We start from the raw sequence: 230,686 nt of genomic DNA, 5'->3' as shown, positions 1-230,686 counted from the left end.
CCGAAGGCACGCTGGGCGACCTCGGCCGCCGTCCACACCCCCACACCGGGGAGTGTGATGAGAGCTTCGCGGGCCTCGACTGCGGCACGCCCCGATAACCGCTCCAGCGTCGCCGCCCGCTGCGCGCAGCCGACGATAGTGCGGGCGCGGCCGGGGTCGACGTTGGCGCGGTGGAACTCCCACGAGGGGATGCGCCGCCACACCTCCGCCGACGGCGGCACGCGCATCCGCACCGGGGCAGGCCCCGGAGCCGGGGTGCCGAACTTGGTGACCAACAATCGCCAGGCGCGAAACGCGTCGGCACCGGGTACCCGCTGCTCGATCACGGCCGGGATCAACGCCTCCAGCACCCGTCCGGTCCTGCCGAGCCGCAGATGCGGGACGCGCGCCGCCGCGGCCGCCACCACCGGGTGCTGCGGACGGAAGCCACTGGCGTCGTCGTCGCACCCCAGCAGCGCGGGCAGGGCGTCGAGGTACTCGTGGGCACCCTCGCCCCAGGCCTGGCAGCCGACGGTGGCGGGGGCGGTGCGCTGGATCCGCGCGGTGACCGGACCGCTGGCCAGCAGGCTGGTCCGCCAGATCACCCGCTCGCCGTCGAGCTGGTAGCACGGGTCACCCGGGCCGCGGCGTTGCGGCGCGAGCGTCAGCCCGGGGCTGGCCGGGCCGGGGAACACCAGCGTGCGCTCGACAGCGGCCAAGGTCAGTCCGGGTCGATGCTGATGTCGGCCTTGTCCGGGTAGAACGCGACGCGCCCGGCGATCGCGGCAACCGCGGGATAGGGCTCGTTGTAGGTCCAGATCGCGTCCTCGACGGTCGTGCCCGCGGCCGTGACGCTGAAATAGCTCGCGTCGCCCTTGTACGGGCAGTACGTCTGAGTGCCGGTAGCGGTCAGCACCGCAGGGTCGACATCACTGATAGGAATGTATTGGACGACAGGATAAGTAGATTCGGCCAGGCCGAGCGCGGCGCGGGTGTCGGCGACCAGTTCACCGTTGACCCGGACCTGGACCCGGCCGGTGGTCGGGGTGATCGCGATTGGATGCTCGGCGGTGGGCTGCCTGATCTCTCGGGTGCTCATCGTGGTCCTCCTGGAGTTAGACGTAGTTGACGCAACACCGCCGCGCGCCCATCATTCCCGCGCCTTCGGGCCTGCATGATTCCCGGGCCCTAGGGCCTGCGCGCGATGGCATCGGCGACAACGGCGATCGGTGATGTCGTGGATCGCCCGCGCGCCTCGTGCCGGTCGGCCACCTTGTAGGCGGTGTACATTCCCCGCACCCCGAGCCAGCGCAACGGTTCCGGCTCCCAGGCACGGGAGCGATGGCCGACCCAGGGCAGCGCGGTCAATGGTGTCGACCGCTTGAGCACCAGGTCGGTCAGGGTCCGGCCGGCCAGGTTGGTCGCCGTCACCCCGTGCCCAACGTAGCCGCCCGCCTCACCCAACCCGGTCGCTGGATCCAGGCTGACGCCGGCCGACCAGTCGCGGGGCACGCCCAGCACGCCGCACCAACCGTGGGCGATCGGCACCCCGCGAGTCTGCGGCAGGACGGTGTTGAGCACCCGGGTCAGGTAGCCGATGGTGTCCGCGCCGACGGCGCCGTCGTGATCGATGCGGGACCCGTAGCGATAGGGCACGGCTCGGCCGCCGATCGCGATGCGGTTGTCGGCGGTGCGCTGTGCGTAGAAGAACCCGTGCGCCAGATCGCCGATGGTTTCGCGGCCCTCCCAGCCGATCCGGGCCCAGGTGCCGTCCGGGATCGGTTCGGTGGCGATCATCGCGCTGTTCATCGGCAGCCAGCGCCGCCGCAGCCTGCGCATCCGCGGCGTGAACCCTTCGGTGGCGCGCAACACGATCGGTGCGCGCACCGCGCCCATCGGGGTCTGGGCCCGCCCTGGACTGATCTCGACCACCGGCGTCTGCTCGTAGATCGTCACGCCGAGGCGTTGGACGACGTCGGCCAGACCGCGTGCCAGCTTGGCCGGCTGGATTCGCGCGCAGTGCGGGTTGAACGAGCCGAGCACCAGGCTGTCCACCTGGACCCGGGCGGCGGCTTCGGCAGCGCTCAGCAGCTCGATGCCGTCCGTCCCCCACTCGCGGTCCTCGTCAGCCTCGGCGCGCAGCCGGCGGGCCTGAGCCGCGTTGCGGGCCACTTCAAGGTTGCCGCCCTTGAGGATGTCGGCGTCGATGTTCTCCCTGGCCGCCACCTCGATCACCTCATCGACGGCGGCGTTGAGGGTCTGCTGCCAGGCCACCACGGAGGCGCGACCGTACTGCTTGGCCAGCAGTCCGCGGTGACCGGGCGCCAGTCCGGACAGCCAGCCGCCGTTGCGCCCGGAGGCGCCGAACCCGGCAAAACGGGCTTCCAGCACGGTGATTCGCAGTGACGGGTCGGCCTGCTTCAGGTAGTAGGCGGTCCACAAGCCGGTGTAGCCGGCGCCGACGATGCAGACATCGGCGTCGCGGTCACCGGGCAGGGCGGGGCGAGGGTGGGGCAGTTCGGTGAACCAGTGGGAGACGACGCCGTTAATCGTGGGCATGGTACGAATCTAGAGCCCGTAGCGGTGATACTGCGTCATCATCTTCAGCGCGGGACACGTAATCGCGGCCACACAGGTTCAGCGCCGGTTCAGTCCGGCTTGGCTGCCTTCGCCTGTCGTTTGGCTTCGCGCAGCCCGACCCAGAAGCGGGCGGCCTCCCGGACGGACTCTTCGACCGGGCGGGGCTGCCAGCCCAGTTCGCGAACGGCCTTGCTGTGGTCCACGGGACCCTCGGCACGCATCAGCCGCAGCGAGCCCAGCGATAACTTCTCGTCGGTCTTCTGCAGCCGGGCCTTCGCTGTGCCCATCGCGGCCAGCGCGTAGGCGAGCGGTAACGGAATCGTCTTGGCGGGCGGCGGAACTCCGGCCTCGAGCGCGGCGATCCTGGCCACGTCGGCGTTGCTGATCATCTTCTCCGAGATCAGGTAACGCTCACCGACCTGACCCCGCTCGGCGGCCAGGATCATCGCGCGGGCGGCGTCGTCGACTCCGACGGCTTCCAAAGCGATACCGCCCATGACGAACGGCAGCTTGCCGAATGCGGCCCCGGCAATGATGGCGCCGTGCGGGGTGCGGCCCCAGTCGCCGCTGCCGTACGTCGTCGACACACACATCGCGATCGCGGGCACATTGTGCTCGCGCGCATAGCTCAGCACCAATTCCTCGGCCTGCACCCGCGAGCGCACATAGGGCGTCACGCCGCGTAGGTCGATGATGTCGGTCTCGCTGGCCGTCTTGCCGCGCCGGCGCCCGACGGTGACGTAGCTGCTGGTGAAGATGAAGCGGTGCAGGTTCATATCCTTCGCCACCTCGAGGACATTGCGGGTGCCCTCGACATTGGTGTGGAACAGCGGCGCGGGATCGCTGAGCCAGCCGCGGGCGTCGACCACGCAGTAGTAGACGTCGTCGACCCCGGCCATCGCCTCGCGCAGCACCGCGTTATCCCAGATGTCGCCGACGAAGCGCTGGACATCGAGACCGTCGATCGAGATGGTGGAAGCGTTGGCCCGCACCATGACCCGGACCTGGTGCCCGTCGGCGACCAGCTGGCGGGTGACGTGCGAGCCGAGGAAGCCGTTGGCCCCGATGACGAGCTTCGGTGAGCTCACTTGAACCCTCCATTGGCCTTCATCCAGGCGGCCGCCTCCTCGTCGAGGGTGCCCATCTTCTCGGCTTTCTTGCACCACCGCATCGAGGCTTGCAGGAAGCGCAGCGGGTTGTAGACGTCCTCCTGGCGCGACCACAGGCCATTACCGGCGTAGGTGACGATCGAGATGTTGGTGGCGCTGATGATCGTGCCGTCCCCGGGGTCGCGCATGGGGTTGTCCAGCTCGCAGATCACCCGGCCGGTGTCCTCGTCGAACACCGACCACAGCGAGGGGAACTCGGTCATGTGACTACCGGGGAAGCTGCCCATGGTCTTGGTGATCCAGGCGCGCACCTCGTCGCGGCCCTTCATCGTGCCCATCGCGTGCTCGATGTAGTCGACGTCGGGGGTGTAGTGACTCACCCAGGCGTCCCAGTCCTGTGTGCGGGCCGCATCGGCGACCGTCTGCTCGAAAATTGCGAATGCTTCGGTCAGTTCTTCTCGGGAGAATCGCGCCACCCGACCAAACTAGAACAAGTTCTAGTGAGCATGTGGGGAACCGTCCCGATCACGCCGGACTTTCCCGGCCAGGCCCGGCCCCGTTGCCGGCCCGCCAATTGCGACACCGAGGCTCGCGGGTTGCAGTGCGCGGCAGTTCTGACAGAACTGTGACATGGGAACTATCTGAATGACCGTTGAGGTTGACACGGACATGGCGCACGAACATCACCCGAACCCCGCTGCCGTGTCCGCGTTGCCTCCCGAGCAGTACCGGGTGACCCAGGAAAACGGCACCGAACGTCCCTTCACCGGGCAGTATTGGGATAACCACGAACCGGGTGTCTACGTCGACGTCGTCATCCACCTCGACGATCTCGAGGCGCGGGGCTACGGCGACTACACGGGTTTATTCGAGACTTCCAAGGAGGACGTGTGAGCGAGACCAAGCGGGCGATCCTGGCCGGCGGCTGCTTCTGGGGCATGCAGGATTTGATCCGCAAGCAGCCCGGCGTGGTGTCCACCCGGGTCGGTTACACGGGCGGCAAGAACGACCACCCGACCTACCGCAACCATCCGGGCCACGCCGAGGCTATCGAAATCGAGTACGACCCGGCGCAGACCGACTTCCGCGCGCTGCTGGAGTTCTTCTTCCAGATCCACGATCCGAGCACCAAGGACCGGCAGGGCAATGACGTCGGCTCCAGTTACCGGTCGGCGATCTTCTACCTCGACGAGGATCAGAAGCAGGTCGCGCTGGACACCATCGCCGACGTGGACGCGTCGGGGCTGTGGCCGGGCAAGGTCGTTACCGAGGTGACCCCGGCCAGCGATTTCTGGGATGCCGAACCGGAGCATCAGGATTATCTGGTGCACTACCCGAACGGTTACACCTGCCACTTCCCGCGGCCGGGCTGGAAACTACCGAAGCGGGCGCAGGTCTAGCACTGGTTGGTGGGCGCGTTTCGTCGATACACGACGACGCGCCCACCCTTTTTCGGCGTGTAGGCCACTCCGCGCGAATGCCATTTCTCGCCGGGCGTTGTCGTGGTCCCAATCGTGAAGTTACGCAGCACCGTTCGCAGCACGACGTCCATCTCCATGTTCGCGAACGCGGCGCCAATGCAGCGGCGGGTTCCGCCGCCGAACGGTACCCAGGCGAACGTGTTGGGCCTGGCGTCGAGGAAGCGTTGCGGATCGAACCGGTCCGGATCGGAGAACATCTCCGGGTTCTCGTGCAGCTGGTTCAGGCTGACGATCACAGAATAGCCTTGCGGCACAGTCCACTCACCGAGTTCGTAAGCCGAAACCGCAACATGCCGGCCGGAGAAGTCGATCACCGTTCGGTTGCGCTGGACCTCGAAGATGGTGGCCTGACGGTAGCTGTTGTCATCGGTTTCAGCCTCGGCGACCAACCGGCGCAGCACCTCCGGATGCCGCGAGATCCGTTCGAACGCCCAGGCCAGCGTGGAGGCGGTGGTTTCGTGGCCGGCGGCCAGCAGCGTCAGCAGCTCGTCGCCGATCTCACCGCGCGTCATCTTTGAGCCGTCTTCGTAGCTGCTGCGCAGGAACAGCGAGAGCACGTCGGTGCGATCCTCGAAATTGGGGTCGCGTTCGGCCCGGCTGACCAACGTGTCCACCAGGTTCTCGTATTCACGACGGTATTGCGCGAGCTTTTCCCAAGGTGTCCAGGGCAATTCGCGGCTGGGCGAAGGCAGCACCGCCAGCCGCGAGCCCAGCGTGACCCAGCGCGGGATGAGGTCCCGCAGGCGCTCCAGCTCGAAGCCGTCGGCGCCGAAAATCGCCCGCAGAATGATATTGAGCGTGACGTGCATCATCGGCTCAAGCGTGGCGAATTCAGTTCCCTGTGGCCATGATTCGACCTCGCGCAGAGTTTCCTCGATCACGATCTGCTCATAGGCCTTGATGCTCTTGCCGTGAAACGGCGGCGTCAGCAGCTTTCGGCGCACCCGGTGGTCCACGCCGTCGAGGGCGAACACCGACCCCGGACCCAGCAGCCGGCTCAGGTTGGGCTGGATGTTGTGCAGCACGTCGGGGCTGGTGGTGAAGATCTGCTTGGTCAGTGCGGGGTCTGAGACCACGACGGTGTTCCCGAATACCGGCACCCGCAGGGTGAAGCAGCGCCCGTAGCGCCGGGTCAGCCAATCCGTTGTCGGCCGGCGCGCCGCGACAAACGCCAGCTTGAGCAGGCCACTCGGCAGGCCCGGGGCAGGTGGCAGCTTCGGCTCGGTCGAGACCAGACGGTCTGTGCCCAATGTCGCCGACCCGGCGGCTCCGACAGTTGGCGCTTCGCTCATCGGTGAGGCCCTCCCAACACTGGCGCGGTACCGCGTTGTACCACGGGATTGTGAGGTACGGTACCTGTCAGTACCGGCCCTGACAAGGGGGCGCGACGAGTGGAAGGGAGTCCGATGACCACGACCGCCCTCGATGACGCCGCCGCCGTCGGGCGCAACGACGACTTCCGGCAGCGACTGCTCGACGGACTCGCAGCCTCGATCGACGAGCGCGGCTACCGCGACACCACCGTCGCCGACATCGTCCGGTATGCCCGAACCTCCAAGCGCACGTTCTACAGCCAGTTCGGCACCAAGGAAGACTGCTTCGCCGAGCTGCTGACGGCCAATAACGACGAGCTCGTCGCCACCATTCGCGACGCCGTCGACGCGGCGGCGCCCTGGTACGAGCAGGTTCGCCAGGCCGTCGTCGCCTACGTTCACACCATCGAGGAACGGCCGGCCATCACGCTCAGCTGGATCCGCGAACTGCCCGCGCTCGGTGAATACGCCCGGCCCATCCTGCGCCGGGGTTTCGGCCGGCTCGCGACGATGATCGTCGAGCTCACCACCAACGAGGGCTTCCGCTCCGCAGGCCTGGCACCGCTCTCGCGCGCGGCGGCGGTGATCCTGGTCGGCGGTTTGCGCGAGCTCACCGCTCAGACCGTTGAGGACGGCCGGCCCGTCACCGACATCATCGAGCCCGCATTAGCCGTGTCACTGGCACTACTGGGCCCGAAAACACTTATTTGACACCAGCTTTCACTGTGAGAAGCGCGGGTCAGCACCGCGGCGCTGGCCCGCCCGGCGCGACGGATGCTGACCGATTTCGCGCGGCGGGGATAGCTCGCGATCACCAGCCGACCCTGCTCGTCGACGCCGCCGGTCACCGGCGAACTCTGCAGCGCGCCGTCGGCGCGGAAAGTGGTGAGCACCATATGGTGCCGTGGCCGCACGAAATCGCGCAGCGCAGGCAGATCTACGGTGTCGGCGGTGGCGATCTTGGGCGACATCTCTCGACTCTAGCCATCGGTGCGTGGCGGAGACGTAGGCTCGGGGGCATCGAACCGACGGAGGATTTCATGCGCTTGTCGACCCGCAATCAGCTCAAGGGCACCATCACCGCGGATCTCGGATTGACCGAAGGCCAGCCGGCGACGGTGTTGGCCAAGTCGACCGAGGTGATGATCGGGGTCGAGTGACATGGCCACGATGCGCGCTGAACGTTTCTATTCTGACACCAAAACCGTTGCACTGGAGGATATTCCGATCCCCGAGCCGGGTGACGGTGAAGTCTTGGTGCAGGTGGCGTTCTGCGGTATCTGCCATTCCGACCTGAGCCTGATCAACGGCACCTTTCCGGCACAGCGCCCGGTGGTGACTCAGGGACACGAAGCCTCGGGGACCATCGCCAAGCTCGGCCCAGGCGTCACCGGCTGGTCCGAAGATGACCGTGTCGTCGTTGCGGCCGGGCGGCCGTGCGGAAAGTGCGCAAACTGCCGGCGCGGTGATCTGGCCAACTGCATGCGAATCCAGTTGATGGCCTTCGCTTATGACGGTGCCTGGGCCGAATACACCGTCGCGCAGGCCTCGGGGCTGACCCGGGTGCCCGACAATGTGCCGCTGGAACAGGCCGCGATCCTGGCCGACGCGGTATCGACGCCGTTCGGCGCGGTGGTCCATACGGGCAAGGTGGCCGTCGGTGAGTCGGTCGGGGTGTGGGGTGTCGGCGGCGTCGGGACCCACATCGTGCAGCTGGCCCGCCTCGTCGGCGCGGTTCCCGTGATCGCTGTCGATATCAATCCGGCGGTGCGCGAGCGCGCGCGGGAACTCGGCGCCGATTACGCATTCGATTCCCGCGACCCCGATTTCGCCGACAAGCTGGCTGAAGCAACCGGCGGGCGGAACCTGGATGTCGCGTTCGATGCGGTCGGGTTGAAAGTCACCTTCGAGCAGGCCCTGAATTCGCTGACGATCGGCGGCCGGCTGGTCGGGGTCGGTATGAGCGCCGAGACACCGACCCTGGGGCCGACGTCGATGTTCAATCTGGTGCAACGCCAGGTGCTCGGCCACCTCGGCTACCACAACGCCGATATCGAAACCCTGGCTCAGCTAGTGTCCCGCGGCCGGCTGGATCTGTCGCGCTCGATCAGTCAGATCATCCCGCTCGAAGACATCGCGGACGGGATCCGGATTCTCGAGCATGCCGAAGGCAACCCAATCCGGGTGCTCGTCCAGCCTTGAGTGACGACGCCGCGCAGACCTTCGACGCCCACCACCTGCCGCCGTCGCGGCGATCCGGAACGGGCGCTTCGCCCCTCCTCGAGGGAAGGACAATCCGAAAACTGACGCCCACCTCGTGCTCCGCGAGCGTGATCCGATCGTTGCCCCATGTCTCGTCCTGCCTGGACCTCCCGCACGTTTTGCAGAACGCCGCACGACGGCCATGGTCGAACGCCGCTAATTCAGCTGGCTCGTCGCACGACTCCAGTCCGGCCCCCCGGGGTTCTTCCGAGTGCCCTGGGTCCGGTCCTTCGCGAGCCTCAGCGAGTTCTTCGTCCACCATGAGGACGTCCGCCGAGCCAACAGGCTGGGCCCTCGTGACGATCTGACGCCCGCGCTGGAAAATGCCCTCTGGCGAAACGTCCAGCGCGGCAGCCGGTTTTTGAGCCGTCGGATCGACGAAGTCGGACTCGACATCGTGTGGAGGGGAACCCAGCAACGGATCACTGTCCGAACAGGCGATCCCGTTGCAGAGCTCAACGGCTCGCCCGGCGAACTACTGCTCTACCTCTTCGGCAGGCAGGCCGCAGCCCAAGTGGCGGTATCTGGACCCCAGGCCGCCGTCGACGCCGTACGGAACGCCCGCTTCGGGATGTGAGCGCTCGACACGGGCAAGAGAACGTGGGCCGTTGATCGGCGCTCGCACCCAGACTGCCGAGAGTGTTTACGCGGTAGCGAAACATCTACGCCGATACCAAAACCACAGTCGTAGCCAACTATTATCGCCAGCCTTGAGTCGCGGTGAAGATATCCACCATCAGCTGCGCTTTCCGGCCGATGAGCACAGAAAACATCGTTCGTCTGGCGCATTTCATTTCGCAACGTCGAGGGTTTCTCTTGACCGCGGAGACATCCGGCTTGCTTTGGGCCGTCTCTTATTTGCGCTGTACAGTGAGTGGCGCGCGCATCGGATATGGCTTCATAACGGAGTGAAACCTGACTCCCACTGAGGGTCGCGAACGGGATTACCAACAGGGTTCTTTAGCGCGGCTACATTCCTTCCCGGCACGCACCGCGCAATATGACTAAACTTGCGCCTTTCCTGCGGGTCGGCACCCAGCCGACCGCCGGATCTCCTGGATTAGAGGAGCAAACATGTCTGCCGCACCGAAGGGCCCCGGGCACATCCGGCTGACATCGCACCGCGGCGCCGAAGGCGCCCTGCCGATCAGCTGGGGCGCAGCCACCGCAGGCGAGCGCGGACCGCTGATCGGCACCACCAGCACTCGCAGCCACCGTAACGTCATCGGCACCCACAGCGGCTCTTACAGCGTGTATCGCGCGCTGGCCGTCGCGGCCGGCGCCCTGTCCCGCGACCATCGCGCGGACCTGACCAATACCTCCCCCACCGACAGCATCGGCCCCTACCCGCAGTGGGGCAATCCCACGGCGATCGTCAGCCTGGACCCGTGGGGCGCGATGGTGGCTGACGCCTTCGCCGCCGACCTGGCCAACGGCCAGGACATCCGCCCGACGATCGCAGTGACCAAGGCACACGTGATCCTGCCGGAGGTCGCCGACGCCATCGACAAGGGCCGGCTGGTTCCCGACGGTCAGGTGCTGCTGTCCGGTGGGGCGGCACTGGTGACCAAGGTCGCGATCGAACCGGTCTGGTATCTGCCCGGTGTCGCAGAACGGTTCGGCTGCAGCGAGGCTCATTTGCGCCGCGTGTTGTTCGAGGAGACCGGCGGTATGTACCCCGAATTGGTCACCCGCCCGGATCTTGCGGTATTCCTTCCGCCGATCGGTGGCCAGACCCTCTATATCTTCGGCGCCGCACACGATCTCACCGATCCTGCGGTGGAACTGACCGCCCGGGTGCATGACGAGTGCAACGGCTCGGATGTGTTCGGCTCCGATATCTGTACGTGCCGGCCCTATCTGACCCATGCCATCGAGGAATGCATCCTCGGTGCGCAACGGGGCGGGGTTGGACTGGTGGCTTACTCCCGCAAGGAGGGCCGCGCGCTGGGCGAGGTGACCAAGTTCCTGGTCTACAACGCCCGCAAGCGTCAGGATGGTGGCGACACCGCCGAGGCGTATTTCGCCCGCACCGAATGCGTTGCCGGCGTCCAGGACATGCGTTTCCAAGAGCTGATGCCGGATGCACTGCACTGGTTAGGGATTCGCAAGATCCATCGCCTGGTCTCGATGAGCAATATGAAGTACGACGCGATCGTAGGCTCGGGGATCGAGGTGAGCGAACGCGTCAACATCCCCGACGAGCTGATCCCGGCCGATGCGCGGGTGGAGATCGACGCCAAAATGGCGGCCGGCTACTTCACGCCCGGCCCGGTGCCCGACGCCGAGGAGCTGAGGAAGGCCAAGGGCCGCGGACTGGAGGGCTGATGGGTTCGGCTATCGAGGTCGACGCCGACACCCCGGCGGGCGCCACCGCGGCACTGCGCAGCACGCGCGCCGTGCGGGCGCGGGCTCGGTTCTTGACCGAGCGAGCTCGCGCCGGGGAGTCTCCGTGGTTCACCGTTGACGCCGAGGCGCTGGCGTCCGCTGCGGCGCTGGTCGCCGAGGTCACCCGGGACAGCTATCCGGACCTGCAGATCCCGTTCCACAGCCGGTGGCGCCATTTCGAGGCCGGTGGGGTCGACCGCAAAAGTCTCCTCACCGGTGCCGATGCCCGGGCCCTGGTCGATCTCACTGTGATCAGCGTGCTGCTCGACGCCGGCGCCGGCCCATCCTGGTCTTACCTCGAACCGGGAACGTGTCTTCGGCTGAGCCGTTCGGAAGGCTTGGCGGTGGCCAGCTTTCATGCGTTCACCGGAGGCTTGTTCTCATCAGATCCCGGCGATCCGCTGCGCGCCGACGCCGCCGGGCTGGCCGCCCTGACCACCGAGAAGCTCAGTGCGGCATTCCAGAACGGCGCCACCAACCCGCTGGTCGGGCTCGACGGCCGGGTGGCGATCCTGCGCCGGCTGGGTACGGTGCTATCCGCCGCACCGGAGACCTTCGGTACCGACGGCCGGCCGGCCGGGTTACTGGACGCGGTGCCCATACCGGGCCGCGACGAGGTCCGGGCACACCACATCCTCACCGTGATCCTGAGCGCGCTGGCCCCAATCTGGCCGGGCGGCAGCATGATCGGTGACCAGCCGATCGGCGACTGCTGGCGGCACAGGGCATTGCGCGGGTCCGGCCTGACCGCGGGTTGGATGCCGTTCCACAAACTCTCGCAGTGGTTAACCTATTCGCTGTTGGAGCCTTTCGGCTGGGCCGGTCGCACGGTGACCGATCTCGACGAACTGACCGGGTTGCCCGAGTACCGCAACGGCGGCCTGCTGCTCGACACCGGTGTGCTGAGACTGCGAGACCCCGGCAGCGCTGCCCGAACTTTCACCGCCCCAGATGAATTGGTGGTCGAGTGGCGAGCACTGACGGTGACGTTGCTGGACGAGCTGGCCCCCCTGGTCCGCGAACAATTGGGGGTGGACGCCGCGCAGATGCCGCTGGCGCGGATCCTGGAGGGCGGCACCTGGGCAGCCGGCCGGACGCTCGCCCAGCAGCTGCGCGGGGGCCTGCCGCCACTGTCGATCGTCAGTGATGGCACGGTGTTCTGATGCGCGATATCCATGTGATCGATCACCCGCTGGTGCAGCACAAGCTGACCCTGATGCGCCGCGAGGAGACGTCAACCAACACGTTTCGGCGCCTGGCCAACGAGATCTCGACGCTGCTCGCCTACGAGGTGCTACGCGACACCCCGACCCACCAGATCGAGGTGCGGACCCCGCTGGAAACCACCGCCGGCAGCGTCATTGACGGCAAGAAGCTGGTGTTCGTCTCGATCCTGCGGGCCGGAACCGGCATCCTGGACGGGATGCTGACCGTGGTCCCGGGCGCACGCATCGGCCACATCGGCCTGTACCGGGATCCGAAAACGCTTGTCGCCGTTGAGTACTACTTCAAGATGCCCAGCGACCTGCACGAGCGCCAGGTCGTGGTCGTCGACCCGATGCTGGCCACCGGCAACTCAGCCGTCGCGGCGGTCGACCGGCTCAAAGAGTTCCGGCCCCGGTCCATCAAGTTCGTCTGCCTACTCACCTGCCCGGAGGGCATCGCCGCACTGCACGACGCCCATCCCGAGGTGCCGATCTACACCGCGGCGGTGGACCGCGGCCTCGACGAGCAGAGCTACATCGTGCCGGGCCTCGGCGATGCCGGGGATCGGCTGTTCGGCACCAAATGAAACATTGTCCACAGCCCTCTCCCAGGCAATGATCAGGCGGAGATGGGTCAATGGCGAATGTGACAACGACGTGTCAGGCCTCGCTGCCGCAGGACTCCGCCGAGGTCGCCACACCACCGGCTCGCTCGTCACGATGGGAGCGTGCCGGGTTGGTGGTGCTACTGGTCGGCACTGCGGTCATGTACCTGTGGAACATCACCGTCAACGGGATGGGAAACCAGTTCTACGCCGGTGCCGCGCAGGCTGGCTCCAAGAACTGGGAAGCGCTGCTGTTCGGCTCACTCGACTCGGCCAACTTCATCACCGTCGACAAACCGCCGGTGTCGCAATGGGTGATGGGGCTCTCCGGTCAGCTGTTCGGCTTCAGCAGCGCCAGCATGCTGATCCCCGAGGCGCTGATGGCGGTGGCCACGGTTGCCCTGCTCTACGCCGCGGTGGCCCGCATCTGCGGCCCGCGGGCCGGTCTGCTGGCGGGCGCTGCCCTGGCACTCACGCCGGTGGCCGCGCTGATGTTCCGGTTCAACAACCCCGACGCCGCGATGGTGCTGCTGATGATGGCCTCGGCGTACTGCACGGTACGGGCACTCGAGCGCGCCAGCGGCAAGTGGCTGGCCTGGGCGGGTGTCGCCCTGGGTTTCGCGTTCCTGGCCAAGATGCTCGAAGGGCTCCTGGTGGTCCCGGCCGTCGGGCTGGTCTACCTGATCGCGGCCCCGACAACGGTGCGGGCGCGGATCCTGCACCTGCTCGGCGCGATGGCCGCGTTCCTGGTGTCGGCGGGCTGGTTCGTGGTCCTCACCGTGGTGTGGCCGGCGTCGTCGCGGCCCTTCATCGCAGGCTCGACCGACAACAGCTTCATGGATCTGGTGCTGGGCTACAACGGTTTCACCCGGGTGGCCGGCCGCAATCACATGAGCATGGGACCGAGCGATCCGATCGGTAACTCGGCGGGCAGTCAGCTCAGTCATCTCGGCGGCTTCGGCGGGATGGACCAGAACGAAGGACTGAGCCGGCTGTTCTCCGGCGAGTTCGGTTTCGAGATCGCCTGGCTGGTCCCAGCGGCGCTGCTCGCTTTCGTTCTCGTGTTGGTATCGCGCGGCCGGGCCCCGCGCACCGACCGGGTGCGGGCCGGTGCTCTGTTGTTCGGCGGATGGCTGCTCGCCGACGGCCTGGTGCTGAGCTTCATGAAGGGCAAGGTGCACCCGTACTACTGCCTGTCGCTGGCACCGGCGGTGGCCGGCGTGGTGGCGATCGGGGCCCACGAGATGTGGGTGCGCCGCGAGTCCCGATTCGGCCGTATCGGTCTGACCGCCCTGGTCGGGGTGACGGGTGTGTGGAGTTGGTGGGTGTTGGGCCGCAACGAAGGGTGGTTGCCCGCCCTGCGGTGGATCATCCTGATCGGCACCGTGCTCGCCGCCGGCGCACTCGCGGTGTCTGCGCCGCGCCGGCGCCGGGTGGCGGTGGCTGCCGCCGCACTCGGGGTGAGCGCGGTCCTGGCCGGCCCGACGGCCTATGCGGTGGCCACGCTCGGTGCAGCCCATCGCGGTGGTGGCCCCACCGTCGGGCCCGCGCGCGCCGAGCCTGCGTTTGTGCGGGCCTTCAACCAGCCCGAGGACAACGCCGCATTGGACACGATGTTGCGTGGCACCAAGACGAAGTGGTCGGCGGCGACGGTCGGTTCATCGACCGCGGCGAATCTCGAATTGTCCTCCGGCACCGCGGTTATGGCCATCGGCGGGTTCACCGGCGCCGACCCGGTGCCGAGCCTTGGCCAGTTCAAGGCGGACGTGTCCGCCGGCCAGGTGACGTACTACGTGGTTCAGCGCGACTGGCGGGGCAAGCCCGGCGGGTGGCCCGACAATCGCAACCACAGCGGAATCACCGACTGGGTCACCACGACGTTCGCGGTCACCCAGGTCGGCGATACCAATGTCTACGACCTGACCAAGCCGAAGTAATCAGGCGGCCTGGACCAGTTCGTCGGCTTCGCGACGCTGCCGCGTCGGCAAGGCCAGCGTGACGATCTTGCGCACCACGGTGGCGAACTGCTTGGGCAGCGGCCCTGCGTTGTACGGGACGCCGTAGCGCTCGCAAATCTCGCGAACGTGCGGCCCCATCTCGGCGTAGCGGCGGGCGGGCACGTCGGGGAACAGGTGGTGCTCGATCTGGTGAGACAGGTTGCCCGACAGCACATGGAACAGCTTGCCGCCGGTCAGGTTTGCCGAGCCGAGGATCTGCCGGAGGCACCACTGGCCGCGCGACTCGTTGCGGGTCTCTTCGACGGTGAATTCCTTTGTGCCGTAAGGAAAATGACCACAGAAGATGATCGCATAGGACCACACGTTGCGGATCAGATTGGCCGTCAGGTTGCCGGTGAAGACAACCGGGGCCATCGGTCCGGCCAGCAGCGGGAAGGCCACGTAGTCCTTGAGCAGCTGGCGGCGGGTCTTGCGCCAGATCTCGCGCGCCACGTCACGCTTGTCGGCCATTGAGATCTCGCCGGCCAGGATGCGGTCGGTCTCCAGCTCGTGCAGGGCGACGCCGTACTGGAAAAGCACCATAAGCAAGAAGGCGTACACCGGGTTGCCCAGGTAGTAGGGCCGCCAGCGCTGATCTGGGCTCATCCGCAGGATGCCGTAGCCGATGTCGCGGTCCATACCGACGATATTGGTGAAGGTGTGGTGGGAGAAGTTGTGCGAGTGCCGCCACTGGTCGGCCGGGCAGGCGGTGTCCCACTCGAAGGTGCGGCCGGCCAGCGCCGGGTCACCGGTCCACTCGTACTGACCGTGCATGACGTTGTGGCCGATCTCCATGTTGTCCAGGATCTTTGAGACCGCGAGTAGCGCGGTGCCGGCCAGCCAGGCCGGTGGGAAGATGCCGCCGAACAGCAGGGCGCGGCCGCCGATTTCCATCGCGCGCTGGGCCTTGATGACGCGGCGGATGTAGTCGACATCGGTCTGGCCGAGGTCGGCGACCACTCGGTCGCGGATGGCGTCGAGTTCCCGGCCGAACGCGTCGGCCTGCTCGGGTGTCAGTGTGATGTGTTGGGAGGTCATGGTTTTCCCGTTCGATTCGCAGTGTTCGATTTACAAGGCGATATCGACGTCACCGACGGGAACGGACACGCAGATCTGCACGTCCTCCTCGTCGGCGGTCGACACCGCGCCGGTGGTCAGGTTGCGCACCGCGCCGCGGTGTTTGCGGCGGGTGCAGGTGTGGCAGATGCCCATCCGGCATCCGCTGGTGGGGTTCAGTCCAGCATCCTCGGCTTGGTCAAGAAGCGGGCGTCCGTCGTCCGTCGCGTCGATAGCGCTGTCCCGGAAGGTGATGCGCCCGCCCGAGGGGGCATCGGGGACGACGAACGGTAGCGGGACGAAGCTCTCCGAGGAAATTTCTCCGCAGCATTCGCGCACCGCCTCGACCAGTGCCGGCGGCCCGCAGACATACACCGCGTCGGCGTCGACCATCGCGGTCTGCAGGTGCTCGGGGCTGAAGCGGCCGGTGAGTTCGCCGCCGGGTGAGCGGGTGTAGCCGTGCAGGACCCGGACTCCCATCGCCGCGAGTTCTTCTCGATAGCACGCTTCGGCTGGGGTGCGGGCGTAGTGGACGAAGGCGATCTCGCCGTCGAAGTTCTCGGCACGCAGGGTGCGCAGCATCGACATCAGCGGGGTGATCCCGCTGCCACCGGAGATGAACAGAATGCGCCGGGGCCGCACGTCGGGCAGGACGAAGTCGCCGCCCCGTTCCGAGAGCCCGACCACCATGCCGACGCGGGCATGGCGGAACAGGTGGTTGGAGACCACCCCGCCGTCGTGGCGCCCGATCGTCAGCTCGACGAGCGAGGCCCCTTCGGCACTGGCCGGTGAATAGCAGCGGGTGTGGCGGCGGCCGTCGATCTCCACGGTGAGGTTCAGATGCTGGCCAGCGCGGTGGCCGACCACGGCCGCGTTCGGGGCGAGAAGCAGGGTGACGCTGCGCGGGGTCATCCGGCGCACATCGACCACCTTGGCCCGTGCGTCGGTGGTCCAGGTCGGGTCCACCAGTTCCGTGTAGCGGTCGACGCCGTGCGGACCGGTGAGCAGATCGACCAGCGGTGAGCGGAGCACCTTCTTGGTCAAAGTTTGAGTGAACATATGTATACCGTTGCTGTTGAAACTGCACGTCGTCAAGGAATTCGGCCAGAGTGTGGTAGCGTTCACAACAGTGAACAGTCGTACGCCGAGCTCACGCCGCGAACGGTCAGGGAGGTCCCGTTCGCGGGATACGCCGTCGCGCGAGGAGCGCAAAGAGGTCACCCGCCGGGCGATCATCGCCGCCGCCCTCAAGCTGCTCGACGAGCGCAGTTTCAGCGGGTTGAGCCTGCGGGAAGTCACCCGCGAAGCCGGGATAGTGCCCGCGGCCTTCTACCGGCATTTCGAGTCCATGGAGGCCCTGGGTCTCGTCCTCATCGACGAGTCGTTCCGCACACTGCGGGAGATGCTGCGCAGCGCGCGCGCCGGCAAGATAGACCCCAACCGGGTGATCGAGTCGACGGTGGAGATCCTGGTCGCCGGGGTGGCCGAACAGCGCGAGCACTGGCGGTTCATCGGGCGGGAGCGCTCCAGCGGCGTGACGGTGCTGCGGTACGCGATCCGCACCGAGATCCGGTTGATCACCTCGGAGCTGGCCACTGATCTCGCCCGCTTTCCGGGGCTGAAGACCTGGAGCACCGAAGACCTCAACATCTTGGCCAGCCTGTTCGTGAACTCGATGATCATCATCGCCGAAGCCATCGAGGACGCCCCCGACTCGGCCGCGCTCGACGAGATCAAACGCACCGCGGTCAAACAGCTGCGGATGATCGCCATCGGTGTCGACGCCTGGCAACCCGAGGCGCCGGGCGAGACGGCCGAGGCCGTCGACGCACCCGGGCCCTGAGCTAGCCCGCGGGCTCGCCTTCTGTGACAGCAGAAGTACCTGACACCAGCACCACCTGCCCATACTCCGCTCGACCCTGAACTGCGACGACTGTCACAAACCACCCCGCCCTGATTTGGCGCGGCGGGTTCCTGGGTATGCCGAACAATCCGCATCGCCGATCCACCGGGAGTTCCATGACCAACGCCGCCACACGTGAGGTATGGCCGGGTAAGGCCTACCCCCTGGGTGCCACCTACGACGGCTACGGCACCAACTTCGCGGTCTTCTCCGAGGTGGCTGAACGGGTCGAGCTTTGCCTGTTCGACGACAACGGCGCCCAGACCCGGATCGTGCTGCCGGAGGTGGACGGCTTCGTCTGGCACGGCTACCTGCCCGGCATCGAGCCCGGACAGCGCTACGGGTACCGGGTGTACGGGCCCTACGAACCCGCCGAGGGATATCTCTGTAATCCGAACAAGCTGCTGCTGGACCCGTACGCGAAGGCCATCGACGGCCACTTCGACTGGAACCAGTCGCTGTTCGGCTACACCTTCGGCGAACCGCACAGCCGCAACGATGACGACTCGGCGGCCAGCATGCCCAAATCCGTTGTCATCAACCCGTACTTCGACTGGGGAGTCGATCGTCCGCCGCAGCGTGAATACGCCGACAGCGTCATCTACGAGGCACACGTCAAGGGCTTGACCGAAACCCATCCCGACATTCCGGACGCCATTCGCGGAACCTACTCAGCCATCGCGCACCCGGCCATCATCGAGCACCTGAAATCGTTGGGCGCCACCGCAATCGAGCTGATGCCGGTCCATCACTTCGCCAACGACTCCACCCTGATCGACAAGGGCCTGTCGAACTACTGGGGCTACAACACCATTGGGTTCTTCGCCCCCGACAGCAAGTATTCGGCCAGCTCTACGCCCGGTGGGCAGGTGCAGGAGTTCAAGGCGATGGTGCGGGCGCTGCATGAGGCCGGTATCGAGGTCATCCTCGACGTCGTCTACAACCACACCGCCGAAGGCAACCACATGGGGCCGACGCTCTCATTCCGCGGTATCGACAACCCCGCCTATTACCGGCTCGTCGATGACGACAAGCGCTACTACATGGACTACACCGGCACCGGCAACAGCCTCAATGTCGGACACCCGCATTCGCTACAACTGATCATGGATTCGCTGCGGTACTGGGTGCTCGAAATGCATGTGGATGGCTTCCGGTTCGATCTGGCCGCCACGCTGGCCCGGGAGTTCTACGACGTCGACCGGCTGAGCGCCTTTTTCGAACTGGTGCAACAAGATCCGACGGTTAGCCAGGTCAAGCTCATCGCTGAGCCATGGGACGTCGGCCCGGGCGGTTATCAGGTCGGCAACTTCCCGCCGCAATGGACGGAGTGGAACGGCAAGTTTCGCGACACCGTTCGCGACTTCTGGCGCGGGGAGGATGCCAGCCTCGGCGAGTTCGCCTATCGGCTGACCGGTTCACCCGATCTCTACGAGCACACCGCGCGGCGGCCGGTCGCCTCGATCAACTTCGTCACCGCGCACGACGGCTTCACGTTACGGGACCTGGTGTCCTACAACGAGAAACACAACGAAGCCAACGGCGAGGACAACAACGACGGGGAGAGCAACAACAGCTCGTGGAACTGCGGCGCCGAGGGGCCCACCGACGACCCCGAGATCAACGCGCTACGGGATCGCCAGCAGCGCAACCTGATTGCCACCACGATTCTGTCGCAGGGCGTTCCGATGATCTGCCACGGTGACGAACTGGGCCGCACCCAGGGCGGCAACAACAACGGCTACTGCCAGGACAACGAGATCACCTGGATCGACTGGGCGAATGCCGACTCCGAGTTACTGGAGTTCGTCGCGTCAGTGTCAGCTTTGCGCGCGGCACATCCGGTGTTCCGCCGGCGGCGGTACTTCAACGGCCGGCCGGTGCGGCACCGCGGAAGCGAAGGCCTGCCGGATATTTCCTGGTTCCGCCCGGATGGGTCGGAGATGAACGACGAGGATTGGGATTCCGGCTTCGGCAAGTCGGTGGCGGTCTACCTCAACGGCCATGGCATTCCCGATCTGGACGCGCGTGGTCAGCGGGTCACCGACGACTCATTCGTGTTGTGCTTCAACGCCCACCACGAGCCCATCGAGTTCACCTTGCCGCCGGCTGAGTTTGGTCAGGCTTGGCAACCTGTCGTCGATACCGCGACCGGACCCGGGGAAACCGACGATGCGGCAGTGGTGAAGGCGGCCGGGCCAGTGCGGCTCGAATCCCGTGCGATGTTGGTGCTGCGCGCGTCGGAGTGAGGCGGCCGCGCCTTCCCCATGCACCTTGTTTGCGGGCACCCAGCAAAAGTTCAGGAAAGAACCCGCCCTATCGCGGTGCCCGCCACATAGGCCACAGCGACGGCCCGCCCGCGGGCAGCACGATCTCCCCGGTCACCTCGAAGCCGAACCGCTCGTAGTACGGCACGTTGTCGGGATTGCTGGACTCCAGGTACGCGGGCGCGTATTCGGCGTCGCACCGATCGAGCCGGGACTGCATGAGCGCGTGGGCGAAGCCCCGGCCTCGCACTTGCGGGTCGCTGCCGATGATCGACAGGTACCAGTGCGGTTCTTCGGGGTGCTGGGCCTTCATCAGATCGGTGAGCGCGCGGCCGGCCGCCAGCCGGCCCCGAAATGCCCGCACCACACCCGGCAGCATCGCGAGCTGCTCGCGCGGTGATTGCAACCAGCCGCCGGGCGGATCCCACAGCGCGACGGCGGCCACCCCGTCGTCGGACAGGGAGACCTCGCTTCCACGGCCGGCCAGAAAGTGGTGCCGGGTCAGGGCACCGAACAGGCCCGGCAGCGCCGCCTTGCGACGCTCGGCATCAGGTTGCACCCACGCCATCACCGGGTCGTCTTGAAACGCCCGTCCCAGTATCCGCGCCAACGCGGGGATATCGCTTTTGCGGGCGAGACGGACGTCGACGGGCACCACTGCAGGTTAGCCACCCAAAATAAGTTCGGCTTGCCGCTGCGACCACTCCCACAATCGGGCCGCCTGTTCCGGGTCCACCGCCCACGCCTGGTAGCCGCCCTCGGCACCCTCGGCGAACGGCGCGGCAATGCGGCAGTCCTCCAGATAGCGGCCGCCGAGACCGTCGAGCTCGGGGCTGGTGGCGGCCCACACCGTGGTGGCCGCACCATGCGCGACGTCAGTCACCGCGAGGTTGGCCAGCGTGCCACCCGCACTGAAGTCGTCGCGGGTCATATGCCGGGCCAGGTCGGTGTAGACCACCCCCGGGTGCACGGCGAACGAGTGCACACCGCGCGGCCCCCAGCGTCGCTCAGCTTCGACGGTGAACAACACGTTGGCGGTCTTGCTCTGCCCATAGGCCAGCCACTTGTCGTAGCTACTCTCGTCATCGAAATTGGGGTCCTCCCAGCGGATGCCACTGAGCTGATGCCCGCGGCTGCTGAGGTTGACGATGCGGGTGCCGTCCCCGAAGGTCTCGGCCAGTCCAGTGGTCAGCGCGAAGTGGCCGAGGTGGTTGGTGCCGAGCTGCGTCTCGTAGCCCTGTGCGGTACGGCCCAGCGGCGTTGCCATCACCCCGGCGTTGTTGATGAGGACGTCGATGCGGTGGTGGCGCGCGGCGATGGCGTCGGCGGCGGCGCGCGCCGAGCGTAGGTCGCCGAGTTCGAGCGCGACGGTCTCGCAGTCGAGGGCCGCGCGGGTCTTGTCCACATCGCGCACCGCAGCGACGATCGTCGCCCCGGCCGACTGCAGCGCACGGGCGGTCTCCAGTCCCAGCCCGGTCGACGCACCGGTGATCACCACGGTGCGCCCGGCCAGATCGATGCCGTCGAGAACGTCGGCGGTGGTCGAGTTGCTCATGCAGGATCTCCCGTCTGGCTGGCGACCGATCGCCATACCGGCGGCCGGTTCTCCCGCCATGCGGCCGGCCCCTCCGCTGCGTCCGGGCCGCCCATCAGTTTCAGGTGCACCGTAGTCTCCTGCGCCGCCACCGCGTCCGCATCCGTCTCACTCCACAACAGCCGCTTGCTGTAGGCGACCGAGGCAGGGTTGGCGTTGACGGCGACACCGCGGCCTGCTCAGACATGTCGGCACCGGCGCAGAACGCCCGGCCGGCTCCGGTGACGACGACGGCGCGGACGGCGTCGTCGGCGTCGCAGCGGCGATACGCCTCGCCGAGCTGACGGGCGGTCTCACCGCCGAACGCGTTGAGCCGTTCCGGGCCGTCCAGAGTGATCAGGGCGACGCCGCACGAGTCGACGTCGACGCGCACAGTGGTGGGGTTGCTCACGGGTAAGAGCATCGCACTCATTGATTGATGCAGTTGCATGAAGCTACCATCGCGCCATGTGGGACTTTGAGACCGACCCGGAATATCAGGAGAAACTCGACTGGGTCGAGGAGTTCATGCGTGAACAACTCGAGCCGCTGGACTTCGCGCCGCTGGACCCCTACGAGAAGACCAACCCCGAGGTGCTGCGGGTACTGCGCCCGCTGCAACAGCAGGTCCGCGATCAGGGGCTGTGGGCCGCGCACCTCGGCCCGGAGTTGGGCGGGCAGGGCTACGGCCAGGTCAAGTTGGCGCTGCTGAACGAGATCGTCGGTCGTTCTCGTTGGGCGCCTTCGGTTTTCGGATCCCAGGCGCCAGATTCCGGCAATGCCGAAATCCTCGCCATGTTCGGCACCGAGGAGCAGAAGGAGCGCTACCTCCAGCCGCTGCTCGACGGTGAGATCTCGTCGTGTTATTCGATGACCGAGCCGCACGGCGGTTCCGATCCCGGCCTGTTCACCACCCATGCCGAACGCGACGGCGACGAGTGGGTGATCAACGGCGAGAAGTGGTTTTCCTCCAACGCGCGTAACGCCTCGTTCTTCATCGTGATGGTGGTGACGAACCCGGAAGCCCGCGCGCACCAGAAGATGTCGCTGTTCATCGTGCCGGCCGAAACGCCGGGTATCGAGATCATCCGCAACGTCGGCGTCGGCGGCGAAGCCGAAGATCGGGCCGGACACGGCTACATCCGTTACAACGACGTCCGGGTGCCGGCCGATCATGTGCTCGGCGGGGAGGGGCAGGCGTTCGCGATCGCGCAGACCCGGCTCGGCGGCGGTCGCGTGCACCACGCGATGCGCACGATTGCGTTAGCCCGCAAGGCTTTCGACATGATGTGCGAGCGGGCGGTATCGCGCCAGACCCGGCAAGGCCCGCTGGGCAACTATCAGATGACTCAGGAAAAGATCGCCGACAGCTGGATCCAGATCGAGCAGTTCCGGCTGCTGGTGTTGCGCACCGCGTGGAAGATCGACAAGTACCACGACTACCAGCAGGTGCGCCGCGATATCGCCGCCGTCAAGGTGGCCATGCCGCAGATCCTGCACGATGTGGTGCAGCGAGCCATGCATTTGCATGGCGCACTGGGGGTTTCCGATGAGATGCCGTTCGTGAAGATGCTGGTGGGTGCGGAGTCGCTGGCCATCGCCGACGGCCCCACCGAGGTGCACAAGCTGACGGTGGCCCGTCGCACGCTCAAGGAGTACGCGCCGGTCGACACGCTGTTTCCCTCCCAGCACATCCCGACCCGCCGCGCGGCCGCCCAGGCCCGGTTGGCCGAACTCCTCGAGCACGAGGTCGCCGAACTCTAATGGCAGCTGGCACCTCGGCCAACCTGGTAGCCACCGCCGAACGGTTATTCGCTGAACGAGGAGTCGACGCGGTGAGCCTGCGGGAGATCGCCCGCGAGGCCGGAGCCCGCAATGTGATGGCGGTGCAATATCACTTCACCGACCGTGCCGGGGTGCTGGCCGCGATCGCCGATAAGCATCTGCCGATGGTCGACGCCCGCCGCGACGCGCTGCTGGACGCGATCGAAGGCGCGGCGGCGCCGTCGATCCGCTCGATGGCCTCGGCGCTGGTGACACCGCTGGCCACCAAGCTCGCCGACACTGACGGCGGCCCGGCTTTTCTCCGCATCCACGCCGATCTCCTGAACCGGCCGGTGCCCACCTTCGATTTCACCGGCCACTCGGCCAGCCTGCGGCGCTGGCGCCGATTGCTCGAGCCGATGTTCGATCCCGTGGCCGCCACCCTGCACCCGCGGTTGGGGGCGCTGGTCTACGCCGCAGTCGAGTTGGGCCGCCGGGCGACCACCGCGCCGCACGCCGACGACCGGTTGTTCACCAGCCACCTCGTCGACACCGTCGCCGCGATGCTCGCCGCGCAGCCGTCAGAGGAGACCCGGTCGTTGGCGCGGGAGCGCCACGCCCGCAGGTCTCAGGTGCGCAGGATCGCCAAACCCTCCTGAACCAGCGTCGCGGTGAGCACCCGCTGCGCGTCGTACAGATTCAGGGTGACCAGCCCGCGGCCGCGGGCGGCAGCCGGCGAGCGCGACTCCAGCAGATTCCACGCCGTGGCCTGGATCGGCCGGTGAAACCAGATCGACGAATCGGTGGTGGCGGTGCGATGGCTGCGGTCGGTCATCGTGTGGCCGTGCACCTGCAACACCGGGTCAATACCGTAGATGTCGGTGATGTAGACCGCCGCACACTGCGATAGCCACGGTTGGCCGTCCAGCGGTGCCGTGACCCGCCACCACAATCGGCGGACGAATTCGCCTGTGCTGCGGTCATCCTCGTAGCGAATGTCGATTTCGTCGAGCGGCAGCGAGGGGGCCGGCCCGATCGGACCGGTGGCGGGCAGCTGCCCGGGATCGGTTGGCGCCGTGGCCTGTACGGCGTGTTCGGGTCCGTCGGCGGCGGCCGAGAACGCGATCGTCGCGGTAGTCAGTAGCCTGCCCTCCTGGCGAGCCAGCACCCGTCGCGACGCCGCAGTGCGCCCGTCATAGACGCGTTCGACGGCGTAATCCACCGGCGCGCCCGCATCGCCGCCCCGCAGGAACTGCACGTGCAGACTCGTCGGCGTCTTCTCGGCATCCACGGTGTGGCAGGCCGCGGCCATGGCCTGTGCGGCGAGATGGCCACCGTAGGAGCGTTTCTCGGCCGGCCCACTCTCGGTGCCGACGAACGTGTCGGTGCCGGAGGCGGTGACGTCCAGCAGCCCCGCCAGCACGCTCATGCCGGCTCGGTTCCCGTTGCGACGGTGCCGGATTGGACCAGCGCCGTGATCTCGTCGGCGGTGTACCCGACCTCGGCCAGCACCGCCTCGGTGTCATCGCCAAGCGCGGGCGCAGGCTGCGCCGCGACGTGCGCGCCGTCCACCGACATCGGCAGTCCGGGCGCCAGATAGCTGCCGATCCTGGGTTGCGTCAACACGGTGAACAACGGATTGGCGGTCACCCGGGGGTCTTCGGCGACTTCGGCGAAATCCAGGTAGCGCTCCCACAGCACAGAGGTTTCCGACAGTGCCGCGCTCACCTGCTCGGCGGTGTGCCTGGCGAACCACGGCGCGAACAGACCACTCAGCACGCCGCGGTGCTCGTAGCGCTGGCCCTCGTCGTCGAAGTTGGCGCCCAGCGCTTCGGCAACGGCGGCAACGGCTTTGGTGGTGCCGGTCAGCGCGGCAAGGTCGCGGAAGTGCCGGTTGGTCAGCGCCACGAGCATGAAGGTGGCGCCGTCGCTGCTGGTGTAGTCCTGGCCGTACTGGCCGTAGATGGCGTTACCCAGGCGTGGCCGCTGGGTGCCCTTGACCATCGGTTCGGTGAGGAACCCGAGGTTCGCGGCGGTGGCCAGTGCGACATCGTCGAGAGGTAGCCGGATGCGACTGCCTTCCCCGGTGGCGTCGCGGCGGCGCAGCGCCACCAGGATTGCCAGGGCCGCGTACAGTCCGCAGCTGACATCCCAGGCCGGTAGCACATGGTTGACCGGACCACCCTGCGTCGGCGATCCGGTGACTAAAGGAAATCCGGTGGCCGCGTTGACCGTGTAGTCGACGCCGGTGGAGCCGTCGCCGCGGCCGACCACTTCCAGGTGGATCAAGTCGAGGCGGTGCTCACTGAGCTCTTCATATGAATGCCATTGCCGCCCAGCAACATTGGTGATCAAGATGCCGGCATCGGCGATCAGCCGAGCAACGAGGTGCTGGCCCTCCCCGGAGCGCATATCGGCGGCCACCGAACGCTTGCTCTTGTTGAGCCCGGCCCAGTAGATGCTGTCGCCCGCCTCGGTCAGCGGCCAGCGCTTGTAGTCGGCCGCACCGCCGACCGGATCGACCCTGATGACCTCGGCGCCCAGCTGCGCCAGCGTCATCCCGGCCAGCGGCACAGCCACAAAGCTCGAGATCTCAACGATGCGGACACCTGCCAGCGGCAGCTCATCAGAAGCACTCACCCGACGAGTATGGCGGGTGACCTGGCTACCACACCCCGACGGGCACACCCAGGCAGAACAGGAACAGACCCAGCAGGATCCAGCCCGCGCCCTGCCAGATCGGCCACGTTCCGCGCACCCGCCAGACGCGGTAAGTCTGAATGAACGCCCCGATCCCGCCGAGGAACAGAGTCACCGGCACCAAGATGCCGGCGATCAGCGAATGCCAGATCACGGTCACCGCGAATGCCGCGCCGGCCACCACGACCACGGAGACGACGTAGATCACCGCCGCGCGCAAGGCCGCCGGATCGTGCCAGCTCTTCTCGACATCGTTGCGGTTCATCACGCCCAGCGTAGGGCGCTGAGCACATTCATCGAGCGCTCCCGTTCGGCAATCAGCTGAACTATGCGGCGTGAGCGCTCAACCAACGCTCGGGCGCGGGGTTTGCCGCCTCGGTCACCGGGTAGCCCGGCCTGCATGACGAACCCTACGGACGGCAAGAGCGAAGAGGACGTCCAGGACGATCCGCACGTCGCCTCATCGCGCGCCGGCAAGCACGGCGAAGACGACGAAAGCGGCAGTTACGTCGGCGCCTCGGGCTCGGATGACGCGATCGACGTCGGCGAGACCGGCGCCGAGGCCCGCAGCGAGCGCGGAGGTCAGTGAGAGAATCGGCGGATGCGTCTGCTGCTGATAGCCGACACTCACATCCCCAAGCGCGCCCGCGACCTGCCCGAACCCGTATGGCACGAAGTCGAGCGCGCCGATGTCGTCATCCACGCCGGCGACTGGGTCGACGAGAGTCTGCTCGACAAGCTCTCGGTCCGAGCCAAGCGCCTGGTCGCCTGCTGGGGCAACAACGACGGCCCGGAATTGCGGTCCCGACTGCCCGAGTGCGCCGACGTGACACTGGACGGCCTGCGCTTCACCGTTGTCCACGAAACCGGCGCGGCGTCTGGCCGCGAAGCCAGGATGGCGCAGCGCTATCCCGACACCGACGTGTTGGTGTTCGGCCACAGTCACATCCCGTGGGACACCACCGCGCGGACCGGGCTGCGGCTGCTCAACCCGGGCTCGCCGACCGACCGGCGCCGTCAGCCGTTCTGCACGTACATGACCGCCGTGACTCGGCCCGGCGTCCTGACCGACGTGCGACAACATCAGATCGAGAAGACTTAGCTCTGAAACAGAGCTAATCTGACGGGGTGGATATCCGGACCGATCTCGTCGTCGAGCTGTTCGGCACCGTCGGCCGATTCCGTCGCACCATCCGCAGAACCGCGGGCGCGTCGTTCGTCACGGCCGGGCTGACCGAGTCACAGGCCGAACTGTTGCGGCTGGTCGCCCGACAGCCGGGCATCTCGGTGAGCGCGGCCGCCGCCGAACTCGGGCTGGCCGCCAATACCGCCTCCACGTTGGTGTCCAAGCTGTCGGGCGACGGACTGCTGGTACGTACGCCGGACCCCGGTGATCGCCGGGTGGGGCGCCTCGAGCTCACCGCTCCGGCCCAGAGGATCGCCGACGAATCCCGGGCCGCGCGCCGCGCGGCACTGGCCGAGGCGCTCGATGAACTCGACGACCGCGAGGCCGAGGCGCTGGCCGAAGGGATCCGGGTGCTCGCCGACATCACCACCAAGCTGAGGGAGAAGCGGCCATGACCACGCCGGCGATCGACTGCCAGAACCTCACCCACCGCTACGGCGACTTCACCGCCGTGGACGATCTGACGCTGCAGGTACACACCGGCGAAACCCTTGGGCTGCTGGGCCCGAACGGCGCAGGCAAGACCACCGTAGTGCGGCTGCTGACGACGCTGGCGCCCATCCAGCATGGGCAGGTGCGTATCTTCGGGCTCGACGCCCGGCACGACACCATGGACATCCGGTACAACCTCGGCTATGTGCCCCAACAACTTTCGATCGAGCAAGCGCTGACCGGCCGGCAGAACGTCGAGTGGTTTGCCCGGCTTTACGACGTGCCGCGCTCGGTGCGCAAGCAGCGGGTTGCCGAGGCGCTGGAGGCGATGCAACTGCTTGACGTCGCCGACAAGTTGGCGGGCACCTATTCCGGCGGCATGGTGCGCCGCCTGGAGCTGGCCCAGGCGCTGGTCAACCAGCCGTCGCTGCTGATTCTCGATGAGCCGACGGTAGGCCTGGATCCCATTGCCCGCGAAAGTGTTTGGTCGCAAGTCGAGAGTATGCAGCAGGAGTTCGGCATGACCGTGCTGCTCACCACGCACTACATGGAGGAAGCCGACGTGCTGTGCGACCGGGTCGCGCTGATGCACCACGGCCGGCTGCGGGCGGTCGGCACCCCGGCCGAGCTCAAGACCAAGGTCGGTCCCGAGGCGAGCCTGGAAGACGTCTTCCGGCATTACGCCGGTTCCGGGCTCGACGAAACCGCCGACCACGCGGGCCTGCGCGGCGTGCGGGCCGGCCGGAAGGCGGCGCGTAATGCCGGTTGAGTCCGCCACCACACCCCGCTTGATCCGCGCGCCGCGCGGCTGGCGGCGAGTGCCCAGCCTGGCCGGCCGGATGGAAACATTCGCGTGGGTCGAGATCCAGAAGCTGCGCCACGACCGCACCGAGCTGTTCACCCGCATGGTGCAACCGGCGTTGTGGCTGTTGATCTTCGGCACGACGTTCAACCGGCTACACGTCATCGACACCGGGTCGGTACCCTATCTGGCGTTCCTGGCCCCGGGCATCATCGCCCAGTCGGCGCTGTTCATCTCGATCTTCTACGGCATCCAGATCGTCTGGGACCGCGACGCCGGCATCCTGGCCAAGCTCATGGTGACCCCGGCTCCGGCGTCGGCGTTGGTGACGGGCAAGGCGTTTGCCGCAGGTGTGCGTTCGGTAGCGCAGGTGGTCGGCGTTCTCGTGCTGGCCTACATCATGGGCATCCACATGACGTACAACCCGTTACGGATCCTCGCCGCGATGGGTGTGGTGATGCTCGGGTCAGCGTTCTTCGCGTGCCTGTCGATGGCGCTGGCTGGGCTGGTGCGTAACCGGGACCGGTTGATGGGGATCGGGCAGGCGATCACGATGCCACTGTTTTTCGCCTCCAACGCGCTGTACCCGGTATCGGTGATGCCGGAGTGGCTGCGTTGGCTGTCCCGGGTGAATCCGCTGAGCTACGAGGTGGATTCGCTGCGGCTGCTGCTGGTGGGCATCCCGTCGGCACATCCGTGGCTGGACCTGGGTGTGCTGGCGGGATCCGCGGTGCTCGGCGTCGCCGCCGCGTCAGCGCTATTGCGCCGGCTCGTGCGCTAACCCGTCGTCGCCGAACGTCTTTCCAGAGTCACGTTCGGCGCCGCGCGTGACTCGGGCGTCACACTCGCGGCGGATCGAAGCGGAATACGGCGAGTCTGCCTGCCAGCGCTTCGAATTCGTCGGGCGTGCCCTGCTGCACCAGACCCGACCGTTTGGCGAACGCAACCCCGACGGGCACCGATCCGGGGAACGCACGCAACACCGGCCTGGCTTCTTCGGCACCGAGTTCGACGATCGTGACGGGCCGAGAACGCCTGCCACGGCTCAACGTTCCCGCGCCGGCAGCCCGCGCGTTGCGGGCCCAGTCGGCGCCCGGGTATCCCGCGACGGTATACAGCCCGCCGTCGTATTCAAAGGGCGTCATCGGGGTGTGGCGCGGCGTGCCGGATTTGCGGCCGGGCACGGTCAGCACGTAGGCGGGTCCGGTGGGTAGCCCCAGCTTCTGGACCGCCATCATCAGGCGGTTCATCGGCTTGAGCCAGCGGGGCGGGCGTGGATCGGTCATCACTTCTCCTCGGTGAACAGTGCGGTGTGCTCGGCCACCCAGCGGGCGAACGTGGTGGCGGGACGGTCGAGGATCTTCTCGACGTCGTGGGTGACCAAGGCAGGCGACGCCAATGTGGCCGACTGCATCGCGACATAAGCGTCGGCGAATGCCGAGGGAAATCCGTTGCCGATGAAGCGTTCCCGCACCAGTTCGGCCGGGACCTCCTGGTAACGCAGCGGACGATTCAGGGCCTCCCCGATGATCGCGGCGAGCTCGGTGTTGGTCAGCGATTGCGGTCCGGTCATCGGAACTCGCTGCGCCACAAGGTCGTCGGTTAGCAGGGCGTGCGCCGCGACGGCGGCGATGTCCGCTTCGGCGATCGGCGCTGTCGATGCCTCGGCGTACGGCCCGGCAACGACATCGCCAGCGCGTATCTGCGCCCCCCACATCCCGGGGAAATTCGATGCGAACACCGACGGCCGCAGGCTCACCCACGGCACGCCCGATGCGACGGCAAGCTGCTCGCACTCCCGGTTGCGGTCACCGCGGTAGCGCGACGGCTGACGGCTGTCGTCATCGTCAGCGTTGATTGCCGACAATGCCACCACCTTCGCGACGCCGTGACGCGCCAGCGCCGACGCGACCTGTGCCAGCTCGGGTCCCAAGGCGCGGGAATTCAGGAACACCGCCGAGGCACCGACCAACGCCGCGGTGGGGTCGGGCACTTGCTCGACGCCGGGCGGTAGGCCGGCCTGACCTGGGCGCCGGGTCACCGCGCGAACATGGGCGCCGGCCTTCACCAGCTGTTCGACGAGCGGCCGGCCCACATTGCCGGTCGCTCCGGTTATCACAACGGTCATCTCCGGGGTCATCTCGAGTCCCTTTCTGTCGGCTACGAGCAAGGACGGGATAGCGCCCTACAACGTGACAGCGGTAACTTTTTGCCATGCCGATTCGTCGTTTATGACATGAGCGATCCGATCGCCGGCCTGCTGGCTGCCCACCGCCCGTATCTGATCAACCTCGCCTACCAGATGGTCGGCGATATCGGCGACGCGGAAGACATTGTGCAGGAAGCCTTTCTGCGGCTTTCTCTCACCGATGTCACGGAGATCGACGACGCGCGGGGCTGGCTGACGGTCGTCAGCAGCCGACTGTGCCTCGATCACGTCCGCTCAGCCCGGCACCGACGGGTGAGCACCGCCGAACCCGACCTGATGGACCGTGCGGAGCCGCTGAATCACAGCGCGATGCCCGATCCCGGCGAGCGGGTCACCCTCGATGACGAGGTGCACGATGCACTGTTCGAGGTATTGGGCAGACTCACCGCCCCCGAACGGGTCGCGTTCGTGCTGCACGACGTGTTTCGGGTGCCGTTCGACGACATCGCCGACACCGTCGGCCGACCGACCGCGACATGCCGTCAGCTCGCGCGCCGCGCACGCATCAAGATCCAGGCAGCCACACCGGTCACCGCCGTCGTCGACGACGCCGAACATCATTTGGTCACCGAGCGATTCATCGCGGCCTGCGCCAGCGGCGATCTGGCGGCGTTGACCGAAGTGCTGGCTCCCGACGTGTGGGGAGTCGGCACGATCCTGGCCGAACCCGCACCGCCGCCGCAGGTGAACCACGGGCGAGTGGCCGTGGGCACCAACCTGTTGCGCTACCTCACCGGCGCCACACTCGTCAGCGGTCCGGTTGGGCGACCCGTCGCACTCGCCTTCAGCCATCGGCGCCTGTTCGCCGTCGTCGTGCTTACCATCCGCGACGGTCTGGTCGCCAACATCGAGGCCACCGCCGACCCCTCGGCGCGCTGATCTCTCGCCGCGAGCGTGACACCACAGTCACGTTCGGCGTCGGGCGTGACCCTGGTGTCACGTTCGGGTTTATGGGCCAGCACGCTAGACCGACTGCGAGACCGTGGTGGCTTCGCAGCTGCGGTGGCGATGGTGCTCGATGTCGTTGGCAAATGCGCCGAGAGCGCTGCGGACCATGCGGGCCGTCCCATCCGGATGTCGACACGATCCTCGGCCGTCGACCATACGCACGACCCGGCGTATCTCCTTCACCAGAAAATCGTTGACCCGGCTGTAGGCAAGCTCGCTGAGCAGCTGCTCCAGCCGAGGCAGGCCATTGCGGCACGGTCCGCATTGGCGGGCGCTCTGCTCGGCGAGATAGGTGGCGATCTCCGCCGTGCGCGCGAGCCCGCACTCCCCCACGCCGAGAGCGTGAATGACCCCGGCACCCGGACTCGCACCCAGTGCCTTCAAACCGGCCCGCGATAATCCGCTGTCCTCGAAGGCTTTCGCGGGAATCCAGCTGCCGTGATAACCACCGACGAGAACCGCGCGCACAGTGCGAAGGTCGGTGCCGCCGTTGCGTTCGATCACGCTCCTGAGGAGGACACCGGTCGGAACCTCCGTCACGCCGGTGTTGTTCAGCGCACCGGATAACGTGATCAGCATGCTGCCGGGGTCGGCCTGATCGCCCACCGACCGGAACCAGCGCGACCCGAACCGGGCTATCAGCGCGATATGAGCCAGTGTTTCAACGTTGTTCACCAGGGTCGGCCGGCCGCGAACCCCCGCGATCGCGGTCATGACGGTGCGGTCGCGCGGCAGCGCGGGGCCGCCTTCGATCCGCCGGATAGCCGCGGACTCCTCCCCCGCGACGAACCTGTCGGGAGCCTCGACCACGGCGACCCTGTACCGATCGAGTCCGGCGGCGCGGCGCTCGTCGAGCGCGCGTGTCACCGCCGGCACGGCGGCCGAGTGCACGTACAGGTAGACCTCGTCCGCCTCGACTGCTGCCGCGGCGGCGTCCAGACCGTCAAGGACCAGATGCGGCGCCTGGGTCAGCAGGATTGCATCCTTGCGGCTCAACGGCTCGCCTTCGGCGCCGTTACCCACCACCACCGGCTTGGGTCCGGTGACCGCGGCGATCTTGCGCGCGGTCGGGAAGCCCGCGCCGCCGCGCCCCGACAGGTCGGCCTCCTTGAGTAACGGGATCAAGTCCCGGCCAACGGCATCGGGCAGCGGGCCGAACTGCAGATGGTGTTCGGCCAGACCGGGTCCCGGCGCGGCGAGCAGACGGGGAAGTTGCGGCGCCGTGGTCATGAGCGTCCGGCCTGCGCGTCGGCATACTCGGTGTAGTTGGCTCGAAGCCGCCACACCAGGACGACCGCCACGATCAGCGCGCAACACCCGGCGAAGGCCAGGAACCACACGCGATCGGTGTCGGTTCCGTTCCCCAGCGCATGGCCCAGGGCGATCGGCCATAGCGCGTACGTCGCCCAGTGCACCGCGCGGAAGATCCGAAGCCCGATGCGCTGACGCAGCAGGCTGGTGGCGATCACCACCAAGAGCACGTCAAAGGCAAGCGTGCCCAGGCCTTGCCACAGCGGTCGGTACGCGCCGATGAACGGCACCACGAAGTCGACGATTCTCAGCTGGGCGTACGGGTCGAAAAACAGCAGCCCCACGTGCAACATCACCAACAGGGTTCCGGCCAGCGCGGCGAACCGGTGGACATCGGCGACAGCGAACCTCGGCAGCACGAACAATGGGCGGCCCGACCGGGTGGCGATCCCCAACGCCAGCGAGACAGTCAGGAAGCCGAGCGCCGTGATGCCCGTACCCCGGCCCAGGGCCCAGAGCGCCTCGCTGGTCATGAGCCGCGGGCGCGAGTGACGTGTGGGACGTAGGCGGGAGAACTGCTTCCCACGGACGGCGTGTGGCTGGTCCGGATCGGGAAGGCGGGCTGGGACGCGGGTGCCTGTGTCTGCTGCGCGGGGGCCTGCTGCACGGCGGTCTTAGGCGTGTACTGCGGCTCAGGCGTGGTCCGAGGCGTGTAGGTCTCAACCGGCGCCTGGCTGACGGGCGCCCGGTTTTCCGTCGGTGCCGGCTCAGCCGCCGCCGGCGGCGGAGGTGGCGGAGGTGGCGGCGCGTCCGTCGGCGAGACCACCTCAGGCACTGCAGGGCCGTCCACCGCAGGGCTGGCACCCGGATCGACTGCCACGGATTCGACGGCGGGGACTTCCACCGGGGCCGGCCTAACGGTGTCGGCGTACGCGAGGGCGGACGCGCCAGCCACACCGGCAACTCCGATGCTCGACAGCGCCCACGAAGCCACGGCGGCCCGGCGGAATCCCGAACGAGGTGAGTTCATGCCGAGATATTGGCAACCAGTTCTTACAGCCTTCAAAGAACCAAATGTGGGCGTGCTCACACCGACTCGTCGCGCAGCCGCCGGCTCAGCCCACTGGCCCGTACCGCCCTGCGCGCCACTGCGGCGCGCAACTGCTCGGCCGAGCCGATCACCCGCACCTTGGTCCTGGCCCGGGTGATCGCGGTATACAACAACTCCCGGGTCAGCAGGCGGGAGTCCGCTGGCGGCAGCAGCACGGTGATCTCGGCGGCCTGGCTGCCCTGACTCTTGTGGATGGTCATCGCGTGCATGGTTTCGATATCGGCGAGCCGGCTTGTCGCGAGCTCGAGCGCACCCTCGGCGCCAGCCATCACCGCTCGCAGGGCCCCGTCCCGCAGCACGGCAACCCCGATATCGCCGTTGTAGATGCCCACCCCGTAGTCGTTGGCGGTGGCCAGAACTGGTCGGCCGACGTACCAGGACTCCCACAGCGGCATATCGGTTGCCTCGGTCAGCCAGCGTTCGACCTGACGGTTCCAGTAGGTGGCGCCATAGGGACCGTGGCGATGCGCACACAGCAGCCGGTGCTCCTCCAGCGTGGCCAGCGCCGCGTGGGCGTCGCCGAGTATCGCGGCCTCACGCAGCCGCAATGCATGGGGCACAACGATTCTCCGCAGGTGCTCGACCGGACGGTCGGTGTCGATCCATTCGATGTGCTCGCCGCCGGATGCCAGCACTTCGAGGGCGCGATCGGCTTCGCCGAGTCGGATCGCCGAGGCCAGTCTTCCGATCGACGCCCCGAACCGGTGTGACGTGACGAGCGTGGCAATCGGGGTGTCCCCCAACGAGCCTAGGCCCTCGACCAGATCGGCCAACACCGCCCCGGCTTCGACCGACGCCAGCTGGTCCGGGTCGCCGACCAGTAGTAGGCGCGCCTGGGGGCGCACCGCTTCGACCAGTCGGGCCATCATCGTCAGCGACACCATCGATGTTTCGTCGACGACGATCACGTCATGCGGCAGCCGGTTGCCGCGGTGATGGCGGAACCGCGACGACGTGTCCGGGCGACTGCCGAGTAGCCGGTGGATAGTGGTCGCCCGGAGCCCCTGCAGACGGTCGCGGTCAACGGATTCGAGGCCGTCGATCTCGAGCTGGACTGCCTCCTGCAAGCGGGCGGCCGCCTTCCCGGTCGGTGCGGCCAGCGCGACTCGCAGGCGCGGCTTCCCGCTGAGTTCCGCCTGTTCGGCGAGCAGCGCCAGCAGCCTGGCCACCGTGGTGGTCTTGCCGGTGCCCGGGCCGCCGGTGAGTACCGTCAACCCCTGCGACAGTGCGATCTCCGCGGCTCGGCGCTGCTCTTCGTATCCCGTTGGGAAGAGCCGGTCGACGGCCGGATCCGGCCCGCGTGGTCGAACCGCGACCAGGCCGAGTACGTCCTGAGCGACCTGCCGCTCCTCGAGCCAGTACCGGTCCAGGTACAGCAGATCCCTGTCGAGATGGAGGACCGGGGGCGAGTCCAGCAACGGGCTGGCCGCCACGGCACCCAGCCACTCGTGTGGGTCGGGCCACGGCAGATCGGGCCTCGCGATCTGATCCTGCAGGGCGGGTAGCGCCACGCACACCGAACCGCCGCGCACCGCGCGCACCACCAACGCGACCGCGAGCGCCACCCGGTCGTCCGGTTCGCCGGCCATCGCCGTAAGCCGTTGCGCCACAAGTACATCAGCAGCCTCGATAACGTCTGCGTCGTTGAAGGTGCGCAGCAGCCCGCTAGCCTGCTGGGCATGTCGCCAGTTCGCGACGTCCACCACATCCACCGTCATGCCGCGACCCGCTGACCGTCGAGCAGATCCGACAGCGCGACCACCAGGGCTGCCGGCGGCTGCCAGCTGAACACCCCCGCGGGATGGCCGTCCACGATCGGGGTGTCCGGCCCGCACATCCCCCGCACAAACAGGTACAGCACTCCGCCGAGGTGGCGCTCCGGGTCGTAATCGGGTTGGCGCCAGCGCAGAAAACGATGCAGAACAACGCTATACAGCAACGCTTGTAGCGGATAGTCCGAATGCAGCATCGCCTCGACCAGCCGCGCATGCTGATAGTCCGCGGCCGTCAGTGGCTTGTCCGGTTCACCGAGCCAGTTCGTCTTGTAATCGACCACCAGGTAGCGCTGGCCGGCCGAGTCAGAAATCCGCAGCACCGCGTCGACCGAGCCGCTGAGATAGCCGCGTAACGGCTGGGAGCCGAGCGCGCCACTGCTCAATCGGTCGGTGTACGCGGCCATCGGATCATCGTCCGGCAGATGCCACCGCAACAGTTGGCCCACATCGGCGAGCCGGATGTCGCGACCGGCCGGCCGCAGATCACCACCGGCCAGCGGGAACTCGAAATCCATCTCCCGCAATCGATCCGGTAATCCGATCTGGCGCAGTGTGAACCCATCGGCGAGTGGGCCCAACGGGGTGTCGTGCAGCGGCACCAGTGCCGCAGCCAACTCCGCAGCGGGAACGCCGACGGGCCACCACACGCAGTGCCGCTCGATCTGGGTCTGGAGTTCGGCGGCGAGATCGGCCGCAAACGGATCCGCGGTCTCCAGCACCGCATGCACCAGGGTGCCGAACTTCGCGCCGCTCGGCAGATCCGCCATCGGTGACGGAACATCTGGACCTGCAACCGGTTCCAGCAACGGAATGTCGCCGACCTCGTCGTCCAGTTCGCTCACCTCGGGTTCGCTGCTCACCCCGCCGCTCTCGGCCGACCGGATCAGGCCCGAGTACGACGTGCGCCGCCACGTGGTGTCGATGCTGCGGTGGAAGTGCCGCTCATCGATGTCAGCGGGCGGGCGTGCGCGCGGCACGGACGCGGCCGAGGCGACCACAGAGCCTTCGATCACCGGCCCTCCGGCAACCTCCCATTCCCGCAACCGGACCAGTGCGTCGTCATCGCTGATCTTGGCCGGCTCACAACGATCCGGCACCGCCGACTCCCCGGGCCGGCGGCCGCGCAACAACCGCGAGAGCCCGCCGTTGGGCTCGTCCCACGACGGCGCCCACCAGGCCACCACCTGAGCCTGCGCCCGGGTCATGGCGACGTAGGTCAGCCGGCTGTCGTCACTGGCGGACTCCTTACGCCCCAGCCGCTCGACGGCGTTGTAGTCCGGGCTGTCCTGGCCGCCGATGTGCAGGCAGCGCATGCCCTCGTCGTGGAACAGGATCAGATCGCGCTCCTGGACATTGCGATTGAACGCAAACGGTAGGTACACGATCGGGTACTGCAGGCCCTTGCTGGCCCACACCGTCATGATCTGCACGGCCGCGGCGTCGCTGTCCAGGCGGCGGTTCCGCTCGGTCGCGCCGCTGCGCTCCTCACGCTGGTGGCGCAACCAGTCCCTCAGGGCAGGCAGGGTGTAGTGCTCGCGATGGGCAGCGTCCTGCAGCATCTGCGTCATGTGCGCCAGGTCGGTCATGTGCCGCTCACCCCCGACCCAGGACAACACGCGATCGGCCATTCCCTGCAGTTGGGCAGCCTCGAAGATCGCCGCGACGCCGCGCTCCCGGGCATGAGCGGCCCATTCGCGCAGGGTTTGAGCCAGCCGGTCGGTCAGCTCATCACCACCGGCGGCAAGGGTTTCGGCGGTCTCGCCGAAGAACATCGTCGCCGCCGCGGCTCGCACGAGCCCGGGCCGGTGCGGCTGGTCGAACGCCTCGAGGAGGCAGAGCCAATCGTCGGCAGCCTCGGAATCGAACACGTCCGAGTCGCCGGTGTAGACCGCGGGAATGCCCGCGGCGGTGAGCGCACGGAAACAGGTCCGGGCGTCCTTGTGCTTCTCAACAATGACCGCGATATCGCGGGCGTGCACCTTCTCACCGTCGAAGGTGGTGCCGCCACTGAGCAGGGCACCGATATCAGCAGCCAGATCCCTGCCGATGTGCGATCGCAGTTCATCGATCGGTACATTCTGGATTCCCCTGCGGCCGAACGTCTCCCGGCGTACCACCCGCAGCCGGAGCGGATCGGTGCGCGAGGCGCCGGCGAGTCGACTACCGCGGTGATGTGCCTCGACACGGTGCACGACGATGCGATGGTCACCCAGCTCGGCACCGCCCAGAACCACCTGGAGACGATCGACGAGTGCGGCGTCGCTGCGCCAGTTCGTGACGAGAGTCTTCTTGTCACCCGCGGTCTCGGCTGCTTGCAGGTACGTGACGATGTCACCGCCGCGGAACGCGTAGATCGCCTGCTTCGGATCACCGATGAGAATCAACGTGGAGCATCCGCTGAACGCCCGGTCGATGACCTTCCACTGCACGGGATCGGTGTCCTGGAACTCATCGACCATCACGATGGGCCAGCGCTGATGCATCCGGGCCCGGGCCGGCGAATCGGGGCTGTCCAGCGCGTCGGCGAGCCGGCTGAGCAGATCGTCGTAACCCAGGACGCCGAGCCGTCGCTTGCGTATCTCCAGTTCGCCCAGAACAGATTTCGCGAAGTGCAGACTGACGGCGGCGCGGGAGTCAGGGCCGGGGTCAACCGGTCGCAGTTGCGTCGACGGGTTCTTCACCACCTCGCGCGCCAGCCGCAGCGCGTCGGCGTAGCTCAGCAAGGGGTCCGCACGCTCTCGGCCGAAATGGGCGAGGTAGAGGTCGTCGACGATCTCGCCGACAAGGTCATCGAGGCTCTCGACCAGGGTGGCCCCGGCGTCGGTGTCACCCGCCACCCCGAGCGATCTCAGCACCAGCTGACAGAACTGATGGGTGGTGGCGATCGTGGCGGCGTCGAAACCGGCGAGTGCATCGCGTAATCGGGTCCGGCGCAGTGTGCGCTGTTCGTCCGTACCCGCGGTCAGGTGCGCCACCACCTGGTTGTCGCCGACCAGCGGGGGATCGTCGAATGCCCGGACAGTGTGCAGTATTTGGCCTCGCACCCGTTCGCGAAGCTCCTGACTCGCCGCCCGGCTGAAGGTGATGAGCAGCATCTGGTCGAGCGTCGCCGCACCCTCTGCGACATACCGGGTCACCAACCCGGCCAGGGCAAAGGTCTTGCCTGTGCCCGCGCTGGCCTCCAGCACCGTGGTGGTTCGGGGCGACGGGAGCGGACCGAGTAAATCGAAAGGTATCATCAGCCGTTGCTTCCCTCGGCACGCAGCATCGGCAGCCAGAGCCGAGCAGAGTATGCCCCGAGCCGGTTGTTCTCGCCGTCGTACTCCTCACCGGGGCGCACCGGTTCCATCAGCGCCGACAACGGGGCGTTGCGCCCCCATACCCGCAGGCTCGCCGGCTGCTGGTCCTCGCCGGGATAACGCCCGGACCGCCATCGGTGACCGGCCGCCCGATCGGGGTCATCGCCGTAGTGCCTGGCCGCGGCCCAGGCATAGGAAGTCTTGGGGGGCAGGGGAATCGGCTCCCTGCGACCGGCATCGTAGATCGCGACAAGGTCTTGCAGCAACTTGACCGCGGCCAGATCTGGCCGGCCGAGACTCTCCCGCCGGGGTGTGGTTCCCCGCCTCGGTGTGCCGATGCACACTGCCGACCAGTCCCGTCGTGGCGCATGAGCGAATAACGCCAACAACGGAATCCACGATTCCAGCAGGTGCCTGCCGTCCAGCTTCGAGTACGTCACCGAGACCAGCCGGTCACCGAAGGCCGGTGTGACAGTGCCGGTCAGCCGCCGACCGGAACCCACGTCGATGTCCACATCGATTGCGTGTGATGCGCCTGTGCGGCACCGCAGCGCCTCCGCCGCCAGCAAGGCCACCTGGTCTCGCACCTTGGTGGCTTTGCGCCAGCCGAGATTGCCCGGCGGCAGTGTGCCGCGACGCCATTCCGCCTGCCGCGCTTCGTCTGGAGTCATGCCGCGCAGGGTGTCACCGAGCATCCGGTCACCGACGGACCACTCCTCGAGAGCGTCGATGTCGACGGGCATGGCGTCGCTCACCCCGTCGACATCCCACGGCAGGGTGAAGTCGAGGGCGCGGAAGAAGCCCTTGACCGGGTCCTTGAAGAAGCCGACCAGATCAGCCAGCACGACGTCATCCGGTGGCGGCGCGGGCAGCGGGCCCGAGATGAACCGGGGCTGCTCGCCCCGATGGCCGGTCACGGCGCGTGCGGCACTGCGCACCGTCGGATCGAAACTGAACGCGGTGCCAGGCACCAGCGCACCGCGTTCGACATTGCGGATATCGAAGGGCTGCAACGGATGCTGGACGACGATGCGCTCGCGCACCTTCTCGGTAGTGGTGACGTCGAGGGTGTCGAGCAGCTCGGCAAGCGGCACCGCAGGCGGGCGCGGCTGACCGGAGTACTCGTTGGCGCCGGTATAGGTGATGACGAGTTTCTCGGTCGCTGCGCCGATCGCGTCGAGCAGCAATTGCCGGTCCTCCGAACGGATATCACGCTCCCCGGTCATCGGGTTGCGTGCCAGCGCGTCATCGCCGTCGACCACGCCGAGGCGCGGGTAACTGCCGTCGTCGAGACCCACCAGGCACACCACCCGGTGCGGCACCGAGCGCATCGGCACCATCGTGCACACCGTCAACGTGCCGGTGCGGAAGTTGGCTCGGGTCGGTCGGCCGGCCAGATGACGCGAGAGCAGCGTCCGGATGTCCGGCAGGCGCATCACGCGCGACCCCGCGCTCGACAGCACGTCGTTGAACTCCCGCTGCAGCTGACTGATCTGCCACGCGTCGTCCTCGTCGACACAGGTGAGCACCTCGATCGCGGAGGCGAGCGCCGACAGCCAGTCGCCCAGCGGCCGGACGCCGGACAGCGCGTCGAGGGCGTGCTGCAGGCGGTCGACGTATTCAGCGAGCCGACCGGCAAGTTCGACGCGGTTGCTGCCGACGTCGTCGAGCGGCAGGGTGGAGTCGATCCAAGCGTGCGAATCGTCGGACATCGCTACGCCGGCCAGCACCCGGTCGAGCCCGAAACGCCAAGTGTTGTGCACGAAGTCGACGCCGAACGGCTTACGGTGCTCCTCGTCGAATCCCCACCGGATGTTGGCCTGGCGCACCCAGCGGGTGATGCCCTCCAGATCGTCGTCGGTGAAGCCGAACCGGGCCCGGACCGCAGCGGTCTGGGCCAGGTTGAGCACCTCGCTGGCGGTGACGCGACTGCCGGCGAGAGCGAGCAGTTGGGCGGCCACCCCGAGCAGCGGGTTGGTCTGGATCAGCGACCGGTCGGCCAGGCGCACCCGCAACCGATGGGCGGGATGCGCGCCCGGCACCACGTCACCGAGACCGAAGTCGGCGACGATCAGCGGCGCGTAGGCCTCGATGTCCGGGCACATCACCAGGATGTCGCGCGGTTCCAGGGTCGGGTCGTCGGCGAGCAGGCCGAGCAGTACCTCGCGCAGAACGTCGACCTGTCGAGCCGGACCATGACAGCTGTGCACCTGCACCGACCTGTCGTCATCGCGCACTGCCCTGCCCGCCGGGCGGAGAGCGTTGGCAGAGATGTCGGACTGCAGCCAGCCGAGCAGGGTGTTGGAATTCTGGGTGGGGTCGGCGCCCAGGAACTCGTCGCTTGTGACCCTCTCCGGCATGCCGCGCTGCAGCTCGCGCAGATCACGGCCGAGTGTGGCCAACAGCGGATGGCGCACATGTCGATGGCTGGTGTCCTCGCGGCGCGGAATCGACCCACGCAATCCACACAGCACGGTCCACAGCTCGGCACTGGGGTGCGGCACCCACAGGTGCAGCTCATGGTGCTCGGCCAGCGCGTCGAGCAACTCCATGTCGGTGCTCGACAACCTGGTATGACCGAACAATGATAGGCGCGCGGGCAGCTCAGCGCCTGATTCACGCAGTTGCGCAACGGTATTGGCGTGCCGCACGTGCGGTGGGTCGATTCCCACCTGGTTGACGAGCGCTCGCCAGAGGTGCGGTTGCCAGTGCAGGTCGGCGTCCAGGTCACCGGCCTCGCCGCCCAGCCAGTCGATCAGCAGCCGCGGGCGCTGCCGGGCGTAGGAGGCGAACAGCCCCGCCAGCCGACGCGCCCCCGCGTAGCGCCGACCCTGCCGCAGCTCCCGTTCCTCCCCGATCTCGAAGTAGCCGAGGTGGGTGGCCAGGGTGTGACACCACGGCTCGCCGAGGCTCGCGTCGATGACCTCGAGAAGGGGCCACGACATCGCGTCGGGCGACCACGGGTCCTCGTCACCTGCACCGGTCAGTTCCGTGACGAGCGACGCCGGTGACCGGAAGGACACGCCCGCGCATACGCCGTCGGCGCCATCACCGCGGCCGAGCAGATGCGACAACCGTTGAGACAGCCAGCGTTCGACCCCGCGGGCGGGCACCACGACGAGTTCTTCGGCGAACGGGTCGGATTGAGGCATGGCCAACAGCCCGCCGAGTCCGTCGGCAAGTGTGTCGGTGCGCTCGGCCCGGTGTACGTGCAGGGACATCGCCACCACCGTAGACCGCCCCACCGACGGCCGAAACGCGGTGCGCGCAGATTATGCCGGCGGCGCTGCGGGCAGGGTCAGGGTGAAGGTCGCACCCTCGCCGGGTTTCGATGTCACTGCGATGTCGTCGCCGTCGGGGAGATCGAACCCGGTGACGAAGTAAGCACCGGTCGGCGAGGTAGCGCAATTCCGTGGGGTCCAGGGGATCCGCACCAGCACCGAGACCGAGGTGATAGAGCGGCAGATCGCTGAATCGGCTAGCGCACAGTGAAGAGGGTGGCCGTGAGTCGGCTACCGTCGACGCCGTTCTGCTCGAGCGATCCCGATGCTGGTCCACCGGGGTTGTCCCGGTGATCGGGGCGCGATCGCTGCGAGCAGCGCGACGACTATCTGGGCGCGCTGAGCATCGAGATCGACGCACCGCGCTATGACCGCCTGGATCAGGTCAGCCGTGTCGAGCCAGGCGAGCCCTGCGGCAAGCTGGCGGATAACGCCGCGCCTCGCGGGGGCGAGGACGCGACGATCCGCTTCCACCCGGTGCTGGCGGGCTCGACGGTTTCTCCCGTCTGAAGCCCGCCAGCTTCCCCGCGCAGCGGCGGTTTATGCCTAGCCGGCGGCACCGCCGCCGGCACCGCCGTCCCCGCCGGTCCCGCCGCCGCCGCCGGTCCCGCCGGTCCCGCCGCTGGGCGCGGCGCCGGGCGTGCCGGCAGTGCCGGCAGTGCCGGCACTGCCGGGGTCGCCGGTGCCGCCGCCGCCGCCGCTGGCGGCATCACCGCCGTCCCCGCCGGTCCCGCCGGTCCCGCCGTCGCCTCCGGTCCCGCCGGTGAGGCCGTTGCCGCCGGTCCCGCCGGTCCCGCCGCCGCCGCCGTCGCCGCCGTTGCCGCCGTCGGCGTAGCCGATCCCGCCGTCCCCGCCGGTCCCGCCGACCCCGCCGCCGCCGCCGTCGCCGCCGTCGCCCTGGTTGCCCGCCGTGCCTGGGCCGCTTCCGGCCTGCCCGCCGTTGCCGCCGGTGCCGCCCGCGGTGCCGGTGCCGCCGGGGCCGCCGGTCCCGCCGCTGGTTTCGCCGGAAGAGCCGTCGGCGCCGTTGCCGCCGGCCCCGCCGGTCCCGCCGGTCCCGCCGTCGCCGCCGTTGCCGTTGGTGGCGCCGACGCCGGCCGCCCCGCCGGTCCCGCCGTCCCCGCCGGCCCCGCCGGCTACGCCGGCAGAGCCGTCGGCGCCGTTGCCGCCGGCCCCGCCGACACCGCCGTCGCCGTTGGCACCTGCGGTGCCTGCGGTACCTGCCCCGGTTCCGGCCGCGCCGCCGAACCCACCCGCGCCACCCGCCCCGCCGGTGCCGCCAGCGGCCCCGGCTGTCGCGCCATCGAGGCCCGCCGCGCCGGCGCTGCCGTCACCGCCGTTACCGCCGTCGCCGTTGATGCCACCAGCGGCAGCCGCGCCGCCGGCGCCGCCGTTACCGCCAGCGGTACCCGGCACAGCGCTGGCATCGGCCCCGGCGTTGTAGCCGTCACCGCCGATACCGCCGTTACCGGACACGCCGCTGGCGCCGGTGGCGCCGGTGTGACCCGCGGTGGCTCCGGTGCCACCGGCGGCACCCCCGGCCCCGCCGGTACCGCCCGCTCCGCCACCGCTACCGCCGTCACCGCCGTCACCGCCGTTGGGAGTGGCGGCATCACCGTCGATGCCGTTACCGCCTTCACCGCCTGTCCCGCTGCGACCGCCGGCCCCGCCGTCACCGCCGTCACCGTTGCCGCCCGCGCTACCCGAACCCAGGGCCACCCCACCAGCACCGCCGTTACCACCAGCCCCGCCGATACCGCCGGCCCCGCCGTTACCGCCGGCTTGGCCCTTCGCACCGCTGGCCGCACCGGAGAGTCCGGTGGCACCATCGCCGCCGGCGCCGCCGACCCCACCGAGGCCGCCGACCCCGCCGGCGCCGCCGTTACCCGAGATCGAGCCACCACGTCCGCCCGCACCGCCGTTACCGCCGAGACCGCCGCCGCTTCCGTTCGTCCCCGACGTTCCCGCGCTCACGCCATTAGCGCCGGGCAGGCCGGCCGCACCGCTACCACCAGCACCGCCGGCACCACCATTACCGGTAGACCCGCCGTCACCGCCGGCGCCGCCGTTACCGCCAGCGGTACCCGCCACAGCGCTGGCATCGGCCCCGGCGTTGTAGCCGTCACCGCCGTTACCGCCGTTACCGGACACGCCGCTGGCGCCGGTGGCACCAGTGAGACCCGCGGTGGCTCCGGCCCCACCGGCCACACCCCCGGCCCCGCCGATACCGGCGGCACCACTGGTGCCGCCGTTACCGCCGGTCCCGCCATCAGGAGTGGCGGCATCACCATCACCGCCTCGTCCACCGGTGCCGCCCGTCCCGCTGCTACCGCCGGCCCCACCGTTACCGCCGTCACCGTTGCCGCCCGCGCTACCCGAACCCAGGGCCACCCCACCAGCACCGCCGTTACCACCAGCCCCGCCGATACCGCCGGTGCCGCCGTTACCGCCGGCTTGGCCCTGCGCACCGGCGGCCGCACCGGAGAGTCCGGTCACACCGACACCGCCGACCCCGCCGACCCCGCCGAGGCCGCCGACCCCACCGGTGCCGCCGTTACCCGAGATCGAGCCACCACGCCCGCCCGCACCACCGTTACCGCCGAGACCGCCGCCGCTTCCGTTCGTCCCCGACGCTCCGGCCATGCCGGCCGCACCGCTACCACCAGCACCGCCGGCACCACCATTACCGGTAGACCCGCCGTCACCGCCGGCGCCGCCGTTACCGCCAGCGGTACCCGGTGCCGCGCTGGGGTCGGCCCCGGCGTTGTAGCCGTCACCGCCGGCCCCGCCGTTACCGGACACGCCGCTGACGCCGGTGGCACCGGTGTGACCCGCGGTCGCTCCGGTCCCACCGGCGGCACCCCCGGCCCCGCCGATACCGGCGGCACCACTGGTGCCGCCGTTGCCGCCGTCACCGCCGTTGGGAGTGGCGGCATCACCGCCGATGCCGTTACCGCCTTCACCGCCTGTCCCGCTGCTACCGCCGGCCCCGCCGTTACCGCCGTTACCGTTGCCGCCCGCGCTACCCGAACCCAGGGCCACCCCACCAGCACCGCCGTTACCACCAGCCCGCCGATACCGCCGGTGCCGCCGTTACCACCGACTTGGCCCTGCGCACCGGGGGTCGCACCGCCCAGTCCGGTCACACCATCGCCGCCGACCCCGCCGACCCCACCGAGACCGCCGACCCCACCGGTGCCGCCGTTACCCGAGATCGAGCCACCACGTCCGCCGGCACCACCGTTACCGCCGAGACCGCCGCCGCTTCCGTTCGTCCCCAACGCTCCGGCCAGGCCGGCCGCACCGCTACCACCAGCACCGCCGGCACCACCATTACCGGTAGACCCGCCGTCACCGCCGGCGCCACCGTCACCGCCAGCGGCACCCGGCACAGCGCTGGCATCGGCCCCGGCGTTGTAGCCGTCACCGCCGATACCGCCGTTACCGGACACGCCGCTGACGCCGGTGGCACCGGTGTGACCCGCGGTCGCTCCGGTCCCACCGGCGGCACCCCCGGCCCCGCCGATACCGCCCGCTCCGCCACCGGCCCCGCCGTTACCGCCGGTACCGCCATCAGGAGTGGCGGCATCACCGTCACCGCCTCGTCCGCCGGTGCCGCCCGTCCCGCTGCGACCGCCGGCCCCGCCGTTACCGCCGTTACCGTTGCCGCCCGCGCTACCCGAACCCAGGGCCACCCCACCAGCACCGCCGTTACCACCAGCCCCGCCGATACCGCCGGTGCCGCCGTTACCGCCGGCTTGGCCCTGCGCACCGGCGGCCGCACCGTCGAGTCCGGTCACACCATCGCCGCCGACACCGCCGACCCCACCGAGGCCGCCGACCCCACCGGTGCCGCCGTTACCCGAGATCGAGCCACCACGCCCGCCGGCACCACCGTTACCGCCGAGACCGCCGCCGCTTCCGTTCGTCCCCGACGCTCCGGCCAGGCCGGCCGCACCGCTACCACCAGCACCGCCGGCACCACCATTACCGGTAGACCCGCCGTCACCGCCGGCGCCGCCGTCACCGCCAGCGGCACCCGGTGCCGCGCTGGCATCGGCCCCGGCGTTGTAGCCGTCACCGCCGATACCGCCGTTACCGGACACGCCGCTGACGCCGGTGGCACCGGTGTGTCCACCTCCACCCCCCCGCCGATACCGGCGGCACCACTGGTGCCGCCGTTACCGCCGGTCCCGCCATCAGGAGTGGCGGCATCACCATCACCGCCTCGTCCACCGGTACCGCCGCTGCGACCGCCCCCCGCCGTCACCGCCGTCACCGTCGCGTCCGCGCCAGAACAACCACCCGTTCCCGGCCTGCCCGCCGGCCCCACCGGTGCCGCCCGTCCCGCCGACCCCGCCGGTGCCGCCCGTCCCGCCGACCCCGCCGGGGATGGTCGCATCGGCACCGTTGGTTCCAGCGACTCCCTGAGCGCCGACCCCACCCGTGCCCCCGACACCACCGTCACCGGAGCGGCCGAAGATCCAGCTGCCCAGCCCGCCATCACCACCGGCCCCGCCGGCACCGCCCATGCCGCCGATGCCGACAGCGTTAGCCCCGGTACCGCCCGCGCCGCCGCTACCGCCGTCACCCCAGATCGACAACAAGCCGGTGCTGCCACCATGACCGCCCCCCGCCCGCAGCCGACACGTCAGTGGGTTTCCGCCCTGACCGCCCGCGCCGCCGCTGCCGATCAGGTATCCGCCCCTGCCGCCATCACCACCCGCGCCGCCGCTACCACCGTCACCACCGGCCCCGCCACGGCCCCACAGGGTGAACAACCTCGTATCGCCGCCGTCACCACCGGCACCGCCGGACCCGCCGTCACCGCCGGCACCGGCATTGCCCAACCAGAACCCACTCGCCCCGCCGTCCCCACCAGCCCCACCAGACCCGCCAGCCCCGCCACGACCGCCGTTACCGTAGAGCGACAGCATCCCGGCGTCACCGCCCCTGCCGCCAGCCCCACCAGCCCCGCCGGACCCGCCGGTCCCGCCGTTGCCGTAGAGCAGGCCACCCGAGCCGCCGGCACCGCCGGCTTGACCACTCGAGCCCGCCCCACCGGCCCCACCGTTACCCATCAGGCCCGCACTGCCGCCGTTACCACCGTTGTAGCCGTTACCGCCGTTGCCCAACAGGCCACCGCCGCGACCGCCGTTGCACACCGCGCCCCCGGTGCAGGTCGACGGGGTGTAGCTATAGCCGTTGCCGAGTAACAGGCCAGCATTGGGATGAGCCGCGGTGCCATTGGACACGAAGATCGCGATAAAGCTGCCCGGAGTCCAACTCGACGGCAACGCCGGATTCGACAGTGCCGCCGCGATCAAACTGTTCGGCACCGGTAACACCGACACCGACACCGACGCAGACGCAGACACCGACGCCGACTTCGCGGAGGCAGGACCGTTCACCAGAACACCCGACCCGGCCCCGGTCCCGGTCGCGGTCGCGGTCGACGAGGGCGCCAAACCCTCGGAGGAGACAGCCGAGCGCACCACCACCGACGACGCGCTACCGCTCCCCGCGGGCGCACCACCACGGGCCGCACCCGCACCCGACGACCGCTGACCCGACATCGCACCCCGCGACGCCACAGAAGACGACGCCGAAGAAGACGCCGCAGAAGGCGCCGTCGACGGCCGACTGGAAACCACACCCGTCTTCACAGTCTTGGCCGGGGCGTCAGCTCTGCTACTGGCCGCCGACGAGCCAGAACCCTCGCCGGTATCGGCATGAGCCACCCCCGAACCACCCACCAAAGCGGCACCCACACCCAGGGTCATCGCACCCGCACCCAACCAGCCATAGGCAGTGATCCGCCGGCCCGCGCCACGCGGCTTCTCACGCCGATGAGCCGGACCACTGTCATCGAGGCCCATGTCATTGACCACCGCAGCCCACACCGACGCCGACAACGAATTCAACTCCACACCACTGCCCTCGGTCATTGCCCCAGCCTCTCGCCGCAAAAACTGCCCCGGTACAGCAAAAGTCACCACGACAATGCCGTCAAGAAACTAACACAAGCGTCAGGAATCGCTGGGCTCATTCGCAGCCCACGAGTTACTCCCGCCTCAACAAGCGCGGATTGGCGATCACCGGCCAGCAACGCGGCACTGATCGCGCCGTGCTAGCCCGCCGGATCGCCCACGAAGATCGATAGTGCCGGCATTGCGGGAAACAGAGCAGCCCGCCTGACAGCAACCACCCGCACATTGACTCACGAGCCGCTCGGTGGCGGTGATTAAGACGGTCCGGCCCGGCCACTCGACAGCGTCGCCGACCGCTCCCACAAGGCGTTCACCGACCGGCCGCGCAGCGGCCCCAGTGCTGGACCCCTGCCCCGTGGCCAGGCGGGCCAGCAACGCCCCCCACGACTGCCCGCGCCGCATGCAGTCGGCCACCTGCCGACACCGCAACCGCAGCACCGATCCGCTCCACACCTGCCGCCGCACCCGACACACCAGAGCCGATCAGCTCACCGACAAGCAGAACACCCGGCTGGCCACCCTGTTCACCAGCGACACCCATATCGAGGCCGAGACCACCTCGACGATTGAAGAGCCAGTTAAGGGCAGACCATCGCGCGATTGTTCGGCGGTAACTCCGAGGCCTGGGCCGCTTTCGACCCGACCACGGTGATCACCCGGCACGGCCACTTCAGCGCCACGTCGCGGCTGTTTGCGGTGTCTGCCGAAGCCGGGCCGCCCGCTGACGGCCGTCCCGATCTCTCCAACCCCGAAGGCCAAGACCGGGCCGGCCAAACATTGGGGACCGTGGGCTCTGCGCACGGCATCGAGTGCTCCGTGCTAGCGCTGCCCGGCAGCCACGACTGGCAGTTCGCCGCCCAGGCGTTCAGCGCGGCGCTGCCGTGGCCGGCCGGCCGGCTGAGCACCCCGGCTGTGCCGGCCATCCCGGTGCCGGGCGCGCCGCCGGCCCTGCACGCTCCGTCCATCGCGGTGTCATCACTTACCGATCCGCCGGCAGCCAAGCCGGCGGCCGGGTAAGCCTGCCGGAGACCCAGGGAGAGGAGACGCTACCCGCCGGCAATAAGCCGCCCGACCATGCACCCAGTCAGCACTCACGCAGATGGATGTCGAGTAGCCTCCTGCGTGGTTTCTCACTCAACGCACCAGCACTCAGCCGACCAGGCGCGCGATCGACCGCAGCGGGATGTGTAACCAGCTGGGCCGGTGCCGCGCCTCGTAGGCAGCCTCGTACACCGCTTTATCCAACTCGTAAGCGGCCAGTACGGCCGCGCTATCGCGCGGATCGGTAGCGGATTCCGCGGCATACCCGTCGCAGAACGACGCGCAGTTGCGGTCCACCCACTCCTTGGCGCGCGCGGCCAATTGGCGGTCATCGGACTGATCGATCAGCTGTTGATAGGCCGCGTATTCGAACGAGCGCAGCATTCCGGCGATATCGCGCAATGTCGAATCTGGCTTGCGCCGTTCGTCCAACGGTTTATCAGGCTCCCCCTCGAAGTCGATCAGCAGCCAGCCCTCGGGGGTGCGCAGCGCCTGGCCGAGGTGTAGATCGCCGTGCACCCGCTGCACGGTGATCGGCTCGCCGGCCAGCTTGGCGTAGCGATCCTCGATAGCAGGCAGATACTGCGCGAGATCGGGCACCGCCGCGCCCGCAGTCGCCAGCCGCTCGCGCATCATGTCGACCCGCAGGGGCGTCGTCGAGGTGCCCAGTTCCTGGGCCAGGGTGGCGTGCACCGACGCCACCGCCTCGCCCAATCGGTATGCCTCCCCGGCGAAGTCACCTCCGACCTCATAGGCGTAGAGGTCGCCCTCGGCGTACAGGTCGCGGGTACTCGCGGTGGCCATCTTCCAGCCCTCCGCGGAGTTCGCGGCGTACGCGGTCACCATGCCCAGCGGACAGGGCTGGCCGTTGAAAACAGTCTCGAATGACCCGAGAAGCTCTGCCACATGCGGGTTCTCGGCTCGTCCAAGCACTCGGTTGAGTTCGATATCGGGGTTGATCCCCACGGACACCCGGCGGAACAGCTTGAAGATCGCCTGATCGTCGAACACCACGCTGGTGTTGCTCTGCTCGGCGCCCGAGACGCGCGGCGCGGCGTCCCGCGGCAGCGTGACACCGGGTTCCTTGGTGAACGCGATCTCCCCGATCCTGGCTCCTTCGTCGATCAGTGACAGCAGGAACTGCGCCGCGGACGGATCGTAGAGACCGTCATAACCGGTGTGATCGTTGTCGGAACCGATGGTAGCGATGGTGTCGTATTCCGACACAGGTGCCGAATCCCATTGCACCACAACTTGATAACGCTCTGCGGAGTTGTCGGTGTAGGCGACGTCGACCAGCATCAGGTCCAGCTCGGGCCGAAGCGGCACCACCTCGCCGACCTGTGCCGACGACAACGTCCGGGTGCGGCCGGCATACCACCGCTGGGTTGGCAGCCACTGCGTCCAGGGCAAGTTCACCGGTGCACTCATTGGTTGCCCTCCGATGGACTCAACCTGAACCAGTAGAAACCGTGTCCCGGCAGTGTCAACAGATAAGGCAACTGGCCGATCCGCGGGAACGGCACATGCCCCGTCAGCTCCTCCGGTGTGAACGAGTTCCAATGCTGCAGATTCAACTCGATCGGCTGCGGGAAACGGGACAGATTGTTCACACACAGCACCGTGTCGCCGTCCTCGATCTCCCGCACATACGTCAGCACCGACGGGTTGGAGCCACTCAGCTCGCGGAACGTCCCAGTAGCGAACGCGTCGTAGCGGCGGCGCACCGCCAGCATGGTGCGCGTCCAGTTCAAGAGCGACGTCGAACTGTCGCGCTGCGCTTCGACGTTCACCGACTGATAGCCATAGATCGGATCCTGGTTCGGCGGCAAGTACAGCCGGCCCGGGTTCGCGGTGGAAAATCCGGCGTTGCGGTCCGGGGTCCACTGCATCGGGGTGCGCACACCGTCACGATCACCCAGCCAGATGATGTCGCCCATTCCGATCTCGTCGCCGTAGTAGAGCACCGGCGAGCCGGGCAGTGACAACAGCAGCGCGGTGAACAGCTGCATCTGGTTGCGGTCGTTCTCCAGCAGCGGTGCCAGCCGACGACGGATACCGACGTTGGCTTTCATCCGCGGGTCCTTGGCGTACTCGGCGTACATGTAGTCACGCTCTTCGTCGCTGACCATCTCCAGCGTCAACTCGTCGTGGTTGCGCAGGAATATCCCCCACTGCGCCATCTCTGGAATCTCCGGGGTCTGGGCCAAGATTTCCGAGATCGGAAAACGGGATTCGCGCCGCACCGCCATGAAGATCCGTGGCATCAGCGGGAAGTGAAACGCCATGTGACACTCGTCGCCGCCGGTGTCGGCGTCACCGAAATAGTCGACGACGTCGGCCGGCCATTGGTTGGCCTCTGCCAGCAGGATGCGGCCGGGGAACTCGTCGTCGACGACCTTGCGGCAGTGCTTGAGGAACGCGTGCGTTTCCGGCAGGTTCTCGCAATTGGTGCCCTCGCGCTCGAACAGATACGGCACCGCGTCCAGCCGGAAACCGTCGATGCCGATGTCCAGCCAGAACCGCAGGACGTCGATCATCGCTTCCTGGACCGCCGGGTTGTCGTAGTTCAGGTCTGGCTGGTGGGAGAAGAACCGGTGCCAGTAGAACTGCTTGCGCACCGGGTCGAACGTCCAGTTCGACTCCTCGGTATCGACGAAGATAATGCGCGCGTCGGTGTAGCGCTGACTGGTGTCGCTCCACACGTAGAAGTCCCCGTACGGACCGTCGGGGTCGCGGCGCGACTCCTGGAACCATGGGTGTGAATCGGAGGTGTGATTCATCACCAGGTCGGTGATGATCCGGATGCCGCGCCGGTGGGCGGCGTCGAGCAGGGAGACGAAGTCTTCGACGGTGCCGAATTCGGGCAGCACCTTGTAGAAGTCGCGGATGTCGTAGCCGCCGTCGCGCAGCGGTGAATCGTAGAACGGCGGCAGCCAGAGGCAGTCGACACCCAGCCACTGCAGGTAGTCGAGCCGTTCGATCAGGCCACGCAGGTCCCCGACTCCGTCGGAATTGGAGTCGTAGAAGGCTCGCACCAGCACCTCGTAGAACACCGCGCTCTTGAACCAGGTTCGATCAGCAGGCAGTGCACGGGCCTGCCCGAAGTCCTCCGCCGTGGGATGCTCGACGACGCCGCCTTCTACGTGGCTGCCCTCCGCCGGATCGTTGGTCAACTCCATCTAGGTTCCACTACCCCACACAGGCCGAGCCGAATCGTCTTCGGACTCCGTTGTAGTTGCCGATTGGTCCATCAGCAACCTCGCAGATGAAAATGCTTGGGGCAGTTCAGATTTACCCAGAGTCGCGAACGCGGACGACGACTTTGCCTTTGGCGGTGCGATTCTCCAGCGAGGCGACGGCTGCGCCCGCCTCCTCCAGCGGATAGACCTCAGGCTGAGGTGCGGCCAGCGTTCCGGACGTGAGCAGCTCGGCCACACCGCACCACTGCGCGGTGAGCGCACCTGGGTGGCTCATCGTCCAGGCTCCCCAGCCGACGCCAACAACGTCGATATTGTTCAGCAGCAGCCGGTTGACCTTGACCGTCGGAATCTCACCGCCGGTGAACCCGACCACCAGCAGCCGTCCCCCCGGGGCCAGCGAGCGCAGCGAGTCGGTGAACCGGTCACCGCCGACCGGGTCCATCACGATGTCGACGCCTTTGCCCCCGGTCAGCTCGGCGACCGCATCCTTGAATCCGTCGGCCAGCACGACGTCGGTGGCGCCGGCCGCCCTGGCAATGTCGATCTTGTCCTCGGTGCTGACCACAGCGATCACCCGGCTGGCGCCCAATGCGGGGGCCAGGCGCACTGTCGATGTGCCGATTCCGCCGGCCGCGCCGTGCACCAGAACTGTCTCGCCGGCAGCCAGCCGGGCACGCACTTGCAACGCGAAGTACACGGTCAGGTCGTTGAACAGCAGCCCGGCGCCCGCTTCAAAGCTGACGTTGTCGGGAAGCGGGAACACCCGCTCCGGTGTGAGCTCGACGGTCTCGGCCATTGCGCCGGTGATCATCGTCAGGCCCGCCACTCGGTCGCCGGCCTTCACCGGGGCGTCAGCGGGAGCCGACCGCACCACACCGGCAATCTCAGCGCCGAGGGTGAATGGCAGCTCCGGCTTGTACTGGTAGAGCCCGCGGGTCAGCAGTGCGTCGGGGAAGGCCACGCCCGCGGCGTGCACATCGACCAGGATCGCACCCTCACCGGACGGTTCGTCGATCTCGACCAGCTGCACCGATTCCGGACCGGCCAGCTCGGTCACCCTTATCGCCCGCATCGCACCTCTATCGCTCGTTCGGAAAAACGATGGCGAGCAGCTCGACCTGTAGCTCGCCCCGCGGCGTTGAGTAGGTGACGGTCTCACCGGGCCGCCGCCCGAACAACGCTAGGCCCAGCGGACTGTCCGAGGTCACGGTGGTGTCCTCTTCGCCGGCCGGCGTCTCCTCCAGGAAATGGACGATCCGCATCCGCAGTGGCTCGTCGCCGGGGAAGCGCACCGTGACCTCGGTGCCATTGGGCAGCTGACCCGGGGCGTCGGCATTCCCACCGGCCAGCAGCCAAGTCAGCCGGTTGATCCCTTCGTCGACACCGGCCAGATCCTCGGAACGCTGCAGCGCGTCGGCGGCATCCCCGCTGTCCCCCACGGTGTCGGCGTCACCCTGCAGCTCAGCGCGCAGCTCGTCGCGGCGACGGCGCAGATCGGCCAGTTCGCCTTCGATACGGTCGCGTTCCTCGCCGGTGAAATCCGTGTCCTGACCCATGCTCGCCAACGTACCTGCGGGGTTGCGCCGGAGATGCTGTCTAGCCGTTTCGCGATGACCAGCCGCAATGATCTGATCGCTGACGCCGAACGGCTGCTGCGTCGCGCGCAGGTCCAGGCCGACTGCCGCCGCAGCGAGCGGAGTGGGCGCGGTATGTTCCACCGGTGGTTACCCGCGATCATGGCGACCCCGGCGATGCGCCCTCGGTTCCGCCGCCGCTGACCAATATCGCCGACGCGACCCGGCCCTCGGCTGCCGAGGAGGCCCGCAGCATCGCCGCATCGACGAACACCGCGACGCTGGCGTCGCTGACCGCCACCGGGGATCCGTGGGCCTCGTTCGTCACCTACGGGCTGCTCGACGGCGCGCCGGTGCTCTGCGTCTCCAACATGGCCGAGCACGGCCGAAACCTCGCCGGCGATCCCCGCGCCAGCCTGGCCATCGTCGCGCCCACCACCGAGTCCGACCCGCTGGCCAGTGGCCGGATCACCCTGGCCGGCGTCGCCGAACGCCCGACTGGCGACGAACTGCGTGCGGCACGCGATGCCCATCTGGCCGCCGTCGCGGCCGCGAAATACTACGTCGACTACTCCGACTTCACCCTGTGGGTCCTGCGGGTGCATCGGGTTCGCTGGGTCGGCGGCTACGGCCGGATGGATTCGGCGACGGCGGCCGACTACGCCGCGGCCGCAGCCGACCCGGTTCGCCCGAATGCCGGCGGGGCGATCGCCCACCTCAACGCCGACCACGCCGACAACCTGGTGGAGATGGCGCGGGCGCTGGGCGGTTATCCCGACACGACGGTCGCGGTGTGCACGGGCATCGACCGCTACGGGCTCGATCTGCGCGTCGACACGCCTCGCGGCACCGGCTACACCCGGGTCGGATTCGGCGCGCCGTTGTCCTCGGCTGACGAGTTACGTTCGGCTGCAGTCGATCTGGTCACGCGCGCCCGGCCCGCCCGACTAACCGCCGAGTTCTGAGACGGCCATGTCGAGGGCGGCCGCGTGCTCGGCCAGTTCACGATCCGACAGCTGCTCGCCGCCGGCCTGCTCCAGCAGCTCGTCCCGGGTGATGACCTGCAGCGCGCCGCGATAGGCGTCGCTGTCCAGCGCGGCCCGGCCGATGGCATCCGAACGCCACCATACCTCGCTGCAGATGGCGGCGGCGCTTCTCGGGGGCATCGCTCGAAAGCGTTGGGATAGCAGGCAAATCGCGGCGGCCTGGGAGACCGGCTCACACAGGCAATCGCCTGTTGATCGCCAGGGCTGAGAACGTCGCGATCGTCGCCACCAACACGGCCACGCGCAGCCAGCCGCCGCTGGCCGGCATACTCACCGTCTGGTAGCCCACTTGCTGGAGGACCGACGCATAGCTGCGGTCGAGCTCGTCGATAGTGGTCGCGGTGTAGCTCTGTCCGCCGGACAATTCGGCGATCCGCTTCATCTGCGTGTCATCTGACGGTACGGGAATCGATTCCTTGTCGAGCGTCACGACGCCGGCTTTCGTACCGAAAGTGATGGTGGATATGGGCACACCCTGGTCCTTGGCAGCCCTGGCCGCAGTGAAGTCGCCGCGCGGATTGTCGGGGTTGGCCGGCTTGTTCTCCCCGCCGTCGGAGAGCAGCACAATGCGGGCCGGCGGAGGTGTCGCATCGCCGCTCGTCAGGACGGTCATGACGGTCCGAATGGACTCCAACGCGGTGAAGAGGGCTTCGCCGGTGGCCGTGGAGTTGTCGGTTTGCAGCTTGTCGAGTGCGGCGATGGTGGCGCTGTGGTCGGGAGTCGGCGATACCAGCAGGTTCACGTTGCCGGAGAAGGAAATCAGCCCGAGGTTCACTCCCGGTGTCAATTGTTGGGCGAACCGCTTGCCCGCGTCCTGCGCTGCCCGCAGCCGGGTCGGAGGCACGTCTTTGGCCTGCATCGACCGCGACACATCGATGACGAGCATGACGACGGCCCGGTTACGCGGAATGCGCGCCTGATGGGTCGGTCCGGCCAGGGCGACGGTGAGGAGCACCAGAGCAACCAGTGCGAGGGCGACAGGCACATGCCGCCACGCGTGCGGCCGCTGCGGCGAGAGGCGATCCAGGGCCGAGGGCGTACTGAAGCGTCGCAGCCGCCGTGCTCGGTGCAGCTGCGCGCCGACATAGAGGGCGAGCAGTAGGACAGGAACGAGCGCCAACAGAAGCATGGCTGGGTGCGCGAGCGCCGAAACACTCAGCGCGCCGATGCCGGGAATGGTCATTCACGATGTCCAGTGGATGGTCCGGCATAGATCGGCACAGTCATGTCGGAACCGCTCCCGTCGTTCGTCGCGGATACTTGTCCGCAGCGGTGATTAACGTGTCCTTTGTACCGGTGTTGGTTGAGAGAGGGATCAGATGCGCAGTTGTGTGGCCCTGATCGGCGGCGAATCCTTGGGAATGGAATGGGATCAACTGTGAGTTCGCTGCCATTGACTGGATTCACCGCCCCCTGGCTGTTCCTGTACCTCCTCATCGTCGCCGTCGCCGTCGTCGTCTACATCTTCATTCAGCGCAGCCGCACCAGGCGGGTGCTGCGATTCGCCAACATGCCACTGCTCGAGCAGGTCGCCGAGGGGCGCAAGCCGCGCAGGTGGCGGCATCTTCCGGCTGCGTTGCTGGTCGCAGCATTGGCGTTGCTGACCACCGCGATGGCCGGCCCCACCCATGACATTCGGATCCCGCGGAATCGAGCGGTGGTCATGCTGGTCATCGATGTCTCGGAGTCGATGACCGCGACCGACGTCGAACCGAGCAGGATCATCGCCGCCCGGGAGGCCGGGAAGCAATTCACCGACTTGCTCACCCCGGGTATCAATCTCGGGTTGGTGAAATTCTCCTCCGGGGCAACGCTGCTGGTTGCGCCCACGACCGACCGCGAGCAGGTCAAGCAGGCGATCGACCGGCTCGTTCCTGAACCGCGGACCGCGACCGGGGAGGGCATCTTCACCGCCCTGCAGGCGATCGCCACGACCGGGGCGGTCATGGGTGGCGGCGACGGCCCGCCGCCCGCCCGCATCGTGCTCGAGTCGGACGGCAAGGAGACCGTGCCACCCGACCTCGATGCACCGCGAGGCGCGTTCACCGCGGCGCGGGCCGCCAAAGAGCAGGGCGTGCCGATTTCCACGATCTCCTTCGGTACCAAGGAGGGGGTCGTCGAGATCGACGGTCAATCGATACCGGTCCCGACCGATGACGAGTCGCTGGCCGAGATCGCCGAACTGAGTGGCGGTCAGGCCTTCCAGGCCGGCAGCCTCGATGAACTCAGGCGGGTTTACGCGACGCTCGACCAGCAGATCGGATACCAGGTGGTGCGTGGCGATGCCAGCGCAGGCTGGATCGCCCTCGGTGCGTTGACTCTCGCATTGTCCGTGGGTGCCGGAATCTTGCTCAACCGCCGACTGCCGTCGTGATGCCCGTCCACTGATTTCCCCACACATTCCCAGGATTCGGCCAGGCTCTCTCGCCGGCCGGCCGGATTCCGTGGACGGCGCTGATCATCCCCGGACGGATGGCCGACCCGGATCGCTTGTCGCCTGCGCCATCGCGCTTCATTTCTTCGCTTCGGTGCGTCGCTGTACTGTCACGGTACGTCGATGTACCGATCGGCACAACGGTCAGCTCGCATAGGCGCAGTACTGTTGGCCGTTCGGGCACCACACTGACAGCCAAGAGGAGCAAGCACTGATGTCTGGCACCGACGAGCGGCAGACCCTTGCGGAGGCCAGCGAGGAGAGGGGCTGGCATCGCCGGGAGAGCGATCGCGTCGATATCTACCGCCGCGACCGCTACCGCGTCCGGGTGATCTGGCAGGGACCCCAAACCATCAGCGGTGCATCGTTATTCGACAACGAGATGTACGAGACCTACACCCGGGATCTGGCCAAAGTCCGCACCTGGCTCAAGAAGTAAGCCCGCGGCTCAACCGCTGCGCGGCCCATGCCTGCACCGCCTGTCTGATCTGTGACTCCCGTCGGCGCACGATGTCGGCGACTTCACCGTTTGTACACCCCGCCTTCCCCGGTGCTTGCCGATCGTGCTGCCGTGCCTGGCGCTAGAGTCAAAGATCGTGTCGGACAGCGGTTTTTCCCGGTACGTCGCGATCGGCGACAGCCAGACCGAGGGCCTGTGGGACGGCGATGACACCGTCGGTGTGATCGGATTCGCCGACCGGCTCGCGGCTCTACTGGACGCCCGCTATCCCGGGTTGACGTACGCCAACCTCGCCATTCGGGGTAAACGCGTGATAGACGTTCTCAATCACCAACTGCCGCGGGCACTGGCGATGGAACCTGATCTGGTCACCGTCTGCGTCGGGATGAACGATGTGACCCGACCCGGCCGCACGTTCGCCAAGGCGATGGGTGACCTCGAGAAGGTCTACCAACGGCTCGCCGATTCCGGGGCGACCGTGGTCACAACGTCGTTTCCCGACGTCGCCAAGATGCTCCCGGTGGGCCGGCTGATCGGCTCGCGCATCCAGCAGGTCAACGACGTCATCATCCGTGCGGCGCAGCGGCACGGCTTCGGTCTGGTCGACCTTTACAACGCCGAAGCCATGAACGAGCCGTCGATCTGGAGCCACGATCGTATGCACGCCTCGACCCGGGGCCACATCCTGTTTGCCGAGGCCGCTGCCGAAGCGCTCAAACTTCCAGGCAGCAACCATGATTGGGCGCAGCCGAGCGGCGAAGACATTCAGGACAGCTTTGCCGAACGGATGTACGCGCAAGCCCAGTGGACCCGCAGTCTGCTCATCCCCTGGATCTGGCGCCATGCCCGCGGACGCTCGTCCGGTGACGGCCGAGGGCCGAAATATGCTGAACTGCAGCTGGTTTCAGAGCAGGTGCGCGTAGACCACCAGACCGCCTAGGCAACTGGATATGATCCACGTCACATGCCTGCAAGGACCCGGAGTTCATCACTGCTATCGATTGGCCTGACAGCCCCGACGCCTCCGACCTGCATGGGATAGTGGCAACACCAACGACCGGCGACCTGCAGTGCAACGATGGGGGGAAACCGTGATGGGTGGGCGCAGACCTGATGAGTGACCGTGACGGCGGGCGGCCCGGGTGGTTGCAATCCCGGGCCCGGCATTGGCAATATTCGCCACCGCTGAAGACTGCATTCGCGGTGACGATTGCCGTGTTCACCCTCGTCGTGGTTGCCGTGCTCATGCAGTTCCGCGGCGATTTTGTGGTTCCCCCGAAATCGTGGAGGGTTTCCTATGCCGCTTCCGGCTTGGTCTTGGATTCCCTGATCTCATAGTTGACGGGCGATAGCCCGTCGGCGGCACTGTGCCGGCGTTGGTGATTGTAGAAGGTATAGCACCAGTCGATAACCACCGCCTGCGCATGAACGGTATCACGGAACTGATTGCGGGACAACACTTCCCATTCCAGCGAGGAGAAGAACGCCTCCGCGGCGGCATTATCGAAACACGATCCGACCCGACCCATCGACTGGCGAATCCCCACGGTGCGGCACAGCGTGGTGAACGCCTTCGCCGTGTAGGTGCTGCCGCGGTCAGTGTGGAAAATGACCCGCTCGGACTCCTCGTCCCGCCAGATCGCTTGGCGGCCGCCGCGGGCGGCCACGGCCATCGTGATCGCCGCACAGGCCAACTCGGCATCCGGATGCAGGCCCATCGCCGCGCCCAGCAACCGGCGGCTATAGAGATCGATCACCGTCGCCAAATACAACTTCTGCCCGCACTCGGTGGGAATCTCAGTCATGTCACCGACCCACTTCAGGTTCGGCGCAGCCGCAGTGAAGTCCCGTTTAACCAGGTCAGGGAACTTCGGTGCCGTCTTGTCCTGGTTAGTCAACCCATTGCGGCGCTTGATACGGCGCGCCACCAAACCCTGACGGCGCATCGAATCGGCCACCGTCTTCTCCGACACTTCCCAGCCCAGATCGCGCAGGTCAGCGATCAGCCGCGGCGACCCATGCAACCCTCTGGCCGCCGTGAACGCCGACGCGACCGCGGCATCGAGCCGCGCGCGACACCGATCGGTGTCAGTGTGCAACCCATCGGCATTGCCCGCGCGAGCGATCCACTTGTAGAACCACGACACGCTCACACCCAACAACACACACACGTAAATGCATGTGGCACTCGGTATTTGGTCCTCTGGTCGGCAATGAAACGTGCCACGCTCACTTCGTCGCCTCCTTCACCCACAGGACCACCGATCGCTTGAGGACATCACGCTCCATCCGCAACTCGGCGTTCTCGCTGCGCAGACGCTTGAGCTCGGCCAGGTCATCGCGGGTCAACTCCCCACGACCCTCCCGTGCCTCACGGTCCTGAGTGACCCAATTACCCAGAGTGCCCTCGTGAACCCCCAGATCCCGAGCCACCTGCGCGATCGACTTACCCGTCTCACGCACGATCCGAACAGCCCCCTCACGGAACTCCCGGTCGTACTTCTTCCGTTTCTCTGACATCGCTACTCCTTATAGCTGATGCCTCCACGGTCCCGGGGGAAGGCCATTTCACGCCCAAGACCCAATTGACGCTGATCTCGCAGCGGTCCGGCCTGGTGATGGACCCCGGCTCCAAGGTCACCTACAACGGCGTGCAGATCGGCCGGGTCACCGGCGCCGACCCGATCGAGCGCGGCGGCACCACCAAGGCCAAGCTCTCCCTGGACGTCGACCCGAAATACATCGCGCTGATCCCGTCCAATGCCATCGCAGAGGTCAAGGCCAGCACGGTCTTCGGCAATAAGTACGTGTCCTTCCGCAGCCCGAAGGACCCGACCACACAACGCATCTCGAGTGCGGACGTCATCGACGTTTCGCACGTCACGACGGAGTTCAACACGTTGTTCGAGACGTTGACCTCGATCTCGGAGAAGGTCGATCCGGTCAAGCTGAACCTGACGCTGTCCGCGGCGGCCGAGGCGCTCGGCGGGCTGGGCGCCAAGTTCGGGCAGTCCCTCGTCAACGGCAATGCCGTCCTCGATGACATCAACCCGCAGCTGCCCCAGATCCGCACCAACATTCGGCAGCTATCCAAACTGGCCGATGTCTACACCAAGGCCAGCCCGGACCTGTGGGACTTCCTCGATCACGCCGTCACCACCGCCCGCACGCTCAATGCGCAGCAGAAGGATCTCGACGCTGCGCTGCTGGCCTCGACCGGATTCGGCAACACCGGCGCCGATATCTTCGAACGCGGCGGCCCCTACTTCGTGCGCGGCCAAGCCGACCTGATCCCCACCGCCAAACTGCTCGACACCTACAGCCCCGAAATCATGTGCACGATCCGCAACTATGCGACGTCGAATGCCAAGGACGCCACCGGCGGTAACGGCTACTCGATCGACTTCCAAATCGGCCTGACCGGAGCCCCCAACCCCTACGTGTATCCCGACAACCTGCCGCGGGTGAACGCCAAGGGTGGTCCTGGCGGAGCGCCGGGTTGCTGGCAGCCGATCACCCATGACTTCTGGCCGGCGCCGTTCCTGGTGGCCGACTACGGTGCCTCTCTGGCCCCGTACAACCACGTCGAACTCGGCCAGCCGATCCTCACCGAATACGTGTGGGGACGTCAGGTCGGCGAGAACACCATCAACCCCTGAGGTTGAGCACCTCAGCCAGTTCGCGCAGCGCCGGGCGCGGATCCCAGGTCGGATCTCCGTCGCCGAGCACCTGCACCACCACGTGGTCGGCACCGGCGTCCAGGTGTGCGGTGACCGTCGCGGCAGCCTGTTCCACGGAGCCCTGCCCGACGATGCGGCCGGCGAGCCGGTCGGAGCCGCCGCGCACCAGATCGGTTTCATCGAAGCCCTGCCGCAGCCAGGAGTTGCGGTAGTTCGGCAGGCCTGAGTAGACCTCGAGGTGCAGGTGCGCCCGGCGCAGCTGTTCTTCGGCGCTTTCGCCGACGACAACCGCCTGCTCGGACACGATCCACTTGTCCGGCCCCAGGATCTTCCGGGTGGTGGCGGTCTGCTCGGGCAGCACCAGGTACGGATGCGCTCCGTCGGCGTGCGTGCCCGACAGCTCGATCATCTTCGGGCCGAGCGCGGCGAGCAGCCGGGTCGGCCGACCCGAACCCGGTTCGACGAACTCCGGCAGCGCAGCCATCCGGTCCAGATAGCCCCGCATGGTGGCCAGCGGCTTCTCGTAGGTGCCGCCCATCATGTTCTCCACCAGCGGACCGTGGCTGACACCGAGACCGAGAACGAACCGGCCCGGATAGGTCGCGGTGATGCTGCGGCCGCCGCCTTCGGCGATCATCGCCAGCCGGGCGTGAATGTTCGCGATGCCCGTGCCCAGCACCAGCCGCTGCGTGCCGGCCAGGAAGATCGCCGACTGCACCATGGCGTCCTTCAGCCCGACCTCGGGGATGAACAGCGAACCATAGCCGAGCGCCTCGATTTCCTGGGCGACCTCGACGGCCGCGGTCATCGGCCAACTCTCGCTGGCCCACCACACACCGATACGGGACGGGAAGTCGACGGTCGGACGATCAGTCACGGGCTACTCCTGGGTCAGTCGTCGGCAAGAGATTCGATGCGCAAGGTGTCACCCGTCAGCATGGCGATCGAACTTCGGAGCTCTTCAGCGGGGGTGGGCGGCGGCAGCGGCTCGTGCGGTCCGACCCGGAATGCGTCGACCATCAGTGCGGCGAACCGGCGCCAGGCACCGGGAGCGTGCTCGCGGGTGGCCTCGAGGACACCGGCATCGGCCAGCAGCATCACCACGATGTCTCCAACTCCGATGTCCGAGCGCAACTTTCCGTCGTCTTGAGCGCGCGCGATGACCTGGCCGAGCTTGTCGATGGCCTCGGTGGCACGCTGCTCGATCACCGAGCTGGCTGGGAACGCGGTGGTGAGCAGCGCCCGAAGGCCCGGGTCGGAGGCCTGGAGTTCGCAGACCTCGTAAACGAGATCGCGGAAACCGTCCCAGGGGTCCGGGTTGTCGAGCGCCTTGTCGACCGCGTCCTCGTAGGACGTCATATTGCGTTCGAACGCCGCGATCGCCAGGTCGGTGCGGGTCGGGAAGCGCCGGTACAGAGTCGCCACCCCCACACCCGCGGCCCGTGCCACGTCCTCCAAGGGGACTGACAGGCCCTGCTCGGCAAACAGCCGGGCGGCCGCTGTGACGATCCGCTCCCGGTTGCGTTCGGCGTCGGCCCGCAGTGGCCTGGATCGCTCCGCACCCCGCTGTGCGCCCGGAATCACCGCCTCAGAATACCCCCCGAAGTGGAGGGTTGCCACCATTTGAGGCTAGGGTTGCGAGCAAGAAGTGGTGGAAAACCTCCACTTATCGAAAGGAGTCGAACCGTGGCAATCACCACAGTTCAGCGCACCGCGCACGCGCGTCACGCGCAGCCGACGCCGGGCCTTCGTGGGAATCCGTGGTGGATTCTCGCAGCCGTCTCGGTCGGCGTCATCATGGTCGGACTAGACGCATCCGTGGTCGCCATCGCCAATCCGCGCATCGCCACCGACCTCAACGCGTCGCTATCGGACCTGCAGTGGATCACCGACGCCTACCTGCTCAGTCTGGCGTCGCTGTTGATTTTTGGTGGCAAACTCGGCGACATGTTCGGCCGGCGCGCCGTGTTCCTGATCGGCGTTGTCGGGTTCGCGGTGACCTCCGTCGGGATCGGACTCATCGGATCGGTCGCCGGGGTGATCACCATGCGCGCGCTGCAGGGTGTGTTCGGCGCGCTGTTGATGCCGAGCACGCTGGCGATTATCCGACAAGCCTTCCCGCAGGAGAAGCTCAACACCGCCATCGGTATCTGGGGCGCCGCGACCGGTGTGTCGGTGGCCGCCGGGCCGGTGCTCGGTGGCGTCCTCGTCGAGCATTTCAACTGGCAATCGGTGTTCTACATCAACGTGCCGATCGCGGTGGTCGCCGTGATCATCGGCGCCGCGGCGATCGTCGAGAGCCGCAGCGACGAGCCGTCCCGGCTGGACATCGCCGGGATCCTCACCCTGTCGGCCAGCCTGTTCCTGCTGGTGTACGGACTCATCAAGGCTCCAGAGTGGGGCTGGTTCAACCCGCAGACCGTGGCCTTCCTCGTTGGTGGAGCCGTCCTGATGGGCGCCTTCGTGGTCGTCGAGCGGCACACCAAAGACCCGATGCTGCCGCTGCGGCTGTTCGCCAATCCATCGCTGTCGATCGGCGCCGCGGTGGTCACGATCAACTTCTTCGCCCTGTTCGGTGCACTGTTCTTCATGACCCTGTACCTGCAGAACCTGCAGGGCTGGAGCCCGGTCGAGACCGGGGTCCGCACGCTGCCGCTGTCCGCGGCGATGATGGTGATGGCCCCGTTGTCCGGCGTCATCACCGAGCGGTTCGGTCCGCGACCGGCGATGGTGACCGGTCTGCTCGGTGTCACCGGCGGCCTTGCCCTGCTCAGTCAACTGCAGGCTGATTCCGGGTACAGCGCGATCTGGCCGGCCTTCGCACTGTTGGGGACCGGCGTCGGCCTGGTGCTGACCGCGAGCTCGGATGCCATCGTCGGCAACGCCCCCCTCGACGACGCCGGGGTGGCCGGCGGGATCCAGAGCACCTCGGTGCAATTGGGTGCCGTACTGGGCACCACGATCCTGGGTTCGGTACTGTCCAGCAAGGTTGGCTCGGTCCTCACCGACAAGCTCACCACCGCGGGCACGCCCGCGCCGATCGCCGAAAAATTGGCTCCGGCAAAGGAATTGGTGTCCAAGGGGTTGGCACCATCAATCCCTGGCACCCCGCCGCAGCTGACCGCCGCGATCGCCAGTGGCAGCCACGAGGCGTTCATGGCCGGCCTGCAGCTGTCGATGTGGGTCGGGGCGGCGGCCGCGGCTGTCGGCGCGGTGCTGGCACTGTTCGTCCGGCGCGCAGACAGCTGAGGCCGGCATAGATTCGCGGAGTGATCACCCACCACAGGGAGAGCGCACTCTTGCGCGGATTGGCCGAGCTGGAGCGGACGGATCGGGGCTGGCTTGCGCACCGATTGCCGCACCGCGACCGCGGTCCCGCTAGGTGAAGATTCGCGCCGAGTCGACACCTGCGCCCATGGCAGACTCATTCGCGTTCTGGAGTCTGAGCATGCAGAGGAGCGCCAATGAGCAGCGGTGTCAGCTTCGACCTTTCGTCGGTGTTCCGGACCGTCGCGCAGACCCTGCCGGATCGCGAGGCGTTGATCTGGCGCGATCAGCGCTGGACGTACGCGCAGCTGGACGCGCGTATCGACGGCGTCGCGCACTACTTCGTCACCCAGGGGCTCGGCTGCCACATCGAGCGCGATCAGCTGGCTCCGCATGAGTCCGGCCAGGACCACATCGGGCTCTACCTGCGCAACGGCAACCAGTACCTGGAAGCCATGGCCGCCGGCTACCGGGCTCGCGTCGCGCCGTTCAACGTCAACTACCGCTACGTCGAGGAAGAACTCCTCTATCTGCTCACCGACTCCACAGCGAAGGCCCTGGTCTACGGTGCCGAGTTCGCCCCGTACGTGGCCTCCATTCGCGATCGGCTGCCCGAACTGCGGGTGCTTATTCAGGTCGCCGACGCCAGCGGCAACGAATTGCTGCCGGGCGCGGTCGATTACGAATCGATCGTCACCACTCCCGCACCGGTCGGCGGCATGCCCACTCCCAGCGGCGACGACCTCTACGTCCTCTACACCGGCGGCACCACCGGCATGCCCAAGGGCGTGCTGTGGCGTCAGCACGACATCTTCATGTCGGCGATGGGCGGGCGGCCCTTCGGCTCCGACACGTCGCTGGCGTCCTACGAAGAGCTCGCCGAGCAGGCCCGCACCAACGCCGGCTTCCGCTCGATCCTGATGATCCCGCCGCTGATGCACGGCGCCGCACAGTGGGCCGCCTTCAACATGTTCAGCACCGGCGGCTGGATGGTGCTGCCCGACGATGTCGACCGGATGAACGCCCCGGCCGTGATGCGGCTGGCCGAACGTGAACGGGTACTGAGCATTCCGGTGGTCGGCGACGCGATCGCCCGGCCGCTGCTCGATGAGATCGAGACCGGAAAATACGACCTGTCCGGCCTGCTGACGATCACCAACGGCGGAGCGCCACTGTCGCCGACGGTGCGGGAGCGACTGCTGGCCGCGCTGCCCAACCTGATGGTGCTCGACGCCGTCGGCGCCTCCGAGACCGGCATGCAGATGACGACGATGGCGGCCAAGGGTGTCGAGCAGAAGGCAGCCACCTTCACTCCCCAGCACGACACCGCCATCATCTCAGCGGATTTCAGCACCGTGTTGAAGGCCGGCGACGGCGAGGGCTGGCTGGCCCGGCGGGCCTACGTGCCGCTGGGCTACCTGGGCGACGCCGAGAAGTCGGCGCGCACCTTCCCCACCATCAACGGCGTCCGCTGGTCGGTTCCAGGGGATCGGGCCCGGTTCCTGGAGGATGGTCACATCGAGCTGCTGGGCCGCGATTCGGTGACGATCAACTCCGGCGGAGAGAAGATCTTCGCCGAAGAGGTCGAGCGCGCGGTGGCCAGCCATCCGGCGGTGTACGACGTCGTCGTGGCCGGGCGCCCGTCGCAACGGTGGGGCAGCGAGGTGGTGGCCATCGTGCAGTTAGCCGAGGGGCAGAGCGCCACCGACGACGAGCTGGCTCAGGCGTGTCGCGCGCACATCGCGCAGTACAAGCTGCCGAAGGCCTTCATCCGCACCGAGAAGGTGCTCCGCTCACCCGCGGGGAAGGCCGACTACCGCTGGGCCAAGGAGCTGGCCGTCGAAAGCCTTGGGGCACAGGGCTGATTCGGCGACAGGCTACACCTTCATGTAGCCCTTGTCGGCGGGGATCTGGGCGGCGGTCAACAACGCCGAGGCATCGCTGGCCAGAAACAGCACCACTTCGCTAACCTGATTCGGCGCGATGAGCGACTCGGTTGGCAGCGCACCCGGAGAGAAGCTGTAGACGTAATGCGGGTGCTTCTCGAACATTGAGTACATCGACAGGTCGTTGCCCAGCTTGGTGTCCACCCCGTAGGTGTGCACCGAATTGACCCGGATGCCGAACTCACCCAGCTCCAGCGCCAGTGAATTCGCCAGTCCCACAACGCCGAACTTGCTGGCGCAGTAGTGACCGGCACCCGGAACCGCTTTGATCCCGGCCGAGGAGCTGATCGCGATGATCGACCCGCCGTTGCCGGCCTCGATCATCGCCGGGACGCACGCTTGCACGGTGTTGAAGAACCCGGTCAGGTTGACGTCGATGATCTCCTGCCACATGTCGGTGGGGATCTCCCAGGCACGACCCCAGCTCATCACCCCGGCGTTGGCGACGACGACGTCGAGGCGGCCGAATTGTTCAATGGCGCTGGCGATTACCCGCTTCTGTCCCTCGTGGTCGCGGACATCGACCCGCTCGGCGCTGATCTTGACGCCCTCGTCCTCGACCAGGCGGACGGTGTCGGCGAGATCCTCCGGCGTTGCCGGTTCATAGCCGATGTGCTTGCCCACCGGCCCGCAGGCGTCGATGGTGACGATACTGGCGCCGGCGCGAGCCAGCCGAACACAGTGTGCGCGGCCCTGACCCCTGGCCCCACCGGTCACGTACGCAACTTTGCCCTCCAGGGGCCGCTCATTGGTCACGGGCCCACCATAGGATGTCATCGGCGAACCGCGCGATCCCGTCGAGCGCCTCCCGGGTGCGTCGCCACGGCATGACGATCATCCGGTCGATGCCGGCGTCGGCCGCCCGCTGGATGTCCTCGGGGAGTCGGCCGGTGCCGACGTGATGACCTCGGGCTTGCCGGTCCGTCCGTGCTCGACCCACAGAGCCGACAGCTTCGCCACCGACCCGGGGATCTGGTCCAGGGTGTGGTTCATCGGTATCCAGACCGATTCGTATCCGAGCTCCTCGGCCCGCACGGTCAGATCACGCCACCGCCCGGGGTGAACGCCGCCCAGCGGAATCCCGAACTTCACCGCGCGGATGTTACCCAGCCGGACCCGCTGGCGGAAGTAATACTCTCATTCTTGGAGAGCGTGATTCCGCATAGTCATCCCAGTAGCGTTTGGTCCTATGACGGCGCGCATGCTGAAGTTCCGCTACGCCGCCGCGCTCGTCTTGGCCCAAATCGTGGCGGCCGTCGAGTTGACCGCGCTGATCATGCCGCTGCAACACCACCTGGTTCCGGCTGTCGACACCGTGTTCGAGACTGACACCCTCATCGCCGCCATCGTCCTGTCGGTCTGCGGCTTCGCCGGCTCGATCGCCTACGCCGTCGTCATCGTCGACCACAAACTGCGCTGGTTCACCACCGGCAGGCCGCCGGACGCTAAGGATCGACTGTTCGTCGAGCGGTTCCTGCGCAGCCAGTCCGCACTGCTGGCCGCCATCTGGGCGGTCAGCGCCACGATCCTGTTCATCATCAACCGTGATGGTGGCCAAGATGTCGCCTGGCTGATCGGGATGACGGTATTACTCGGTGTCACCACGTCGAACGGTGCGGCGCTGTTGTTCATCCAGCGACCGATGCGTCCCATCATCGCCGCGGCAACCAGTCTCGACGGTCCCGACACCGCACCGGGCGTGCTGTCGCGATTACTGCTGATGTGGCTGATGAGTAGTGCGCTGCCGATTGTCGGCATCGCGGTCGTGGTGATCATGCGATCCAACGGGTGGATCATCCTGAAGACCGCCCCGCTCGAAATCCCAGTGATCGTGCTCGCGGTGATCTCGGTATTCGTCGGACTGCGCGGCATGGCGATCGTCGCGCTGTCCATCTCCGATCCGATCCACGATGTCGTGGCTGCCATGGCCGAGGTCGAGCGGGGCCAGATGACCACCCGGGTCGGCGTTTACGAGCGCTCCGAGATCGGCCGGCTGCAAAGCGGTTTCAACCGGATGGTTGCCGGACTGGCGGAACGCGATCGGCTGCACGATCTGTTCGGCCGCCACGTCGGCACCGATGTGGCGCTGCGCGCGGTGCGCGACGCGGACACGCTGACCGGCGAGGTACGCGACGCGGCTGTGCTGTTCGTCGATCTCGTAGGCTCCACCCAGCTAGCCCAGCGCCGGTCCCCGGCCGAAGTCGCCGAGGTGCTCAACCACTTCTTTCACATCGTCGTGGCCGCAGTCGACGAACGACACGGGCTGATCAACAAGTTTCAGGGTGACGCGGTGCTGGCGGTCTTCGGTGCGCCGCTGGCGAGTGCGCAGCCCGCCGCCGACGCGCTGGCGACCGCGCGTGCTTTGACCGCCGCGCTGCAGCGGCTTCCCGTAGTGGACTTCGGCATCGGTGTGTCCGCGGGTCCGGTGTTCGCCGGGAACATCGGCGCCGAGCACCGCTACGAGTACACGGTGATCGGAGACGCAGTGAATGAGGCTGCGCGACTGGCGGATCGGGCCAAAGACTTCGACGCCCGCGCGCTGTGCTCGGACGTCGCCTTGCTGAAGGCCGACGCCGGTGAACGCGCGCACTGGACCGAATGCGCCTCGGAGGTGCTGCGCGGCCGGAACGAACCGACCCGGATATCAGTGCCCACAAGCTGAATTTCTCCCTTGTGCGTCTGCGGTAATCGGGGCAATGGTGGACGGACAGGAGGTACGCGTCATCGCCGACAAGACGAACACGTCCCAGGGCGGGCAGTGGCATTAAGGCCCACGACGGGCTGGTGCGGTTCTACCGCAAGAACCTGCTCGAGACCGACTACCGTGCCGGCTTCCCGATTCCGGCCGTCGCCGTGGAAGCCGGCGAACCGGGCACACCCAACCCGGTGGTCACGGCCGCGCGTCGCATCGCGGCCGCCGACTCCGTCGCAGTCTTCGAGGATCTCGGCACGCAGCAGGCTGGCCCATGGCGCAATCGCGAGGTCAGCGAGACCATGCTGCCAGGGCACGCCTCGTTTCCCTGCACGGCAAGCAATCAAATAAATTGATTGATTTACTCTCGTAGATGGCCCAACCTCGTTATGTTGCAGTCAACATCACCACCTCGACGACGGGAGCGCGGCCACGATGAAGCACGACTACGAGGAGATGAAAAAGGAAGCCGAGCGGTTCATCAAGTTCGAGAAGGACGTCGCCAATCGGATCGCCTACATCACGTTCGACCGGCCCGACGAGCTGAACTCGACCACCATGGGGATGCGGCAGAACTTCGCCGACCTGATCCACAAGTGCAACGTCGACGACGACGTCAAGGTCGTGGTGATCCGCGGCGAAGGCAACGATTTCGGCAGCGGTGGCGACCTGCCCGAACAGCGCGAGATGTTGGAGAACCCGGGAACTCCTCTGCTACATGAGTTTTCGATCAACGATGACAGCGTGAAGTACCCGCCCGGCGATTCCTACCGCTATCTCTACACACTCACCGATCACTACGCCAAAGCCAGGGCCGGCAACCGCCCGCTCCAGGAGTGCAAAAAGGTCACGATCGTCGAGGCCAAGGGATACTGCTACGGCTGGCACTTCTACCAGGCCGGCGACGCCGACCTGGTGGTGTCGTCCGACGATGCGCTGTTCGGTCACCCGGCCTTCCGATACGTCGGTTGGGGCCCCCGGCTGTGGTGGTGGGCAGAGACGATGGGCTTACGCAAGTTCTCCGAGATGCTCTTCACCGGAAGGCCATTCACCGCCGAGGAAATGTACGAATGCGGATTCATCAACAGTGTCGTCCCGCGCGAACAGCTGGAGGCCGAGACCCTCAAGTACGCGATGGCGTGTTCGAAGTCGCGGCCGACCGACACCGTGGTGGTGCAGAAGACGTTCCTCGAGCTCTACAAGCAGCACAAGGGCGAATACTTCGGCAGCCTGCTGACGGGCGTGGTCGAAGGCATGCTGCCGATGATGACCAACGACCGTGACAACTATCCCGACCTGACCGAGGGCACCTTCGAGAAGGGCCTCAACAACGTCGTCAAGGACAACGACCTCAATTTCCCACCCGAGTGGCGGCTCAGCCACTCCGGACGGAAGAAGCCCTGACCGCACTATCACGTGGTGCGCCGTCGACACGTGCCAGCGGTGCCTCCCACAGTCCCGCCAGCGCGGTGATCAGTTCCTCGGCGACCACCGACCAGCTCGAACCAGCTGACGGCCGGCGGTTGGCACGCTCGCCCTCGATCTCGGCGCAGGTGTGCATCAACAGATTTCGCGCCATCATCCATCGCGCAGCCCGTACTCGCTTGGGCTGTTCGGGCAGGCTCCGGTTGATCCCCCGGACCGTCTTCAGCATGAGCTCGGACGTCATCGCGTCAGACCCGACCAGATCCCGACAGACCGGGTCGGCCATCACCTGGGCCGCGAAACGCGCGTAGTACGTGGTTGTTCCGAGTGCCTCGAGATGCTCGGTCAACGGATAGACCAGGACTTCGATCCAATCCCGCAACTGTGGATGCGACGCAATGGCGCCCAGCTTGCGCTGTCGGATCGCTTCAATGGCCACCTGGTGCCTGGCTTCGATCGCACGCAGCAGATCGGCCCGCGAACCGAAGTGGTAACAGGCCGCCGCATTGTTGCCATGCCCGGCCGCGTCGCTGATCTGCCGGTTCGACACCCCGGACAAGCCATGCTCTGCGAAGAGCCGCTCGGCAGCGGCCAGCAATGCATCACGTGTGACTGCCGACCGATCAGCACGCAGGTCTTTGGCTGGGCTCACCGTTCATAGTGGACACCACCGGTGAAAGTAAATCAAGAAATTTAGGTTGCCGGCCACGCCGGGCCACACCTGTACCGGAATGTTGTTCCAGCCCATCGGAAACTGGACGGCGGCCGGTGGGCCTCCTCACCAAGGATCCGGTAGTCGCCGACGCCCCGCAGCCATTCCTGCAATGCGGCCCTCCCCTGACGCGCCCACCCTGGCGAGGGGTGAGACGTCGACCACAATCATTGCGGCGTAGGGGCATTGGGTAACGGCCCTCCGCATCCGGTCCCGTGCCCGGTGCACTTGGCGCGATCCGCTTCGACACGCATGCCCTGCCCCACACTCATCGGACGAACGCCGGGAGGCGCTTGATGCCGTGGACGAAACTACTGAGGAGATAGTCCGGCTCCCCCAGTTCGACGTCGACCCGGAACAGCATCTCTCGGAACAGGTTCCGCAGTTCGGTGCGCGCGAGCTGATTGCCGAGGCAGAAATGCGGGCCGCCGCCCCCGAAGCCTAGGTGCGGGTTGGCTGAGCGGCCCAGGTTGAACGCCTGCGGCTCGTCGAACGCAGCTTCGTCGCGGTTCGCCGAACAGTAGAACAGCCCGACCTTATCGCCGGCCCTGAGCTGCTGGCCGGCCAATTCGGTGTCCTCGGTCACGAACCGGGCGAACTGCAACACCGGTGTGGCCCAACGAATGAACTCCTCGACCGCCGGGCCGATCCTGGCGTCGAAGTCCGCGATGAGCCACGTGCGCTGGTCCGGGTTGGCCGCCAGCGCCAGCATGGCGTGCGATGTCGTTTGCTTGGTGGTGTCATTGCCGGCCGAGGCCAGTAGCACCAGGAATGCGCCGATCTCCTCATCGGTGAGCCGATGTCCGTCGATCTCGGCATTGACGATGCTGGTCATCAAGTCATCGCCGGGGTGGCGGCGACGGAACGTGGCGAGTTCGATACCGGTGCCCGCAAGCAGGAACATTTCGTTGACCGTCGCCTCGGCCCGCTCTTCGATTGTCGAGTACTCGTCGTCGCTCATGCTGAACAGCTTTTCGGCAGCCTTGGCCACCGCCTCCCGGTCGGAGTTCGGCACGCCCAGCATCTCCGAGATCGTCATCATCGGTAGCCGCGCCGAACACGCGGCGACGAAGTCCACCTCGCCGGCGCCGATCAATTCGTCGACCACGGTGGCGGCGTTGTTGCGAACCTGCTCGTCGATCCGGGCGACATGGCGCGGCGTGAACGCTGAGCTGATTAGCCGGCGGTATCTGGTGTGCTGCGGCGGATCCATCATCAGGAAGAACGTCGCGATTCGCTGGACGTCGGTGGGCATCGGGTCCAGCGCGATGCCCTGCGCCGAGCTGAACAGCTCCGGATACAGGCTGGCGTGGACGATGTCGGCCCGACGAGTCAGCGCCCAGTAGCCCGGCTCCTCCATCGGGAACATTGAGGGAAACGGCTCATGCCAGGTGAGCCCGGAGGTTGCTCGCAGCGTCGCGAAGGTCTGTTCGCGGACGTCGAAGGGCTGGTCCCAGAATCGCCGCGAGGTGATGTCGTGACGGCTGTAGTCACGTTGGTCACCCGACACGTACCCAGCGTGACATTTTGCTCAGTATTTGTAAAGACAGTGTTTTCAGTCTCGGATGTGTGAACAAGCGTGACACCTAGCCCTCGACCTGTAATCCTGTACCCGTGAGCCAGGCGCCGGCAGGAAGTACCGAGACACCCGACGAGGACGAGTCCTCCTCGCGGCGGCGCATCCTTAACGCCACCGCCGAGGTGCTGGGCCGCAGCGGTCAGACCAAGCTCAGCCTGTCCGAGGTCGCCCTGCAGGCGGGTGTCTCCCGGCCCACGCTGTACCGGTGGTTCGCCTCCAAAACCGAGTTGCTCGACGCGTTCGGCGTCTACGAGCGGGAAATGTTCGACACCGGGATCAGCCGCGCCACGGCCGGGCTCCGTGGCACCGACAAGCTGGATGCGGCGCTGCAGTTCATCGTCGCCTACCAGCAGACGTACTCCGGGGTGCGGCTCATCGACGTCGAGCCCGAGGTGGTCGTCGCCCAGCTGTCCCGGATCCTGCCGCTTATGCGGTCGCGGCTGGAGCGGCTGCTGAGCGGGCCCAACGCCGGACTCAAGGCAGCCACCGCAATTCGTATCGCGGTGTCGCACTACGTCGTCCGCAGTGACGATGCCGACCAATTCCTGGCGCAGCTGCGCCACGCCGTCGGCATCAAGCAGTGAGCGACCGGCTGGACATCGGGATCTACGTCCCGCAGATGGGTTTCACCTTCGCCGAGGTGCTGCACCGCGCGCACCGCTGCGAGGAGCTCGGCATCGGCTCGTTCTGGCTCTACGACCACATGTACGGCCCGGGTGTCCCCGGTATCGACTCGCTGGAAGCCTGGACGCTGGCCACCGCGCTGCTGAGCCAGACCGAGCGGCTACGCGTCGGACATATGGTGCTGTGCAACCAATTCCGTCACCCGGCCGTGCTGGCGAAGATGGCCACCACCCTCGATCAGATTTCCGGTGGCCGGCTGCAACTGGGTATCGGCAGCGGCTCCATCGAAGATGAACACCAGCGGCTCGGCCTGGACTGGGGATCGTTCGCGCAGCGTTCCGAGCGGCTGAAAGAGACGCTAGGGATCTTGGCCCAGGCGTTCGCCGAACAGCGGATCGACTTCGCCGGAACGCATTACACGGTTCGCGATATGCCGATCAAACCCGGACCGGTCCAAACCCCCCGCCCACCCATCGTGGTCGGCGGTTCGGGCGAGAAGTACACCCTGCCTTTGGTGGCCCGCTATGCCGACGTCTGGAATGTGCCTACCTACGCACTGGGCGAGATGGAACACAAGCTGGCTGTGCTGCGCGCGCTGTGCGAGGACATCGGGCGCGATCCGGCGACCATCGTGATGTCGGTGGAGGCCGTGCTGGCTATCGCCGCGGACGACGCCGCCTTGCCGGAAGTCATCCGGATCGCCGAAAAGCGGTTCGGTGGGCCAGGATTCGGGCTGCACGACGGTGGGCTCATCGGTACACCGGCCGCTATCGTCGACCGGCTCGGCCAGCTGCGCGAGATGGGATTCGGCCAGGTCGTGCTGTTCACCCACGACCGGGCATCGGATGCCACTCTTGAGCTGCTGGCCGGCGAGGTGCTCTTCGAGCTTTGAGCTTGGCTCGCGCACAGAGTTTTTCGAACATTCGACGGTTTACACCACTACGCCGCGGACCTAGCGTGACCGTTATGAGCCCGCCCCTGCACGGACGCCGTGTCGTGGTCAGCGGTGCCGCCAGCGGTCTCGGCGCCGCCGGCGGTTCGCGGATGAAACCGCGCGCTCGATAGAGACGTTCGCCTACCGCCGGGCGAAATCAGGTGCGCGCTCGGGCCGCACGCCCACTCCGACGAGGTAGGCCGGGACCACCGAAAGCCAGGGCAGCCGCCGGATCAACGCCGTCGCCGCTGCCGGCGGGTTGCCGTTCTCTCCCCGCAGGATCGGCTCCACCAATCGGCTGTGCAGCACCCGCTGCACAGCCTGCGTGATCGCGGCCGGCGGCAGCCGCCGTCGGCGCACCGCCGCCAACTCACGATCGGTGACGGCCCGGCGGCGCAGCGGGTCGGCCAGCAGCCTCGCGGCACCCACCGCGTCCTGAACCGCCACGTTGATCCCCACCCCGCCGACCGGCGACATGGCGTGCGCCGCGTCGCCGATACACAGCAGCCCGTCGGTGTGCCAGCGTTTGAGCCGGTTCAGCTTGACGTCGAGAAACTTCACGTCGTCCAGCGAGGTCAGGCTGTCGATGTCGGCCTCCGGAATCAGTTCGGCGAGTTCGGCTTTGAGGGCCTCCAGGCCGCGCGCCCGAAGCTGACCGTCAACGCCTTTCGGGATCAGGTAGGCGATCTGGAAATAGCCCTCGCGCGGAATCATGATCAACAGCCGCCCCGGCGCGATCCGTGGAATCAGGGTGTACTGCCCGCCCGCCTGTCGGGGAAGGCGAAACCACCACACGTCGAAGGGAACTGGAAATTCTCGCGCGGTCAGGCCTGCGCTGCGCCGCACGATCGACCAACGGCCGTCGCAGGCCACCGTCAGATCGGCGCGCAGCTCGCCTTCCCCGTCTGGCGAGGTGTAGGTGACTCCGGTCGTCCGCCCGCCGCTGCGCAACAGCCCGGTCACCTCGTGGCACATCCGCAGTGTGTAGGTCGGCTCGGCCTGGCCGGCCTCGGCCAGCAGGTTCAGCAGATCCCACTGCGGCACCATCGCGACGTAGGGATGCGGTTGGCGCAGTCGGCGGAAGTCCACCATGGTCAGGGACTGCCCGTCGACGGTGATTTCGGCGTGGTCGACTTTGCTCTGTGGGAGCGCGGAGAAACGGGTGCCCAGACCCAGCTCATCGAGCAGTCGCAAGGTCGTGGGATGCACTGTGTCGCCACGGAAGTCACGCAGAAAGTCGGCGTGTTTCTCCAACACCGTGACTTTGACACCCGCCCTGGCCAACAGCAGCCCGAGCACCATGCCGGCGGGGCCGCCGCCGACGATCGCAACGGTGGTGGAGTCGGTCATGGGCCAACGGTAGCTCGCGGCGGGTGCTCACACCTCGATTCGTGATCCGATCAGCACGGTCTGATCCCCCGGCAGCCCGAAATACCCGACCGAGTCCGCAGCCAGCAACGACGTGGCGATGAAGAGCCGCTTGCGCCAGGGCGCCATCGTCGGCTGGTTCCCCGACACCGGCTCGATCTTGGATAGGAAATACGACGCCCGCGTGCAGTCGATCGAGCCGCCGATCAGCGTCGGGTCCACCATCCGCAACGCACTGGGCACGTCCACCCGTTCCATATAGCCGAATTGGGCCTTGACGTACCAGATCCCGTCATCGGGGTCGCCGAGATCGTCGACGCTGATGCGGTCCTCATCGGAGACGCGAGGCACCGGCGGCACCACGATCGAGAGGATGAGCACCCGCTCATGCACAACGTGGTTGTAGTTGACGTTGGCTCGCATCGACAGCGGTGCCGTCTCGTCCTCACGGTTGAGGAACACCGCCGTGCCGGGAACCCGCGGATACGGCGGCCTGTGGGTGTTGATCTCGTCGATGAACGGCTGCAGCGGTCCTTCGGCCTTTTCCCGGGCCTGCGATACCACGATGCTGCCCCGCTGCCAGGTGATCAGCACGGTGAAGGTGACCACCCCGATCAGCAACGGCAGCCATGCCCCGTGCACGAGCTTGGTCAGGTTGGCGGCCAGGAACATCAGATCCACCGTGAGCAGCGCACCGCCGCCAACGATCACCATCCACAGCGGCCACCGCCAGCGGGTGTGCGCGATGTAGAGGAACAGCAAAGTGGTGATGGTGATCGTGCCGGTGACCGCCATGCCGTAGGCGTAGCCCAGCGCCGCCGAGCTGCGGAACGCGAACACCAGAATCAGCACGGCCACCATCAGCATGCCGTTGATCCACGGGACGTAGATCTGGCCGATCGACGAGGCCGAGGTGTGCGCGATCCGCAGCCGCGGCAAGTACCCGAGCTGGGCCGCCTGCGAGGCCACCGAATACGCCCCGGTGATCACCGCCTGCGAGGCGATCACCGTTGCCGCGGTGGCCAGGATCGCCATCGGCAACTCCCAGCCGGTGGGCACCAGCAGGAAGAACGGTGCGTTGACCACACTCTTGTTGCCCAGTAGCAGCGCACCCTGGCCCAAGTAGTTGAGCACCAGCGCGGGCAGCACCAGCCCCAGCCAGCCCCAGGTGATGGCCTTGCGGCCGAAGTGGCCCATATCGGCGTAGAGCGCTTCGGCACCGGTGACCGACAGCACGACGGCGGCGAGTGCGAAGAACGCGATGTGGAAGTGGCCGAAGATAAATTCCAGTGCGTACGTCGGGGACAGCGCCTTGATGATCTGCGGGTGAGCGGCGATCCCGCGCACACCGCATGCAGCGATAACCAGGAACCACACGATCATCACCGGACCGAAGAACCTGCCCACCGCGGCGGTGCCCCGCTTTTGCACGGCGAACAACCCGACGATGATGACGGCGGTGATCGGTACCACCCAGTCCGCCAGCGACGGATCCACGAGCTTCAGGCCTTCCACCGCGGAGAGCACCGAGATGGCCGGGGTGATCATGCTGTCGCCGAAAAACAGTGCCGCACCGAGGATTCCGAGTGCCGACAGCGCGCTGATGACCCGTGGGCTGGACCGGCTGCCCAGCCTGCGCACCAGGGTGATGAGGGCCATGACACCGCCCTCCCCCTCGTTGTCGGCGCGCATGACGAGCGTGACGTAGGTGAGGGTGACAATCGTCATCACCGACCAGAAGATCAGCGACACGACGCCGTAGACGTTGGCGTTGGTGATCGGGACCGGATGCGGATCGCCCGGGTTGAACAGGGTTTGGACGGTGTAGATCGGGCTGGTACCGATGTCACCGAAGACCACTCCCAGCGCACCCACGATGATCCCGGTCCGCGCCTTGGTCGCCGTGCTCACAGGTTATCCCCCTGATCGGGCCGCCCGGCGTCGATCCCCGGCGATCTCGACTGAATGGTATCGGTCAGAACCCGGTGCCGACGCACGGTGCGCTGCCGTGGCCGGCCTCTCGGTGGACCGCAACCGCGTCGAGGGCGTGCACGGACCGCGCACCCTCGACGTCCCCCTGGTGACCTATGACATTGCAGATTCCACTCGATTCCGATGACCACACCGCTTAGATTTCATGGGTCGAACTCAGATTTTTGGCCCGAGGCTCGGACGAAGGGAGCCCGCCCGTGCGGATGTTGGCGATAGGCGTTGCGCTCGCGGCGGCGGCGGTGACATTGGCGCCGCCCGCATCCGCGGAGCTGTGGCCAGGCAACTACAACTTCATCATCCCGGACCGGCGCGACTTCCATACCTGGGCCTGGGCGGCCAACCCCTGCCCCGGAGAGATCGTGTTCTCCCCGACGTGCGTGCGGGTCTCGGCCAACCCGATGCCGATCGCCAAGGCCTATCCCTGGTACGGCATTGCGACGCTGAACAACGGGCAGTACACGATGACGGTCGACAACCCCGACGGACTGCGCTGCGGCGATATCTACTACGGCCCGGTCATCCCCACCCGCGACGTTTTCAACTGGGATGCCAAGACGCTGTCCGGCACGATGCAGTCGTCATTCGACGCCGGGTGCGACGGCGCGCCCGGCGGGACGTTCACCTACCCGTTCTGGCTGACCCGGCTCTAGTCGGCTGGTTCAGCCGGTGATCAACGCCCCGTACTGGGCGATCAACTCGGCTGTGCGCCAGTAGATCAGCGCCCCGAACACCACCAGCACGGCCGCGCACACCCCGCCTTGCACCAGATTGCGGTGGCGTTCGCGCGGGGTGTAGAGGAATAGAGCAGCAATACCGGCCCCGGTTACCAAGCCACCGATATGGCCCTGCCAGCTGATCGTCGGCACGCTGAACGTCAGGATCAGGTTGACCACGATGATCGCGATCAGCCACTTCATCTCCAGACGCAGGTGTTTGGCCAGCACCAACGTCGCACCGAACAGCCCGAAGATGGCCCCCGAGGCACCCGCCGTAGCGGTGCCGAACGGCGCCAGCAGATACACCAGCACCGATCCGCCCAGCGCGCTGAGTCCGTAGAGCGCGCCGAATCGCATCCGGCCCAGCCAGGCCTCAAGCGGTGGCCCGATGACGTAGAGCGCCCACATGTTGAACAGCAGATGCAGCACGCCGTAGTGCATGAACGCCGAGGTGATCAGCCGGTAGTACTCGCCGCCGGCGACGCCGGGGGCCCACAGTACGAGTGCGCGTTCCAGGTCCTTGGAGGTCATCTGCAGCACGAGCATCACCACGTTGATCACGATCAGCGTGTAGGTGACCAGCGGTTGCGAACGGCGGATGCCACCGGCGGCGGTGCGCACCGGGCGCACGTCTCGCGTGGCGGCCGATACGCAGTCCACGCACTGATGTCCGACCGCGGCACTGCGCATGCACTCGGGGCAGACGGGTCGCTGACAGCGGGCGCACGACACGTACGTGACACGGTCGGGATGGCGGTAGCAGGTCGGTGTGCCTGCTGGAGTTTGCGGTGCGTAGGGGATGCTCATAGTTCTGCCACCGAAGATACTGTGCCGCGCAAGCGGCACCGCGCTCAGCGCACGCCGCGCAGTACGTTGCCCGGCCGGGCTCCGGTGTCGGCGCCGTGTCGGCGGGTGACGACACCGCTGACGACGGTGGCGTCGTAACCGCTGGCACCCTGCATCAGCCGGTTGCCGCCGGCCGGCAGGTCATAAGCCATCAGCGGCACACTCAGCGTCAGCGCATCGAGGTCGATGACGTTGACGTCGGCTTTCTTACCGACCGACAGCACGCCCCGGTCGGTCAGCCCGAACAGGGTGGCGGTGTCGAGGGTCTGCTTGCGGACCACGGTTTCGATCGGGAAGCGCGGACCGCGCCGACGGTCCCGGGCCCAGTGCGTCAACATGAACGTCGGATACGACGCATCGCAGATCAGGCCGCAGTGCGCGCCGCCGTCGGACAGCCCGGACACCGCCGCACGGTGCGTCATCATCTCGTGGATGGCGTCGTGGTTGCCCTCGACGTAGTTGAAGAACGGCATCATCAGCATCGCCGTTCCGCCGGACTCGAGCATCAGGTCATACATCGTGGCCAGCGGGTCCTCGCCGCGGGCCCGCGCGATCGCGCCGACGGTCTGGTCGGCTGTCGGCTCGTAGTCCGGCGGGTCACCGATCGCGTAGATGCTGTCGGCGCTGTGCTGAATCATGGCGTACAGCGCATCGAACAACGGAATCGGTTGTGGTGGCAGGTCGGAGTCGGCCAAGATCGCGGCCCGGACGGCCGGATCGGCGAGCCTGGCACGCAGATCTGCAGGGCTCAGCTCGGCCTTCAACTTCCGGAATGTCGGCCGGTGGGTGAACGCGTGATAGCCCTCGAACCCGAACAGCATGCCGAATGGGCGGGCGGCGAATTGGGGGTGCACGCGGATTCCGTCGTCGAGGGCTCGGCCGGCGATGTCGAGCTGCTTGCGCCACAGGTCCGGTGCCGACTGTGTCTGCACCATCGCGAACGACAGTGGCCGGTCGATCTCAGCGGCCAGCCGGACCATCCAGTCCAGCTCGCGCATGGGTCCGTCGAGGCTTTCGCCGGCGGTGCCGGCCGGGGCCACCTCGAAGACGGCCTGCCCGCCTCGGGCCATCGCCCGGCCGAGCGCGAACAGTTCGTCCTCGGCGGCGTACGTGCCGGGCACCGGCTCGCCGTCGATGGCGCGGTGGGCTTCCGTCCGGGAGGTCGAAAAGCCCAGTGCCCCGGCTTCGATGGCCTCCTGCACTATGCGCGCCATGGCGGCGATATCGTCCTCGGTGGCGGCCTCGTTGCGCGCGCCGCGCTCGCCCATCGCGTATCCGCGGACGGCGCCGTGGGCGATCTGGGTTCCGAAATCGACTGCGAGTGATTGTTTTTCGATGACATCGAGGTATTCCGGGAAGCTCTCCCAGCCCCACTTGATGCCCTCGGTCAACGCCGTACCTGGGATGTCCTCGACACCCTCCATCAGCTCGATCAGCCACTGCTCACGGCCGGGCTGCACCGGGGCGAAGCCCACTCCGCAGTTACCGCTGACGACGGTCGTCACGCCGTGCTGGCTGCTCGGCTCGAGCAGCCCGTCCCAGCTGATCTGGCCGTCGTAGTGGGTGTGGATATCGACGAAGCCGGGCGTCACGATCTTGCCGGTGGCATCGATCGTCTCGGCCGACTCCCCTGGCAAACCGCTGTCGTCGCCGTCGCGGCGCCGGACGTCGACAACCCGCCCGTTCTTGATGCCGATATCGGCGCGGAAGGGCTTGTCGCCCGTGCCGTCCACGACAGTCCCACCAGTGATCGTCAGGTCATACATCGTTGCCTCCTCGACCGTGCGCCGACAGCCAGGGTAATCGCGGCCACCTGCGGGGGTAGACACAATTCCAAAACTGTCATCAACATCGTCCGAGGGTTAACCGTGTCTGTTGCCATCAGCGCGGCCAGCGGACCCCACACCCATCTGCAGCTCGCCCCGCCACTGGCGAAGTAGCCCCCGCGCCGCTTCCTACACTGGCCCTATAAGTCAGTTCAATCGGAGGCGGGTACCCATGGCGACATACGGTCGCAATCTCAACGATGTCGTGACGCGGTTCTGGACCATCGCCGCCCCGCTCTACGACCAACCCGCCCTGCAGCAGTGGGTCTACCGACCCGCCCAAGACGAAGTGATCGACGAACTGCGGGCCCACGGGGCCCGAAGGATCGCCGATATCGCCTGTGGCACCGGCATTCTGGCCACCCGCATCGCCGACGAGCTGGAGCCCGCTGAGATCTACGGCGTCGACATGTCCGACGGTATGCTCCGTCAGGCCCGGGCCCGTTCTCCGCAGGTGGACTGGCGCAAAGGGCCGGCCGAACAACTGCCCTTCGACGACGAGGCACTCGACGCCGTCGTCTCGACCTCGGCGTTCCATTTCTTCGATCAGCCGGCGGCGATGCGCGAATTCCACCGGGTGCTGCAGCCGGGCGGTGTGGCAGCGGTCGCGACGATCAGCCCACCGCAGCTCCCGCTGCTCGGCCGGCTGACCAACTCCCGGTCCAGCGCGGCGCACAATCCCTCGCCGCGGGAGATGCGCACCCTCTTCACCGACGCCGGGTTCACCATCGCCGACCAGCGCCGGGTCGAGCGGCCACTGTGGACGAAGGGCGTGTGGGACCTGATCACGATTGGCGAGAAGGCCTAATGCCTGTGCTGTGAATCAACCGCCGATACGCCTGAAGCCGTGGCCGTCGAGCTGCTCGCCCCAAGTGTCGACATCGGACTGGTCACCACCAACCTCGACCCAATGGTGGAGTTCTACGAGAATTTCCTCGGCCTGCCGTTCCAGCTCGACCTCGACTTCCCCGGCGGCGGGCGGGCTCAAGGCGTAATCCGCGCGCCGCTATTCTTCGGTCGTCAGCCGAACTCAGCGCCGAGGAGCCCCATGGCCATCGATCTACTCGCCAAGAACATCGAAGTCGGGTTGGTCACCACCAACCTCGACGCCATGGTCGAGTTTTACGAGAACTTCCTCGGCCTGCCCTACACCGGCGACCTCGATTTCCCCGGCGGCACGATGAAGCGCTACGCACTCGGTGACAACGTGCTCAAGCTGATCACCCTCGACCAGCCGCCCGCCGCACCGGCGACACCGGGCGGCGGCCCGGCCGCTGCCGGCATCCGCTACTACACCGTGGTGGTGGCCAGCACGACCAAGGCCGCCGAGCAGGTGAAGGCCGCCGGATACGAAATCGCGCAGGAACTGGCTGAGTTCGCGCCGGTCCCCGGTATGGGCTGGATGTTCGTCGCTGACCCGGACGGCAACTGGGTCGAGCTCGTCGGACCGCTCTGATCCGGGCGGGTCGTACGCTGAAATCGTGCCCTACCTGCATCCCGACCTCGCGGTCCTCGCTCCCCTGCTGGGCGCCTGCGCCGGCGCCGGCGCCGGGCGGCCCCTGCACAAGCAGCCCGGGTGAGCTTCTCCCCCGCCCGCGAGGGCCGCATTCGCGTCCCGACCGATTTCGATGCCGTCACCGATATCGGCGCCGAGGAACACGACGAGTTCTCGGCCGACACCGCCGAGCGGATCTGGCAGTCGGTGCGGCATTGGTACGCCGCGGGCATGCACCCGGCGATCCAGCTGTGCCTGAGGCACAACGGAAGAATCGTGCTCAACCGCGCCATCGGCCACGGCTGGGGCAACGGGCCCGCCGACCCACCCGACGCGGAGACGGTGCCCGTCACCGTCGCCACCCCGTTCTGCGTGTACTCCGCGGCCAAGGCGATCAGCACGACGGTGGTGCACATGCTCGTCGAGCAAGGCCATTTCTCCCTCGACGACCGCGTCTGCGACTACCTCCCGAGCTACACCAGCCACGGCAAGGACCGCACCACCATCCGGCACGTGATCACCCACAGCGCCGGGGTGCCATTTGCCAGCGGCCCGCGCCCGAACCTCAAGCGGATGAACGAGAGTGACTACGCCCGCGAGATGCTCGGCGAGCTTCGGCCCATCCACAAACCCGGATTCATGCACATCTACCACGGCCTGACGTGGGGGCCGCTGGTCCGCGAGATCGTCTCGGCGGCCACCGGGCGCAACATCCGCGACATCCTGGCTGACGAAATCCTGGATCCGCTAGGGTTTCGGTGGACGAATTACGGTGTGGCCGAACAGGATGTCCCCCTGGTCGCCCCCAGTCATGTCACCGGCAAGCCGCTGCCGGCGCCGCTGGCCGCCGCATTCAAGACCGCCGTCGGCGGCACGCCCCAGCAGATCATCCCGTTCTCCAACACCCCGCTGTTCCTCACCGGCGTCATTCCGTCGTCCAGCACGATCTCCACCGCCGACGAATTGTCCCGGTTCGCCGAAATACTCTGCCGCGGTGGTGAACTCGACGGAGTACGTGTCCTCCAGGAAGAGACATTGCGGGCCGCGGTGGCCCCGGCCCGCCGACTGCGGCCGGATATCGCAACGGGGCTGGCACCGATCCGTTGGGGAACCGGTTACATGCTGGGTTCCAGTAGGTTTGGGCCGTTCGGGCGGGGTGCCCCCGGAGCGTTCGGTCACACCGGATTGACCAACGTGGCGGTCTGGGCAGATCCGCAGCGACGGCTGTCGGTCGGGCTGATCAGTAGCGGTAAGCCTGGCCAGCACCGCGAGGCCGGCCGCTACACCGAGGTGCTCGACCGTATCAACGCAGAAATCCCGCGCATCGCCGGGTGAATTGTGCCCGTCCGGCGGGGCGGATAACGTACCGGCCATGGGTGACTCGCTGCTCCAGCAGCAACTCGACGAGGTGCGCGCCCTGCTGCAGCGGGCGCGTGAACTGTTCGGCGCCAATCCTGTTGCGCCACCGGATGCCATCGCCACCGAAGCCGACCGCTAGCCCCGTCACGCTTCCTCGGGCCGTAGCCGATGCCGCGCCAGCGACTCGGTTGCGAGCGTGAGTTCGCGGCTGCCCGCGATGTCATCCGACGGCGTGTGGCCTGCCGCCACGATTTCCGCGCGAACCTGCGTCAAAGCCTTCAGATAGGACACGTCGGCGGTCAGCAGGATCGCTTCGGCCAACGTGGTCGCGTCGGCGTCCATGGCCGGTTCGGCCAGCGTCACGCTGTGCAGGTATCCGCCGCGGCACGAGCGGAACAGAATGTGGCCGCTGGGGTGAACGGCGTCGAACTCCGGATCGGGTGCGGTCACAGACCGTCCTCGGTGACGCGGCCCAACTCCGCGGCGGCGGAAGTGTCCTGGTGCTCCCACACGTCGGCGGCGTGGCGCAGGTTGGCAGCGAGTTCGGCGTGCGCGGCCGCCTGCTGTTCGTAGCAGGCTCGCCGCTGGTCCAGCAGCTCGCGGCCGGCATCGCGCAGCTCACCGAAGATCGGGCCCAGCGAGTCGAGGCTGGCCAGTATCTCGGCGTGCTGCGACGGCGCTGTGCTCAGCTGCTCGGCGGCGTCCTGATGGTCGCGAGCCGCCCTGCGCAGTTCGTCGGGCACGACGTGGATGCGTTCGGCCATGTCACTCTCCTATCGGCGGGCCGGCCGTTACCGCCGGCCGGGTCGGAGTCGGTTGGTCTGCTTGTGGTGTCTTCGTGCTGCTGCCCGGTTCCGGCGGATGCTCCCACCCTAGAAAGCTCGGCCCGCTCACGCTGGCAATGGGTTGGATCTGATTGTTGAACACAGCCTTGCCATTGCCCAGGGCGAGCGCGTGCCGATCGGTCAGCATCCCGATATCGCCGGGGATGACGCGGGCGGCTTCGACCGGATGCGCCACCGCGGCGCCGGGCGCCGGGATCGTGATGCCCTGCTGCCGGAAGGCCTCGGGAATGGGCGTGCCCGCGACGACGGCGGTGATCGCGGCGGCCAGCTGAGGACTCGGCGCGGTGACGGTCTCACCGTTGGGTAGGTGCACGACGGTGGCGTCCTCCGAGGCGGGCGCGGCGAGCTCCTCCTTCCCCACGTCGTCGTCAACTGCCGACTCCTCGTCATCGATCGGGTCGTCGAGTAGCGGGTCATCGAGCAGGCCGTCCTCGGTGGCTGCGCGCGGTGAGGTGAGAGCCTCGAGCGCGGGTGGCACTGGCACCGGGCCGGCGGCCGGGCTGGCACCCCCGCCGCCGAACGGTGGCATCGCGGCCATTGGCGGAATCATCGGCGCGGGCATCGGCTGGCCGACCACGCTGTGGTCCGGCGGAAGCGGCGCCAGCTCGTCGGGCAGGAGCGCATCGTCGGCGAGTGGGTCGGTTCCGCGGGCCGAGATGTCGGCTGGTGGGGGCTGCTGCTCGACGGGCGGCGCGGCCGGCCTCTTCTGAGGCGCGTGGTCATCGGTCGAATCCGGGGTAGCAGCCCCGTAGAGAGATGCCAGCGCGGCGGCCAACGACGCCTTGGACGTGTCGTCCAAACCGGCGGTTTCCACTACGGCCCTGATATCGCGCAGCTTTCCGATGAGGTAACGCTGGAAGGCCCGAGCACCCGCCGGGGTGTCGAGGTCGGTGCGGGTGGCGACCGCTGTCTCGATATCGTCCTGCAGGCCATCCAGCGCCGCCCGGCCGGCGGCGTGAGTGGTGTGGGCGTTGAGCACCGCGGTGATGACCTGCAGGTCGAGCTGTGCGCTCACCGAATGCTGCTGGGCGAGCGAGGTTTCCGCGGTGCGGATCGCCTCGGCTGACCTGCCCTCACTGATGACCGGCACCGGATCGAACACCTGTCGGTGCTGGGCGCGAATCTTGGCCACCACATTCTCGATTCCGGTCGGCGAGACCACGTTGACCGCGCTGGTGACCAGTGCGAGGTCGGTGTCCGACAACCCCGTCATCCACGCCCGGTTGTCGCCGGTGGCGGCACCCACGCGTGCTATCGCGTCAAGCAAGTCTTGGTAGCTTGCCACCGGTGCCCCTTCATGCCGGCGACTGTATCCAGCCAATCCGGGGCCGACAATTCACCCACTCACGGCGCTGTGGACTACACCCGATACTGGTTTGAAAGCTGCTGTAATACAACCACTTTGGCGTCGGCGTCAGCGCGGGCAGCGGTCAGGATATCGCTGATCTCGTGGTGTTTGGCAAGCAGGAACCTGGCGAACTCAAGGCCTTCGGATGGCGCCGCCACGGTGCGCTGCGCGACAGCCGCTTCGATCTGCGCACTCAGAGCATCCAGTTTGCGGATCGCCGCTGTCGCGGCGGCGTGGGCTCCACAAACGACATCGGCCAATTCGGCGTCGGCCGCGGCGAGGTCGTTTTCGCGGGCGGCGAGCACTGCCCGGGCGGCTTCCAGAGCCTCCCCCGATGCGCCGACGTGCTCTGCCATGCGTCGACCGTACTCAGCGAGATTTCGCCGAACAACTCACCGTCGACCCTCAGGCGGGTCTACGGATCGCCACGTTGGAACCCATCCGGCTGATCTGCACATTGGCTCCGGCGTGTGGGGCCTCGACCACCATGCCGTTGCCGATCGCCATCTGGACATGTCCGGCATGCGGGAACACCAGATCGCCGGGCTGCACCGCCGACCGGGCGACCGGCACACCGTCGTTGATCTGGTCATAGGTGGTGCGATCCAGATGCACTCCGGCCTGCGCATACGCCCATTGCACCAGGCCCGAGCAGTCGAAACGACCCGGTCCGGTCGCACCCCAGACGTACGGGCAGCCCAACCTCGACAACGCTGCCCGGACAGCCAGCGCCGCCCGCGAATTCGGTGCCGGTATCCGATGCCGACGGCGGTACCGCAATGCACGCAGCAGCGCCGCCCGCCGCCGGGCCCGCCGCCGGGCGGCGAGAACGTGGGCGTGCTGGGCCCGCAACCGGGCGGCCCGCCGACGCATCAACTCGCGCTGGGCGACCGGATTGTCCGGCGTCGACTCTGCATCGGCATGAGCGGCATCAAGCACCGCGCGGGTCTGCTGCTGCGCCTCATGCTGATCGCGCTGCGCGCGCGCCAGGATCGCCGAGAGCTCGACGTCGACGCGACGGGCCGCGCCGAGTTCCTCGCCGTGCCGGCTCGCCGCCTGCCGGTATGCGGTGGGCAATCCTTCGGTCCGCACCGGCGGCAGAACGGAAGTTGTTTCCAATGGCGGCATTTCACGGTGGCCGGTGAAGAGCGCATGGGCGCGGCCCAGGACGTCCAGCTCGAGGGCGGTCACGACTGCTCCCGGACGAAGGCCCGCACCCGCGGCAACGCGCCCGGTGGGATGGTGCCACGGTTACGGATGTCCCACACCTGTTCGACAGCAACGCCGAGCAGCGTCGCGATCACCGACTCCGGCAGCTCCGAGCGTGCGCAGGCCTGGTCGAAACGGGCACTGATACTGCCTGGCGTCCGAGCCAGCAGGCCGGTGCGGATTGCTTCCAGCGATGTGAGGTGGGCCATCAGGCGGTCCGCTGATTCGGCGCCGGCGTTGACCGCGACGCGCCACGAGTTTGCGGCCAGCAGTTCCGCCTTCACGCATTGCTCGATCACGGACTGAATATACGTTTGGTATTCGTTTGACGTCTCCGCTGGCAGCCGGGCTATCAACGAGTTGAGCGAATCCAGGTGCGCCTCGGCGTGCGCCTCGAGCACATCGGCGTCGCTGTGGCGGCTCACCACGATGCCGGGAGTGGTCCGCGACGGGGTCGATTCGGCTGGTGCAGCCGCCAGAATCTGGGCGATTTCGGCGTCCGGATCGTCGGCGACAACCAGCCGCGCGTATGTCCCAGGCGGCAGGCCTAACCCGTTTTCAACCTTTTGAACTGTGCCTTTGTGGGGTTTGCGAACGCCGCGCTCTAGAAAGCTCAGGCCCATGATGCTGACTCCGGTGGCCGCAGCCAGATCGGCCAGTGACCAATCCCGCGCCTCCCGCAGAGTCCGGATGGCTGCGCCCGCCGCTTCTCGGCTCACCGTCGGCTCTCCGCCATATGCGGATCGTACACAGCGTCATCGTTATATACGTTTCTTTCTACGTTTCTCTTGCCAACCGTCGTCATCGGATATACGCTTCCGTCATCGAATCTCGCCTAAGGAGGCTCCGATGAACCCCCGGCCCTGCTCGCTCGAACCCGACCTCTGGTTCGGTTATGCCGACGACGACGCCAGTGACGGCGCGGCCAAAGCCCGCGTCTACGAACAGTCCGCCACCCGCGCCAGGACGATCTGCCTGCGCCGGTGCCCGCTGGCCCAGCAGCGCGCGTGCGCTCGGGCAGCCGTCGAAGGCGGCGAGGAGTACGGGGTGTGGGCCGGGGTGAAATTGCCCGGCGGTCAGTACCGCAAGCGGCACCAACTGGCGCACGCCCACGATGTTCTGCAACGGATCGCCGACGGGCAGCTCAACCCGCGCGAGCTGCCCGAGAGCGCCGAACTACTGGCCCGCAGCGAAGCACTGCCGGCCCAGGCGGCAACCGTCGTCCATCTTCCGCTGGGCCTGGGACAGCCGCGCTCCGCGGCGTGAATCAGCTAGCTTCGGCGTCTATCCAGCCGAGCCGGATGCTACTGCCGCAGAACGCTTCTGCATGTTGTCGTCCACCTCACGCTGCCAGACATCGTGGGCGTGTGTGGTGTCGACCTCGAGCTCGAACCGGTTGGTCATATCCGGGGTGACATCGGCGACGTCGACGTAGAACTGCTCGTACCACCGCCGGTATTGGTAGAGCGCCCCGTCCTCCTCGCACAGCAACGGGTTTTCGATCCTGGTCTTGTGCTTCCAGATCTCCACGTCCTGCAGGAAGCCGACCTGGTAGATCCTCGAATACGACTGAGCGAGCTTGGCCGCCTTCTCTTCTGACATCCCCGGGATGTTCTGCACCGAAACCCCGAATTGCAGCATGAACGAGTTCTGGCTGATCGGGTAGTGGCAATTGATCAGCACGGACTCCACCGTGAAGTCCGGTCCGAGGTCATTGTGCAGCCAATTGATCATGTACGACGGTCCGAAGTAAGTGGCCTCGGAACGCAGCTTGGTGCCTTCCCACAACCGCTCGGGATTCTCGGTGAAGTCTTCGCGGCCTTTGGATTCCATGAACTGGCTGGCGGTGTGGCCTTCGAAGACGTTCTTGAAGTACGTGGGGTAGGCGTAGTGGATGTAGAAGAAGTGCGCCATGTCGACGTTGTTATCGACGATCTCGCGACAGTTCGCCCCCTCGATGATCATCGAGTTCCACGCCCACTTGGACCACTGGCCCTCGTCATAGCCCTCGATGGTCGGCGGCGTGAGTTCTGGTGTCGGCTCGCCCCGTTCGGGGTCGTGCCACACCAGCAGCTGCCCATTCACCTCGATCGTCTGCCACTTGCGGGTCCGCGCCAGTTTGGGAACCCTTCGGGCATAGGGGATTTCGACGCACCGGCCGGTTGCCCCGTTCCAGCGCCAGTCGTGGAAGGCGCAGGCCAGGTTGTCGCCCTTGACCGTGCCCATCGACAGGTCGGCGCCGAGATGGCGGCAGTAACCGTCGAGCACCTGGATGTCTCCGTTGGAATCGGCGTAGACAACCAGCTTGCTGTCGAAGGCGTCGATGCCGTGTGGCTTGCCGTCGCGGAAATCCTCCGCCAGGCCAAGGCAGTGCCAACCACGCGCGAATCGCGTCATCGGCGTGCCGGGGTCGATCTCTCGGATATCAGTCATGTGGCGCATCCTTTTCACTCTGGCTGAGGGCACCCAGCACCTATTTAAGCATGAGTGCTTAAATCTGCCCAGCGTGCATTTAGACTGCTGGCGTGGACCGCGGCGCTCGATCTCGTGAAGAGCTGCTCGACGCTGCCGAGCGCCTGATCGCCGAGCATGGCTTCGAGGTGCCGCTGCGCGATATCGCCAAGGCCGCGGGGCAGCGCAACAACTCGGCGGTCAACTACTACTTTCGCAGTCGCCAGGACCTCATCGATGCGGTGGTGGCCCGTCGACTGGTCCCGATGGAGATCGAGCGGCAGGCTCTGCTGGATCGGATGTCGGACGAGCAGATGGCCGACGCGCATGCCGTGCTGCGGATTCTGGTCGGGCCCTTCTTTCACAGTGCGGGCACCCACTACGCGCGGTTCCTCGAGGTGGTGCGCATCCGGCTGAACAGGGAGCCGCAGAGCCCCGCGGAATCGGCCTGGCCGCGCATCCTAGACGCGCTGGCCAGACTGGCTCCGCTGAAGGACCGCGGCGCCCGCGAAGATCGGGTCGGCGCCGTGGCCACCGCGATGTTCGCCCTGCTGGCCGACCATGAGCGGCGGGTCGAGGCGGATGGTCCCAGGGGGCAGGACAGCGTCGACGAGATCGTGACGATGCTGGCCGCGATGCTGACGGCTGTGCCGGTGGGCGTGACGGCGACGCGCTGACTGCGGCAATTCCCATCGGCGGAGCGCCTCTGCGGATAAAACTGTGTCCGTGCGGATTGTGGTGGGGGTGGCGCTGGCGAGTCTGATCACGCTGGTGGTGGCGGTCCTGACCGACAACACGTTCGTCGCGATAGGCGTGGTCGCGCTGGCCGCACTCGGCATTCTGCTGCTGCTGCGGGACTGGCGCGCCGACCGTCGAGCGCCCGCCACACCTGTCGAGACTGCCGCGGTCGATGAGCCCGAGCCGGAGACGGTTGCCATCCCCCTGAGTCCGGAGATGTTCGCGCCGGACATCTCGACCGAGGGTGACGGTCCGTCGGCGGACGCCCGCTCGGACTAGCGGGGAGGGCGTCGGCGAAAGCCGTCGGACCCCCGACCTAGGTGGCTGGATCAAGACCGTCAGCGCCGACCATGTGCAGCGTGGCGTCGCCGGCGGTTTCACTCAGGCCAACCACGGCAAGCCGCACATGCTGCGCACGATGGAGTTCCTGCCGTGTACGGCGACCCCGATCCGAACCTTGCTGGATCAGTTGGAGTTCATCGTCGATCCGCAGCCCTGCCAGACGCCGACCGCAACACCGCGCGCGACTTCGATCACTATGTGCCCGAGCCGGTTTCGTGGTCCGGCGCCGAACTCCGGTTTTTCCTCGGCGAGCTGGCCGGCCGACACCAAGCGTTTCCTGCAGACGGCGCAAGGCAGATAGCTCGACTAACGGCCGCTATCGTGTGGGCTCGTGGCCGCCCGCCTGACCGTCGACCTGCTGCGACCCACCGCCATCGCACCGCTGGAAATCCGCACGACCGTGCAGCGCGACGGCCGGCGACATCTGGTCGTCGCCGATCGCCATGCCGCCGTTGCCCCCGGACCCCGGCCCGCTGCCCGACGACTTGATGATGTTCGTCTGGGGTCGCGGCGGAGACGCCGGATCAAGCGGCGCGATGGCCTTCACCGAATGGGGTGACGCGACCGGCCCCACCTACGCCTGGATCCGGCAGGTCCGTCCGCTGGTCGAGGGCGAGGTCACCAGCCCGTTCGTCACAGTGGCGATGGCCGCCGATGCGGCAAGCGCGACATACCATTGGGGCACAGAGGGTTTGCGCTACATCAACACCGACTACACGCTGGCGCGCGAGCCGGTCGGGGACTACATCGGTCTGGCAGCCACCAGCCATACCAGTCAGGACGGCGTGGCCGCGGGAGCGGCGGCGGTGTTCGACGTACCGGGGCCGATCGGCCAATGGATTTGAAGACTCTTGCTTCCCGGTGAGGGTGCACGCCGCATCAGCGGGGTGGACCCGCGCCGTCGCGATCTTCAACGATTGAGCTCAGGGCCAGGGGCCGCCCACCGGCGGCCCGCCCCCACGGGGTGACTGGTTCTGCAGGATACCCAGGCAGGTGCCCACCGATTTGCCGGGGATACAGGGGATTCCGCCGACGCTCGGCACACCGTTGGCCACGAAGCACTGGCCGGTGATCGGGTCGGAGAGATGCCCGATCGGGCAGGCGCCGGCCGGGGCGGCGGCGGCGACAGGCGCGGCCACGAGCAGCGCGCCGCACGCGGCGGCCAGCAGCGCCCTGGAGATCCCCGCCCGCACAGCCATTCTGTGAGCTTACTGCGAGATCGATCCGCGGGCGGCAATGTTGGTCAGGCCGCCCGGCGAAGACGTCGGACCGGATGCCCGGATAGCCGCCCAGGCTCACTCGTATTCCAGGTCCAACACCGGCGTGGGCCGAGTGAACCCGCGGGTGACCGCTAGCAGCCACACGAATCCTATTGCCAGCCAGATCAATCCGATTGTCAGCGCGGCACCCGACAGGCTGGTCCACAGCCAGGCGGTGAGCAGGAACCCGATCAACGGTGCGATCAGGTTCAGCAGGATGTTGCGTTCCCGCATGTCGACGAAGTAGTGCTTGATCACCGACAGGTTGACCACTGAGAAAGCTACCAGCGCCCCGAAACTGACGACCGACGCGAGGATCGTCAGATCGATCCAGATCGCGAGCAGCGAGATGGCGCTGACGATGAGGATGGCGTACACCGGTGTGCTGTATTTCGCGGACACATGCCCGAACACCCTGCGCGGCAAGATGCCGTCGCGGCCCATCGCGAACAGGATTCGAGCGACCGAAGCCTGTGAGGTCAAGGCCGAACCGAGCGCACCGGCCACGTAGGCCGCGGTGAAGAACGTGTTGACGAACGCCCCGCCCGCGGCCAGCATCACGTCGGTCGAACCGGTGTCCACGTCGGCGAACTTGTTGGACGGGAACACCAGCTGCGACACGTACGACAGCAGGATGAAGATGATCCCCGAGACGATGGTGGCGATCATGATCGCCTGCGGCACGGTTCGTTTGGCGTCCCGCGCCTCCTCGGACAGCGTAGAAACCGCGTCGAATCCGAGGAACGACAGACACAGGATTGCCGCACCGGCCAGGATGGGGCTCATCCCGCCCGCGGTGCCATCGCCGGTGAAGGGCGCCATCAGGTCTACGGTCCCGTAGCCGGTGGTCTTGGCGACGGCGAGACCAACGAATACCACGATGAAGATCGCCTGGATGGCGATGATCAGGAAGTTGGCGCGCGCGACCGACACGATGCCAATGATGTTGAGCACCGTGACAATTGCGATCGACACCACGACGATGACCCACGCGGGTAGCGCGGGCAACGCCGCGTTCAGGTAAAGCCCGATGACCAGATAGTTCAGCATCGGCAGGAACAGGTAGTCCAGCAGCAGCGACCACCCGGCCAGGAAGCCGACCGGTGCCCCGAACGTGCGCTGTGTGTAGGTGTATGCCGAGCCGGCAACCGGGATCGCCGCCGCCATCCGCGCATAGGACAGCGCGGTGAAAATCATGGTGATGAGCGTGACAATGTAGGCCAGCGGCAGCCGGCCGCCCGAGGTTTCGGTGACGATGCCGTAGGTGGTGAACACCGTCAACGGCACCATGTACACCAGGCCGAACAGCACCAGTGACGGCAGGCCCAGCGCCCGTTTCAGGTGTCCCTCGTGGGGGTCAGTGATGAATTCCGCGGTCATGGTCGGTCCCTTCCGTTGTCGGCCCGGTAGGCCTGCGCACCGCGCACGTAGGTGGCGCGGACGCCCACGCCCGGCAGATCCAGCGGCGGTGTGTTCCGCGGATCCTGGTCGAGCCACACTAGATCGGCGCTGGCTCCGGGAGTGACATTCCCCCAAGTGTTTTCGGCATAAGCCTGATAGGCGACGGCCGTGGTGTAGGCGGATAGCGCCTGCTCGATCGGCACGATCTCGTGGGGTGTCCAGCCGCCGTCGGGCTGGCCATCGGACGTGCGCCGCGAGGTGGCCACGGCGATACCGTCCAGCGGTGCGCCCGAGGACACCGGCCAGTCCGAGCCGAACGCCAACGCGGCGCCGGAGCGGTTCAGGGTTTGCATCTGGTACTGCCGGTCGGCGCGTTCGACGCCGAGCCGGGGGATCGTCAGCACCGTCATCAGCGCGTCCATCTGAGCCCACAGCGGTTGCATGTTGGGGATGACGCCGAGCGCAGCGAACCGCCCGACATCGGTGTCGTCGACAAGCTGTACGTGGGCGATCACCGGGCGCCGATCGCGACTTCCGTTGCGCTCCTGAGTGTATTCGATGGCATCGAGGGCTTGGCGGACGGCGGCATCACCGATGGCGTGGATGTGGATCTGCAATCCGAGTTCGTCAACGCGGCGGGCCGCCTCCGCCAGTGAGTCGCCCTCCCAGTTCTGCATGCCCAGGTTTTGCCCCGAGTCGCTCCGCTCCTGCCCCCTGGAATGGCTGTGCAACCCGGAACAGTAGGGCGCCAGTAGCGCGCCAGTCTCGTTCTCGACGACACCGTCGGCGAAGAACTTCACCGTTCGAGCGGTCAGCAGGGGAGAGCCCGCGTCCTCGACGGCGCGCCGTGACGCGGCGAATTGTTCGATCTGCGTGTCGAAGTGGCGCGGGTCGGCATAGAGCGCCAGGTTGAACCGCATCCGCAGGGCGCCTTGACGGGCGGCCGCGATATAGGTGGCCACGTCATGGGGCTCGACCCAGGCGTCCTGTACCCAAGTGACCCCGCGGGCGAGGTAGTAGTCGGCCGCGGTGCCAAGCGCCGCGATGCGCTCGCGTTCGTCGCGCGGCGGCATCACGTTCATCACCAGATCGGTTGCGCCCCATTCCCGTAACGTCCCCAGTACGGAGCCGTCGGGGCGGTGCGGGATCTCACCGAGCACCGGGTCGGGGGTGTCGGCGGTGATGCCGGCTCGTTCGATGGCCGCGGTGTTGCACCACAGCGTGTGGTAGTCCCACGCCCGCAACACCACGGGCCGGTCCGGTACCGCCGCGTCCAGCCAGCGGGCGTCGAACAGGCCGCCGTCGGCGAGGCTGCCGTCGTAGGACGCACCGACAATCCACTCCTCGTCGGGATGCGCCTCGGCGTAAACCTCGACCGCTTGTACGATTTCGTCGATCGTCGTGCAGCCGCGGACCGCAGGTCCGACCGCCTCGAGTCCACCGTAGAGCGGATGGGCGTGGCCGTCACCGAAGGACGGCATCAGGAAGCCGCCGTCGAGATCGACTCGCTCACAATCGATTCCGGTGGCGAGCTCCACGGCCTGTGCGCCCAGCGCGCGCACTACTCCGTCGGTGACCAGAAGCGCATCGGAATCGCCCGTGCCGGTCCAGATCACCCCGCCGGTGAACAGAGTCGAGCTCATTTGACCACCGCCGTGGCGAGATGCCCTGCGCCATAGGGCTCGTCGGCAACCACCGGACGAGTCAGCGCGGCATAGGTGTCGGGGCGGCGGGTCAGCAGGAAGGGGAACAGCTCCAGCCAGTCGCGGCGCTGGTCGAGGTCGAGATCGGTGACCAGCACGGCCTCGTCGTCGCGCGGGGCCTGCACCAGCACGCGGCCGTACGGGTCGGAGATGAACGAGGAGCCGTAGAACGTCACCTTGCCTTCGTCGCCAACTCGGTTGGGCACCACCATGAACAAGCCGCTGTTGATCCCGTTGGCGACGATGACCTGTTGCCAGAGCGGGCGAGTGTCGAAGTCGGGGAAGACAGGTTCGGACCCGATGGCAGTGGGATAGACGACGACCTCGGCGCCGGCCAGTGAGTAGTTGCGGGCGACCTCGGGAAACCATTGGTCCCAGCAGGTCGGCATGCCGATGCGGGCGTCGAGGCCGTCCGGGGCGTAGACCGGGTAGGGCTCGGCGTCGGGCCCGGGCCGGAAGTAGGTGTCTTCGTAGTAGCCCGCCGAGATCGGGATGTGCAGCTTGCGGGTGCGGCCGACGAGCTCGCCGGCGGGGGAGACCAGGATGGCGGTGTTGTAGCCGAGCCCGTCCTGGGCCTCGGGCGTCTTCTCGTAGAGCGAGGCGTGCACGAAGATCCCGCTGGCCCGCGCCGCGCCAGCCGCGAGTTCGAAGGTAGGTCCGTTCGTCAGGTCTTCGGCCAGCGCGGAGGGGTCGGCCCCGGCCGGGGCGTCGGCGGGATAACGCAGCAGGGTGATCTCGGGCAGGAATACCACCGAGGCACCCTCGCCGGCAGCGGCGTCGATACCTGCGCGCAGAGTGCCGACGAGCTCGTCGCGGTCGGGGCGCCATCGATGCTGAACCAGTGCCACCCGTAGCGGCGGGCGGTGCGACGGGCCCGAGCGAGACAGCGGCTCCGGCGCGGGCGCGGTCAGGATCTTCATCCGACTCCTAAAACGAATCTATTTCGTTTTAGTGTGAACTGGCTCATACTTCTTCGCAAGAGGAAAGAGGGGGCTCTGATGGGCCGGCCGCCGACGCCGCTACTGTCCACCGACCGTATCGCGGCTGTCGCGATGGAACTGGTGAGCGCCACCGGCGGCTTCACGATTCCGGACCTCGCGAAGAAACTCCAGGTCAGCCCCTCATCGCTGTACAACCACGTCAGCGGGCGCGACCAGATCGTCGAGCTCCTGCGCGAACGCGCCATGTCAGAGGTGCACCTACCCGACGAGCCCGCCCGCCCGTGGGCCGATGTGGTGGCCGACATCCTGCGCTCCTACCGGCGCAGCTACGCCCGCTATCCGCGGCTGATCCCGCTGCTCACCGCCTATCCCGTCAACAGCAGCCATGCCATCGGGATGTACAACGTGCTGGCGGTGACACTGCACCGGGCCGGGTTCGACGCCACCGACACCTTGCGGGCGATCACCCTGATGGACTGCTTCGTTCTCGGTTCGGCGCTGGACTTAGCCGCACCGGAGGAGCCGTGGGAATCTGGCGCGGAGGTCGGCCCGGAACTAGCCGCAGCCTTGGCGACGGGCGGACCCCAGCCCGGGCGGGCCGACGACGCTTTCGAGTACGGGTTGGCGGTCCTGCTGCGCGGCCTCGGCTAGTACTACAGCTGTAGATCGGGTTGCGGCGTGTTTGCGCTGGTAGGAGCGGATACGGCCTCGGTTTGCCCGCTACGAGTCCGCTCGTCATGCGGGCAGTTTGATGCTGTGTGGTCACCGCGGCCGCACCGGGGACCCGCTCTACGGAGTCCGTCGCATCCTGCGAACTCGGCTACCGCTGCTCAGCGCTCGCCGAAAAGCCGAACTGGAAGCCGTCTTCGCTGACGAGAAACCACCTCGCCGTCGAACTGTGCTGGGGCTTCTACCAACGCATGATCGCCGCCTACGCCCACCCCGACCGGCGCCACGGCAAAACGGCTCTTCGCAGTTGAGGGTGTAGGGCGGTCAGCTGTTTGTTGGCCGGTGATGGAGGGATCTGGTTGGCTGGAGGTGTTCGCGGGGGTATTCGATGAGCCAACGCCCGAGGTGCGGGCTGTGCCGGAGCGTGCGCGGGGTTTCCGGGTGCGGGTGGATCTGATGTACGCCAAGCCGCCGATCTGGCGTCGGTTGGACCTGCCGGGCGACCTCATGCTCGATGAGTTGCATGTCGTGCTACAGGTCGCGAGGGGCTGGCAGGACGCTCATCTGCATAAATTCGGTGTCGGGCCGGACCGGCGTACTCGTGCCTACTTCGTCACCGGGTTCGATCTCAGCGAAGGCGACGACGGTGTCGTCGAGCACAGCGTGCGGCTCGATCAGGTGGTGTCCGACAAGGGCGACCGGTTGTTCTATGACTATGACTTCGGCGACGGATGGGAGCACGTGCTGGTGGTCGAGGACGTTTTCGATGATCCGCCCACGGCGCCGGTCTGCCTCACCGGCAAGATGGCCTGCCCGCCGGAGGACTGTGGCGGCCTGGGCGGCTACGAGGAGTTGGCTGCGTGGGTTCGTGGCGGGTACGACCCGCGGGCAACGCCGATGGGGCTCAGCGCTGCGGAGATGAGGGATTGGCTGCCCCGGGGCTGGCACCCCGATCGTTTCTCGGTGGCCGAGACCAATGACGTTCTGGCCGCGTTGAATACGCGTTGAGGACTCTTCACTGCCGAGGTTCAAGGAGCTGGGTTCGAAAGCCTCCGGTCTCGAGTGGGGACCGGGCGATGTAGTTGGTGAGGTTGCGGAAGCCCAACGCGGATCCGCGGAGGTGTTCGAGGCGGCCGTTGATCGCTTCGGCGGGACCGTTGGAGGTGCCGGGACGGTCGAAGTGGGCCAAGACTGATCCGCCCCGGCGGGCCAGCGTATCCGGGACGTTCCCCTTCGACGGCCGCCGAATGCCCATCAGTCGGGTCGAAATATGGTCTCGGGTCCGTTCGTGCTCACTGGTGATCTACGACGATCCCGCCCGACCACACGATCACGAGCACTTCCGGCGGTCCTCACCGATCCAATCCATCACTGCGATCACGCGTACCGGATCGGCCGGATCACCGCCGGCGTCAACCGGCTATCTGCTGTCCGACTCGAACACCGAGCACCCCCAAAAGTCCCCGCCCGCATCGACTGCCGGCTCGTGGGCTGCCCAGCTTCTGCAGGACCTACGTGGTGACCGCATTGCACGTGCATGACGCCATCCGGCCAGAGCGGCATAGGTACCTACGCGTGATGAAGAACCATGCAGACGGGGCACCTAGCGGAGGCTGATGTCCTCGTTACCGCCTGCGGTCTGCTTTGTGGTGGTCAGGTCACGGCATTCACCGAGGAGTTCAAGGTCGCGTTGGGTGTCGCTGACGCTTTGCGGCCCGAAGGTCGCTGATACGCCGTTCTTCGTGAGTAGGGCGCCGTGCGTGTGGGCGGTGGGATCAGTGGTCCAGCCTTGGGTTTTGAGCTGCTCGACCCAACGAGCCACTTCCGCGTCTGACGCTTCAAAGCTCGGGGCCAACGGATAACTAATCAACATCCGCCCCCGAAAAGGCGCCTCACCCTGGTCATTGCACGAGGACCGCCAAAATGTCGCGCTCTGCACGGGCAGGTTGAGAATGCCGACAATGTCCTTAGCGGCATCGATGACTTGGGTCTTGGACTGCTCCGGAGTGATCGGATCCGTTACGCCATCATTCATGATTCCCCTCACCACACCGCATCCTGAAAGAACAGTCGCCACCACCATCGCACCCACGGTGACCGTCGCCGCTGCGGATGCGTTGCTTCTCTTCATGTTTGGCATGTCACATCATCTCTGATCGTCAGTGCTACTGATGGGTGTGCCCGGAGGTGCCCGGGCGATAGGTTTCCGGGTCACTGAGTACTGGCACGCTCGACAACACAGGGATACGGTGTGGGGCGGTCATGCCGTCATGTTCAAGGGCGTCACCGTGGCCCGAAACGATATCGGCCATGCCGAACAGTGATTCGCTCTTCGGTGTGTAGTACTGGCTGTGATCGCCGAACGGATTAGCCTGAATCCACCGACGGGTGGTGGTGAGTAGGGTTGATCTTCGTTGGCGTCGGTCTTCCGGGTGTGGGCGTGAGGTAGTTGCTGGTCTGTCCAGCTTTTCCTGTGTGTTCCGGTCGGGCCTTTCGGCGGTTGGTCAGGTTGTCGCAGGTAGTGGTGGGCTGTGTCCGATGGTGTTGTGCCACAGTGCAAGCCAGGACCTGGACCACGGCCAGTGGGAGGGTAGGTGCAGGATCGGGCGGCGCTGGGGACGGGCCAGTCGGGCGGGAACATTGACGATGGTGCGTCGCAGTGTCGATCCGCGTGCTCGGGTGTGCCGCTCTCCGGCTAGGACACCGGCCGCGCGCAGCAGGTTGTGGGCGATCGCCGAGCACAAGATCCAGGCCGAGTTCGCGCCGAACCGGCCCGAGGGCAGATGCGCCAGCGGTCCGTCGATGAGATCGGCGAATACGGTCTCGATGATCGCGTGCTGGCGGTGGGTGATGTCGGCCTGATCGACGGGCAGGTCGGTGTTGGTGAGAAACGGGTGATACCGCCACACCGGGAACAGCGTGTCACGGTAGCGGGCGTCCTTGACGCGGCGGACCACCAGTCGGGCCGTGATGCGATCGGGGGTGGAGGCGAAGGCGGTGTAGTCGATTTCGGCGACCTCGGCATCAGAGATCCAGGTACCGGTGTCGGGGTCTTGGACGGCGCCGGGATAACGCACTGGCGTCCACGCCGTCTCGTCGATCCCGGCGAGCGCGCGTTCGATGGCGGGATTGCGGGTCATCACCATCGAGAACCGCGCACCATGGCGCACGCAGGCGGTAATCACCGCGCGCGAGCCGTAGGCCGAATCCCCGCGCACCAGAATCTGCCCGCTGGCTCCCGCGGCGCGGGCGGTGCCGATCGCCTGGGCGACCATCCGCCCGGCCCCCTTACTGGAGTTGGCCCGCCCGGCGCGGAGCCGCATCCCGGCGATCACCGGCGCGGCGCCCGCGGTGCTGATCGTGGTGGCCAGCGGGGACAGTCCCTTGCGCAGGATCTGCTTGCCGGCGATCTTGGTGTGCCCGTAGGAGGCGCCTTGTTTGGCGTGCCCGTAGACCGGGCGTAGCAGCGAGTCGATGTCGATGAACACCTGCTGATCGGCGCCCGGGTAGCAACTCGACCCGCTGACACAATGCCACCAGGTGCTCGCGTAGCACCGATTCCAACTGGCGGGCGTGCCCGAAGGTGAACTCCCGCAACAACGTTCCGACCGTCGACGGTGCGTACACCCCGCCGAAGAGGGTCTTCATACCGCCCGACCGGACCACGTCGAGGTCGTCGATGCAGTCCGCGCCCGCGCACATGCCCGCCACCACGGTGGCCAGTTTCGGGGCGGGGTTCGCCGACCCGGACGTGATCCGGGGCGCCATGATGCGGACCTTCTCATCAAACAACCTGCCCAGCCCGGTCTGCTCGGCCAACGTCATGACCGGCACAAGTCCGGCGCACGACACGAGATTGTCATCGTCGAACACCGCTGACTCCGCGGCGAACCTATGCGAAACTTGCACTGGAAGTGCCTTTCCGAACTGGACCCGATTGCTGCTTGAGAACACCAATCATCCCAGTTCAGAGGGCACTTTCTTCATTCCGACACTCGGCTAACGCCACCGCCCGTCGGTGGATTCAGGATTAGTCAGGCCCGGCACTTCCGCCTTGAACCGCGTCGATCCGTAGCCGTCGAGCGCGGGATCCTCGCCGAGCGCGACGCTCCAACCGGTGCCCGGCATCGGTGTCTGCGGCAGCGCTCCCAACTGCGTGACCGGGTCGCTTGGTGCCGCACCCACGTAGATATGGCCGCCGGCGTTGAGGTGGAAGTCGGCAGCACTGCGGGCCATGTCGGTGCCGGGGCTTCCGACCAGCACCACGTCGTCGGTGTGCATGCCATAGCCGGCCGCGGCGTCGGCGACGGTCGTCGATCCATACGAATGCCCGAGCACCGTCACATGCCCGGCACCTTCGTGAGTGACATTGAGCGCGTTGACATCTGCTGCCAGCAACTGCCCACCCTGATGCGCCAGGGCCGTCGTACCGATCCGTGGATCGACGGGACTGTCGGGAGCGTCATAACCCATCCACGCCACGACCGAGGTGGCGCGGCCGGGATCGGCCCACTTTGCCTCGCGGTACAGATTGACGGCGTCATCACCACCCAACCAGCCGGACCCCACACTGTTCCCAGTCCCCGGCACGACCACAGCAATATTGTCGGCGCGGTCGGGATTGCCGATCGCGATGGCCGCGCGCCCATCGCCATTGAATGCCTCGGGCTCGTACACCTGCAGGAATGTCGGTGCACCGGTTGCACCAGCGGTTCGATCCAAGCCCTCTTTGGCCTTGATGGCATTGTTGTAGCGGTTCATCATCGCCCCGGCCATTCCATAGCGCTCGGGGTGGGCCAGGACCTCCTCTGTCGTCACCCCACGGGCCGCGGCGACTTCGGCGGGGCGGTCGATGTCCTGTTGCATGACGGCCGTGTTGGCCACACTGCGGTCGGGGACCGGGATGCCGTCGAGATGACCCAGCTTCTCAGGCCAATCCTTCAGAAGCTGTTGGCGCTGCTCGTCACTGAGCGACTGCCACCACTTCTTGTGGTTCCCCCGAAATCGTGGAGGGTTTCCTATGCCGCTTCCGGCTTGGTCTTGGATTCCCTGATCTCATAGTTGACGGGCGATAGCCCGTCGGCGGCACTGTGCCGGCGTTGGTGATTGTAGAAGGTATAGCACCAGTCGATAACCACCGCCTGCGCATGAACGGTATCACGGAAATGATTGCGGGACAACACTTCCCATTCCAGCGAGGAGAAAAACGCCTCCGCGGCGGCATTATCGATCCGACCCGACCCATCGACTGGCGAATCCCCACGGTGCGGCACAGCGTGGTGAACGCCTTCGCCGTGTAGGTGCTGCCGCGGTCAGTGTGGAAAATGACCCGCTCGGACTCCTCGTCCCGCCAGATCGCTTGGCGGCCGCCGCGGGCGGCCACGGCCATCGTGATCGCCGCACAGGCCAACTCGGCATCCGGATGCAGGCCCATCGCCGCGCCCAGCAACCGGCGGCTATAGAGATCGATCACCGTCGCCAAATACAACTTCTGCCCGCACTCGGTGGGAATCTCAGTCATGTCACCGACCCACTTCAGGTTCGGCGCAGCCGCAGTGAAGTCCCGTTTAACCAGGTCAGGGAACTTCGGTGCCGTCTTGTCCTGGTTAGTCAACCCATTGCGGCGCTTGATACGGCGCGCCACCAAACCCTGACGGCGCATCGAATCGGCCACCGTCTTCTCCGACACTTCCCAGCCCAGATCGCGCAGGTCAGCGATCAGCCGCGGCGACCCATGCAACCCTCTGGCCGCCGTGAACGCCGACGCGACCGCGGCATCGAGCCGCGCGCGACACCGATCGGTGTCAGTGTGCAACCCATCGGCATTGCCCGCGCGAGCGATCCACTTGTAGAACCACGACACGCTCACACCCAACAACACACACGTAAATGCATGTGGCACTCGGTATTTGGTCCTCTGGTCGGCAATGAAACGTGCCACGCTCACTTCGTCGCCTCCTTCACCCACAGGACCACCGATCGCTTGAGGACATCACGCTCCATCCGCAACTCGGCGTTCTCGCTGCGCAGACGCTTGAGCTCGGCCAGGTCATCGCGGGTCAACTCCCCACGACCCTCCCGTGCCTCACGGTCCTGAGTGACCCAATTACCCAGAGTGCCCTCGTGAACCCCCAGATCCCGAGCCACCTGCGCGATCGACTTACCCGTCTCACGCACGATCCGAACAGCCCCCTCACGGAACTCCCGGTCGTACTTCTTCCGTTTCTCTGACATCGCTACTCCTTATAGCTGATGCCTCCACGGTCCCGGGGGAAGGCCACCACGACCCTGGCGCTGTCTAGGGGTTTGGCGTTGATCCGGGTGACGGATAGTGCTTGTTGGCTGACGCTTGGCGGGAATCCCCGTTCACGCGTCTCGCCAGGACCACGTGTACGACTGATAACCCGACGAGCATTGCTGACCCCAGAATCGTCGTCAGAATCTTCATGGATGCTGACATTCCAGCACTGTCGGGAGTAAAGGGCGCATAGGGAGTGAGCACCCACACGGCAAGGCCTGCGAATACGAGTGCCGCTATCCAGTAATAGAGTTTTGCGGCCCTCCGCCTGAGCCCGCGGTCATAGAAAAGGCTATACAACGCTGTCGCCCGGCGCTTCTCCCCCTGCTTCCTCATACAGCTCGCCTCCCAGAGTTCTGTCAGCGTCTTGCTGGTGGCAATACCAGGAACAATAGCTGTGTCGCCCCTCCTGCGAGAGAACATACTCGGTCAGCACCCCACAGCTTCCAGTGAAGAACTACTACATCCCGTAGTCGATAGCGCGTGTATGCGGAAAAAGATCCATGTCTCGCGTCTCGAGAACTGAGAGTGATCGCTTCCTGTCTCACGTCACCGTCGTGTAGCGCCATCTTGAGGCTCGATGGTCAAACATCATGCGCAGCACAGTGCCGATGGGGTGGTGGTTTGCTGTCTCCCCCATGGCGTCAATGAGGTCTGCGGCAAGCATGTCCAATTCGGCAGGGTTATCGACTATGGCGGCCCACTGGCTGAAATCCAGGTGTGACCGGCACGCCAGAACTAACCCGTCCGGCGATGTAGCGACTTCGCTCACCTCCGCCTGCGTGGAGTAGCCGTGCGAAACAATGCCTTGGTGCACGTGGTCGCAATCGCAGCCGTCGTCATTACACACGAATGGGGCCACAACGATCTCGCCGTTCATGGCTGACCAGATGTCAGACCGTTGACGCGGCGGCGACGGCCGTTTGGCAAGAAGAACTTTCATCGCATCGCGCCTGGCTCTGGTGCTACCGTCTGCGCCTTGGGTGCCGTGTCCTCGTTGTAGACGTTGTGGAGCCGGACCTGTCCTACTGCGCATTCGCGGCCGTCAGCGGTCGTGACGACGACTCGCCACAACTGCTGGCTACGGCCACGGAAGACCGGGGTGCCTTCGGCGAGCAGGTTGTCATCGCGCACGCCTCGTAGGAAATCTGTGTTGTTGTTGACGCCCACGACATGGCCGGCTCCGTCGAGCGATAACAAACCGCCCCAGCTGGCGACGGTTTCCACGATCGAGCAGTAGACGCCACCGTGGACGACGCCGGTCGCCTGGCGCAGGACGGGATTCATTGTCACTCGGGCCTGTACGCGATCGGGTTTCGTCTCGGTGAACTCCAATCCGATGTGCCCTTCGAACATGCTGGCGGTGATGGCGTTGAGATCCTGTGGTTCGACGGCGTGCTTTGGAGCCGACTCCTGCAAATGGTCCGCCATGATGGCCGCGCCCTTCTTCCCCCAGCCCTCCAAGCGTGGAGGATCAACGTTGTCTCTTAGGGTTTCCTTAAAGAAGATACCGCGTGGCATTGCCGATTGGCCGGATGAGGGCACCACGTTTTGCTCCAGACGTGAATCCGTCTCACATCTAACGAATGAAGACGGCTCAGTTCTACTTAGATGCGAACGGTCAGCCCTAGTGCTCGTTGGGGCATGTTCGGTTCACCTCGCGGCTTCGCCGTGGCGACGTCTTTCTCATTTCGGGACCGCGTTTGAGTCCTTAGACAAGACCGAGCGTGTCGCGGCGGGTCGTGAGGGTTGCAGTGGGTGGGATTGGTCGTGGTCGTAGCCCTCCGCGCGGAGATCGTCTCAATGTTTGCGGCCGTGTAGGCCTTGACGAAGGCCGACGCCGTGCGGGTCGCTGGGATCGTGAACAGCTCATCGGAGGGAAGGCCATGGAGCCTTGTAAGTAGAGCGCTGCGCGTCCCTGCTGGGTTGACCAGCCATTACACGCACTCATGGATGGGAGGCACTTTCTCACGTGACATTGTTTTGTGGAATTGATTGGGCTGAAGGGCATCACGATGTGGCCGTCATCGATGCTGATGGCACGTTGGTGGTCAAGAAGCGCATTAGCGACGACCCCGCGGGGTTCGCTGAGCTGATGGACGTGCTCACCGCGTCCGGCGACACCGCCGAGCGGCCGATTCCGGTGCCGATCGAGACACCGCGGGGACTGTTGGTGGCGGCGCTGCGGGCGACCGGACGGCCGGTGTATGCAATCAACCCGCTGGCGGTGGCCCGCTACCGGGAGCGTCACTCAGTGGCGCGGGCGAAGTCCGACCATGCCGATGCGATGACGTTGGCTCATATCCTGCGGGTCGATGCCCATCTGCATCGCCACCTGCCCAATGACACTGAGTTATGCCAGTCGATCGCCGTGCTAGCACGTGCTCACCAGGACGCCATATGGTCACGAACCAAGGCACACAACGAATTACGTGCCGTGCTACGCGAGTTCTACCCCACCTTCCTGGCCGTCTTCGCCAAACGGTTCGCGTTGGGGATCAGCAGTCCTGAGGCTCGGGCGATACTGGCGATCGCGCCCACGCCCTCGGCTGCGGCCAAGCTGTCGATCAGCAGGATCGCCGCGGCGTTGCGGCGGGCCGGTCGTAGCAGCAACATCGATGCCACCGCAGCGGAGTTAAAGACCGCGTTACGTATAGCCCAGCTGCACCAGCTGGAGCTGGTGGAGGCCGCGATGGGTCGTCACGTGCTGGCGATGCTGGCAGCGCTGAACACCGCGTGCTCCAACGTCGAGGACCTTGGTCAGGCCGCTGCCGAGGCCTTCCAACATCATCCCGACTACGCGATCATCACCAGTTTTCCTGGCCTGGCCGACTCCACAGGGGCGCGACTACTGGCCGAGATCGGTGATGATCGTGCACGTTTCGCCGATGCCCGAGCGTTGAAGGCTTACGCCGGATCAGCCCCGGTCACGCGTGCCTCCGGACGCTCAACGTCGATCACTGTGCGCCGCATCAAAAACGACCGGCTCGCCAATACCGGTTGGGTGTGGGCGTTCGCGGCGGCCAAACATTGCGAGCCCGCTGGCCTGCACTACCGCAGGCGGCGCGACCACGGAGACCGCCATGCCGCTGCTAACCGGCATCTGTTCAACAAGCTGGTGGGCCAGCTCTACCACTGCCTGCAAGAAAGGCAGCTGTTCGACCAGTCCAAGGCGTTCCCGCCGACGGCTACCTTTGAGGACGCCGCCTGATCAAAGCTATTGCGCAGCAGGTAATTGAGACTGGTCGGTGCGGATGTGCCGGTAGATCGTCATGGGCGTGACCGACCACGACGCGGCGATCTCGGCCATAACGAACTGGCCTGAGTCATACATCCGCTGAGCCTTGTTGATCAGGGCCGGCGTCATCTTCGGGGTGCGCCCACCCCGGCGCCCGCGGGCCCGCGCCGCAGCCAGACCGGCCTGGGTGCGTTCCCGGATGAGCGCGGCCTCGTACTCGGCCATGAGGGCGAACATGCCGAACACCAGGGCGCCGTGGGCGGTGGTGGTGTCGACCAGGCCGTTGCACAGTGACTGGACCCCCACGCCGCGGGTCTGCAGGTTGGTGACGATGTCGACGAGGTCGCGCAGGCTGCGCCCGAGACGGTCGATACGCCAGACGACCAGGGTGTCCCCTGCGCGTAAATCATTAAGGCAGGCATTCCACTGCGGGCGATCGGCCTTGGTTCCGCTGGCGTGGTCGGTGTAGATCTTCAAACAGCCGGCCCCGCCTAGGGCGTCGAGTTGCAGCTGCGCGTTCTGGTCTGCGGTCGATACCCGCGCGTATCCGATCTTGGCCACCGGCCGGACTCTATCGAATCCCGTCCCGCGCGAGATGTTGTGTGAGCGTGTTTTCGATGTAGGTTTCGATAGCCCGCGCACCAGCGGAAATACGCTCACGGCTTCACGACCGTGGTGGGTCTGTCGCAATTGGTCCATTGCGATAGACCCCAGATCGCGCACCCTCATCTGACGTTCAGATCAGTGTCGGTACGGCTGTTGTCGATTAGATGCAGAGCGTAGGAGGTCGCCCGCGTGGTGCTGGCAACCGCGGCGGTGTCCCAGTCGATGTGACCGACGCCGGGGATGGCTTTGATTAGGTCGGCATGCCATGAGGTGTGCCAACGCTGGGGGAAGCAGCGCTGGAGGAACTCCAGCATGATCGGCACTGCTGTGGAAGCGCCTGGGGATGCGCCGAGCAATCCGGCAATGGTCCCGTCTGCGCTGACGACGAGTTCGGTGCCCTGCTGGATCACACCGATTCGACGCCGGTCGGGGGTGATCAGTTGCGCACGTTGACCGGCGGCGACGAGTTCCCATTGACTCAAGTCCGCGAGGGGATAGAAGCGGCGCAGTTGGGCGAACTTCTGTCGTGGTCGGGCAATGAGCTGGGTGATCAGGTACCTGATCAGTGCCACGTTCTGGACGGCGGCTGCGGTGATGACGTGCACGTTGTGCCAGCGCACGGTGGTGAAGAAGTCGGTCCACCGGCCGTATTTGAGGAGTTTGGTGCTAAATGTGGCGTATGGCCCGAACAGGAGATGCGAGGTCCCATCGACGACGCGTTTATCGAGGTGGGGCACCGACATGGGGGGAGCCCCCACCTCGGCCCGCCCATAGGCTTTGATCCCGTGCTGGTTGACCACGGCGGGATCTGAGCATCGCAGGAATGCCGCGCCGACGGGCAGTACCGCATACCCGCGTACCTCGGGAAGGTTGGCGCGTTGCAGCAGTCGCAGTGCGTGTCCACCGGCGCCGACGAACACTCGGTGTCCACGGACGGTGAAGTCGCCGTCGTGGTGTCGACCGCTCACCGCCCATGAACCGTCGCGGGCCTGTTCGAGGACGCGAACGTCGTGGCCGAGTCGGATGTCTCCGCCTGCGGTGGTGATCATGTGTGTCAGCCCGCGGGTCAGAGCCCCGAAGTCGATGTCGGTCCCATTGGGGTGGCGGGTGGCAGCGACGGGTTCGCCCGGGTCGCGTCCGCCCATCACCAACGGGGCCCACTTCCCGATGGTGGCGGGATCCTGGCTGAACTCCATTCCGACGAACATCGGTTCAGCGCTGAGGGTTTCGTATCGGCGGCGCAGGTATTCGACGTCGCGGTCTCCGAAGACCACGTCCATGTGCGCGGCGGTGTGGACGAATGTGTCCGGATCCAGCAGACCGATGTTGGCCAGGTGGGACCACCACTGCCGGCTGAGGTGGAACTGCTGTGCGATCTCTGCTGGCTTCGCGCCATCGGCGGGGTCGGGCATGTAGTTGAGTTCGCAGAACCCGCTGTGCCCGGTACCGGCATTGTTCCAGGGGTGACTGCTCTCGGCGGCCAGGGCGTCAGCCCTCTCCAACACCACGATCCGCCACTGGGGTTCCAGCACCGAGAGCAGTGATCCTAGTGTCGCGCTCATGATGCCGCCGCCAATCAACACGACGTCGGCCACCTCGTCATGGCGCCGGTTGGGGGTGTTCGAGGATGTGGTCACGTCAGCGGTGCCCTTCATCAAGTCAGTCGATAGCTATAGCCAGGTTCACCATCCCGCCATATCGTTCGTTCCGTCCAATGAATGATCGGAGCAGTACGATCCGATCATGGATCAATGGACGGTGCACCTCGCGCCGCAATTGCGGGCACTGGTCGCCTTGGCCGCCCACGACGGACACATGACCCAGGCAGCCGCGGCATTGGACATTCCGCAGTCATCAATGAGCCGACGTATTCACGCGTTGCAGACCACCCTGCGGGTGCCGCTACTCATTCATGACGGCAGAACAGTCCGCCTCACACCCGATGCCCAACGCCTGGCCGCATGTGTGCGCGGGCCGCTCGACGAGCTGGACGACAAACTGACTGAGGTGACCGAAGGCGCCGATCCGGATCACGGCACCGTTCGGTTCGGCTTCCCCCTGACTATGGGATCGGGGCAGCTCCCCGACCTGCTAGCCGATTTCCGCCTGCAGTACCCCGGCATTCGAGTGCTACTCAAGCAATCCCACGGCACCGAACTCGGCGACGACCTGCTCAACGGCCACCTAGATCTGGCCGTCGTGATTCCCACCCCCGATCGACTGCACCACACCACGATCGGCACTCAGCAGATCCACGTAGAAGTACCAACACGCCATCGCCTCGCCGCCGCGCCGCGACTTCGACTCACAGACCTAGCCGACGAGACATTCATCGCCAACCCGCCCACCTACAACCTGCGACAACTCACTGAAACCTGGTGCGCCGAAGCTGGATTCACTCCCAATATCGCCATCGAGGTCACCGAGTTCGGCACCATCCGCGAACTGATTGACCGCGGGCTGGGCATCGCCTTGTTACCCCACGACGACCGCACACCTCCCGGAATCACCGAGATACCCCTCACCGGCGACCGCTACTACCGCCCCATCGCCCTGGCATGGGGCACCACGACCCAAGCCGCTCCCACCCGCCGCCTGAACGACTACCTACTGCAACATTTCTTATAGGCCCAACGCGACCTCCTCACCGACCATCAGCGACGCCGGCGGGGCGGGGTTACGCCAAACCCACGTAGTAGTTGACTCTTAGCGTGATCGGAGGTCTTGTCTCATTGCGCGTGCCTCAGATCTGGATTGTCGGGGGTGAGTGAGACAGTCATCGCATGACGGCGATCCTGGGCTACGCCCGAGTCAGCACCACCGGCCAGGACCTCGACGCGCAAATTGCCGTGCTCGCGGCCGCTGGTGCCGATAAGGGCCGGATTTTCACCGACAATCTCTCGGGGTCGGCCGGAACGGAACGCCCTGGACTCACTGCGATGCTCGACTACGCCCGACCTGGGGACACGGTTGTCGTGGCGGCCGTTGACCGGCTTGGCCGTTCGGTCGTCGCATAGCTTCGCCGCGGAATCGGCGGTGTTCATGAATTCCGGCGTCAGTTTGGGCGTTAGCAAGCATGTGGTGTTCGTCAATGCTGAAGTCACTTGTCGGGGCGGTCTCCGCGGCTGCGCAACGTGTGAGCGAGTCGGTAGGAGTCGGTGCCGGTTTCGATGATGTTGCCGCTAAAGGTGAGGCGGTCCACGATTGCAGCGCAGAGGCGTGGGTCGGTGAAGGTCTTGGTCCAACCGCTGAAGGCTTCGTTGCTCGCGATGGCTACGGAGGCCTTCTCTTCGCGCTCGGTGAGGACTTGGAAGAGCAGTTCGGCGCCGCGTTTTGTCCAACGCCATGTAGCCCAGTTCGTCGATGCAGAGCAGGTCAACGCGGCCGTAGCGGGCGATTGTCTTGGTCAGGGTCATCTCGTCAGCGGCTTCGACGAGTTCGTTGACGAGCTTGGCGGCCAGGGTGTACTTGACGCGGAAACCCGCCATTGCTGCTTCGGTGCCCAGAGCGATGAGTAGGTGACTCTTGCCGGTTCCGCTGTCGCCGATGAGGCACAGAGGTTGTCCTTTGCGAACCCAGTCGCAAGTAGCCAGGGTGTTGATGACGGCGGGGTCGAGATTGGGGTTGGCGGCGTAATCGAAAGCGCGTAGCGACTTCTCGCGGGGAAACGCTGCTGCTCGGATGCGACGTTCAGATCGACGGCGGGCGCGGTCGTCGCATTCAGCCATCAGCAATTCGGCGAGGAATGCGCGATAGGACTGTTGATGGCGGGCGGCGTCATCGGCGGTTTCAGGAAAGTGCTGACGGACGGTGGGCAGCCGCAGCATCCGGCAGGCCTGGTCGATGGCGGCATCGGCTGCTTGCTCGGTCAGTCCACGTCCTGCGCTCATAGATCGTGCCTTTCCTGGTTGGCCTACGAGGTGGTCTGCCGCAGCAGCTGGTCATAGGCCGTCACCGTGGGTGGTGGCCTGGTGTCAGCGGGTAGATGCGTGAGCCGACGATGCGTCAACGAAGCGACGACTGCGGCGTCTGGCGTGAGGATCGCAGTGTGACCATCTGCCTCGGGCACGGCGCTGTCGATTGGTTCAGCAGCTCGGCGAGCTTCCAGTGCGACGGCATCGGCGGTCAGCGCCCCGGCCCGTAGAGCGGCGGTGATACCCGCGATGACGTGCTCGTGTGGGGTGTGGCGATGCAGAAGTAAGACCTCGACGAGGGCTCTGGTGCCATCAGCGTCTCCGTGGGCCTTGCAGGCTGCCGCCCACCAGGCGTCGTGAACGGTGGTGAATGCCCCTGCGGCGCGGGCTTGTTCGAGTGCTGTCGCCCCTGGTAGCGCGCCGGGCTTGCGGATGAGTGCTTCGAGGTAGTGGTCGAGTTCGAGTCGGCAGGCGCCCTTGGTGAGCAGGCGTTCGTGCGAGGCCACCGGTGTGCGCCCGTCGTAGACGGCGAGATCGGAGGCGTGAAGCAGCACACGGACTTGGCGGCCGATGAATCTGGAGGGGACGGAGCATCGGTTGGAACGCACGGTGATCTGTGCGAAGCGATCCACTCGCGGTGTCATCCAGAGCCCGGTCTCGAACGGCTCCACAGGCAGCGGTTTGAGGAGTTGACGTTCGGCGGCGAAGGCCTCGCCGACGGTGTGCACGCGATGCCCGATGCGGCGATCGTCATCCGCGCGGTCATAGTCATCGATGAATTCGTTCAGTTCGCGCAGTGAGTCGACCTCGGGAACGGGCACCAGGTGATTGCGCCGGAAGCGACCAATGTCGCCTTCCACGCCACCCTTCTCATGGGCACCGCTAATTCCGGGTTGGCAGTAGAACGCGTCGACGTTGAAGTGTGAGCGGAACGCGACCCAGCGGTCGGTCTCGACGCGCTGGCGGGAGAAGCCGATCACTTGGGCGACGGCAGCCTTGAGATTGTCGTAGCGGATCCGGCCAGCGGGCACTCCGCCAAGAACCTTGAAGGCATGAACGTGCCCTTCGAAGAACGCCTCCTGGCCACCCGTCGCGGACACTCGGTGAACCGCTTTGCCCGAATACGACATTCGCAGGGAGAACAGGTGCAGCGTGACCAGCTCACCGCGCAGTCGGACGCTGATCTCCCCGAAATCGACTTCCGCTTCACGGCCCGGCAAATGGGTTTGGGGGACGAAGGCCGCAGACTCGGTGCGGCCGTGTTCGGTGCGGATCTCCGGACGCCGCTGGGCGACGTAGGCCCGGACCACCGGGTAGGAGACATCGGTCATGCCGTGCTCGGCGCACAGTCTGTTGAAGATGCGGGTGATCGTGTGGCGCTGCTTGCGCGGCGTGTCGAGGTCGACGACCAAAATCTGGTCAATGACAGGCTTGAAGGGATCGAGCTTGGACGCCCGTGGCGGATAGGGCGCCCTCTGCGCCGGCCACGCCGATGCCAGTGCAGCTTGCACGGTGCGCCAGCCCACCCCGTGTCGGCGTTGAAGTTCCCGGCCCGACATGCCCGCGCGGGCGTCGCGGCGAATTGCCGCATACAGCTCGACCCGAGATCCCGCACTCATCGCAATCCCTTGCCGTGTCGTGCCGTATCGAAGGGGTGCAAGCTGCGCCTCGACTTCTGTGCAGCTGGAGATCTACGCGGACGCCTTCGCCATGGGTCGGAGTCCTTCGAGTGCCAACAAAATAACCGTCTCGACCTCATCGGACGCTGTGTCCGGGTCGTCAGCGTCGGTGATGAACAGAACTGCGTTGTAGAACATGCTGAAGAAGAGTTCGACTGTGGCCTCGATGGGCACTGGGCGGACGTAGCCGTTGGCGATGAAGCCCTCCAGGGTCGCTCGCAGGAAGGGCAGCGTCTGTTGTTCGTTGAGTTCACGTACGCGGTTCCACCCGAGGACGCTGACCACCTGCCGAAGGAGGGCGCGGGCATCTTGGTCAGCGACGTAGCCGTGCAGGAATAGACGAACCGCGGCCTGCACTTTTGTCCACGGTTCTTCGGTCGCGCTCGGCATCGCCTCGATGACCTTGGCTGTCACCGCTTCCTGGCTGGCACGGAAAAGCTCGGCAAAGATCGCCTGCTTATCGCGAAAGTGGTGGTAGACCGCGCCTTTGCTCGCCTGCGCGAGGTCCGCGATCTCGTCCACGGAGGTCGCGTCGAACCCCTTCGATACGAACAACGTCTTCGCGGAACCGAGGACGGCTTCACATGTTTGCGCGGCATACCGCTCACGCCGACTGATCTTGACGTCGCTCACCATCCCGATCATACTCATCGACCTACGGTCGTATACCGACTGTGAGTATGTCAACGACGGAACGTCGATAACCCGATCCGAGGAGCTGACTTGAACGACGATCACGCCGTGGTCCTCGGCGCGGGCATCGCCGGTCTCATCGCCGCCACGGTGCTCGCCGAGCACTACGCACTAGTGACGGTGGTGGAGCGAGACCAGTTGCCCGACAACCCCGTTGATCGACGAGGAGTGCCGCAGGGGCGCCATTTGCACAGCCTGCTCAGCCGCGGCTCCCAGATCATGGAGGAACTCCACCCCGGGTTTCTTGCCGAACTCGTTGAGGCGGGTGCGCTGGTCCTCGACGACCCCGACATGCGCAGGATCTACAGCCGCATCGGCCGCTACACCTTCAACCGGACCGACTCGGCCGCGGACCCCGCGGCCTTAACCACTTACCTGGCCAGCCGACCGTTTCTGGAGTTCCACCTTCGACGACGCGTCCAGGCCCTGTCGAACGTCGCGTTCCTCGACGGTCACGACGTCGGCGAACTCGTCAGCTCCCAACCACACCGCATCACCGGTGTCACCGTCAGCGCCCGCGACTCGACCAGCTTCGACACGCTTTGCGCGGATCTGGTGGTCGACGCCACCGGCCGCGCCACCCGCACACCGCTGCTCTTGGATCGGCTCGGCTTCCCACGCCCCGCCGAGCGGACCTTCACCGCCGACGGTCTCTACTACAGCCAGCAGATCGAGATCCCGGACCAGGACAATTTTCTGGAACGTCTCGTACTCGTCCTGCCCGAGGGCAAGGCCCAGCGCGGCGGCCTCATGGCATGCGAGGACAACACATGGACGTTGACGATTGCTGGCCGAGCTGGCGACCTCACCCATACGCCAGCCGATTTCGCCGACATGCTGACCCTTGCACAGGACTTCATCCCGCCACACATCCGACCGGCCCTTCACGGTGCGAACCCCGTGACCGAGGTGCAGGCATACCGCTATCCCGGAGGAACGTGGCGGCGCTACGACCGGCTGGCACACCTCCCGGAAGGTCTTCTTGTTCTCGGCGACGCACTTTGCAGCCTGGACCCCATCAACGGTCAAGGCATGACGATGGCCACCCTGCACGCCACCACACTGCGGGATCAAATACGTCGCACCAATCAGATTGACCCGCAAGCCTTCTACGCAGCGATCGCTGGGATCACCAAACCCGTCTGGGCCTCAAACGCACAACCGCCATCCGGCCGTGACAACACATCCTCTTCGCCGCTCTCCGGCCGCGCGATCGCATGGACCCGCCGCAAAATCCTCGAAGCCGCGACCGACGACATGGTCGTCACCGAACGCCTCATGCGCGTCGCCAACTTCATCGACCCACCTCAATGCCTCGTCGCACCCGGCTTCCTCACACACGTCGCAGCGCACCACATCAGGAGCAGCCTCACCGGACGTCGTGGAGCCCCCGCCTACCACCACTGACCCGCCAACCAACCGAAAGGACCCCCGTGGCCATCACCCAAGAAGAACTCATCGCCGGCATCGCCGAAATCATCGAAGAAGTCACCGGCATCGAACCAGCCGAAGTCACCATCGAAAAATCCTTCGTCGACGACCTGGACATCGACTCGCTATCAATGGTCGAGATCGCCGTCCAGACCGAGGACAAATACGGAGTGAAGATCCCCGACGAAGACCTCGCAAGCCTGCGCACCGTCGGCGACGTCGTCGCGTATCTACAACAGCTCGCCGAAGACAATCCCGAAGCCGCTGAAGCGATCCGCGCTCAGTTCGACAAGCGAGCCGAATGAGACACCATCACGGGGAGACGTCAGCCTTCACGAACATCACCAGACATCAAAGAGGACCGTCGTCGAGATTCGCGAACAAACGGCTCCCTGATTGACGCCCAAAATCAGTGTCTCGTTTCTAGAGATTCGAGACGACTCAGATTCTGTCTCAGGTTCGGGCCGGCCCAGGGGTGACCAAGTTGGTGCAGCAGTCACGTTTGCGCTTATGCGTTGTCCCACCAGTCGAGCACTCTTGTTCCAATCAGGGTCAGCCACTTCGATGGTGCACCTGGAGGTGCATCTGTTTCGAACCACACTCGTCCAGGCTGGCGCCCCGCCTGTAGCCAGGTGCCGTCGGGTTGCCTGGCAGCTCTGATCATTTCGATGGCCTCGCTCATACGAGAGTCCGGCTTGACGCCATCGAACAGTGCGGCCTCGCGGAAGTGATCTGCGGCGTTGAGAGCGCTGTAGGTCCAGCGGAAGGGGTAGGCGAATCGGTCCACCCAGGGGCCGACCCGTTCACCGGTCGAGAGCCGACGCCAAAGGTTGCGCTGCAACAGATATTCCGAACCGGCCTGACGCGCTTCACGGGTGGTGTCGGTACCCCCGGTTGCAGTGTCGTTGGCGAGTAGTCCCTTTAGCGAGTTGAGCGTCGAATGAAACGACGAGCGGGTGGAGCCTTCGACCCAGTCGCAGTTCCAGCCGCCGTCGGGCAGTCGGTGCTCGAGAAACCAGTCGATGAGTCCGGTGACGTCGACGCCAAGCCAGGCACCGTTGGCGAGGGTCCAGGCGTTGATGCAACAGTCAACTTCACCGCTCCAATAGGGCAGATTCTCGTATTCCCAGCGGCTGTTCTCAGCGAGCAAGTCGGCGGTGCAGCGCTCGCGCAGGACGGCAGGATTGAGGCCCCACTCACGCAGTGAATTGAGCGTCCACGTTGTTGCCGTCCAGGGCATGCCGTCGCCTTCGGCCTCGGGCCCGTCGAAGTCGTAATCCGCTGGGAAGAACGCACCTCCTGCCCATTGCCCGTCCGAATCTTGTTGTGCGAGAAGCTGCTTACCCCATCCTTCGGCAGCGACGCGTGCACGTGTCGCTTCCCAGACTTCGGCAGGTTCGTGTAACACGTCGCGTTCTACCTGCCAACGTAGGGCCGGATCGGAGTCCCGTAGCCACTCGATCGGGGCCTCGGATGTCATGGCAGCGGATTCTAAGGGAGGCATACGACGCTTTCCGTCGCCTTGGTGACCCGCGGTATCGAGTGCGCGGGTGTCCTCACAGCCTTACCCTGAGGCCGTGGACTGGGCGTTTGAGGCCGAGGTGTTCCAGTGGCGCGGCCCTGCACCGTACTTCTTCGTCGCCACACCCCCGCAGGTCAACGACTTCCTGCACGCGCACCACAGCGAGCTGACCTACGGCTGGGGAGTCATTCCGGCGCAGGTACGCATCGGAGCCACCGAGGTGACCACATCACTGATCCCGAAAGACGGCGTGTATTTGGTGCCGCTGAAAGTGGCTCTGCGGCGCCCCGAAGGCATCGACGACGGCGATGCCGTTCGGGTAGGCCTGCACGTCGGCAGCCACGACGTCAGTAGTCCATGCGAAGGTACGGCGATGACCACGTTCGTGATCGATGCGCAGGTGGCCATCGACCTTGTCGTTGGCGGTGTGACCATTCCACCGCAGCACAGCTTGACGGCTCCGACGCTGTTGCGCTCGCAAGTCTTGGCCCTGGTGTATGAATCGGTGCGCCGCGGCGATATCGACAAACGAACGGGCCGGAAGATTCTCGACGATATCTGCGGGTTGCGGATACGGCTCCTCGGCGACCGATCGATGCAGGACCACGCCTGGCAGATCGCGGCCAAGCTGAACTTGCCAAACACGTACCAGGCGGAATACATCGCACTCACGCAACTGCAGGCCGACGCGCTGGTCACTGCCGACGACGATCTCGCCTTGGCCGCGCAAGCTTTCGTCACGACCGCGTCACCCGCCGACATCCTGCGGTCCTAGACCCTCAGTCGGCGGCGCCGCGGGCGAGTTGTTCGATTCCTACAAGACTGCCGCCCGTCTCGCATGTAGAGAAAAGAGACAGGCTCAGGAGAAGCCTCCCCAGTCGCATCGGCCCAGGTGGCGTTGTCTCATATCTCGTCTCACACCGCGTGTCTCGCATCTGCCTTGTCACTGCCAGGTGAGACATTCGACGAATGACAGCCACCCTCGGCTACGCCCGGATCAGTACTACCGGCCAGGACCTCACCGCCCAACAAGCCGCCCTCGCAGCCGCCGGCGTCGACGACGAGCGAGTTTTCACCGACGAACTCTCTGGCGCGGTCGGCACCGCCCGCCCCGGTCTCGCTGCGCTGCTCGAATACGCCCGGACCGGCGACACCGTTGTGGTGGCCGCCATTGACCGCCTCGGGCGCTCCGCTGCCGAAGTCACTCGCACGATCGCCGACCTCGACAAGCGAGAAATCGTGCTGCGCGCCCTCCGCGAGGGGATCGACACCGCCACCCCCACCGGCCGTGCCGTCGCAGCCATCATGGCCACCCTGGCTGAACTGGAACTCGAACTCGGCCGTGAACGCCGCGCCGCATCCCGTGAAGCCCGCCGCTCGCGCAGCCTGCCAGCCACCAAGCCACCTAAGCCTGAATCCACCGACGGGTGGTGGTGAGTAGGGTTGATCTTCGTTGGCGTCGGTCTTCCGGGTGTGGGCGTGAGGTAGTTGCTGGTCTGTCCAGCTTTTCCTGTGTGTTCCGGTCGGGCCTTTCGGCGGTTGGTCAGGTTGTCGCAGGTAGTGGTGGGCTGTGTCCGATGGTGTTGTGCCACAGTGCAAGCCAGGACCTGGACCACGGCCAGTGGGAGGGTAGGTGCAGGATCGGGCGGCGCTGGGGACGGGCCAGTCGGGCGGGAACATTGACGATGGTGCGTCGCAGTGTCGATCCGCGTGCTCGGGTGTGCCGCTCTCCGGCTAGGACACCGGCCGCGCGCAGCAGGTTGTGGGCAATCGCCGAGCACAAGATCCAGGCCGAGTTCGCGCCGAACCGGCCCGAGGGCAGATGCGCCAGCGGTCCGTCGATGAGATCGGCGAATACGGTCTCGATGATCGCGTGCTGGCGGTGGGTGATGTCGGCCTGATCGACGGGCAGGTCGGTGTTGGTGAAAACGGGTGATACCGCCACACCGGGAACAGCGTGTCACGGAAACGGGCGTCCTTGACGCGGCGGACCACCAATCGGGCCGTGATGCGATCGGGGTGGATGCGAAGGCGGTGTAGTCGATTTCGGCGACCTCGGCATCAGAGATCCAGGTACCGGTGTCGGGGTCTTGGACGGCGCCGGGATAACGCACTGGCGTCCACGCCGTCTCGTCGATCCCGGCGAGCGCGCGTTCGATGGCGGGATTGCGGGTCATCACCATCGAGAACCGCGCACCATGGCGCACGCAGGCGGTAATCACCGCGCGCGAGCCGTAGGCCGAATCCCCGCGCACCAGAATCTGCCCGCTGGCTCCCGCGGCGCGGGCGGTGCCGATCGCCTGGGCGACCATCCGCCCGGCCCCCTTACTGGAGTTGGCCCGCCCGGCGCGGAGCCGCATCCCGGCGATCACCGGCGCAGCACCCGCGGTGCTGATCGTGGTGGCCAGCGGGGACAGTCCCTTGCGCAGGATCTGCTTGCCGGCGATCTTGGTGTGCCCGTAGGAGGCGCCTTGTTTGGCGTGCCCGTAGACCGGGCGTAGCAGCGAGTCGATGTCGATGAACACCTGCTGATCGGCGCCGGGTAGCAACTCGACCCGCTGACACAATGCCACCAGGTGCTCGCGTAGCACCGATTCCAACTGGCGGGCGTGCCCGAAGGTGAACTCCCGCAACAACGTTCCGACCGTCGACGGTGCGTACACCCCGCCGAAGAGGGTCTTCATACCGCCCGACCGGACCACGTCGAGGTCGTCGATGCAGTCCGCGCCCGCGCACATGCCCGCCACCACGGTGGCCAGTTTCGGGGCGGGGTTCGCCGACCCGGACGTGATCCGGGGCGCCATGATGCGGACCTTCTCATCAAACAACCTGCCCAGCCCGGTCTGCTCGGCCAACGTCATGACCGGCACAAGTCCGGCGCACGACACGAGATTGTCATCGTCGAACACCGCTGACTCCGCGGCGAACCTATGCGAAACTTGCACTCGAAGTGCCTTTCCGAACTGGACCCGATTGCTGCTTGAGAACACCAATCATCCCAGTTCAGAGGGCACTTTCTTCATTCCGACACTCGGCTAACGCCACCGCCCGTCGGTGGATTCAGGCTAAGCTCAGCGCCGCCCGCCAGGAACAGCTGTGCCGACTGGCGGCCACCGGCGAACCGGTCGACGAGCTTGCCGCCGCATTCGGCATCGGGCGTGCGACCGCGTACCGATACCTGAGCCAGGGGCGCGCCACGTGAACGAGAGCCCGCCCCCGTCAACGCCAGGTAATAACCCTCGCATCGAGCTCATGCACAAGGTCGCAAAGCTCGAATCCCGGTATGCCGATCAAGTCTTGGCGGCCTTCTGCGCCTGACGCTGAAGGACGGAACACTCATTGTCGGTGAATGGGCCACGGGGGACGCCGGCTCCATCCTGCCCGACAGCTACGCCTCGGCCTTCCCTCACGCCCAGGATCTCTATCTACGAGAAACCTTCGCAATGAGAGACGACGGGTCTCTTGAGATCGACGAGAACGATGACACCGTTCCGAGAGGCGTCGCGGTACTTATTAGCTGGTCAGAGGTGGCGTACGCTGAGTTCGAAGCACTGTAATAGGCAGGGAGAGGCCGTAGTGACCGAGCGATCGCAGCGTCAGACTGGTCAGCCACGCCCCAGCACCGGCAATCGCGAAGAGCGATACGGCGGGTACACACCCGGCAAGAGTTCCTCGGAGCTGACCCGTCCGCAGGGTCTTCGCAACCCGCCCCCTTCGCGTCCTCAGCCGGCGAATCCGCCGCAAAACCAGGCCAACAACCCACCTTCGCAAAGCTGACTGCTTGCGTCATATGAGATGGCGCACCCTTGAACTGTGGCCCTATGACTACTGGCCCCATCCGAGAGTTCGTGCATCGGGAGCTGCTGACCCGATAAAAGACGCTCAGTCCAGAGGTTTGAGACGCCCAGCGACTACCCGCGCGTGCCAAGTATCGAGAACAAACTCTGCGACGGTGACTGTTGCATTGAGCGCCAATCGCGCGTGCCTCGCAAGCGCCACACTCCGCTTGGACTGCCCATGGCCGATTCCTAGCTCGTTGCGCAGCTCCGCCAACGACTGGATTGTGGTAACAAGCGTGCGCAAGATCTGTTGCGCAGACTCACTTCCTTTGGCACTCTGCGGAACCGAATCTGCCTTCAGCTCAAGCAGATCGGCGACGTACCGATAGAGCTGAGGAATGTCGTCCCGCTGCCCGTACGTCACACCAGAGTGGTCGAGAATGATCCTGAACAAGCTCTCGACTAGGTTCTTTGACGACGAGATCGCAGCGGCTGGATCTGAGCTGAGATTGTCACGGATGCGTACAAGGTGCTCTTCCAGCACGACCGGGTCGGTCAGGAGTTCTCGTTCGCTGAGCCGAAGGTCCGGGCTTGCGCCGTGAAAGGAGTCGCGACGGCACCATCCGTAGACGGCATGGCCACTGATCCAGTCAGCTGGGTATAGCTCGTACCCGTCTCTGGCGAGGGCTTCGTTGAACAAGTTGAGAAGTCTGCCAGCCTCCTCTTCATCGGGTCGCACCAGCGGGTGCAGCATCTCTGCGAGGAATCGCAGAACGAGTTCGTCGTCACCGTGCTGCAACCCGAAGCGGCTATCGGCGAACACCCAGTCGTCGGGCCAGTCTTCAGGGTTATTGATGCGATGCTGTCGGATATCACCAACAGCGGACTTGTACCTCGAATCGGTGCTCGGCAGAGCGTCCAAGTCGTAAATGCGCGCCAAGAAGTCGGGCTCTTCCAACCTTCCCTCCCACAACACCTTCGACAGGGTGATGGTGTCGAAGATCCTGCGGCGCGTGACTGCGGTGATGAGCTTCGTCGGCACGCCCCTTCGACTCCTCAAGGACGGGACCCGACCCCGAGTGGGTTGGGTGCACTTCCACGATTATGGGATCTGCGCGGCGAAGTCCCCGACGGCGCCTGACGTCTTACCTGCGGCCCAACTAACCCACCAACACAAAGGTCACGACCTCTTTCGAGTTCGTGACCTATGTGCCCGGAGTCCGTAGAACTCCTCATTGTGTGCGGTTGATCTTCGCTGCTCAACGGGGTGAATTGGCGAGTTCATCCAGAGATTATCTCGAAAAAATCCAGAGAGTTTCGAGCCGGTTCGGGCAAGCCCTGGCCCGGGCGGCGAGCGAGCCCTGAGGTCGCCTCGGAGTCTGATCGTCGGCCGCGCCACGCTCGTAAAGGGCGGGTCCGGGCGACTCGGTACAGAGGCTTGTGCCGCGGTTTACCTGTGGCGGGAAATTTCTGCCAGAGGTTTATTTGCCGGTGCAGACGTCAAGGAGCGGGCCGATGCCTGAGCGCATCGGCCCGCTCCGTGGTGAGCGGTCTTTAGGTTCTCGGTGGGGTTCTTGTTGGTTCGTATCCGAGGTACTTGCGCAGTTGGCGCATTCGGATGTCGATGGATTCTTCGCGCGGTTTCCGGGTGGAGTGCGTCTGCTGGATCTGGTGGTTGGTCGCTGCGATGGCCAGTGCCAGCAGGATTTTGACTGTGGGTTCGCGCCTGGGCCCGGATTTCATCTGGGTGAGGTTGGTGATGTGGGGCGACTTCAGTAGCGAGAAGCGTTGTTCAGTGGCGCTGCGCGCGGCTTCGAAATAAGTGGCGTGCTCCCAGGTGCTGACAACCGGGCCTCCCCAGGTGGCTTTCTGGAGTTGAGGCTTGGTCAGCGTGACCCGCAGCGTGGACTGCTGGCAGCAGGTGCGCTCGTGGGCTTGCCAGGTCGGTGTCGCGAGCGGGGTGCCGAAGGCGACGCGATCCATGGACGCTGGCTTCAGGGGGCATTGCACGCGCAACTGGACGGCGGGGCAAACCAGTTCTGCTTTGACCTGCAGTTCACGTTCTTCGCCCAGGCGTGGGCGTCCGGGTTTTCCGTTGATGATGGGGCGCGAGTTGGTGCCCATCAGGAACGGGAGCACGGCGGCGAGCTGGCGATCGTGCTCGGCCCACTTGCCGTTCTCGCGCAGTTGTCGGGTCTTGGGAACGCTGTGCTTGCGTAGGAGGTCGTGCGCTGCAGGGCAGTAGAAGGAGCCGGCGAACTGGATCGGCCCCGGTGGCGTGATTGTCGATGACCCGGGCGGGTTCACCGACGGTTCGGTCAGGGTCCAGTGGCTGGGGAATCGGACGACAGGGCTGTAACGGTGCTTGATCAGGAAGGGCACCCACTCGCGTTTGGGGTTATAGCCCATGTCGACAGTGACCCGTGGGTGGCTGTCGTGACCGGTCGGTCTGGTGTCCAGGCCGTTGGCCTTCATGTGCTCGATGCAGGTGTCGAGGGCTACGGGGCTGCCGGAGGTCGGCTGGTGGACATCCATCGCGAGGATGACCGGTGCGACGGCGTGCAGTCTGTGTGGTGGTCCGACACGTACGACGACGGTCACCCAGACGCCGAATCCGCGTTTGCCGGTGCCTTTCGCGTCTTCGCTGAAGGGCCCCTTGGGGTTGTCGTCGCGTGCGTAGTAAGACCCGAAGTAGCAGGCACCTCGTTGGAGACGGTCCTTGGCTCCCAGCCCTGCTGATGGTCCGGCGAGGTCGTAGATCGTTTCATCGGCGACGATGTCTCCGCGGGCTTCTTTGGGTTGGGGGTCGCGAATCGATCCAGCGACGATTTTGTTCATCACGATGCGCAGCCGCTCGGTGGCTTGCGCATAGTCCTGCAGTTGTTGTGGCGTGCGGCTGTTCACGATGGCTCGGTGCTCGTCGTTGGTGATTCGCTGAGCGGGCTGATCGGGTTGTGAATCCAGAGGGCTCAGGCGGCGGGTGAGCCAGCGTTCGAACCGGTGATACTCGCGGTCTTGATCTTCTCGGGGCCCGAACAGGCGGGAGAGGTGCTGGCCGGACATCCCGACTTCGGTGAGTTGACGCGCCGATAGGTCGCCGATGGCGTTGAGGATGGCTTTGTAGCTGGGGGTTCTCCCGAGCATGATCAGGCTCAGTGCGCAGGTCAATACTGCGTCGATGGTGTAGTTGACCCCCCGCCGAGTGCGTGGTCGGTCGCTGCCAGGTTCGTGATAGCTGTCGATCAGCGGCGCCACGCCGGATCGTTGGATGATGATCTTGGCTTGGCGGAACATGTTGTCCGACAACCGGTATGCGGGCTGAAAGTCGCTGATCACAGTACGTTCTCCTTGGTCAGGGCGATGACATGTTGCAGGCCGAAGGTGGGCAGTTGGTCGCGTTGATCGGACAGGATTTGTGCGGTGGTGACGTCGGCGAGCTGGAGCAGTAAAGCTGCCGGGATCCGGGCGGCCATGTCGAGAACCCACCGATTTCGCAGTGCTACTGCGTCTACCCCAGGAAGGCCGCGTTTGCGGAGCTTCTCGGCGACACGATTGACCGCGTTGCGTTCAACATGCCCGCTGGCGGAGCCCAGCAGGTATTCGGATTTCTTGCAGTCGGCCAACGTCAGCAGACGCTCACTGGCCTTTGCGTCTCCCACCGGAACCAGGCGTGTGCCGCCAGCAAGGTTGGGCAGGCGCACGACCGCAACGGTGTCACCGTCCCAGCTGGACTCGGTGATCGAATTGCCCGTGAGCTCTTTGAAATCGGCGGGTCGGGCACCGGCGCCCAGGCAGCAGTCGAGCACGGTGAACAATCGCCCCGACAACGCCGTCGGCAGGATCGGAGCGAGGGCATACAGTTCCTCGACCAGACCCAGGCTTGCGGCAGGTGTTCGGTAGTGATGTGGCTGAGCCAGTGATTGCGGCGCCGGGTACTCCCCGGGATGGACCAGACGGCCGACGGCGTAGAGCTGACCCATGAGCGTGCGGAGCCCGCGGTCTCCCCGGCGCACCTCGAGATACTTCAGGTGAGCTTGGACGTTGGCGCGACGCAGGGACGCCTTGTACGAAAAGGCACCCAACCGGGCCGCGTCGAGGGCGAGGTACCGCGCCACGGCACGAACTGCGTGGTGGTCGGTGTACGCGGTGGACTCGGCGGTCATGCACCACAAGCGTCTGGCCGCCTCGATCGCCGACACCGCGAATCGTTTGTCGATACCGCGCAGAGTGGTGATCCGCGCCAACGTCTCATAGCGTTCCGGATCGATCTCGGGCTTCAAGGTGGGGAGCACCAGACGTTCGACGGGCTCTTTGACGACGGGGACGTCCGGCACCGCCTCCTGCACGCCCGGTGTGCCAGGTCCGGGATCTTTAGCGGATGCAGCCGCCATGGCGCGGTTCCGCACCATCAGGGCCACCGCCGCGACACACCGGGCGTGTTGTTGACATGGTTGAGCAAACGGGGTGCAATAAGCACAGTTCCTCCTCAAGGGAACATCTGGATACTGAAGTTGCGGCTCTGCGCCGCGCGCGACGGCCGGGGCGGCAACCCCGGCCTCGTCTGCGTTTACGGTCTCGACACCCTCCTGTGGAGGGCGTTCACTGTTGTCGCTTTCGGGTCTGTCTCCTTTCCCTCACTTGCCTCGTTGGTGAATGTGGCTTGTTGGTGGCCGACGGCACGATCTCGAAAATTACCTATTGTCAGGACTTCTCATCGATGTCCGCTGTGCTGGACAGGCCGGCATCGATCAGACGGTTGCCTGCTTCAGAGACCGAGACGTTCCACTCCGCAGCGCGCTGATACAGCGCCTCCGCCGTCGCCGGGAACAGCCTCAGCTCCACCCGAACTCGCTGCAGGCGTGGCGCCTGGCGGGGTGTCACGGGAACGTCCCGACGCTGTACCGGTTCATATCCGGGAAAATAACGGCCGACTCCAGCAAACAGCGTCAATGCCACGCCAGGCGTGTCGGCCGCCTCGGCTACCGAATGTTTACCGCTGGCGGAAATTCTCTCCGCCCGGCAGCCTTCTATGGCTCAATGGACGGGTGGAGCGTGGCGCACGGCAATGTTGGGAAATGCAACATCGTCGAATCGACACCATCTCAAATGTGCTACACATCACACCAAAGTGGGTCACCTGCGTTCGGCGACGTTCGCACTCCACGTGAACCCGATATGACAGCGGCAAACGGCGAGCAGCACGTCAATGTCCGGTTCACAATCGGCGCACACCGGATTCATGTGGAGTCGACGCTCAAGGATTCGGCTGGCGCAGTGGCCTCAACCTGGGGGTGCTGAGCTGCCCTTGCAACGTAGGCGCCTGCCGCACTCTCACTACGCGAAGCCGACTGGTTTCCAGTGCCGGTGATGGCGCAGCATGAGTCCATGGGACCTGACCTCGGCGGCCGAAGCCAGTCCGACGAGAACACCTTCGATCACGACCAGTGCTATCGCGAAGGTCTTCACGTTAAGAACAAAACCGGTCGCCAATGGTGCCGCTAGCACGGACCCGCCAGCCGCTCCGGCCGGGATTACGCGGGCAGCGCCACATCAAAAACACCCGAGAAGCACCTGCCCGACAGTACGGACTCCGGGGACGTCGATACAGATGTCGCACAACAGCGCAGCAGACGTGCGCAGGCCGCTGAGCGATACCGGCCAGACCGCATCCGGCTCCTGCTTATCGCTGAAGCTCCGCCGGCTGACCCCGATCGCTATTTCTACTTCCACGAGGTCAACGCCCATGACTCCCTGTTTCGCCACGTCATCCGATCGCTACTCGGTGTCGAACCCACCCGCGAAAACAAGGCCGAACTGCTCGCACAGCTGCAACAGCAGGGCACCTTCCTCATCGATCTCAAACCCGATCCTGTCGACAGCACACCGCTGAATTCGTATGTGCCTGAGCTGGTACACCGAGTCCACAGGCTTAGCCCAGAGCGAATCGTGCTCATCAAAGCAACGGTCTACGACGCGGCATACGCGGCACTGGCCGCGGCCGGACTGCCCGTGAGCTCTGTCCGCGTCCCGTTCCCCGGCAGCGGCCAGCAGACGAACTTCTTGCAGGCATTCGCCAACGCGGTCCTCGAGTCCGAGGCGGACACCGTCGCGGCACCAGAACCAGCATTGTCGCCGCAACGCCGATTCGCTTTCGACCTCGCCGAATGGTTCGAAGCCAACGCCAAGCAGATTGGCGAGGACTACGACCGCTACTTCACGAGTTTCACCGGCCGCTGGTTTGAACATTTCGGCGCCGTCGGCGACCCCAACCGATTTGACGCCTCCGACCTGGTCGCGGTCGAGGCACTCAGCGTCCAGGTGCCCCCCGAGGCAGCAGCCAAACTGCTTGTCAGCGAACCTGATCGGTTCAACGCGTTGCTTCGGCGGATACCGCGCTCAGTCGACATCTGGGACGCTTCCCGGGAGACACTGCAGGACGGTCCGACGGCAGAACTTCACACACTGTTGCGCACCCTGCCGGGCGTCGACTGGGTCATCGCCGGCAAGCTGCTCGCCGCCAAACGACCACGCCTGATCCCCATCCTCGACAACAAGGTCAAAGACCTACTTCAGCCACCCACTTCGCGGTTTTGGATCTCGATGTGGGACGAACTGTCCGACGAGTCGCGCCGCGTGACCGTCGCCCAGGTTTGCGCGGATGCACCGGCCGACGTCAGCCTGCTCCGCCGCATAGACGTTGCGCTCTGGATGGCCGCGACCCAGCACGGTCAGTAGGTGCACGCCCCCGGATACCTTTCCGCTCCCCGACGGTGCTCGTCACGGACTTACGTCGAGTTAATCACTCAGCACCGCAATGGATTGCGGCTCACCGGCGATGCGGCTGACCGTCGCCCGCTGCGCTTCGGTCAGCATGTCCTCGGTATAGCCGTCGATCGCGAGAGCCCACCAGGCCGTTTTGACGTTGGGGCAATGAGGGCAACAGCGGGGTCCGACCACGCCGAACTGGCCCATCCTCGGCGGATAGTCCCACCCGAGGTCGAATGCGTCGCCCGGGGTCAGGATTTCCTCGACCCCACACACTTCGCAGATGTGCCGCCACTGCGGCTCGGTGCCACTCACATGCGTCAGTCTCACCCGCAGGGGTGACACGTGAGAGGCGGCAGCAGCACACCTGCTGTTCACCATCCGCGCACACGGCACGATCTGAATATCCGCCTCGTATCTTTCACTCTCACAGCGGGATTCTCCGAATCCGCTTGGCGTATCGAGATGGTCGATCCCCGTCCGGTTACCTAAGAGCGGTAGCACATAGCAATGACCGCCTCGCGTGACCGACGCCGCTACCCTGGGGTGTCGGTGGAGGCAGTCACGGGCCGAGCCAGAAGGAGGAGGTGGAGACGATGGCGTCTGAAGAGTCTCCGGCGCCACGCGAGTGGCGGACATGGTCCGACATAACCGAAATATTCAACGGGCCAAATGATCCCGGCTGGATCTCGGACCAAGACCGAGTTGAGCACGGCGTCCGCGATCCAGATAGCGACCATCGAAGCGGCGCTTGATTGTGTCGAGTGACGCGACGTTGGTGTCGCGGCCGTTGGTCAGTCCGTTGCGTTGATGTCGGCCATTCCAGCGCAAGTGGGCTCAAGACCGGGTACAGCATCGTGAAAGGCCCACCGCATGGCGTCCGCCAAACTGTCGACGTACTCCTGTTCGAGTGCGCCGTCGTGCTGGCGCCTGTCAGCGGTCACGTAATTCCCCAGGTCTGAGGGGTTGTCCGTCACGTAATTCCTCACCCTCGGTCACGTAATTCCCCACCCCGTGGGGCGTGTCCGGTGGGGGTTGGGGCGCTGTTCAGGTTCGCTCCGTTCAGGTGCCCCGCCAGGGGTCCTGGAAGGGGCCTTGAGTGGCGAGGAGATCGTGGGACGTGACTGATTTCGTGGAGATGTTCCGGCACTGGAATGCCGGCCGATCCCAGGTGCAGATCAATGAGGCGCTGGGCATCGACCGCAAGACCATCCGCAGTATCTGGCCCCGGCGCTGGCCGAGGGTCTGGCACCGTGCCCGGAGGAGTTTGACGAGCAGCTATGGCGGGCACGCATCGGGCGTTGGTTTCCCGAGCTCATCGATCCGGTGGCGCGGGCACTGACATGGCCCCAGATCGCCGTGCATCACCAGTGGATCGCCGAGCAGCTGAAGGTTCCGGTGACAGTGGCGACCATCGCGCAGCGCCTCCGCGACGACCATCATGTGGATGTGTCCGAATCGACGGTACGTCGTTACGTGGCAACCGCTTTCGCCGAGGAGCGACTCGAAGGCAAAGTCACGGTACCCCGCGGTGCGGTCGAACCCGGCAGTGAAGCGCAGATCGACTACGGCAAGCTCGGGATGTGGTGGGACCCGCAATCGGGCGCCGCGTCGCGGTGTGGGTATTCGCGATGATCCTGTCGTGTTCACGGGCGTTGTTCGTCCAACCGGTGTTGCGGATGGATCAAACATCCTGGAATGCCTCGCATGTCGCGGCGTTCGAGTTCTTCGGCGGCGTGCCGGCGCGGCTGGTGTGCGACAACCTCAAGACCGGAGTCGAGCGACCCGACCTCTACGATCCGCTGATCAATCCGGCCTACGGCGAGCTCGCCGCGCACTACGGCACCCTGATCGATCCGGCGCGAGCCCGCAAGCCGAAGGACAAACCTCGCATCGAGCGGCCGATGCCCTACATTCGGGACTCGTTCTTCGCCGCCGCGAGTTCACCTCGCTGGCCCAGATGCAGGCCGAGGCGATCAGGTGGTCCACGCAGGTATACGGGGTCCACAAGCACCGCGGTCTGGATGGGCAGACCCCGGCGTCGGTGTTCGCAGCGATCGAACGCGATGCGCTGATGGCGTTGCCGCCCAGAGTGTTTGAGTCGGTTATCTACTCGATCGGGCGGGTCGCCGCGGATTGCCACGTCAAGTCCGGCAAGGCGCTGTACTCGGTGCCGTGGCGGCTGATCGGCCAGCAGGTCACCGCCCGCACCGCCGGTGACGTCGTGCAGATCTTCCACAGCGGGACCGTGGTCGCGACTCACGTGCTGCATCTGGCGGGCCGCTCGACCAATGTCGAGCACTACCCGCCCCACAAGATCGCCCACACCCTGCGCACCGTGACGTGGTGCCGCACCCAGGCCGAGCAGATCGGGCCCGGCGCCGTCGCGGTCGTCGCCGAATTGTCCACGGTCAACGCCATCCACCGGCTCCGCGCCATCCAGGGGATCATCCGCCTGCGCGAGAAGTACGGCGATCGCCGACTGGACGCGGCCTGCACTCGAGCACTGCAGGTCGGGGACCCCGGCTATCGCACCGTCAAAGGCATCCTGGTCGCCGGCACCGAAGCAGACCATGCCTCGCCCGCCGTCGTCCCGCCACCACCGGCGATGCTGCGAGGACCTGACGCGTTCGACACCGACCTCACTGCCTGAGCGCACGAAAACACCTCCACTGCAACCACTTCAACTCCAAGGACATAGTCATGACCATTCACGATCCCAGCCTGCGGGCCGCACTGAAGACCCTCAAACTGACCGGCATGCTCGACACCCTCGATGCCCGCCTGGCTCAAACCCGCGACGGGAAACTCGGACACCTGGAATTCCTCCAAGTACTCTGCGAAGACGAAATCGCCCGCCGGGAGACCGCCGCCCTGGCCCGACGGGTCCGCCGCGCCCGCTTCGAACAGCCCAACACCTTCGAGGACTTCGACTTCACCGTCAGCCCGAAACTGCCCGCTGCGATGCTGCGCGACCTGGCCGCGTTGCGCTGGCTCGAGGCCGGTGAATCAGTGATTCTCTACGGACCCGTCGGAGTCGGGAAAACCCATGTGGCACAGGCACTCGGGCATCAAGTCGCACTCCGCGGCGGCGACATCCGCTTCGTCAAATGCTCCCGCATGCTCGCCGACCTCGCCGGCGGCCACGCCGACCGCACCATCGGACAACGCATGCGCGAATACACCCGCCCCCTGGTCCTGATCGTCGATGACTTCGCGATGCGTGAGCACACCCCCACCCAAAGCGACGACCTCTACGACCTTGTCTCCGACCGCGCCATCGCCGCCAAGCCCCTGATCCTGACCAGCAACCGGGCCCCGAAGGACTGGTACCCGCTGTTTCCGAACCCGGTCGTGGCCGAATCGCTGCTCGACCGACTCATCAACACCAGCCACCAAGTCCTCATGGACGGCCCGTCCTACCGACCCCGGAAACGACCCGGCACCAAGACCACCTGACACCCACTTAGCGGTTCGCTACGCTCACCGCAGCAGCACCTGAACCTGGGGAATTACGTGACGGCAACCCCTGGGGAAATACGTGACCGTGGACATGGCGCTTGATCCAGGACGGATGCTCGATACGTTCCGGGCGTATGAAGCTCGATCGGATCAAGCTCGTTCACGTCGCTCCGGCAGCACTCCTGCTCAACCGACCGCATAGGTCAGGCCAGATCCTGAGGTAGCGATGTCACAGCAGTCGGAACGCCATCGACTTGGGAGCCTCGCGCAACTGGGGTTGGCGTTCATTCGGATCGGGCGTTTCCACTTCGGGTATCAACGGGTGCCGCAGAACAGGTCCCCAGTTCTCCCACTGGAGCCGGAGGCGCAACATTTCAGAGCGATCATCGGCGGAATCCGAGCCGGAAGGTTGCTGATCAGCAACCCATTGCCGAAGTGAGGAAACGGATTCAGCGACACTTCGAAGTCTGGGTGCAGGGCGCCCGAGCCAATCGTTCGTGCAACGAACGGCAAGCTCGACTGCTCGGAGTCGTGTTTCAATCAGAGTGCGATCCTCAGCACTCCAGATTTCCGGGCTGCCGTCGATAACGCCGACCGCATCATCGGCCGCGATCCATGCAACAGAACGAATGGCCACACTTTGTTCCTCGTGGTGCATCCGCGCATCGAGGTTAGCTCGCATAAAGGTCGAGAGCGGGATCTGATCGAGGTTCGCGATTACGAACTCCCAAGCGGGCATGCTGGCCGTAAGGGCATCAGCGCTTACAATGATCACCGCATCCCCGCCAGCGACGCTGACCGAGAAACTCTCAACATTGGGCATCAGCCGACGTGCCAGAACGAGAGCTTGAAGGCACGGATTCACGTCCACAGCCCTAAGGCGCTCTACCCGAAGCGCGGCATGCCTTGTGTTCAAGCTCGCGTCGAGGAGTCGCAGGCTATTCGTTCCAAAGAACGCCTGTACACGCCGCCAAATAGGCATCCGCCCTTGATCGTTATGATCCGGCAACAACGGCAGCGCTTCGGGCAATTCGAGGAAGCGCAGGACCGTCAGTCCGGCTTCGCATCCAGCAATGAAACACTGCGCCAGCTCGGCACTGGCAACAACCGTCTGTGGCGGGATCTGGACACCGTCGGTCGTAAACTGCTCCGCGAAGCCGTCCCATACAAGCGTTTCATGCGCTTCCCCGTTCCTGAGCTCGGGGATGACCACGTCCGCAACCATTACTCCAAGCCCTCCACCGGCAGCAACTAAACGCTCCCGAAGTGGGCCAAGAGTCGGCGGGTCGTGCCAGGTCCCTCGGCTTAGGCAGTAAAGTGCCCAGGCAAACTGCCGAAAGGGACCCTCCACCAGACGCTTGTAACTGTCAACGAGCGCGTTCGCTCTCGCCTCAGTGTCGATGCTGGAGTTTCTAACCACTGCAGAAGCACGCGCGGCAGCGCTTCTTGCGCGTCGGACGGCGGGCTCCATCTGCGTGAGGTGGTGGCGCACTGCAGCGCTTGTGGCCAGATCGGCCGCAAGAAAACACCCGACCATCGCGTTCATCTCGACGTATGCAGTCACGGGGTCGTTGCACGCCAACACTTCTCCCACGGCGGTGACGGCAGCGAGAACGTCGGTCAGCCCAGGAACACCCAACGAATCGAGATGGGGCAAAAGCTGGGGCAATAGATCGTTGGTCCTATAAGCGTAGTGGGCTAGGACCCACTCCGGTCGGAAGTCCCCGTTTTTGTCGATCGGTGGGTCCAGCATCGCAAACGCCTCGCACAGCACGGTCTTGACGTCTGCGGAACCTGCTGGGATACAAAACCTTTCAGCCTCCATCAACAGCTCGTCATCTACGTGTGACTCGACACCACCCTCAATCTGAGCTGCGATCACCTCTAGACGACGATTTACCAAGACCAAGAGGCGCTGTGCTAACTGATGGTTAAACGGCGCGAACGGCTGGAGCGCGAACAAATGAGAGAAGACGGCGGCTGCCTGGCTCCTTGTTTCTTCTACACCCAGCCGACATTGGTCATAGCCGGTCGCAAGAGGCGGCCTAGAAGTAGCCAGTCCAGTCACGGCCGACTTCAATGCAGACGCGTGTGCCCCCCAAGCCCAAGAGGGGACTGGCAAGGAGTGCGAGCCGCGGAGCCCGCTGATAGGCAAAATTTCCCTCTTTAGAGGAAGCGCGAGACGCCGCCGGGCGGTCAAGGGCAATTGCACGTAGTAACGATACGAAGGACGAACCAGAGTTTCTCCCCGCAGGACCGAATCTCGACAACTGTCGTTTTCTGCCGAGGGTCGAACTCAAACCAAATTCGGTTCCTCCCCTTTGAACACCGTCAGGGATAATTAGGCGACTGGTCGATCCACCGCGACGTCATCCGGCTTTTTCGTGTTGATGACGGTCCACTGGATGAGGTTGCTTCTGGGGACTGCCTTCGCAGGTACCGCAATGGAGATGAGGCCGACCAGGTCCTTCCGATCGACGGGTCTCGTTGCGTCGTCCGGCTCACGGTCCGGGGCGATGGAGACCAGGATGACGCCGCGTGTCGCCGACTGACCAAGCGGAACTACCGGCTCGCCCAGCGCGATGGGCCGGGCCGCTGCGCGGTGTTTGCGGTCGGAGCCGACGAAGTCGATGCGCCGGTCGCGACGCTTGCGCTTCACGATCGAGATGTCGCCGCCGAGTTCGGGGACTTCGAAGACGCGGCCGTCCGTGTTAGGCCATGTCCACACAACTGCCCAGTCGGTGATCTTCTGGTCGTCCGTCGCCTTCTCGATGAAGCCCTTGAACGCCTTGATATTGGCCTCGTATTCTGGATGCCATGCCAGTTGATCGAATAGCTGGACAAATTCCGTCGCGCCGACGAGCCCTACCCGAGCACGCTGTTCTAATCCCGTCGTGCCATCGAGCTCGTACGGAAGCTTCACGTGCGTCCTCGCGTGCTTAAGAAGCGGTACAACTACGTTGTCGAAGTTCTTGCGGTTCTCTTCACTTCCGCGCTCCGGCAGGCCGTAGAGGTCTTGAATGTCGGTCGGTGCCTTGTTTGCGATGACGGCATTCCACATCTTGTTGCGCGCCGTCGGCTTGAGCCACGGGAGGTGCTGACTGACGAGCGGCGGAATCTGTCGCGGCTCCAACAGAGGCATGCCGTCATCATCGAAACCGGCGTACTGACTTAGTTCGGCCCGAAACGCCTCCTCGTCCATAAGTAACGCCTCGAACGCCTCATATAGGTCGACTTGGGAATCGCGCCGGATGTAAAGGCGGACAAGGTCCTGATAGCCAGGCCTGAAACCGAACCAGCGGCCTGCTTGCATGAGGGTGTCCGCCTGGCCAGCTTTCCGGCGGAAGTAGGAAACCGTGAGACCTTCGACGGTGAATCCCCGACTCAGCTGAGTGCCTCCGACGAGAATGCGCCAGACCTTGTCCGCTTCGAAGTCGAGCTTCTTCTGCTGTGCCTGAATCTCTTTGTCGGAGTTCACAATAAGCACAGGGTCGCCATCAATGGTGATCGCGGCGAGGGCCGCTCCGATAAACGGCTTTAACTCCTCGAATGTGCTCGGGATGGGTGCGCCGGCGGCACGCGCTTGCATTACAGGCAGGAAGTCGTCGTCGTAGAGCTTCTCCAGCCTGGTAAAGCCCTCGGCCGAATTGAACTTCGCTTTGCTCCAGACAGATCGCACGTCGGCAGCCGTGACAGCGTGATCGTCCTTCTTGACCGACTCGTGCACCAGCATCGTGTGATGCCGGTACTTGAGCTCGGAGTTGGCCTCCCGATACTTCTTGATCGCGCCAGAGAGAACCCACGCGTCGAGTGCTTCCTGCAGCTCTTCGATCCGGCCGACAGGATCCGTGTCTACGTCGCCGACGAGCGGTCGGACATGAGCCAGCTCGTTGGAGTTGGCGACCGTCTTTTCCTCGTCGTCCCAGCGCTTGCCGACGTCGTGAAACTCCTGCACGCCCATGTAGCCCGGTGGGCGGTGAAGGGAGAGGACGAAGTCGGCCGGGAAGAGGTCGCGCTCGTCATCAGGATCGACGAACACGTTGGCGAACGGTGTCGCCGTGTATCCGACGTACTGGGCTCGGGGGCAAAGCCCGAGGATCTCGGTGATGAGCTGATTGATCGTCGTCCGCTTGCGGTGCTCGGGGGATCCCTTCTTCCACTTGGCTGGATTTGTGGTGTCCACCGAGGCCTGGTCGGACTCATCATCGATGATCAGGACCGGCAACTCGGCGAGATCGTTTTTGAGTGGCTTCAGATCTTGAATCAGCTTCTTCAGCGGTGACGGGTGCTTCTTGATGATCGCTACGTAGGCGCCCGAGTGGAACAGGTTCTCCTCGTCGTTGAGCGGTTTCTGCTTGCTCTTGCGCGCGAACTTCAGCTTGGTCATTGCCTGCGGAAGCCGCTTGTAGTCGCTGCGGTGGCTGGTCACTCGGGCAATTTCGACGACACCCGGCAGAGTGAGAGCAGCACCGTGCTTGACGAAGCGCTCGGCCTTCCATTCCTCGTCCTGCTGGTAATCGAGTTCCTTCGCCACGACTGGGTCGGTCGGGTCTTGACCCGCCAGGATGTTCTCGACGCCCATAAGTTCCATGTCCATGCGGCGTTGGGTTTGGGCCCGAAGGATCTCGATGGTTCCGGTGAGGACGATGATGAGCCGATAGCCAGCGTCAATTCCCTTGGCGACCACACCGGTGAAGTTCGCGGTCTTCCCGCTCTGTACGTAACCGACGACCAGCCCCTTGGTCTGCTTGGCCTCGGATCGTGTAGGGCGGCTGAGGCGTTCGATGACCTCGGTCGTCGTTTCGTCCAGGGATGAGATGGCCGTCGCTGGCCAGTCCTTTACGTCGCGGAGGTAAGCCTCGTAGTCGTCCCAATAGACGCTGGTGCGCAGCTTCCTCTCTGCGGCGTACCACGGTTCGAATACCCTCGAGATGACAATCGTGGGAATCTCGAAGACCTCGACTCTTGTGGTGAATGCTGCGGCGAGCTCACCCAAAACACCCAGGCTCGCATAGATCGCAGCCCGGCGTTCCTGAGTGTTAGGTGGTGTCGCGGCGCCGTCCGGACCGGGATACTCGTCCTGGTTGTCCCATTTCGCCAGCGCGATCCGCGCTTGGGTGAGCGCCGAATCATTTTCGTCTGCCTGCTGGACGAACACCGCGAGTTCGGCGTCGCTGACGGGGATGCCCGCGAGTGCGGTCAGCAGCGGTCCGAGCGGTGTGGGCTGCTGGTTCTTGAGGGCGACGAAGACGTTGGTGAGGGCATCCGCCCACGCGGGTCGTGTTTCGGTCACGTTCGTCAGCTCTCCTTCAGGACTCCACAAACCCGCCGATGGGGTCGGGAAGTGCGTCATGGTGCAAGTCGGTCAGGTCAACTCTGTAGGAGACCTCCGACAGAAGCGCGAAGTTGGGTACTACGGGACCAACGAGATCGGGGGTCATCGCGGGGAAGTCGCCCTTCACGTCGTAGGCACGCGGCTGTGAACGAAGCGCCCAGAACGTCGGGTACAAGTCGGCGTCATCATCCTGCCAACCAAACGTCGACAGCATCGCGTCGAAGATGACCTGATGCCCGCCCGCGATCTTCCGCACGTAGGCGACAACCTGCGGCAGAGCCCGCCCGCCTGCAGGGGAAGTCCTTGTGAACTGGATCGAGAGCAGGACAAGCGGCACACCCCGCAGTGGCACCAGCTGGTCGAGCCCGTTGATGATATGGCGGCGGCGCTCGCTACTCGTCGACTTCACCTCGATATGAACCGAGTCAAACGTGAAGTCGTGCTCTTCCGACAGCGGCCCCTGCCAAGCGGCGACCGCAGGCCCTGCACCGATCTGATGGATCAGAAACTCCAGAAAGAGCAACTCGCCCAGCAGCCCGACCTCCTTCTCGGTGGTCATCACTTCGCGACTCGCAAACACATTTCGATGCCGTGCAACGCCAGCTGCGACCGCGGCAGCGAGCGGCAGCTTCTCAAGCTGAAGCTCGTCCGCGATGGTCGCTAGGAGCCCGTAGGCTCCATGCACGCTGCCTTCCACCCGGACGGTGAGTTCGGCGAACTCGTCGTCACCGATCGAGACAGCGCTGAAGCCGACATTCTTTAGCTTGGCGACGTCGGGCTCGGGAGTGTCGTACGGCGTCACAAGTGTGATGAGGCCGTTCTTGGGATCGATCTGGAGACGGCAGACCGGCTCACCCTTGATGGGCAACACCATGGGTGCACCGTTGTTCCACAACTCGTCAAGAGTCGTGAACGTCAGATGCCGCGCATCGTCAGGCGAAATCGTCATCGGCTCGCTTCCCTACTCGCCTCGCATCTGCTGCTCAGCGGTCGCAGCCGCACCGAGCACACTCCTCCAAAGGAGAATTTCATCCTTGTCCCGTGACCCGAGGTGTTGGCCCTCGAAAATATGATGAGTCAGGAGGTAGAGCAGCGCTTTGAGCACCGGGGCATCGTTGAGACTCCCGCCGTCGGGAGCAAACAGCGAACGGTAGCGACTGTTGAGCCACAACGTCTTGGCGGGATGGTCTACGTCAATGAACTCTCCGCTAGGCAGGCGCTTCCATTTGACATCGACAGCCTCTCCGTCGATGAACGACAGCTCACTTCCGATCCGCTTGCGAACAGCGGGCGCAATGCCTTTATCGGGCCTGATGACCGGCTTGCGCTGACGCTTCCGCTTGTTCGCGTCGGTGTAGATCGACTCTGCGTCCTGAAGGAAGGCCATGAAGGTCGTGCCGTCTGTGGCTTCGGCCTTGTTGATGGCGTCGTGAAAGACGGGCTCGAACTTCAGCCCACTCTTCTCGGGGTTCATGGTCACAAATGGACCGACGGCGCCACTGTCTTCGAGCACTACCCGCGCTAGCTGACGCGCCGGTGTAGGAGTCGCGGTGTCCGACCAGCCTCCAATCTGCAGCAGTCGGTCGTTCCGGTAGATGTAGAACCCCTGGAACTGCTCACCGGTCTTCGAGCCGATCCGAAAGCCTGTGACATCGGACTTAGCTGGCCAGATGTGGCATGTGAGTTTCACACGTGCCTCGCCAGCAGTGGCTATGAGGTTTTTGGGGTATCCGGGATGCCCGGACGTGACGTAGCCGAACGGGTCAATCGGCAGGAGAGGAACACCCGGGCCAGTGATTGCCTCTCCGAGTTCGTCAATGAGCACGTCAATGTGCAGCCGCTTGGCCGCAAGCAGCCGGTGAAATGTCACTCCGAGGTGCGATCTGAGTGCCTCTGTGCGCGAAGACAGCCAGCCACGCGCCTCCCCCTCATTGCGGCCTCGGTACGCGTTGCGAACATCTGTCCAGACGATCGACGTTCCGTTCAGCGATCCGAGGATGCTCTGTCGATCGGCAGCGCGCTCTGCGGCGACATCGGAAGCCAATACCTCGCAAGTGAAGTCTTTTGAAAAGTCTGCACGGCGAATGCGCCGTCCGACCGAGGTTGCGCCGTAACTCGTGGACCAAACAGTCAAGACATCACTATGTCCGAACGACGCCGCCTTAAGGCCCATCCCGAAATGACCAAGGTCGCCGTCGGAGTAGTCGCGTTGGTGGCCGATAGTCATTGCGGCGTTGGCCGCCGCGGCATCCATACCTTTGCCGTTGTCGAGCACCTCCACTTGATTGAGGCGATCGTTCCGGGTTAGGAGTCGGATCGATACACGCGACGCGTCGGCATCAATGCTGTTGTCGACCAGGTCGGCGATCGCCGACTCCAAAGTATGGTTCGCGCCAAGACTTTTGACGAGTCCGGCGTCAGGAGCCAGTTTGATCCGTTCGACGACGTCATTTGTGCCCGTCACCGTTCGATGATCTTCTTCGCGCCGCCAGGGGACCGACACGACGCGTGCCGGATGACCTCCCCGATCGTCTCACCCCGTTCGTCTGCGATGGCATTCGATGCCATCGCATCCCCGCCGTACCACCCCTCATATCGACCGCGTTCGACCAACGGCAGCGATTCCTCAATGCACTTGCGCTTCAACCTAGCCCTCGACTCACACCGAGCATGGAGCCAGCTGGCCCACCCGCGAATACGTACCCAGAGAAGTCCGACCGCGCCGTCATGGCCCACCTCGCCCCCCTCGAACGACTATCTCCACACGATCCGCAGCACGATCCGGATCGTCATGCTCCCAGATACGAAGCACCTCCCACCCAAGATCCGCGAGATACGCATCCGTCTCCCGGTCGCGCTCTACGTTGCGGGCCAGCTTCGTCGCCCACCACGCCGCGTTGCTTTTTGGGACGGTCTTGTGGACGGGACACCCGTGCCAGAAGCAACCGTCGACGAACACGGCAACCTTCTGCCGAGGAAACAGGATGTCGGCGCGCCTGCGTGGTAGGCCCGGCAGAACAGCATCAACGCGATAGCGAAGGCCACGTGCGTGCAGGATCCGGCGTAACGACCACTCAGCTTTCGTGTCTCTCGAGCGTTGCCGAGACATCCGCAGCGACGTACGAGCGTCAGTGATCGGCTCGAACAATGCTCAGGCCTGCTCGAACAGGGAAAGCATGCCGCCCCACTTACCCAGATCAGCCGCAGGAATGGCAAACGTCGCGTACGGGCAGTCATCAGCCAGACACAGCCCGCCCATGAAGAGATTTACGCCACTGAGGACGAGTTCGTCTGCTAGGTCCTTTGGCCGCATGATCCGAAGCGCAGGTCCCGTCAACACGGCAAAGTCGAGCACTCGCGCATCACGAGTCAGGAATACGTGCGCACCAATCGACTGAGCCTCGAGGAGGAGATCGAGGTCGGCGCCTGCCGGAATCCCCGTCACAGACCCGACCGGTGCTACCTCGCGATCCGATGGCGCGGGAACACTCCAGTCTCCGTACTGGAACGCCAAGCTCGCGGCCAGCGCATCAATCGCTGGCCCTCGAGTGGCAAGGAACCGCTCGGAGCGTCGCCTCGCCTCGGTGCGCGATCTCGATGTCACGATGAATCGAATATCCCTAAGCATCCATATGTTCAGGACGGTGCCGAGCGCCAACAATCGTTCCTCATAGCCTTCGTCGACGCGCATATCCTCGTCGTCGAGTAGCTTCCCACCGTGCGGCTGGAGGTCCATCAGCACGTTTGAATCGAGAGCGATGACCAGTGGGCCGTGGTGGCCGGTCGGCAACAACTCCGACATAGCCAAATAGCAGAAGCGCAAACCCCCGTCTTCAGTTCCCTCGTGCAACACGCACTCGAGCCTACGAGCTGTCGCAGCCTGCGAGTACAGTCCGGCTGGCGAGTCTCACCGAAGCGGCGGCAACTTGTCATGCGAGCCGGCTAGAGTTGCCTGTCATGATGGGAGGCCGGTCGCCTGCGGATGCTGATATTCGCGTGCTCGACCTGTTCAGCGGTGCTGGCGGTCTCAGCGCTGGCTTCTGTTCGGAATCAACGCGGTTCAGCACGCTGCGTGCGATTGAACACGACAAGGCAGCCGCGGCCACGTACGCCGAGAACCACGATCCGGAGACGGTATTCGCTGGCGGGATCGAGGAATGGCTTAAGGCTGAGGACCCGCCCGAAGCTGACATCGTGATCGGCGGCCCTCCGTGCCAAGGTTTTTCTGCACTTGGGAAGCAAGAGAAGCTCGACGAGCGGAACCAATTGTGGCTTCGCTACGCCGAGACGATCCGGAAGTCGAAGCCGAAGTACTTCGTGCTTGAGAACGTTCCCCAGTTCTTGAGCTCCGTCCAACTGACCCGCTTCAAGCGCCAGTGCCAGCCGAGTCAACCCCTCGGCGCGTACACCTTTCAAGCACAAGTTCTGAACGCCGCTGACTACGGTGCCGCCCAGATTCGCAGGCGTGTCATCCTAATCGGCCACCACCGCGATCTACCGTTTCCAGACTTTCCGTTGGAGACACATCGAAAGGTCGCCGACGACTGCCACCAAGAATGGCGCACTCTTGGCGAGGTCCTCGGTGACCTTCGACGAGCCGTGACTGAAATTGATCTTCCCAGCCGCACCATAGAAGTGAGTGGAACCCTGCTGCCCGGCGCATTCAAAACGAGCGAGCTTCACCTGACCAGGCATTACGAGCAACTTTCGATAGACCGATTCCGCTCCATTCCGGCTGACGGCAACCGATTCGACATCCCCGAAGACCTGCTGTCCGAGTGTTGGAAGAAGCATGTGAGCGGCTCTGGTGATGTGATGGGCAGGCTGAACTTCGATAAGCCCTCGGTAACCATTCGTACCGAGTTTTTCAAGCCCGAGAAGGGTCGTTATTTACACCCGACCGCGCACCGTGCGATAACCCACCATGAGGCCGCGAGGATCCAGGGGTTTCCCGACGACTACAAATGGGTCGGATCGAAGGTGGCCATTGCCCGACAGATCGGCAACGCCGTCCCACTTCCCCTCGCTCGAGCGATCGGAGCCCACCTGGCGCGGCTCTTCTAGGGTGTCGCACGCGTGACGCTGATCAAGCAAAGCTCAGAGCCAGGTTCCGCGTCCCCACGCCACTACACATTGGGTGATCGCGGGATCGGCTGCATTGAGCAGGTGAGCTGGCGCACGAAGTGCACCGGCTGTGGGACATCGCGGCCGTGCGCGAGAACGCGAATCGTCACTTTGCGATGAATCTGCTCAGCGGGCGAGGCACCGGTGTTTCAGTATTGGGGTTGCGCTGGCAGGTCAGGCCGGTGCGCCGTCGAATCGGGGATATACCTCCCGAAGTCCCCGATCGTGTCGAAACGGCGACTCCCTGTCAGCTCACGAAGAAACGCCCACCAAACACAAAGGTCACGACCCATTTCTGGTTCGTGACCTTTGTGCCCGGAGTCCGTAGAACTCCTCATTGTGGGCGAAGGGGGACTTGAACCCCCACGTCCCGAAGGACACTGGCACCTGAAGCCAGCGCGTCTGCCATTCCGCCACTCGCCCAAAACAACCGGAGGAGCGTATCACGCTGCAGGGGGTGAGTTTCAACTCGCGCCCGCGGCTCCGACCAGCCTAGCGACCGCCGTCACACCCCCACGGTCGAGCCGCTGACCTGCTGTAACGAGATTCTCAGAATTCTCATGGTGACGTGGCGTCGACCTGGGCCGATACCATCAGGGGACGGCATAGGCGGCCATGACACGCGGCGAACTCGAGGTAGGCGGTGAGATGAGTAACCAGAAAGGCCTGGTTCAACGCATCGAGCGCAGACTCGAGAACACTGTGGGCGATGCCTTCGCCCGGGTATTCGGCGGATCAATCGCGCCGGCTGAGGTAGAAGCGGCCCTGCGGCGGGAAGCCTCCGCTGGCATACAGACACTGTCGGGCAAACGATTTTTGGCCCCCAATGAATACGTCATTACTCTCAGCGCATCTGACTTTGCGAAGGTCAGCGCCGATCGCGATCTCACCACGGTCTCTTTTGCCAGACACTTGAGCGGATACATCCGAGATCAGGGGTGGCAAACGTATGGTGATGTGGTTGTCAGGTTCGAGCACTCGCCGAGTCTGCACACCGGTCAATACCGTGCGCGCGGCGTCGTGAATCCGGACGTCGACCCCCACCCATCCTTAGCCAGCACCGCCCCACCAGAATCGAACCAGGCGTACACCGCAGAACCAGGAGTACCAGCGATGACCGACAACCCCACCTACCGCGGCGACCAGGGTCAGGGGCGGCCCGGCGACGACTACTACGACGAGCGCTACCCGCGCCCGGAAGAACCGCGGCCCGCCGCCCCCGAACAGCGCGGCCCGTATCCGCCCGAGCAAGGCGGCTACGCACCCCCGAGCGAGCAGAGCTACGGCCAGCGTCCAGGTGGCGGCTACCCCGAGCAGGGCGGCCACCCCGAGCAGGGCCGCTACCCAGGCGGCCAGGGCTACGAGCAGCGTCCCCCCGCTGGCGGGGGATACGGCCAACCTGCCAGTGGCCAGGGCGGCTACCCCGGCGATCAGGGCTACCGCCAGGGCCCGCCCCCCGGCTACGGCGCTCCGTCCTACGGCCCTCCGCAGGGTGGCGGTTACCCACCCCAGGCACCGCCGGCCAGTGACTACGACTACGGCCGTGCGCCAGGTCGGCACGAGGATGCCGGTTACGGCCGGCCCGAGTCCCGCCCCGCCTACCCGGATCAGGGTGGCTACGAGCAGGGCGGCTACGCCCAGCCTGTCGGCGGTTACGGCCGTCAGGACTACGGCCAGCCCGAGTATGGCCGCGGTTACGAACAGGGCGGCTACGCCGAGCCTGCAGGCCGTGATTACGACTACGGCCAGCAAGGTGGCGGCTACGGCGGCTACGCGCAGCCGTCCGCGCCGGGCGAGTACCCCTCCACCGGACATGCCGTCACCCTGCAGCTCGACGACGGCAGTGGGCGCACCTATCAGCTGCGCGAAGGGGCCAACGTCATCGGCCGTGGCCAGGACGCCCAGTTCCGGTTACCCGACACCGGGGTATCCCGGCGGCATCTGGAGATCCGGTGGGACGGCCAGGTCGCGCTATTGTCCGACCTGAATTCCACCAACGGAACCACGGTGAACAACGCACCGGTGCAGGAGTGGCAGCTGGCCGACGGCGACGTCATCCGGCTCGGTCATTCCGAGATAATCGTCCGCGTCCACTGAGGTAGGCGGGCCGCCGCTTGGTTGATGCGGGAGTGGCTTCACCCGCGCACCCGCCCGGCGTCCCAAGTATCGTGACGGTGCCGAAGTCGGCCCGGGGCCTGCTGGTATCGCGGGAACGGCAAGCAGGGCACGAGGACGGAGAGGACGCCGGATGCAGGGACTGGTACTGCAGCTGACGCGCGCCGGCTTCCTGCTGCTGCTGTGGTTGTTCATCTGGTCTGTGCTGCGCATTCTGCGTAGCGACATCTATGCCCCCACCGGGGCGGTGATGGTGCGCCGGGGCCTGGCGCTACGCGGCGCCTTGTTGCCGTCGCGCCAGCAGCGCGGCACCGCCCGCTACCTGGTGGTGACCGACGGGGCGCTGGCCGGGACCCGGATCTCCCTGGGCAGCCAGCCGGTACTGATCGGCCGCGCGGATGACTCCACATTGGTGCTCACCGATGATTACTCCTCCACCCGGCACGCCCGGCTCTCGCAGCGTGGTTCCGACTGGTACGTGGAAGACCTAGGATCGACCAACGGCACATACCTCGACAGGGCGAAGGTGACGACGGCAGTACGCGTTCCGATTGGCACGCCGATTCATATCGGCAAGACGGTGATCGAGTTGCGCCCGTGACCCTTGTCCTGCGCTATGCCGCCCGCAGTGATCGCGGCCTGGTGCGCGCCAACAACGAAGACTCCGTGTATGCCGGTGCCCGGCTACTGGCACTGGCCGACGGGATGGGCGGGCACGCAGCCGGCGAGGTGGCCTCGCAGCTAGTGATCGCTGCGCTGGCCCACCTCGACGATGACGAGCCCGGCGGCGATCTGCTGAGCAAGCTCGACGACGCCGTACACGAAGGCAATTCGGCCATCGCCGCGCATGTCGAGCTGGAGCCCGAGCTCGAGGGCATGGGCACCACCCTGACCGCAATCCTGTTCGCGGGCAACAGACTTGGGCTCGTCCACATCGGTGACTCGCGCGGATATCTGCTGCGCGACGGCGAGCTGGCGCAGATCACCAAGGACGACACATTTGTGCAGACCCTCGTCGACGAGGGCCGGATCACCGCCGAAGAGGCACACAGCCACCCGCAACGTTCGCTGATCATGCGGGCGCTCACCGGCCACGAGGTGGAGCCCACGCTGATCATGCGGGAAGCCAAGGAAGGCGACCGCTATCTGCTGTGCTCCGACGGTCTGTCCGACCCGGTCAGCCAGGAGACCATCCTGGAGGCCCTGCAGATCCCCGACGTCGCCGAAAGCGCCGACCGGCTGATCGAGCTGGCGCTGCGCGGCGGTGGCCCGGACAACGTGACCGTGGTGGTGGCCGACGTCGTCGACCACGACTACGGCGGCCAGACACAGCCGATCCTGGCCGGGGCGGTCTCCGGTAACGACGACCACGTCGCGCCGCCGAACACCGCCGCCGGTCGTGCCTCAGCGATCACCGCCCGGCCGCCCGCCGCCAAAAGGGTGGTCGCCGAACCCGAACCTCCGCCCAAGCCGCGCTCACGCCGCCGGGTGATCATCGCCGTCGCGGTAATCCTGCTGCTGGCGCTCGCCGGACTTGCGGTGGGCCGCCAGATCATCCGCAGTAACTATTACGTGAGCGCCCACGACGGCACGGTGGCGATCATGCGCGGTGTCGAGGGTTCGATCCTGACCTTCCCGCTGCAGGAGCCCTATCTGTTGGGCTGCCTCAACGACCGCAACGAGCTGTCCCAGATCAGCTACGGCCAACACACCGGATCACGGGGCTGCCAGCTGATGCGGCTGCAGGACCTGCGCCCGTCCGAGCGTGCGCAGGTGACGGCCGGGCTGCCCGCCGGCAGTCTCGACGATGCGATCGGACAACTGCGGGAGCTGGCGCACAGCTCGCTGCTCCCGCCGTGCGCGCCGCCGCCGAGCAGTACCCCGACCACTACTGCGGCACCGACGCCCGCCCCGACTCCGGCTCCGAGCGCATCCCCCGCGCCGGGGCCGTCGCCGATGCCGGCCCCTCCCGCGTCGAAATCCGAGCCCGTGCCGACGTCCGCACCGCCACCAACCTCCCCGCCGCCGACTTTGAGCGCGACCCTGACGCCACCGCCGCCGACCGTCACGCAACTGCCCGCCGCGCCACAGAAACCGGGCACCGACTGCCGGGCGGCGGCATGAGCACCCAACCGCAGGCACCCGTCACGCTGGCACCGATAACACCGACTCGGCGCAATGCCGAACTGGCGCTGCTGTGCTTCGCCACACTGATCACCGTCGTGGCACTGCTGATCGTGGAGGCCAACCAGGAGCAGGGCATCAGTTGGGATCTGGCCAGTTCCACACTCGCCTTCCTCACCCTCTTCGTCTGCGCGCACCTAGCCATCCGGCGCTTCGCCCCCTACGCAGACCCCGTGTTGCTGCCCGTCGTCGCATTGCTCAACGGCATTGGCCTGGTGCTGATTCACCGCCTTGACCTGATCGGTGGCGCGCTGACATCGGAGCGCGGTCCCAGCGAAGAGCAGCAGATGTTGTGGACCCTGGTCGGGGTCGTGGGCTTCTCACTGCTGGTGGTCTTCCTCAAGGATCACCGGATCCTGGCCCGCTACGGCTACACCTTCGGACTGGTCGGCCTCGTGCTGCTGGCGATTCCGGCCCTGCTGCCCGCTCGCTTCTCCGAGACCAACGGCGCCAAGATCTGGATTCGCTTCCCGGGCTTCAGCATTCAGCCTGCCGAGTTCTCCAAGATCCTGCTGCTGATCTTCTTCGCCGCTGTGCTTGTCGCCAAGCGTGATGTGTTCACCAGCGCCGGCAAGCACTTCCTGGGCACCGACGTACCGCGCCCGCGTGATCTCGCCCCGCTGCTGGCGGCGTGGGTCGTCTCCGTCGGTGTCATGGTGTTCGAGAAGGATCTGGGCACCTCCCTGCTGCTGTACGCCTCGTTCCTGGTGATGGTGTATGTCGCCACCGAACGGTTCAGCTGGGTGGTGATCGGCCTGACCCTGTTCGCCGCGGGCAGCGTGGTCGCCTACTACCTCTTCGGCCATGTGCGCGTCCGGGTGCAGACGTGGCTGGATCCATTCGGCGATCCCGAAGGCGCCGGCTACCAGATGGTGCAGTCGCAGTTCAGTTTCGCCACCGGCGGCATCTTCGGCACCGGGCTGGGCAACGGCCAGCCGGGCACCGTCCCGGCCGCCTCGACCGACTTCATCATCTCCGCGGTCGGTGAGGAACTGGGCCTGGTCGGCCTGGCCGGCGTTCTGATGCTCTACACGATCGTGATCGTGCGCGGGCTGCGCACCGCGATCGCCGTACGGGACAGCTTCGGCAAGCTGCTGGCTGCCGGGCTGGCCTCGACGCTGGCGATCCAGCTGTTTATCGTCGTCGGCGGGGTCACCGGCCTGATCCCGCTGACCGGCCTGACCACCCCATGGATGTCCTACGGCGGCTCGTCGCTGGTGGCGAACTATCTGCTGCTGGCGATCCTGGTCAAGATCTCGCACGCCGCGCGTCGCCCGATCATCACGAACCCGCACGCGTCGATCGCGGCCTCCAGTACCGAGGTGATCGAGCGGGTATGAACACTTCACTGCGCCGGATATCGGTGATGATCATGGCGTTGATCGTGCTGCTGCTGCTCAACGCCACGATCACGCAGGTCTTCAAGGCCGACGGCTTACGCGCCGATCCACGCAATCAGCGGGTGCTGCTCGATGAGTACTCCCGGCAGCGCGGCCAGATCACCGCGGGCGGGCAGCTGCTGGCGTATTCGGTGTCCACCAACGGCCACTACCGATTCCTGCGGGTGTATCCGAATCCCTATGTGTACGCACCGATTACCGGCTTCTACTCGTTGCGTTACTCCAGCACTGGGCTCGAGCGCGCCGAAGACAGTGTCCTCAATGGTTCGGATCAGCGACTGTTCGGGCGGCGGCTGGCCGACTTCTTCACCGGCCGGGACCCGCGCGGCGGCAACGTCGACACCACGATCGTGCCGCGGATCCAGCAGGCCGCCTGGGAGGCCATGCAGCAGGGCTGCACCGGCGGGTGCCGCGGCGCGGTGGTGGCCATCGAGCCGTCCACCGGCAAGGTGCTGGCGATGGTGTCCTCGCCGGGGTACGACCCCAACCTGCTGGCCACCCACGACACCGAGCAGCAGGGCACCGCGTGGCAGCAGCTGCGCGACGACCCGGCCTCGCCGCTGACCAACCGCGCCATCGCTGAGACGTTCCCGCCGGGGTCCACCTTCAAGGTGATCACCACCGCGGCCGCGCTGCAGGCCGGGGTCACCGATACCGATCAGCTCACCAGCGCCCCGCAGATCCAACTGCCGAACAGCACCGCCACCTTGGAGAACTACGGCGGCTCCCCGTGTGGCAGTGGCCCGACGGCGTCGCTGCGTGAAGCGTTCGCCCGGTCCTGCAATACAGCTTTCGTGGAACTCGGTATCCGGGTGGGCGCCGACGCCCTGCGCAGTGCGGCGCAGGCGTTCGGGTACGACAGCCCACCAGCGCCGATCCCCTTGGACGTGGCGGAGTCGACGATGGGCCCGATGTCCGACGCCGCCGCGGTGGGAATGTCGAGCATGGGCCAGAAAGACGTGGCGGTGACACCCTTGCAGAACGCGTTGGTGGCGGCGGCGATCGCCAATTCCGGTGTGATGATGCAGCCGTACCTGGTGGACAGCCTTAAGGGACCGGACTTGTCCAACATCACCACCGCGGCCCCTCAGGAACAGCGGCGCGCCGTTTCGCAGCAGGTCGCGGCTAAAATGACGGATTTGATGGTCGGCGCCGAGCAGATGACCCAGCAGAAAGGGGCGATTCCCGGCGTGCAGATCGCATCGAAGACGGGCACCGCTGAGCACGGCACCGACCCCCGCAACACCCCGCCGCACGCCTGGTACATCGCGTTCGCGCCGGCCCAAAGCCCCAAGGTGGCGGTGTCGGTGCTGATCGAAAACGGTGGCGACCGGCTGTCAGCTACCGGCGGTGCACTGGCCGCCCCGGTCGGTCGGGCAACGATCGCAGCTGCACTGCAGGGGGCATCGTGACCGCCCCCAGGCGAGCGAAGCGAGGCGAGCAATGACCCCCCGCGTAGGAGTGACGCTGTCGGGCCGCTATCGCCTGCAGAGGTTGATCGCCACCGGCGGTATGGGCCAGGTGTGGGAGGCCGTCGACAGCCGGCTGGGACGCCGGGTCGCGGTCAAGGTGCTCAAGGCGGAGTTCTCCTGCGACCCCGAGTTCATCGAGCGGTTCCGCGCCGAGGCGCGCACCGTCGCGATGCTCAACCACCCCGGCATCGCCGCCGTCCACGACTACGGCGAAACCGATATGGACGGTGAAGGCCGCACCGCCTACCTGGTGATGGAACTCATCAACGGTGAACCGCTGAATTCGGTGATCAAGCGCACCGGCCGGTTGTCGCTGCGGCACGCGCTGGACATGCTCGAGCAGACCGGCCGCGCCCTGCAGGTAGCCCACGCCGCCGGCCTCGTGCACCGCGACGTGAAGCCCGGCAACATCCTCATCACGCCGACCGGTCAGGTGAAGCTCACCGATTTCGGTATCGCCAAAGCCGTCGACGCCGCCCCGGTCACCCAGACCGGAATGGTGATGGGCACCGCCCAGTACATCGCGCCCGAGCAGGCACTAGGTCACGACGCCACCGCCGCCAGTGACGTTTACGCACTCGGAGTTGTTGGCTACGAAGCGGTTTCGGGCAAGCGGCCGTTCGTCGGTGACGGCGCCCTGACGGTTGCGATGAAGCACATCAAGGAAACGCCTGCGCCACTGCCGGCCGACCTGCCGCCCAATGTGCGCGAGCTGATCGAGATCACCCTGGTGAAAAACCCGGGCATGCGCTATCGCAATGGCGGGCAGTTCGCCGATGCCGTCGCCTCCGTGCGCGCCGGCCGCCGCCCCCCGCGGCCCAACTCTTCGCCGACCATCCGGGCGACGCCCGCGGCTATCCCCGGCAGCTCACCTCGGATGCCGGCCGCCGCCCCCGCCACCGGAATGCGCCCCCGCGCCAATACTGGTAGCCACCGCCCGCCGCCACCGCGGCGCACGTTCTCCTCGGGTCAGCGGGCCCTGCTGTGGGCCGCTGGCGTACTCGGCGCGCTGGCGATCATCAGCGCGATCCTGATCGTCCTCGCCGACCGCAAAGACAGCACGCCGGTTCAGCGCACCGAGACCGAGACCGTGCAACCGCCCCTGACGCCCCGCTCGGCTCCCACCGGTTGGACGGACGGGCCGCTCACCGGTAATTCTGGAGGAGAGATCGGGACGATCCGTTTCACGGCTGCCAGCATGGCTATTCCTGCGCTGGCCCCGCCCGACCGAAACGACGAGAAACCGCAATGACCACCCCACAGCACCTGTCCGACCGCTACGAGCTGGGAGAGATCCTCGGCTTCGGTGGCATGTCCGAGGTGCATATGGCCCGCGACACCCGCCTGCACCGGGACGTCGCGGTCAAGGTGCTGCGCGCCGACCTGGCCCGCGACCCCAGCTTCTACCTGCGGTTCCGGCGGGAGGCGCAGAACGCCGCCGCGCTGAACCACCCCGCGATCGTGGCCGTTTACGACACCGGTGAGGCCGACACCGGCAGCGGCCCGTTGCCCTACATCGTCATGGAGTACGTCGACGGCGTCACCCTGCGCGATATCGTCCACACCGACGGGCCGATGCCGTACCGCCGGGCCATCGAGGTCATCGCCGACGCCTGTCAGGCACTGAACTTCAGCCACCAGCACGGCATCATCCACCGCGACGTCAAGCCGGCCAACATCATGATCTCCAAGACCGGCGCGGTGAAGGTGATGGACTTCGGCATCGCCCGTGCGCTGGCCGATGCCAACAACGTCACGCAGACGGCAGCGGTGATCGGCACCGCCCAGTACCTATCCCCAGAACAAGCCCGCGGCGAGAAGGTCGACGCTCGCTCCGACGTCTACTCGCTGGGCTGCGTGCTCTACGAGATGCTGACCGGAGAGCCGCCGTTCGTCGGTGATTCGCCGGTGGCGGTGGCCTATCAGCATGTCCGTGAGGATCCGGTGCCACCGTCCACCAAGCATTCGGGCATCTCTGCGGAGCTGGACGCCGTGGTGCTGAAGGCGCTGGCCAAGAACCCGGATAACCGCTATCAGACCGCCGCCGAGATGCGTACGGATCTGGTTCGGGTGCACAACGGCGAAGCCCCCGAGGCGCCGAAGGTGTTCAGCGCCGCTGAGCGGACGTCGCTACTCAACGCGCCCGCGGCGCCCTCTCGCCGCGATGACACCGACGAGATCCCCCGGACGGGCAACTTCGTCGAGAACGATCGCGCAGGCGGCTCGATCGGCCGCTGGCTGATCGCGGTGGCGGTACTGGCCATCCTGACCGTCGTCGTCACCATCGGCATCAACATGGTCAGCGGAAACCCGCGCAATCTGCAGATTCCGGACGTGCGGGGCCAGGCCACCGCCGATGCGATCGCGGCGTTGCAGAACAAGGGTTTCAAGATCCACACCAACCCGAAGACCGATAACACCGTGCCACCGGACAAGGTGATCGACACCGATCCGCCCGCCAACTCCATGGCCAGCGCCGGGGATGACATCGCCATCAACGTGTCGGTCGGTCCGAAACAGGTCGAAGTGCCCGACTGCACCGCACTGTCGGCCAGCGATTGCACACAGAAACTCAAAGACACTGGGTTCAGCAAGTTCAAGCAGACCAACTCGACGTCCAAGCCCGAGGACAAGGACCGGGTGCTGCAGACTGTCCCGCCGGCCAACCAGCTGTCGGCGATCACCAACGAGATCACGATCGTCATCGGGACCGGACCGCAGAACGCCGAGGTTCCGGTGGTCTCCGGACAGACCGTCGACGTGGCCAAGCAGATCCTCACCGCGTCCGGCTTTCTGAACACCGTGCCGGTGCCGACGGATAGCACCGAGCCAGCCGGAGAGGTGGTCGGAACCGATCCCCCGAACGGGCAGACGGTGCCTCAGGACACTCCGATCCAGATCAAGGTCTCGAAGGGCAATCAGTTCGTGATGCCGGACCTCAAAAATCAGTTCTGGATCGACGCCGAACCCAACCTGCGTGCGCTGGGCTGGACCGGGCCGTTCATCAAAGGCCCCGACGTCCAGAACAGCGGGGTCCGCAGCAACGGCGTGGTCACTCAGAGCCCGCCGGCAGGCGCAGCGGTGAACTTCGGGGCGACGATCACCCTCAGCTTTGCGTCGTAGCTAGGGAGGGCTCCCCGCCGCCGCCACCGAGGGCGTGCCGCACCGTGTCGGCGACCTCTTGTTCGAGGCGATGAACCAGGGTCTCCTCAGGCGCCTGTCCGCAGTACCCCAGCCAGTTGGCCAATATCCGGTGGCCGCCCTCGGTCAGGATCGACTCGGGGTGGAATTGCACCCCGTGGATGGGCAGCCCGACGTGGCGCACCGCCATGATGACGCCGCCCTCCGTACGGGCCGTCACCTCCAGCTCGGCCGGCACGGTCTCGGGAAGGATCGTCAGCGAGTGGTAGCGAGTCGCCGTGAAGGGGTCTGGAAGTCCCTGCAGTACACCGATATTGGTGTGATGCACAGTGCTGGTCTTGCCATGCAGCAACTCGGGCGCACGGTCGACCGTTCCGCCGAACGCGACGCCGATCGCCTGATGACCCAGGCACACACCCAGGAGCGGCGTCGCGGCGGCGGCGCACGCGCGAACCAGTGGGATCGAGGCACCCGCCCGCTCCGGTGTACCCGGGCCCGGGCTCAGCAGCACCCCGTCGAAGTCGGCAGCGACCTTGTTGATCTCGGCCTCTCCGCCTAACCGCACGTCATCGTTCCGCCAGACTTGCGCGTCCACACCCAGTTGGCCCAAATACTGGACCAGGTTGAACACGAAGCTGTCGTAATTGTCGACGACCAAGACCTGCACCAGGTCAGATTACTCGGGGCGATCCACTCAGTAACCGACCGGACCGACCGGCTGGGCGTAGCGCATCCGCACCGGTCCGGTGTACCCCGCGACGGTGATGTCGGTCTGGGTCTGCTCGCGGTAACCCAACCCGAATCGCACGACGTACTGCTTGTACAAGGTCACCAGGGGCGCGGCGGCCAGGGCCGCCCGCATCGCGTTGGCGTCGCCGATCGCGGTGATGGTGTACGGCGGACTGTAGGTACGCCCGTTGAGCAGCAGGGTGTTGCCGACGCAGCGTGGTGCGGAGGTTCCGATGATCCGCTGGTCCTGCATCTGGATCGCCTCGGCGCCGGCGCTCCAGAGGGCGTTGAGCACGGCCTGGATGTCCTGCTGATGGACCACCAGGTCGTCGGGGGAGGCGTCGCGGGGGAAGCGACCGTTGGCGTCACGCTGAGCGTCGGACAGCGTGACGACCAGTCCCGCGCCGTGCACCGGATCCAGGCCTGCCTCGCCGGCCAGTTCGCCGGCGCGGGCCAGCATGGCCGCCAGCGCGGTGCCGGCAGAAGCGCCGTGGGTGGAGTCGACTTGGGCGGCCAGCCCGTCACGTTGAGCGTTGAGCCGGTCGACGGAGTTCTGGGTTGCGTGGACCAGGTCGACCAGCCGCGGTGAGTCGGCGCGGCGGATCTCGCTGCCACCGGAAACGCTGTGGGTGGCGGCCAGCAGCACCCCGGCCAACAGGCACACCACCGGGACGCCGAATCTCCACGGCGAGCGCGTCGCGCCCGTCGTCGCTGGTGCCGGAGTGGTCGGGTCTCGGTGCCGCTGCGTTAATCTCATAGTCGGTCTGCGCATCATCGTCGCAGAAGTTCCCGGCCCGAAGGTACCCATGCCCAAGTCCAAGGTTCGCAAGAAGAACGATTTCACGATCAACCCGGTGAGCCGCACTCCGGTCAAGGTCAAGGCCGGACCGTCGAGCGTGTGGTTCGTCGTGTTGTTCATCAGCCTCATGCTCTTCGGGCTGGCCTGGCTGCTGGTGTTCCAGCTGGCGGCCTCCGGCCTGGATGTGCCCAGCGCGCTGCAGTGGATGGCCAAGCTGGGTCCGTGGAACTATGCGATCGCGTTCGGGTTCATGATCACTGGTTTGTTGCTGACAATGCGGTGGCGTTGATCGGGGCGAATGCCGTAGGGGATTCGAGCTGTTCGTTCGCGGTTGTGATGCTGGCAACGTTCTGGTCACCCAATCACACGCGTGTGATTCATCCCCATTGTTGATAGCGCCTGTGGATAACTGCATCACCCACGGTAGACACCCCCGAGGACGCCATGCAGCAAACTGAGTGGGGCCCCAAGATCGGGGCCGTCGCAGGTCTTGGCGTCGCGGGAATCTTGATGGCAATCGGCTGCGCGACCGTTGTCACAGACCCCCCTGGCCGAATCCTCACCGCGATCGCTGCGATAGGGCTGCTGGCGTTCGCGTGTGGATCATGGCGAGCCAGACCCAAGCTGGCTATCACCGAGGACGGGCTGGTGTACCGCGGCTGGTTCCGGGCGCAGACGGTGCGTCGTCCGGACATCGCACTGATCCGCATCACCGAGTTCCGCCGCATCGGTCGCAAGACGCGGCTGTTGGAGATCGAAACCACGGCGGACCGGTTGATCGTGCTCAGCCGATGGGATCTCGGGGCCGATCCGCTCAGCGTTTTGGATGCGCTGACCGACGCCGGCTATGCAGGGCGGTGATCCAACGCTAGGAGATGGTGATGGACTCGATCACCACGGCGTCATTCGGCCGATCATTGCGATCGGTGGGCGTGGTGGCGATCGCGTCGACGACCTTCTGCGACTCGGGATCGACGACCTCACCAAAGATGGTGTGCCGACGATTCAGGTGCGGGGTCTTGCCGACGGTGATGAAGAACTGGGACCCGTTGGTGCCGGGACCGGCGTTTGCCATCGCGAGCAGGTAGGGCTTGTCGAATTGAAGCTCGCCGTGGAATTCATCGGCGAACTTGTAGCCCGGGCCGCCACGGCCGGTGCCGGTTGGATCGCCGCCCTGGATCATGAAACCGTCGATGACGCGATGGAAGACCGCGCCGTCATAGAACGGTCCGGCGGTGCTGCCCGACGCGTTCTGCGTCGAGTACTCCTTGGTGCCCTGGGCCAAACCGACGAAGTTGGCGACGGTCTTGGGGGCGTGGTTACCGAACAGGGCGATCTTGATGTCGCCGCGGTTGGTGTGCAGGGTCGCGGTTGCGGTCGCAATAGAGCTCGTCACGGGAGCTCAGTCTGCCACTAGCGTCATGTGGCCGATCTCGCGGCCACCCTCGACCCTGCTGTGGCAGTGTTGGTGCCACTACCCATTGCCAGTGCCGGGAGGATCCCATGGGCCGCACGATTGAACCCAAAATCACGTCGCGCCAACGCCTTAACCGCGGACTTCGTTACACCGCCGCGGGTCCGGTGGATATCACCCGCGGTGTGGTCGGCGTCAGTGCGCACGGAGTGGAATCGGCCGCAAGCGCGATCAAGCGCCGTGCCCGCGAGGCCCGTGCGGTGCGAGATGGGGTGGCCAAGGAGGCCGAGGCGGTCAAGCACGTGGTAGCCGAACTGCCCCACGTTCTGGCCGAGATCCGCCGTGCACAGCATCGGCGGCGGCTGTTCATCTTCGGCCTCCTCGGGATGGCTGTGGTGGCCGGCGGCGCGGTGGCGTTCTCGATCACACGACGCTCGGCGACGCCCGAGCCGTCGACACTGCCGCCGAGCGTGGATGTCGCGCCGAAGATCTGAGTTCAGTTGTGCGTCTCCACTATCGATTGCCGTCCAAAGCGGTTCCGCTCACAGAAATCGGTGCTGCGTCGCATCATGACGTCATGTTTTTTGGGGGAGTCTCACTCGCGCGACAGTGAAGTGCGGGCTTGGCAATTGTGGACAGGCGATCTTCACCAGCAGGGAGACCTTCACATGTCGCCGCTGCAAGAAGACGCTGCCGCAACGACTGGCAATCCCCGTCGACAGGCTCCGGTGCGCACCCAGCCCGACACTCGATGAGTGCCGACGCTCGCAATCTGCGTGATGGCGGTCCCGCTTCTCGGATGCCCAGCAGAAATTTCTAAAACGTACATTGCGCTTTGCCCGCGAGACCCTACGGCGTATCGTCCGAAACGCCGGAATCGTTCAGGACGAGAGCGCGATGGGGACAGAATTCGCTGGTGACTGCGTCGCAAGTGTCATGACGTTCGGACTCACTTCGCCACGAGCGCGGGCACGAAAGCCGGCGGCGCTCCTCGGGGCCGTCGTCGTCGGGGCAGGGCTGCTCGCATCTGTCGCACCGGATCCACTACCGCCGCCCGTGCGCACTGTTCAGCTCGACATCGCAATGACAAGCTCAGTCGGTCCGGTGGTGGGCCTTGTCACCGAATTCGTGAAGACAGTGGCACGGATCCTTCTGCTTCCGGCGCTGCCGGTGATCATCGGAGCAGTCCTCTACCAGAACACCGCGACCTGCTATTCGAATAATTCGTGTGGCCGCGATCCGCTGTTCCAGTTGTCGAATCTCATCATCAAGGCGACGACGGCGCTGACGGCTTCGGCCGTACCCGCAGCTGCCCAGGTCCCCACCAAGGCGAGCCGGGTGACCACTCCGCGAAAGACGTCGGCTGCACAGCACCATCCCGCGCGCAGCACCACGGCCGCAGCGCACGCCAAGGCTCCAACCAAATTTACAAGCGCTAAGCGCGGTACGGGACACAGCGCGCGATACTGACGCACCGTGTGGAAGATGATGTTTCACGTGAATCGTTGTGGAGCCTAAGAGATTCGATATCTATAGGGGACCGAAGCCTGACGTCGACGTCCTTGACGGGACCACATCACCCCGTGTCCCGCCTGTCGTAGCGAGATTATCTGTAGTACGCCGCCGACAGCCCTTGCGGCGACCGGTTGTTGACCGTCGCTGGGAACGACGACCACGGGGTGGGCCTTCGTCGTTGAGCGTGCCGATGTGGTCGTTGGTGTGACCGGGGTTTGATCTTGGTGGTCTGCACCGTCAGTGTGTCGAGGAACTGATGGTGCGCGGCACCCCGCTGAAGTCTTGGCCGGCTTGGCGGGGTGCCGCGCTGTAGTGCTCGGAGGCACTGATGGTGACCGTAGAGGTCGATCTTGTTCGCGTCGAGTCCCGGTTGGCGGCTGGGGAGCTGTCGTGTCCGTCGTGCCCGGACGGGGTGCTGGCCCGGTGGGGTTTCGGGCGGTCGCGGCGGGTGGTCGGGCTGGAGGGTCCGGTCCGGCCTCGCCGGTCGCGGTGCCGGGGGGTGTGCGGTGACTCATGTGTTGTTGCCGGTGTCGTTGTTGCTGCGCAGGGCGTATGCCGCGGAGCTGGTATGGGCGGTGTTGCAGGCCCGGGCGGCCGGTGTCGGGCATCGGCGGATCGCCGCGGCGGCGGGTATCCCGGCGTGCACGGTCCGGCGCTGGTTGCGGGTGATCGGTCGGCGGGTCGAGGCGGTGCGCCAGTGGTTCATCGGGGTCGCGGTGACCGCGGGGGGTGGAGGTGTCGATACCTCCGGCGACCGGCACAGCTGTCGGGGATGTTCTGGCTGCGGTGGGCGCGGCGAGGGCGGCGATGGTGTCCCGGTTCGGGCCGGGACGGCTGGTCGGCGCGGTGACGGCGGTTTCAGTGGCGGTGGCGTGCAGCGGTGCCCGGCTGCTCGCGCCGGAGTGGCCGCCGGTGTCGGGGTGGGTGGGTGCAACACCAGTTGCCCTCTGATGCGCGGTGGGGTCGATGGGCCATCGTCGCGGGGATGACTGCCCTGGCAACGGGTTTGGGCGGCATCGCCAGCGGTGAAGGAGTCAGTGCGGTGTTGGGTGAGGATGAGAAGCGCCGGGCGCGGGCCCAGGCGGTGGGGTTGTTCCGCTACCAGTTGATCTGCCCGGCGTTGGATCAGGGCCTGTCGACGAAGGCCCGGGGCCGGCTGGTCCGCCAGATCGCCTCCGGTGAGCACACCGACCCGTTCGGGACCCCGGTGCGGTATTCCCGGGACACCCTGGATCGGTGGATCCGCCGGTATCGGGCCGGCGGGTTCGTCGAGTTGGTGCCCAGCCCCCGGACGTGTGTGCCGCGCACCGATACCGCAGTGTTGGAGATGGCCGCGGCCCTCAAGCGGGAGAACCCGGCCCGGACCGCCGCGCAGGTGGGCAGGATCCTGCGCACCGCGACCGGGTGGGCGCCGCCCTCGGAATCGACCCTGCTGCGGCTGTTCCACCGCCTGGAGCTGATCGGCCCGGCCGCCGGGGATGCCCCGGTGGTGTTCGGCCGGTTCGAAGCCGCCAACCCCAACGACCGGTGGACCGGGGACGCCCTGCACGGCCCGCGGATCGGCGGGAGGAAAACCTATCTGTTCGCCTTCCTCGATGATCATTCCCGGCTGGTCTGCGGCTACCGTTTCGGCTTCGCCGAGGACGCCGTCCGGTTGGGTGCCGCGCTGCAACCCGCACTGGCCGCCCGCGGGTCCCGGCCAGCGTCTATGTCGATAACGGGTCGGCCTTCGTCGATGCCTGGCTGCTGCGGGCGTGCGCGAAACTCGGCGTGCGCCTGGTCCATTCCACCCGCACCGCCCCCAGGGCAGAGGCAAGATCGAACGGTTCTTCCGCACCGTGCGTGAGCAGTTCCTGGTCGAGATCGTCGATACCACCGCCGAACAGCTCGCCGCTACCGGGGTTGATCACCGCACCGCGCTGCTGGAACTGAACCGGCTGTTCACCGCGTGGGTCGAAACCGAGTACCACCGCCGCACCCACACCGAGACCGGCCACGCCCCGCTGGACCGCTGGGAGCAAGGCTGGACCCGGCTCGGCCGCGGCCCGGCGGTACCGACATCCGCGGATCTGACCGAGGCGTTCCTGTGGTCGGAGCACCGCACCGTCACCAAAACGGCCACGGTGTCGTTGCACGGCAACACCTTTCAAGTCGATACGGCCCTGATCGGGCGGCGGGTGGAGTTGGTGTTCTCACCCTTCGACCTGGAAACCATCGAAGTCCGCTACCGCGAGGTCCGCTACGGCCGGGCCGTGCCGCACATCATCACCCGCCATACCCACCCCAAAGCCCGACCCGAAACACCCGAACCAGCCCCGGCGGCGACCGGGATCGACTACCTGGCGCTGACCGCCCAGACCCACCACGAGCAGATCCGCGCCGATCACCGCATCGGATACAACGCCCTGTTCGCCACCCCACCACCGCGCGTACCGACGGCCAGATCCCCGGACAACTCAGCATCGACGACATCGCCAGCCTTGACGACCAGGATGGGGTGTCGGCGTGAGTATCGAACGGCTGCAACAGTATTACGGCTTCACCCGGATGCCCTTCGGCCGCGCTCTGGCCCCCCGGGATGCTGCACCGCCACCCCGGCCACAGCGAAGCCGTCGCCCGGATCTCCTGGTGTGTGGACCAGCATGCGATCGGGGTCATCACCGGGGAGGTCGGTGCCGGTAAGACCGTCGCGATCCGGGCCGCGACCGCCGCGCTCGATCCGGCCCGCCACGTCATCATCTACCTGCCCAACCCCTCGGTCGGGGTCCGCGGCATGCTGCACCACATCGTCACCGCGTTGGGGCGGGTGCCCAGTTTCTACACCGCCACCCTGGCCCCCCCAGGCCGCCGAGGCCCTGGCCGCTGAACACGCCGAACGCGGCCGAACCCCCGTCGTGGTCATCGACGAAGCCCACCTGCTCGACAACACCCAAATGGAAGCGATCCGCATGCTCACCAACCACGACATGGACTCCGGGTCACCCTTCGCCGCCCTGCTCGTCGGGCAACCCACCCTGCGGCATCGCCTGCGTCTGGGCGTGCTGGCCGCACTCGATCAGCGCATCGCGATGCGCTACGCGATCGCCGGCATGGCCCCCGCCGATACCGCCGACTACATCGGCCACCACGCCACGATCGCCGGCCGCACCGACACCCTGTTCTCCGACGACGCGATCACCCTGATCCACAACGCCGCCCGGGGCTACCCCCGGGCGGTCAACAACCTCGCCGTGCACGCACTGACCGCGGCGTTCGCCGCGAAAGCCGCGATCGTCGATGAGAAAGCCGCCCGGATCGCGGTCACTGAAACAGGCCACGACTGAATCACCGACCATGCGACGTCACCGCACCGAGGACGCCGTCACCATGCAGACGAAGGCCCTGCCCGCTACGCGGACAGGGCCTTCGCTACATCAACACCATCGGCATCCACGATGACGCCATCAACTGCATCCACAGCGACGGTCAACACCGGTCACGCTGGCTTCGGCACCCGTCGGTTGCGGAGGTGGTGCTGGCAGGACGCGCGGAGGCTGGCTACGGCCGTACGGTGAGCAAGCCCCTGGTCACTACTGGGCGATCTCGATTTCCACCGAGCAATGATCAGAACCTGTGGATGAGCCTTGGCGAGGGGCGTGAAAGTGGGCGCACTTCCCGAGGATGATCTGAAGTCCAAGGTTCTCTGATCAAGACCGGCGTTGACGCGCTGGTTGGGAAGGTACGCCCATGCTCACGGTAGTTCACGACACGGAATGCTCCAACGAGAAGAGCGCCGGTGTCGGTCGGTCGTTGCTCGATGAGATTGTCCGCGACGGCGCGCGGCAGATGCTCGCGACGGCGTTGGCCGCCGAAGTGGCCGCCTACATCGATGCCCATGCCGGTGAGGTCGACGAGCACGGCCGGCGTCTGGTGGTCTGCAACGGCTACCACCGCGAGCGTGACGTGCTGACCGCGGCGGGCGCGGTCACGGTGACGGCGCGCCGCGGGTCAACGACAAGCGCGTCGACGCCGATACCGCAGAGCGACAACGGTTCGCCTCGGCGATCCTGCCCGCCTGGTCACGCAAGTCGCCGCAGATGACCGAGGTACTCCCGCTGCTGTACTTGCATGGCTTGTCGACCAGCGACTTCGGTCCGGCGTTGGAGCAGTTCCTGGGCTCGGGTGCGGGTTTGTCGGCCACGACGATCACTCGGCTGACTTCCCAGTGGCAAGACGAGGCCAAGACCTTCCAAGACCGTGACCTCTCGAACACCGACTACGTCTACCTGTGGGTCGACGGGATCCACCTCAAGGTCCGCCTCGAGCAGGAGAAGCTGTGCTTGTTGGTGATGATCGGCGTGCGGTCCGATGGCCGCAAGGAGCTCGTCGCGCTCACCGACGGCTACCTCGACCTCGGCAAGAGTTGAAATCTGGCGCGCAGGTTGTCGTGCTCTCCACGCTTCCAACCGTGGGTCCACTCCGCGGAGGCCGCCTGGTCCGCACCCAAGAGTCGTTCTCGATCCGCTGGCCACAGGTCATCCCCAGAGACGGTCAACAGCCAGTGCGTCGGCGCCGATTCCGTTGTCAAGCGACCATCGGTAGAAGCCGCGCAGATGGCGGTGGTAGGTGTAGCGCGAGCTCGCAGCTAGCGCGTCCGAGGCGAGAAACCGCGAGATCGCCAGCACGGCCTGACCTGCGCGAATTGTTGTGGAGCCTAGGAGATTCGAACTCCTGACATCTGCCTTGCAAAGGCGAATCGCCTTGCAGTTCAGGCGCTTTCGTCGTGTCTGACGTGCTGAAACACACAACTGTAGTTAACAGTAGTTATCTGTAACTGTGGTCAGATTGTGGTCATACGGTGGCCCGGTCTCGACTCATCGACCTCTAGCCACGGGCTGGTACTTCCATAGCTCGAGCTCTTGCCAGTCGCTAGGGAAGCCCATCATCTGGTGGGTCACCACCTGCGGAACACCTGGCAACTTCTTCGCTTGCGTGGCGAACGAACGCGGCCAGTTACTGTACGGATCGACCGTGGTCAACACGCTCGCAAGCACCGCAGCGAGCGAGTACAACTTTCGCCGCATGAGGTCCGGACTTGAAGCGAGGTGGTCTAGACGCGAGTCAATGGCACCCGTCGCAAATTCAGGCAGCGTGTAAGTGAAGCTGCGATTCCAAATTCTGTCACCGTGCGCGCAGTGGTTCCGCAACAGATTCAAGGATTTCGTCCAGGCCCGGAAGTCTGGCTCACGCCGGGGGCCGAAATTGCGGGAAATCTTGACGCGGTCGTCTCGGAGCAAGAACCCGTATAGGCGCGCGATCAGGCCCAGATCCATCACTTCAGTCGCTGCCCATATGGGTAAGCGGCCGTCATACTTCTCCTTGAAGTGTTTGACGAAGTCCTCCCGCTCGGCGTCCTTACAACGTTTGTCGTACTTCGTCAGCCAAATGTCGTAGCGAGTCCGTCCTCCAGGATCTGAGCTATCCGCGGGGTGCCCGCAGAAACCGCCGTCTAGCGCGTTCTCGGGATCTAGGTGCCCATACTTGTCCCGCCGGCCCAGCGTGTAGGCGATTTGCACCCTCAGCGCTACTTCGAACGCTTCAAGGCCAGCAAGTAGAGTCGCGCGCAGTTTTACGTCGAAGTCATGCAAATCCACTGCGGCCTCGAGCGAAGAGCCGTCGACGAATTGGCTTTCGACAACCCCATCGGCATCGCGCTTCCGGAATGAGTACGTGTATGCCGAAAGCCGGTAGTAACCAGTTCTCTTCAAGCTCGAAAGTGCCGCGGCATGGTCCCGATAAGGCATACCCCGTTCAACGAGCCGCGCTAGCTGCTGCTCGTAAGTCAGATGAGGTTTGTCGTACGTGACCACGACATAAACTTCTACAGGAATCCACCGCCAAACCACAGCGTGGTCCGTAAGAAATGATTTATCCACAAACTGTGCACAAGTCATGCACAGATGAAAACCGACCCGTACATCCCATGACTTAACGTCGGCGAGATGCAGAGGGGCCGGTGTTGATACCGCCAAGTTAGGCGACAGTACGACGGGCTGTCAACTACCCCTTGACACCCTTGAGCTGCGCTTATATACCTCTCAGCGCGGTTATACCGTCCCGGTTCGGCCGCCGAAGGAAATCACCTTCGGGACGCTAGATCATGGCTACCCGTGTCATCTAGCGTGCTTTTTGAAGTGTCTGTACACAGGGGTGTAGACACGACTACAGCGTGTCGCCCCCGCGAGGTTATGTGATCTTTATCACACTATTTGCGTGTTGGCTAGGGTTCGTTGTATGAGTCGCACGCCCCAAGCCAGCATTGTGTAACGAATTACCGTGCCTGACCTGAGCAAATATGCCTCACAGCGAGGGGGGCGCCACATCGCCCTACAACCCGAACGCGCCACCAGAACACCCTCAGAGCCCCGGAATCGGCACCCACACGCCCAGCCAGGACCCCCGCCGCCCGAAACGTGGGGAACCGTACACAGCAGAATCTGCAGCTTCGGCCGATGTCCTTTGGCGGCAGGGGTACGGGGTCTCCCCGGGTGCCTCTTGTCGATCTCTGCAGGTCAGATCTGGTGCTATGCCTGGTGCAGAATCTCGTGCTGCCGGCGGCTGGCGACTGCGTGCCGGTTGTTGAACGCGGCCCGCGCGGCGTCGAGGAGTTCGACGGGTGGGTTTGGGGCGGCCTCGCCGACTCGGTAGAGCGCGGCGATGATCTCCTCGGTGTCGATGCCGTAGCAGGAGATGATGCCGGGGTTGTCGCCGGCCGCGTAGCTGGCGAGGAGGTCTTCGAAGACCTCGCGCGCTTCGGCCTCTGTTGGCTGTCTGGCGAGCATGCCATTCACGATAGGTCCGTCATCAGTTTCCACGTGCTGTTCGTGCTTCCCGTGCGGTTTTGTCGACGTGGCAGTTGTGGCAGGCCGAGGTGAGGTTGGTGTCGTCGTCGGTGCCACCGAGGTGAACCGGGACGATGTGGTCGACTTCGGTGGCGTAGACGGTGCAGCGCGGGCCGTGGAGTTGGCAGCGGGCGCCGTCGCGGAGGAGAGTGGCGGCGCGTTTGTCTCGCCATGCTCGGTTGCCGGTGCGGCCGGCGCTGGCCGTACGCGGGCTGGTCTTCCACCCGCTGTGCTCGGGGCACCTGCGGGTCGGCGGCGTGACCAGGGTGGTGCAGCCGCCGACTCCGCATTGCTTGCGTGCTCGCCCCATGTGCTAGCTGCCGCCGAACATGATCTTGACGATCGCGGCTTCGTGGGGGAAGCCGAAGGCGACGCGCATGGTGGAGCGGACCGCGAGGCTGTCGGATCCGAAGTAGTAGCTCGGGTCGATCGCGACCTCGACGTCGGAGCGGGTGACCACGTACACGCGGGGCTTGGGGATGCCCCAGATCAGGCCGTCGTCGATGACGGTGTCGGGCAGTGACCACAGGGGCACGCCGAGGACCTGGCGGCGGGTGGGCAGTGTCGGGTCGGGTTGCAGCAGTGGTTCGTTGGATCCGGTCTCGCGCTTGAGCTTGGACAGCGTCAGCACTGTACTGGCGTTGGCGCCGAAGCCAGTCAGTTGGGCACCGACGTTTTCGGCGTCACCAGAAATTACGGTGCGTCACTGTCGATATTGGACACCTTCAGCTGCTTCACGTCAAGTCACTAGAAATCGCGGTATCGTTCGTGTCATGACAGACGTCTGGACAATGAGCGAGGCCGCCGGGACGTCTGCGCGCTCAATACGTCAGGCAGCTGGCGCCACGCTGGCCGAGGTCGCCAAGGCAGCCAAAGCGGTCGGACTTCCGTGGTCGAGTGGTCGAGTTGGGGATTTCGAGTCGGGCCGTATTGCCCCGTCCCTACCCACTCTGCTTGCGGTCGCCGGAGCGCTATCGGAAATTGCCCAGGAGAGACACATCGGCCTAGCTGACCTCTTCGCTGTTGACGGTCTTGTGCGTATCAACGACAGGCTCGTATTGGATGCCGCCCGGCTGCGCAATCTCCTAGAGGGTCAGGCGTTCGACGTCGTGATCAGTGATCTGGATGGCGAAGTGCAGGAAGCCTTTTGGAGCAAGGTTGGAGAATCAATGTCGGCGATGAAAGAAGCTGCCGAGGAGATACCTCCGCACCTGCGACGGCCGGGGCCCACCAATGGCGTTATTCGTGACTTCGCCGAGGGTGACGAACGCATGGCGCGATCACTGGGAGTGGGCAAGATGACGGCGGCATCGGCGATGACACGCGCGTGGGGAAAGACCTTTGTCCAGCGAAGGGACGAATTGTCCGGCCCGGGCGCAAACGCTCAGAAGAAGGGCATAGTCTCCCGCCAGCTGAAGACGGAACTCCGGGCGGTTATCGATGGCGACGATTGAGAAGTACCAAATAGCCTCTGGGGCAACGCGTTATCGGGTTCGATATCGGACTCCCGATCGTAGTCAGACCACGAAGCGCGGCTTCGCGACTAAGCGCGATGCGGAGGCTTGGGCCAACAACTGGAGGTCGACAAGCGGCGCGGGGCGTATGTCGCGCCGGCCGCGGGCCGGGTGCAACTGGGGGAGTACGCCCGGAAGTGGCTCGGGTCCAAGCACAAGCTGAAGCCGTCGACTCGGGCGCGGTATCAGGTCGTGCTGGACACCTTCATCACTGAGCGCGCCGCGGTGGCGATCGGCGATGTGACTCGGCAGCTGGTCAGGGAATGGGTCGTGGACCTGGGCCGTACGCACGCGCCAGCGTCGGTGCACAAGACCATCGGGGTGCTGCGCCAGGTGCTTGCGATGGCGGTGGCGGAGAACCGGTTGGTCGTGAATCCTGTCGACGGGGTGGAGTTGCCTTCGGTGGAGTCGGTGGAGCAGCGGTTCCTCACCTTGGAGCAGCTGCACGCCCTGGCAGCAGCAGCCGGCTATCACCGGCCTCTGGTGTACGTGCTGGGGACGTGCGGGCTGCGATTCGGTGACGTGGCCGAACTGCGCTGGCGAGATGTTCATCTCGATGAGAAGACCATCAGGATCTCGCGGTCGGTGACACTCGTCGACGGTCAGTTCGTCATCGGCACGCCGAAGAACGGGAAGGGCCGCACGGTGAGCCTCCCGGAGTTCGACGCCGACCTCCTGGCGCCGGGGGAGCCCGGCGCGCTGGTCTTCCCCGATAGCCAAGGCGGTCACATGCGGGGGACGAATGTGCGGCGTCGGTGGTGGTCGGATGCCGTCACGGCCGCCGAGCTGTTCCCCCGGACGGTGCGGGATGAAGAAGGCCGTGACACGGCGATCTACGACTTCAAGCTCCATGAGTTGCGGCACACCGCGGCGTCGTTGGCGATCCAGGCCGGGGCAAACATCAAGAGCCTGCAGAACATGCTCGGCCACGAGTCGGCGGCGCTGACGCTCGACCGCTACGGCCACCTGTACGGCTCGGACGTTGAGGCGGTCGGGGTGGCCATCAATGCGCTTTTAACTCGAAAGTGTGGTCAGAATGTGGTCACGGAAGCGGTACCATCGGCACCGGCCGTCGCGTAGATAGTGCTTGACCTGCGCGAATTGTTGTGGAGCCTAGGAGATTCGAACTCCTGACATCTGCCTTGCAAAGGCAGCGCTCTACCAACTGAGCTAAGGCCCCTCAGTCTCGGTCGCCGAGGGTGTGCCAGACTTCGCCGCGACGGCTCCGAATGACCGCGGCGCCCGCGACCAACACCGCTACCAGCAGTGCAATCCGCACGGGCGCCCTTCCTGTCGACCAGGACATCGTGGGCCTAGGAGGACTCGAACCTCCGACCTCTTCGTTATCAGCGAAGCGCTCTAACCGCCTGAGCTATAGGCCCGTATACACATACGGACGAGCGACGAGATTACCCCACCACGGGCACCACGCCCAAACCGGTGAATGCGGCGCTAGTCGCGATCGGCCAGTGTGACCTCGATACCGCCGACGATGTCGGTGCTGAGGTTGTAGATGAACGCCCCGACGGTCGCCATCGCCGTCAGCAGCACGATGTTCACCAGCCCGATCAGTGCCGCGCCGCCGAAGATCGTCCCGCTGGACACCAGCTCGCCGCCACCACCACTGGTGGCCGTCAGCAGATCGCCGACGTTGCTGTTGAGCTTGCTCCACACGCCCATACCGCCGAGCACGAGATAAAGGAGCGCCACCGCGATCATCCACACGAAGAACAAGGCCACCGACAGCAGCAGCGACACCTTCAGCGCGCTCCACGGATCGATGTGGCGGATCTGCATGCTAGCCCGCACCGGACTGCGAGACCGGTTGGCCGCCAACGCAACCCGCGGGGCCGCACCATTCGGCCGGAACGGCTGATCCGAGGCCGGCTTGTTCTGCGGAGGGGTCGGCTTGGGCGGGGTCGGCCCCGACAGATCCGGCAACTCGCTGCCGGAGCCCTCCGAGCGTGCGGCCTCGGGGCGCGGCTGCTGCGGCGGGGCCGGCGGTCCGCCCGCACCGGCCCGGTCGGGTGCAGCCGAGCCGGTGATGAACCGATTCACCCGGGCCTCGATACTCGACGGCGGCCCCTGCGGGGGACCCTGCGGCGGGGCGGGCGGCCGGGGCTGCTGAGCCTCGCCTGCCGGTCGCTGTGGCGCACCGCCCTGTCGGGCCCGCGTCGCACCGCGCTGCCAGGGCGGAACCTCGCCGGATCCACCGTTAGCACCCGGTCCGGGTTGGCCCGGCTCGTTCGGTGCGCTCACCGCTACTCCTTACCTGTCCCGCCGCACTTACGTTTCATCGGATTCGGCCGTTTTACCGGATTCGGCGTCACGCTCGGCCACATCGTCCGTGCTCTCGTCCTGCTCCTCCGCATTGCGGGCGATGGCTAACAGTGTGTCGCCCTCGCCCAGGTTCATCAAGCGAACGCCCTTTGTCTGGCGCCCGGCCTTGCGGACCTGACGAGCAGCGGTGCGGATGACGCCGCCGCCCGAGGTGATGGCATACAGCTCACTGTCTTCATCGACCACCAACGCGCCCACCAGACTGCCACGCCTGCGGTCGTATTGAATGGTCAGGATGCCTTTACCGCCGCGTCCCTGAACGGTGTACTCGTCGATGGCCGTCCGCTTGGCGTAACCACCCGCGGTGGCGACCAGCAGGTACGTGCCTTCGATCACGACATTCAGCGACAGCAGCCGGTCGTCATCGTTGAATCGCATGCCCTGAACACCCGAGGTCGCCCGGCCCATCGGGCGCAGCGCCTCGTCGGTGGCAGAGAACCGGATGGACTGCCCGTTGGCGCTCACCAGCAACAGGTCGTCCTGCGCGGAGCACAGCACCGCACCGACCAGTTCGTCGCCGTCGCGCAGGTTGATCGCGACGATCCCGCCGGAGCGGTTGGAGTCGAAGTCGGTGAGCTTGGTCTTCTTCACCAGGCCGTTGCGGGTGGCCAGCACCAGATAGGGCGCGTCCTCATAGCTCTTGATCTGGATGACCTGAGCAATGCGCTCTTCGGGCTGGAACGCCAGCAGGTTGGCCACGTGCTGGCCGCGCGCGGTGCGCGAGGCTTCCGGCAGCTCGTAGGCCTTGGCCCGATACACCCGGCCTTGCGTGGTGAAGAACAGGATCCAGTCGTGCGTCGATGACACGAAAAAGTGCCGCACGATGTCGTCCTGTTTGAGCCCCGCGCCCTGCACACCCTTGCCGCCGCGCTTCTGGCTGCGGTATAGGTCGGTCTTGGTCCGCTTGGCGTAACCGGTCTCGGTGATGGTGACGACGACGTCCTCGCGGGCGATCAGGTCTTCATCGGAGACGTCGCCGTCGGAGGCGATGATCCGGGTGCGCCGGTCGTCGCCGTACTTGTCGGCGATCTCGGCGAGTTCGTCGCGGACGATCGCGCGCTGACGTTCCGGCTTGGCCAGGATGTCTTCCAGGTCGGCGATCTCGGCCTCGATCTTGGCGAGGTCGTCGACGATGCGCTGACGCTCCAGGGCAGCCAGCCGGCGCAGCTGCATATCGAGGATGGCCTGCGCCTGGATCTCGTCGACGTCGAGCAGCTCCATCAAGCCGACCCGGGCGACATCGGCGCTCTCCGAGGCCCGGATCAAGGCGATGACCTCATCGAGGGCGTCGAGAGCCTTGACCAGACCGCGCAGAATGTGGGCCCGCTCGTTGGCTTTGCGCAACCGGTAGCGGGTGCGCCGGATGATCACGTCGAGTTGATGCTCGACGTAGTAGCGGATCATCTGGTCCAGGCGCAGCGTGCGGGGCACGCCGTCAACGATCGACAGCATGTTGGCGCCGAAGCTGGTCTGCAGCTGGGTGTGCTTGTAGAGGTTGTTCAGCACCACCTTGGCCACGGCGTCGCGCTTGATCTCGACGACAATGCGCAGGCCTACCCGGTCACTGGACTGGTCTTCGATATTGGAGATACCGCCGAGCTTGCCGTCACGGACCTGCTCGGCGATGGAGGTGATGAAGTTGTCGTGGTTGACCTGATACGGCAACTCGGTGATGACGATCGACGTGCGGCCGCGCGCATCCTCTTCGATCTCCACGACGCCGCGCATCCGGATCGAGCCCCGGCCCGTCGTGTACGCGTCGTTGATGCCTGACGACCCGACGATCAGACCGTGGGTGGGAAAGTCCGGGCCCTTGACCCGCTCCCGGCAGGCCTCCAGCGTCGCCTCTTCGTCGGCTTCATGGTTATCGAGGCACCAGTAGACGGCTTCGGCCAACTCGCGCAGGTTGTGCGGCGGGATATTGGTGGCCATACCGACGGCGATACCGCCCGACCCGTTGGCCAGCAGGTTGGGGAACCGGCTGGGCAGAACCGTCGGCTCTTGCACACGGCCGTCATAGTTCGGGATGAAATCGACTGTCTCCTCATCGATTTCACGCAGCATCTCCATGGCCAACGGGGTCAGGCGCGCTTCGGTGTACCGCATGGCGGCCGCGGGGTCATTGCCCGGTGAACCGAAGTTGCCCTGTCCGTCGACCAGCGGATAGCGCAGTGACCACGGCTGCGCCATACGCACAAGGGTGTCGTAGATCGACGAATCACCGTGTGGGTGATAGTTACCCATCGTCTCGGCCACCGAGCGTGCGGATTTCGCATGACCACGGTCGGGGCGGAATCCGGAGTCGTACATCGCGTAGAGCACGCGGCGGTGCACCGGCTTGAGGCCGTCCCGCACCTCGGGCAGCGCGCGCCCGACGATGACGCTCATCGCGTAGTCGATGTAGCTGCGCTGCATCTCCTGCTGGATGTCGACCGGCTCGATGCGGTCGCCGGCTTCGTCGCTCGGGGGCAACGTGGTATCAGTCATGTGATTCCTCTTTTGTCCCTATGCGGGGCTAAACATCCAGGAAGCGGACGTCTTTGGCGTTACGCGTGATGAAACTGCGGCGGGCTTCGACGTCTTCGCCCATCAGGATGGAGAACAGCTCGTCAGCCGCGGCGGCGTCGTCCAGCGTCACCTGGCGCAGCACCCGAACCGACGGATCCATGGTGGTTTCCCACAGCTCTTTGGCGTCCATCTCACCCAGACCCTTGTAGCGCTGGATACCGTCATCGACGTTGATCCGTTTGCCTGCCGCCTTGCCCGCCTCGAGCAGACCGTCACGCTCTCGGTCGGAATAGGCGAACTCCGGCTCACTGCGCTGCCACTTCAGCTTGTACAGCGGCGGCTGCGCGAGGAAGATGTGGCCATTTTCTACCAGCGGCTTCATAAACCGGAACAAGAGCGTCAGCAGCAGCGTCGAAATGTGTTGTCCGTCAACGTCGGCGTCGGCCATCAGCACGATCTTGTGATAGCGCAGCTTGGCGAGGTCGAACTCGTCGTGGATGCCGGTGCCCAGCGCGGTGATGATCGCCTGGACTTCGGTGTTCTTCAGCACCCGGTCGATACGGGCCTTCTCGACGTTGATGATCTTGCCGCGCAGCGGCAGGATCGCCTGGAACATCGAGTCGCGGCCACTCTTTGCCGAGCCGCCGGCCGAATCACCCTCCACCACATACAGTTCCGACTTGCTCGGGTCGGTCGAACGGCAATCCGCGAGCTTGCCGGGCAGGCCGCCGATGTCGGTGGCGCTCTTGCGCCGCACCAGTTCTCGCGCCTTGCGGGCCGCGATGCGTGCCTGGGCCGAGGAGACCGCCTTGTTCACGACGGTCTTGGCCTCGGTGGGGTTGGCTTCGAACCAGTGGGTCAGCTGTTCGTTGCAGATTTTCTGCACAAACGACTTCACCTCGGTGTTGCCGAGTTTGGTCTTGGTCTGCCCTTCGAACTGCGGCTGCTGCACCTTCACCGAGATCACCGCGGCCAGGCCCTCGCGGATATCGTCGCCGGTGAGGTTGGCGTCCTTTTCCTTGAGCAGCTTCTTGTCCTTGGCGTACTTGTTGACCACCGTGGTCAGCGCCGCACGGAACCCCTCTTCGTGAGTACCGCCCTCGTGGGTGTTGATCGTGTTCGCGAAGGTGTGCACCGACTCCGAGTAGCCGGCATTCCACTGCATCGCGATCTCGACCTCGTGGCCCTCACCTTTGCCGTCGAAGTCGATGACGCTGGGCTGGATCGAATTCTTGGTGCGGTTGATGTGCTTGACGAAATCAACCAGACCGCCGGGGTAGTGGAACACCCGATGCTTGACCTTGTGCTGACCGGATGCGGCTTCCGCGGCTTTCTCTTCGGCAGACTTCGGCGCTGCGGCCGTGTCACTGACAACCTCGTCGACAACCTGTTCGGGGGTGACGCGTTCGTCGGTCAGATCGATCGTGAGGCCCTTGTTGAGGAAGGCCATTTCCTGCAGGCGCCGCGCGATCGTCTCGAAGTCGTAGGTCGTTGTCTCGAAGATATTAGGATCTGCCCAGAACCGGACGGTGGTACCGGTCTTACGGGTCTTCTCACCCTGACGCAGGGTCCCCGGCACCGAATGGTCGTAGGTCTGGAACCACTCGTAGCCATCCGTGCGGACGTCGGCCTCCAGGCGACTTGACAGCGCGTTCACCACCGAAACGCCCACGCCGTGCAGACCGCCCGAGACCTGATAGGCGCCCTCTTCGAACTTGCCGCCGGCATGCAGGACCGTCATGACGACGTCGATAGTGGGAATTCCGGTGGCGTGCATAGCAACCGGGATACCGCGGCCGTCATCGGTGACCTCGACTCCGCCGTCCTCGAGAATGCGCACCGTAACCGTCGTGGCGAAGCCGGCCATGGCCTCGTCGACCGAGTTGTCGACGACTTCCCACACCAGATGATGGAGCCCTCGTTCACCGGTGGATCCGATATACATACCCGGACGCTTCCGGACCGCCTCCAAGCCTTCGAGGACCTTGATTGAGTCGGCACCGTACTGTTCTTTGGCAGCCACTAGCGGAACGCTCTCCTTGGGATTCGCAAGCGCTCGATTCACAACCGCGCGCAGGTCTTGAATAAGTCTACCGGTTAGCGCTCTCCGGACTGATCCTGTGGCGGCGTTTCTACACACCTAGTTGCGCCGTGCACCGAATTTCTCGGATCGGCATACGTCTCGACGCCTGAACCGCTACGCAGCGCGCGTGTCGTGGCTGTCAGCCGACTGTGGTAGGAAACCTCAGCCGTACGTGTCTCGGGGACCCCGCCCGGAGATGTGCAACTTGCCCTTACGCCACGACGGAGCCACCGGTCCGGTGATCTTCAGCGCCGTCACCACCCCATCCCCGACCGCGGCGGCAATCTTGGCCAGTAGCTGGGCCTGCACCATCCGCAACTGGGTAGCCCACGCCGTCGACTCGGCCACCACACTCAACACGCCATCGCGCAGTGCTGTCGGCTCGGCGTGCTCGGCAATCTGCTCACCCACCACTGTCGGCCACTGCGCGAACACCGTGCCCTCAGCCACCTTGGGGGTCCAGCCCCGCGACTTCGCCAGCTCATTGGCGACTGTCCCGAAGGCCTGCGGATCGCGGCCATCCGGCCCCGGTCCCGACCAGCGGCGGCGGCCATCCCGCTCGGCGTTGCGCCGGGCGCCGGGGGAGCGACGCCCTCGGCCGACTTCCTTGCCCTGACTGCGCGCGGCCCCGCGGGCCTCCTCGAGCGTGCGGCGGACCAGATCCATCCCGGCCAATCCGGCCAGATGTTCTGGCGGACCCGTCACTTCCTCGGCGTCATCGTCGGGTTCAATCATGACGCCACCTCCGACATCCGGCCGCCATCATCATCGCGCAAGGAAATACCGATCCGGGTGGCATCCCAGTCCGTCGGGATGTCCTCGCCGACGGCCGCGGTGATCAGCACCTGTTCGGCTTCGGCTGCAACGCCTGCCAACGCCTGACGGCGGGCATTGTCCAATTCGGCGAACACATCGTCGAGAATCAGCACCGGCTCACTGCCCTCGGCACACAGCAGCTCATAGGAGGCCAGGCGCAAAGCCAGTGCCATAGACCAGGATTCGCCGTGACTGGCGAAACCCTTGGCCGGCTCATCGCCCAGGCGCAATTCGAGGTCGTCGCGGTGCGGCCCGACCAGGCATACCCCCCGCTCCAGTTCAGCGCCACGGCGCGCGGCGAGTCCGGCCAGAAGCGCGGCCTCGAGATACTCGACATCGTGGCCCGCGTCATCCAGTTCGACGCTGCTGCGGTAGGCAATCGCAGCGGGCCGCGACGCCGGTGCCAACAACTGGTATGCCTTCTGCACTTCCGGAGCCAACAGATTTGTCAGCTCCATCCGGGCTGCCATCAGCTCCGCGCCATGCGCGGCGAGGTGACCATCCCACACGTCGAGCGTTTCGAGCACGCCGACGTCACCCTGAAAGCGCCTTCCCGCAGCTGATTTCAGTAGCGCGGTGCGTTGTTTGAGTACTTTCTCGTAATCCGCCCGGATCGCGGCGACGCGCGGTCGCCGCACTGAAGCCAGCTCGTCGAGATACCGCCGACGCTCCCCAGGATCGCCGCGCACCAGCGCAAGATCCTCGGGGGCAAACAACACCGCGCGCACCGCCCCGACGATTTCACGAGTACTGCGGACCGGGGACCGGTTCAGCCGTGCCTTGTTGGCCCGGCCCGCGGCTATCTCGATATCAACCGCAAGCTCACGCCCCTCATTGACGACAATTGTCGACACCACCGCACGCTCGGCGCCTGCCCTGATCAGCGGGGCATCGGTGGCCACTCGATGGGATCCAAGAGTCGCGCAATACCACAGTGCCTCAACAAGATTCGTCTTCCCGAAGCCGTTCTGGCCGACGAAGACCGTCCGGCCCGGCGCTAATTCGAGCTCGACGTGTTGCCACGATCGAAAGTCGCGTAGCGCCAGGTGCCGGACGTACATCGTGCCTCGTTATCCGGACTCAGAGACTCGCTTGACCGCGTGTCCACCGAACTGATTGCGCAGCGCCGAGACTGCCTTCATCGTCGGCGAATCTTCTTGCCGAGAAGCAAACCTCGCGAACAGCGACGCAGCGATGACCGGCATCGGCACCCGGTGACGGATCGCCTCTTCGACGGTCCAGCGACCTTCACCAGAATCCTCGGTGTACCCCGAAATCGCTTCGAACGACGGATCTTCGGCGAGTGCCTTGGCCAATAGCTGTTGCAGCCACGACCGCACGACCGTCCCGTTCGTCCAAGCCTGGATGACAGCCTGGGTGTCCTTGATCAGCGGTTCGGCAGCAAGCAATTCGTAGCCTTCGGAATAGGCCATCATCAGCCCGTATTCGATGCCGTTGTGCACCATCTTGGCGTAGTGACCCGCACCCACCGGACCGGCATGAACGAAACCGTCGGCGAGTTCACCCGGCGGGCGCAGGGTCTCGAAGATCGGCATGACGCGGGCAACATCGTCATCGCTGCCGCCGACCATCAGGCCATAACCCTCCGCGAGGCCCCAGATTCCACCGGACACGCCGGCATCGACGAACGAAATCCCTTTTACGCCAAGCAGTTCCGCGTGCTTGCTGTCTTCGGTGTACTTCGAGTTACCACCGTCGACAACCAGGTCACCGGGGCTGAGAACCTCGGACAGTTCGGTAATCGTGTCATCGGTGATGTGCCCGGAGGGCACCATCACCCAGACGACACGCGGCGCGGTCAGCGCTTCAGCCAACCCAGCCAAGCTGGGGACATCCGTAACTTCTGGTCTCGGGTCGTACCCGATCACTTCATGTCCGCCCTCGCGCAAGCGTTGGCGCATGTTGAAGCCCATTTTTCCAAGACCGATCAAACCCAACTGCATATGTGCCTCTCTAGGTCAGGGTCCGGGTTAACCGGGTAGCCGGACCGGCATCAACAGATATACGTAATCGGTCTGAACGGCAGGGAACGGCCCGGTGCCTTCTACCTGTTCATCACCATTCGCCGGCCGCAGCACCGCGGGCCGGCTGGGGGTGGTGAACCCGAATGTCACTCGGTCGGAGTGCAGCGAGCTGAGACCATCCGTCAGGTACGTAGGGTTGAACGCGATCGTCAGCGGCTCGCCGGCGAAATCGACTGGCAGGTCTTCTTCGGCACGACCGACATCGTCGACGCCAGCGGACAGATGCAGCAACCCGTCACTGAATTCCATCCGGACCTGCGCACCGCGGTCGGCAACCAGGGCGACACGTTTGATCGCTTCGGTCAGCTCGCCGACACCGATAGTCGCGATGGCGGTGTGCTCAGCGGGCAGCAGCTGCCGGAATTTCGGGAACTCCGCGTCAAGCAGGCGGGTGGTGCTGCGCTTACCGCCGCTGCGAATGCCGAGAAGGCCTTCTTTACCGACCGCAGCACCCGCGCCGAGCGCCAGATTCACCTCGGAACCAGACGTACCGGCTTTCGCCGCCTCGGCCAACGTCTTCGCCGGGACCAGAACCGCGGCTTCCAGACTCGGCGATGCCGTCGCCCAGGTCAGCTCGCGCACGGCCAGCCGGAACCGATCGGTAGCCGCCAAAACAACTGTCTCACCGGAAATCTCCACCCGGATGCCGGTCAGCATCGGCAGCGTGTCGTCGCGGCCGGCCGCCACCGCCACCTGACCGATCGCTTCGCCGAACAGATCCGCCGAGATCACACCGGTTTCCTCCGGCAGCTCGGGCAGCGCCGGATAGTCCTCGACCGCCATGGTCGGCAGCGAGAATCGCGCGCTCCCGCACGTCAACGACACCCGGGTGCCCTCCACACTGACATCGACGGGCTTGGCGGGCAGCGACCGGGTGATATCGGACAACAACCGACCGGACACCAAAACGCTTCCCGGAGAGGCGATTTCGGCAGCGACACGGACTTCGGCCGAAACCTCGTAGTCGAAGCCGGAAATGGACAAACCCTCATCGGTGCCGGTCAGCAATACCCCGGCCAGCACCGGAACGGTCGGGCGACTCGGAAGATTACGGGCAACCCAGGCCACCGCATCGGCGAAGTCTTCCCGCACTAGGCGGAACTTCAAGTCGGAGCCAACCGTCGTTGTTGCCACGTGCACTCAGTCCCTTCATCACCCAATAACCCCCGACCAGCGTCCACCCCTGCCGAAGCGGCGGCGAGCATGATCTGTGAGCGACAGCCGCAGAACGGCAGTCAGAAGAACAACCGTAGAGCGTCGGGAGCCATCTTGAAAGCTAGTCGATCGGGGTGACACGAGCACCGCGGGAGCTGTCCGGACGAGCTGTGAACGGGCTTGTCCCCAAACCTGTCTTTAAAGAGGAAAGTGGAAGAGAGATAACTGCAGTAGTAATAGGGCCTGTGCGACCTGTGGACCGGACGGTCCGTTGCCTGCTCGACGGCGGTTCGGGTGTGTGCATCAGTTGTGCATGACTGTTGGCGAATCGCAGGGTGGGTGTGGACAGCCGGGCGTTGTTCTTTGTCATTCCGGTACTTCGACGAAGATCCACGGGGTTCTCCACAGTGGTGTGCACAGGCTGGGAGTGTGACCACTGGTACGACAGTGGTCAAAGTTTTTTCGCGGAGATGACAGAAAAAGTGGGATCTCAGCGCTTGGAGCGCTGACGAATCCGCGTGGTGAGTTCCTTGACGTGATCGAACACCTCACGGCGATGGGCCATTTCGCCGCGAATCTTCTTCTCCGCGTACATAACCGTGGTGTGGTCGCGACCGAACGCCTGGCCGATCTTGGGCAGCGACAGATCGGTGAGTTCTCGGCAGAGATACATCGCGATCTGGCGGGACTGAGCCAGTGCCCTGGTCTTGCCCGGGCCCCGTAATTCCTCGAGCGTGGTGTCGAAGTACTCGGCGGTGGCGGCCATGATGGCTGCGGTGCTGATCTGCATGGTGCCGGCATCGGCGATGAGATCGCGCAACACGATCTCGGCGAGAGACTTGTCGATCGGGGTCTTGTTCAGCGACGCGAACGCGGTAACCCGGATCAGGGCACCCTCGAGCTCGCGGATATTGCGTTCGATGCTGCTGGCGATGAGTTCCAGGACATCATCGGGCACATCGAGGCGGTCCATCTGCGCCTTCTTACGAAGGATTGCGATGCGCGTTTCCAACTCGGGCGGCTGAACGTCGGTGATCAGTCCCCACTCGAACCTGGTGCGCAACCGGTCCTCGAGGGTGGCCAGCTGTTTGGGCGGGCGGTCGGAGGAGATGACGATCTGCTTGTTGGCGTTATGCAACGTGTTGAAGGTATGGAAGAACTCTTCCTGGATACCTTCCTTGCCTTCGATGAATTGGATGTCGTCGACGAGCAGCACGTCGATATCGCGATAGCTGCGTTTGAATGCGACCTTGCGGTCGTCGCGCAGGGAGTTGATGAAGTCGTTGGTGAACTCTTCGGTTGAAACGTATTTCACCCGCATCCCGGGAAACAGCCGCTGAGCATAGTTACCGGCCGCGTGCAGCAGATGGGTCTTGCCCAGACCGGACTCACCCCAGATGAACAAGGGGTTGTAGGCGCGAGCTGGCGCTTCGGCAATCGCCAGGGCGGCGGCGTGTGCGAACCGGTTGGAGGCGCCGATGACGAAAGTGTCGAAGGTGTAGCGCCGGTTGAGGCTGATGCTGGGTGTCTCGGCTGACGGATTGCTGCGGGGACGTTCGATGAAATAGCTGGGCCAGGTTTCGTGGGCGCTGGCCAGCGCTTCGCGATCCTCATCGACCTCATCGAGTTCGAGGTCGACCGCAGGTACCTCCGGTGCGGCGCTTTCTTCGGGCTCTTCGAGATCGGGCGGGGCGATCCGGACGCCGAGTTCGACGCGCTGTCCCAGCCGGCGGCTCAAGGCGTCGACGATCTGAGTCCGCAGATGGCGTTCGATCTCGTTTTGAACGAAACTGCTCGGAACTGACAGCAGCGCGAAGCCTTCGGCGATGGTGAGCGGCTGGACCAGCTTGAGCCAGGCCCGTTGTTGCGGAGTCAGCGGAGTATTGCCGCCAGTGCCATCACTGAGGCGTGTGTCCGCGGCTCCTTCGCCGTTCAGCTCGGCGACAACCGAGCTCCACACGGTGGCGAACGCAGAACCGGGATCCTCGCTCAACGACAGATCCCCCTGGTCAGATCGGTAGTAGTCCACATAGTCGATAAATAAAAGAAGACGACGACAAATCTGTCCACATAGTTATCCACAGGTGTGGACAGGACAGTCGTCCTCGTCTCGCAGCATATCGGCGCAAGCACTCGGGCTGGCAATTTATCCGAGCAATCGGTGTCGTCTGGACGTCCGCCGGTCGTGCCCCCGTTAGTTCATCGGCATGCCGCCCCGTACTGAAGCGGCTTTGGCAGAAGCTAACAGTTTTCGGGGCGAGTGCCAACCGTTCTGCAACATTCGGAACACGCTGCTATCACGACGCGCGGGGCGGCCGTGACGGCTGTGACGACGGTGGCCTGGTCAGCCTGCTGACCGCCAGGATCGACGCGCTGAATGACGGCCCGACACTGCGGTTTGACCAGGGGAAGTGGGGTCAGTACCCTCAAACAGTCGCCCACACGTTGGCGATACGGCTGCGACCGGGTTTCGGGACCGCGCCGATCACGGGCAAGACCAGAACTTATAACGAGTGGTCGCGTTCGTTCGGGTACACACACAGGTGTGTAGATCGGGCAGCGACCGCCATACGACGAGGAGATATAGCCGTGGCCAAGGGCAAGCGGACCTTCCAGCCGAACAACCGGCGCCGGGCGCGGGTTCATGGCTTCCGTCTGCGTATGCGCACCCGTGCCGGGCGCGCCATCGTGACGGGCCGGCGCCGCAAGGGGCGCCGTTCCCTGACTGCCTGATCCACGAAAGCAGGCAGCGTGCTCCCGGCTCAGTTCCGGATGACACGGTCTGCGGAGTTCGGCGCCACCATCAAGCACGGGGTGCGAGCGGCGCAGCCGGACATCGTCGTGCACGCGCGGCGTGAATCCGGGACCAGCGGCGGACCACGGATCGGACTAGTCGTCGCGAAATCCGTCGGCAACGCGGTGCAGCGGCATCAGGTGTCCCGCCGACTGCGGCATGTCGCCAAATCAGTCCTTCCGGATCTCACCCCCGACGAGCGGATCGTCATTCGGGCGTTGCCCACCAGCCGGCAGGCGCTCTCGGCCCGGCTGGAACAGCAGCTGCGGATCGGTCTGCGTCGTACTCACGATCTGATGGAGAAGGCGCGGTGACCCACCTTCCGGTTCGGGTGCTGATCTTCCTCATCGAGCTCTACCGCCACACTGCTTCGCCACTGCGATTGCCGACGTGCCGGTTCACGCCGACATGCAGTCAGTACGCGGTGGATGCGCTGACCGAGTACGGCTTGGTGCGGGGCAGCTGGCTGACGGTGATCCGGCTCGGGAAGTGCGGGCCGTGGCATCGGGGAGGATGGGACCCAATACCCGAGCGGTGCCCGCAGGCACCCGGGGCCGATGTCGAATACGACAGCAGGAGCATGAATGTTTAACTGGTTCAGCCTGGACATCATCTATTACCCGGTGTCGGGCATCATGTGGCTCTGGTACAAGCTGTTCGCGCTGATCCTCGGGCCCTCCAACTTCTTCGCCTGGGCGCTTTCGGTGATGTTCCTGGTGTTCAGCCTTCGCGCGATCCTCTACAAACCGTTCGTCCGGCAGATCCGCACCACCCGCCAGATGCAGGAGCTGCAGCCCCAGATCAAGGCATTGCAGAAGAAGTACGGCAAGGACCGCCAACGGATGGCGCTGGAGATGCAGAAGCTGCAGCGCGAGCACGGGTTCAATCCAATCCTGGGCTGCCTACCGATGCTGGCGCAGATCCCGGTGTTCCTCGGTCTCTATCACGTGTTGCGCTCGTTCAACCGGACCCAGGGCGGCTTCGGTCAGCCCCAGCTGTCGCCGGAACTGAACCGGTCGCTGGGGAACTACTTCTTCAGTGCGACCGACGTCGGCCACTTCCTGGACGCCAACCTGTTCGGCGCGCCACTGGGCGCCAACATGATCCAGACGTCCGGCTTGGATGCGTTCACCGAATTCAGTCGCCCTGCGGTGGTGGCGGTCGGTATTCCGTTGATGCTGCTGGCAGGTATCGCGACCTACTTCAACAGCCGGGCCTCGGTTGCGCGGCAGAGCCCTGAGGCCGCGGCCAACCCGCAGACCGCGATGATGAACAAACTCGCGTTGTACGTCTTCCCTCTGGGCGTTGTCGTCGGTGGACCGTTCCTGCCGATCGCGATCATTGTGTACTGGGTGTCCAACAACATCTGGACCTTCGGCCAGCAGCACTACGTGTTCGGCAGGATTGAAAAGGAAGAAGAGGCCAAGAAAGAAGAGGCCTTGGCCCGCCGCGCTGCGAACGCGCCGGCACCGGGCGTCAAGCCGACCAAGCCGAAGAAGAGTACGACGCCAGCCAATGGTTCGGCGGCCGAGCCGGCTGACGATGCTGTAGATGTGGCTGCCACCGGGACGGACATCGAGACGGACTCCGGGTCGGAGAAGCCGGCCGACGGCGGTACGACCGACCGCACCCCGCGCCCCGGCGCGCGGCCCAAGAAACGTAGGCGTTGACCGGAGATAGCTCCGGCGAAAGAGGGAGAGACACATGGCGGAAGCCGATATCACCGACGTGACCGCAACCACCGAAGCAGTCGATCAGGTGGCGGAAAAAGGTGAGGACTTGGAAGAGCGTCTCGTCGCCGAAGGAGAGATCGCGGGCGACTACTTGGAGGAGCTGCTCGACCTGCTCGATTTCGATGGGGATATCGATCTCGATGTCGAGGGCAATCGCGCGATCGTGAGCATCGACGGTGGCGAGGATCTGTCTAAGCTCGTCGGCCGCAAGGGCGAGATTCTCGATGCGCTCCAAGAGCTGACTCGACTGGCCGTGCACCAGAAGACCGGCGAGCGAAGCCGGCTGATGCTGGACATCGCGAACTGGCGCCGTCGCCGTCGCGAGGAGTTGAGCGCTCTGGGCGACAAGGTGGCCCGTCGCGTGCTGGAGACTGGCGAGCGTGAAGAGTTGGCACCCATGACGCCGTTCGAGCGCAAGATCGTGCACGACGCCGTTGCCGGTGTGCAGGGTGTGCACAGCGAGAGCGAAGGCGTCGAGCCCTCGCGTCGCGTTGTCGTACTGAAGGGCTGAAGTTACATCGATGTAGTTCGATGCCGGAGGCCGAGATGACCGGAGGATGTTTCACGTGAAACATGGCGCTGCGCCCCCGCCTCCGATAGCCGCCGAGGCGGTCTTCGGCGACCGGTTGGGCCAAGCCCATCGCTACGCCGACCTCCTTGCCGGTCCTGGTGTCGAGCGGGGGTTGATTGGTCCCAGAGAAGTTGAGCGTCTCTGGGACCGACACATCCTGAACAGTGCGGCGGTCGCGGAGCTCATCGAGCCAGGCGCGCGGATCTCGGATATCGGAAGCGGCGCCGGTTTGCCTGGTCTGCCGATTGCGATCGCGCGCCCCGATCTCCACGTGGCTTTGATCGAACCGATGCTGCGGCGCGTCGAGTTCCTCGACGAGGTTGTTGCGGTGCTCGACTTGCCGATCGAGATCATCCGTGGTCGGGCCGAGGAGCCGAATGTTCGTACGCGCGCCGGGGGAGCGGATGTCGTGGTCTCGCGGGCGGTGGCATCTCTGGACAAACTCACCCGATGGAGTCTCCCGTTATTGCGCCCGGGGGGTCGGATGCTGGCCATGAAAGGCGAGCGGGCCGAGGAGGAGGTGCTCGAGGGGCGGCGCGGGATGATGTCGCTAGGCGCAACCGATGTGAGGGTGATGAGATGTGGCGAGAGCTATTCGGATCCACCCGTGACCGTAGTGATCGCGGTCCGGGGGGAACGAGCGCCAGGCGCGAAACGGCCCACGCGGACCGCGGAGAGAAGAGGATCATGACTGTCCCATCGAACCCCGATCCGTCGGGTAAGTCGGACGCCGATGTTTCACGTGAAACATGGAAGGCGACCGACAACTACGAGACGCCGATCGGTGCCGCGGCCGAGCGTGCCATGCAGGTCCTCCACACGGTCGCCGGACAGTTACCCCGGCCCCGCAGCCGCCGGGTGTTGACGGTCGCCAATCAGAAGGGTGGCGTCGGGAAGACGACGACGGCCGTCAACATGGCAGCCGCGCTGGCCGTCCAAGGAATCAAGACCCTGGTGATCGATCTCGACCCGCAGGGCAATGCGAGCACCGCGCTGGGGATCGCCGACCGACGCTCCGGCACACCGTCGTCGTACGAGGTGCTGCTGGGGGAGATTCCGCTGCAGGCCGCGATTCAGCAGAGCCCGCATAGCACCCGGCTGTTCTGCGTGCCCGCCACGATCGACCTCGCCGGTGCCGAGATCGAACTCGTCAGCATGGTGGCGCGGGAGAACCGTTTGCGTACCGCGCTGGCCGCCCTCGACGATTCCGACTTCGACTACGTCTTCATCGACTGCCCGCCGTCGCTCGGGCTGCTCACCATCAACGCACTCGTGGCGGCGCCCGAAGTCCTGATCCCGATCCAGTGTGAGTACTACGCACTGGAAGGTGTCTCGCAGTTGATGAACAACATCGAGATGGTCCGGGCTCACCTCAACCCGCGACTGTCCGTCTCGACCGTCATCCTCACGATGTATGACGGCCGGACCAAACTGGCCGACCAGGTCGCCAACGAAGTGCGCCGCTACTTCGGCGACAAGGTCCTGGGAACGGTGATCCCGCGTAGCGTCAAGGTGTCCGAGGCGCCCGGCTACAGCATGACGATCATCGATTACGATCCCGGTTCACGCGGTGCGATGAGCTACCTCGACGCCAGTAAAGAACTCGCGCAACGAGCCAACCCGGCCTAGTGGAGGCACAGTAATGACCCAGCCGTCATCGAAGAAAAAGGGCGGCCTCGGCCGGGGCCTCGCATCGCTGATCCCCACCGGGCCAGCTGCTGGCGGCCCGCGACTGGGCGACGCGGCAGCCGATGTCGTGATCGGTGGTGTTCCGCTGGGTGTGGACAGTGTGGGTGCGGTCTACCGGGAAATCGACCCCGCGGCGATAGAGCCCAACCCTCGCCAGCCCCGCCAGGTCTTCGATGAGGAAGCGCTCGCGGAGCTGGTGCACTCAATCCGTGAGTTCGGGCTCATGCAGCCGATCGTGGTGCGCGCGGTGGCGGACGCCGCGACGGGAGCGCCGAGCCGCTACCAATTGGTGATGGGGGAGCGTCGGTGGCGCGCCGCGCAGCAGGCCGGGTTGGCGACCATCCCGGCGATTGTGCGCGAGACCGCCGAAGACAATCTGTTGCGCGACGCACTGCTGGAGAACATCCATCGGGTGCAGCTCAACCCGTTGGAAGAGGCGGCGGCCTACCAACAGTTACTCGAGGAATTCGAAGTCACTCACGACGAACTCGCCAGCCGGATCGGACGATCACGTCCGGTGATCTCCAACATGATCCGGTTGCTGCGACTGCCGATCGCGGTCCAGCGCCGGGTCGCCGCGGGCGTGCTGTCAGCCGGACATGCTCGGGCGCTGCTCTCGCTGGAAGCCGGCCCGGAGGCCCAGGAAGAGTTGGCGGCACGCATCATCGCCGAGGGATTGTCGGTGCGTGCCACCGAAGAAGCGGTCACCCTCGCCAACCGGTCGGACACCAAGGCACCGCCGGCCCCGCGCCGTAAGCCGATTCAGATGCCGGGTCTCCAGGATGTCGCCGAACGGCTGTCGAGCACCTTCGACACCCGGGTCACGGTGAGCCTCGGGAAGCGCAAAGGCAAGATCGTCGTCGAATTCGGGTCGGTCGACGATTTGCAGCGCATTGTGGACATGATGAACCGGCCGGGAGCGTGAAAAACCAGGTCTCGCCATACCAGCTAGTTCCGTCACAGTGACGCCAACGCCGGTCAGCCTTCGCTGCCGAACTCCTGGAGCGAGGAATTGCCCAGTGCGCCAACCTTTTTGGTCGCAGGAGAGCCTAGATTTCGGTTGCTCGGCCAGCACTGGCACGTTCGGTGTCGGCTCTCCTATCCTGAAGGGGCTGTCGTGCACATGTGCACCGCCTGAAAGCCGGGGAGGCTAGTGTCCGTTCGCATCATGCCGCTGCGACTCGAGGCGTTCGAGCAGTTACCGAAGCACGCCCGCCGATGTGTGTTCTGGGAACTCGACCCCGCGACGCTCGACGCCGGTGACTACCTTCCCGATCCCGAGTTCGAGAAGGAAGCGTGGCTGTCGATGGTCATGCTGGAGTGGGGATCGTGCGGTCAGATCGCCAGTAAGACACCCGCCGAGGGATCGGACGCCGATGAGGATGAGCCGTGCCTCGGTTACGTGCTCTACGCGCCGCCGCGCGCGGTGCCGCGCGCGCAGCGTTTCCCGACCGGACCGGTCAGCGCGGACGCCGTGTTGCTGACATCGATGGGCGTCGAACCGGGCCAGAGCGATGGGCTGACGCATTCGTTGATCAGCCAGGTGGTCAGCGAGCTCGTCCGTCGTGGCGTGCGGGCATTGGAGGCGTTCGGCCGGACCGCCGACACCGCCGAGCTACTCGACCCCGACACCGCTGATCCCGAGCTGAGCCCGGCCATCGAGGCGCTGGGGGACTGCTCCTTCGACCAGTGCATGATCGGCGCCGACTTTCTTCTCGGCGCGGGCTTCACCGTCGTCGCCCCGCATCGCTATTTCCCGCGGCTGCGTTTGGAACTCGACAAGGGACTTGGCTGGAAAGCTGAAGTCGAGGCGGCACTGGAACGATTGCTGAAAAGTGCGCAGCTGCAGGAGCCGGTCGGAGCCGGCGCGCAGCTGCGCGGTTAGCAGCTCAGAGAGCGGGCCGGGCCTGTTCGACCGACAGTTCGTGAGCGAGGAGCTCGGCGAAGGTAAACGTGCCGGTGGGCCGGTCGTTCTTACCCAACAGGTACAGCCGCTTGACGGCAGCCAGGATGCCTTCGGCAATCGCATCGCGATCCTGGTTGGTCACCAGCATGGAGCGGTCCCGCGGGTTGGTGATGTATCCGACGTCGACCTGGACGGTGGGCATTCTGGTGAGCCGCAGCAGGTCCCAGGTCCGGCCATGGGTCCGGCAATCGCGTAACCCGGTGCGCGCCACGACTTCTCGTTGAATGAAGTCGGCCAGGTTGCGACCGATCGTCGAGACTGATCCGTGTGAGCTGCCAAAGTAGAATGACGCCACGCCATTGGCCGACGGACTGGGCTGGGTTTCGCAGCGCAGGCTGATCATCAGATCGGCGCCGACGGTATTGGCGATGGCTGCCCGCTCGGCGTCCAGTGGGCTGCGATTGGCCGGCCGCGACAGGAACGTCTCCATGCCGATGGCCGTCATCCGGCCTTCCAGCCGAGATGCCAAGTCCCACAGGATATCTGCTTCGCTGATCGGACCATGAGGACCGGTGGTGATCTGCCCGTGGTCACCGCCGCCGCGGCCCGGATCGATGATGATCCGCTTACCCGACAGCCTGGGACCGGAGCGGCGGACCAACTCCTCTTCCCGGATGGCGTGCAGCGAGCCCCCGGTGACCCGTGAACCCAGAAAATACAACGAGCGCAATGTTTCTGGGCCGCAGATACCGTCAGCGGCCATGCCGTACTCACGTTGATACGACATCAGCGAGTTGTGCGTCTGCAAACCGAAGTAACCGTCCACCAACGCGGTGTAGAAACCCAGTTCCTGCAGCTTGGACTGCAGCGTGGCCACATCGTCGCCGTACATCGGGGCGCCGAACTGGTGGACCAGGGTGCGCGCCCCGAGCCGATAGGAGGCTTCCTTGAGCGCACGGTAGGTGGCCTCGCCGACGATCCCGTCGACCAGCAGGCCCCGGCGCTGCTGGAACGCGCGTACCGCGTGGTCGAGGTCGGCGTCGAACACATCGGCCGCGATGTGCCGTCCGGTGGTGAGGTTTTCATCGGGGTTGTCCACCAGACCCAGCGCAGCCAATGCCCCACGAATTTCGACGACGGCACCGCTGCGGTCACCGCGGCGCAAGACATCACCTCGGCCGCTCCGGTCCCAGGAGGCATCGCTCCCGGAACCGTGGCGAAGACTCGACATGCAGGGCCCTTCGGTCACCATTGTCAGCGGGCTAGTGAAGCCCTGACGATTGCTCACAGGCTAGGAGGCATTCTCTCAGAAGCCTGCCGCATTCCGGAAAACGGCAGGCGAAGCCGCCTATAACGGAATCGTCTCGGTCTCGGCTGTGACCTAGACGATGTCGGCAATCTCGCGAAGCAGCGCAGCCTTGCCCTTGGCTCCGACGATCCGCTTCACCGGCTGACCGTCCTTGAACAGGATGAGCGTCGGAATCGACACCACCTGAAAGTCGCGGGCGGTGCTCGGGTTTGCGTCGACATCGAGCTTGGCCACGGTCAGCGAACCCGCCTTCTCGGTGGCGATCTCCTCGAGGACCGGGGCGACCATTCGACACGGACCACACCAGGTGGCCCAAAAGTCAACGAGGACAGGGGTTTCGCTGGACAGGACGTCCTGGCTGAAGGAGTCGTCGGAAACCGTTACGGTTGCGCCGCCGTCGCTCATTGATGTGCTCCAATCATTTCGGTGTCTGCATCGGCATCGGCATCGGCCAGCCATCGCTCCGCGTCGATCGCTGCTGAACAGCCCATCCCCGCGGCGGTGATGGCCTGCCGGTAGGTGTGGTCAACCAGGTCGCCGGCGGCGAACACGCCGTCCAGCGACGTCGCGGTGGTGCGCTCACCGACCAGCACGTAGCCCGCGGGGTCGAGGTCTACGGCACCGCGGACCAGCTCCGAGCGCGGATCATGACCGATCGCGACGAACACGCCGGTCACCGGCAGGGTCGATTGCTCGCCGGTGAGCACATGGTGGACGCGCAGGCCGGAAACGGTTTTGTCACCTTCGACGGCGTCGACCGCGGTGTTGGTGAGGAAGGTGATCTTTTCGTTGTCTTGCGCGCGCTCGAGCATGATCCGGGAGGCCCGGAATTCGTCGCGGCGGTGCACCAGCGTGACGCTGCGCGCGAAGCGGGTCAGGAACGTGGCCTCTTCCATTGCGGAGTCGCCGCCGCCGATGACGGCGATGTCCTGGTCTTTGAAGAAGAATCCGTCGCAGGTCGCGCAGGCGCTGACACCACGGCCGAGCAGTTCCTGTTCGCCGGGAACGCCCAGGTACCGAGCCGCAGCGCCCATCGCGAGGATGACCGAGCGGGCGAGGTGGGTCTCGCCGTCGCCGGTGACGACCTTCTTGACCGGTCCGTCCAGCTCCACCGACTCGACATCTTCCATGCGCAGATCAGCGCCGAAGCGCAGGGCCTGCTCGCGCATCTCGTCCATCAGCTCGGGGCCGGTGATGCCCGAGCGGAAGCCGGGGAAGTTCTCCACCTCGGTGGTGGTCATCAGCGCGCCGCCGAAGGAGGTGCCTTCGAAGACCAGGGGCTGCAGCTGCGCGCGGGCGGTGTAGATCGCCGCGGTGTAGCCGGCGGGGCCTGATCCGATGACGATCACGTCATGAATTTCGTTGGCGCTCATTCCAGCCTTTCTGCCCGGTCCCGGGCTGCAGGCCGAAAGCCTGCGCGTCGGGTGCCGTGAGGGCACCTGGTCAAACAACAGGGTAGGCCGCGCTGTTCCCGGCCGTGCACTATGGGCGGCGCACGGTCGTATCGGCGAGCAGTCCAGTGGCGACCGAGCTGCAGGATGCGGCGACGGTCACCCCGACGATGACATCAGGCTGGTCGCCGGGCAGCACCAGCACGACGGCGGGCCGGCCGTCCACTTGCAGGGTCGCAGCGCCCAGGACCTGCACCGAACTGGGGTAACCCAGCGCGCTCAGGCACGCTGCGCGCCGCTTGGGGTCGGCCAGCGGGCCGAAGTCGGGGCTACGGGCGATCAGCGCGTTGAGCTCACGACTGGATATCGGCATTGTGGGCGTGACGGTGATCAGGCTGGCGCTGGTGAGGGTGCTGGTTGTGGGACCGGAGGAGTCCAGCAGTGCGGTGGTCCCGAGGCCGACGGCGGTCAGCACGGCGACGAGGCCGACACCGGCCGCGATCTGCCGGCCGCGTCGGATTCCCGGGCTGCGGGCGTGCGCGGCCCCCGGAGTGGCTCCCGGGGTGACGGTATGGGTGGGCTCCACCCGACCAGTGTGCCGGGAACATCAGCGTCCGGGGAGATCAGCACAGCAGACCGATCAGCCGTGCCCGTCCCCGGGCGCAGCGGCTCTTGACGGTGCCTTCGGCGATACCCAGCAGCACGGCGGCATCGGCCACCGAGTAGCCGTGCATGTCGACGGCCAACAGCGCCGCCCGCTGCTCGGCGGGCAGCCGCATCAGCGCGCGCCGTACCACCAACATGGTGTCCACCTGGGCGGTCCGATCGCCGACCGCCTCGCTGTCGGTCAGCTCGATCGTGGGTTGTGCAACGGTACGGCGCAGCCGGTCCAGGCAGGCGTTGACGACGATGCGGTGCAACCAGCTGCCGACGGCCGCGTCATGCCGGAAGGAGGCGGCACCGCGGTGTGCGGCCAGCATGGCGTCCTGCATCGCATCGGCGGCGTCCTCGGGGCTGCGGGTCTTCCGCCGGGCCAACCGGTACAGGCGGAGGCGGTGGCGACCGATGAGTTCCTCGAACGCGTAGCGATCACCGGCGACGTGTGCGATCAGCAGCTCGGCATCGCTGCGGGCGATGGTCGGGCCAGGAAAGCTGAGCATGGCCGGACGGTAATGAATACCGCAGGTCCGGGCACTTCACCCGAGCCCGGCCCTGTGAGCAAGTTGTTAGGACGCAGCCTTGACGGTGAGCCCGGAGATCTCGGTCTTGTTCTTGCCGTCGGTGGTGCCCATCGTCGAGATCCACACCACCAGGTATGTCGTCGGCGCCTTTGCGTTGACCTGAATCGTGTTGGTGCCCGGCTGCAATGCGGTGGGCTGGGTCAGCACGGTGGTGTCGTCGAGGGTGGTCGGGTTGGCTGTCGAAGCTGACCGGATCTGAACCTGAGTGCCGGTGCTGGGCACGGTCAGCGACACACTGCCGACGGTGGTCGGCTGAGGCAGCTGCAACAATAGACCGACGCCGTTCTTGAAGTTGGGGAACGGATTCGGATCGGTATAGGTGTCGGTCGGCCAGCCGGGGCCGCTCGAGAGAGCCAACTCAGCCTTGTCCGGGTTGTCGGCACCACCACCCGGTGAAAAGACGCTCACCTTGACGGGTTTGACGGTGCTGCCGCTGGGTGCGTTGCTCGCGCTCTGCGATGTCGACGGGTTCAACCCGAGCTGATCGCCCTTCAGGCCGCTGCCGACATCGCCGAAGATGCTGGACAGTACCGACCCCAGCACGATCAGGGCGATCACCAGGATCGCAGCGCCGACGCCGACGCCGATCAGCAGATTGCGCCGACGCCGGGCCTGCGCTTCGGCGTCGGGTCCGGCATCGGGCCGCGCGGGCGCCGGCCCGACCGGCTCGATCAGGTCGGTGCGGTCGGCCACTGCGGTCGCCTGCTGAAGCAGATTCAAAAGTGTTGGAGCTGAAGAGATTCCACCGCCAACCTGGACTGAGCGAGCCGCTGCTGCCGAGATCTGGAACGGGATGGCGCCATCGACCGCACGGGGTTCGAGTGGTTCACCGGTCGGGCCGGTTTCAGCGGGTTGCAGCCCGCTGGGCACACCCTTCTCCGGCAACGGCCAACGATCGACGAGCAAGGCGTAGAGCGCGGCGCCGATCCCGCGGATATCGTCCTCGGGAGTGGCGGCGGGCATGGTCGCCGGAAATGCCAGCGCGACATCACCTTCGATGCTGACTCGAACCCGGCTGGGGTGATCGATGGACAGCGCGACGCCCGAGCTGTGCGCGGTATCGGCCGCTGCGGCCAGCGACTGGACCGCCCGCGCGCCGCCGATGGGGGAGGGCGAGGTGTCGGCCACTTCTTTCAGCGACCCGCCCCTGATCCACTCCGAGACCACTAGACCGCCAGCGCCGGTATTGGCGACGTCGAGCACCCGGGCGATACCCGGCCGCTCAAGACGGCTGAGTTTTAGTGTGCGGGAGAGGATTTCGTCGACCTGAGCGTCGCTCATGGTTCGGTCGGGGTCGACGAACGTCAGTGCCACCTGCCGGTCGAGCGCGGTGTCCAGCGCCTGCCAGAACTGCAACCCCGGCGGGCCACCGTGGGATACCAGCAGCCGGTAGCGCCCGCCGGCGATGCTGGCACCGGGGATGAGGTGGGCCTCGTCATCGCCGGCAGCCGGCTCGGCCGCCGGTTCGCGCGGCGGTTCGAACGCCAACGGCTCGCGGCTTGGATCACCGGTGGAGTCGGCGGGAAGCCTGCCCGAGGGTTGGTCGTTCACCTCCGGTCCTTTCCCCGTCGCGTCCGCCGTTGTCTCGTACCGGAGTGGCCGGTGCCCGGTTCCGGACGAATTGCTGTGCTCAGGGTACGTGACCGGGGTGCGGACCTGCGGCCGGTCGAGTGCAGTGCTGCCAGTGGCGATCACCGGTGGGGTCCTGGTGATGCGGCACCGGATCGCGCCCCAGGCGGCGACGGCGTCGGGCACGCGCGCCGCCAGCATCACGGCGGCCAGGATCGGCAGCATGATCACACCGAGGATCAGCAGCCTGAGCAGCGAGCCGACGCCACCGCTGTGCTCGGTCAGCGCCTGCAGGCCCAGCACTCGGTCTGCCACGTAGGCGATCAGCCCGGCCAGCAGTGACGCGGCCGTGGTGACCAGGATGGTTCGGATCACGTCGAGTTCCAGCAGCTTGCCCCGGCGCGGTTTCAGCGCCCGATGCAGCAGGACGTAGCCCAGGACGGCGCCGGCCAGGAACCCGATGCCGTTGGCCAGGCCCAGGTAGCCGGCGACCAGTTCCTTGTCGCTGGTCAGGTGCGGCGCCAGCAGTGAACCCGCGATCTTGACGACGGTGATCACGATGATGATCAGGATCGGCGTCCAGGGCTGTTCGCGGGCGTAGAAGACCCGCAGCTGCAGCAGCACCAGCGCATAGGGGATCAGGGTGAACGCCGACAGGCTGATCGCCATGCCGAGGTAACTCGCGTCGACCTCGCCGAACTTGCCGTAGGCGAACAGTGCGCTACCCATCGCCGGCCCGCCGACGGTCATCAGCGCCACGACCGGGATCAGGGTCACCATCGTCAGCCGGGTGGCCAGTGACAGATCGGCGAGCATCGCGCGGGTGTTGTTCGCGGCGGCGTTACGGCTCAGCCGCGGCATCACCACTGTCAGGACGGTGACGCCGATGATGCCGAACGGGAGCTGCAGCACCAACCAGGTGTAGGCGTAGATCGCCGGGCCAGACGCCGCCGCGGTGCTGGCGATCTGATTGCCGATCACCAGGCCGACCTGACTGATCAGCACGTAGAGCACCATGGCGCCGGCCATCGCGCCGAACCGCTTGAGCCGGTCGTCGATACCCCACAGTGGGCGCAGGTTGATCCGCTCGGCGCGGATCGCGAGCAGCAGCACGACGGTCTGGGCCACCACTCCCAGCGTCGTGCCGATCCCGAGCACCAACAGTTTGGCGTTGCCCATCTGGACTGGGTCGAGCGAGAGGGAGCCCGGCACAGCGAGATACAGACCCATCGTGGCGATCGCGACGATGTTGTTGACCACGGGGGCCCAGGCCGGCGGCCCGAAGACGTTGCGGTTGTTCAGGATTGCCATGAACACCGAGGACAACCCGTAGAAGATCACTTGGGGGAGAAGCAGATACGCGAATGCTGTGGTCAGCGGCTGGTTGACTTGCGGGTCGTCGCCCAGCATCAGCCGGACCAGTAGCGGGGCCGCTGCCACCGACACGATGGTGGCCACCAGCAACAACGTGGTGGCGAGTGTGACCAGCCGGCGCACGAAGGCCGCGCCGCCGTCGGCGTCGTCGCGTTCCGCGCGCGCCAGCACCGGGACGAAGATCGCGGTGAAGGTGGCCTCCAACACCAGTGCCGCAATAAGATTCGGCAGCTGGTTGGCCACGGTGAACGCACTGGACAGCGCCGCGCCGAGGATCGCGGCCAGCAGCACGATCCGGATGAACCCGGTGATGCGGCTGATCAGGGTGGCCAGCGCCATACCCCAGGAGCGCGATACCACCGCGGCGTCGGACAGTTCGGCGCGTACCGGGCGACCGCGGGGATCTGCCCGCACGCCGGCGGGTGCCCGTCCGGGCGGAGGTTTCATCGACGGTCCTCGGCGCTGGCCCGTCGCGGACGGTCGAGGTCGGCGGGGTCGGGCTCGCCACGGAAGCGGTGATAGAGCCGGCGCCCGACGAGCAGCGCCAGCACCGTGCCACCGATCAGCGTGATCGCGAACAGCACCTTGCCGTAGGCATTGGAATGCACCGACAGGCGAACCGGCTCACCCAGCTGCAGCCCGTCGGGGGTGCGCAGCGTGACGTCGACGGCGACCCGTTGCGTGAAGTGGACCTCGATCGGAATCCGCAGCGGCAGATAGCCCGGGGGTACTTCCTGCTCGCCGAGATCGGTGACGGTCATCCCGGGCGGTGCGTCGACCTGAATTCGCACCCGGATCGGCACGGCCAGGTCGTTACGCACGGCCAGTGGCAGCGGGCTGTGCTCGGTGGCCAGCGTGTAGGAACCCCCCGGATTCACGATCGTCACCGCCCCGAACAGGTCGGTGATCGTGGTGCCCACGGCGCCCAGCCGGCGGCGGGCCAGGTCGTTGCGCTCGTCGGCCGGCTCGGTCTGGCTCAGCGCGCGCAGCATGTCCTCGCGCAGCGGCGCGGTGTACTGGGGCCCGGTCAGGCCGGTGCGCGGGTCGGTGGTCAGCGCCGCGGTCAACCCCCACAGCCGACCGATCTGAACGGTGATCGTCGAGATGACGTCATCGTCGAACTGGCCGCGCGCGTCACCGGCAAGCCGGCCGCCGGGGTTCGTGGCCGCGGTGGCCTGGCCGATGACCGCATCCAGTGGGCGGGGGACCGCCAGCCCCGAATGGATGGTGGTGGCCAGAGCGCTCAGCATCGACTGCGCATCGGTGGGTTGCGGGCTCCACTTCAACGGCGGCAGCAGGATTTGGTCGCGCGGTTCGGCACCCGGCTGCAGTGCCCGCCACAGCATCGAGGCGACCGCGTCTTGACGGCGGGCGACGGTCGAGTCGTGGTTGAGCGGGACGTTCAGCGACGGGTCGAGGTAGGTCGGCAGGTCGGGGTCGGTGCCGACGGCCGCCAGCGCGGCGCCGACGGCCGGATCGAACGGCACCATCACTACCTGCGGCGACAACCGGCGCGGGGCGACGTCGGCGATCATCGGCTCGCCGGTCGCCGAGTCCTGGGCGGTGCAGTCCGCTGCGGCGATCGCCACCGTCGAACCCTGGCCGCTCAGCAGCTCTACCGCGGGCGGGGTGAGCGGGCCATCACCGAGGATCGTGGCGCCGCGCACCGAGGTGACGCCGAGGATCTGATCGATGATGTCACCGGTAGCACTGGTTGCCGCGGTGCTGAGCCCGGCGTCACTGATCCGCTGCAGCGCCCCGAGATCGGCCTGCGCGTATGGAGTGGAGACCACGCACATCCGTTTGGCCAGCTCGCGCAGCTTGGTGAGCCAGGCCGTCGCCGCCGCCTGCCCGGCGCCTGGGTGGGCGGCGGGGCCCAGGCCGTCGGGTGCGTCGGCGACGACGTAGCCCGCTGTCATCGCGTTGACGGTCACCAGAAGGTCGGGGTCAATAGCCAGGCACAGTGCGCGGCCGGTCCCCCCGCCGGGATCGACCGCCGGGCTGGTCGCGAATTCGACCGCAGACAGCAGGGTGTCCAACCGGCCGCCGGCCGCCAGTGACACCGCCAGATCGTCGTTCATCAGCCGGACCGGGGTGGTGCCACCCGGCACCCCGGGGGCGAGGCGCGGTTTGTCGGCCAGCGGCCACAGCATGGTCACCGCGACGGGCCTGCCAGTGTCGGGGGGCACGACACCGGCCACGGTGTCGGATGCCGGATCGGACGCTTCCGGCGGCACGCCCAGCACCGGCAACAGGAACCGGGCGTCGTCGAGCCGGGCGGCCGCGCCGTAGTCGGGTGTGCCGTTGATGTTCACCAGCAGTGGGTACACCCCGGGTCGGTCGATGCCCAACGACGGCCCGGTGCCCGAGCGGATCGGATAGCTGAAGGTGAAGCCGACAGCCTGCCCGCGCTGCATTTCGGTTGCGACCGTGGTGAATTCACCGACCGGCTGGAATTGGTCGTTGGCACCGTCGAGGTTGGTCCGCAGCCCGGCCGACGAGGTGACCGCGCCGGCCTGCTCGAGGCGAGCGACGACGTCGTGCACGGGTCGGTCACCGATATTGGTGACGGTCCCGGTGACGGTCACGGTCGGCTCACTGGTCGTGGTGATCAGATCCGGTGTCACGCTGTCCACCCGCACCTGGAGGAACGGGGCAGACCCGGGTTCGCCAGCGGCGGCCGGCGCGATCGTTGGCATCGCGAGCAAGGCAAGCACGCCGAGGATCGCCATGATCCGGGGCAGAATGCCGACCCGCCTCGGCGTGGTCACGTTCCCGGTCCGCAACCGTTCGTCCGCGGGCCGGATTGACGCGGCCCGGCGTCGTCGGAGCGACGGTTGCGGGTGTGCGAATGCGTTTGGGGCCGCCGGCGGGGAGTGGTGCGCGGCAGTGGTGGCAACGCGGAGACACCGTCGGACTGCAGCAGTTGGATGAGTTCCCCGGCGACTTCGGCGAGCCGGCGTTCATCGGCGTAGGCCAGCCGCTTCGGCAGTTCACGGATCGGCACCCACGCGACTTCGGTGACTTCGACGTCTTCGTCGCTCAGCTCCCCACCGGAGAACTGCAGGAGGTAGTGATGCACGGTCTTGTGCACCCGGCGGCCTTCGGTGACGAACCAGTAGTCGATGCTGCCGAGCGCGGCCAGAACCTGACCGCGGATACCGGTCTCCTCGGCGACCTCGCGGACGGCGGTCTCCTCGGCCGTCTCGCCCTGTTCGATGTGGCCCTTGGGTAGTGACCACAGCATCCGGCCGCGCCGGTCGACCCGGCCGATCAACGCGGCCACCTGGTCCTCGGGCGGACCGTCGATACCGTCGATAACCAGCCCACCCGCGGACGTCTCGTGAACGGTGCGCAGCCGTGTCGGGGCGCGCCGCGACGATCGGGGCCGGCCGGGTTTGCCGGGGCGGGGTTGGCCGTTTCCGCTGCTGGGGGCCGGGGACGGAACGGAGGTGTCGGAGGTTTCGGTGTTGGCGGCGTCTGCTGCGGTGGGATTTGCCGGACCTGCCGCGCGACGGCCGCGGCGCCGACCCCGGCGCCGTCGTGGTTTGGCCCGTTCGCCGTCCGACACCCAAGCGATAGTAGCTGGCACGGCATGGCCTCCCGACCACACTCGCCGGTAGTGAGTCGCTCGTCTGCCGACTAGGCTCACGCCACGTGTCCGAAGCCACCCACGATGTCGAGCTGCTCGCGCAGGCCCTCGTCGCCCTCAACCGACACGGTGGGGTGCTGCGCGATATCGGTGGCCGGTTCGCTACGGCGGGCCATGAGCTCTACCTCGTCGGCGGCAGTGTGCGCGACGCCGTGCTGGGCCGGCTGACCACGGACCTCGATTTCACCACCGATGCCCGGCCGGAAGTTGTTCAGAAGATTGTGCGGCCCTGGGCCGATGCGTTGTGGGATACCGGTATCGATTTCGGCACGATCGGCGTGGGCAAGGGCGAGGATCGGCTGGAGATCACCACGTTCCGCGCTGACAGCTATGACCAGGTGTCGCGCAACCCACAGGTCAACTACGGCGACCGGCTCGAGGACGATCTGGTGCGCCGAGATTTCACCGTCAACGCGATGGCGGTGCGTATCACCGCCGACGGGCCCGGCGAGTTCATCGATCCACTCGGCGGTCTGACGGCAGTGCGTGGTCGGATTCTGGACACTCCGGCGGCACCGGAGGTGTCATTCGGTGACGACCCGCTGCGGATGCTGCGCGCGGCGCGGTTCGTCTCGCAGCTGCGGTTCGATGTGTCCGACCGGGTTAGGCGCGCGATCGTGGAGATGGCGCCGCAGCTGGGGCGGATCACCGTCGAACGGGCGGCCGTCGAGCTGGACAAGCTGCTCCTGGGCGTAGACCCCGTCGCCGGCCTGGATCTGATGGTGCAGACCGGGCTCGGTGATGTGGTGCTGCCTGAGATCGGCGGTATGCAGATGGCCATCGACGAACACCATCAGCACAAGGACGTGTACCAGCATTCGTTGACGGTGCTGCGGCAGGCGATGGAGCTGGAAGAAGAGGGACTGCCGGATCTGGTCCTTCGCTGGGCTGCGCTGCTGCACGACATCGGTAAGCCGGCCACCCGCCGCCACGAGCCCGACGGCGGGGTGAGCTTCCATCACCATGAGGTGGTCGGCGCCAAGATGGTCCGCAAGCGGATGCGGGCGCTCAAGTACTCCAAGCAGATGGTCGACGACGTGTCGCAGCTGGTGTATCTGCACCTGCGGTTCCACGGATACGGCGACGGCAAGTGGACCGACTCGGCGGTGCGCCGCTACGTGGCCGACGCCGGACCGCTCCTGCCCAGGCTGCACAAGCTGGTTCGCGCCGACTGCACGACCCGCAACAAGCGGCGGGCGGCCCGGCTGCAGGGCAACTACGACCAACTTGAGACCCGGATCGCCGAGCTGAGCGCCAAGGAGGATCTGGCGCGGGTGCGCCCGGATCTGGATGGCAACGAGATAATGCGACTGCTCGGCATCCCCGCCGGGCCCCAGGTGGGCCAGGCGTGGAACTTCCTCAAGGAGCTGCGCCTGGATCGCGGGCCGCTCGAGCACGATGATGCCGTCGCCGAATTGCTGGCGTGGTGGAATGAGCGGAACCCGAAGGGCGATCCCGGCGTCTGACACGGGTATGGACTACTGCCTGGGATCTGGCGACGGGACGGCGACGATGTTCAGCGGCCAGGCCGCGGTGGATGTCGACGGCGACGGTGATCTCGACGGGGTGCGTCTGGATATCGACGGTGACGGCGTGTTCGATGACGCATTGGCCGACTTCGATGACGACGGCCTGGCCGATCACGCCGCGCTCGATGTCGGCATCGCAGGCGTTCCAGCGCGTCTGTACACCGACGACGGATCTGGCGCCTGGGCGCTCACGCCGGCGGGCTCCGGTGGCGGGCCGCTGCGGTGGTTCGGCCTGGACGGTGTCGAACACACCTCAAGTGGCGCAGTCGATTTCGATGGAGACGGCCGGCCGGATCGGTTACTGGATGTGGACCGTGACGGGCTGGCCGACCGGGTGTTGCGGGCCGGGGCGGCCGGCGGTTTCGATAAGGGCTACGTCGACACCGACGGCGACGGCCGGTGGGATCTCACATTGGTCGACGCCGACGGTGACGGCGGTGCCGATGACGCCAGCCCGGTGTAATTGCTGGCCGCCGACACCACGCAGACCCCGCCCGATTCGAGTAGCGGGCGGGCGATCTCAACGTCCCGGCGGGGCACGACGCCGAGCAGGTACTGCTGGGCTTGGCCGACGTAGGTGAGCGAATCGCGCACGGTGAACAACGACCGCTTCGCTAGGGGTGCTGTGGTTCGGATGGGTCCGTTGTGCAGCCGCGGGTCGGGCGGGTTGAGCCACTGGTCGCTGATCACGAACCGGGCCCGCCCTGGTCGTAGGGCGGGTGCCGTACGGGTTGGTGGTGAGCGGGGCTGTCGTGGCTGGCGGTGGGGTTTGGCTGGAATAGGTGGGCGCGGGGACCCCCGAGCAGGCGGCCGCTACCGGCGAACAGTCGGCCAAAAGGAATTAAAACTGGACGTGAGCACGTGGTGCGCTATCTGCCCATGCCGGGAGGACCGGCGAAAGCTTGGGCGATTTCTAGCCACCGCGCGGCGTCGGCGCCGTGTGCGACAACGTCGATCTGGGCCCGGTTGCGTCGCTGTGTGACCAGACAACAGAAGTCCATCGCGGAGCCGGTGACGCGCTGAGTGGCGTCCTCGGGACCCCATGTCCAATGGGTTCCGTCGGGTGCGGTCAGGTCGACGTGGAACGGTTCGGTGGGTGGGGTCAGCTGGTGCACCGAGAACGCGAAATCACGGGTCCGCACACCGAGATGGGCGATCGACTTCAGCCGGCTTGTGGGCTGCGGGACGGTGCCGAGGGCGTCGGCGACGTCGAGACCATGCGCCCAGGTTTCCATCAATCGCGCGGTGGCCATCGACGCCGCTCTCATCGGCGGCCCGAACCACAGCAGCTTGCGTCCTTCGGTCACCCCGCGCAGCGCGGTGTGCAGTGCGGTGCGGGTCTGCCGCCACTGCGCCAACAGCTCATCGGGCGCGCTCAGGGCCACCTCTTCGGCGGCCTTGTCGACGAAGCCCAGGGGGTCGGCCCAGGACGCCGCCAGTACGTCGCGGAATGCGGTTTCGTCGGTAATCGAGGTGAGCGATGTGCGATCGGTCCACAGCAGATGGCCGATCTGGTGGGCGATTGTCCAGCCGGGCGCGGGGGTCGGCTGGGCCCAGCCGGTCGGGTCCAGCGGTGCGACGAGGGCGTCGAGGGCGTCGCTCTCGTCGCGCAGGTCGTCGACGATCGGGTCTGCGGGAACCATGAGCCCAACCTAGATCCCGCGTTGCCTGCGCCGGCCCACAATCGCGTGCGCCGCCAAGCCGACCAGATAGATCGCCGAGCCGGAAAGCGCCAGCGCTGGGGAATGGCCGTCGGCCGGGATCACCCCAGCCGCCAGCGTCGTCGCCAGGATGAATGACACCCAGAACACCGAGTCCTGTACCGCGAAAACGTGGCCGCGAAGCGCGTCGTCGACGTCGATCTGCATGGCGACGTCGGCGCACAGTTTGACCATCTGGCCGGCCAGTCCCAGCAGGAAACCGCATCCGAGCATCACCGCCAACTGCAGTGTGGCACCGGCCAGTTGGATGAGCGCCGCACACGCCAGCGCACCGTTGGCGGTCGCATACCGGCCCCAGCGCTTGATCGCCATCGGGGTGCAGATGTTGGCCAGGAACGCGCCGCCACCCGTGGCCGCGACGAACACGACAGCGGTGCCCAGGCCTGCGACGGCGACCCTCGCAGTATCGGTGTGCCGCACGATGACCAGCACCAGCAGGGTGTTGATCCCGAACACCATGCGGTGGCTGGCCAGACCGGACAGGGTGGCCGCGACGGTGGGGGTGGCCGCCACCGCGCGGGCACCGTACAGCCAGCCGGTAGCCACCGCATAGAGGACCGACCCGTGCACGGCGCGTGCGGTGTCGTCGGGTCCCAACTGGTGGCGGGGGAACCGCAGCGACAGCAGGAACGCGATCGCGACGGGAACGGCCACCAGCGCCATGGTCGTGGCCGCGCCGGTATCGCCAGAGCCGAACAACCAGCGGGGCAGCAGCATGAAGTTCGCGCCGAGGAAGGTGGCGGTGGCTCCGGTCGCGGTGGCGACGGAATTCATCGTCACGACCTGCTCGGGCGGCACGACATGCGGCAGCGCCGCTGACAGCCCGGAGGTGACGAACCGGCTGAACCCGTTGAGGATCAGCGCCCCGCAGAGCACGGTCATATCGCCGGCGCCCACCGCCAGCAGCCCCGCCACGCTGATCACCAACACCAGCCGTGCGAGGTTGGCCGCCACGAGGACCGTGCGGCGGTCCCAGCGGTCCAGCAGTGCGCCCGCGAAGGGCCCGACGATCGAGTACGGCAGGAACAGCACTGCGAACGCGCCTGCCACCGCCCACGGGCTGGCGGCCCGCTCCGGGTTGAACAACAGCCCACCGGCCAGACCGGCCTGAAAGAGGCCGTCACCGAACTGGCTTGCGGTCCGAAGCTCCAGCAGCCGCCAGAACTCGGGCAGGCTGCGCACCGACCGCCAAAGCGAACCGGATGCGCGGCTGTCGACCATCGGACCAACAGTACAAATATCCACACGCGCCCGTTACCGCAGCAACACCTCCGTGATGCCATGATGGTGGGGTGTCACAGCACGAGGACCCCGAAGATTTCGTGGCGCCCGCGTCGAACAGGGTGCGGCCCGGGACCCTGCTGTTGGCCAACACCGATCTCTTGGAGCCGACGTTTCGTCGCAGCGTGATCTACGTCGTCGAGCACAATGACGGCGGCACGCTGGGTGTGGTGCTCAACCGCCCGAGCGAGACCGCCGTTTACAACGTGTTGCCGCAGTGGGCGACGTTGGCCGCCAAGCCCAAGACGATGTTCATCGGCGGGCCGGTGAAGCGCGACGCCGCGCTGTGCCTGGGCACCCTGCGGGTCGGCACCGATCCACAGGGCATGCCCGGGCTGCGGCACGTCGCCGGCCGGATGGTGATGGTGGACCTCGATGCCGACCCCGAGCTGATCGCCCCGGCCGTCGAGGGGGTTCGGGTTTTCGCCGGCTATTCCGGCTGGACCATCGGCCAGTTGGAAGGTGAGATCCAGCGCGACGACTGGATCGTATTGTCCGCGTTGCCTTCTGATGTGCTGGTCGAACAGCGGGTGGATCTCTGGTCGCGGGTGTTGCGACGCCAGCCGCTGCCGCTGTCGATGCTGGCCACCCACCCGATCGACGTCAGCCGGAACTGACCGCCGGCGCGTCGACCCGGGGTGCCCCGCCGAGCGGCATGAGCACCAGGCCCAGCAGCGGGAACACGACGAATGTGGTCGCCAGCACCAGCAGGAATGTGTCGACACCGATGCCGGGACAGCCGTGCGCCCATCAGGTCGTCGCGGGGCTCACTTGCAGGACAGGGTGCAGCTTGCGCAGCTACCGGCGCAGCTGGCTTCGGCTTCCCGGCGCGCGGCGTAGCGCGCGCCCTGCCAGGAGCCGGCAGCCACGGTTCCCACCGCGCCGAGCACGCAGACGATCACCACGGTCAGCGCAATATGCGCCGGTGCCGCCAGGGCGGCCGATCCGCCAGCGGCCAGCATCACGGCCGCGGCCAGCTGGGTCGGGGCAACCGAGCGCAATACCTGGCCGGTCACGTCCACGGCAGCGGGCCGGGTCAGCGTCCAGACACCCGAACCACCGATCAGGACGGCCATCCCAAGGCACACCACGCCGACGACGAACATGGGGCCACAATACGATCCCGGGCTCAGTGCTGCGCGAGCGGATCCGCGGGAGCTGGTGGCGGCAAGAGCGCTGCCAGCGGGTACGCCGGATCGGGTGCCGGGGCGGCAGGCGGCGGCGGGGGCGCCGGGGACGTGACCTTGAAGCCGTTCACGATCGCGTCGGTGGCGTCGGCAGTGGCGACCACCTGGTTGGCCGCGGTGGTCACGAACAGCGAGACCAGGTAGCGGTCGGGTCCGGACGCGACGATCACGTGGCGGCGCGAGGTGTTCAGCGTCATATCGTTCTCGCGGTAGGTGCCTTCGATGATCGACGAGGGGAAGCCGTTGAAATCGGCCATCGACGCGTCGGTAGCCTGCCACGCCGTGAGCTGCTGGCTGTCGACGTAGCCGTGGGTGATGGCGTCCTTCGGGTCGAAGTTGCCGACCAGCTTGTGGACCGTCAGCTGGGCGTTGGAGGTGTAGAGCCCGTCACCGCCGAGGCGGTCGGCCAACACGGTGAACGCGTCGGGCACGTTGGGGTCGGGGACGACGCTCCAGCCGCGCGGCATGGGCAGCACCAAGTTGAGTCCGGTGAAGCCGGCCGCCTTCTGCGGCTCCATCTTCACGCCCTTCTCCTGGAAGAAGTCAGCGAGCGTGCCGGATGTGGCGGGGACCAGAGTCTCCGGCGCGGCGGCGGGAATCGCGGGGGCTGCGGCCTGCTGGACGACGCCCGGCTGGGGCGCGACGACCTGGCCGGCGGCCGGGACGGCGTTGGCACCCGCGACCTCGGGGGCAACGGTGACGGTCTGGGTGACGGTGACGGGAGCCGGCGGCAGGGGAAGGGCCGGGTCGGCGGAGGCGCTGGCGCCGGTGAATCCGAGGACGGCGGCTGTCCCTGCAGCCACACCACCAATTACCACCCGCCAATTACGGGCAATCGTCATCATCGCTGCTGTCCTTTTCCACACGTTCGGGCCAGGTGAAACCCTCTGCCAGGGGCCGACTGTAACCACCTGCCGAGGCGCGCGGATAGGGCTGGAACCGAGCTGGAACCAACCGTCGGCCGCACTGCAATTCAACCGATATCGCGTCGTTGCAGACAGTGCGACCGGGGTCACACACCGCTATCGCCGGGGTGGCTCCCAAACCGGCCCTTATACCCTGTGTGACGTGACCGAATCGCCGACCGCCGCACCTGCGGACCCTGACGGCTCCGATAGCGATGTGCCGCGGCACCGCTACACCGCCGAGCTGGCCGGGCGGATCGAGCGGGACTGGCAGGAGAACTGGCAATCGTGGGGCACGTTCAACGTGCCCAATCCGGTCGGCTCGCTGGCCCCCGCCGACGGCGCGGCCGTGCCCGACGACAAGATGTTCGTCCAGGACATGTTCCCCTACCCCTCGGGTGAGGGCCTGCACGTCGGGCACCCGCTGGGCTACATCGCCACCGACGTCTACGCGCGCTACTTCCGGATGACCGGCCGCAATGTGCTGCACGCGTTGGGCTTCGATGCTTTCGGGCTGCCCGCCGAGCAGTACGCGATCCAGACCGGCACCCACCCGCGGATCCGCACCGAGGCCAATATCGTCAACTTCCGTCGGCAGCTGGGCCGCCTGGGCCTCGGGCACGACCGGCGGCGCAGCTTCTCGACCACCGATGTCGACTTCTACAAGTGGACGCAGTGGATCTTCCTAGAGATCTACAACGCCTGGTTCGACACCGACCAGAACAAAGCCCGTCCGATCGCGGACCTGGTGACCGAATTCGCCAGCGGCGCACGCAGTCTCGATGACGGCCGGGCGTGGTCGGCATTGTCGGCCGGGGAGCGCGCCGACGTGATCGACGGCCACCGGCTGGTCTACCTGTCCGATTCGCTGGTGAACTGGTGTCCCGGGCTGGGTACGGTGCTGGCCAATGAGGAGGTCACCTCCGAGGGCCGCAGCGAGCGGGGCAACTACCCGGTGTTCCGGAAACGGTTGCGGCAGTGGATGATGCGCATTACCGCCTACTCCGACCGGCTGCTCGACGATCTCGAGGTGCTGGAGTGGCCGGACAAGGTCAAGGCCATGCAGCGCAACTGGATCGGCCGCTCCACCGGTGCGTCAGCATTGTTCGGGGTCGACGGTACCGATATCGAGGTATTCACCACCCGGCCTGACACCCTGTTCGGCGCCACCTACCTGGTGCTGGCGCCCGAGCACGACCTGGTCGACACCCTGGCCGCCGCCCAGTGGCCCGACGGTGTGGACGCGCGGTGGACATCGGGTGCGGCTAACCCGGTCGAGGCCGTGGCCGCCTACCGGCGTTCGATCGCCGCAAAGTCCGACCTGGAACGTCAGGAGAACAAGACCAAGACCGGGGTGTTCCTCGGCGCGTACGCGACCAATCCGGCTAACGGTCACCAGGTGCCGATCTTCATTGCCGACTACGTGCTGGCCGGCTACGGCACCGGTGCGATCATGGCCGTGCCCGGTCATGACCAGCGGGACTGGGAGTTCGCGAATGCATTCGCACTGCCCATCTTGGAAGTCATTGCCGGGGGCGATGTTTCGGAGGGCGCCTATACCGGCGACGGCGCGCTGGTGAACTCGGGCTACCTCGACGGGCTGAGTGTCGCAGACGCCAAGCAGGCGATCACCGAGCGGCTGGAGGCCGACGGCCGCGGCCACGCCCGGGTCGAATACAAGCTTCGGGATTGGCTTTTCGCGCGTCAGCGGTACTGGGGCGAGCCGTTTCCGATTGTCTACGACGCCGACGGGCGAGCTCATCCGCTGCCCGACGCGGCGCTGCCGGTGGAGCTGCCCGCTATCACCGACTACGCGCCGGTGCACGTCGATCCCGAGGATGCCGACAGTGAGCCGTCACCGCCGCTGAACAAAGCCACCGAGTGGGTGCACGTCGAGTTGGACCTGGGCGATGGCCTGCGGTCCTACACTCGCGATACCAACGTGATGCCGCAGTGGGCAGGAAGCTCCTGGTACGAGCTGCGCTACGCCGATCCGCACAACTCAGAAGAGTTCTGCGCCAAGGAGAACGAGGCCTACTGGATGGGGCCGCGACCCGCGGAGCACGGCGCGACCGACCCTGGCGGGGTGGATCTGTACGTGGGCGGCGTCGAACATGCCGTGCTGCACCTGCTGTATTCGCGGTTCTGGCACAAGGTTCTTTACGACCTCGGCCACGTCAGTTCGCGGGAGCCTTACCGGCGCTTGGTGAACCAGGGTTATATCCAGGCGTTCGCGTATACCGATTCTCGTGGCTCCTACGTTCCGGCCGCCGACGTCGTCGAGCGTGACGGCACGTTCCTCCTGCCCGGTGCCGACGGGGAGATCGAGGTCTTTCAGGAGTTCGGCAAGATCGGCAAGAGCCTGAAGAATTCGATCTCGCCGGACGAGATCTGCGACGGCTACGGTGCCGACACGCTTCGGGTTTACGAGATGTCGATGGGTCCGCTGGAGGCGTCGCGGCCGTGGGCGACCAAGGACGTCGTCGGCGCACACCGGTTTCTGCAGCGGGTGTGGCGACTGGTGGTCGACGAATCCACCGGCGAGGCAAGGGTTTCCGAGTACGAAGCGTTGGACGAGGACACCCTGCGGTTGCTGCACCGCACGATCGCGGGGGTGTCGGAGGATTACGCGGGCCTGCGGAACAACACCGCTGCGGCCAAGCTCATCGAGTACACCAATCACCTCACCAAGGAGGGCATCGGCGCGCGCGCGGCGCTGGAGCCGCTGGTGCTGATGGTGGCCCCGCTCTCACCGCACCTGGCTGAGGAACTCTGGAAGCGGCTAGGTCATCCGAAGTCGTTGGCGCACGGCCCCTTCCCGGTGGCCGACCCGCAGTATCTGGTGACCGACACCGTCGAGTACCCGGTCCAGGTCAACGGCAAGGTCCGCGGCCGCATCACGGTTGCCGCCGATGCCGACAAGGCGAGCGTGGAGGCCAGCGCGCTGGCGGATGAGAAGGTGCAGGCGTTCCTGGCCGGTGCCACCCCGAAGAAGGTCATCGTGGTGCCCGGCCGCCTGGTCAACCTCGTCGTCTAGCGATCTCGGCGCGGGTCAGCGCGGGCGGACCACCACCTGATGGGTGTGTGCGTCGGGCGGAGCGGCGATCACGTCGGCGACGACCCGGGCGACCGTCGAGGCCTTGAGGTATTTCGCCGGGTCGTACTGGCCGCCTTCGTAGGCGACCAGATCCTCCTGCATCTCGGTGGCGACCCGTCCGGGATGCACGCTGGTGACCCGCAGGCTGGGTTCATCGGCACGCAGCGAGTCGGCGAACGCGCGCTGCGCGAACTTGCTCGCCGAGTAAGCCGCCAGCCCCGGCGAGGCGTTGAGGCCGGCGCCGGAGTTGATGAAGACGACGTGCCCGCGGGCGGCCCGCAGTGCCGGTAGTAGCGCCAGCGTGAGGGCGACGGGCCCGGTGACGTTGACTTCGAAACACGACCGCCACTGCTCGGGTATCGACTCGTCGAACCGCCCGGGATGCGAGACACCCGCGTTGTGGACGAGCACGTCGAGCTCGGCCAGCGGCTCGGCGGCGGCCTCGATCGCATCGTGGTCAGTGAGGTCGAAGGGCCAGGTAGGAGCGCCGAGGCGGGCGGCGACGGCGTCGAGCCGGGCAGACGGCCGGCCCGCCAGCAGCAGCGTGTGTGTGGGAGCCAGCGCCTCGGCGATCGCCGAACCGATTCCGCCACCCGCCCCGGTGATCAATGCTGTCGGCACGTTCACAACTCTACCGACCTGCGATTCCCACCTGCGAGACGCAGAATGAACGCGTGGCATTCGACCCGAGTTTCGGCCCGACGCAGCTGGCGGCCCGCGCGGCGTACCTCCTGCGCGGCAACGACCTGGGTGTGATGACCTCCGCCGCCCCGCTGCTCTACCCCCACATGTGGAGTTGGGATGCGGCATTCGTCGCGGTCGGTCTGGCTCCGCTGAGCGTGGAACGTGCGGTGGTCGAACTCGACACGCTGCTGTCGGCGCAGTGGGCCAACGGGATGATCCCGCACATCGTGTTCGCCAACGGGGTCGACGGGTACTTCCCCGGTCCGGCTCGGTGGGCCACCTCCGCGCTGGCGGCCAACGCCCCGCGCACCCGGCACACCTCGGGGATCACCCAGCCGCCGGTGCACGCGATCGCGGTGCAGCGCATCCTCGATCGGGCGCGCACCCGAGGGCGATCGACCAGGGCTGTCGCCGAGGCATTCCTGGACCGGCGGTGGGCGGATCTGGTGCGCTGGCATCGCTGGCTGGCCGAGGCTCGCGATCAGGACGGGCATGGCCGGATCACGCTGTACCACGGCTGGGAATCCGGGATGGACAACTCGCCGCGGTGGGATTCCGCCTACGCCAACGTGATTCCCGGCGTCATCCCGGAGTATCAGCGCGAGGACAATCACATCGTCACCGACGCCAGCCAGCGTCCCTCCGATACCGAGTACGACCGCTACCTGTGGCTGCTCGAAGAGATGAAATCCGTTCGCTACGAAGACGATCTGCTGCCCAAGGTGATGAGCTTCGCCGTCGAGGACGTCTTCGTGTCGGCGATCTTCGCGGTGGCCTGCGATGTGCTGGCCAATATCGGCGAGGACTACAAGCGGCCCCATGCCGATGTTCGCGACCTGTATTCGTGGGCTGAGCGGTTCCGCACCGGCGTCGTCGAGACGTCTGACGGAAGGACCGGAGCGGCAAGGGATTTCGATGTCAAATCGGGCAAGTGGATCGCGACGGAGACCGCCGCGCAGTTCGCGCCGCTGCTATGCGGCGGGCTGCCGCATGATCGCGAACGTGCACTGTTGCGAATCCTGGAGGGGCCGCGGTTCTGCGGTCATCCGGATCTGAAGTATTCGGTGATCCCGTCGACGTCCCCGGTTTCCAAGGACTTCCGGCCGCGCGAGTACTGGCGTGGCCCGGTGTGGCCGGTGCTGACGTGGTTGTTCTCCTGGGCGTTCGCGCGCCGGGGCTGGTCGGAACGGTCGCTGCTGTTACGTCAGGAGGGTCTTCGGCAGGCCAGCGACGGTACGTTCGCCGAGTACTACGAACCGTTCACCGGTGAACCGCTGGGCAGCATGCAACAGTCTTGGACCGCTGCCGCGGTCCTCGACTGGCTGGGTTGATCCCCGGGTCGCTAGTTCTGACCCCCGCGTCGCTAGTTCTGCGCCTGGTCAGCCAACCGCTCCAACGGCCTCAGTGCCTTGGCCAACGTCTCCCGCTCTTCGTCGGTTAACTTCGCCAGCAGTGTCGACAGACTCGCTCGCCGCACTGCCAGCGCCTCGCGGTGCTGCACCAACCCCTGCGGGGTGACCTCGACCAAGACGGCGCGCAGGTCCGAGGGGTCCCGCGAGCGCTTGACGAGACCAAGCTTTTCCAGACGACGGATCGCCACCGTGGTCGTCGGGGTGCGCACTCGCTCGCGCGCAGCCAGCTCCGTCATCCGGATCGGGCCCTGATCGAGCAGGGTCAGCAGGATCGACAGCTGGGCAAGCGTGAGGTCCGCGCCTGCGGTACTCGTCTTGGTGTCGGCGCGACGCAAGACCGAAAACAGCTTCGAGAGAACCCGTTGCAGGTCACCTGACAGATCAGTGACCTGCGGCTCGGTTTCAATCATAGTTCGCTAGTCTAACCTGTGGGTGCCTGTCAACCGGCCTATGCGTCGTTTTCGCGAACGCAATTACAGAACTTGGGACAGGAACCGCTGTAACCGGTCGGTTTTGGCGGCGGTGAAGATCTGGTCAGGTGGGCCGGATTCGACCACCCTGCCGTGATCCATGAACACCACCGAATCCGCGGTGGAGCGGGCGAATCCCATCTCGTGGGTGACCACCACCATCGTCATCCCGTCGGATCCGAGCTCGGCGATCACCGCCAGAATTCCCTTGACCAGCTCGGGATCCAGTGCCGAGGTGGCCTCATCGAAGAACATCACCTGCGGTGCCATCGCCAAGGCCCGGGCGATGGCGACCCGCTGCTGCTGTCCGCCGGACAGCGTCGTCGGACGCACGTCCGCCTTGTGCCGCAACCCAACCCGCTCGAGCTGAGCCAGCGCCAGCTCGCGCGATTCGTGGGCCGGCAACCGCTTGAGTTTGCGTGGGCCCAAGGCCACGTTGTCCACCACGCTGCGGTGCGGGAAAAGGTTGAACTGCTGGAACACCATGCCGATGCGCTGACGTAGCTTGTCGGGATCGTCGTGCAGCACCGACTTTCCGGCGAGCAGGATGTCGCCCTTATCGGGTTCGTAGAGGCGGTTGAGGGTGCGCAGCAGCGTCGACTTACCCGACCCGGACGGTCCGATGACGGCTGACGTGGTGCCGGCCGGGACCTCGAGGTCCACCCCGCGCAGTATCGCGTTGGTGCCCAAGGTCAGGTGGATATCGCTGGCCGCCAACGAAACCGGTTCAGGGCGGGGCGCCATCACACCATCTCCTGGCTCGTGGTGCTCGGCTCCAGCGGGTCCTCGGTGGTGGTCGCCCGGCCGCGGCGCAGCCGGGTGTCGATGAAGTTCACCAAGTGGGTCAACGGAATCGTCAGCAGCAGGTAGAACAACCCGGCCGCCACCAATGGCGACAGGTTTCCGGTCTGGGCGTTGAGATCACGGCCGACCTGGAAGAGCTCGCGCTGGCTGGCGACCAGGCCCAGGAAGTACACCAGTGACGAGGCTTTCAGCAGTGCGATGAACTGGTTCACCAACGCGGGCAACACCCGCCGCACACCTTGTGGCACAACCACCAGTCGCATCGAGGAGGTGTGACTGAACCCGAGCGCACGGGAGGCCTCCATCTGGCCGGGATCCACGCTCTGGATCCCGGAACGGAAGATCTCCCCGATGTAGGCGGCGGCCATCAGTCCGAGCGCGGCGATGCCGAGGGGATAGGGGTCATTGCCGGTCAGCTGCCCCACCATCGGCCCGACGCCCAATCCGATCAGCAGGATGATCACGACTTCGGGCAGGCCGCGGAAGATGTCGGTGTAGATCCGGGCCGGCCAGCGCAGCCACCGCGAGCGGGATATCCCCGCCACCGCCAGTCCCATGCCGAGCACCAGCCCGATGACGGCAGCGGACACCGTCAGCAGCAGAGTGTTGGGCAGACCGGTGGTCAATAGATCGGGGATGGCTTTCTTGTACAGCTCCCAATCCAGGAACGATTCCCGCAGCTGCGTCAGCACCGATTTCGGCGCCGACGCCGCTGCCGCGGGTTTCTCGTGGTCGGCTGCGATCACGGCGAAGTCGGGCAGTTGCGGTAGCGGTGCCGCCTTGGATCCCGGTTTCCAGCCCGGCGGCAGTGCTCGGGGCACCCACTCGGAGTACAGCCGGGACCAGGTGCCGTCGACGATGACGGCGTCCAGCCCGGCGTTGAGCGCATCGATGAGCGGCTTGTTCTCGTTAGCGACGGCGTAGGCGACGAAATTGTCCAAACTGAAGGTGTTTTCGACGATCTGGGCGGGATCGCCGGGCTTGACCGTGCCGACCGCCTGTTGCGACGGCGCCACCCACGCGTCGATCTGGCGGGTCTTGAGGCTGGCGTAGACGGTGTTGTAATCCGGGAACTTCACCGGCTGCAGATGCAGCGTGTCGACCAGGTAGGCCTCTTGCACGGTGCCCTGCACGACCCCGATGCGCTGGCCGGACCCCAGCTTGTCGAACCCGGTGATCGGCGAGCCGGACGGGACGACCAGAGAGAAGTAGCCGAAGTCATAGCCGTTGGTGAAGCCGACGGTGCGCCGGCGCGCATCGGTGGTGGTGATCGAGGACGACCCGACGTCGAAGCGGCGGGCCGCCACCTGCGCGAGCAACCCAGAGAATTCGGTGCCCACGAACGTGATCTTCAGGCCGAGCTTGTCGGCGATCGCGCGCAGAAGTTCATTGTCGAACCCGGTGAACTGACCTCCCGCGTCGATGCAGATGCTCGGTGGCGCGTCGGACAGCGTCCCGACGGTCAGCGTGCCCGGGGTGATCAGTCGCAGCGTATCGCGGTTGACCGAGCTCAGCGGCTCTGTCGTGGCGGTGGTGTATTTGTCTTCGCTGGGCCCCTTGGCCGCGGCCGCCAGGTTGGTCGGCAAGGCGCTGGCCGACTCCACACCCGGCGGGGCGCACTGATCGGCGCTCGCGGGCGCGGCGCCAACCAGGCCGACGATCATCAGCAGGACCGCCAATACCGCCGCGAACCGACTCGAATGAATAGTCATCACTAGCAAGTTACTGCGGACAGTCGCCCGGACACGGCTTGCAGTCAAACGGAATCTAAGTCGGCGAATACATCGCGGCTGCGCAGTTCCGCTGTCAGCACGTCGGCCATCAGGTCCACTCGGTCTCCGGACCGGAGCCGGCCTGTGAGAAGCAGGTCGCGGACATGCGCCACGACCAAGTCCTGCTCTTTGACCCCATAGCGTTTGGGCATCGTTCTCTCCGCGGCGGTGGAGTGTCTGCAGAGGCCGCAGCCGGCGTACCGGGTCGGCGGCACGCGGATGATCACCAGTTATGAGGTCGACCTCAGGGCCCAACTGCGTAGTCATCCCGGCGATGACATGGTCAGCACTATCCCGGCCATCGACGGTGATGGTGATGCTGTTCACCGCCAGTCGCGAAGGCCCGCATGCGCACCAGATGGACCTGACCGCCAAGCCCACCCACTCGGGATTCGGCGGCGGTATCCCTCGCTGTCTGGGTTCGCATCTGGCGCGCCGGGAGCTACGGCTGACCATCGAGGAATTCCCCGCCCGGATCCCGGATTACCGGCAGGCAAACTCCGCCGGGCTAATATCAAGGAGCCCGGCCGGGGGAGGGGCTTTCTTTCTGCTGCGGCGTCTCGACCGACAGCAAGGGGTCATACGTGGCACGGAAGATTCGGACAGCGGTGCTTGCCGGCGTGATCGTGGCCGGCGCCCTCACCGGTTGCGGACACACCTCGAGTTCCACGAAGGGTTCTACATCGCCGGCCGCAGGTGCGACAACCGACGGCGCATTCCCCACGCCCACGCAGACCGATGTCAACGGCAACGGCACGCCGGATGCGCAAGACCCCGACCAGGCGTGGCCCGGCAAGATGACCGTGGTCTATGAGGAGGCCAAGACACCGGACGCCGTCCGCGGACGGAAGTTCATGGAAGACACCAACCTGCTGCCGCAGTTGGCCGACGACATCAACACCACCCTCAAGCTTCCCTACGACATACCTCTGCGGGGCTCGCAGTGTGATGAGCCGAACGACTTCTGGAGCCCGTCCGATAAGGCAATGACGTTGTGCTACGAGGACATTGCCAACAGCTTGGACATCTACCAGAAGGCGGGCGACGCCAAACCCGCTGAGGGCACCTTCCATGAGGCACTCGCCGCGTTCTACCACGAGGCCGGGCACATGGTGATCGACCTCTACGATCTGCCGGCCACCGGGCGCGAAGAGGATGTGGCCGACCAGGCGTCGGTCTACCTGCTGTTGCGCCCCGGGGACGACGGCAAGGTCGACCGCGACAGCGTGGTCGCCATCCTCGACTCGGCGCGCTGGTTCAACGCGATGAATGAGCTGGACGGTGGCGAAGTCAACTTCGCCGATCCCCATTCACCGAACAAGGCTCGGATGTACAACATGGTCTGCTGGGCCTATGGTGGCCAGCCCCAACTCACGGGTGACGTTGTCGCCGCGGGGCTGCTGCCCGAATCTCGCGCGGGCAGTTGTGACGAGGAATACCAGAAGCTGGACCACGCCTGGAACACACTCTTGACGCCCTACCTGAAGTCCTGAAGTAGGGCGCCAACAGCGTCAGCGGTTGTCCCGCCAGCGGATCAGCGCCTGGGCCGGACCGAGGTTGTAGTCGGGGCCGTTGGCGCCGACGGTCAGCAGGGTCACGCCCAACCCGGCGAGCGCGTCGGCACTGGCAAGCAGAGCATCAACGTCCTGGCCGCCCTCCACGCCCGCGGACCGCTCGATGACGGCCGGATCGCGGCCCACATCCGAGCTGTGGCGGGCGAGCACCTCGGCCTTGCCCGGGTAGGTCTCGGCATTGGTGAAGCCGTGCCAGATGTCGCCGTACTCGGCGACCAGGCGCAGGGTCTTCTTCTCGCCCTGGCCCCCGATCAGGATCGGGATCTCACGGGTCGGGGCCGGATTCAGTTTGGACAGCCGGGATGTGATGCGCGGCAGCGCTTCGGCGAGATCATCGAGGCGGCTTCCGGCGGTGCCGAAGTCGTAGCCGTACTCGTCGTAGTCCTTCTCCTTCCAACCCGATCCGATGCCTAGGATCAGCCGGCCTCCGGAGATGTGGTCGACGGTGCGGGCCATATCGGCCAGCAGCTCCGGGTTGCGGTAGGAGTTACAGGAGACCAGGGCGCCGATCTCGACGCGGGAGGTCTGCTCGGCCCAGGCGCCGAGCATCGTCCAGCACTCGTAATGCGCGCCGTCGGGGTCACCGTAGAGCGGGAAGAAGTGGTCCCAGTTGAAGACGACGTCGACGCCGATGTCCTCACAGCGCCGGACGGCGTCGCGGATCTCGTTGTAGTCGGTGGAATGTTGCGGCTGCAGTTGCACGCCGATGCGAATCGGAAAGGTCATGTCTCAACCGTACGTTCGGCTAGACGCCGATATTCCCGTCTTTCTTCCATACCGCCAGCACCGCCACGCCCGCCGCCTCCAACGCCGAGCGCCCGTTGTGGTCAATCAAGCCGATTCAGCGGCACCAGAGCCATGTCGCGAAAACATGGCAACCCGGGACTCGGCTGTGAATCGACTGGGGGGTAACCAGTGAACAGCTGGGAGATGGCTCAGTCGCTGAGCACTCCGCGCAGGATCTCGATCAGCGCGCCGGGCTGGTCGCCTTGAACCGAGTGACCGGAGTCGGGCACCATGATCACCTTCTGGAAACCCGGTGCGGTGCGGGCGAATTCGTCGGCATCGTCGTCGTTGACGAAGAACGAGTTGGCTCCGCGTACCAGCGTGGTCGGCACGGTCAGCCTGGGCACGTCATCCCACAAGCCGGCGAACGACTCCGGCAGTCCGCCGCCGCCCGCGCCTGTGCGGAACGAGTCGTAGCGCCACGTCCAGGTGCCGTCATCCAACTGCTTGGAGTTGTGAAAAACGCCGCGGCGCAGCGACTCTCGGCTTCGACTGGGAGAAGCGGCGACGGTGACGTCCACCATCGCGGCGAAGCTGGGAAACGTGCGCTCACCTTGCACCAGGGCGACGGCACCCAGCTGCGCCTTGGTCATCTGCTCGTGCCGTTCGGGCGCCGACGGGGTGACGTCCACGAGTACCAACGTGCGGACCAGGTCGGGTGCGATCGTCGCCAGCCGCAACGCCGTCAGGCCGCCCAGCGACATGCCGACCACCAGGTCGGCATCGACGGCCAGCTCACGCAACACCGGTTCGATCGCCTCGGCGTTGAGCTTCGGGCCGTAGTCGCCGTCCTCGCGCCAGGCCGAGCGGCCATGGCCGGGCAAGTCGACGGCCAGCGCAGAAGCGCCGAGCCCGAGGATGACGGTGTCCCAGGTGTGGGCGTTCTGGCCGCCGCCGTGCAAGAAGACCACGCGTACCGGGTCAGTGCCCCAGCGCACGGCGCTGATGGGGCCGAACCCGATCCGGGCAACCGCGGGCAGGGGAGCGCTCACCCCGGCTTGTTCCGCGTTCTCGGGCAGCAGCGCGAACTCGTCGAGTCCGATCAGTTCATCGTCGGCGATCACACCGTCCATCTAACGCGAAAGTGCGGCCAGATCGCGATGGGGCGTCCCATCTAGATCCGACCGCACTTTCGCGTGCACAGCGCGATTACTCGCCGGCGATGAACTCCTCGAGCTGAGTCCGGGCGATATCGTCGGGCAGCTGCTTGGGCGGGCTCTTCATCAGGTAGGCCGATGCTGGGATGATCGGGCCGCCGATGCCGCGGTCCTTGGCGATCTTGGCCGCGCGCACCGCGTCGATGATGATGCCGGCCGAGTTCGGCGAATCCCAGACCTCAAGCTTGTACTCCAGGTTCAGGGGCACATCGCCGAAGGCGCGGCCCTCGAGGCGGACGTAGGCCCACTTGCGATCGTCGAGCCAGGCGACGTGATCCGACGGACCGATGTGGACGTTCTTGTCCTCGATCTTGTTGGCCAGCGAGCCGGTCAGGTTGGACGTGACAGCTTGAGTCTTGGACACCTTCTTGGACTCGAGGCGCTCGCGCTCGAGCATGTTCTTGAAGTCCATGTTGCCGCCGACGTTCAGCTGATACGTGCGATCCAGCGTGACGCCGCGGTCTTCGAAGAGCTTGGCCATCACGCGGTGGGTGATGGTCGCGCCGACCTGGCTCTTGATGTCGTCGCCGACGATCGGCACACCGGCGTCGGTGAACTTCTTGGCCCAGACGGGGTCCGAGGCAATGAAGACCGGCAGCGCGTTGACGAACGCGACCTTGGCGTCAATGGCGCACTGCGCGTAAAACTTGTCGGCCTCGTCCGAGCCCACCGGCAGGTAGGACACCAGGACGTCGACTTGAGCGTCCTTGAGGATCTTGACCACGTCGACGGGCTGCTCGTCGGAGATCTCGATGGTCTCGGCGTAGTACTTGCCGATGCCGTCCAGGGTCGGGCCGCGCTGCACGACGACGTCGGTCGGCGGCACGTCAGCGATCTTGATGGTGTTGTTCTCCGAGGCGAAGATCGCTTCCGACAGGTCGAAGCCGACCTTCTTGGCGTCCACATCGAACGCGGCGACGAACTTCACGTCGCGCACGTGATAGGGGCCGAGCTTCACGTGCATCAGGCCAGGAACGGTGGCGTTCGCGTCGGCGTCCTTGTAGTACTGCACGCCCTGGACCAGTGAGGATGCGCAGTTGCCGACGCCGACGATGGCGACCCGTACATCTGTTGACGCTCCGTTGTGCTCCGTCATGGGACGTTCTCCTTACTCGTACTTCTACTGGCTGCTGTTCAGGTACTGCGGTGGCCCGCGTCAGGCCTGGTCTGGGTGGCTTTGGGCCACCCGCTCAGCGGCAATCAGCTCGTTGAGCCACTTGACTTCCCGCTCGCTGGACTCCAGGCCCAGCTGATGCAGTTGTCGGGTATAGCGGTCGAGCGAATTGCTCGCCCGGGCGATGGCCTCCCGCAGACCCTCGCGGCGTTCTTCCACCTGGCGGCGGCGGCCTTCAAGGATTCGCATCCGTGCCTCGGCCGGTGTGCGGTTGAAGAACGCCAGGTGCACACCGAAGCCGTCGTCGGTGTAGTTCTGCGGACCGGTATCGGCCACCAGCTCGGCGAAGCGCTGGCGTCCGGCATCGGTCAGTTGATACACCCGGCGGGCACGGCGCAACACCGTAGTTCCCGCGGGTGCGGTGTCCTCGATGATCAACCCGTCGGTCTGCATCCGGCGCAGTGCCGGATACAGCGAGCCATATGAAAACGCCCGAAAAGCGCCCAGAAGGCCCGTCAGCCGCTTGCGCAGTTCGTAGCCGTGCATGGGGGATTCGAGGAGAAGACCCAAGATGGCAAGCTCCAACACCGGGTCACCTCCTTTGCTTGGCCGTTACGGCGTTTCGACACCTCCGTGAATAGTATCGAAGCGATATATTTAACGCCACTTGAACGTCATGCGACCGTTTCTTGAGCGCCGACCGTCACTCCAGCGTCACGCGGGAGGCGTCAGGGTGTCGTCACGGTCAGCGTCCTTGGCTCGCGTGCTGGCTGTCTGGCGAGTCGCCACGGCGTTGGTCGTAAGAGTTCGGCAAGTATGAACGCAGACCAGGCACACAATCGGGGGCACTCGCGAGTCGGTTGCGCGCCGTCGCCTAGATCCCCGACGTACTCTGGTCATCGTGCGATTGCAGCGACAGGTGGTGGACTACGCCCTGCGGCGACGCTCCCTGCTGGCCGAGGTCTACTCCGGCCGGACCGGTGTGACCGAGGTTTGTGACGCCAATCCCTATCTGTTGCGCGCCGCCAAGTTTCACGGCAAGCCCAGTACGGTGATGTGCCCGATCTGCCGCAAGGAGCCGTTGACATTGGTGTCCTGGGTGTTCGGCGATCACCTGGGCGCTGTCTCCGGGTCGGCGCGCACCGCCGAGGAGCTGGTGTTGCTGGCGACGCGGTTCGATGAGTTTTCGGTACATGTGGTGGAGGTATGCCGCACCTGCGAATGGAATCACTTGGTTAAGTCATATGTGCTCGGAGCGCCGCGTCCCAAGGACGGAACGCGCGGTCGCCGGGGCACCCAGACGGCGCGCTCCGGCGCGCGCACGGCCAGTGAATAGCGAAGGGCGTCACGACCGGCCTGGCACTGACAACCGCACTGGATCAGGGTCTGATGATGCCTCCGGCAAACACGAGGCGCCGACCACCAAGTTCTCGGTAGCCGACGCCACTGATGCGTCTGTTTCGTCCGGTCCGGGCCGCACGGGGTCCCGTCGGCAGGCGCCACCCGATGATCGGCTGACGTCGATCATGGAGCCGATCCGCGACGACACCATTGCGCTGCGCGACCCGATTGACGTCGTCAAGGCGGCCATGGACGGCACGCCCCCGCCGAAGTTCCCCCCGCCTCCGCCTCCGCCACCACCGCCACGCCGTGGGGGACCGGTGGGCCCGCGGCCGCCGAGCTTCTCCCAGCAGATCAACTGGAAGTGGTTGCGCCGCTCGCTGTACATCGCTGTCGTGCTGTTGGTCGTGCTGCCGATGATCACCTTCGGGATGGCCTACATGATCGTCAAAGTGCCTCAGCCCGGCGATCTGCGCACCAACCAAGTGTCGACCATCCTGGCCAGCGACGGCTCCGAGCTGGCGAAAATTGTTCCCCCCGAAGGTAACCGGGTTGACGTCAACATCGACCAGGTCCCGGTTCCGGTACGCTACGCGGTGATGGCCGCCGAAGACCGCGACTTCTACACCAACCCAGGCTTTTCCTTCTCCGGCTTCGCCCGGGCGCTCAAGAACAACCTCTTCGGCGGCGACCTGCAGGGTGGCTCGACCATCACCCAGCAATACGTGAAGAACGCGCTCGTGGGTGATGCCCGGTCGGGTGTCGGTGGTGTGGTCCGCAAGGCCAAGGAACTCGTCATCTCCACGAAGATGTCGGGTGAGTGGTCCAAAGACCAAGTGCTGCAGGCGTATCTGAACATCATCTATTTCGGCCGCGGTGCTTACGGCATCTCGGCGGCCTCGAAGGCGTACTTCAACAAGCCCGTCGAACAGTTGACGATCGCCGAGGGTGCCCTGCTGGCAGCGCTGATCCAGCGGCCGTCGACGCTGGATCCAGCGGTCGATCCTGAAGGTGCGGCCAGCCGCTGGAACTGGGTGCTCGACGGCATGGTGTCGATGGGCGCGCTGTCGAAAGAGGAACGCGCCCAACAGGTCTTCCCGCCGACGGTGCCGCCCGAGCAGGCGCGTGCGGCCAACGTGATCACCGGACCGAATGGCCTGATCGAACGCCAGGTCACCAAGGAACTGCTCGACCTGTTCAACATCGACGAGCAGACGCTCAACACCCAGGGTCTGCAGATCACTACGACGATCGACCCGCAGGCGCAGCAAGCCGCCGAGAACGCGGTGACGAAGTATCTGGACGGTCAGATGCCGGATATGCGTTCGGCGGTGGTATCCATCGACCCGAAAACCGGTGGCGTGAAGGCCTATTACGGCGGCTCGGACGCCCAGGGCTTCGACTTCGCCCAGGCCGGGCTGCCCACGGGTTCGTCGTTCAAGGTGTTCGCGTTGGTGGCCGCCCTCGAACAGGGCATCGGGCTGGGCTATCAGGTGGACAGCTCACCGGTGACCCTCAACGGCATCACCATCACCAATGTCGAAGGCGAGGGCTGCGGTGTCTGCACTATCGCCGAGGCACTCAAGCGATCGCTGAACACCTCTTATTACCGGCTGATGCTCAAGCTCAAGAACGGCCCGAGCGATGTCGCCGATGCCGCGCACCGCGCAGGGATCGCAGAGAGCTTCCCGGGCGTGGACCACACCCTGTCCGAGGACGGTAAGGGCGGACCACCCAACAACGGTATCGTGTTGGGGCAGTACCAATCCCGGGTGCTTGACATGGCCTCGGCGTATGCGACGCTGGCGAATTCGGGCGTCTATCACAAGCCGCACTTCGTCCAGAAGGTGGTCAACTCCCGCGGTGAGGTGCTCTTCGACGCCAGCACTTCCGATAACAGCGGAGAGCAGCGCATCCCGAAAGCCGTCGCCGACAACGTCACCGCGGCCATGCAGCCGATCGCGGGCTGGTCCAACGGACACAATCTGGCCGGCGGGCGTGCCTCGGCGGCCAAGACTGGGACCAACCAGCTCGGCGACACCGGTGCCAACCGGGACGCGTGGATGGTGGGCTACACCCCGTCGCTGGCGACCGCGGTCTGGGTCGGCACGACTGATGGCACCGAGCCGTTGGTCACCAAGGGCGGCGGCCAGGTCTACGGCTCGGGTATCCCGTCCGATATCTGGAAGGCGACGATGGACGGGGCACTGAAGGGTACCGACAACGAGATCTTCCCCAAGCCGACCGAGATCGGCGGCTACGCCGGTGTTCCGGCCGCGCCGCCGCCGCCGCCTCCGCCGCCGCCTCCGCCGCCATCGATCCAGGTGATCCAGCCCAGTATCGAAGTCGCACCGGGTATTACGATTCCCCTGGGTCCGCCCACGACCATCACCGTGCCCGCTGGACCGCCAGGCGTACCGGGCGCGCCGGAGCTGCCGCCGGCCGGCCCCGGTGATCCCAACGCTCCCCTTCCGCCTCCGCCGTGATCGACAGCGAGAGCCAGGGATCTTCGGCCGACCGGCCGGCCGTTGCGCCGGCCGGCGTTGTGTTAACGGGCCGCGCCACGGTGTCACCGCAGCCGCTGGCCACCGACCTGCGCAGCGCCGACGATCGTGACAAACCCAGTCGCACCGACACTTTGGGTGCCGCGCTCTCGGATGTGGTGGGCGGTCCAGTCGGTCGGCACGCGCTGATCGGTCGGACGCGGCTGTTCACCCCACTGCGGGTGATGTTCATGATGGCGCTGGTGGTGCTGGCGCTGGGCTGGACCACCAAGTCGCCGTGCCTGCAGACCGTCGGCGCCGGGCCACCCGATCAGCGGGTGGCGAACTGGCAGAACCAGCGCGCCTACTTCGAACTGTGCTACTCCGACACGGTGCCGCTCTACGGTGCGGAGTTGCTGAGCCAGGGCCGTTTTCCGTACAAGTCGAGCTGGCTCGAGACCGACTCCAGCGGGCGCCCACAGATTCGGTACGACGGTAAACCCGCGGTGCGCTATATGGAGTATCCGGTCCTGACCGGGGTGTACCAGTACGTCTCGATGGCGTTGGCCAAGACGTACACCGCGGCGGCGAAGATAGTGTCGCTGCCGGTGATCGCCGAAGTGGTGATGTTCTTCAACTTCGCCGCGTTCGGTCTTGCGCTGGCGTGGCTGACGACGGTATGGGCCACGTCGTGGCTGGCGGGTCGACGGGTCTGGGATGCCGCGTTGGTGGCCGCCTCACCGGTGCTGGTATTTCAGGTGTTCACCAATTTCGACGCGCTGGCAACGGCTTTTGCGATCGGCGGCCTGCTGGCCTGGGCGCGCCGTAAACCGGTACTGGCCGGAATTCTGATCGGGCTCGGGGTAGCCGCCAAGTTGTATCCGGCACTGCTGTTGTTGCCTCTGGTGGTGCTGGCGATCCGCAGCGACCGGATGCCCGAAGCCGCCAAAACGGTGGTCGCCGCCGTCGGCGCATGGTTCGTGGTCAATCTGCCTGTGATGGCGCTGTTTCCACGCGGCTGGTCGGAGTTCTTCCGGCTGAACTCCCGGCGCGGTGACGATATGGACTCGCTGTACAACGTGGCGAAGTCGTTCACCGGCTGGGACGGTTTCGATGCGAATCTGGGGTTCTGGCAGCCGCCGGTAATCCTCAACACCGTCGTCGCGGTCCTGTTCCTGCTGTGTTGCGCGGCGATCGCCTACATCGGCCTGACCGCACCACAGCGGCCCCGGGTGGCACAGCTGGCGTTCCTGACGGTGGCGGCGTTCTTGTTGGTGAACAAGGTGTGGAGCCCGCAGTTCTCGCTGTGGCTGGTGCCGCTGGCGGTTCTGGCGCTGCCGCACCGGCGAATCCTGTTGGCGTGGATGACTATTGACATGCTGGTATGGGTACCGCGGATGTTCTACCTGTACGGCGAGGGCAACAAGGGCCTACCCGAACAGTGGTTCACCGCGACAGTGTTGTTGCGCGATATCGCGGTGATCGGGCTGATGGTGTTGGTGGTGCGCCAGATCTACCGGCCGGAGCTGGATCTGGTGCGCTGGAATGGCCGGGTCGACGATCCGGCCGGGGGAGTGTTCGATCGCGCCGACGACGCGCTCCCGCAATGGTTCCCGCGGCGGCTGCGGCCCCGGGCAGCCGCTGTCACACAGCCTGAACAGCACGCTGTGCCGGATGCGAGTCGCGATAGCACTGTTCCCGCGTAACACCGCGCTGGACGCGATCGGCCCCTACGAGGTGACCCAGCCCGACGTCCTGGTGTCCCCCGGCGGGGGCCAGTGAGCTGATGATCGAATACGACCCACAGCCACCGTTCAACGCCGGGGCGCTGGGCAAAGCCTCGGATGCCATGGTGCAGCTGGCGCTGGAGTACTACGGCCGGCGGAGCTGATTTCGCTGATCAGCGTGGGCTCCGGTAGCCTGTGCAGGTTGCCGACGCAGGCGACTCTCCTGCCACGGATCGACCGTGGCCGTTACGACCATAGGAGGTGATGAGGTTCCCATGCGTCCATACGAAATCATGGTCATCCTTGACCCCACTCTCGATGAGCGCACCGTGGCTCCGTCTCTGGACACGTTCTTGAACGTCGTCCGCACTGACGGCGGTTCGGTGGACAAGGTCGACATCTGGGGTCGGCGCCGCCTGGCGTACGAGATCGCCAAGCATGCCGAGGGCATTTACGCCATCGTCGATGTGAAGGCCGAACCGGCCACCGTGTCCGAGCTCGACCGTCAGCTCAACCTGAACGAGTCGGTGCTGCGGACCAAGGTGATGCGGACCGATAAGCACTAGTCACGCCAGTGGATAAAGCTCGCCGTGCGTCGGAGCTAGTAACTAGGCTCGCGGTGAATTTATCCGCCTACGCCAGGAGGACCTTGTGGCCGGTGACACGACCATCACCGTCGTCGGGAATCTGACCGCCGACCCCGAACTGCGGTTCACCCCGTCCGGTGCAGCCGTCGCTAATTTCACGGTGGCGTCTACACCGCGGACGTTCGACCGCCAGAGCGGGGAGTGGAAGGACGGCGAAGCGCTGTTCCTGCGCTGCAATATCTGGCGTGAGGCGGCCGAGAACGTGGCCGAAAGCCTCACCCGGGGGTCCCGGGTCATCGTCACCGGCCGACTCAAGCAGCGTTCCTTCGAAACCCGTGAGGGTGAGAAGCGCACTGTCATGGAGGTCGAGGTCGACGAGATTGGCCCGTCGCTGCGCTACGCCACCGCCAAGGTCAACAAGGCCTCGCGCAGCGGTGGCGGGGGCGGCGGCTTCGGCGGCGGCAGTGGTGGCGGCGGGGGTTCCCGTCCGGCGGCGTCCAATGATGCGCCGGCCGACGATCCGTGGGGCAGCGCCCCGGCGTCGGGCTCGTTCGCCGGTGGCGACGACGAACCGCCTTTCTGACACAAACCTTTGCGCGCCCCGGCGCGCCATCTGAAGAACGAAAGAGATTGACCCATGGCCAAAACCAATAAGCGGCGTCCGGCACCGGAAAAGCCGGTCAAGACCCGCAAGTGCGTGTTCTGCTCGAAGAAGGGGCAGGACATCGATTACAAGGACACCCAGCTGCTGCGTACCTACATCAGCGAGCGCGGCAAGATCCGCGCCCGCCGGGTGACCGGTAACTGCGTGCAGCACCAGCGCGACATCGCGATCGCCGTCAAGAACGCGCGTGAGGTTGCCCTGCTGCCGTTCACGTCGGCGGCTCGGTAGAGAACGGAATATCGACATGAAGCTGATCCTGACCGCTGAGGTCGAACACCTCGGCGTTGCCGGTGACACCGTTGAGGTGAAGGACGGGTACGGACGCAACTATCTGCTGCCGCGCGGTTTGGCCATCACGGCCTCGCGTGGTGCGCAGAAGCAGGCCGACGAAATCCGTCGGGCCCGCGAGACCAAGACCGTGCGCGATCGTGAGCACGCCGATGAGATCAAGGCCGCTATCACGGCCCTGGGCTCGGTCCAGCTGCCGGTGAAGACCGCTGCGGATTCGGGCAAGCTGTTCGGTTCGGTGACCGCCAACGATATCGTCGCGGCGATCAAGAAGGCCGGCGGCCCGAACTTGGACAAGCGCACCGTGCAGTTGCCCAAGGCTCACATCAAGGCCACCGGTGCCCACACCGTCGGCGTGCACCTGCACCCCGAGGTGAATGTCGACCTGACCGTCGACGTCGTCGCACAAAGTTAGCCATCCGCGTCAATTCCCCGGGGCGCCGGCCCTTCGTGGTCGGTCCCGGGGAATTGCTGCATTCTGGCGAACCTATTCTGTCGGGCCCGGCTCAGCTAATCTAACCAGCCGTTAACCTTGCGCATAACCTCCGGCAACACAACACGCCCGAGATTGCAACCGGGGCCGACACGCCGATGGACTTGCCATCCACAACACACACCAGGCACTACTCTGCCCTCAACTGGGGAAATGACACGAGATTAGTCCGTGATCCACAGGTTCTCCCCAACACCTCAACACCACTTTCCCCAGCTATCCACAAACCACTAACAGGTTGATGAACACGACCGGTTTGCGAGGGCTCCAGCAACGTCTAGCGTGAGCCGTCGGCGGAACCGGTCAGCACCGTCGCGACGAAAACTTGTCGGGGGCGTCGGGTAAACCCCCGAATGATGCATCGAACTGGCATTCGACAGGCTTTAGACCGAGGTGGGGACAAATCTGTGGCGGTCGTTGACGATCTCAGTCAGCCCGGGATGGGCAGTCCTCCTCCGTCCGAGGACTTCGGTCGCCAGCCTCCTCAGGATCTTGCCGCGGAGCAGTCGGTGCTGGGCGGGATGCTGCTGTCCAAGGATGCGATCGCCGACGTGCTGGAGCGCCTGCGTCCGGGCGATTTCTACCGGCCCGCACATCAGAACGTCTACGACGCGATTCTGGACCTGTATGGGCGCGGTGAGCCCGCGGACGCGGTCACCGTGGCGGCCGAGCTGGATCGGCGCGGGCTGTTGCGCCGCATCGGCGGGGCGCCCTATCTGCACACCCTGATCTCGACGGTGCCCACCGCGGCCAACGCCGGGTACTACGCGGGCATCGTGGCCGAGAAGGCGTTGTTGCGGCGGCTGGTGGAGGCCGGCACGCGGGTGGTGCAGTACGGCTATGCCGGTGCCGAGGGCGCCGACGTCAACGAGATCGTGGACCGCGCGCAGGCTGAGATCTACGACGTCACCGAGCGGCGGACCGCCGAGGACTTCCTTCCGCTGGAAGATCTCCTGCAGCCGACGATGGACGAGATCGACGCCATCGCCTCCAACGGCGGCCTTTCGAGGGGTGTGCCGACGGGCTTCGATGACCTCGACGCGCTGACGAACGGGCTACATCCCGGTCAGATGATCGTGGTGGCGGCGCGGCCCGGTATGGGCAAGGCGCTGGGTTTGGACACGCCCCTGCCGACGCCGACGGGCTGGACCACGATGGGTGAGGTCAAGGTCGGGGATTACCTGATCGATGCCGGCGGGCGTCCCACGCGGGTGGTCGCGGCGACCGATGTGATGGTCGGTCGGCCGTGCTACGAGGTCGAATTCTCCGATGGCACCGTGCTGATCGCCGACGCCGAGCATCAGTGGCTTACGGATACCCGGGCGTCACGGAAGTCGGCGCCGGCTGCCGCGGTTGGCTACAACCGCCACAAGAGCCAGCAGACGTTCGCCGCTGTCCACACAACGCGGGAGATCGCGGAGACGCTGCGCTGCCCGACGCAGGACCGCCGGCTGAACCATTCGGTGACCAATGCCAAGCCGCTGCAGGCACCGGATCGTGACCTGCTAGTCCCGCCGTACACCCTCGGCGCGTGGCTGGGGGATGGCACCAGCGCCGCCGCGCAGATCACGGTGGCGGATCCTGAGATCGTCATGCGTATCGAGGCCGAAGGCATCGATGCGCACAAGTCCGAGACGGCGAAGTGCCGCTACTCGTTGCGCCTGCCCGCGCCGGATGCGCTCGCGGCTCGGAGTCGCGTGGTGTGCGGAGAATCCTTCGTTCCGAGGACAAGTCCGGTTCGCATCTGCGGACAGTCCTGCGGAGGCAAGGCCCGCTTTCTGTCCGAGCCGGTGCCGGCGCCGTCGTGCTCGCGGTGCGGGGGAGCGTCGTGCGGACTCCAGCTGTGCCAGCCGTGCCGAAACGAGGTCGGCACCCTGCAGGCGCGACTGCGGACGATCGGTGTGCTCAACGCCAAGCACATCCCGGCCGACTACCTGCGTGCCTCCGAGGCGCAGCGGCGCGCGGTGCTCGCCGGTCTGTTGGACACCGACGGCACGGTCACGAATGGCGGGGCCATCCAGTTTTCGGTGACCAACAAGCGGCTCGCCGATGACGTCTTCGAACTGATCGTCAGCCTCGGCTACCGGTGCGGCCGCGCAACGAAGAGAGTCCGGGGTCGATCCGCAGAGAGTTCAACGGCGTTCATCTTGAACTTCTCCACCGATGACGTGGTGTTCGGGTTGCCACGGAAGGCGCTGGCGCACAAAGAACGACGTGTCGGGGGCACAGCAAGGGTGTCATCGAGGTTCATCGTCGACGTGCGGCCGACCACGAGTGTTCCGGTTCGTTGTGTCGAGGTCGACAACGATGCGCACCTGTACCTGGCTGGGCGGGCGATGATCCCGACGCACAACTCGACCCTAGGCTTGGATTTCCTGCGGTCGTGCTCGATCAAGAACCGGCTGCCAAGCATCGTGTTCTCGCTGGAAATGAGCAAGTCCGAGATTGTCATGCGGCTGTTGTCGGCGGAGGCGAAGATCAAGCTGGCCGACATGCGGTCGGGCAAGATGACCGATGACGACTGGACGCGGTTGGCGCGCCGCATGAGCGAAATAAGTGAAGCGCCTTTGTATATCGACGATTCGCCAAACCTGACGATGATGGAGATCCGCGCGAAGGCCCGTCGGCTCCATCAGAAGGCGGGGCTGCGGCTGATTGTGCTGGACTACCTGCAGCTGATGACATCGGGTAAGAAGGTCGAGTCACGCCAGCAGGAAGTCTCTGAATTCTCCAGGCAGATCAAGCTTTTGGCTAAGGAGCTCGAAGTTCCGGTGGTGGCGATGAGCCAGCTGAACCGTGGACCTGAGCAGCGAACCGACAAGAAACCGATGCTGGCCGATCTCCGCGAATCGGGATCGATCGAGCAGGATGCCGACATGGTTATTTTGCTGCACCGGCCCGATGCCTTCGAAACTGACGATCCGCGAGGCGGCGAAGCTGACCTGATTGTCGCGAAACACCGTGCGGGACCTACCCGTACGGTCACCGTGGCGCACCAGCTGCATCTGTCACGGTTTACCAACATGGCGCGGTAGGGATTCCGGAGTGTAGGTTCTCAAATCTGACTGCACTTTCTCACGACTGACTGCACCACCGTTGCACTTGTGCAGAAATACTGAGACACGCCGCGCGGAATCCGCAGAGCGGCATTTCGGAGCTGCAATGGTGGCGGCATGCCGGAAGCGGGGGCATCGCCACTCCCGAACATTTCTGTGCGCTCAAAGGACTTCTTGGAGGAGGTCTGCATTGAGTGGGACCGCGCCCCCCTTGAACTGATCAGCAATGCGACGCCGTGGCGGACGTTCCGCTGGCGTCACGGTCAGAAGCACTACTCGGGTACCTACTGGTCGGCGACCGAGCGGGCGCATGTCATCTACGAATCTCGTCTGGAACTCGCGCGGCTGCTGTTCGCGGACTTTGATCCCGCGGTTAGTCGAATCATTGCGCAGCCGTTCCTGATTCGCACCTCCATCGATAAGCGTATGCGTAAGCACGTGCCGGACTACCTGCTGTTGACAGGCGACGGACCGGTGGTCGTTGATGTGAAGCCGCACTCTCAGCTCGACAAACCCAAAGTCAGGTTCACTCTCGAATGGACGAGGGTGCTGGTCGAACGACGTGGATGGCGCTATGAGGTATGGACCGAACCCCCGGCGACTGAGCTCGAGACCGTCCGGTTCCTGGCGGGATTCCGCAACGCAGAGCGTTTCGATCCGGAACTTGTGAGCGCACTGAAGGCCCGCGACGACCTGAGAGGCCGGACGTTGGCACATGCGTTCTCCGCGTACCGCAGATGGACAGCGCCCATTGTGCGGGCTTCCGTCCTTCATCTGTTGTGGTGCAACCACTTTGTGGTGAGTATCGATCAACCCCTGAGCCCCAGAACGGTCCTGACGTAAGGAGCCCGCCATGAGCGACGGCCTTGTTCGTGTCAGCGTTGGCACGCGGTTCATTCACGACGGCGAACTCGTGCAGGTCGTGGAGATGCAGGCCGCCGCGACCGGGACGGTGGTCGTTCTAGGAGCTGCCGCCGGCGGTAGCACAGTCGTTATCCGGGTCTCATTGCGTGAGCTGCTTGACGGTGGTCGTGCTCGACTTCTGCCTGATGACGGCGGCCCGCAGGCTGACGATGACGTGGACCCAGCCAGCGTCATCTTTGCGGCGATGTCGGACCTCGAACGCCATGAGCTCAACGAGCGCGCTGCCCATGTGCGAGAAGTGTTGACTGGATACCGATCTGGATCCGCCGAGCTGCCTGCGAGAGGTGAACCGAGAGAGCAATACAACCCAAGTTTGTCCCTCACCAGCCGCTACACGGCCAAATCGGCCGAACTCGAGGTATGCCTGAGGACGATCAAACAGTGGGTGGCCGACTTCCGCCGACATGGCGTCGCCGGACTGGCGCGCAAGCAGTCTGACCGCCAGAAGCCGCTGGGGAATGCTGACGACAAATGGACCGAAACAGCTCTTGAAGTAATGGTCGAGCATACGGATCAATCGAGACCATCCCAGAGCATCGTCATCAGCCGAACCAACGCGAGGGTCATCGCGCGCTACGGCGAAGGAGCCGTCAAGATTCCTTCACGGGCGACTGCGTACCGGATTCTCGCGGAGCTGGAGAACCGGCACCCCACGTTTCGGCGCAGTACGAAACGCAATCGCGACATCGCGGACCGCCCATCCGAGGCGTACGGCAAGCTGCGACCCACAAGGCCCGGCGAGTACCTGCTGATGGACACAACCAGGCTGGACGTCTTCGCATTGGACCCACTCACGTTGCGATGGGTTCAGGCTGAACTGACAGTCGGAATGGATTGGTACACAAGATGTATCACCGGTATCCGGGTCACGCCGGTGTCGACGAAGTCCGTCGACGCGGCAGCGGTGCTGTATCAGGCGTACAGACCACGACCCGCCGGGACCGATTGGCCCGCCCACGCGGTGTGGCCGGAGCACGGTGTGCCACGATCCGTACTGCTGGATGCCGATGCGATCGAGGGCTCGATCCGCGGCGCGGCCGGTCCGTCGATAGTGCCCGAGACCATCGTCGTCGACCACGGCAAGGTCTATGTCTCCGATCATCTGACCAGCGTCTGCCAGCGGATGGGCATTTCGATCCAACCCGCACGACTGCGGACGGGACGGGACAAGGGACCCGTCGAACGATTCTTTCGGACCCTCCGCGAGTCTCTACTCCAATTACTGCCCGGCTACAAAGGCCCCGATGTCCACTCCCGCGGCCTCGATCCAGAATCAGAAGCATTCTTCTACCTCGACGAACTCGAAGCAATCATCCGTGAGTGGGTGGCATCGTTCTACCACCACAATCCGCATGACAGCCTGCGTGATCCCCACGTGCCAGGACTGGTCATGTCGCCAGCGCAGATGTTCGAACACGGCATGGCCCGGGCCGGCTACATCGAAGCGCCACGCGACCCCGATCTGGCATACGAGTTCCTGAACATGCGGTGGCGGACGATCCAGCATTACGGTGTCGATCTCGGTCGCCGATATAACGGACCTGCGCTCAATCCCTACCGCAATATCACCAGTTCCTACACAGGAAAAGCCAAGGGGCGCTGGCCTATCCACTACAGTCCCGACGACATCACTCGCGCCTACTTTCGCGATCCGGAGACACGACAATGGCACACACTGACATGGGAGCACGCGCCGTCCATGGACATGCCGCTGAACGAAGATGCAATGACGTTCGCACGGAAACTGGCTGCCGCCAAATACACTTACCCCGATGATCGGCTGGCCATAGCCGACCTGTTCGAACGGTGGAACCTTGGCCTGGGTGACACGCTTGCCGAGCGCCGCATGGCTCTACGGCTTTCCCGCGATTCCATCCTGCTGGACGAACTCCCTGCAGAGGATGACATCGTCGCCTTGCCGTCGGTGGCGCGAGTGCTTGCCGCTGTCGACACACCTGATGATTCAGGCAACGAGCAGGCCCACGACCCTGACCCCGAAACCGGCGATGACGACTTTGACGAGGATCTCGAAGACTTCTACGCCGACGCCCTGGAGGATGCGTGACGGCCAGACGAAAACCACCAGAGAACACTGAATCACGACTGGACAATCTCACGCTGGCGCGCAAGGAGGGCTGGCAACGGTTTGTGAACACGGCCTCACGGATCCCACCAGAGTCATTGACTCGTACGGAGCTTGAGCAGCTCGGCGAAACGGCCTTCGACGACTACAACCGGCAGCGTCGCGAATGGCACGCCAATCTTGGTCCGATCAAGACACCACAACTGGCCGCACTGCACGAGGACCTGTGGGACATCGTCGACAGCAATCTCCAAGATGGCGATAAGGCCAAGGGTGCAGTCGCGATCGACGCTTTCCCCGGACTCGGGAAGACCACATCAGTGCTGGACTTCGCCAGGAAGTTCCACCGTCGCGAGATGAAGGAGCAAGGAACTGAGACCGGCGCGGGCCACGAGCGGTGGCCGGTATGCCGAGTCGGTTTGACCGGTAACACCGGCATGGTCGACTTCAACCGAGCCATGTTGTCCTTCTACGCACATCCGGGCACGGCCCGCGGCAACGCCGCGCACTTCGCACACCGCGCGCTGGACTGCGTGCTGACGTGCGAAACAAAGCTGCTGATTGTTGATGATCTGCACTTTCTGCGTTGGCGCAACTCCGTTGGAGTGGAGATCAGCAACCATTTCAAGTACATCGCCAACGAGTTTCCCGTCACCCTGATCTTTGTCGGAGTCGGCCTGGCGGCGCGTGGACTGTTCTCCGAAGGACATTCCTACGAGGACGCTGTGATTGCCCAAACCGGCAGGCGAACAACAAAACTCGACATGCGTCCGTTCGCGATCGACACAGATGAGGGCAGACGCGAATGGCGCCAACTGCTGCTGACGTTGGAGAAGCGGATCGTGCTGGCTGAGAAGCATCCCGGCATGTTGGCCGACCATCTATCTGACTACCTGTTCGCCCGTAGCACCGGACATATCGGTTCGCTCATGACCCTGATCAATCGTGGATGCCAACGAGCTGTGCGCACCGGGACCGAAGTCCTGTCCCGTGAGCTGATGGATCGCGTCAAAATCGACGAAGCATCCGAGAAGGCACGCCAGGAACTGGCGATGGCCTTCGAAACGCGAAGGCTGACGACAAGGGTCGGCAAGGCCGGATGAACTCTGTGCGCACTCTACCGATCCGTATTGCTCCGATCGGGGGTGAGGCAATCGACTCGTGGCTCGAAGCTATCGCTCACCGTACCCACACTTCATTCAGCGACCTACTGACGGCCGTTGGACTGAGCCCGTTCAGCGGGATGAGCACGCCCGCCTGGGTCGTGTGTCTGAACCCCGACGAAGCAGCGACGACCGGCGCAGCAACCGGGATTGACCCGGATGTGTTGAGAACAATGACACTGCAACACTATTCGGGTCGGGCGGTGCGCGTCAAACCTGACGACGGAATGCTCAGCCGCGCGTTTCCCTGGGGACCTGGACGGGGATCGCGGTTCTGCCCAGCATGTTTGGACGCGACCGGTGGGCGCTGGCAGTTGAGTTGGCGCCTGGGTTGGACGTTCGCGTGCACCACGCATAATTGCTTGCTCGCAGACGCCTGTCCAGGCTGCGGCGCGGTCCAGCGCGTCCGCACACACGTTGGCGAGATGGTTCCTCAGCCCGGTCGCTGCTCGCACCCGGCTCCCGACGCCACTGGCCGCACCCCACGAAGATGCAGCACCGACCTTGCCGCCGCGGCTGTTCATTCATTCGACGCAGGCCATCCGGTGATACACGCGCAGCGGGTCGTGAACGCCGTCCTCGACAGCGAGAACACAGCGTTCGGAGTGTACGAGACCTTGCCGCAGGCACGGCTCAAGGTTCTCTCGGATATCCGGGCCGTCGCGGGTCGGGCGCTGGCATACGCCACACCAGAAGACCTGAAAAGTCTGGTCCCACAGGACCTCAACCGCATCTACCAGAGTGTGGGCGAGACCTCGGGTTCGCGGTCCGGACCCGCACGAACCGAAACCAAGCCTGGGCTGGCCGCACCGACACGAGCCGAGACTGCCGCTGTCGGAGTGATAGCCGCCTTGGAAGCCTTGGCTCGGCCCGACGTGGCGTCCGCCGGCGACGCGCTGCGCTGGCTGGTGGCCTCCTCGCGGCAGCGCGGATCGGCAGTGAGCGCGACCAACATCGCGTGGGGTAAGAATACGTCGCAGGTGCTCACCGGAGTCCAGCTCACCGCCCTGGGGCCGCTTCTCAATCCAAGCGATCAACTGCGTTACCGCATAGGCACTCGACTGCCAGCTCAGCCGGTGCCGGGTACGGAGCGCACCGCGACCCTGGTGCGCCGGCTGCCCGCGATGTTGTGGCCGACGTGGTCACTGCCATTAGCGATTCAGAACTGCCATCAACGGCAGCTGCGCCCAGCACTGTCCAGCATCCTTCTGCTGGTCAGTAGCCGGGTCAACCTCGACGAAGCCGCCTGGTTGATCGACGGTCCCATCGAAGGCCACGCCGTCTCCCGCGTCCTGCAGCTCCTGGAAAAGCAGGACCAGTGGCCCAGCATCCGGACCGCTCTCATCGGAATGGCCGACTACCTGGCTGACAATGACATCCCGATCGACTACCAACGCCGTCGCCGCGCCGACTACAGCACGCTGCTACCGGACACAGTGTGGACCCAGATCTGCCGCGACACTGCCACTCCGGGACCGCGGCCGGCCCGGGCAAGGATCGCCCGGTGCTATTTGTTCGAGCGCCTGAGCGGGCAGCCCGCCAGCACATCGCCATGGGCCTTGGACGACAGCGCTTTTCGCACCAAGACCGCGGACTTTCCCCGTCATCTC

The 230,686-nt window shown here is 65.8% G+C and carries 204 protein-coding genes, 3 tRNA genes and 19 pseudogenes (2 of these 226 only partly in view); 105 read left to right on the top strand and 121 right to left on the bottom strand.

From position 1 onward, the window contains the following. From G6N13_RS08645 to G6N13_RS08625, 5 genes are all read right to left on the bottom strand, one after another. On the bottom strand, positions 1-698 hold the 5' portion of the coding sequence (locus tag G6N13_RS08645) for a DNA-3-methyladenine glycosylase family protein (RefSeq protein ID WP_163696226.1). 217 nt of this gene lie to the left of the window's left edge; only the first 698 of its 915 coding nucleotides appear in the window; its start codon is at positions 696-698; its stop codon lies off the left edge, out of view. A gap of 2 nt (positions 699-700) precedes the next feature. Beyond that, positions 701-1,078 carry a DUF427 domain-containing protein gene (locus tag G6N13_RS08640; RefSeq protein WP_163696224.1) on the bottom strand — a complete coding sequence of 126 codons (378 nt, stop codon included), beginning with the start codon at positions 1,076-1,078 and terminating at the stop codon, positions 701-703. 89 nt (positions 1,079-1,167) lie between these two features. After that, complete coding sequence (locus G6N13_RS08635; RefSeq protein ID WP_163696221.1) at positions 1,168-2,538, bottom strand: NAD(P)/FAD-dependent oxidoreductase; 1,371 nt, start codon at positions 2,536-2,538, stop codon at positions 1,168-1,170. A gap of 89 nt (positions 2,539-2,627) precedes the next feature. Then, the gene (locus G6N13_RS08630; protein ID WP_163696219.1) at positions 2,628-3,647 is read right to left on the bottom strand and encodes an NAD-dependent epimerase/dehydratase family protein; all 1,020 of its coding nucleotides are present in this window, start codon (positions 3,645-3,647) and stop codon (positions 2,628-2,630) included. Then, positions 3,644-4,144: a nuclear transport factor 2 family protein gene (locus G6N13_RS08625; RefSeq protein ID WP_163696217.1), complete on the bottom strand. Its 501-nt coding sequence runs from the start codon at positions 4,142-4,144 to the stop codon at positions 3,644-3,646. Before G6N13_RS08625 ends, G6N13_RS08630 begins: the two co-directional genes overlap by 4 nt. 193 nt (positions 4,145-4,337) lie before the next feature. Between G6N13_RS08625 and G6N13_RS08620 the strand changes: the two are divergent. Continuing rightward, positions 4,338-4,484: pseudogene (locus G6N13_RS08620) on the top strand (peptide-methionine (R)-S-oxide reductase); the annotation flags it as partial. Positions 4,485-4,558: 74 nt separating this feature from the next. Beyond that, positions 4,559-5,068: a peptide-methionine (S)-S-oxide reductase MsrA gene (gene msrA / locus G6N13_RS08615; RefSeq protein ID WP_163696214.1), complete on the top strand. Its 510-nt coding sequence runs from the start codon at positions 4,559-4,561 to the stop codon at positions 5,066-5,068. Here msrA and G6N13_RS08610 read toward each other — a convergent pair. Next, positions 5,065-6,441 carry a cytochrome P450 gene (locus tag G6N13_RS08610; protein WP_163696213.1) on the bottom strand — a complete coding sequence of 459 codons (1,377 nt, stop codon included), beginning with the start codon at positions 6,439-6,441 and terminating at the stop codon, positions 5,065-5,067. The two genes, msrA and G6N13_RS08610, sit on opposite strands and share 4 nt — an antisense overlap. A 114-nt stretch (positions 6,442-6,555) precedes the next feature. On the opposite strand from G6N13_RS08610, the gene G6N13_RS08605 reads away from it, so the two are divergent. Beyond that, entirely contained in the window at positions 6,556-7,173 is a 618-nt protein-coding gene (locus tag G6N13_RS08605) for a TetR/AcrR family transcriptional regulator (RefSeq protein ID WP_163696211.1), read from the top strand. Positions 7,174-7,199: 26 nt separating this feature from the next. On the opposite strand, the pseudogene G6N13_RS24985 reads toward G6N13_RS08605, so the two are convergent. Further along, positions 7,200-7,433 (bottom strand): annotated as a pseudogene (locus tag G6N13_RS24985) (PPOX class F420-dependent oxidoreductase); the annotation flags it as partial. A 190-nt stretch (positions 7,434-7,623) separates the two neighbouring features. Here G6N13_RS24985 and G6N13_RS08595 point away from each other — a divergent pair. The 6 genes from G6N13_RS08595 to G6N13_RS08570 all read left to right on the top strand — a co-directional run bounded on the left by G6N13_RS08595 (position 7,624) and on the right by G6N13_RS08570 (position 14,859). Next, the gene (locus G6N13_RS08595; RefSeq protein WP_163696207.1) at positions 7,624-8,664 is read left to right on the top strand and encodes a zinc-binding dehydrogenase; all 1,041 of its coding nucleotides are present in this window, start codon (positions 7,624-7,626) and stop codon (positions 8,662-8,664) included. Between the two features lie 271 nt (positions 8,665-8,935). Beyond that, positions 8,936-9,301, top strand: a complete 366-nt coding sequence (locus G6N13_RS24305; protein ID WP_179965107.1) for a hypothetical protein — start codon at positions 8,936-8,938, stop codon at positions 9,299-9,301. Positions 9,302-9,798: 497 nt separating this feature from the next. Continuing rightward, positions 9,799-11,052, top strand: coding sequence for a GTP cyclohydrolase II (locus G6N13_RS08585; RefSeq protein ID WP_163696205.1), 1,254 nt, complete (start codon positions 9,799-9,801; stop codon positions 11,050-11,052). After that, positions 11,052-12,275: a URC4/urg3 family protein gene (locus G6N13_RS08580; protein ID WP_163696203.1), complete on the top strand. Its 1,224-nt coding sequence runs from the start codon at positions 11,052-11,054 to the stop codon at positions 12,273-12,275. Before G6N13_RS08585 ends, G6N13_RS08580 begins: the two co-directional genes overlap by 1 nt. Next, entirely contained in the window at positions 12,275-12,904 is a 630-nt protein-coding gene (upp, locus tag G6N13_RS08575; RefSeq protein ID WP_163696201.1) for a uracil phosphoribosyltransferase, read from the top strand. Before G6N13_RS08580 ends, upp begins: the two co-directional genes overlap by 1 nt. Before the next feature lie 50 nt (positions 12,905-12,954). Further along, a complete protein-coding gene (locus tag G6N13_RS08570; protein WP_163696199.1) occupies positions 12,955-14,859 on the top strand; it encodes an ArnT family glycosyltransferase in 1,905 nt (634 codons plus the stop codon). Here G6N13_RS08570 and G6N13_RS08565 read toward each other — a convergent pair whose 3' ends face one another. Both G6N13_RS08565 and G6N13_RS08560 read right to left on the bottom strand, forming a co-directional pair. Further along, positions 14,860-15,957, bottom strand: coding sequence for a fatty acid desaturase family protein (locus tag G6N13_RS08565; RefSeq protein ID WP_163696198.1), 1,098 nt, complete (start codon positions 15,955-15,957; stop codon positions 14,860-14,862). 30 nt (positions 15,958-15,987) lie between these two features. Then, on the bottom strand, positions 15,988-17,034 hold the full coding sequence (locus tag G6N13_RS08560) for a ferredoxin reductase (protein ID WP_163696196.1): 1,047 nt from the start codon (positions 17,032-17,034) through the stop codon (positions 15,988-15,990). Positions 17,035-17,104: 70 nt separating this feature from the next. Between G6N13_RS08560 and G6N13_RS08555 the strand changes: the two genes are divergently transcribed. Next, positions 17,105-17,818, top strand: coding sequence for a TetR family transcriptional regulator (locus G6N13_RS08555; protein ID WP_163701889.1), 714 nt, complete (start codon positions 17,105-17,107; stop codon positions 17,816-17,818). A 176-nt stretch (positions 17,819-17,994) separates the two neighbouring features. Beyond that, complete coding sequence (glgX, locus tag G6N13_RS08550) at positions 17,995-20,127, top strand: glycogen debranching protein GlgX (RefSeq protein ID WP_163696193.1); 2,133 nt, start codon at positions 17,995-17,997, stop codon at positions 20,125-20,127. A gap of 67 nt (positions 20,128-20,194) precedes the next feature. Here glgX and G6N13_RS08545 read toward each other — a convergent pair whose 3' ends face one another. The 3 genes from G6N13_RS08545 to G6N13_RS08535 all read right to left on the bottom strand — a co-directional run bounded on the left by G6N13_RS08545 (position 20,195) and on the right by G6N13_RS08535 (position 22,130). Next, a complete protein-coding gene (locus G6N13_RS08545; RefSeq protein ID WP_163696191.1) occupies positions 20,195-20,800 on the bottom strand; it encodes a GNAT family N-acetyltransferase in 606 nt (201 codons plus the stop codon). 9 nt (positions 20,801-20,809) lie between these two features. Next, positions 20,810-21,700: an SDR family NAD(P)-dependent oxidoreductase gene (locus G6N13_RS08540; protein ID WP_163696189.1), complete on the bottom strand. Its 891-nt coding sequence runs from the start codon at positions 21,698-21,700 to the stop codon at positions 20,810-20,812. A gap of 100 nt (positions 21,701-21,800) precedes the next feature. After that, a complete protein-coding gene (locus G6N13_RS08535) occupies positions 21,801-22,130 on the bottom strand; it encodes an enoyl-CoA hydratase-related protein (protein ID WP_407663883.1) in 330 nt (109 codons plus the stop codon). Positions 22,131-22,186: 56 nt separating this feature from the next. Here G6N13_RS08535 and G6N13_RS08530 point away from each other — a divergent pair, with 56 nt between their 5' ends. Together G6N13_RS08530 and G6N13_RS08525 are read left to right on the top strand one after the other, a co-directional pair. Continuing rightward, a complete protein-coding gene (locus G6N13_RS08530; RefSeq protein WP_163696187.1) occupies positions 22,187-23,482 on the top strand; it encodes an acyl-CoA dehydrogenase family protein in 1,296 nt (431 codons plus the stop codon). Beyond that, the gene (locus G6N13_RS08525) at positions 23,482-24,141 is read left to right on the top strand and encodes a helix-turn-helix domain-containing protein (RefSeq protein ID WP_163696185.1); all 660 of its coding nucleotides are present in this window, start codon (positions 23,482-23,484) and stop codon (positions 24,139-24,141) included. Before G6N13_RS08530 ends, G6N13_RS08525 begins: the two co-directional genes overlap by 1 nt. Here the strand turns inward: G6N13_RS08525 and G6N13_RS08520 are convergent. From G6N13_RS08520 to G6N13_RS08510, 3 genes are all read right to left on the bottom strand, one after another. Continuing rightward, on the bottom strand, positions 24,111-24,911 hold the full coding sequence (locus tag G6N13_RS08520; protein ID WP_163696183.1) for an acyl-CoA thioesterase: 801 nt from the start codon (positions 24,909-24,911) through the stop codon (positions 24,111-24,113). The two genes, G6N13_RS08525 and G6N13_RS08520, sit on opposite strands and share 31 nt — an antisense overlap. Further along, entirely contained in the window at positions 24,908-26,041 is a 1,134-nt protein-coding gene (locus G6N13_RS08515) for a CoA transferase (protein WP_407663914.1), read from the bottom strand. The genes G6N13_RS08520 and G6N13_RS08515 overlap by 4 nt, the downstream gene beginning before the upstream one ends. A gap of 106 nt (positions 26,042-26,147) precedes the next feature. Next, positions 26,148-26,447, bottom strand: a complete 300-nt coding sequence (locus G6N13_RS08510; RefSeq protein ID WP_163696178.1) for a hypothetical protein — start codon at positions 26,445-26,447, stop codon at positions 26,148-26,150. A gap of 135 nt (positions 26,448-26,582) precedes the next feature. Here G6N13_RS08510 and G6N13_RS08505 point away from each other — a divergent pair, with 135 nt between their 5' ends. Genes G6N13_RS08505 through G6N13_RS08485 form a run of 5 tightly spaced genes read left to right on the top strand, consistent with a single transcriptional unit; the run spans position 26,583 to position 29,383 of the window. Beyond that, positions 26,583-26,771: a hypothetical protein gene (locus tag G6N13_RS08505; protein WP_163696176.1), complete on the top strand. Its 189-nt coding sequence runs from the start codon at positions 26,583-26,585 to the stop codon at positions 26,769-26,771. A 12-nt stretch (positions 26,772-26,783) separates the two neighbouring features. Continuing rightward, entirely contained in the window at positions 26,784-27,284 is a 501-nt protein-coding gene (locus G6N13_RS08500; protein ID WP_163696174.1) for a metallophosphoesterase family protein, read from the top strand. 26 nt (positions 27,285-27,310) lie between these two features. Beyond that, the gene (locus G6N13_RS08495) at positions 27,311-27,763 is read left to right on the top strand and encodes a MarR family winged helix-turn-helix transcriptional regulator (protein WP_163696173.1); all 453 of its coding nucleotides are present in this window, start codon (positions 27,311-27,313) and stop codon (positions 27,761-27,763) included. Beyond that, complete coding sequence (locus G6N13_RS08490) at positions 27,760-28,569, top strand: ATP-binding cassette domain-containing protein (RefSeq protein WP_163696171.1); 810 nt, start codon at positions 27,760-27,762, stop codon at positions 28,567-28,569. Before G6N13_RS08495 ends, G6N13_RS08490 begins: the two co-directional genes overlap by 4 nt. Beyond that, a complete protein-coding gene (locus tag G6N13_RS08485) occupies positions 28,559-29,383 on the top strand; it encodes an ABC transporter permease (RefSeq protein ID WP_163696169.1) in 825 nt (274 codons plus the stop codon). Before G6N13_RS08490 ends, G6N13_RS08485 begins: the two co-directional genes overlap by 11 nt. A 58-nt stretch (positions 29,384-29,441) precedes the next feature. On the opposite strand, the gene G6N13_RS08480 is transcribed toward G6N13_RS08485, so the two are convergent. Continuing rightward, entirely contained in the window at positions 29,442-29,888 is a 447-nt protein-coding gene (locus tag G6N13_RS08480) for a nitroreductase family deazaflavin-dependent oxidoreductase (protein ID WP_163696167.1), read from the bottom strand. Further along, positions 29,888-30,730 (bottom strand): NAD(P)H-binding protein, encoded by an 843-nt coding sequence (locus tag G6N13_RS08475; RefSeq protein WP_163701887.1) that lies wholly within the window; start codon positions 30,728-30,730, stop codon positions 29,888-29,890. The genes G6N13_RS08480 and G6N13_RS08475 overlap by 1 nt, the downstream gene beginning before the upstream one ends. 108 nt (positions 30,731-30,838) lie before the next feature. Here G6N13_RS08475 and sigI point away from each other — a divergent pair, with 108 nt between their 5' ends. Beyond that, complete coding sequence (gene sigI / locus G6N13_RS08470; protein ID WP_163696166.1) at positions 30,839-31,690, top strand: RNA polymerase sigma factor SigI; 852 nt, start codon at positions 30,839-30,841, stop codon at positions 31,688-31,690. Between the two features lie 84 nt (positions 31,691-31,774). On the opposite strand, the gene G6N13_RS08465 is transcribed toward sigI, so the two are convergent. The 9 genes from G6N13_RS08465 to G6N13_RS26355 all read right to left on the bottom strand — a co-directional run bounded on the left by G6N13_RS08465 (position 31,775) and on the right by G6N13_RS26355 (position 48,421). Continuing rightward, positions 31,775-32,989 carry an NADH-ubiquinone oxidoreductase-F iron-sulfur binding region domain-containing protein gene (locus G6N13_RS08465; protein WP_163696164.1) on the bottom strand — a complete coding sequence of 405 codons (1,215 nt, stop codon included), beginning with the start codon at positions 32,987-32,989 and terminating at the stop codon, positions 31,775-31,777. Next, entirely contained in the window at positions 32,986-33,543 is a 558-nt protein-coding gene (locus tag G6N13_RS08460; RefSeq protein ID WP_163696162.1) for a ferric reductase-like transmembrane domain-containing protein, read from the bottom strand. The genes G6N13_RS08465 and G6N13_RS08460 overlap by 4 nt, the downstream gene beginning before the upstream one ends. Further along, positions 33,540-34,040 (bottom strand): hypothetical protein, encoded by a 501-nt coding sequence (locus G6N13_RS08455; protein ID WP_163696160.1) that lies wholly within the window; start codon positions 34,038-34,040, stop codon positions 33,540-33,542. Before G6N13_RS08455 ends, G6N13_RS08460 begins: the two co-directional genes overlap by 4 nt. 56 nt (positions 34,041-34,096) lie before the next feature. Then, a complete protein-coding gene (recD, locus tag G6N13_RS08450) occupies positions 34,097-35,839 on the bottom strand; it encodes an exodeoxyribonuclease V subunit alpha (protein ID WP_163696157.1) in 1,743 nt (580 codons plus the stop codon). Beyond that, positions 35,836-39,135: an exodeoxyribonuclease V subunit beta gene (gene recB / locus G6N13_RS08445; protein WP_163696155.1), complete on the bottom strand. Its 3,300-nt coding sequence runs from the start codon at positions 39,133-39,135 to the stop codon at positions 35,836-35,838. The genes recD and recB overlap by 4 nt, the downstream gene beginning before the upstream one ends. Next, entirely contained in the window at positions 39,135-42,416 is a 3,282-nt protein-coding gene (recC, locus tag G6N13_RS08440; protein WP_163696153.1) for an exodeoxyribonuclease V subunit gamma, read from the bottom strand. Before recC ends, recB begins: the two co-directional genes overlap by 1 nt. A 51-nt stretch (positions 42,417-42,467) precedes the next feature. Further along, a complete protein-coding gene (locus G6N13_RS08435) occupies positions 42,468-42,635 on the bottom strand; it encodes a hypothetical protein (protein ID WP_163694280.1) in 168 nt (55 codons plus the stop codon). A gap of 387 nt (positions 42,636-43,022) precedes the next feature. Further along, positions 43,023-45,275, bottom strand: a complete 2,253-nt coding sequence (locus G6N13_RS26140) for a hypothetical protein (RefSeq protein WP_163696151.1) — start codon at positions 45,273-45,275, stop codon at positions 43,023-43,025. A gap of 1,418 nt (positions 45,276-46,693) precedes the next feature. Beyond that, positions 46,694-48,421, bottom strand: coding sequence for a PE family protein (locus tag G6N13_RS26355; RefSeq protein ID WP_163694279.1), 1,728 nt, complete (start codon positions 48,419-48,421; stop codon positions 46,694-46,696). A gap of 642 nt (positions 48,422-49,063) precedes the next feature. Here G6N13_RS26355 and G6N13_RS08420 point away from each other — a divergent pair. Then, a complete protein-coding gene (locus G6N13_RS08420) occupies positions 49,064-49,480 on the top strand; it encodes a hypothetical protein (RefSeq protein ID WP_163696149.1) in 417 nt (138 codons plus the stop codon). A 132-nt stretch (positions 49,481-49,612) separates the two neighbouring features. Here the strand turns inward: G6N13_RS08420 and G6N13_RS08415 are convergent, their stop codons facing one another. From G6N13_RS08415 to G6N13_RS08400, 4 genes are all read right to left on the bottom strand, one after another. Beyond that, complete coding sequence (locus tag G6N13_RS08415) at positions 49,613-50,935, bottom strand: maltokinase N-terminal cap-like domain-containing protein (RefSeq protein WP_163696147.1); 1,323 nt, start codon at positions 50,933-50,935, stop codon at positions 49,613-49,615. Beyond that, complete coding sequence (gene treS, locus G6N13_RS08410; protein ID WP_163696146.1) at positions 50,932-52,686, bottom strand: maltose alpha-D-glucosyltransferase; 1,755 nt, start codon at positions 52,684-52,686, stop codon at positions 50,932-50,934. Before treS ends, G6N13_RS08415 begins: the two co-directional genes overlap by 4 nt. A gap of 112 nt (positions 52,687-52,798) precedes the next feature. Then, positions 52,799-53,779: an NADPH:quinone oxidoreductase family protein gene (locus G6N13_RS08405; protein WP_163696144.1), complete on the bottom strand. Its 981-nt coding sequence runs from the start codon at positions 53,777-53,779 to the stop codon at positions 52,799-52,801. Positions 53,780-53,786: 7 nt separating this feature from the next. Further along, the gene (locus G6N13_RS08400) at positions 53,787-54,263 is read right to left on the bottom strand and encodes a GreA/GreB family elongation factor (protein ID WP_163696142.1); all 477 of its coding nucleotides are present in this window, start codon (positions 54,261-54,263) and stop codon (positions 53,787-53,789) included. 164 nt (positions 54,264-54,427) lie between these two features. Between G6N13_RS08400 and G6N13_RS08395 the strand changes: the two genes are divergently transcribed. Beyond that, a complete protein-coding gene (locus G6N13_RS08395; protein WP_163696140.1) occupies positions 54,428-55,246 on the top strand; it encodes a HugZ family pyridoxamine 5'-phosphate oxidase in 819 nt (272 codons plus the stop codon). On the opposite strand, the gene G6N13_RS08390 is transcribed toward G6N13_RS08395, so the two are convergent. After that, on the bottom strand, positions 55,229-55,447 hold the full coding sequence (locus G6N13_RS08390; RefSeq protein WP_163696138.1) for a hypothetical protein: 219 nt from the start codon (positions 55,445-55,447) through the stop codon (positions 55,229-55,231). The two genes, G6N13_RS08395 and G6N13_RS08390, sit on opposite strands and share 18 nt — an antisense overlap. A gap of 52 nt (positions 55,448-55,499) precedes the next feature. Continuing rightward, entirely contained in the window at positions 55,500-56,510 is a 1,011-nt protein-coding gene (locus G6N13_RS08385; RefSeq protein ID WP_163696137.1) for a VWA domain-containing protein, read from the bottom strand. A 195-nt stretch (positions 56,511-56,705) separates the two neighbouring features. On the opposite strand from G6N13_RS08385, the gene G6N13_RS08380 reads away from it, so the two are divergent. From G6N13_RS08380 to G6N13_RS08370, 3 genes are all read left to right on the top strand, one after another. Then, positions 56,706-57,701, top strand: a complete 996-nt coding sequence (locus G6N13_RS08380; RefSeq protein ID WP_235677973.1) for a VWA domain-containing protein — start codon at positions 56,706-56,708, stop codon at positions 57,699-57,701. Between the two features lie 274 nt (positions 57,702-57,975). Then, positions 57,976-58,200, top strand: a complete 225-nt coding sequence (locus G6N13_RS08375; RefSeq protein WP_163696133.1) for a hypothetical protein — start codon at positions 57,976-57,978, stop codon at positions 58,198-58,200. A gap of 157 nt (positions 58,201-58,357) precedes the next feature. Beyond that, positions 58,358-59,161 carry an SGNH/GDSL hydrolase family protein gene (locus G6N13_RS08370; RefSeq protein ID WP_235677972.1) on the top strand — a complete coding sequence of 268 codons (804 nt, stop codon included), beginning with the start codon at positions 58,358-58,360 and terminating at the stop codon, positions 59,159-59,161. Between the two features lie 355 nt (positions 59,162-59,516). Here the strand turns inward: G6N13_RS08370 and G6N13_RS08365 are convergent. Then, positions 59,517-60,454, bottom strand: a pseudogene (locus G6N13_RS08365) (IS3 family transposase). Beyond that, the gene (locus G6N13_RS08360) at positions 60,451-60,741 is read right to left on the bottom strand and encodes a transposase (RefSeq protein ID WP_163696061.1); all 291 of its coding nucleotides are present in this window, start codon (positions 60,739-60,741) and stop codon (positions 60,451-60,453) included. The pseudogene G6N13_RS08365 and the gene G6N13_RS08360 overlap by 4 nt, the downstream one beginning before the upstream one ends. Here G6N13_RS08360 and G6N13_RS08355 point away from each other — a divergent pair. Beyond that, positions 60,735-61,880: an MCE family protein gene (locus tag G6N13_RS08355; protein WP_163701883.1), complete on the top strand. Its 1,146-nt coding sequence runs from the start codon at positions 60,735-60,737 to the stop codon at positions 61,878-61,880. The genes G6N13_RS08360 and G6N13_RS08355 overlap by 7 nt on opposite strands. Here G6N13_RS08355 and G6N13_RS08350 read toward each other — a convergent pair. Beyond that, entirely contained in the window at positions 61,870-62,778 is a 909-nt protein-coding gene (locus G6N13_RS08350; RefSeq protein WP_163696131.1) for an LLM class F420-dependent oxidoreductase, read from the bottom strand. The two genes, G6N13_RS08355 and G6N13_RS08350, sit on opposite strands and share 11 nt — an antisense overlap. A 14-nt stretch (positions 62,779-62,792) precedes the next feature. After that, positions 62,793-63,485, bottom strand: a complete 693-nt coding sequence (locus G6N13_RS08345; RefSeq protein WP_235677970.1) for a TetR/AcrR family transcriptional regulator — start codon at positions 63,483-63,485, stop codon at positions 62,793-62,795. Between the two features lie 102 nt (positions 63,486-63,587). On the opposite strand from G6N13_RS08345, the gene G6N13_RS08340 reads away from it, so the two are divergent. Continuing rightward, on the top strand, positions 63,588-65,150 hold the full coding sequence (locus tag G6N13_RS08340; protein ID WP_163696128.1) for an MFS transporter: 1,563 nt from the start codon (positions 63,588-63,590) through the stop codon (positions 65,148-65,150). 215 nt (positions 65,151-65,365) lie between these two features. Next, entirely contained in the window at positions 65,366-67,033 is a 1,668-nt protein-coding gene (locus G6N13_RS08335; protein ID WP_163696127.1) for an acyl-CoA synthetase, read from the top strand. 12 nt (positions 67,034-67,045) lie between these two features. On the opposite strand, the gene G6N13_RS08330 is transcribed toward G6N13_RS08335, so the two are convergent. Beyond that, entirely contained in the window at positions 67,046-67,891 is an 846-nt protein-coding gene (locus G6N13_RS08330; RefSeq protein WP_163696125.1) for a mycofactocin-coupled SDR family oxidoreductase, read from the bottom strand. 57 nt (positions 67,892-67,948) lie between these two features. Further along, positions 67,949-68,206: a hypothetical protein gene (locus G6N13_RS24445; protein ID WP_197746828.1), complete on the bottom strand. Its 258-nt coding sequence runs from the start codon at positions 68,204-68,206 to the stop codon at positions 67,949-67,951. Positions 68,207-68,303: 97 nt separating this feature from the next. Here G6N13_RS24445 and G6N13_RS08320 point away from each other — a divergent pair, with 97 nt between their 5' ends. The 3 genes from G6N13_RS08320 to G6N13_RS08310 all read left to right on the top strand — a co-directional run bounded on the left by G6N13_RS08320 (position 68,304) and on the right by G6N13_RS08310 (position 71,210). Next, positions 68,304-69,776, top strand: coding sequence for an adenylate/guanylate cyclase domain-containing protein (locus tag G6N13_RS08320; protein WP_235677969.1), 1,473 nt, complete (start codon positions 68,304-68,306; stop codon positions 69,774-69,776). A gap of 122 nt (positions 69,777-69,898) precedes the next feature. Continuing rightward, complete coding sequence (locus G6N13_RS08315; protein WP_163696123.1) at positions 69,899-70,162, top strand: hypothetical protein; 264 nt, start codon at positions 69,899-69,901, stop codon at positions 70,160-70,162. A gap of 79 nt (positions 70,163-70,241) precedes the next feature. Continuing rightward, positions 70,242-71,210: an enoyl-CoA hydratase/isomerase family protein gene (locus G6N13_RS08310; RefSeq protein WP_163696121.1), complete on the top strand. Its 969-nt coding sequence runs from the start codon at positions 70,242-70,244 to the stop codon at positions 71,208-71,210. Here the strand turns inward: G6N13_RS08310 and G6N13_RS08305 are convergent. Both G6N13_RS08305 and G6N13_RS08300 read right to left on the bottom strand, forming a co-directional pair. Next, complete coding sequence (locus G6N13_RS08305) at positions 71,182-71,883, bottom strand: TetR/AcrR family transcriptional regulator (protein WP_163696119.1); 702 nt, start codon at positions 71,881-71,883, stop codon at positions 71,182-71,184. The genes G6N13_RS08310 and G6N13_RS08305 overlap by 29 nt on opposite strands. Positions 71,884-72,211: 328 nt before the next feature. Next, positions 72,212-73,453, bottom strand: a complete 1,242-nt coding sequence (locus G6N13_RS08300; RefSeq protein ID WP_163696117.1) for a cytochrome P450 — start codon at positions 73,451-73,453, stop codon at positions 72,212-72,214. A 104-nt stretch (positions 73,454-73,557) separates the two neighbouring features. On the opposite strand from G6N13_RS08300, the gene G6N13_RS08295 reads away from it, so the two are divergent. Continuing rightward, complete coding sequence (locus G6N13_RS08295; protein ID WP_163696114.1) at positions 73,558-74,106, top strand: TetR/AcrR family transcriptional regulator; 549 nt, start codon at positions 73,558-73,560, stop codon at positions 74,104-74,106. A 35-nt stretch (positions 74,107-74,141) separates the two neighbouring features. Continuing rightward, complete coding sequence (locus G6N13_RS08290; protein ID WP_163701877.1) at positions 74,142-75,038, top strand: LLM class flavin-dependent oxidoreductase; 897 nt, start codon at positions 74,142-74,144, stop codon at positions 75,036-75,038. A gap of 183 nt (positions 75,039-75,221) precedes the next feature. On the opposite strand, the gene G6N13_RS08285 is transcribed toward G6N13_RS08290, so the two are convergent. Together G6N13_RS08285 and G6N13_RS08280 are read right to left on the bottom strand one after the other, a co-directional pair. Next, positions 75,222-76,430, bottom strand: coding sequence for an FAD-dependent oxidoreductase (locus tag G6N13_RS08285; protein ID WP_163696112.1), 1,209 nt, complete (start codon positions 76,428-76,430; stop codon positions 75,222-75,224). 27 nt (positions 76,431-76,457) lie between these two features. Further along, complete coding sequence (locus tag G6N13_RS08280) at positions 76,458-78,359, bottom strand: potassium transporter Kup (RefSeq protein ID WP_163696111.1); 1,902 nt, start codon at positions 78,357-78,359, stop codon at positions 76,458-76,460. Between the two features lie 284 nt (positions 78,360-78,643). Here G6N13_RS08280 and G6N13_RS08275 point away from each other — a divergent pair, with 284 nt between their 5' ends. After that, positions 78,644-79,090, top strand: a complete 447-nt coding sequence (locus tag G6N13_RS08275; RefSeq protein ID WP_407663913.1) for a hypothetical protein — start codon at positions 78,644-78,646, stop codon at positions 79,088-79,090. A gap of 9 nt (positions 79,091-79,099) precedes the next feature. On the opposite strand, the gene G6N13_RS08270 is transcribed toward G6N13_RS08275, so the two are convergent. Beyond that, positions 79,100-79,963, bottom strand: a complete 864-nt coding sequence (locus tag G6N13_RS08270; RefSeq protein WP_163696106.1) for a rhomboid family intramembrane serine protease — start codon at positions 79,961-79,963, stop codon at positions 79,100-79,102. 44 nt (positions 79,964-80,007) lie between these two features. Next, on the bottom strand, positions 80,008-81,768 hold the full coding sequence (locus tag G6N13_RS08265) for an N-acyl-D-amino-acid deacylase family protein (protein WP_163696103.1): 1,761 nt from the start codon (positions 81,766-81,768) through the stop codon (positions 80,008-80,010). Positions 81,769-82,000: 232 nt separating this feature from the next. Between G6N13_RS08265 and G6N13_RS08260 the strand changes: the two genes are divergently transcribed. From G6N13_RS08260 to G6N13_RS25655, 4 genes are all read left to right on the top strand, one after another. Next, the gene (locus tag G6N13_RS08260) at positions 82,001-82,636 is read left to right on the top strand and encodes a class I SAM-dependent methyltransferase (RefSeq protein WP_163696101.1); all 636 of its coding nucleotides are present in this window, start codon (positions 82,001-82,003) and stop codon (positions 82,634-82,636) included. 240 nt (positions 82,637-82,876) lie between these two features. Continuing rightward, a complete protein-coding gene (locus G6N13_RS08250; protein ID WP_163701875.1) occupies positions 82,877-83,284 on the top strand; it encodes a VOC family protein in 408 nt (135 codons plus the stop codon). 120 nt (positions 83,285-83,404) lie between these two features. Next, positions 83,405-84,658, top strand: coding sequence for a lipase LipE (lipE, locus tag G6N13_RS08245; protein WP_163696099.1), 1,254 nt, complete (start codon positions 83,405-83,407; stop codon positions 84,656-84,658). A gap of 37 nt (positions 84,659-84,695) precedes the next feature. Continuing rightward, on the top strand, positions 84,696-84,821 hold the full coding sequence (locus G6N13_RS25655) for a hypothetical protein (protein ID WP_268949095.1): 126 nt from the start codon (positions 84,696-84,698) through the stop codon (positions 84,819-84,821). Between the two features lie 5 nt (positions 84,822-84,826). On the opposite strand, the gene G6N13_RS08240 is transcribed toward G6N13_RS25655, so the two are convergent. From G6N13_RS08240 to G6N13_RS08215, 6 genes are all read right to left on the bottom strand, one after another. Continuing rightward, positions 84,827-85,132 (bottom strand): DUF2694 family protein, encoded by a 306-nt coding sequence (locus G6N13_RS08240; protein ID WP_163696097.1) that lies wholly within the window; start codon positions 85,130-85,132, stop codon positions 84,827-84,829. After that, the gene (locus tag G6N13_RS08235; protein WP_163696095.1) at positions 85,129-85,446 is read right to left on the bottom strand and encodes an ESX-1 secretion-associated protein; all 318 of its coding nucleotides are present in this window, start codon (positions 85,444-85,446) and stop codon (positions 85,129-85,131) included. Before G6N13_RS08235 ends, G6N13_RS08240 begins: the two co-directional genes overlap by 4 nt. 1 nt (position 85,447) lies before the next feature. Then, positions 85,448-86,812, bottom strand: coding sequence for a DUF4226 domain-containing protein (locus G6N13_RS08230; protein WP_163696093.1), 1,365 nt, complete (start codon positions 86,810-86,812; stop codon positions 85,448-85,450). Positions 86,813-86,886: 74 nt separating this feature from the next. Beyond that, on the bottom strand, positions 86,887-87,231 hold the full coding sequence (locus G6N13_RS08225; RefSeq protein ID WP_163696091.1) for a DUF4226 domain-containing protein: 345 nt from the start codon (positions 87,229-87,231) through the stop codon (positions 86,887-86,889). 49 nt (positions 87,232-87,280) lie between these two features. After that, a complete protein-coding gene (locus tag G6N13_RS08220) occupies positions 87,281-88,066 on the bottom strand; it encodes a C40 family peptidase (protein WP_163696089.1) in 786 nt (261 codons plus the stop codon). Next, positions 88,063-88,803 carry a helix-turn-helix domain-containing protein gene (locus G6N13_RS08215; protein ID WP_163696087.1) on the bottom strand — a complete coding sequence of 247 codons (741 nt, stop codon included), beginning with the start codon at positions 88,801-88,803 and terminating at the stop codon, positions 88,063-88,065. The genes G6N13_RS08220 and G6N13_RS08215 overlap by 4 nt, the downstream gene beginning before the upstream one ends. A 130-nt stretch (positions 88,804-88,933) precedes the next feature. On the opposite strand from G6N13_RS08215, the gene G6N13_RS08210 reads away from it, so the two are divergent. Next, complete coding sequence (locus tag G6N13_RS08210) at positions 88,934-89,350, top strand: WhiB family transcriptional regulator (protein ID WP_163696084.1); 417 nt, start codon at positions 88,934-88,936, stop codon at positions 89,348-89,350. Positions 89,351-89,368: 18 nt separating this feature from the next. Here G6N13_RS08210 and G6N13_RS08205 read toward each other — a convergent pair whose 3' ends face one another. Next, a complete protein-coding gene (locus G6N13_RS08205; protein WP_163696082.1) occupies positions 89,369-90,517 on the bottom strand; it encodes a 3-ketosteroid-9-alpha-monooxygenase, oxygenase component in 1,149 nt (382 codons plus the stop codon). A 92-nt stretch (positions 90,518-90,609) separates the two neighbouring features. Between G6N13_RS08205 and G6N13_RS08200 the strand changes: the two genes are divergently transcribed. The 4 genes and pseudogenes from G6N13_RS08200 to G6N13_RS08185 all read left to right on the top strand — a co-directional run bounded on the left by G6N13_RS08200 (position 90,610) and on the right by G6N13_RS08185 (position 92,460). Continuing rightward, on the top strand, positions 90,610-91,212 hold the full coding sequence (locus G6N13_RS08200) for a TetR family transcriptional regulator (protein WP_163696080.1): 603 nt from the start codon (positions 90,610-90,612) through the stop codon (positions 91,210-91,212). Positions 91,213-91,261: 49 nt separating this feature from the next. Next, the gene (locus G6N13_RS08195) at positions 91,262-91,552 is read left to right on the top strand and encodes a hypothetical protein (RefSeq protein WP_163696078.1); all 291 of its coding nucleotides are present in this window, start codon (positions 91,262-91,264) and stop codon (positions 91,550-91,552) included. A gap of 49 nt (positions 91,553-91,601) precedes the next feature. After that, a pseudogene (locus G6N13_RS26130) lies at positions 91,602-91,760 on the top strand (EVE domain-containing protein); the annotation flags it as partial. Positions 91,761-92,058: 298 nt separating this feature from the next. Next, positions 92,059-92,460, top strand: a complete 402-nt coding sequence (locus G6N13_RS08185) for a hypothetical protein (RefSeq protein ID WP_220096773.1) — start codon at positions 92,059-92,061, stop codon at positions 92,458-92,460. 78 nt (positions 92,461-92,538) lie between these two features. Here G6N13_RS08185 and G6N13_RS08180 read toward each other — a convergent pair whose 3' ends face one another. From G6N13_RS08180 to G6N13_RS08165, 4 genes are all read right to left on the bottom strand, one after another. Then, positions 92,539-92,814, bottom strand: coding sequence for a hypothetical protein (locus G6N13_RS08180; RefSeq protein WP_163696074.1), 276 nt, complete (start codon positions 92,812-92,814; stop codon positions 92,539-92,541). Positions 92,815-92,910: 96 nt separating this feature from the next. Further along, positions 92,911-94,254 (bottom strand): APC family permease, encoded by a 1,344-nt coding sequence (locus tag G6N13_RS08175; RefSeq protein ID WP_163696072.1) that lies wholly within the window; start codon positions 94,252-94,254, stop codon positions 92,911-92,913. Then, complete coding sequence (locus G6N13_RS08170) at positions 94,251-95,918, bottom strand: amidohydrolase (RefSeq protein WP_163696070.1); 1,668 nt, start codon at positions 95,916-95,918, stop codon at positions 94,251-94,253. Before G6N13_RS08170 ends, G6N13_RS08175 begins: the two co-directional genes overlap by 4 nt. Next, positions 95,915-96,898 carry a nitrilase-related carbon-nitrogen hydrolase gene (locus tag G6N13_RS08165; RefSeq protein WP_163696068.1) on the bottom strand — a complete coding sequence of 328 codons (984 nt, stop codon included), beginning with the start codon at positions 96,896-96,898 and terminating at the stop codon, positions 95,915-95,917. The genes G6N13_RS08170 and G6N13_RS08165 overlap by 4 nt, the downstream gene beginning before the upstream one ends. A 78-nt stretch (positions 96,899-96,976) precedes the next feature. On the opposite strand from G6N13_RS08165, the gene G6N13_RS08160 reads away from it, so the two are divergent. The 3 genes from G6N13_RS08160 to G6N13_RS08150 all read left to right on the top strand — a co-directional run bounded on the left by G6N13_RS08160 (position 96,977) and on the right by G6N13_RS08150 (position 98,596). Next, entirely contained in the window at positions 96,977-97,570 is a 594-nt protein-coding gene (locus tag G6N13_RS08160; RefSeq protein ID WP_163696067.1) for a TetR/AcrR family transcriptional regulator, read from the top strand. Positions 97,571-97,677: 107 nt separating this feature from the next. Beyond that, positions 97,678-97,899, top strand: coding sequence for a hypothetical protein (locus G6N13_RS08155; RefSeq protein WP_163696065.1), 222 nt, complete (start codon positions 97,678-97,680; stop codon positions 97,897-97,899). 34 nt (positions 97,900-97,933) lie between these two features. After that, positions 97,934-98,596, top strand: coding sequence for a plasmid pRiA4b ORF-3 family protein (locus G6N13_RS08150; RefSeq protein ID WP_163696063.1), 663 nt, complete (start codon positions 97,934-97,936; stop codon positions 98,594-98,596). Positions 98,597-98,603: 7 nt separating this feature from the next. Here G6N13_RS08150 and G6N13_RS08145 read toward each other — a convergent pair. The 8 genes and pseudogenes from G6N13_RS08145 to G6N13_RS08105 form a co-directional block, all read right to left on the bottom strand. Continuing rightward, a pseudogene (locus G6N13_RS08145) lies at positions 98,604-98,786 on the bottom strand (transposase); the annotation flags it as partial. Between the two features lie 405 nt (positions 98,787-99,191). Then, positions 99,192-99,719: a lipoprotein LppJ family protein gene (locus G6N13_RS08140; RefSeq protein WP_235677968.1), complete on the bottom strand. Its 528-nt coding sequence runs from the start codon at positions 99,717-99,719 to the stop codon at positions 99,192-99,194. Positions 99,720-100,092: 373 nt separating this feature from the next. Next, positions 100,093-101,497: pseudogene (locus G6N13_RS08130) on the bottom strand (IS1380 family transposase). A 90-nt stretch (positions 101,498-101,587) separates the two neighbouring features. After that, the gene (locus G6N13_RS08125) at positions 101,588-102,454 is read right to left on the bottom strand and encodes an alpha/beta hydrolase (RefSeq protein WP_235677967.1); all 867 of its coding nucleotides are present in this window, start codon (positions 102,452-102,454) and stop codon (positions 101,588-101,590) included. Between the two features lie 152 nt (positions 102,455-102,606). Continuing rightward, positions 102,607-103,535 (bottom strand): annotated as a pseudogene (locus tag G6N13_RS25845) (IS3 family transposase). After that, the gene (locus tag G6N13_RS08115; RefSeq protein ID WP_163696061.1) at positions 103,532-103,822 is read right to left on the bottom strand and encodes a transposase; all 291 of its coding nucleotides are present in this window, start codon (positions 103,820-103,822) and stop codon (positions 103,532-103,534) included. The pseudogene G6N13_RS25845 and the gene G6N13_RS08115 overlap by 4 nt, the downstream one beginning before the upstream one ends. Before the next feature lie 608 nt (positions 103,823-104,430). Beyond that, entirely contained in the window at positions 104,431-104,829 is a 399-nt protein-coding gene (locus tag G6N13_RS08110; RefSeq protein ID WP_163696059.1) for a DUF7715 family protein, read from the bottom strand. Then, positions 104,826-105,350, bottom strand: a complete 525-nt coding sequence (locus G6N13_RS08105; protein WP_235677966.1) for a PaaI family thioesterase — start codon at positions 105,348-105,350, stop codon at positions 104,826-104,828. Before G6N13_RS08105 ends, G6N13_RS08110 begins: the two co-directional genes overlap by 4 nt. 508 nt (positions 105,351-105,858) lie before the next feature. On the opposite strand from G6N13_RS08105, the gene G6N13_RS08100 reads away from it, so the two are divergent. Continuing rightward, complete coding sequence (locus G6N13_RS08100; RefSeq protein WP_163696057.1) at positions 105,859-107,097, top strand: IS110 family RNA-guided transposase; 1,239 nt, start codon at positions 105,859-105,861, stop codon at positions 107,095-107,097. 6 nt (positions 107,098-107,103) lie between these two features. Here the strand turns inward: G6N13_RS08100 and G6N13_RS08095 are convergent, their stop codons facing one another. Continuing rightward, a complete protein-coding gene (locus G6N13_RS08095) occupies positions 107,104-107,685 on the bottom strand; it encodes a recombinase family protein (protein ID WP_235677965.1) in 582 nt (193 codons plus the stop codon). A 164-nt stretch (positions 107,686-107,849) separates the two neighbouring features. Further along, entirely contained in the window at positions 107,850-109,385 is a 1,536-nt protein-coding gene (locus G6N13_RS08090) for a malate:quinone oxidoreductase (protein WP_163696054.1), read from the bottom strand. An 88-nt stretch (positions 109,386-109,473) separates the two neighbouring features. On the opposite strand from G6N13_RS08090, the gene G6N13_RS08085 reads away from it, so the two are divergent. Both G6N13_RS08085 and G6N13_RS08080 read left to right on the top strand, forming a co-directional pair. Next, entirely contained in the window at positions 109,474-110,358 is an 885-nt protein-coding gene (locus G6N13_RS08085; protein ID WP_163696052.1) for a LysR family transcriptional regulator, read from the top strand. A 155-nt stretch (positions 110,359-110,513) separates the two neighbouring features. Then, positions 110,514-110,738: pseudogene (locus tag G6N13_RS08080) on the top strand (recombinase family protein); the annotation flags it as partial. A 92-nt stretch (positions 110,739-110,830) separates the two neighbouring features. Here G6N13_RS08080 and istB (G6N13_RS08075) read toward each other — a convergent pair. The 3 genes and pseudogenes from istB (G6N13_RS08075) to G6N13_RS08065 all read right to left on the bottom strand — a co-directional run bounded on the left by istB (G6N13_RS08075) (position 110,831) and on the right by G6N13_RS08065 (position 113,974). After that, positions 110,831-111,620, bottom strand: a pseudogene (istB, locus tag G6N13_RS08075) (IS21-like element helper ATPase IstB). Between the two features lie 23 nt (positions 111,621-111,643). After that, positions 111,644-113,263: an IS21 family transposase gene (istA, locus tag G6N13_RS08070; protein ID WP_163696050.1), complete on the bottom strand. Its 1,620-nt coding sequence runs from the start codon at positions 113,261-113,263 to the stop codon at positions 111,644-111,646. A 72-nt stretch (positions 113,264-113,335) separates the two neighbouring features. Next, positions 113,336-113,974 (bottom strand): TetR/AcrR family transcriptional regulator, encoded by a 639-nt coding sequence (locus G6N13_RS08065; protein WP_163696048.1) that lies wholly within the window; start codon positions 113,972-113,974, stop codon positions 113,336-113,338. Between the two features lie 72 nt (positions 113,975-114,046). Here G6N13_RS08065 and G6N13_RS08060 point away from each other — a divergent pair, with 72 nt between their 5' ends. Together G6N13_RS08060 and acpM are read left to right on the top strand one after the other, a co-directional pair. After that, positions 114,047-115,423: an FAD-dependent oxidoreductase gene (locus tag G6N13_RS08060; protein ID WP_163696046.1), complete on the top strand. Its 1,377-nt coding sequence runs from the start codon at positions 114,047-114,049 to the stop codon at positions 115,421-115,423. A 26-nt stretch (positions 115,424-115,449) separates the two neighbouring features. Then, on the top strand, positions 115,450-115,752 hold the full coding sequence (gene acpM, locus G6N13_RS08055) for a meromycolate extension acyl carrier protein AcpM (RefSeq protein WP_163696044.1): 303 nt from the start codon (positions 115,450-115,452) through the stop codon (positions 115,750-115,752). Between the two features lie 203 nt (positions 115,753-115,955). On the opposite strand, the gene G6N13_RS08050 is transcribed toward acpM, so the two are convergent. Next, positions 115,956-116,927 carry a prenyltransferase/squalene oxidase repeat-containing protein gene (locus G6N13_RS08050; RefSeq protein ID WP_163696042.1) on the bottom strand — a complete coding sequence of 324 codons (972 nt, stop codon included), beginning with the start codon at positions 116,925-116,927 and terminating at the stop codon, positions 115,956-115,958. A 97-nt stretch (positions 116,928-117,024) separates the two neighbouring features. Between G6N13_RS08050 and G6N13_RS08045 the strand changes: the two genes are divergently transcribed. Both G6N13_RS08045 and G6N13_RS08040 read left to right on the top strand, forming a co-directional pair. After that, entirely contained in the window at positions 117,025-117,744 is a 720-nt protein-coding gene (locus G6N13_RS08045; protein WP_163696040.1) for a type II toxin-antitoxin system VapC family toxin, read from the top strand. Between the two features lie 194 nt (positions 117,745-117,938). Next, a pseudogene (locus G6N13_RS08040) lies at positions 117,939-118,379 on the top strand (recombinase family protein); the annotation flags it as partial. A gap of 133 nt (positions 118,380-118,512) precedes the next feature. Here G6N13_RS08040 and G6N13_RS08035 read toward each other — a convergent pair. Next, positions 118,513-119,914 (bottom strand): annotated as a pseudogene (locus tag G6N13_RS08035) (IS1380 family transposase). A 119-nt stretch (positions 119,915-120,033) separates the two neighbouring features. Here G6N13_RS08035 and G6N13_RS24955 point away from each other — a divergent pair. Together G6N13_RS24955 and G6N13_RS26125 are read left to right on the top strand one after the other, a co-directional pair. After that, positions 120,034-120,171 (top strand): annotated as a pseudogene (locus G6N13_RS24955) (helix-turn-helix domain-containing protein); the annotation flags it as partial. A gap of 73 nt (positions 120,172-120,244) precedes the next feature. Beyond that, positions 120,245-120,526 (top strand): DUF6338 family protein, encoded by a 282-nt coding sequence (locus G6N13_RS26125; RefSeq protein ID WP_407663911.1) that lies wholly within the window; start codon positions 120,245-120,247, stop codon positions 120,524-120,526. A gap of 325 nt (positions 120,527-120,851) precedes the next feature. Here the strand turns inward: G6N13_RS26125 and G6N13_RS08025 are convergent, their stop codons facing one another. The 5 genes from G6N13_RS08025 to G6N13_RS24300 form a co-directional block, all read right to left on the bottom strand. Continuing rightward, positions 120,852-121,790 (bottom strand): abortive infection family protein, encoded by a 939-nt coding sequence (locus tag G6N13_RS08025; protein WP_163696035.1) that lies wholly within the window; start codon positions 121,788-121,790, stop codon positions 120,852-120,854. Between the two features lie 512 nt (positions 121,791-122,302). After that, positions 122,303-124,084, bottom strand: coding sequence for a hypothetical protein (locus G6N13_RS08020; protein WP_163696033.1), 1,782 nt, complete (start codon positions 124,082-124,084; stop codon positions 122,303-122,305). Next, positions 124,081-125,157 carry a hypothetical protein gene (locus G6N13_RS08015; RefSeq protein WP_163696032.1) on the bottom strand — a complete coding sequence of 359 codons (1,077 nt, stop codon included), beginning with the start codon at positions 125,155-125,157 and terminating at the stop codon, positions 124,081-124,083. Before G6N13_RS08015 ends, G6N13_RS08020 begins: the two co-directional genes overlap by 4 nt. 292 nt (positions 125,158-125,449) lie before the next feature. Continuing rightward, entirely contained in the window at positions 125,450-125,704 is a 255-nt protein-coding gene (locus G6N13_RS08010; protein ID WP_163696030.1) for a hypothetical protein, read from the bottom strand. Between the two features lie 594 nt (positions 125,705-126,298). Continuing rightward, a complete protein-coding gene (locus G6N13_RS24300) occupies positions 126,299-126,493 on the bottom strand; it encodes a hypothetical protein (RefSeq protein WP_179965106.1) in 195 nt (64 codons plus the stop codon). 201 nt (positions 126,494-126,694) lie between these two features. Here G6N13_RS24300 and G6N13_RS24295 point away from each other — a divergent pair, with 201 nt between their 5' ends. Beyond that, complete coding sequence (locus tag G6N13_RS24295) at positions 126,695-127,483, top strand: DUF6308 family protein (protein WP_179965105.1); 789 nt, start codon at positions 126,695-126,697, stop codon at positions 127,481-127,483. Positions 127,484-127,543: 60 nt separating this feature from the next. Here G6N13_RS24295 and G6N13_RS08000 read toward each other — a convergent pair whose 3' ends face one another. Next, positions 127,544-127,828: a hypothetical protein gene (locus G6N13_RS08000; RefSeq protein ID WP_163696027.1), complete on the bottom strand. Its 285-nt coding sequence runs from the start codon at positions 127,826-127,828 to the stop codon at positions 127,544-127,546. Between the two features lie 805 nt (positions 127,829-128,633). Between G6N13_RS08000 and istA (G6N13_RS07990) the strand changes: the two are divergent. Together istA (G6N13_RS07990) and istB (G6N13_RS07985) are read left to right on the top strand one after the other, a co-directional pair. Continuing rightward, a pseudogene (gene istA / locus G6N13_RS07990) lies at positions 128,634-130,166 on the top strand (IS21 family transposase). A 50-nt stretch (positions 130,167-130,216) separates the two neighbouring features. Then, positions 130,217-130,972, top strand: coding sequence for an IS21-like element helper ATPase IstB (istB, locus tag G6N13_RS07985; RefSeq protein WP_163694606.1), 756 nt, complete (start codon positions 130,217-130,219; stop codon positions 130,970-130,972). 232 nt (positions 130,973-131,204) lie between these two features. On the opposite strand, the gene G6N13_RS07980 is transcribed toward istB (G6N13_RS07985), so the two are convergent. The 6 genes from G6N13_RS07980 to G6N13_RS07955 form a co-directional block, all read right to left on the bottom strand. Then, the gene (locus G6N13_RS07980) at positions 131,205-133,043 is read right to left on the bottom strand and encodes a hypothetical protein (RefSeq protein ID WP_163696025.1); all 1,839 of its coding nucleotides are present in this window, start codon (positions 133,041-133,043) and stop codon (positions 131,205-131,207) included. Between the two features lie 273 nt (positions 133,044-133,316). Then, a complete protein-coding gene (locus G6N13_RS07975; RefSeq protein ID WP_163696024.1) occupies positions 133,317-136,268 on the bottom strand; it encodes a Z1 domain-containing protein in 2,952 nt (983 codons plus the stop codon). A gap of 16 nt (positions 136,269-136,284) precedes the next feature. Next, a complete protein-coding gene (locus tag G6N13_RS07970; RefSeq protein WP_163701867.1) occupies positions 136,285-137,184 on the bottom strand; it encodes a PD-(D/E)XK motif protein in 900 nt (299 codons plus the stop codon). Positions 137,185-137,271: 87 nt separating this feature from the next. Then, on the bottom strand, positions 137,272-138,774 hold the full coding sequence (locus tag G6N13_RS07965) for an ATP-binding protein (RefSeq protein ID WP_163696022.1): 1,503 nt from the start codon (positions 138,772-138,774) through the stop codon (positions 137,272-137,274). A 261-nt stretch (positions 138,775-139,035) separates the two neighbouring features. Next, entirely contained in the window at positions 139,036-139,419 is a 384-nt protein-coding gene (locus G6N13_RS07960; RefSeq protein ID WP_163701865.1) for a very short patch repair endonuclease, read from the bottom strand. A gap of 42 nt (positions 139,420-139,461) precedes the next feature. Further along, positions 139,462-140,112: a hypothetical protein gene (locus tag G6N13_RS07955; RefSeq protein ID WP_163696021.1), complete on the bottom strand. Its 651-nt coding sequence runs from the start codon at positions 140,110-140,112 to the stop codon at positions 139,462-139,464. Between the two features lie 155 nt (positions 140,113-140,267). On the opposite strand from G6N13_RS07955, the gene G6N13_RS07950 reads away from it, so the two are divergent. Beyond that, positions 140,268-141,374 (top strand): DNA cytosine methyltransferase, encoded by a 1,107-nt coding sequence (locus tag G6N13_RS07950; RefSeq protein ID WP_163696019.1) that lies wholly within the window; start codon positions 140,268-140,270, stop codon positions 141,372-141,374. Positions 141,375-141,774: 400 nt separating this feature from the next. Here G6N13_RS07950 and G6N13_RS07945 read toward each other — a convergent pair. Further along, positions 141,775-141,857: transfer RNA gene (locus G6N13_RS07945), tRNA-Leu, on the bottom strand. A gap of 225 nt (positions 141,858-142,082) precedes the next feature. On the opposite strand from G6N13_RS07945, the gene G6N13_RS07940 reads away from it, so the two are divergent. From G6N13_RS07940 to pknB, 7 genes are all read left to right on the top strand, one after another. Continuing rightward, entirely contained in the window at positions 142,083-143,531 is a 1,449-nt protein-coding gene (locus G6N13_RS07940) for an FhaA domain-containing protein (protein ID WP_163696017.1), read from the top strand. A gap of 151 nt (positions 143,532-143,682) precedes the next feature. After that, positions 143,683-144,150 carry an FHA domain-containing protein FhaB/FipA gene (locus G6N13_RS07935; protein WP_163696015.1) on the top strand — a complete coding sequence of 156 codons (468 nt, stop codon included), beginning with the start codon at positions 143,683-143,685 and terminating at the stop codon, positions 144,148-144,150. Continuing rightward, complete coding sequence (locus tag G6N13_RS07930; RefSeq protein WP_163696013.1) at positions 144,147-145,673, top strand: PP2C family protein-serine/threonine phosphatase; 1,527 nt, start codon at positions 144,147-144,149, stop codon at positions 145,671-145,673. Before G6N13_RS07935 ends, G6N13_RS07930 begins: the two co-directional genes overlap by 4 nt. Beyond that, positions 145,670-147,073: a peptidoglycan glycosyltransferase RodA gene (locus tag G6N13_RS07925; RefSeq protein ID WP_163701863.1), complete on the top strand. Its 1,404-nt coding sequence runs from the start codon at positions 145,670-145,672 to the stop codon at positions 147,071-147,073. Before G6N13_RS07930 ends, G6N13_RS07925 begins: the two co-directional genes overlap by 4 nt. Then, positions 147,070-148,545 (top strand): D,D-transpeptidase PbpA, encoded by a 1,476-nt coding sequence (gene pbpA, locus G6N13_RS07920; protein WP_163696012.1) that lies wholly within the window; start codon positions 147,070-147,072, stop codon positions 148,543-148,545. The genes G6N13_RS07925 and pbpA overlap by 4 nt, the downstream gene beginning before the upstream one ends. A 31-nt stretch (positions 148,546-148,576) precedes the next feature. Then, positions 148,577-149,857: a protein kinase domain-containing protein gene (locus tag G6N13_RS07915; protein ID WP_163696009.1), complete on the top strand. Its 1,281-nt coding sequence runs from the start codon at positions 148,577-148,579 to the stop codon at positions 149,855-149,857. After that, positions 149,854-151,728 carry a Stk1 family PASTA domain-containing Ser/Thr kinase gene (pknB, locus tag G6N13_RS07910; RefSeq protein ID WP_163696007.1) on the top strand — a complete coding sequence of 625 codons (1,875 nt, stop codon included), beginning with the start codon at positions 149,854-149,856 and terminating at the stop codon, positions 151,726-151,728. Before G6N13_RS07915 ends, pknB begins: the two co-directional genes overlap by 4 nt. On the opposite strand, the gene G6N13_RS07905 is transcribed toward pknB, so the two are convergent. Beyond that, positions 151,712-152,413 carry an aminodeoxychorismate/anthranilate synthase component II gene (locus tag G6N13_RS07905; protein ID WP_163696004.1) on the bottom strand — a complete coding sequence of 234 codons (702 nt, stop codon included), beginning with the start codon at positions 152,411-152,413 and terminating at the stop codon, positions 151,712-151,714. The two genes, pknB and G6N13_RS07905, sit on opposite strands and share 17 nt — an antisense overlap. A 27-nt stretch (positions 152,414-152,440) precedes the next feature. Continuing rightward, entirely contained in the window at positions 152,441-153,232 is a 792-nt protein-coding gene (locus G6N13_RS07900; protein ID WP_179965104.1) for a DUF881 domain-containing protein, read from the bottom strand. 49 nt (positions 153,233-153,281) lie between these two features. Between G6N13_RS07900 and crgA the strand changes: the two genes are divergently transcribed. Then, positions 153,282-153,563, top strand: a complete 282-nt coding sequence (crgA, locus tag G6N13_RS07895; RefSeq protein WP_163696003.1) for a cell division protein CrgA — start codon at positions 153,282-153,284, stop codon at positions 153,561-153,563. A gap of 155 nt (positions 153,564-153,718) precedes the next feature. After that, positions 153,719-154,135, top strand: a complete 417-nt coding sequence (locus G6N13_RS07890) for a PH domain-containing protein (protein WP_163696001.1) — start codon at positions 153,719-153,721, stop codon at positions 154,133-154,135. Between the two features lie 7 nt (positions 154,136-154,142). Here the strand turns inward: G6N13_RS07890 and G6N13_RS07885 are convergent, their stop codons facing one another. Then, positions 154,143-154,670 carry a peptidylprolyl isomerase gene (locus G6N13_RS07885; protein WP_163695999.1) on the bottom strand — a complete coding sequence of 176 codons (528 nt, stop codon included), beginning with the start codon at positions 154,668-154,670 and terminating at the stop codon, positions 154,143-154,145. A 107-nt stretch (positions 154,671-154,777) separates the two neighbouring features. Between G6N13_RS07885 and cwsA the strand changes: the two genes are divergently transcribed. The 6 genes and pseudogenes from cwsA to G6N13_RS07855 all read left to right on the top strand — a co-directional run. Continuing rightward, on the top strand, positions 154,778-155,182 hold the full coding sequence (cwsA, locus tag G6N13_RS07880; protein WP_163695997.1) for a cell wall synthesis protein CwsA: 405 nt from the start codon (positions 154,778-154,780) through the stop codon (positions 155,180-155,182). A 589-nt stretch (positions 155,183-155,771) separates the two neighbouring features. Beyond that, entirely contained in the window at positions 155,772-156,158 is a 387-nt protein-coding gene (locus tag G6N13_RS07875; RefSeq protein ID WP_163695995.1) for a hypothetical protein, read from the top strand. Positions 156,159-156,709: 551 nt separating this feature from the next. Continuing rightward, the gene (locus G6N13_RS25650) at positions 156,710-157,192 is read left to right on the top strand and encodes a hypothetical protein (protein ID WP_268949093.1); all 483 of its coding nucleotides are present in this window, start codon (positions 156,710-156,712) and stop codon (positions 157,190-157,192) included. Continuing rightward, positions 157,189-158,712, top strand: a pseudogene (locus G6N13_RS07865) (DDE-type integrase/transposase/recombinase). The gene G6N13_RS25650 and the pseudogene G6N13_RS07865 overlap by 4 nt, the downstream one beginning before the upstream one ends. A 38-nt stretch (positions 158,713-158,750) precedes the next feature. After that, a pseudogene (locus G6N13_RS07860) lies at positions 158,751-159,526 on the top strand (ExeA family protein). A gap of 403 nt (positions 159,527-159,929) precedes the next feature. Continuing rightward, positions 159,930-160,606, top strand: a pseudogene (locus tag G6N13_RS07855) (transposase); the annotation flags it as partial. 450 nt (positions 160,607-161,056) lie between these two features. Here G6N13_RS07855 and G6N13_RS07850 read toward each other — a convergent pair. The 4 genes from G6N13_RS07850 to G6N13_RS07835 form a co-directional block, all read right to left on the bottom strand. Next, positions 161,057-162,052: an Abi family protein gene (locus G6N13_RS07850; RefSeq protein WP_163695993.1), complete on the bottom strand. Its 996-nt coding sequence runs from the start codon at positions 162,050-162,052 to the stop codon at positions 161,057-161,059. 714 nt (positions 162,053-162,766) lie between these two features. After that, positions 162,767-163,024, bottom strand: coding sequence for a hypothetical protein (locus G6N13_RS07845; protein WP_163695991.1), 258 nt, complete (start codon positions 163,022-163,024; stop codon positions 162,767-162,769). A gap of 22 nt (positions 163,025-163,046) precedes the next feature. Further along, positions 163,047-163,394 carry an HNH endonuclease gene (locus G6N13_RS07840; RefSeq protein WP_163695990.1) on the bottom strand — a complete coding sequence of 116 codons (348 nt, stop codon included), beginning with the start codon at positions 163,392-163,394 and terminating at the stop codon, positions 163,047-163,049. 3 nt (positions 163,395-163,397) lie between these two features. Then, positions 163,398-163,715: a phage major capsid protein gene (locus tag G6N13_RS07835; RefSeq protein WP_235677964.1), complete on the bottom strand. Its 318-nt coding sequence runs from the start codon at positions 163,713-163,715 to the stop codon at positions 163,398-163,400. A 142-nt stretch (positions 163,716-163,857) separates the two neighbouring features. Here G6N13_RS07835 and G6N13_RS07830 point away from each other — a divergent pair, with 142 nt between their 5' ends. From G6N13_RS07830 to G6N13_RS07820, 3 genes are read left to right on the top strand one after another with little or no spacing between them, the layout of a single operon-like run. After that, the gene (locus G6N13_RS07830; protein WP_163695988.1) at positions 163,858-164,538 is read left to right on the top strand and encodes a hypothetical protein; all 681 of its coding nucleotides are present in this window, start codon (positions 163,858-163,860) and stop codon (positions 164,536-164,538) included. After that, complete coding sequence (locus G6N13_RS26120) at positions 164,525-164,761, top strand: Arm DNA-binding domain-containing protein (RefSeq protein WP_163695986.1); 237 nt, start codon at positions 164,525-164,527, stop codon at positions 164,759-164,761. Before G6N13_RS07830 ends, G6N13_RS26120 begins: the two co-directional genes overlap by 14 nt. Further along, positions 164,647-165,678, top strand: coding sequence for a tyrosine-type recombinase/integrase (locus G6N13_RS07820; protein WP_235677963.1), 1,032 nt, complete (start codon positions 164,647-164,649; stop codon positions 165,676-165,678). Before G6N13_RS26120 ends, G6N13_RS07820 begins: the two co-directional genes overlap by 115 nt. A gap of 27 nt (positions 165,679-165,705) precedes the next feature. On the opposite strand, the gene G6N13_RS07815 is transcribed toward G6N13_RS07820, so the two are convergent. From G6N13_RS07815 to dnaA, 10 genes are all read right to left on the bottom strand, one after another. Continuing rightward, a tRNA-Ala gene (locus tag G6N13_RS07815) sits at positions 165,706-165,778 on the bottom strand. Positions 165,779-165,906: 128 nt separating this feature from the next. Continuing rightward, a tRNA-Ile gene (locus tag G6N13_RS07810) sits at positions 165,907-165,980 on the bottom strand. A gap of 70 nt (positions 165,981-166,050) precedes the next feature. Then, positions 166,051-166,857: a DUF3566 domain-containing protein gene (locus G6N13_RS07805; protein ID WP_163695982.1), complete on the bottom strand. Its 807-nt coding sequence runs from the start codon at positions 166,855-166,857 to the stop codon at positions 166,051-166,053. Between the two features lie 27 nt (positions 166,858-166,884). Beyond that, the gene (gyrA, locus tag G6N13_RS07800) at positions 166,885-169,425 is read right to left on the bottom strand and encodes a DNA gyrase subunit A (protein WP_163695981.1); all 2,541 of its coding nucleotides are present in this window, start codon (positions 169,423-169,425) and stop codon (positions 166,885-166,887) included. 28 nt (positions 169,426-169,453) lie between these two features. Further along, positions 169,454-171,469, bottom strand: coding sequence for a DNA topoisomerase (ATP-hydrolyzing) subunit B (gene gyrB / locus G6N13_RS07795; protein ID WP_163701858.1), 2,016 nt, complete (start codon positions 171,467-171,469; stop codon positions 169,454-169,456). A 222-nt stretch (positions 171,470-171,691) separates the two neighbouring features. After that, positions 171,692-172,264, bottom strand: coding sequence for a DUF721 family protein (locus G6N13_RS07790; RefSeq protein ID WP_163695979.1), 573 nt, complete (start codon positions 172,262-172,264; stop codon positions 171,692-171,694). Continuing rightward, on the bottom strand, positions 172,261-173,406 hold the full coding sequence (recF, locus tag G6N13_RS07785; RefSeq protein WP_163695977.1) for a DNA replication/repair protein RecF: 1,146 nt from the start codon (positions 173,404-173,406) through the stop codon (positions 172,261-172,263). Before recF ends, G6N13_RS07790 begins: the two co-directional genes overlap by 4 nt. A 9-nt stretch (positions 173,407-173,415) precedes the next feature. Beyond that, positions 173,416-174,309: a phosphogluconate dehydrogenase (NAD(+)-dependent, decarboxylating) gene (gene gnd, locus G6N13_RS07780; RefSeq protein ID WP_163695975.1), complete on the bottom strand. Its 894-nt coding sequence runs from the start codon at positions 174,307-174,309 to the stop codon at positions 173,416-173,418. A gap of 27 nt (positions 174,310-174,336) precedes the next feature. Further along, positions 174,337-175,524, bottom strand: coding sequence for a DNA polymerase III subunit beta (dnaN, locus tag G6N13_RS07775; RefSeq protein ID WP_179965103.1), 1,188 nt, complete (start codon positions 175,522-175,524; stop codon positions 174,337-174,339). 511 nt (positions 175,525-176,035) lie between these two features. Beyond that, a complete protein-coding gene (dnaA, locus tag G6N13_RS07770) occupies positions 176,036-177,538 on the bottom strand; it encodes a chromosomal replication initiator protein DnaA (protein ID WP_163695971.1) in 1,503 nt (500 codons plus the stop codon). A 596-nt stretch (positions 177,539-178,134) separates the two neighbouring features. Between dnaA and rpmH the strand changes: the two genes are divergently transcribed. From rpmH to G6N13_RS07725, 9 genes are all read left to right on the top strand, one after another. Then, complete coding sequence (gene rpmH / locus G6N13_RS07765; protein WP_005142265.1) at positions 178,135-178,278, top strand: 50S ribosomal protein L34; 144 nt, start codon at positions 178,135-178,137, stop codon at positions 178,276-178,278. 18 nt (positions 178,279-178,296) lie between these two features. Next, positions 178,297-178,653: a ribonuclease P protein component gene (gene rnpA, locus G6N13_RS07760; RefSeq protein ID WP_163695969.1), complete on the top strand. Its 357-nt coding sequence runs from the start codon at positions 178,297-178,299 to the stop codon at positions 178,651-178,653. Next, positions 178,650-178,931: a membrane protein insertion efficiency factor YidD gene (gene yidD / locus G6N13_RS07755; protein ID WP_163695967.1), complete on the top strand. Its 282-nt coding sequence runs from the start codon at positions 178,650-178,652 to the stop codon at positions 178,929-178,931. Before rnpA ends, yidD begins: the two co-directional genes overlap by 4 nt. Further along, the gene (gene yidC, locus G6N13_RS07750; RefSeq protein ID WP_163695965.1) at positions 178,924-180,009 is read left to right on the top strand and encodes a membrane protein insertase YidC; all 1,086 of its coding nucleotides are present in this window, start codon (positions 178,924-178,926) and stop codon (positions 180,007-180,009) included. The genes yidD and yidC overlap by 8 nt, the downstream gene beginning before the upstream one ends. 34 nt (positions 180,010-180,043) lie before the next feature. Continuing rightward, a complete protein-coding gene (locus tag G6N13_RS07745; protein WP_163695963.1) occupies positions 180,044-180,583 on the top strand; it encodes a Jag family protein in 540 nt (179 codons plus the stop codon). A 46-nt stretch (positions 180,584-180,629) separates the two neighbouring features. Then, entirely contained in the window at positions 180,630-181,334 is a 705-nt protein-coding gene (rsmG, locus tag G6N13_RS07740; RefSeq protein ID WP_163695960.1) for a 16S rRNA (guanine(527)-N(7))-methyltransferase RsmG, read from the top strand. After that, complete coding sequence (locus tag G6N13_RS07735; protein WP_163695958.1) at positions 181,331-182,272, top strand: ParA family protein; 942 nt, start codon at positions 181,331-181,333, stop codon at positions 182,270-182,272. Before rsmG ends, G6N13_RS07735 begins: the two co-directional genes overlap by 4 nt. A gap of 13 nt (positions 182,273-182,285) precedes the next feature. After that, the gene (locus G6N13_RS07730) at positions 182,286-183,257 is read left to right on the top strand and encodes a ParB/RepB/Spo0J family partition protein (RefSeq protein WP_163695956.1); all 972 of its coding nucleotides are present in this window, start codon (positions 182,286-182,288) and stop codon (positions 183,255-183,257) included. A gap of 228 nt (positions 183,258-183,485) precedes the next feature. After that, positions 183,486-184,217: an acetyltransferase gene (locus tag G6N13_RS07725; protein WP_163695954.1), complete on the top strand. Its 732-nt coding sequence runs from the start codon at positions 183,486-183,488 to the stop codon at positions 184,215-184,217. A gap of 4 nt (positions 184,218-184,221) precedes the next feature. On the opposite strand, the gene G6N13_RS07720 is transcribed toward G6N13_RS07725, so the two are convergent. The 8 genes from G6N13_RS07720 to G6N13_RS07685 form a co-directional block, all read right to left on the bottom strand. After that, positions 184,222-185,469 carry an N-acetylmuramoyl-L-alanine amidase gene (locus G6N13_RS07720; RefSeq protein WP_179965102.1) on the bottom strand — a complete coding sequence of 416 codons (1,248 nt, stop codon included), beginning with the start codon at positions 185,467-185,469 and terminating at the stop codon, positions 184,222-184,224. Positions 185,470-185,619: 150 nt separating this feature from the next. Beyond that, positions 185,620-185,952, bottom strand: a complete 333-nt coding sequence (gene trxA / locus G6N13_RS07715) for a thioredoxin (protein WP_163695951.1) — start codon at positions 185,950-185,952, stop codon at positions 185,620-185,622. After that, a complete protein-coding gene (trxB, locus tag G6N13_RS07710; protein ID WP_163695949.1) occupies positions 185,949-186,920 on the bottom strand; it encodes a thioredoxin-disulfide reductase in 972 nt (323 codons plus the stop codon). Before trxB ends, trxA begins: the two co-directional genes overlap by 4 nt. A gap of 109 nt (positions 186,921-187,029) precedes the next feature. Then, on the bottom strand, positions 187,030-187,524 hold the full coding sequence (locus tag G6N13_RS07705; RefSeq protein WP_163695947.1) for an RsmA family anti-sigma factor: 495 nt from the start codon (positions 187,522-187,524) through the stop codon (positions 187,030-187,032). 37 nt (positions 187,525-187,561) lie between these two features. Further along, positions 187,562-188,098, bottom strand: coding sequence for an RNA polymerase sigma factor SigM (gene sigM / locus G6N13_RS07700; RefSeq protein WP_163695945.1), 537 nt, complete (start codon positions 188,096-188,098; stop codon positions 187,562-187,564). A gap of 66 nt (positions 188,099-188,164) precedes the next feature. After that, positions 188,165-191,569, bottom strand: a complete 3,405-nt coding sequence (murJ, locus tag G6N13_RS07695; protein ID WP_163695942.1) for a murein biosynthesis integral membrane protein MurJ — start codon at positions 191,567-191,569, stop codon at positions 188,165-188,167. Continuing rightward, positions 191,566-193,854: a DUF6049 family protein gene (locus tag G6N13_RS07690; RefSeq protein WP_235678048.1), complete on the bottom strand. Its 2,289-nt coding sequence runs from the start codon at positions 193,852-193,854 to the stop codon at positions 191,566-191,568. The genes murJ and G6N13_RS07690 overlap by 4 nt, the downstream gene beginning before the upstream one ends. A gap of 35 nt (positions 193,855-193,889) precedes the next feature. Then, positions 193,890-194,693, bottom strand: a complete 804-nt coding sequence (locus G6N13_RS07685) for an NUDIX hydrolase (protein WP_179965101.1) — start codon at positions 194,691-194,693, stop codon at positions 193,890-193,892. An 86-nt stretch (positions 194,694-194,779) separates the two neighbouring features. Here G6N13_RS07685 and G6N13_RS07680 point away from each other — a divergent pair, with 86 nt between their 5' ends. Further along, the gene (locus G6N13_RS07680; RefSeq protein WP_163695936.1) at positions 194,780-196,240 is read left to right on the top strand and encodes a CCA tRNA nucleotidyltransferase; all 1,461 of its coding nucleotides are present in this window, start codon (positions 194,780-194,782) and stop codon (positions 196,238-196,240) included. 7 nt (positions 196,241-196,247) lie between these two features. After that, positions 196,248-196,766 carry a pullulanase gene (locus tag G6N13_RS07675; protein WP_163701856.1) on the top strand — a complete coding sequence of 173 codons (519 nt, stop codon included), beginning with the start codon at positions 196,248-196,250 and terminating at the stop codon, positions 196,764-196,766. 406 nt (positions 196,767-197,172) lie between these two features. On the opposite strand, the gene G6N13_RS07670 is transcribed toward G6N13_RS07675, so the two are convergent. Both G6N13_RS07670 and G6N13_RS07665 read right to left on the bottom strand, forming a co-directional pair. Continuing rightward, complete coding sequence (locus G6N13_RS07670; protein ID WP_163695934.1) at positions 197,173-197,946, bottom strand: TIGR03084 family metal-binding protein; 774 nt, start codon at positions 197,944-197,946, stop codon at positions 197,173-197,175. 9 nt (positions 197,947-197,955) lie between these two features. Next, positions 197,956-199,245, bottom strand: coding sequence for an MFS transporter (locus G6N13_RS07665; RefSeq protein WP_163695932.1), 1,290 nt, complete (start codon positions 199,243-199,245; stop codon positions 197,956-197,958). Between the two features lie 71 nt (positions 199,246-199,316). On the opposite strand from G6N13_RS07665, the gene G6N13_RS07660 reads away from it, so the two are divergent. Beyond that, positions 199,317-199,922 carry a YqgE/AlgH family protein gene (locus G6N13_RS07660; RefSeq protein WP_163695930.1) on the top strand — a complete coding sequence of 202 codons (606 nt, stop codon included), beginning with the start codon at positions 199,317-199,319 and terminating at the stop codon, positions 199,920-199,922. Between the two features lie 150 nt (positions 199,923-200,072). Here the strand turns inward: G6N13_RS07660 and G6N13_RS07655 are convergent, their stop codons facing one another. Next, on the bottom strand, positions 200,073-200,411 hold the full coding sequence (locus tag G6N13_RS07655) for a hypothetical protein (RefSeq protein WP_163695928.1): 339 nt from the start codon (positions 200,409-200,411) through the stop codon (positions 200,073-200,075). Between the two features lie 23 nt (positions 200,412-200,434). After that, positions 200,435-201,337, bottom strand: coding sequence for an LpqN/LpqT family lipoprotein (locus tag G6N13_RS07650; protein WP_163695926.1), 903 nt, complete (start codon positions 201,335-201,337; stop codon positions 200,435-200,437). 223 nt (positions 201,338-201,560) lie between these two features. Between G6N13_RS07650 and leuS the strand changes: the two genes are divergently transcribed. Beyond that, on the top strand, positions 201,561-204,434 hold the full coding sequence (gene leuS / locus G6N13_RS07645; protein WP_163695923.1) for a leucine--tRNA ligase: 2,874 nt from the start codon (positions 201,561-201,563) through the stop codon (positions 204,432-204,434). Positions 204,435-204,449: 15 nt separating this feature from the next. On the opposite strand, the gene G6N13_RS07640 is transcribed toward leuS, so the two are convergent. Then, positions 204,450-205,115 carry an SDR family oxidoreductase gene (locus tag G6N13_RS07640; protein ID WP_163695921.1) on the bottom strand — a complete coding sequence of 222 codons (666 nt, stop codon included), beginning with the start codon at positions 205,113-205,115 and terminating at the stop codon, positions 204,450-204,452. Positions 205,116-205,168: 53 nt separating this feature from the next. Here G6N13_RS07640 and ggh point away from each other — a divergent pair, with 53 nt between their 5' ends. Beyond that, positions 205,169-206,509 carry a glucosylglycerate hydrolase gene (gene ggh / locus G6N13_RS07635; protein WP_163695919.1) on the top strand — a complete coding sequence of 447 codons (1,341 nt, stop codon included), beginning with the start codon at positions 205,169-205,171 and terminating at the stop codon, positions 206,507-206,509. A gap of 32 nt (positions 206,510-206,541) precedes the next feature. On the opposite strand, the gene G6N13_RS07630 is transcribed toward ggh, so the two are convergent. The 4 genes and pseudogenes from G6N13_RS07630 to G6N13_RS07615 all read right to left on the bottom strand — a co-directional run. After that, on the bottom strand, positions 206,542-207,000 hold the full coding sequence (locus tag G6N13_RS07630) for a MarR family winged helix-turn-helix transcriptional regulator (RefSeq protein WP_163695917.1): 459 nt from the start codon (positions 206,998-207,000) through the stop codon (positions 206,542-206,544). Positions 207,001-207,063: 63 nt separating this feature from the next. Next, entirely contained in the window at positions 207,064-207,804 is a 741-nt protein-coding gene (locus G6N13_RS07625) for an amino acid ABC transporter ATP-binding protein (protein WP_163695915.1), read from the bottom strand. Continuing rightward, complete coding sequence (locus G6N13_RS07620) at positions 207,804-209,576, bottom strand: ABC transporter substrate-binding protein/permease (RefSeq protein ID WP_179965100.1); 1,773 nt, start codon at positions 209,574-209,576, stop codon at positions 207,804-207,806. Before G6N13_RS07620 ends, G6N13_RS07625 begins: the two co-directional genes overlap by 1 nt. A gap of 113 nt (positions 209,577-209,689) precedes the next feature. Continuing rightward, positions 209,690-209,788, bottom strand: a pseudogene (locus G6N13_RS07615) (GntR family transcriptional regulator); the annotation flags it as partial. A 432-nt stretch (positions 209,789-210,220) separates the two neighbouring features. Between G6N13_RS07615 and G6N13_RS07610 the strand changes: the two are divergent. After that, complete coding sequence (locus tag G6N13_RS07610; RefSeq protein WP_235677962.1) at positions 210,221-211,129, top strand: DUF4344 domain-containing metallopeptidase; 909 nt, start codon at positions 210,221-210,223, stop codon at positions 211,127-211,129. Between the two features lie 18 nt (positions 211,130-211,147). Here G6N13_RS07610 and G6N13_RS07605 read toward each other — a convergent pair whose 3' ends face one another. The 4 genes from G6N13_RS07605 to G6N13_RS07590 all read right to left on the bottom strand — a co-directional run bounded on the left by G6N13_RS07605 (position 211,148) and on the right by G6N13_RS07590 (position 214,855). Continuing rightward, positions 211,148-211,936 (bottom strand): LLM class F420-dependent oxidoreductase, encoded by a 789-nt coding sequence (locus G6N13_RS07605; protein WP_163695914.1) that lies wholly within the window; start codon positions 211,934-211,936, stop codon positions 211,148-211,150. 209 nt (positions 211,937-212,145) lie between these two features. Further along, on the bottom strand, positions 212,146-213,069 hold the full coding sequence (locus G6N13_RS07600) for an Rv0045c family esterase (protein WP_179965099.1): 924 nt from the start codon (positions 213,067-213,069) through the stop codon (positions 212,146-212,148). A gap of 76 nt (positions 213,070-213,145) precedes the next feature. Then, complete coding sequence (locus tag G6N13_RS07595) at positions 213,146-214,249, bottom strand: inositol-3-phosphate synthase (RefSeq protein ID WP_163695912.1); 1,104 nt, start codon at positions 214,247-214,249, stop codon at positions 213,146-213,148. A 60-nt stretch (positions 214,250-214,309) separates the two neighbouring features. Beyond that, positions 214,310-214,855 carry a PadR family transcriptional regulator gene (locus tag G6N13_RS07590; RefSeq protein WP_163695910.1) on the bottom strand — a complete coding sequence of 182 codons (546 nt, stop codon included), beginning with the start codon at positions 214,853-214,855 and terminating at the stop codon, positions 214,310-214,312. A gap of 313 nt (positions 214,856-215,168) precedes the next feature. Between G6N13_RS07590 and G6N13_RS07585 the strand changes: the two genes are divergently transcribed. The 14 genes and pseudogenes from G6N13_RS07585 to G6N13_RS07525 all read left to right on the top strand — a co-directional run. Beyond that, positions 215,169-215,603, top strand: a complete 435-nt coding sequence (locus tag G6N13_RS07585; protein ID WP_163695908.1) for a DUF5318 domain-containing protein — start codon at positions 215,169-215,171, stop codon at positions 215,601-215,603. A 190-nt stretch (positions 215,604-215,793) separates the two neighbouring features. Then, the gene (locus G6N13_RS07580) at positions 215,794-218,094 is read left to right on the top strand and encodes a transglycosylase domain-containing protein (protein WP_179965098.1); all 2,301 of its coding nucleotides are present in this window, start codon (positions 215,794-215,796) and stop codon (positions 218,092-218,094) included. 59 nt (positions 218,095-218,153) lie between these two features. After that, positions 218,154-219,797: a glycosyltransferase family 87 protein gene (locus tag G6N13_RS07575; RefSeq protein ID WP_179965143.1), complete on the top strand. Its 1,644-nt coding sequence runs from the start codon at positions 218,154-218,156 to the stop codon at positions 219,795-219,797. Positions 219,798-219,859: 62 nt separating this feature from the next. After that, positions 219,860-219,982: pseudogene (locus G6N13_RS26115) on the top strand (DJ-1/PfpI family protein); the annotation flags it as partial. 111 nt (positions 219,983-220,093) lie between these two features. Then, positions 220,094-220,384 carry a 30S ribosomal protein S6 gene (gene rpsF / locus G6N13_RS07565; RefSeq protein WP_163695906.1) on the top strand — a complete coding sequence of 97 codons (291 nt, stop codon included), beginning with the start codon at positions 220,094-220,096 and terminating at the stop codon, positions 220,382-220,384. Between the two features lie 85 nt (positions 220,385-220,469). Beyond that, positions 220,470-220,988: a single-stranded DNA-binding protein gene (locus G6N13_RS07560; protein WP_163695904.1), complete on the top strand. Its 519-nt coding sequence runs from the start codon at positions 220,470-220,472 to the stop codon at positions 220,986-220,988. Positions 220,989-221,042: 54 nt separating this feature from the next. Beyond that, positions 221,043-221,297 carry a 30S ribosomal protein S18 gene (gene rpsR, locus G6N13_RS07555; RefSeq protein ID WP_005142196.1) on the top strand — a complete coding sequence of 85 codons (255 nt, stop codon included), beginning with the start codon at positions 221,043-221,045 and terminating at the stop codon, positions 221,295-221,297. A 16-nt stretch (positions 221,298-221,313) separates the two neighbouring features. Beyond that, positions 221,314-221,772, top strand: a complete 459-nt coding sequence (gene rplI / locus G6N13_RS07550; RefSeq protein WP_163695903.1) for a 50S ribosomal protein L9 — start codon at positions 221,314-221,316, stop codon at positions 221,770-221,772. A 485-nt stretch (positions 221,773-222,257) separates the two neighbouring features. Continuing rightward, positions 222,258-224,885, top strand: coding sequence for a replicative DNA helicase (dnaB, locus tag G6N13_RS07545; protein ID WP_163695900.1), 2,628 nt, complete (start codon positions 222,258-222,260; stop codon positions 224,883-224,885). 138 nt (positions 224,886-225,023) lie between these two features. Next, the gene (locus G6N13_RS07540) at positions 225,024-225,749 is read left to right on the top strand and encodes a TnsA-like heteromeric transposase endonuclease subunit (RefSeq protein ID WP_235677961.1); all 726 of its coding nucleotides are present in this window, start codon (positions 225,024-225,026) and stop codon (positions 225,747-225,749) included. 10 nt (positions 225,750-225,759) lie between these two features. After that, positions 225,760-227,895 carry a TnsB C-terminal domain-containing protein gene (locus G6N13_RS07535; RefSeq protein WP_163695898.1) on the top strand — a complete coding sequence of 712 codons (2,136 nt, stop codon included), beginning with the start codon at positions 225,760-225,762 and terminating at the stop codon, positions 227,893-227,895. Further along, a complete protein-coding gene (locus tag G6N13_RS07530; RefSeq protein ID WP_163695895.1) occupies positions 227,892-229,016 on the top strand; it encodes an AAA family ATPase in 1,125 nt (374 codons plus the stop codon). Before G6N13_RS07535 ends, G6N13_RS07530 begins: the two co-directional genes overlap by 4 nt. Then, a pseudogene (locus tag G6N13_RS26110) lies at positions 229,013-229,384 on the top strand (TniQ family protein); the annotation flags it as partial. The gene G6N13_RS07530 and the pseudogene G6N13_RS26110, both read left to right, overlap by 4 nt. A 258-nt stretch (positions 229,385-229,642) precedes the next feature. Further along, positions 229,643-230,686 carry the 5' portion of a hypothetical protein gene (locus tag G6N13_RS07525; RefSeq protein ID WP_235677960.1) on the top strand. It continues 726 nt past the right edge of the window, so 1,044 of the gene's 1,770 nt are visible here — the first part of the coding sequence; the start codon lies at positions 229,643-229,645; its stop codon lies beyond the right edge, outside the window.

The sequence above is a fragment of the Mycolicibacterium sarraceniae genome (genome assembly GCF_010731875.1).
GTDB lineage: Bacteria > Actinomycetota > Actinomycetes > Mycobacteriales > Mycobacteriaceae > Mycobacterium > Mycobacterium sarraceniae.
The sequence above is the reverse complement of the archived record's forward strand: the minus strand, read 5'-3'. Positions and strand labels throughout refer to the sequence as shown.

Excerpts from the sequence above, each read along its gene's own strand:
- G6N13_RS07620 (WP_179965100.1), bottom strand. The coding sequence starts at position 209,576 with ATGACTATTCATTCGAGTCGGTTCGCGGCGGTATTGGCGGTCCTGCTG.
- G6N13_RS07655 (WP_163695928.1), bottom strand. The coding sequence starts at position 200,411 with ATGTTCGTCGTCGGCGTGGTGTGCCTTGGGATGGCCGTCCTGATCGGT.
- trxA (WP_163695951.1), bottom strand. The coding sequence starts at position 185,952 with ATGAGCGACGGCGGCGCAACCGTAACGGTTTCCGACGACTCCTTCAGC.
- G6N13_RS07925 (WP_163701863.1), top strand. The coding sequence starts at position 145,670 with ATGAGCACCCAACCGCAGGCACCCGTCACGCTGGCACCGATAACACCG.
- G6N13_RS07665 (WP_163695932.1), bottom strand. The coding sequence starts at position 199,245 with ATGGTCGACAGCCGCGCATCCGGTTCGCTTTGGCGGTCGGTGCGCAGC.
- recF (WP_163695977.1), bottom strand. The coding sequence starts at position 173,406 with ATGTACGTCCGGCACCTGGCGCTACGCGACTTTCGATCGTGGCAACAC.
- G6N13_RS07600 (WP_179965099.1), bottom strand. The coding sequence starts at position 213,069 with ATGGACGGTGTGATCGCCGACGATGAACTGATCGGACTCGACGAGTTC.
- G6N13_RS26355 (WP_163694279.1), bottom strand. The coding sequence starts at position 48,421 with ATGACCGAGGGCAGTGGTGTGGAGTTGAATTCGTTGTCGGCGTCGGTG.
- G6N13_RS08160 (WP_163696067.1), top strand. The coding sequence starts at position 96,977 with ATGGGCCGGCCGCCGACGCCGCTACTGTCCACCGACCGTATCGCGGCT.
- G6N13_RS08320 (WP_235677969.1), top strand. The coding sequence starts at position 68,304 with ATGACGGCGCGCATGCTGAAGTTCCGCTACGCCGCCGCGCTCGTCTTG.
- G6N13_RS07675 (WP_163701856.1), top strand. The coding sequence starts at position 196,248 with ATGGACTACTGCCTGGGATCTGGCGACGGGACGGCGACGATGTTCAGC.
- sigM (WP_163695945.1), bottom strand. The coding sequence starts at position 188,098 with ATGCTCAGCTTTCCTGGCCCGACCATCGCCCGCAGCGATGCCGAGCTG.
- pbpA (WP_163696012.1), top strand. The coding sequence starts at position 147,070 with ATGAACACTTCACTGCGCCGGATATCGGTGATGATCATGGCGTTGATC.
- G6N13_RS07730 (WP_163695956.1), top strand. The coding sequence starts at position 182,286 with ATGACCCAGCCGTCATCGAAGAAAAAGGGCGGCCTCGGCCGGGGCCTC.
- upp (WP_163696201.1), top strand. The coding sequence starts at position 12,275 with ATGCGCGATATCCATGTGATCGATCACCCGCTGGTGCAGCACAAGCTG.
- G6N13_RS08085 (WP_163696052.1), top strand. The coding sequence starts at position 109,474 with ATGGATCAATGGACGGTGCACCTCGCGCCGCAATTGCGGGCACTGGTC.
- G6N13_RS08205 (WP_163696082.1), bottom strand. The coding sequence starts at position 90,517 with ATGACTGATATCCGAGAGATCGACCCCGGCACGCCGATGACGCGATTC.
- G6N13_RS08580 (WP_163696203.1), top strand. The coding sequence starts at position 11,052 with ATGGGTTCGGCTATCGAGGTCGACGCCGACACCCCGGCGGGCGCCACC.
- G6N13_RS07830 (WP_163695988.1), top strand. The coding sequence starts at position 163,858 with ATGACAGACGTCTGGACAATGAGCGAGGCCGCCGGGACGTCTGCGCGC.
- G6N13_RS08260 (WP_163696101.1), top strand. The coding sequence starts at position 82,001 with ATGGCGACATACGGTCGCAATCTCAACGATGTCGTGACGCGGTTCTGG.
- G6N13_RS08150 (WP_163696063.1), top strand. The coding sequence starts at position 97,934 with ATGGAGGGATCTGGTTGGCTGGAGGTGTTCGCGGGGGTATTCGATGAG.
- G6N13_RS08400 (WP_163696142.1), bottom strand. The coding sequence starts at position 54,263 with ATGGGTCAGGACACGGATTTCACCGGCGAGGAACGCGACCGTATCGAA.
- G6N13_RS08170 (WP_163696070.1), bottom strand. The coding sequence starts at position 95,918 with ATGAGCTCGACTCTGTTCACCGGCGGGGTGATCTGGACCGGCACGGGC.
- G6N13_RS08415 (WP_163696147.1), bottom strand. The coding sequence starts at position 50,935 with ATGAGTGCACCGGTGAACTTGCCCTGGACGCAGTGGCTGCCAACCCAG.
- G6N13_RS08510 (WP_163696178.1), bottom strand. The coding sequence starts at position 26,447 with ATGAACCGCAACGATGTCGAGAAGAGCTGGCACGATCCGGCGGCCTTG.
- G6N13_RS07970 (WP_163701867.1), bottom strand. The coding sequence starts at position 137,184 with ATGGTGTTGCCCATCAAGGGTGAGCCGGTCTGCCGTCTCCAGATCGAT.
- G6N13_RS26120 (WP_163695986.1), top strand. The coding sequence starts at position 164,525 with ATGGCGACGATTGAGAAGTACCAAATAGCCTCTGGGGCAACGCGTTAT.
- pknB (WP_163696007.1), top strand. The coding sequence starts at position 149,854 with ATGACCACCCCACAGCACCTGTCCGACCGCTACGAGCTGGGAGAGATC.
- G6N13_RS08330 (WP_163696125.1), bottom strand. The coding sequence starts at position 67,891 with ATGACATCCTATGGTGGGCCCGTGACCAATGAGCGGCCCCTGGAGGGC.
- treS (WP_163696146.1), bottom strand. The coding sequence starts at position 52,686 with ATGGAGTTGACCAACGATCCGGCGGAGGGCAGCCACGTAGAAGGCGGC.
- G6N13_RS07535 (WP_163695898.1), top strand. The coding sequence starts at position 225,760 with ATGAGCGACGGCCTTGTTCGTGTCAGCGTTGGCACGCGGTTCATTCAC.
- crgA (WP_163696003.1), top strand. The coding sequence starts at position 153,282 with ATGCCCAAGTCCAAGGTTCGCAAGAAGAACGATTTCACGATCAACCCG.
- G6N13_RS07650 (WP_163695926.1), bottom strand. The coding sequence starts at position 201,337 with ATGATGACGATTGCCCGTAATTGGCGGGTGGTAATTGGTGGTGTGGCT.
- G6N13_RS08480 (WP_163696167.1), bottom strand. The coding sequence starts at position 29,888 with ATGACCGATCCACGCCCGCCCCGCTGGCTCAAGCCGATGAACCGCCTG.
- G6N13_RS08180 (WP_163696074.1), bottom strand. The coding sequence starts at position 92,814 with ATGGCTGTGCGGGCGGGGATCTCCAGGGCGCTGCTGGCCGCCGCGTGC.
- G6N13_RS08485 (WP_163696169.1), top strand. The coding sequence starts at position 28,559 with ATGCCGGTTGAGTCCGCCACCACACCCCGCTTGATCCGCGCGCCGCGC.
- yidC (WP_163695965.1), top strand. The coding sequence starts at position 178,924 with ATGTTTAACTGGTTCAGCCTGGACATCATCTATTACCCGGTGTCGGGC.
- G6N13_RS08640 (WP_163696224.1), bottom strand. The coding sequence starts at position 1,078 with ATGAGCACCCGAGAGATCAGGCAGCCCACCGCCGAGCATCCAATCGCG.
- G6N13_RS07890 (WP_163696001.1), top strand. The coding sequence starts at position 153,719 with ATGCAGCAAACTGAGTGGGGCCCCAAGATCGGGGCCGTCGCAGGTCTT.
- glgX (WP_163696193.1), top strand. The coding sequence starts at position 17,995 with ATGACCAACGCCGCCACACGTGAGGTATGGCCGGGTAAGGCCTACCCC.
- G6N13_RS08140 (WP_235677968.1), bottom strand. The coding sequence starts at position 99,719 with ATGAAGAGAAGCAACGCATCCGCAGCGGCGACGGTCACCGTGGGTGCG.
- G6N13_RS08115 (WP_163696061.1), bottom strand. The coding sequence starts at position 103,822 with ATGTCAGAGAAACGGAAGAAGTACGACCGGGAGTTCCGTGAGGGGGCT.
- G6N13_RS08065 (WP_163696048.1), bottom strand. The coding sequence starts at position 113,974 with ATGAGTATGATCGGGATGGTGAGCGACGTCAAGATCAGTCGGCGTGAG.
- G6N13_RS08570 (WP_163696199.1), top strand. The coding sequence starts at position 12,955 with ATGGCGAATGTGACAACGACGTGTCAGGCCTCGCTGCCGCAGGACTCC.
- G6N13_RS07630 (WP_163695917.1), bottom strand. The coding sequence starts at position 207,000 with ATGATTGAAACCGAGCCGCAGGTCACTGATCTGTCAGGTGACCTGCAA.
- G6N13_RS08265 (WP_163696103.1), bottom strand. The coding sequence starts at position 81,768 with ATGTATGACCTGACGATCACTGGTGGGACTGTCGTGGACGGCACGGGC.
- G6N13_RS08050 (WP_163696042.1), bottom strand. The coding sequence starts at position 116,927 with ATGACATCCGAGGCCCCGATCGAGTGGCTACGGGACTCCGATCCGGCC.
- rpsR (WP_005142196.1), top strand. The coding sequence starts at position 221,043 with ATGGCCAAAACCAATAAGCGGCGTCCGGCACCGGAAAAGCCGGTCAAG.
- G6N13_RS08290 (WP_163701877.1), top strand. The coding sequence starts at position 74,142 with ATGGGTTTCACCTTCGCCGAGGTGCTGCACCGCGCGCACCGCTGCGAG.
- G6N13_RS07960 (WP_163701865.1), bottom strand. The coding sequence starts at position 139,419 with ATGTCTCGGCAACGCTCGAGAGACACGAAAGCTGAGTGGTCGTTACGC.
- istA (WP_163696050.1), bottom strand. The coding sequence starts at position 113,263 with ATGAGTGCGGGATCTCGGGTCGAGCTGTATGCGGCAATTCGCCGCGAC.
- G6N13_RS08530 (WP_163696187.1), top strand. The coding sequence starts at position 22,187 with ATGTGGGACTTTGAGACCGACCCGGAATATCAGGAGAAACTCGACTGG.
- G6N13_RS08175 (WP_163696072.1), bottom strand. The coding sequence starts at position 94,254 with ATGACCGCGGAATTCATCACTGACCCCCACGAGGGACACCTGAAACGG.
- G6N13_RS08605 (WP_163696211.1), top strand. The coding sequence starts at position 6,556 with ATGACCACGACCGCCCTCGATGACGCCGCCGCCGTCGGGCGCAACGAC.
- istB (WP_163694606.1), top strand. The coding sequence starts at position 130,217 with ATGACCATTCACGATCCCAGCCTGCGGGCCGCACTGAAGACCCTCAAA.
- G6N13_RS07955 (WP_163696021.1), bottom strand. The coding sequence starts at position 140,112 with ATGTCGGAGTTGTTGCCGACCGGCCACCACGGCCCACTGGTCATCGCT.
- G6N13_RS08460 (WP_163696162.1), bottom strand. The coding sequence starts at position 33,543 with ATGACCAGCGAGGCGCTCTGGGCCCTGGGCCGGGGTACGGGCATCACG.
- gyrA (WP_163695981.1), bottom strand. The coding sequence starts at position 169,425 with ATGACTGATACCACGTTGCCCCCGAGCGACGAAGCCGGCGACCGCATC.
- G6N13_RS24300 (WP_179965106.1), bottom strand. The coding sequence starts at position 126,493 with ATGGGCGTTGACCTCGTGGAAGTAGAAATAGCGATCGGGGTCAGCCGG.
- G6N13_RS08250 (WP_163701875.1), top strand. The coding sequence starts at position 82,877 with ATGGCCATCGATCTACTCGCCAAGAACATCGAAGTCGGGTTGGTCACC.
- G6N13_RS07595 (WP_163695912.1), bottom strand. The coding sequence starts at position 214,249 with ATGACGGAGCACAACGGAGCGTCAACAGATGTACGGGTCGCCATCGTC.
- G6N13_RS07540 (WP_235677961.1), top strand. The coding sequence starts at position 225,024 with ATGCCGGAAGCGGGGGCATCGCCACTCCCGAACATTTCTGTGCGCTCA.
- G6N13_RS08565 (WP_163696198.1), bottom strand. The coding sequence starts at position 15,957 with ATGACCTCCCAACACATCACACTGACACCCGAGCAGGCCGACGCGTTC.
- G6N13_RS08360 (WP_163696061.1), bottom strand. The coding sequence starts at position 60,741 with ATGTCAGAGAAACGGAAGAAGTACGACCGGGAGTTCCGTGAGGGGGCT.
- G6N13_RS07690 (WP_235678048.1), bottom strand. The coding sequence starts at position 193,854 with ATGGCGATCCTCGGCGTGCTTGCCTTGCTCGCGATGCCAACGATCGCG.
- G6N13_RS08490 (WP_163696171.1), top strand. The coding sequence starts at position 27,760 with ATGACCACGCCGGCGATCGACTGCCAGAACCTCACCCACCGCTACGGC.
- G6N13_RS08310 (WP_163696121.1), top strand. The coding sequence starts at position 70,242 with ATGAAGCACGACTACGAGGAGATGAAAAAGGAAGCCGAGCGGTTCATC.
- recC (WP_163696153.1), bottom strand. The coding sequence starts at position 42,416 with ATGTCCCTGCACGTACACCGGGCCGAGCGCACCGACACACTTGCCGAC.
- G6N13_RS08110 (WP_163696059.1), bottom strand. The coding sequence starts at position 104,829 with ATGAAAGTTCTTCTTGCCAAACGGCCGTCGCCGCCGCGTCAACGGTCT.
- G6N13_RS07625 (WP_163695915.1), bottom strand. The coding sequence starts at position 207,804 with ATGGCGCCCCGCCCTGAACCGGTTTCGTTGGCGGCCAGCGATATCCAC.
- G6N13_RS08335 (WP_163696127.1), top strand. The coding sequence starts at position 65,366 with ATGAGCAGCGGTGTCAGCTTCGACCTTTCGTCGGTGTTCCGGACCGTC.
- G6N13_RS07940 (WP_163696017.1), top strand. The coding sequence starts at position 142,083 with ATGAGTAACCAGAAAGGCCTGGTTCAACGCATCGAGCGCAGACTCGAG.
- G6N13_RS07950 (WP_163696019.1), top strand. The coding sequence starts at position 140,268 with ATGATGGGAGGCCGGTCGCCTGCGGATGCTGATATTCGCGTGCTCGAC.
- G6N13_RS07670 (WP_163695934.1), bottom strand. The coding sequence starts at position 197,946 with ATGGTTCCCGCAGACCCGATCGTCGACGACCTGCGCGACGAGAGCGAC.
- recD (WP_163696157.1), bottom strand. The coding sequence starts at position 35,839 with ATGACGGTGGATGTGGTGGACGTCGCGAACTGGCGACATGCCCAGCAG.
- G6N13_RS07935 (WP_163696015.1), top strand. The coding sequence starts at position 143,683 with ATGCAGGGACTGGTACTGCAGCTGACGCGCGCCGGCTTCCTGCTGCTG.
- G6N13_RS08015 (WP_163696032.1), bottom strand. The coding sequence starts at position 125,157 with ATGGTGCGGAACCGCGCCATGGCGGCTGCATCCGCTAAAGATCCCGGA.
- G6N13_RS08610 (WP_163696213.1), bottom strand. The coding sequence starts at position 6,441 with ATGAGCGAAGCGCCAACTGTCGGAGCCGCCGGGTCGGCGACATTGGGC.
- G6N13_RS08090 (WP_163696054.1), bottom strand. The coding sequence starts at position 109,385 with ATGAAGGGCACCGCTGACGTGACCACATCCTCGAACACCCCCAACCGG.
- G6N13_RS08475 (WP_163701887.1), bottom strand. The coding sequence starts at position 30,730 with ATGACCGTTGTGATAACCGGAGCGACCGGCAATGTGGGCCGGCCGCTC.
- G6N13_RS08635 (WP_163696221.1), bottom strand. The coding sequence starts at position 2,538 with ATGCCCACGATTAACGGCGTCGTCTCCCACTGGTTCACCGAACTGCCC.
- G6N13_RS08505 (WP_163696176.1), top strand. The coding sequence starts at position 26,583 with ATGACGAACCCTACGGACGGCAAGAGCGAAGAGGACGTCCAGGACGAT.
- G6N13_RS08540 (WP_163696189.1), bottom strand. The coding sequence starts at position 21,700 with ATGAGCAACTCGACCACCGCCGACGTTCTCGACGGCATCGATCTGGCC.
- G6N13_RS07845 (WP_163695991.1), bottom strand. The coding sequence starts at position 163,024 with ATGCTCGCCAGACAGCCAACAGAGGCCGAAGCGCGCGAGGTCTTCGAA.
- G6N13_RS08585 (WP_163696205.1), top strand. The coding sequence starts at position 9,799 with ATGTCTGCCGCACCGAAGGGCCCCGGGCACATCCGGCTGACATCGCAC.
- recB (WP_163696155.1), bottom strand. The coding sequence starts at position 39,135 with ATGATACCTTTCGATTTACTCGGTCCGCTCCCGTCGCCCCGAACCACC.
- G6N13_RS08375 (WP_163696133.1), top strand. The coding sequence starts at position 57,976 with ATGTCTGGCACCGACGAGCGGCAGACCCTTGCGGAGGCCAGCGAGGAG.
- G6N13_RS08595 (WP_163696207.1), top strand. The coding sequence starts at position 7,624 with ATGGCCACGATGCGCGCTGAACGTTTCTATTCTGACACCAAAACCGTT.
- G6N13_RS08455 (WP_163696160.1), bottom strand. The coding sequence starts at position 34,040 with ATGAACTCACCTCGTTCGGGATTCCGCCGGGCCGCCGTGGCTTCGTGG.
- G6N13_RS08390 (WP_163696138.1), bottom strand. The coding sequence starts at position 55,447 with ATGCCCCCGAGAAGCGCCGCCGCCATCTGCAGCGAGGTATGGTGGCGT.
- G6N13_RS25655 (WP_268949095.1), top strand. The coding sequence starts at position 84,696 with ATGGGTGACTCGCTGCTCCAGCAGCAACTCGACGAGGTGCGCGCCCTG.
- G6N13_RS07580 (WP_179965098.1), top strand. The coding sequence starts at position 215,794 with ATGGAGCCGATCCGCGACGACACCATTGCGCTGCGCGACCCGATTGAC.
- G6N13_RS08185 (WP_220096773.1), top strand. The coding sequence starts at position 92,059 with ATGCCGCCGTTGCCCCCGGACCCCGGCCCGCTGCCCGACGACTTGATG.
- gnd (WP_163695975.1), bottom strand. The coding sequence starts at position 174,309 with ATGCAGTTGGGTTTGATCGGTCTTGGAAAAATGGGCTTCAACATGCGC.
- G6N13_RS07915 (WP_163696009.1), top strand. The coding sequence starts at position 148,577 with ATGACCCCCCGCGTAGGAGTGACGCTGTCGGGCCGCTATCGCCTGCAG.
- G6N13_RS08285 (WP_163696112.1), bottom strand. The coding sequence starts at position 76,430 with ATGACCGACTCCACCACCGTTGCGATCGTCGGCGGCGGCCCCGCCGGC.
- trxB (WP_163695949.1), bottom strand. The coding sequence starts at position 186,920 with ATGAGCGCCAACGAAATTCATGACGTGATCGTCATCGGATCAGGCCCC.
- G6N13_RS08225 (WP_163696091.1), bottom strand. The coding sequence starts at position 87,231 with ATGGCAGAGCACGTCGGCGCATCGGGGGAGGCTCTGGAAGCCGCCCGG.
- murJ (WP_163695942.1), bottom strand. The coding sequence starts at position 191,569 with ATGAAACCTCCGCCCGGACGGGCACCCGCCGGCGTGCGGGCAGATCCC.
- G6N13_RS08385 (WP_163696137.1), bottom strand. The coding sequence starts at position 56,510 with ATGACCATTCCCGGCATCGGCGCGCTGAGTGTTTCGGCGCTCGCGCAC.
- sigI (WP_163696166.1), top strand. The coding sequence starts at position 30,839 with ATGAGCGATCCGATCGCCGGCCTGCTGGCTGCCCACCGCCCGTATCTG.
- rsmG (WP_163695960.1), top strand. The coding sequence starts at position 180,630 with ATGTTTCACGTGAAACATGGCGCTGCGCCCCCGCCTCCGATAGCCGCC.
- rplI (WP_163695903.1), top strand. The coding sequence starts at position 221,314 with ATGAAGCTGATCCTGACCGCTGAGGTCGAACACCTCGGCGTTGCCGGT.
- G6N13_RS08525 (WP_163696185.1), top strand. The coding sequence starts at position 23,482 with ATGGCAGCTGGCACCTCGGCCAACCTGGTAGCCACCGCCGAACGGTTA.
- cwsA (WP_163695997.1), top strand. The coding sequence starts at position 154,778 with ATGGGCCGCACGATTGAACCCAAAATCACGTCGCGCCAACGCCTTAAC.
- G6N13_RS08235 (WP_163696095.1), bottom strand. The coding sequence starts at position 85,446 with ATGGCCGAACGCATCCACGTCGTGCCCGACGAACTGCGCAGGGCGGCT.
- G6N13_RS08210 (WP_163696084.1), top strand. The coding sequence starts at position 88,934 with ATGAACCCCCGGCCCTGCTCGCTCGAACCCGACCTCTGGTTCGGTTAT.
- G6N13_RS07840 (WP_163695990.1), bottom strand. The coding sequence starts at position 163,394 with ATGGGGCGAGCACGCAAGCAATGCGGAGTCGGCGGCTGCACCACCCTG.
- G6N13_RS08515 (WP_407663914.1), bottom strand. The coding sequence starts at position 26,041 with ATGACGCTGGCGCAGCTGGGCGCCGAGGTCATCAGGGTCGATCCGGTC.
- G6N13_RS07735 (WP_163695958.1), top strand. The coding sequence starts at position 181,331 with ATGACTGTCCCATCGAACCCCGATCCGTCGGGTAAGTCGGACGCCGAT.
- G6N13_RS08270 (WP_163696106.1), bottom strand. The coding sequence starts at position 79,963 with ATGAGCATCCCCTACGCACCGCAAACTCCAGCAGGCACACCGACCTGC.
- G6N13_RS07900 (WP_179965104.1), bottom strand. The coding sequence starts at position 153,232 with ATGAGATTAACGCAGCGGCACCGAGACCCGACCACTCCGGCACCAGCG.
- G6N13_RS07745 (WP_163695963.1), top strand. The coding sequence starts at position 180,044 with ATGGCGGAAGCCGATATCACCGACGTGACCGCAACCACCGAAGCAGTC.
- G6N13_RS07720 (WP_179965102.1), bottom strand. The coding sequence starts at position 185,469 with ATGTCGAGTCTTCGCCACGGTTCCGGGAGCGATGCCTCCTGGGACCGG.
- G6N13_RS08500 (WP_163696174.1), top strand. The coding sequence starts at position 26,784 with ATGCGTCTGCTGCTGATAGCCGACACTCACATCCCCAAGCGCGCCCGC.
- G6N13_RS08520 (WP_163696183.1), bottom strand. The coding sequence starts at position 24,911 with ATGAGCGTGCTGGCGGGGCTGCTGGACGTCACCGCCTCCGGCACCGAC.
- G6N13_RS08275 (WP_407663913.1), top strand. The coding sequence starts at position 78,644 with ATGTTGGCGATAGGCGTTGCGCTCGCGGCGGCGGCGGTGACATTGGCG.
- G6N13_RS08465 (WP_163696164.1), bottom strand. The coding sequence starts at position 32,989 with ATGACCACGGCGCCGCAACTTCCCCGTCTGCTCGCCGCGCCGGGACCC.
- G6N13_RS07605 (WP_163695914.1), bottom strand. The coding sequence starts at position 211,936 with ATGACCTTTCCGATTCGCATCGGCGTGCAACTGCAGCCGCAACATTCC.
- G6N13_RS07875 (WP_163695995.1), top strand. The coding sequence starts at position 155,772 with ATGACAAGCTCAGTCGGTCCGGTGGTGGGCCTTGTCACCGAATTCGTG.
- G6N13_RS08405 (WP_163696144.1), bottom strand. The coding sequence starts at position 53,779 with ATGCGGGCGATAAGGGTGACCGAGCTGGCCGGTCCGGAATCGGTGCAG.
- G6N13_RS08560 (WP_163696196.1), bottom strand. The coding sequence starts at position 17,034 with ATGTTCACTCAAACTTTGACCAAGAAGGTGCTCCGCTCACCGCTGGTC.
- G6N13_RS08165 (WP_163696068.1), bottom strand. The coding sequence starts at position 96,898 with ATGAAGATCCTGACCGCGCCCGCGCCGGAGCCGCTGTCTCGCTCGGGC.
- G6N13_RS07790 (WP_163695979.1), bottom strand. The coding sequence starts at position 172,264 with ATGATTGAACCCGACGATGACGCCGAGGAAGTGACGGGTCCGCCAGAA.
- rpsF (WP_163695906.1), top strand. The coding sequence starts at position 220,094 with ATGCGTCCATACGAAATCATGGTCATCCTTGACCCCACTCTCGATGAG.
- G6N13_RS08125 (WP_235677967.1), bottom strand. The coding sequence starts at position 102,454 with ATGCAACAGGACATCGACCGCCCCGCCGAAGTCGCCGCGGCCCGTGGG.